This window comes from Paenibacillus sp. L3-i20 (assembly GCF_022180385.2).
Taxonomy (GTDB): domain Bacteria; phylum Bacillota; class Bacilli; order Paenibacillales; family Paenibacillaceae; genus Pristimantibacillus.
Genome location: NZ_BQME02000002.1, coordinates 230,687 through 461,372, shown reverse-complemented (window position 1 = coordinate 461,372; position 230,686 = coordinate 230,687). Strand labels below are relative to the sequence as shown.

At 42.4% G+C, this 230,686-nt stretch carries 233 protein-coding genes and 1 pseudogene (2 of these 234 cut by a window edge); 39 read left to right on the top strand and 195 right to left on the bottom strand.

Translation table 11 applies throughout. The features are described 5' to 3' along the window. From MFF31_RS15455 to sucC, 45 genes are all read right to left on the bottom strand, one after another. Positions 1-257 carry the start of a hypothetical protein gene (locus MFF31_RS15455; protein ID WP_238189005.1) on the bottom strand. It extends 283 nt beyond the left edge of the window, so the window shows 257 of its 540 coding nt (coding positions 1-257); it begins with the start codon at positions 255-257; the stop codon falls past the left edge of the window. After that, complete coding sequence (locus MFF31_RS15450) at positions 250-813, bottom strand: DUF6115 domain-containing protein (RefSeq protein ID WP_238189004.1); 564 nt, start codon at positions 811-813, stop codon at positions 250-252. Before MFF31_RS15450 ends, MFF31_RS15455 begins: the two co-directional genes overlap by 8 nt. Before the next feature lie 35 nt (positions 814-848). Beyond that, entirely contained in the window at positions 849-1,175 is a 327-nt protein-coding gene (locus tag MFF31_RS15445) for a hypothetical protein (protein ID WP_238189003.1), read from the bottom strand. Positions 1,176-1,210: 35 nt separating this feature from the next. Then, positions 1,211-2,617 carry a flagellar assembly protein A gene (locus tag MFF31_RS15440; RefSeq protein ID WP_238189002.1) on the bottom strand — a complete coding sequence of 469 codons (1,407 nt, stop codon included), beginning with the start codon at positions 2,615-2,617 and terminating at the stop codon, positions 1,211-1,213. Positions 2,618-2,633: 16 nt separating this feature from the next. Beyond that, the gene (locus tag MFF31_RS15435) at positions 2,634-3,419 is read right to left on the bottom strand and encodes a FliA/WhiG family RNA polymerase sigma factor (RefSeq protein ID WP_238189001.1); all 786 of its coding nucleotides are present in this window, start codon (positions 3,417-3,419) and stop codon (positions 2,634-2,636) included. A 4-nt stretch (positions 3,420-3,423) separates the two neighbouring features. After that, complete coding sequence (locus MFF31_RS15430) at positions 3,424-3,870, bottom strand: hypothetical protein (protein ID WP_238189000.1); 447 nt, start codon at positions 3,868-3,870, stop codon at positions 3,424-3,426. Between the two features lies 1 nt (position 3,871). Next, the gene (locus tag MFF31_RS15425) at positions 3,872-4,366 is read right to left on the bottom strand and encodes a chemotaxis protein CheD (RefSeq protein ID WP_238188999.1); all 495 of its coding nucleotides are present in this window, start codon (positions 4,364-4,366) and stop codon (positions 3,872-3,874) included. Beyond that, complete coding sequence (locus MFF31_RS15420; RefSeq protein ID WP_238188998.1) at positions 4,363-4,983, bottom strand: chemotaxis protein CheC; 621 nt, start codon at positions 4,981-4,983, stop codon at positions 4,363-4,365. The genes MFF31_RS15425 and MFF31_RS15420 overlap by 4 nt, the downstream gene beginning before the upstream one ends. Before the next feature lie 3 nt (positions 4,984-4,986). Further along, entirely contained in the window at positions 4,987-5,448 is a 462-nt protein-coding gene (locus MFF31_RS15415) for a chemotaxis protein CheW (RefSeq protein ID WP_238188997.1), read from the bottom strand. A gap of 13 nt (positions 5,449-5,461) precedes the next feature. Next, on the bottom strand, positions 5,462-7,540 hold the full coding sequence (locus MFF31_RS15410; RefSeq protein WP_238188996.1) for a chemotaxis protein CheA: 2,079 nt from the start codon (positions 7,538-7,540) through the stop codon (positions 5,462-5,464). Between the two features lie 42 nt (positions 7,541-7,582). Continuing rightward, the gene (locus MFF31_RS15405) at positions 7,583-8,893 is read right to left on the bottom strand and encodes a protein-glutamate methylesterase/protein-glutamine glutaminase (protein ID WP_238188995.1); all 1,311 of its coding nucleotides are present in this window, start codon (positions 8,891-8,893) and stop codon (positions 7,583-7,585) included. A 28-nt stretch (positions 8,894-8,921) separates the two neighbouring features. Beyond that, positions 8,922-9,791: a MinD/ParA family protein gene (locus tag MFF31_RS15400; protein WP_238188994.1), complete on the bottom strand. Its 870-nt coding sequence runs from the start codon at positions 9,789-9,791 to the stop codon at positions 8,922-8,924. Further along, positions 9,784-11,004: a flagellar biosynthesis GTPase FlhF gene (gene flhF, locus MFF31_RS15395; protein ID WP_238188993.1), complete on the bottom strand. Its 1,221-nt coding sequence runs from the start codon at positions 11,002-11,004 to the stop codon at positions 9,784-9,786. Before flhF ends, MFF31_RS15400 begins: the two co-directional genes overlap by 8 nt. Continuing rightward, positions 11,001-13,031, bottom strand: a complete 2,031-nt coding sequence (gene flhA, locus MFF31_RS15390) for a flagellar biosynthesis protein FlhA (protein WP_238188992.1) — start codon at positions 13,029-13,031, stop codon at positions 11,001-11,003. The genes flhF and flhA overlap by 4 nt, the downstream gene beginning before the upstream one ends. Positions 13,032-13,054: 23 nt before the next feature. Beyond that, positions 13,055-14,152: a flagellar biosynthesis protein FlhB gene (gene flhB / locus MFF31_RS15385; RefSeq protein ID WP_238188991.1), complete on the bottom strand. Its 1,098-nt coding sequence runs from the start codon at positions 14,150-14,152 to the stop codon at positions 13,055-13,057. 12 nt (positions 14,153-14,164) lie between these two features. Then, positions 14,165-14,959: a flagellar biosynthetic protein FliR gene (gene fliR / locus MFF31_RS15380; RefSeq protein ID WP_238188990.1), complete on the bottom strand. Its 795-nt coding sequence runs from the start codon at positions 14,957-14,959 to the stop codon at positions 14,165-14,167. A gap of 11 nt (positions 14,960-14,970) precedes the next feature. Then, positions 14,971-15,240 carry a flagellar biosynthesis protein FliQ gene (gene fliQ, locus MFF31_RS15375; RefSeq protein WP_238188989.1) on the bottom strand — a complete coding sequence of 90 codons (270 nt, stop codon included), beginning with the start codon at positions 15,238-15,240 and terminating at the stop codon, positions 14,971-14,973. Positions 15,241-15,261: 21 nt separating this feature from the next. Beyond that, complete coding sequence (fliP, locus tag MFF31_RS15370) at positions 15,262-16,023, bottom strand: flagellar type III secretion system pore protein FliP (RefSeq protein WP_238192054.1); 762 nt, start codon at positions 16,021-16,023, stop codon at positions 15,262-15,264. After that, positions 16,013-16,660, bottom strand: coding sequence for a flagellar biosynthetic protein FliO (locus MFF31_RS15365; RefSeq protein ID WP_238188988.1), 648 nt, complete (start codon positions 16,658-16,660; stop codon positions 16,013-16,015). Before MFF31_RS15365 ends, fliP begins: the two co-directional genes overlap by 11 nt. Positions 16,661-16,672: 12 nt before the next feature. Further along, on the bottom strand, positions 16,673-17,035 hold the full coding sequence (locus MFF31_RS15360) for a response regulator (RefSeq protein ID WP_238188987.1): 363 nt from the start codon (positions 17,033-17,035) through the stop codon (positions 16,673-16,675). Positions 17,036-17,055: 20 nt separating this feature from the next. Then, complete coding sequence (gene fliY, locus MFF31_RS15355; RefSeq protein ID WP_238188986.1) at positions 17,056-18,288, bottom strand: flagellar motor switch phosphatase FliY; 1,233 nt, start codon at positions 18,286-18,288, stop codon at positions 17,056-17,058. Further along, complete coding sequence (fliM, locus tag MFF31_RS15350; RefSeq protein WP_238188985.1) at positions 18,278-19,279, bottom strand: flagellar motor switch protein FliM; 1,002 nt, start codon at positions 19,277-19,279, stop codon at positions 18,278-18,280. Before fliM ends, fliY begins: the two co-directional genes overlap by 11 nt. Before the next feature lie 37 nt (positions 19,280-19,316). After that, complete coding sequence (locus tag MFF31_RS15345; RefSeq protein WP_238188984.1) at positions 19,317-19,781, bottom strand: flagellar basal body-associated FliL family protein; 465 nt, start codon at positions 19,779-19,781, stop codon at positions 19,317-19,319. Then, on the bottom strand, positions 19,778-20,005 hold the full coding sequence (locus MFF31_RS15340) for a flagellar FlbD family protein (protein WP_238188983.1): 228 nt from the start codon (positions 20,003-20,005) through the stop codon (positions 19,778-19,780). The genes MFF31_RS15345 and MFF31_RS15340 overlap by 4 nt, the downstream gene beginning before the upstream one ends. Positions 20,006-20,171: 166 nt before the next feature. Continuing rightward, the gene (gene flgG / locus MFF31_RS15335; protein WP_238188982.1) at positions 20,172-20,984 is read right to left on the bottom strand and encodes a flagellar basal body rod protein FlgG; all 813 of its coding nucleotides are present in this window, start codon (positions 20,982-20,984) and stop codon (positions 20,172-20,174) included. An 86-nt stretch (positions 20,985-21,070) separates the two neighbouring features. Beyond that, a complete protein-coding gene (locus tag MFF31_RS15330) occupies positions 21,071-21,457 on the bottom strand; it encodes a TIGR02530 family flagellar biosynthesis protein (protein WP_238188981.1) in 387 nt (128 codons plus the stop codon). After that, positions 21,454-22,002: a flagellar hook capping FlgD N-terminal domain-containing protein gene (locus MFF31_RS15325; RefSeq protein WP_238188980.1), complete on the bottom strand. Its 549-nt coding sequence runs from the start codon at positions 22,000-22,002 to the stop codon at positions 21,454-21,456. Before MFF31_RS15325 ends, MFF31_RS15330 begins: the two co-directional genes overlap by 4 nt. A gap of 42 nt (positions 22,003-22,044) precedes the next feature. Next, positions 22,045-23,409 carry a flagellar hook-length control protein FliK gene (locus tag MFF31_RS15320; protein ID WP_238188979.1) on the bottom strand — a complete coding sequence of 455 codons (1,365 nt, stop codon included), beginning with the start codon at positions 23,407-23,409 and terminating at the stop codon, positions 22,045-22,047. A 47-nt stretch (positions 23,410-23,456) separates the two neighbouring features. Next, on the bottom strand, positions 23,457-24,368 hold the full coding sequence (locus tag MFF31_RS15315) for a MotE family protein (RefSeq protein ID WP_238188978.1): 912 nt from the start codon (positions 24,366-24,368) through the stop codon (positions 23,457-23,459). A gap of 28 nt (positions 24,369-24,396) precedes the next feature. Next, positions 24,397-24,843, bottom strand: a complete 447-nt coding sequence (fliJ, locus tag MFF31_RS15310) for a flagellar export protein FliJ (protein WP_238188977.1) — start codon at positions 24,841-24,843, stop codon at positions 24,397-24,399. Between the two features lie 8 nt (positions 24,844-24,851). After that, positions 24,852-26,177: a flagellar protein export ATPase FliI gene (fliI, locus tag MFF31_RS15305; protein ID WP_238188976.1), complete on the bottom strand. Its 1,326-nt coding sequence runs from the start codon at positions 26,175-26,177 to the stop codon at positions 24,852-24,854. Next, on the bottom strand, positions 26,164-27,006 hold the full coding sequence (locus tag MFF31_RS15300; protein WP_238188975.1) for a FliH/SctL family protein: 843 nt from the start codon (positions 27,004-27,006) through the stop codon (positions 26,164-26,166). Before MFF31_RS15300 ends, fliI begins: the two co-directional genes overlap by 14 nt. Continuing rightward, a complete protein-coding gene (gene fliG, locus MFF31_RS15295; protein WP_375541359.1) occupies positions 26,999-28,000 on the bottom strand; it encodes a flagellar motor switch protein FliG in 1,002 nt (333 codons plus the stop codon). Before fliG ends, MFF31_RS15300 begins: the two co-directional genes overlap by 8 nt. 23 nt (positions 28,001-28,023) lie before the next feature. Then, a complete protein-coding gene (gene fliF, locus MFF31_RS15290) occupies positions 28,024-29,598 on the bottom strand; it encodes a flagellar basal-body MS-ring/collar protein FliF (RefSeq protein WP_238188973.1) in 1,575 nt (524 codons plus the stop codon). Positions 29,599-29,640: 42 nt separating this feature from the next. Next, the gene (gene fliE / locus MFF31_RS15285) at positions 29,641-29,946 is read right to left on the bottom strand and encodes a flagellar hook-basal body complex protein FliE (protein ID WP_238188972.1); all 306 of its coding nucleotides are present in this window, start codon (positions 29,944-29,946) and stop codon (positions 29,641-29,643) included. A gap of 26 nt (positions 29,947-29,972) precedes the next feature. After that, the gene (flgC, locus tag MFF31_RS15280) at positions 29,973-30,425 is read right to left on the bottom strand and encodes a flagellar basal body rod protein FlgC (RefSeq protein WP_238188971.1); all 453 of its coding nucleotides are present in this window, start codon (positions 30,423-30,425) and stop codon (positions 29,973-29,975) included. 3 nt (positions 30,426-30,428) lie between these two features. After that, on the bottom strand, positions 30,429-30,845 hold the full coding sequence (gene flgB / locus MFF31_RS15275) for a flagellar basal body rod protein FlgB (RefSeq protein WP_238188970.1): 417 nt from the start codon (positions 30,843-30,845) through the stop codon (positions 30,429-30,431). A gap of 218 nt (positions 30,846-31,063) precedes the next feature. Then, on the bottom strand, positions 31,064-31,834 hold the full coding sequence (gene codY / locus MFF31_RS15270) for a GTP-sensing pleiotropic transcriptional regulator CodY (RefSeq protein ID WP_238188969.1): 771 nt from the start codon (positions 31,832-31,834) through the stop codon (positions 31,064-31,066). 28 nt (positions 31,835-31,862) lie between these two features. Next, complete coding sequence (gene hslU, locus MFF31_RS15265) at positions 31,863-33,263, bottom strand: ATP-dependent protease ATPase subunit HslU (protein WP_238188968.1); 1,401 nt, start codon at positions 33,261-33,263, stop codon at positions 31,863-31,865. Positions 33,264-33,286: 23 nt separating this feature from the next. Further along, positions 33,287-33,832 (bottom strand): ATP-dependent protease subunit HslV, encoded by a 546-nt coding sequence (gene hslV / locus MFF31_RS15260; RefSeq protein WP_238188967.1) that lies wholly within the window; start codon positions 33,830-33,832, stop codon positions 33,287-33,289. A gap of 186 nt (positions 33,833-34,018) precedes the next feature. Further along, positions 34,019-35,353 (bottom strand): FADH(2)-oxidizing methylenetetrahydrofolate--tRNA-(uracil(54)-C(5))-methyltransferase TrmFO, encoded by a 1,335-nt coding sequence (gene trmFO, locus MFF31_RS15255; protein WP_238192052.1) that lies wholly within the window; start codon positions 35,351-35,353, stop codon positions 34,019-34,021. Positions 35,354-36,539: 1,186 nt separating this feature from the next. Continuing rightward, positions 36,540-38,639 carry a type I DNA topoisomerase gene (gene topA / locus MFF31_RS15250; protein WP_238188966.1) on the bottom strand — a complete coding sequence of 700 codons (2,100 nt, stop codon included), beginning with the start codon at positions 38,637-38,639 and terminating at the stop codon, positions 36,540-36,542. A 28-nt stretch (positions 38,640-38,667) separates the two neighbouring features. Next, positions 38,668-39,801: a DNA-processing protein DprA gene (gene dprA / locus MFF31_RS15245; RefSeq protein WP_238188965.1), complete on the bottom strand. Its 1,134-nt coding sequence runs from the start codon at positions 39,799-39,801 to the stop codon at positions 38,668-38,670. A 173-nt stretch (positions 39,802-39,974) separates the two neighbouring features. Continuing rightward, entirely contained in the window at positions 39,975-40,907 is a 933-nt protein-coding gene (gene sucD, locus MFF31_RS15240) for a succinate--CoA ligase subunit alpha (RefSeq protein WP_238188964.1), read from the bottom strand. A 57-nt stretch (positions 40,908-40,964) separates the two neighbouring features. Then, on the bottom strand, positions 40,965-42,125 hold the full coding sequence (gene sucC, locus MFF31_RS15235; protein WP_238188963.1) for an ADP-forming succinate--CoA ligase subunit beta: 1,161 nt from the start codon (positions 42,123-42,125) through the stop codon (positions 40,965-40,967). Between the two features lie 358 nt (positions 42,126-42,483). Between sucC and MFF31_RS15230 the strand changes: the two genes are divergently transcribed. Further along, positions 42,484-44,049, top strand: a complete 1,566-nt coding sequence (locus MFF31_RS15230) for a YifB family Mg chelatase-like AAA ATPase (protein ID WP_238188962.1) — start codon at positions 42,484-42,486, stop codon at positions 44,047-44,049. Between the two features lie 84 nt (positions 44,050-44,133). On the opposite strand, the gene MFF31_RS15225 is transcribed toward MFF31_RS15230, so the two are convergent. The 7 genes from MFF31_RS15225 to rplS form a co-directional block, all read right to left on the bottom strand. Continuing rightward, complete coding sequence (locus tag MFF31_RS15225) at positions 44,134-44,505, bottom strand: YraN family protein (protein ID WP_238188961.1); 372 nt, start codon at positions 44,503-44,505, stop codon at positions 44,134-44,136. Then, complete coding sequence (locus MFF31_RS15220; protein WP_238188960.1) at positions 44,492-44,806, bottom strand: EscU/YscU/HrcU family type III secretion system export apparatus switch protein; 315 nt, start codon at positions 44,804-44,806, stop codon at positions 44,492-44,494. Before MFF31_RS15220 ends, MFF31_RS15225 begins: the two co-directional genes overlap by 14 nt. Then, the gene (locus MFF31_RS15215; protein WP_238188959.1) at positions 44,803-46,734 is read right to left on the bottom strand and encodes a hypothetical protein; all 1,932 of its coding nucleotides are present in this window, start codon (positions 46,732-46,734) and stop codon (positions 44,803-44,805) included. The genes MFF31_RS15220 and MFF31_RS15215 overlap by 4 nt, the downstream gene beginning before the upstream one ends. Before the next feature lie 244 nt (positions 46,735-46,978). After that, entirely contained in the window at positions 46,979-47,587 is a 609-nt protein-coding gene (locus MFF31_RS15210; protein ID WP_238188958.1) for a ribonuclease HII, read from the bottom strand. 28 nt (positions 47,588-47,615) lie between these two features. Continuing rightward, complete coding sequence (ylqF, locus tag MFF31_RS15205) at positions 47,616-48,503, bottom strand: ribosome biogenesis GTPase YlqF (protein ID WP_238188957.1); 888 nt, start codon at positions 48,501-48,503, stop codon at positions 47,616-47,618. Between the two features lie 13 nt (positions 48,504-48,516). Next, positions 48,517-49,221, bottom strand: coding sequence for a signal peptidase I (gene lepB, locus MFF31_RS15200; RefSeq protein WP_238188956.1), 705 nt, complete (start codon positions 49,219-49,221; stop codon positions 48,517-48,519). Between the two features lie 98 nt (positions 49,222-49,319). Next, entirely contained in the window at positions 49,320-49,661 is a 342-nt protein-coding gene (gene rplS / locus MFF31_RS15195) for a 50S ribosomal protein L19 (RefSeq protein ID WP_238188955.1), read from the bottom strand. Positions 49,662-49,864: 203 nt separating this feature from the next. Between rplS and MFF31_RS15190 the strand changes: the two genes are divergently transcribed. Beyond that, positions 49,865-51,319: an S-layer homology domain-containing protein gene (locus MFF31_RS15190; RefSeq protein WP_238188954.1), complete on the top strand. Its 1,455-nt coding sequence runs from the start codon at positions 49,865-49,867 to the stop codon at positions 51,317-51,319. A gap of 56 nt (positions 51,320-51,375) precedes the next feature. On the opposite strand, the gene trmD is transcribed toward MFF31_RS15190, so the two are convergent. From trmD to MFF31_RS15095, 19 genes are all read right to left on the bottom strand, one after another. After that, a complete protein-coding gene (gene trmD / locus MFF31_RS15185; RefSeq protein ID WP_238188953.1) occupies positions 51,376-52,125 on the bottom strand; it encodes a tRNA (guanosine(37)-N1)-methyltransferase TrmD in 750 nt (249 codons plus the stop codon). A 3-nt stretch (positions 52,126-52,128) separates the two neighbouring features. Continuing rightward, positions 52,129-52,653, bottom strand: a complete 525-nt coding sequence (gene rimM, locus MFF31_RS15180; protein ID WP_238188952.1) for a ribosome maturation factor RimM — start codon at positions 52,651-52,653, stop codon at positions 52,129-52,131. Positions 52,654-52,743: 90 nt separating this feature from the next. Continuing rightward, positions 52,744-52,974, bottom strand: coding sequence for a KH domain-containing protein (locus tag MFF31_RS15175; protein WP_197933918.1), 231 nt, complete (start codon positions 52,972-52,974; stop codon positions 52,744-52,746). 25 nt (positions 52,975-52,999) lie between these two features. Beyond that, positions 53,000-53,272 (bottom strand): 30S ribosomal protein S16, encoded by a 273-nt coding sequence (rpsP, locus tag MFF31_RS15170; RefSeq protein WP_238188951.1) that lies wholly within the window; start codon positions 53,270-53,272, stop codon positions 53,000-53,002. A gap of 57 nt (positions 53,273-53,329) precedes the next feature. Next, positions 53,330-54,718 carry a signal recognition particle protein gene (gene ffh, locus MFF31_RS15165; RefSeq protein WP_238188950.1) on the bottom strand — a complete coding sequence of 463 codons (1,389 nt, stop codon included), beginning with the start codon at positions 54,716-54,718 and terminating at the stop codon, positions 53,330-53,332. After that, a complete protein-coding gene (locus MFF31_RS15160) occupies positions 54,697-55,101 on the bottom strand; it encodes a putative DNA-binding protein (protein WP_238188949.1) in 405 nt (134 codons plus the stop codon). The genes ffh and MFF31_RS15160 overlap by 22 nt, the downstream gene beginning before the upstream one ends. 133 nt (positions 55,102-55,234) lie before the next feature. Continuing rightward, on the bottom strand, positions 55,235-56,233 hold the full coding sequence (gene ftsY, locus MFF31_RS15155; protein WP_238188948.1) for a signal recognition particle-docking protein FtsY: 999 nt from the start codon (positions 56,231-56,233) through the stop codon (positions 55,235-55,237). A 61-nt stretch (positions 56,234-56,294) separates the two neighbouring features. Beyond that, entirely contained in the window at positions 56,295-59,870 is a 3,576-nt protein-coding gene (gene smc, locus MFF31_RS15150) for a chromosome segregation protein SMC (protein ID WP_238188947.1), read from the bottom strand. 202 nt (positions 59,871-60,072) lie between these two features. Continuing rightward, positions 60,073-60,999, bottom strand: coding sequence for a metallophosphoesterase family protein (locus MFF31_RS15145; protein ID WP_238188946.1), 927 nt, complete (start codon positions 60,997-60,999; stop codon positions 60,073-60,075). 248 nt (positions 61,000-61,247) lie between these two features. Next, a complete protein-coding gene (gene rnc / locus MFF31_RS15140; RefSeq protein WP_238188945.1) occupies positions 61,248-61,949 on the bottom strand; it encodes a ribonuclease III in 702 nt (233 codons plus the stop codon). Beyond that, complete coding sequence (fabF, locus tag MFF31_RS15135; protein WP_238188944.1) at positions 61,939-63,180, bottom strand: beta-ketoacyl-ACP synthase II; 1,242 nt, start codon at positions 63,178-63,180, stop codon at positions 61,939-61,941. The genes rnc and fabF overlap by 11 nt, the downstream gene beginning before the upstream one ends. A gap of 151 nt (positions 63,181-63,331) precedes the next feature. Then, the gene (acpP, locus tag MFF31_RS15130; RefSeq protein WP_087572610.1) at positions 63,332-63,565 is read right to left on the bottom strand and encodes an acyl carrier protein; all 234 of its coding nucleotides are present in this window, start codon (positions 63,563-63,565) and stop codon (positions 63,332-63,334) included. Positions 63,566-63,658: 93 nt separating this feature from the next. Beyond that, on the bottom strand, positions 63,659-64,408 hold the full coding sequence (fabG, locus tag MFF31_RS15125) for a 3-oxoacyl-[acyl-carrier-protein] reductase (protein WP_238188943.1): 750 nt from the start codon (positions 64,406-64,408) through the stop codon (positions 63,659-63,661). A gap of 21 nt (positions 64,409-64,429) precedes the next feature. Next, positions 64,430-65,362: an ACP S-malonyltransferase gene (gene fabD / locus MFF31_RS15120; RefSeq protein WP_238188942.1), complete on the bottom strand. Its 933-nt coding sequence runs from the start codon at positions 65,360-65,362 to the stop codon at positions 64,430-64,432. 49 nt (positions 65,363-65,411) lie between these two features. Continuing rightward, complete coding sequence (locus MFF31_RS15115) at positions 65,412-66,398, bottom strand: beta-ketoacyl-ACP synthase III (RefSeq protein ID WP_238188941.1); 987 nt, start codon at positions 66,396-66,398, stop codon at positions 65,412-65,414. A gap of 9 nt (positions 66,399-66,407) precedes the next feature. Then, positions 66,408-67,397 (bottom strand): phosphate acyltransferase PlsX, encoded by a 990-nt coding sequence (gene plsX / locus MFF31_RS15110; protein ID WP_238192049.1) that lies wholly within the window; start codon positions 67,395-67,397, stop codon positions 66,408-66,410. Further along, positions 67,381-67,974, bottom strand: coding sequence for a transcription factor FapR (fapR, locus tag MFF31_RS15105; protein WP_238192047.1), 594 nt, complete (start codon positions 67,972-67,974; stop codon positions 67,381-67,383). The genes plsX and fapR overlap by 17 nt, the downstream gene beginning before the upstream one ends. A 349-nt stretch (positions 67,975-68,323) precedes the next feature. Beyond that, complete coding sequence (gene rpmF / locus MFF31_RS15100; protein WP_116043433.1) at positions 68,324-68,497, bottom strand: 50S ribosomal protein L32; 174 nt, start codon at positions 68,495-68,497, stop codon at positions 68,324-68,326. A 33-nt stretch (positions 68,498-68,530) separates the two neighbouring features. Next, complete coding sequence (locus MFF31_RS15095) at positions 68,531-69,055, bottom strand: YceD family protein (RefSeq protein WP_238188940.1); 525 nt, start codon at positions 69,053-69,055, stop codon at positions 68,531-68,533. Positions 69,056-69,215: 160 nt separating this feature from the next. Between MFF31_RS15095 and MFF31_RS15090 the strand changes: the two genes are divergently transcribed. Continuing rightward, positions 69,216-70,460, top strand: a complete 1,245-nt coding sequence (locus MFF31_RS15090; RefSeq protein WP_238188939.1) for a nucleotidyltransferase — start codon at positions 69,216-69,218, stop codon at positions 70,458-70,460. Here the strand turns inward: MFF31_RS15090 and MFF31_RS15085 are convergent. Next, a complete protein-coding gene (locus MFF31_RS15085; RefSeq protein WP_238188938.1) occupies positions 70,457-71,524 on the bottom strand; it encodes a S16 family serine protease in 1,068 nt (355 codons plus the stop codon). The two genes, MFF31_RS15090 and MFF31_RS15085, sit on opposite strands and share 4 nt — an antisense overlap. 113 nt (positions 71,525-71,637) lie before the next feature. Here MFF31_RS15085 and MFF31_RS15080 point away from each other — a divergent pair, with 113 nt between their 5' ends. After that, positions 71,638-72,867 carry a nucleoside recognition protein gene (locus tag MFF31_RS15080; RefSeq protein ID WP_238188937.1) on the top strand — a complete coding sequence of 410 codons (1,230 nt, stop codon included), beginning with the start codon at positions 71,638-71,640 and terminating at the stop codon, positions 72,865-72,867. Positions 72,868-72,870: 3 nt separating this feature from the next. On the opposite strand, the gene coaD is transcribed toward MFF31_RS15080, so the two are convergent. Together coaD and rsmD are read right to left on the bottom strand one after the other, a co-directional pair. Next, positions 72,871-73,413, bottom strand: coding sequence for a pantetheine-phosphate adenylyltransferase (gene coaD, locus MFF31_RS15075; protein ID WP_238188936.1), 543 nt, complete (start codon positions 73,411-73,413; stop codon positions 72,871-72,873). Then, positions 73,400-74,014 (bottom strand): 16S rRNA (guanine(966)-N(2))-methyltransferase RsmD, encoded by a 615-nt coding sequence (rsmD, locus tag MFF31_RS15070; RefSeq protein ID WP_238188935.1) that lies wholly within the window; start codon positions 74,012-74,014, stop codon positions 73,400-73,402. Before rsmD ends, coaD begins: the two co-directional genes overlap by 14 nt. Positions 74,015-74,264: 250 nt before the next feature. Here rsmD and MFF31_RS15065 point away from each other — a divergent pair, with 250 nt between their 5' ends. Next, positions 74,265-74,714, top strand: coding sequence for a hypothetical protein (locus MFF31_RS15065; protein WP_238188934.1), 450 nt, complete (start codon positions 74,265-74,267; stop codon positions 74,712-74,714). A gap of 99 nt (positions 74,715-74,813) precedes the next feature. Here MFF31_RS15065 and MFF31_RS15060 read toward each other — a convergent pair whose 3' ends face one another. The 22 genes from MFF31_RS15060 to MFF31_RS14955 form a co-directional block, all read right to left on the bottom strand. Beyond that, a complete protein-coding gene (locus MFF31_RS15060) occupies positions 74,814-75,491 on the bottom strand; it encodes an N-acetylmuramoyl-L-alanine amidase (protein ID WP_238188933.1) in 678 nt (225 codons plus the stop codon). A 187-nt stretch (positions 75,492-75,678) separates the two neighbouring features. Further along, positions 75,679-76,155 (bottom strand): phage holin family protein, encoded by a 477-nt coding sequence (locus MFF31_RS15055; RefSeq protein ID WP_238188932.1) that lies wholly within the window; start codon positions 76,153-76,155, stop codon positions 75,679-75,681. Between the two features lie 184 nt (positions 76,156-76,339). Next, positions 76,340-79,255 carry a pyocin knob domain-containing protein gene (locus MFF31_RS15050; RefSeq protein ID WP_238188931.1) on the bottom strand — a complete coding sequence of 972 codons (2,916 nt, stop codon included), beginning with the start codon at positions 79,253-79,255 and terminating at the stop codon, positions 76,340-76,342. A gap of 4 nt (positions 79,256-79,259) precedes the next feature. Beyond that, positions 79,260-79,871 (bottom strand): putative phage tail protein, encoded by a 612-nt coding sequence (locus MFF31_RS15045; RefSeq protein ID WP_238188930.1) that lies wholly within the window; start codon positions 79,869-79,871, stop codon positions 79,260-79,262. 1 nt (position 79,872) lies between these two features. After that, a complete protein-coding gene (locus MFF31_RS15040) occupies positions 79,873-80,952 on the bottom strand; it encodes a baseplate J/gp47 family protein (protein WP_238188929.1) in 1,080 nt (359 codons plus the stop codon). Beyond that, on the bottom strand, positions 80,945-81,301 hold the full coding sequence (locus MFF31_RS15035; RefSeq protein ID WP_238188928.1) for a DUF2634 domain-containing protein: 357 nt from the start codon (positions 81,299-81,301) through the stop codon (positions 80,945-80,947). The genes MFF31_RS15040 and MFF31_RS15035 overlap by 8 nt, the downstream gene beginning before the upstream one ends. Beyond that, positions 81,289-81,678 (bottom strand): Gp138 family membrane-puncturing spike protein, encoded by a 390-nt coding sequence (locus MFF31_RS15030; protein WP_238188927.1) that lies wholly within the window; start codon positions 81,676-81,678, stop codon positions 81,289-81,291. Before MFF31_RS15030 ends, MFF31_RS15035 begins: the two co-directional genes overlap by 13 nt. Continuing rightward, positions 81,675-82,463, bottom strand: coding sequence for a phage protein (locus MFF31_RS15025; protein WP_238188926.1), 789 nt, complete (start codon positions 82,461-82,463; stop codon positions 81,675-81,677). The genes MFF31_RS15030 and MFF31_RS15025 overlap by 4 nt, the downstream gene beginning before the upstream one ends. Continuing rightward, a complete protein-coding gene (locus tag MFF31_RS15020) occupies positions 82,456-82,776 on the bottom strand; it encodes a phage baseplate plug family protein (RefSeq protein ID WP_238188925.1) in 321 nt (106 codons plus the stop codon). The genes MFF31_RS15025 and MFF31_RS15020 overlap by 8 nt, the downstream gene beginning before the upstream one ends. A gap of 5 nt (positions 82,777-82,781) precedes the next feature. After that, entirely contained in the window at positions 82,782-83,300 is a 519-nt protein-coding gene (locus MFF31_RS15015) for a phage baseplate protein (RefSeq protein ID WP_238188924.1), read from the bottom strand. Continuing rightward, positions 83,300-86,038 carry a phage tail tape measure protein gene (locus tag MFF31_RS15010; protein ID WP_238188923.1) on the bottom strand — a complete coding sequence of 913 codons (2,739 nt, stop codon included), beginning with the start codon at positions 86,036-86,038 and terminating at the stop codon, positions 83,300-83,302. The genes MFF31_RS15015 and MFF31_RS15010 overlap by 1 nt, the downstream gene beginning before the upstream one ends. 46 nt (positions 86,039-86,084) lie before the next feature. Continuing rightward, on the bottom strand, positions 86,085-86,282 hold the full coding sequence (locus MFF31_RS15005; RefSeq protein WP_238188922.1) for a hypothetical protein: 198 nt from the start codon (positions 86,280-86,282) through the stop codon (positions 86,085-86,087). Continuing rightward, positions 86,242-86,547, bottom strand: a complete 306-nt coding sequence (locus MFF31_RS15000; RefSeq protein WP_238188921.1) for a hypothetical protein — start codon at positions 86,545-86,547, stop codon at positions 86,242-86,244. The genes MFF31_RS15005 and MFF31_RS15000 overlap by 41 nt, the downstream gene beginning before the upstream one ends. 32 nt (positions 86,548-86,579) lie before the next feature. Next, positions 86,580-86,972, bottom strand: coding sequence for a phage structural protein (locus MFF31_RS14995; RefSeq protein WP_238188920.1), 393 nt, complete (start codon positions 86,970-86,972; stop codon positions 86,580-86,582). A 14-nt stretch (positions 86,973-86,986) separates the two neighbouring features. Further along, complete coding sequence (locus MFF31_RS14990; protein ID WP_238188919.1) at positions 86,987-87,988, bottom strand: DUF3383 family protein; 1,002 nt, start codon at positions 87,986-87,988, stop codon at positions 86,987-86,989. Then, the gene (locus MFF31_RS14985; protein ID WP_238188918.1) at positions 87,975-88,472 is read right to left on the bottom strand and encodes a phage neck terminator protein; all 498 of its coding nucleotides are present in this window, start codon (positions 88,470-88,472) and stop codon (positions 87,975-87,977) included. The genes MFF31_RS14990 and MFF31_RS14985 overlap by 14 nt, the downstream gene beginning before the upstream one ends. Before the next feature lie 73 nt (positions 88,473-88,545). After that, positions 88,546-88,695: a hypothetical protein gene (locus MFF31_RS14980; protein WP_238188917.1), complete on the bottom strand. Its 150-nt coding sequence runs from the start codon at positions 88,693-88,695 to the stop codon at positions 88,546-88,548. Between the two features lie 342 nt (positions 88,696-89,037). Then, positions 89,038-89,484 (bottom strand): ArpU family phage packaging/lysis transcriptional regulator, encoded by a 447-nt coding sequence (locus tag MFF31_RS14975; RefSeq protein ID WP_238188916.1) that lies wholly within the window; start codon positions 89,482-89,484, stop codon positions 89,038-89,040. 540 nt (positions 89,485-90,024) lie between these two features. Further along, entirely contained in the window at positions 90,025-90,216 is a 192-nt protein-coding gene (locus MFF31_RS14970) for a hypothetical protein (RefSeq protein ID WP_238188915.1), read from the bottom strand. A 19-nt stretch (positions 90,217-90,235) separates the two neighbouring features. Further along, a complete protein-coding gene (locus MFF31_RS14965; protein WP_248565499.1) occupies positions 90,236-91,087 on the bottom strand; it encodes an ATP-binding protein in 852 nt (283 codons plus the stop codon). After that, positions 91,014-91,823 carry a hypothetical protein gene (locus MFF31_RS14960; RefSeq protein WP_248565498.1) on the bottom strand — a complete coding sequence of 270 codons (810 nt, stop codon included), beginning with the start codon at positions 91,821-91,823 and terminating at the stop codon, positions 91,014-91,016. The genes MFF31_RS14965 and MFF31_RS14960 overlap by 74 nt, the downstream gene beginning before the upstream one ends. 117 nt (positions 91,824-91,940) lie before the next feature. Continuing rightward, positions 91,941-92,168, bottom strand: a complete 228-nt coding sequence (locus tag MFF31_RS14955; protein WP_238188912.1) for a hypothetical protein — start codon at positions 92,166-92,168, stop codon at positions 91,941-91,943. A 216-nt stretch (positions 92,169-92,384) separates the two neighbouring features. On the opposite strand from MFF31_RS14955, the gene MFF31_RS14950 reads away from it, so the two are divergent. From MFF31_RS14950 to MFF31_RS14940, 3 genes are all read left to right on the top strand, one after another. Then, complete coding sequence (locus MFF31_RS14950) at positions 92,385-92,810, top strand: helix-turn-helix transcriptional regulator (protein ID WP_238188911.1); 426 nt, start codon at positions 92,385-92,387, stop codon at positions 92,808-92,810. Between the two features lie 74 nt (positions 92,811-92,884). Further along, positions 92,885-93,508, top strand: a complete 624-nt coding sequence (locus MFF31_RS14945) for an ImmA/IrrE family metallo-endopeptidase (RefSeq protein ID WP_238188910.1) — start codon at positions 92,885-92,887, stop codon at positions 93,506-93,508. Further along, positions 93,495-93,875, top strand: coding sequence for a hypothetical protein (locus MFF31_RS14940; protein WP_238188909.1), 381 nt, complete (start codon positions 93,495-93,497; stop codon positions 93,873-93,875). The genes MFF31_RS14945 and MFF31_RS14940 overlap by 14 nt, the downstream gene beginning before the upstream one ends. 305 nt (positions 93,876-94,180) lie before the next feature. On the opposite strand, the gene MFF31_RS14935 is transcribed toward MFF31_RS14940, so the two are convergent. Then, positions 94,181-94,924, bottom strand: a complete 744-nt coding sequence (locus MFF31_RS14935; RefSeq protein ID WP_248565497.1) for a suppressor of fused domain protein — start codon at positions 94,922-94,924, stop codon at positions 94,181-94,183. Positions 94,925-95,124: 200 nt separating this feature from the next. Between MFF31_RS14935 and MFF31_RS14930 the strand changes: the two genes are divergently transcribed. After that, positions 95,125-95,301 (top strand): YjfB family protein, encoded by a 177-nt coding sequence (locus MFF31_RS14930; protein ID WP_238188907.1) that lies wholly within the window; start codon positions 95,125-95,127, stop codon positions 95,299-95,301. Between the two features lie 363 nt (positions 95,302-95,664). Here MFF31_RS14930 and MFF31_RS14925 read toward each other — a convergent pair whose 3' ends face one another. The 3 genes from MFF31_RS14925 to MFF31_RS14915 all read right to left on the bottom strand — a co-directional run bounded on the left by MFF31_RS14925 (position 95,665) and on the right by MFF31_RS14915 (position 98,031). Next, positions 95,665-96,612, bottom strand: coding sequence for a DUF4179 domain-containing protein (locus MFF31_RS14925; RefSeq protein WP_238188906.1), 948 nt, complete (start codon positions 96,610-96,612; stop codon positions 95,665-95,667). Further along, positions 96,605-97,123, bottom strand: coding sequence for a sigma-70 family RNA polymerase sigma factor (locus tag MFF31_RS14920; protein ID WP_238188905.1), 519 nt, complete (start codon positions 97,121-97,123; stop codon positions 96,605-96,607). The genes MFF31_RS14925 and MFF31_RS14920 overlap by 8 nt, the downstream gene beginning before the upstream one ends. A gap of 143 nt (positions 97,124-97,266) precedes the next feature. Continuing rightward, positions 97,267-98,031 (bottom strand): Gmad2 immunoglobulin-like domain-containing protein, encoded by a 765-nt coding sequence (locus MFF31_RS14915; protein ID WP_238188904.1) that lies wholly within the window; start codon positions 98,029-98,031, stop codon positions 97,267-97,269. A 426-nt stretch (positions 98,032-98,457) separates the two neighbouring features. On the opposite strand from MFF31_RS14915, the gene MFF31_RS14910 reads away from it, so the two are divergent. The 7 genes from MFF31_RS14910 (at position 98,458) to MFF31_RS14880 (ending at position 105,741) form a co-directional block, all read left to right on the top strand. Then, positions 98,458-99,639, top strand: coding sequence for a NupC/NupG family nucleoside CNT transporter (locus tag MFF31_RS14910; RefSeq protein ID WP_238188903.1), 1,182 nt, complete (start codon positions 98,458-98,460; stop codon positions 99,637-99,639). 90 nt (positions 99,640-99,729) lie between these two features. Next, the gene (gene deoD / locus MFF31_RS14905; RefSeq protein ID WP_238188902.1) at positions 99,730-100,437 is read left to right on the top strand and encodes a purine-nucleoside phosphorylase; all 708 of its coding nucleotides are present in this window, start codon (positions 99,730-99,732) and stop codon (positions 100,435-100,437) included. 144 nt (positions 100,438-100,581) lie between these two features. Then, positions 100,582-102,141: an IS1182 family transposase gene (locus MFF31_RS14900; RefSeq protein ID WP_238187063.1), complete on the top strand. Its 1,560-nt coding sequence runs from the start codon at positions 100,582-100,584 to the stop codon at positions 102,139-102,141. 386 nt (positions 102,142-102,527) lie between these two features. Continuing rightward, positions 102,528-103,682 carry a LytTR family transcriptional regulator DNA-binding domain-containing protein gene (locus MFF31_RS14895; protein ID WP_238188901.1) on the top strand — a complete coding sequence of 385 codons (1,155 nt, stop codon included), beginning with the start codon at positions 102,528-102,530 and terminating at the stop codon, positions 103,680-103,682. A gap of 177 nt (positions 103,683-103,859) precedes the next feature. After that, entirely contained in the window at positions 103,860-104,708 is an 849-nt protein-coding gene (locus MFF31_RS14890) for an ABC transporter ATP-binding protein (RefSeq protein ID WP_238188900.1), read from the top strand. Then, positions 104,705-105,415 carry an ABC transporter permease gene (locus MFF31_RS14885; protein WP_238188899.1) on the top strand — a complete coding sequence of 237 codons (711 nt, stop codon included), beginning with the start codon at positions 104,705-104,707 and terminating at the stop codon, positions 105,413-105,415. Before MFF31_RS14890 ends, MFF31_RS14885 begins: the two co-directional genes overlap by 4 nt. Before the next feature lie 164 nt (positions 105,416-105,579). Next, positions 105,580-105,741 carry an asparagine synthase gene (locus MFF31_RS14880; protein WP_238188898.1) on the top strand — a complete coding sequence of 54 codons (162 nt, stop codon included), beginning with the start codon at positions 105,580-105,582 and terminating at the stop codon, positions 105,739-105,741. A gap of 45 nt (positions 105,742-105,786) precedes the next feature. On the opposite strand, the gene MFF31_RS14875 is transcribed toward MFF31_RS14880, so the two are convergent. The 11 genes from MFF31_RS14875 to MFF31_RS14825 form a co-directional block, all read right to left on the bottom strand. After that, complete coding sequence (locus MFF31_RS14875; protein ID WP_248565496.1) at positions 105,787-106,194, bottom strand: zinc ribbon domain-containing protein; 408 nt, start codon at positions 106,192-106,194, stop codon at positions 105,787-105,789. 164 nt (positions 106,195-106,358) lie between these two features. Beyond that, positions 106,359-107,012, bottom strand: a complete 654-nt coding sequence (locus MFF31_RS14870; protein WP_238192046.1) for a peptidoglycan recognition protein family protein — start codon at positions 107,010-107,012, stop codon at positions 106,359-106,361. Positions 107,013-107,041: 29 nt separating this feature from the next. Then, a complete protein-coding gene (locus MFF31_RS14865; RefSeq protein ID WP_238188896.1) occupies positions 107,042-107,812 on the bottom strand; it encodes a glucosaminidase domain-containing protein in 771 nt (256 codons plus the stop codon). A gap of 126 nt (positions 107,813-107,938) precedes the next feature. Further along, positions 107,939-108,772, bottom strand: a complete 834-nt coding sequence (locus MFF31_RS14860) for a TatD family hydrolase (protein WP_309296682.1) — start codon at positions 108,770-108,772, stop codon at positions 107,939-107,941. After that, positions 108,765-109,541 carry an ABC transporter ATP-binding protein gene (locus MFF31_RS14855; RefSeq protein WP_238188895.1) on the bottom strand — a complete coding sequence of 259 codons (777 nt, stop codon included), beginning with the start codon at positions 109,539-109,541 and terminating at the stop codon, positions 108,765-108,767. Before MFF31_RS14855 ends, MFF31_RS14860 begins: the two co-directional genes overlap by 8 nt. A gap of 1 nt (position 109,542) precedes the next feature. Further along, positions 109,543-110,316 carry an ABC transporter permease gene (locus MFF31_RS14850; protein ID WP_238188894.1) on the bottom strand — a complete coding sequence of 258 codons (774 nt, stop codon included), beginning with the start codon at positions 110,314-110,316 and terminating at the stop codon, positions 109,543-109,545. After that, positions 110,306-110,608, bottom strand: coding sequence for a thiamine-binding protein (locus tag MFF31_RS14845; protein ID WP_238188893.1), 303 nt, complete (start codon positions 110,606-110,608; stop codon positions 110,306-110,308). Before MFF31_RS14845 ends, MFF31_RS14850 begins: the two co-directional genes overlap by 11 nt. A gap of 44 nt (positions 110,609-110,652) precedes the next feature. Next, positions 110,653-111,702, bottom strand: coding sequence for an ABC transporter substrate-binding protein (locus tag MFF31_RS14840; protein WP_375541358.1), 1,050 nt, complete (start codon positions 111,700-111,702; stop codon positions 110,653-110,655). A 541-nt stretch (positions 111,703-112,243) separates the two neighbouring features. Next, positions 112,244-113,347 carry a GerAB/ArcD/ProY family transporter gene (locus tag MFF31_RS14835; protein ID WP_238188891.1) on the bottom strand — a complete coding sequence of 368 codons (1,104 nt, stop codon included), beginning with the start codon at positions 113,345-113,347 and terminating at the stop codon, positions 112,244-112,246. A 28-nt stretch (positions 113,348-113,375) separates the two neighbouring features. Next, on the bottom strand, positions 113,376-114,581 hold the full coding sequence (locus MFF31_RS14830) for a Ger(x)C family spore germination protein (RefSeq protein ID WP_238188890.1): 1,206 nt from the start codon (positions 114,579-114,581) through the stop codon (positions 113,376-113,378). A gap of 12 nt (positions 114,582-114,593) precedes the next feature. Continuing rightward, entirely contained in the window at positions 114,594-116,144 is a 1,551-nt protein-coding gene (locus MFF31_RS14825) for a spore germination protein (RefSeq protein WP_238188889.1), read from the bottom strand. A 126-nt stretch (positions 116,145-116,270) separates the two neighbouring features. Between MFF31_RS14825 and MFF31_RS14820 the strand changes: the two genes are divergently transcribed. From MFF31_RS14820 to MFF31_RS14810, 3 genes are all read left to right on the top strand, one after another. Continuing rightward, positions 116,271-117,344, top strand: coding sequence for a glycosyltransferase family 2 protein (locus tag MFF31_RS14820; RefSeq protein WP_238188888.1), 1,074 nt, complete (start codon positions 116,271-116,273; stop codon positions 117,342-117,344). Positions 117,345-117,521: 177 nt separating this feature from the next. Next, positions 117,522-118,787, top strand: coding sequence for a DNA polymerase IV (locus tag MFF31_RS14815; RefSeq protein ID WP_238188887.1), 1,266 nt, complete (start codon positions 117,522-117,524; stop codon positions 118,785-118,787). Then, positions 118,784-119,113 (top strand): YolD-like family protein, encoded by a 330-nt coding sequence (locus MFF31_RS14810; protein ID WP_238188886.1) that lies wholly within the window; start codon positions 118,784-118,786, stop codon positions 119,111-119,113. Before MFF31_RS14815 ends, MFF31_RS14810 begins: the two co-directional genes overlap by 4 nt. 4 nt (positions 119,114-119,117) lie before the next feature. Here the strand turns inward: MFF31_RS14810 and MFF31_RS14805 are convergent, their stop codons facing one another. The 4 genes from MFF31_RS14805 to MFF31_RS14790 all read right to left on the bottom strand — a co-directional run bounded on the left by MFF31_RS14805 (position 119,118) and on the right by MFF31_RS14790 (position 124,344). Then, positions 119,118-119,627, bottom strand: coding sequence for a PadR family transcriptional regulator (locus tag MFF31_RS14805; RefSeq protein WP_238188885.1), 510 nt, complete (start codon positions 119,625-119,627; stop codon positions 119,118-119,120). Positions 119,628-119,672: 45 nt separating this feature from the next. Beyond that, positions 119,673-122,186, bottom strand: a complete 2,514-nt coding sequence (locus tag MFF31_RS14800) for an FtsX-like permease family protein (RefSeq protein WP_238188884.1) — start codon at positions 122,184-122,186, stop codon at positions 119,673-119,675. Next, positions 122,143-122,874: an ABC transporter ATP-binding protein gene (locus MFF31_RS14795; RefSeq protein ID WP_238188883.1), complete on the bottom strand. Its 732-nt coding sequence runs from the start codon at positions 122,872-122,874 to the stop codon at positions 122,143-122,145. Before MFF31_RS14795 ends, MFF31_RS14800 begins: the two co-directional genes overlap by 44 nt. A gap of 147 nt (positions 122,875-123,021) precedes the next feature. After that, the gene (locus tag MFF31_RS14790; RefSeq protein WP_238188882.1) at positions 123,022-124,344 is read right to left on the bottom strand and encodes a DUF2515 domain-containing protein; all 1,323 of its coding nucleotides are present in this window, start codon (positions 124,342-124,344) and stop codon (positions 123,022-123,024) included. Positions 124,345-124,519: 175 nt separating this feature from the next. On the opposite strand from MFF31_RS14790, the gene MFF31_RS14785 reads away from it, so the two are divergent. Then, entirely contained in the window at positions 124,520-125,215 is a 696-nt protein-coding gene (locus MFF31_RS14785; protein ID WP_238188881.1) for an SOS response-associated peptidase, read from the top strand. Positions 125,216-125,481: 266 nt separating this feature from the next. Here the strand turns inward: MFF31_RS14785 and MFF31_RS14780 are convergent, their stop codons facing one another. The 6 genes from MFF31_RS14780 to MFF31_RS14755 all read right to left on the bottom strand — a co-directional run bounded on the left by MFF31_RS14780 (position 125,482) and on the right by MFF31_RS14755 (position 131,989). Next, on the bottom strand, positions 125,482-126,294 hold the full coding sequence (locus MFF31_RS14780) for a carbonic anhydrase (RefSeq protein WP_238188880.1): 813 nt from the start codon (positions 126,292-126,294) through the stop codon (positions 125,482-125,484). Positions 126,295-126,530: 236 nt separating this feature from the next. After that, entirely contained in the window at positions 126,531-126,818 is a 288-nt protein-coding gene (locus tag MFF31_RS14775; RefSeq protein ID WP_238188879.1) for a stage VI sporulation protein F, read from the bottom strand. A gap of 70 nt (positions 126,819-126,888) precedes the next feature. Then, positions 126,889-128,943 (bottom strand): ATP-dependent DNA helicase RecG, encoded by a 2,055-nt coding sequence (gene recG, locus MFF31_RS14770; protein WP_238188878.1) that lies wholly within the window; start codon positions 128,941-128,943, stop codon positions 126,889-126,891. Positions 128,944-128,951: 8 nt separating this feature from the next. After that, complete coding sequence (locus MFF31_RS14765) at positions 128,952-129,806, bottom strand: DegV family protein (protein WP_238188877.1); 855 nt, start codon at positions 129,804-129,806, stop codon at positions 128,952-128,954. 32 nt (positions 129,807-129,838) lie between these two features. After that, positions 129,839-131,611, bottom strand: a complete 1,773-nt coding sequence (locus MFF31_RS14760; RefSeq protein WP_238188876.1) for a DAK2 domain-containing protein — start codon at positions 131,609-131,611, stop codon at positions 129,839-129,841. Between the two features lie 18 nt (positions 131,612-131,629). Continuing rightward, positions 131,630-131,989 carry an Asp23/Gls24 family envelope stress response protein gene (locus tag MFF31_RS14755; RefSeq protein ID WP_238188875.1) on the bottom strand — a complete coding sequence of 120 codons (360 nt, stop codon included), beginning with the start codon at positions 131,987-131,989 and terminating at the stop codon, positions 131,630-131,632. 313 nt (positions 131,990-132,302) lie between these two features. Between MFF31_RS14755 and rpmB the strand changes: the two genes are divergently transcribed. Further along, complete coding sequence (gene rpmB, locus MFF31_RS14750) at positions 132,303-132,491, top strand: 50S ribosomal protein L28 (RefSeq protein ID WP_197933984.1); 189 nt, start codon at positions 132,303-132,305, stop codon at positions 132,489-132,491. A 100-nt stretch (positions 132,492-132,591) separates the two neighbouring features. Here rpmB and spoVM read toward each other — a convergent pair whose 3' ends face one another. From spoVM to MFF31_RS14650, 20 genes are all read right to left on the bottom strand, one after another. Beyond that, positions 132,592-132,672 carry a stage V sporulation protein SpoVM gene (spoVM, locus tag MFF31_RS14745; RefSeq protein ID WP_010345573.1) on the bottom strand — a complete coding sequence of 27 codons (81 nt, stop codon included), beginning with the start codon at positions 132,670-132,672 and terminating at the stop codon, positions 132,592-132,594. Positions 132,673-132,792: 120 nt separating this feature from the next. After that, positions 132,793-133,071 (bottom strand): hypothetical protein, encoded by a 279-nt coding sequence (locus MFF31_RS14740; protein WP_238188874.1) that lies wholly within the window; start codon positions 133,069-133,071, stop codon positions 132,793-132,795. Continuing rightward, positions 133,068-133,727: a ribulose-phosphate 3-epimerase gene (rpe, locus tag MFF31_RS14735; RefSeq protein WP_238188873.1), complete on the bottom strand. Its 660-nt coding sequence runs from the start codon at positions 133,725-133,727 to the stop codon at positions 133,068-133,070. Before rpe ends, MFF31_RS14740 begins: the two co-directional genes overlap by 4 nt. Before the next feature lie 5 nt (positions 133,728-133,732). After that, complete coding sequence (gene rsgA, locus MFF31_RS14730; RefSeq protein WP_238188872.1) at positions 133,733-134,698, bottom strand: ribosome small subunit-dependent GTPase A; 966 nt, start codon at positions 134,696-134,698, stop codon at positions 133,733-133,735. Continuing rightward, positions 134,646-136,775 carry a Stk1 family PASTA domain-containing Ser/Thr kinase gene (pknB, locus tag MFF31_RS14725; RefSeq protein WP_238188871.1) on the bottom strand — a complete coding sequence of 710 codons (2,130 nt, stop codon included), beginning with the start codon at positions 136,773-136,775 and terminating at the stop codon, positions 134,646-134,648. Before pknB ends, rsgA begins: the two co-directional genes overlap by 53 nt. Beyond that, on the bottom strand, positions 136,772-137,542 hold the full coding sequence (locus tag MFF31_RS14720) for a Stp1/IreP family PP2C-type Ser/Thr phosphatase (RefSeq protein ID WP_238188870.1): 771 nt from the start codon (positions 137,540-137,542) through the stop codon (positions 136,772-136,774). Before MFF31_RS14720 ends, pknB begins: the two co-directional genes overlap by 4 nt. 6 nt (positions 137,543-137,548) lie before the next feature. Beyond that, the gene (gene rlmN / locus MFF31_RS14715; protein WP_238188869.1) at positions 137,549-138,595 is read right to left on the bottom strand and encodes a dual-specificity RNA methyltransferase RlmN; all 1,047 of its coding nucleotides are present in this window, start codon (positions 138,593-138,595) and stop codon (positions 137,549-137,551) included. Between the two features lie 108 nt (positions 138,596-138,703). After that, the gene (rsmB, locus tag MFF31_RS14710) at positions 138,704-140,167 is read right to left on the bottom strand and encodes a 16S rRNA (cytosine(967)-C(5))-methyltransferase RsmB (RefSeq protein WP_238188868.1); all 1,464 of its coding nucleotides are present in this window, start codon (positions 140,165-140,167) and stop codon (positions 138,704-138,706) included. Further along, positions 140,164-141,120, bottom strand: coding sequence for a methionyl-tRNA formyltransferase (fmt, locus tag MFF31_RS14705; protein WP_238188867.1), 957 nt, complete (start codon positions 141,118-141,120; stop codon positions 140,164-140,166). Before fmt ends, rsmB begins: the two co-directional genes overlap by 4 nt. Positions 141,121-141,124: 4 nt before the next feature. Next, a complete protein-coding gene (gene def / locus MFF31_RS14700) occupies positions 141,125-141,610 on the bottom strand; it encodes a peptide deformylase (RefSeq protein WP_238188866.1) in 486 nt (161 codons plus the stop codon). A gap of 37 nt (positions 141,611-141,647) precedes the next feature. Continuing rightward, a complete protein-coding gene (gene priA / locus MFF31_RS14695) occupies positions 141,648-144,134 on the bottom strand; it encodes a primosomal protein N' (RefSeq protein WP_238188865.1) in 2,487 nt (828 codons plus the stop codon). Further along, complete coding sequence (coaBC, locus tag MFF31_RS14690) at positions 144,131-145,345, bottom strand: bifunctional phosphopantothenoylcysteine decarboxylase/phosphopantothenate--cysteine ligase CoaBC (RefSeq protein WP_238188864.1); 1,215 nt, start codon at positions 145,343-145,345, stop codon at positions 144,131-144,133. Before coaBC ends, priA begins: the two co-directional genes overlap by 4 nt. 52 nt (positions 145,346-145,397) lie before the next feature. Then, entirely contained in the window at positions 145,398-145,922 is a 525-nt protein-coding gene (locus MFF31_RS14685; RefSeq protein ID WP_238188863.1) for a YfiT family bacillithiol transferase, read from the bottom strand. A gap of 163 nt (positions 145,923-146,085) precedes the next feature. Then, positions 146,086-146,271 carry a hypothetical protein gene (locus MFF31_RS14680; protein ID WP_238188862.1) on the bottom strand — a complete coding sequence of 62 codons (186 nt, stop codon included), beginning with the start codon at positions 146,269-146,271 and terminating at the stop codon, positions 146,086-146,088. A gap of 136 nt (positions 146,272-146,407) precedes the next feature. After that, on the bottom strand, positions 146,408-146,617 hold the full coding sequence (gene rpoZ / locus MFF31_RS14675) for a DNA-directed RNA polymerase subunit omega (RefSeq protein WP_238188861.1): 210 nt from the start codon (positions 146,615-146,617) through the stop codon (positions 146,408-146,410). Between the two features lie 16 nt (positions 146,618-146,633). Further along, positions 146,634-147,245 (bottom strand): guanylate kinase, encoded by a 612-nt coding sequence (gene gmk, locus MFF31_RS14670; RefSeq protein ID WP_238188860.1) that lies wholly within the window; start codon positions 147,243-147,245, stop codon positions 146,634-146,636. 19 nt (positions 147,246-147,264) lie between these two features. Continuing rightward, complete coding sequence (remA, locus tag MFF31_RS14665; RefSeq protein WP_005548256.1) at positions 147,265-147,525, bottom strand: extracellular matrix/biofilm regulator RemA; 261 nt, start codon at positions 147,523-147,525, stop codon at positions 147,265-147,267. A gap of 227 nt (positions 147,526-147,752) precedes the next feature. Next, positions 147,753-149,636: a bifunctional homocysteine S-methyltransferase/methylenetetrahydrofolate reductase gene (locus MFF31_RS14660; protein WP_375541317.1), complete on the bottom strand. Its 1,884-nt coding sequence runs from the start codon at positions 149,634-149,636 to the stop codon at positions 147,753-147,755. Between the two features lie 10 nt (positions 149,637-149,646). Further along, positions 149,647-150,477 carry a diaminopimelate epimerase gene (gene dapF / locus MFF31_RS14655; RefSeq protein ID WP_238188859.1) on the bottom strand — a complete coding sequence of 277 codons (831 nt, stop codon included), beginning with the start codon at positions 150,475-150,477 and terminating at the stop codon, positions 149,647-149,649. 121 nt (positions 150,478-150,598) lie between these two features. After that, positions 150,599-153,382, bottom strand: coding sequence for a calcium-translocating P-type ATPase, SERCA-type (locus MFF31_RS14650; protein WP_238188858.1), 2,784 nt, complete (start codon positions 153,380-153,382; stop codon positions 150,599-150,601). A 154-nt stretch (positions 153,383-153,536) separates the two neighbouring features. Here MFF31_RS14650 and MFF31_RS14645 point away from each other — a divergent pair, with 154 nt between their 5' ends. Next, positions 153,537-155,303 carry an Rqc2 family fibronectin-binding protein gene (locus tag MFF31_RS14645; protein ID WP_238188857.1) on the top strand — a complete coding sequence of 589 codons (1,767 nt, stop codon included), beginning with the start codon at positions 153,537-153,539 and terminating at the stop codon, positions 155,301-155,303. Positions 155,304-155,528: 225 nt separating this feature from the next. Continuing rightward, complete coding sequence (locus MFF31_RS14640) at positions 155,529-156,140, top strand: hypothetical protein (protein ID WP_238188856.1); 612 nt, start codon at positions 155,529-155,531, stop codon at positions 156,138-156,140. A gap of 152 nt (positions 156,141-156,292) precedes the next feature. Here the strand turns inward: MFF31_RS14640 and MFF31_RS14635 are convergent, their stop codons facing one another. From MFF31_RS14635 to MFF31_RS14605, 7 genes are all read right to left on the bottom strand, one after another. Further along, entirely contained in the window at positions 156,293-157,159 is an 867-nt protein-coding gene (locus MFF31_RS14635; protein ID WP_238188855.1) for a PHP domain-containing protein, read from the bottom strand. Then, a complete protein-coding gene (locus MFF31_RS14630; RefSeq protein WP_238188854.1) occupies positions 157,150-158,061 on the bottom strand; it encodes a selenium metabolism-associated LysR family transcriptional regulator in 912 nt (303 codons plus the stop codon). The genes MFF31_RS14635 and MFF31_RS14630 overlap by 10 nt, the downstream gene beginning before the upstream one ends. A 199-nt stretch (positions 158,062-158,260) precedes the next feature. Next, positions 158,261-158,698, bottom strand: coding sequence for a hypothetical protein (locus MFF31_RS14625; protein WP_238188853.1), 438 nt, complete (start codon positions 158,696-158,698; stop codon positions 158,261-158,263). A 194-nt stretch (positions 158,699-158,892) separates the two neighbouring features. Next, positions 158,893-159,156 (bottom strand): YlbG family protein, encoded by a 264-nt coding sequence (locus MFF31_RS14620; protein WP_238188852.1) that lies wholly within the window; start codon positions 159,154-159,156, stop codon positions 158,893-158,895. A gap of 47 nt (positions 159,157-159,203) precedes the next feature. Next, positions 159,204-159,695 carry a YlbF/YmcA family competence regulator gene (locus tag MFF31_RS14615; RefSeq protein WP_238188851.1) on the bottom strand — a complete coding sequence of 164 codons (492 nt, stop codon included), beginning with the start codon at positions 159,693-159,695 and terminating at the stop codon, positions 159,204-159,206. 72 nt (positions 159,696-159,767) lie between these two features. Continuing rightward, positions 159,768-161,780, bottom strand: a complete 2,013-nt coding sequence (locus MFF31_RS14610; RefSeq protein ID WP_238188850.1) for a helicase-associated domain-containing protein — start codon at positions 161,778-161,780, stop codon at positions 159,768-159,770. Then, positions 161,777-163,492, bottom strand: a complete 1,716-nt coding sequence (locus MFF31_RS14605) for a DNA repair helicase XPB (RefSeq protein WP_238188849.1) — start codon at positions 163,490-163,492, stop codon at positions 161,777-161,779. Before MFF31_RS14605 ends, MFF31_RS14610 begins: the two co-directional genes overlap by 4 nt. A gap of 164 nt (positions 163,493-163,656) precedes the next feature. Between MFF31_RS14605 and MFF31_RS14600 the strand changes: the two genes are divergently transcribed. Then, entirely contained in the window at positions 163,657-164,508 is an 852-nt protein-coding gene (locus MFF31_RS14600; RefSeq protein WP_238188848.1) for a thermonuclease family protein, read from the top strand. A gap of 32 nt (positions 164,509-164,540) precedes the next feature. Here the strand turns inward: MFF31_RS14600 and MFF31_RS14595 are convergent, their stop codons facing one another. Then, on the bottom strand, positions 164,541-165,719 hold the full coding sequence (locus MFF31_RS14595) for a M20 metallopeptidase family protein (RefSeq protein WP_238188847.1): 1,179 nt from the start codon (positions 165,717-165,719) through the stop codon (positions 164,541-164,543). Positions 165,720-165,956: 237 nt separating this feature from the next. Between MFF31_RS14595 and MFF31_RS14590 the strand changes: the two genes are divergently transcribed. Together MFF31_RS14590 and ftsW are read left to right on the top strand one after the other, a co-directional pair. Beyond that, complete coding sequence (locus tag MFF31_RS14590) at positions 165,957-166,301, top strand: YugN family protein (protein WP_238188846.1); 345 nt, start codon at positions 165,957-165,959, stop codon at positions 166,299-166,301. A 10-nt stretch (positions 166,302-166,311) separates the two neighbouring features. Continuing rightward, positions 166,312-167,478 carry a putative lipid II flippase FtsW gene (gene ftsW / locus MFF31_RS14585; protein WP_238188845.1) on the top strand — a complete coding sequence of 389 codons (1,167 nt, stop codon included), beginning with the start codon at positions 166,312-166,314 and terminating at the stop codon, positions 167,476-167,478. 65 nt (positions 167,479-167,543) lie between these two features. On the opposite strand, the gene MFF31_RS14580 is transcribed toward ftsW, so the two are convergent. From MFF31_RS14580 to MFF31_RS14555, 6 genes are all read right to left on the bottom strand, one after another. After that, positions 167,544-167,924: an Asp23/Gls24 family envelope stress response protein gene (locus MFF31_RS14580; RefSeq protein ID WP_238188844.1), complete on the bottom strand. Its 381-nt coding sequence runs from the start codon at positions 167,922-167,924 to the stop codon at positions 167,544-167,546. Positions 167,925-168,064: 140 nt separating this feature from the next. Then, positions 168,065-168,352 carry an Fpa/YlaN family protein gene (locus tag MFF31_RS14575; RefSeq protein WP_238188843.1) on the bottom strand — a complete coding sequence of 96 codons (288 nt, stop codon included), beginning with the start codon at positions 168,350-168,352 and terminating at the stop codon, positions 168,065-168,067. A gap of 136 nt (positions 168,353-168,488) precedes the next feature. Continuing rightward, positions 168,489-168,731: an HPr family phosphocarrier protein gene (locus MFF31_RS14570; protein WP_238188842.1), complete on the bottom strand. Its 243-nt coding sequence runs from the start codon at positions 168,729-168,731 to the stop codon at positions 168,489-168,491. A 103-nt stretch (positions 168,732-168,834) separates the two neighbouring features. Next, on the bottom strand, positions 168,835-169,950 hold the full coding sequence (locus MFF31_RS14565; protein WP_238188841.1) for an aminopeptidase: 1,116 nt from the start codon (positions 169,948-169,950) through the stop codon (positions 168,835-168,837). Between the two features lie 63 nt (positions 169,951-170,013). Next, on the bottom strand, positions 170,014-170,739 hold the full coding sequence (locus tag MFF31_RS14560) for a hypothetical protein (RefSeq protein WP_238188840.1): 726 nt from the start codon (positions 170,737-170,739) through the stop codon (positions 170,014-170,016). Positions 170,740-170,942: 203 nt separating this feature from the next. Beyond that, the gene (locus tag MFF31_RS14555) at positions 170,943-172,838 is read right to left on the bottom strand and encodes a sensor domain-containing diguanylate cyclase (protein WP_238188839.1); all 1,896 of its coding nucleotides are present in this window, start codon (positions 172,836-172,838) and stop codon (positions 170,943-170,945) included. Between the two features lie 363 nt (positions 172,839-173,201). On the opposite strand from MFF31_RS14555, the gene rpsD reads away from it, so the two are divergent. After that, positions 173,202-173,801, top strand: coding sequence for a 30S ribosomal protein S4 (gene rpsD / locus MFF31_RS14550; protein ID WP_238188838.1), 600 nt, complete (start codon positions 173,202-173,204; stop codon positions 173,799-173,801). Between the two features lie 66 nt (positions 173,802-173,867). Here rpsD and MFF31_RS14545 read toward each other — a convergent pair whose 3' ends face one another. Then, positions 173,868-175,421, bottom strand: a complete 1,554-nt coding sequence (locus MFF31_RS14545) for a flotillin lipid rafts scaffold protein FloT (RefSeq protein ID WP_282570483.1) — start codon at positions 175,419-175,421, stop codon at positions 173,868-173,870. Positions 175,422-175,449: 28 nt separating this feature from the next. Further along, entirely contained in the window at positions 175,450-175,977 is a 528-nt protein-coding gene (locus MFF31_RS14540) for an NfeD family membrane protein (protein WP_238188837.1), read from the bottom strand. 386 nt (positions 175,978-176,363) lie between these two features. On the opposite strand from MFF31_RS14540, the gene MFF31_RS14535 reads away from it, so the two are divergent. Next, entirely contained in the window at positions 176,364-179,489 is a 3,126-nt protein-coding gene (locus MFF31_RS14535) for a transglycosylase domain-containing protein (protein WP_238188836.1), read from the top strand. Positions 179,490-179,625: 136 nt separating this feature from the next. Here MFF31_RS14535 and acsA read toward each other — a convergent pair whose 3' ends face one another. Beyond that, complete coding sequence (gene acsA / locus MFF31_RS14530) at positions 179,626-181,350, bottom strand: acetate--CoA ligase (RefSeq protein WP_238188835.1); 1,725 nt, start codon at positions 181,348-181,350, stop codon at positions 179,626-179,628. A 205-nt stretch (positions 181,351-181,555) separates the two neighbouring features. Between acsA and MFF31_RS14525 the strand changes: the two genes are divergently transcribed. Together MFF31_RS14525 and MFF31_RS14520 are read left to right on the top strand one after the other, a co-directional pair. Continuing rightward, positions 181,556-182,191, top strand: coding sequence for a GNAT family N-acetyltransferase (locus MFF31_RS14525; RefSeq protein WP_238188834.1), 636 nt, complete (start codon positions 181,556-181,558; stop codon positions 182,189-182,191). Positions 182,192-182,206: 15 nt separating this feature from the next. Beyond that, positions 182,207-183,406 (top strand): acetoin utilization protein AcuC, encoded by a 1,200-nt coding sequence (locus tag MFF31_RS14520; protein ID WP_248565495.1) that lies wholly within the window; start codon positions 182,207-182,209, stop codon positions 183,404-183,406. 77 nt (positions 183,407-183,483) lie between these two features. Here MFF31_RS14520 and MFF31_RS14515 read toward each other — a convergent pair whose 3' ends face one another. The 4 genes from MFF31_RS14515 to MFF31_RS14500 form a co-directional block, all read right to left on the bottom strand. Beyond that, a complete protein-coding gene (locus tag MFF31_RS14515; protein WP_238188832.1) occupies positions 183,484-184,182 on the bottom strand; it encodes a 5'-methylthioadenosine/adenosylhomocysteine nucleosidase in 699 nt (232 codons plus the stop codon). A 4-nt stretch (positions 184,183-184,186) separates the two neighbouring features. After that, positions 184,187-185,191 carry a catabolite control protein A gene (ccpA, locus tag MFF31_RS14510; protein WP_238188831.1) on the bottom strand — a complete coding sequence of 335 codons (1,005 nt, stop codon included), beginning with the start codon at positions 185,189-185,191 and terminating at the stop codon, positions 184,187-184,189. A gap of 210 nt (positions 185,192-185,401) precedes the next feature. Beyond that, positions 185,402-185,815: a hypothetical protein gene (locus MFF31_RS14505; protein WP_238188830.1), complete on the bottom strand. Its 414-nt coding sequence runs from the start codon at positions 185,813-185,815 to the stop codon at positions 185,402-185,404. Positions 185,816-185,962: 147 nt separating this feature from the next. Beyond that, complete coding sequence (locus tag MFF31_RS14500) at positions 185,963-186,400, bottom strand: VanZ family protein (RefSeq protein ID WP_238188829.1); 438 nt, start codon at positions 186,398-186,400, stop codon at positions 185,963-185,965. A 59-nt stretch (positions 186,401-186,459) separates the two neighbouring features. Between MFF31_RS14500 and MFF31_RS14495 the strand changes: the two genes are divergently transcribed. Then, a complete protein-coding gene (locus tag MFF31_RS14495) occupies positions 186,460-186,990 on the top strand; it encodes a type 1 glutamine amidotransferase domain-containing protein (protein WP_238188828.1) in 531 nt (176 codons plus the stop codon). Here MFF31_RS14495 and ptsP read toward each other — a convergent pair. From ptsP to MFF31_RS14465, 6 genes are all read right to left on the bottom strand, one after another. Beyond that, positions 186,987-188,729: a phosphoenolpyruvate--protein phosphotransferase gene (gene ptsP, locus MFF31_RS14490; protein ID WP_238188827.1), complete on the bottom strand. Its 1,743-nt coding sequence runs from the start codon at positions 188,727-188,729 to the stop codon at positions 186,987-186,989. The genes MFF31_RS14495 and ptsP overlap by 4 nt on opposite strands. Next, the gene (locus MFF31_RS14485) at positions 188,726-190,612 is read right to left on the bottom strand and encodes a glucose PTS transporter subunit IIA (protein ID WP_238188826.1); all 1,887 of its coding nucleotides are present in this window, start codon (positions 190,610-190,612) and stop codon (positions 188,726-188,728) included. The genes ptsP and MFF31_RS14485 overlap by 4 nt, the downstream gene beginning before the upstream one ends. 253 nt (positions 190,613-190,865) lie before the next feature. Beyond that, on the bottom strand, positions 190,866-191,600 hold the full coding sequence (locus MFF31_RS14480) for a hypothetical protein (RefSeq protein WP_238188825.1): 735 nt from the start codon (positions 191,598-191,600) through the stop codon (positions 190,866-190,868). Between the two features lie 126 nt (positions 191,601-191,726). Continuing rightward, the gene (locus MFF31_RS14475; RefSeq protein ID WP_238188824.1) at positions 191,727-192,161 is read right to left on the bottom strand and encodes a CoA-binding protein; all 435 of its coding nucleotides are present in this window, start codon (positions 192,159-192,161) and stop codon (positions 191,727-191,729) included. 48 nt (positions 192,162-192,209) lie between these two features. Beyond that, the gene (gene aroA / locus MFF31_RS14470) at positions 192,210-193,514 is read right to left on the bottom strand and encodes a 3-phosphoshikimate 1-carboxyvinyltransferase (RefSeq protein WP_238188823.1); all 1,305 of its coding nucleotides are present in this window, start codon (positions 193,512-193,514) and stop codon (positions 192,210-192,212) included. A gap of 17 nt (positions 193,515-193,531) precedes the next feature. Then, complete coding sequence (locus tag MFF31_RS14465; RefSeq protein ID WP_238188822.1) at positions 193,532-194,074, bottom strand: shikimate kinase; 543 nt, start codon at positions 194,072-194,074, stop codon at positions 193,532-193,534. A 152-nt stretch (positions 194,075-194,226) separates the two neighbouring features. Here MFF31_RS14465 and MFF31_RS14460 point away from each other — a divergent pair, with 152 nt between their 5' ends. Next, entirely contained in the window at positions 194,227-194,532 is a 306-nt protein-coding gene (locus MFF31_RS14460; RefSeq protein ID WP_238188821.1) for a hypothetical protein, read from the top strand. Position 194,533: 1 nt separating this feature from the next. On the opposite strand, the gene gndA is transcribed toward MFF31_RS14460, so the two are convergent. Both gndA and MFF31_RS14450 read right to left on the bottom strand, forming a co-directional pair. Further along, positions 194,534-195,946, bottom strand: coding sequence for an NADP-dependent phosphogluconate dehydrogenase (gndA, locus tag MFF31_RS14455; RefSeq protein WP_238188820.1), 1,413 nt, complete (start codon positions 195,944-195,946; stop codon positions 194,534-194,536). 260 nt (positions 195,947-196,206) lie between these two features. Further along, positions 196,207-196,803: a hypothetical protein gene (locus MFF31_RS14450; protein ID WP_238188819.1), complete on the bottom strand. Its 597-nt coding sequence runs from the start codon at positions 196,801-196,803 to the stop codon at positions 196,207-196,209. 299 nt (positions 196,804-197,102) lie between these two features. On the opposite strand from MFF31_RS14450, the gene MFF31_RS14445 reads away from it, so the two are divergent. Together MFF31_RS14445 and MFF31_RS14440 are read left to right on the top strand one after the other, a co-directional pair. Beyond that, the gene (locus tag MFF31_RS14445; RefSeq protein WP_238188818.1) at positions 197,103-197,300 is read left to right on the top strand and encodes a DUF6199 family natural product biosynthesis protein; all 198 of its coding nucleotides are present in this window, start codon (positions 197,103-197,105) and stop codon (positions 197,298-197,300) included. 139 nt (positions 197,301-197,439) lie between these two features. After that, the gene (locus tag MFF31_RS14440) at positions 197,440-198,096 is read left to right on the top strand and encodes a DUF1054 domain-containing protein (RefSeq protein WP_238188817.1); all 657 of its coding nucleotides are present in this window, start codon (positions 197,440-197,442) and stop codon (positions 198,094-198,096) included. Positions 198,097-198,158: 62 nt separating this feature from the next. Here the strand turns inward: MFF31_RS14440 and MFF31_RS14435 are convergent. The 4 genes and pseudogenes from MFF31_RS14435 to MFF31_RS14420 all read right to left on the bottom strand — a co-directional run bounded on the left by MFF31_RS14435 (position 198,159) and on the right by MFF31_RS14420 (position 206,826). Continuing rightward, positions 198,159-198,755 (bottom strand): annotated as a pseudogene (locus MFF31_RS14435) (efflux RND transporter permease subunit). A gap of 1,046 nt (positions 198,756-199,801) precedes the next feature. After that, positions 199,802-202,831 carry an efflux RND transporter permease subunit gene (locus MFF31_RS14430; RefSeq protein WP_238188816.1) on the bottom strand — a complete coding sequence of 1,010 codons (3,030 nt, stop codon included), beginning with the start codon at positions 202,829-202,831 and terminating at the stop codon, positions 199,802-199,804. A 229-nt stretch (positions 202,832-203,060) separates the two neighbouring features. Beyond that, positions 203,061-205,283 carry an MFS transporter gene (locus tag MFF31_RS14425; protein ID WP_238188815.1) on the bottom strand — a complete coding sequence of 741 codons (2,223 nt, stop codon included), beginning with the start codon at positions 205,281-205,283 and terminating at the stop codon, positions 203,061-203,063. A gap of 361 nt (positions 205,284-205,644) precedes the next feature. Then, positions 205,645-206,826: an MFS transporter gene (locus MFF31_RS14420; RefSeq protein ID WP_238188814.1), complete on the bottom strand. Its 1,182-nt coding sequence runs from the start codon at positions 206,824-206,826 to the stop codon at positions 205,645-205,647. Positions 206,827-207,010: 184 nt separating this feature from the next. On the opposite strand from MFF31_RS14420, the gene MFF31_RS14415 reads away from it, so the two are divergent. Together MFF31_RS14415 and MFF31_RS14410 are read left to right on the top strand one after the other, a co-directional pair. Continuing rightward, the gene (locus MFF31_RS14415; protein ID WP_238188813.1) at positions 207,011-208,480 is read left to right on the top strand and encodes an aminotransferase class I/II-fold pyridoxal phosphate-dependent enzyme; all 1,470 of its coding nucleotides are present in this window, start codon (positions 207,011-207,013) and stop codon (positions 208,478-208,480) included. Positions 208,481-208,543: 63 nt separating this feature from the next. After that, positions 208,544-208,960, top strand: a complete 417-nt coding sequence (locus MFF31_RS14410; protein ID WP_238188812.1) for a DUF1885 family protein — start codon at positions 208,544-208,546, stop codon at positions 208,958-208,960. 181 nt (positions 208,961-209,141) lie between these two features. Here the strand turns inward: MFF31_RS14410 and MFF31_RS14405 are convergent, their stop codons facing one another. The 3 genes from MFF31_RS14405 to MFF31_RS14395 all read right to left on the bottom strand — a co-directional run bounded on the left by MFF31_RS14405 (position 209,142) and on the right by MFF31_RS14395 (position 210,488). Continuing rightward, positions 209,142-209,456, bottom strand: a complete 315-nt coding sequence (locus MFF31_RS14405; RefSeq protein ID WP_238188811.1) for a DUF1292 domain-containing protein — start codon at positions 209,454-209,456, stop codon at positions 209,142-209,144. A 102-nt stretch (positions 209,457-209,558) separates the two neighbouring features. Beyond that, positions 209,559-210,137, bottom strand: coding sequence for a stalk domain-containing protein (locus MFF31_RS14400; protein WP_248565494.1), 579 nt, complete (start codon positions 210,135-210,137; stop codon positions 209,559-209,561). Positions 210,138-210,290: 153 nt separating this feature from the next. Beyond that, positions 210,291-210,488, bottom strand: a complete 198-nt coding sequence (locus tag MFF31_RS14395) for a hypothetical protein (RefSeq protein ID WP_238188809.1) — start codon at positions 210,486-210,488, stop codon at positions 210,291-210,293. A 148-nt stretch (positions 210,489-210,636) separates the two neighbouring features. On the opposite strand from MFF31_RS14395, the gene MFF31_RS14390 reads away from it, so the two are divergent. Beyond that, positions 210,637-211,362, top strand: a complete 726-nt coding sequence (locus MFF31_RS14390; RefSeq protein ID WP_238188808.1) for an MBL fold metallo-hydrolase — start codon at positions 210,637-210,639, stop codon at positions 211,360-211,362. A gap of 100 nt (positions 211,363-211,462) precedes the next feature. Here MFF31_RS14390 and MFF31_RS14385 read toward each other — a convergent pair whose 3' ends face one another. From MFF31_RS14385 to MFF31_RS14320, 14 genes are all read right to left on the bottom strand, one after another. Beyond that, positions 211,463-211,720 (bottom strand): DUF3892 domain-containing protein, encoded by a 258-nt coding sequence (locus MFF31_RS14385; protein ID WP_238188807.1) that lies wholly within the window; start codon positions 211,718-211,720, stop codon positions 211,463-211,465. Positions 211,721-211,785: 65 nt separating this feature from the next. Then, positions 211,786-211,935 (bottom strand): hypothetical protein, encoded by a 150-nt coding sequence (locus MFF31_RS14380; RefSeq protein WP_238188806.1) that lies wholly within the window; start codon positions 211,933-211,935, stop codon positions 211,786-211,788. Between the two features lie 213 nt (positions 211,936-212,148). Further along, positions 212,149-212,331, bottom strand: a complete 183-nt coding sequence (locus tag MFF31_RS14375; RefSeq protein ID WP_238188805.1) for a hypothetical protein — start codon at positions 212,329-212,331, stop codon at positions 212,149-212,151. Between the two features lie 101 nt (positions 212,332-212,432). Then, entirely contained in the window at positions 212,433-213,878 is a 1,446-nt protein-coding gene (locus tag MFF31_RS14370; protein WP_238188804.1) for a nicotinate phosphoribosyltransferase, read from the bottom strand. Positions 213,879-213,921: 43 nt separating this feature from the next. After that, the gene (locus MFF31_RS14365) at positions 213,922-214,467 is read right to left on the bottom strand and encodes a cysteine hydrolase family protein (RefSeq protein ID WP_238188803.1); all 546 of its coding nucleotides are present in this window, start codon (positions 214,465-214,467) and stop codon (positions 213,922-213,924) included. 78 nt (positions 214,468-214,545) lie between these two features. Next, the gene (locus MFF31_RS14360; protein WP_238188802.1) at positions 214,546-215,316 is read right to left on the bottom strand and encodes an NUDIX domain-containing protein; all 771 of its coding nucleotides are present in this window, start codon (positions 215,314-215,316) and stop codon (positions 214,546-214,548) included. A 143-nt stretch (positions 215,317-215,459) separates the two neighbouring features. After that, a complete protein-coding gene (locus MFF31_RS14355; RefSeq protein WP_238188801.1) occupies positions 215,460-217,424 on the bottom strand; it encodes an AraC family transcriptional regulator in 1,965 nt (654 codons plus the stop codon). Between the two features lie 291 nt (positions 217,425-217,715). Beyond that, positions 217,716-218,759 carry an NAD(P)/FAD-dependent oxidoreductase gene (locus tag MFF31_RS14350; protein WP_238188800.1) on the bottom strand — a complete coding sequence of 348 codons (1,044 nt, stop codon included), beginning with the start codon at positions 218,757-218,759 and terminating at the stop codon, positions 217,716-217,718. A gap of 48 nt (positions 218,760-218,807) precedes the next feature. Further along, complete coding sequence (locus MFF31_RS14345; protein WP_238188799.1) at positions 218,808-220,523, bottom strand: ABC transporter ATP-binding protein; 1,716 nt, start codon at positions 220,521-220,523, stop codon at positions 218,808-218,810. A 256-nt stretch (positions 220,524-220,779) separates the two neighbouring features. Beyond that, the gene (locus tag MFF31_RS14340; protein WP_238188798.1) at positions 220,780-221,778 is read right to left on the bottom strand and encodes a FecCD family ABC transporter permease; all 999 of its coding nucleotides are present in this window, start codon (positions 221,776-221,778) and stop codon (positions 220,780-220,782) included. After that, positions 221,771-222,769 carry a FecCD family ABC transporter permease gene (locus MFF31_RS14335; RefSeq protein ID WP_238192040.1) on the bottom strand — a complete coding sequence of 333 codons (999 nt, stop codon included), beginning with the start codon at positions 222,767-222,769 and terminating at the stop codon, positions 221,771-221,773. The genes MFF31_RS14340 and MFF31_RS14335 overlap by 8 nt, the downstream gene beginning before the upstream one ends. Before the next feature lie 119 nt (positions 222,770-222,888). Beyond that, positions 222,889-224,859, bottom strand: coding sequence for an AraC family transcriptional regulator (locus tag MFF31_RS14330; RefSeq protein WP_375541316.1), 1,971 nt, complete (start codon positions 224,857-224,859; stop codon positions 222,889-222,891). Between the two features lie 336 nt (positions 224,860-225,195). Beyond that, positions 225,196-225,654, bottom strand: coding sequence for a GNAT family N-acetyltransferase (locus MFF31_RS14325; RefSeq protein WP_238188797.1), 459 nt, complete (start codon positions 225,652-225,654; stop codon positions 225,196-225,198). Between the two features lie 31 nt (positions 225,655-225,685). Beyond that, complete coding sequence (locus tag MFF31_RS14320) at positions 225,686-225,976, bottom strand: antibiotic biosynthesis monooxygenase family protein (RefSeq protein WP_238188796.1); 291 nt, start codon at positions 225,974-225,976, stop codon at positions 225,686-225,688. Between the two features lie 215 nt (positions 225,977-226,191). Between MFF31_RS14320 and MFF31_RS14315 the strand changes: the two genes are divergently transcribed. Then, complete coding sequence (locus tag MFF31_RS14315; RefSeq protein WP_238188795.1) at positions 226,192-227,274, top strand: hypothetical protein; 1,083 nt, start codon at positions 226,192-226,194, stop codon at positions 227,272-227,274. Positions 227,275-227,278: 4 nt separating this feature from the next. On the opposite strand, the gene MFF31_RS14310 is transcribed toward MFF31_RS14315, so the two are convergent. The 4 genes from MFF31_RS14310 to MFF31_RS14295 form a co-directional block, all read right to left on the bottom strand. Next, positions 227,279-227,824: a GNAT family N-acetyltransferase gene (locus MFF31_RS14310; protein ID WP_238188794.1), complete on the bottom strand. Its 546-nt coding sequence runs from the start codon at positions 227,822-227,824 to the stop codon at positions 227,279-227,281. A gap of 106 nt (positions 227,825-227,930) precedes the next feature. Continuing rightward, positions 227,931-229,073: a phosphotransferase gene (locus MFF31_RS14305; RefSeq protein ID WP_238188793.1), complete on the bottom strand. Its 1,143-nt coding sequence runs from the start codon at positions 229,071-229,073 to the stop codon at positions 227,931-227,933. Positions 229,074-229,093: 20 nt separating this feature from the next. Then, entirely contained in the window at positions 229,094-229,816 is a 723-nt protein-coding gene (locus MFF31_RS14300; RefSeq protein ID WP_238188792.1) for a class I SAM-dependent DNA methyltransferase, read from the bottom strand. 21 nt (positions 229,817-229,837) lie between these two features. Continuing rightward, positions 229,838-230,455 carry a TetR/AcrR family transcriptional regulator gene (locus MFF31_RS14295; protein WP_238188791.1) on the bottom strand — a complete coding sequence of 206 codons (618 nt, stop codon included), beginning with the start codon at positions 230,453-230,455 and terminating at the stop codon, positions 229,838-229,840. Positions 230,456-230,633: 178 nt separating this feature from the next. Between MFF31_RS14295 and MFF31_RS14290 the strand changes: the two genes are divergently transcribed. Continuing rightward, positions 230,634-230,686, top strand: the start of a protein-coding gene (locus tag MFF31_RS14290) for an alpha/beta hydrolase (RefSeq protein ID WP_238188790.1). It continues 886 nt past the right edge of the window; 53 of the gene's 939 nt are visible here — the first part of the coding sequence; it begins with the start codon at positions 230,634-230,636; its stop codon lies beyond the right edge, outside the window.

Genomic DNA, 230,686 nt, shown 5'->3' with positions numbered 1-230,686 from the left:
GCTTCCTTCTCTAATATAGTAGGTGAAATTGTTGAAGTCGCTACTGTCTCCTGCTCCTTCTTAACAGGCAGAATAGTAGGAGTTGGGGGGATCTCTGCACCCTCAGTCGAAATACTCTCGGTTGGTTCTTCTATCTTATGACTAAGGTCGTTCAGCTTAGATTGGCTGTCTTTCCCAAGATTAAACAATTCAAGCAGCAAAGCACCTATAATAATACCCACACCAAGACCGAGCAGAAAGGAACGTTTATTAAACATGGAGCGTTCCCTCCTGTTTGGCAAGACCTATGATGAGTGATACCTCTCCTTTGTTCATCCCAAGCTTCTTCGCAATTACTTCGATAGATTTACCTGCTCCATACAGCTGAAACAGCTCTGGATAACGGGCATTTATCGATTCACTATCAATCTGTGCAATTGTAGAGTCTTGTGTGAGCTTTGTTTCTGAAAGCGATAAAGCAGTCATTTTCTCTAGAGGCAAGGATGTTTGGCTCCTAGCACTAGCCACTGAAGATAAATGTGAGACTGTCGTTCTAAGCTGTTCTTCAAGATGCTCACAACGTTTCTCTAGAGCGGCAATGCGTTCATCCTTTTTGGTAGCTTCTTGATTACTAGCTTGCTGGGCCGATGCTACCAACTTAACAAGCTCCTCATTGTCCTTCTCCATGTTTTCCATAAACTGCTCCAGCGCTGTTTCCATATTTTGAACAGATTGAGGTGCTGACAGTGCTGATTCTTGCTTTCTCTTAGGCATGACGAAGGCGCCTACAATAACAACCGCTCCTACGAGTAAAATATATTGTAATGGCTGCATTGTTTATCTCCCGCCTTTCGATTTATCCATTTTTATTACAGTTTAATATCCAAGCGCTTTCCTTTATAAGGATGCGGCGGTGACTCGCTTGAATCATCGCTTTCCATCCCGTCAGCATTACTACTCCGAGCGCTCTTTCCATGTTTATTGCCCTGACTGCTCTCCTGATCCGCACGAACTTGCGGCTTAGAAGACTGCTCCACTGCTGTATTTTGCCTGCGCAGCTCCTCTGTATCCTTCGAAGCTTGATTGGCTAATATGTTTTGCTCAGACAGAGGTCTTTGTATAGCTTGCTGATGTTTGCCGCCAAATTCTTGTGTCCGAGGAACCGACATTTGCAAATCTAATGGTTTAAACGTCATATGACCTCTCCCCTTTTCGATTAACGAACGGTTCTTTAATTATGATAAGGAACTAACGCAATATCGCCGTCCATCAAACGAAATGTAATTCGCTGTGCGCTGTCTTTTACAAACTTTGTATATCGGCCGATCACGATTTTTGTACCGCTATATACTGTACCGCTTATATCAATTCTTGAACGTTCGGTATCCTCTAGCATCTTCTCAATTTCCAGCATACGTGTTTTAGATTCATCAATCATCGTGACCGACTGTCGTTTTGTCGCATTTAGTTTAGTACGAAGTGCTAAACGATCTGGCGTCAACTGTCCTGCTGAAGCCAATTGATCCAATATGGCTAATGCTTTCTCAGACTTTTCGTTACTTTCTATTGACTGCTTAATCGTTGAACGAAGCTCTAGCAATTCTTCGCGAAGCTGCGGATTTACACCAACTTCAATCGTTGTCGCTGTTGACATAGCATTTCCCATCGTTCTTGCAAGAACGACTTCTCCCGCTTGTACCATACCGCCAACAATAAGCCCCTTTGCTCCAGAACAAATGACATTTCTACCTGCCTTCACAGCAGAATGCATGATACTCTGCGATACAAGCACATCTTCTCCAGCATACACATTTCCGTCTTGAATAAATGAGCTTTTAACATTAACGGCTGCTTTAACATAACCCTTATTACCCGCCATAATGCCACTAGTAATTTCGATCGAACCATCAGACTCAAGCTCAGCACCTTCAACTCCGCCAATTACCCGGATATCTCCAGATGCTCTTACGCGAAAACCATTTAGAACATTGCCTCGAATGACAACTGTACCTACGAAATCGATGTTGCCAACGCTATAGTTCACATCCCCATTGACTTCATAAACAGGGAAAACGTTTACTTTACCTTTATCCGTCATCGTAATCAGCCCATCAATTGCAGCATACAGTGAAGTTTGTTCGCCATTCATAACAACGTTTTTGCCAATTTTAAACCGCACACGCTTACCATGTTTAGGTTCAATTACTTCGCCTGTAACGGTCATTCCTGCGGGTCCTGGCTGTGGCTCTACTAATTCCGCAATTAGCTGCCCACGTTTTACATTTTTTAACTGAGTTACTTCCTTCAGATCAATCTTGCCGTCTAGATCCTCCGCTGGTTTACGCTGACCATTATCCACTTCGAACACATAGCGGATTAACCCATCGCTACCCGGAGCAGAACTTTTTCCTTGGGCGATTAAGGTTTGCTCTCGACAATAAGCTAATGGATTTATGCATATTTGTTCTAATACATCCAGCTTAATTCCATGGACTATACCTTTACTACGAACAAATACTTCCAATTCAGTTAAAACAGTAGAAAATTCATCTGTTATTCGATTAAATGTAATGAAGGCAGACAGCTTATCAGCTGATGTCTGGATACGCAGGTATGAGTCTAGTTGTTGATGATCCACCTTACTCCCCCCCCTTCTAGTGCTGCATTAGTTGATCTTTATGTTTAGCCAAAGCTCCCCGTAGCCTTAAAATAGCTTTGGAGTGGAGCTGGGATATTCTCGATGGTGAAAGTGACATCACTTCCGCAATTTCGCTGAGCGAAAGTTCTTCATAATAAAATAGAGAAACTACTGTTCTTTCTTTTTCTGTTAAACGTTCAATGCCGCTAATTAAAGATTCCTTCAAGTAAAACTCATGGACCTTATGATCCGGGTTTTTTGCCTTGTCATCTACGAGCAAAGACATTCTGGTCTCAGACTCTTCTTCACGAATTGGATCATCTAATGAACAAATCGTTGCAACTGAGATGTCCTGTAGCATAGTAGTAAATTCTTTTTCCGTTAATTGCAAATATGAGCTGACTTCGGCATCCGTAACGGAGCGCATGTACTGCTGCTCCAGATGCTGATAAGCATCCTCTACCCGTTTCGCTTTTTCACGTACAGAACGAGGAACCCAATCCCCTTGCCGAAGTCCATCGATAATCGATCCGCGAATCCGCCATGAAGCGTAAGTTTCAAATTGTAGTCCGCGCAAGTAATCAAACTTCTCAATGGCATCGATAAGTCCCATTACACCATTACTTGCGAGGTCATCCTTTATAACGTTTTTTGGCAGACCGATTGCCATTCGGTTGGTGACATAATCTACAAGTGGCAAATAGTTCTCAATTAGGCCCTTTTTGGCCTCAAGATCACCATGTTCTTTCCATGCTTGCCACATCTGGATGTTAGTCAAATGAGGCGTCTTTAGCTCTGTCATTGACTCACTCTCCTGTCAGGTGACGGATTGCTTTCGCTAAATCCTCTGGTTGCTTATTGTTCGTTGAAACAAATTGAGGGGGAGCAAGTGGACGAAACCCCTGTTCCAACTCATTTGGTTTGTCAGCTTGTCCGCTTTGAGCCTCACCTACCCCGCCTTGCAGCTGTGTCTTCAGCAAGTCGTTTAAATCATCTCTTTCATCGGGTGTCGTTAGATCCAGTTGTCCGCCCTTTTCCTCATGCTGTACGAATGGGTCCCCTACTATAGCAGGAGGACGCAAAATGATAGCTAGAATTGCGCGTACAGCGTAAGCTAAAACGAAAAAGACTATACATGCATACAGACTTCTAAGTAATATGACTGACAACGGATTGTTGCCGATCGAGAAAAGGACAGTTAGCCCCATACCCAATATTCCAAATGCTACATTCCATCGCCATGTTCCTAGCATATTAAATCTCCTTTATTCCAAACTGCACGCTTCTTATTAGAAGAACACCATTATTGCTGTCAAACTCAACAGTTCTGCCATAGTTACCGCCAGTTTCCTGAGACAATATCGGTATGTTGTACTGATTCATCATTGCAATGCATGATTCTACGTTACGAGGACCAATCCGAAGTGAATCAGATTGCCCCGAAAACGCGAACATTTGAGCTCCTCCAGCCATTTTTGCTTCAAGCCGCTCAAGTTTTGCCCCTGCTGCTTTCATTCGTTCAAGAAGTTCAGGAATAGCTGTATCCGCATACTTTGCAACGTTAAATTGTGATTCTCTCGTAATGCTGGAAGTTGGCAACATAACATGTGCCATTCCCGCAACTTTACTTTTAGGATCATACAAAGTAAGCCCCACACACGAGCCTAAACCCGTCGTTTTCAACACTGCTCCGTCTAACGCAATATTGAGATCAGCCATGCCAACCTTCACTAACGTTTGCCCAATCATCCCTTACCGACTCCTAGTGACTTGAAAATTTTGTTAAAAGATTCAGGATCAGGTATAAGGAAGAAATGTCCGTCCAGAGATTGGCGATCTTCTAGAAACGTCGTCTCAATGAGTAAGGCAGAATCGCCCATTTCCCCATACTGCATAAGGCCGTAGCTCAATATCGCTCCAGCCATGTCATGTGCAATGGCCGGAACTGAAGGTACCATTGACAATTGAGTAAAGTCAGCGAGAGAAGAAAGATATGAGCCTGCAAGAATGTTACCTATCTCACATAAAGCAGACAGTTCCATCTCGGAATATGCTACTTCATCCTGATGATTCATTGACAGCAGTTGTTTAAGCATACGTTTGGCAGATGCTTCTTCAATGATAAAAAACATATTGCCTGGCGCTTCTCCTTCTACTCTCAAAAAGACAGCTAATACGATTTGTTCAGAACCGCCTACTCGTTCAGCCACTTCCTCGAATGGCACAAGGCTTACCCTCGGTACTGCCATATCGACTGGCTTGTCCAAGAGCTTAGATAACGCAGTTGCTGCATTACCAGCACCAATATTGCCAACTTCCTTGAGCACATCGAGCTCAAAGGCCTCGAAAGATTCAAATAATGTCACTGACTATACCTCTAGTTGCTCAACTTGGGTAATTTCACTTTTATTTAAAACTTCAGAAAGATTAAGCATAATGAGCAGACGTCCTTCCCCTAGTTTGGCGATGCCACGCAAATACTTTGCTTTAATACCACCTACTATTTCTGGAGGAGAATCAATCGAATCTGTGTCAATATCAATGACATCATTCGCCGAATCAACGATAAAACCTACTTCAACATCACCTACAGCTACAACGATAATACGTGTATTTTCTGTCGAGGCTGTTTCAGTCAAATTGAAGCGTCCTCTCAGATCTATTACAGGGACAACAATTCCACGCAGGTTAATAACTCCCTTTATGAATGATGCCGTTTTGGGAACACGTGTAATTGGTGATAGTCTCTCAATTGTACGAACTTTATCAACCTCTATGCCGTATTCCTCACTACCTAGTGCGAACACGATAACTTTAACTTCTTCTCCCATCGAAAAAACCTCCTTATTTAATAAGTGCGTTCGGATCAATGATAAGTGCAACATATCCATCGCCAAGTATGGTCGCTCCGGAAATCGCATGAATATTAGTCAAATATTTGCCCAGTGATTTAAGAACAATCTCGCTTTGGCCAATGAACTCGTCTACCATTATTGCTGCCCATTTTTCTCCTTTGCGGATAACAATAATTTCGGTCTCTTGCTCCTTCGTTTCATCAAAGCTAGGCGATTCTAGAACTTGACTTAGTGACAACAACGGAATGATAGTATTCCGGAACTCAATCATTTGATTGCCGTGTACATTCAAAATACTAGATCTTTGAATAATTCCCGTCTCTACTATGGAAGATAGCGGAATCGCATACTTTTCATCTCCCAATTTAATTAACATTGCAGAAATGATCGAAAGTGTTAGCGGTAGCTGTACCGAAAACTTAGTTCCTTTTCCTAATGCGGAATTAATTGTGACATTACCGCCAAGGGAAGTAATTTTTGTTTTTACTACGTCTAATCCAACACCTCGGCCAGAAATATCGGAAATTTTGTCCGCTGTACTGAATCCTGGAGCGAAAATAAGCATGTTAATTTCATCAGCAGTAAGCTTTTTGCTTTGCTCTTCCGTAATTACGCCATTTTTGATTGCAGTCTGGAGTACACGCTCATGATTAATGCCTCGACCATCTTCTTCTACTTCTATAAATACATGATTACCGCTATGATAAGCGCGTAAATAAATGGTTCCTGTTTCTGACTTCCCTGCAGCTATTCGTTCCTGTACAGACTCAATACCATGATCGACCGAGTTGCGAAGCAAATGTACAAGTGGATCTCCAATTTCGTCAATAACGGTACGATCGAGCTCCGTATCTGCACCAATAATATCGAGATCTATCTTTTTGTCTAATGACTTTGCTAAATCTCGTATCATTCGTGGGAATCGATTGAACACTGAATCAACAGGTACCATACGTAATTTTAGAACAATGTTTTGCAGATCTGTGCTTACTCTTGACATGTGCTCAACTGTTTCTGTTAGATCAACTCTCTTAATCTCACTCGCCAGTTGTTCCAAACGTACACGATCGATTAATAGCTCGCTAAATAAATTCATAAGCGTGTCCAATCGATCAATGTCAACACGAATCGTTTTGGCAACTCCAGCACCCTGAGTAGGTGCTCCAGAGGGCTTCTTAACAACTTCACTAGGTTCTTTAATTGATGGCGTTACTGCTGCCCTAGTTTCCGCAATCTTTTCTGGTGCTTCAATGGCAGCCGCCGCTGGGGCGATCGTTAACGACTCCAATGATTCTGCATCAAGCAGAGTAACTTGAACAGATTGGATTTCTGAAATGTTTAATATTTGCTCATTTAATTGCTGCTCACTTAGAGTAGAGATAGTAAACACTGAGAACGTACGATCAAACTTCTCTTGTTCTAGATCTTGAACGGTCGGTTCTGCTTTGACAACCTCACCATTACGCTCAAGCAAATCGAATACCATATACGCACGAACCGCTTTCAGAACACAATGTTCTTCTACCGTTACTTGTACAAAAAAGGGCTGGTGACCACTTTCCATTGATTGCAGCATGATGGAAGATTGGAATTGATCAAGCAATACTGCATTTGATGTATCCGTCTGTCCACTTGATACAGCTGCTGTTGGTTCTGATGTAGTTGGAGCAGAAGCATCGCTCGTGTAATCATTCCGCAATATTTTTTGAAGAGAAGAAACAATTACGGTTACATCCGCTTTACCAGTCCCTCCGTTTACTATATCTTGTACCATTGCTTCAAGTGCATCTAAACCTTTAAACAACGTATCAAATATAAAACTATCCATTTTTAGCTTGCTGTTGCGGACCAAATCGAGTACATTTTCCATCTCATGTGTAAGTGAAGCCAAATCTTCGTAGCCCATTGTTGCTGACATTCCTTTTAGCGTATGAGCAGAACGGAAGATTGATTGCACGATACTTAGATCCTCAGGTTCGCTTTCCAATCGAAGCAGGTTTTCGTTCAATGATTGTAGATGATCATTTGATTCGTCAATAAACATGGACAAATACGCATTCATATCCATTTTCTAGCACCTCCTGTTAGTATGATCGAGCACAATCTATACCTAATTCAATACTACTTTCATTAGCTTTGTTGCAATTTGCTGAAGCGGTATAACCGTTTGTACGGCCATCATTTCAACAGCAGCCCGAGGCATTCCGTATACAATACAAGTTTCCTCAGACTCGGCTATCGTCGATACAGCACCACTCTCGGCAAGTAATTTCATACCTTTAGCACCATCACTACCCATTCCTGTCATAATGACAGCATGTCTTGCCAACTCTTTAAACGGAACTAATGATTCAAATAAAACATCTACCGATGGGCGATGACCATTCCTCTGCGGCTGATCAGTTAATCGAATGGCATATCCGGAGCCATCCTTTACAAGTTCCATATGAAACCCGCCGGGAGCGATATATGCCACACCCGCATTAACTTTCATCCCTTGTTCAGCCTCAACAACGTGTAAGCCACTAAAGCTGTCTAATCGTTGTGCCAATGATTTAGTAAACCTTGGCGGCATATGCTGTACGATTAAGACAGGCGCATGAAACGATTCTGGAAGCGAGGAAATAACTTCATGTAAAGCTCTTGGTCCACCTGTTGAAGTTCCAATGGCGACTATGTGCCGGAATGAAGTTGATTTCTCCTTACGCTGTCCTGTGGATTCGTTACCAATAGAATTAGATTTTTTATCTGATAACTTTGGAAGAAGCGGAGCAGGCTTCTTTTCTACTTCTTTTACTTTCTTTGGTGATGCAACAAAAACAACATCAGTCTTTGGTTTCAATGGAGCTTTTATTTCTGTCTTTGTTTCTTTAATAGAATTATGTAGCGGTACTGCTGCTTTTGGTGCTGGAGTTTGCTTTGGCGTGTGTAACTTTTTCTCGTTATTCAGCGCTTGCAACTCCACTTTAGGAACAATCTCTTGTATTGGCCTGTCAATGACTTGAGCGGATCTACTTCGTTTTGTATATACAGCTACACGAAGCTTCTCTAACAATTGCTCACCCACTTGATGAATATCAGTAGATAAAGCACTAGTCGGCTTGTGAATAAAGTCGAATGCTCCGAACTGCAGAGCTTTAATCGTATCCCGTGTGTTATCCTCACTAATACCTGATAACATGATGATTGGTGTTGGCGTAGACTTCATAATATGCTCAAGTGCCTCTATCCCGTTCATCACGGGCATTTCTAAATCCATCGTAATGACATCCGGTTTATGCTCTGCGACAGCAGTTACAGCTTCCATACCATTAACAGCTGTAGCTGCTATTACGAAACGATCGTCTTGCAAAATGAGGTCACTTATTATCTTCCTCATAAATGCCGAATCATCTACGACTAATACTCGATAAGGAGCCAACCGAATCCCCCCTCTCATTTTCAAAGGATTACCTTGTAAGTCTGAACAATTTTGTCAAAAATCCTTTGACGCCCCCATTATCCGAATAAGGTTGTTGAATGTCCAAATATTGCTTGGCAATTCGACTTACAGCTGTTGCCGCTTCTGTATCCGGAAAGGCGATCATGAAAGGCACTTGTCGCTTCACAGCTTTAGAAACGTTAGAATCATCAGGCACAATCCCTAAGGTTGGAAGTTCTGATTGGAGAAACCGACGCGCTACAAGACTAATCTTATCTGCTGTTTCTTTCCCTTCGCGCTGATCAGTTGCGCGATTAACAATCAATTTGAAAACGACATTCATATCCATACTTTTCACCATCTTGATGAGTGCGTACGCATCTGTTATTGACGTAGGTTCAGGTGTAGTTACAACAATTGTTTCTTGTGCTGCTGTGATGAACTTTACCGTTTCTTTGGACAACCCAGCTCCTGTGTCAAATAAAATAACATCATATTCACCATGAAGCTTCTCAATTTCAGCAGCAAATCGGTTAAGTTGTTCCTCCGAAAGCTCAAGCAAATCTCTAAAACCAGATCCTCCAGCGATGTAGTGAAGGCCTTCCGGCCCATTTTGCACAATATCCCAAATTGTCTTTTCTTGCTTGAGAAGATGATAGAGACTGTATGTTGACGTCCTTCCCATCAAAACATCAATATTCGCCATACCTATATCGGCATCAAATACGAGCACTTTTTTACCTAGTCGTTGTAATGATAAAGCGAAGTTCAGACTAAAATTAGACTTTCCAACGCCACCTTTACCGCTCGTTACCGTAATAACTCTCGTTTCTTTTCGTTCAAGGCGAAGCTCCTGCTGCTTAACTAAATTACGTAATGCTTCCGCCTGATCATTCATGTTCACTTGCTCCTAATAACATTTCCACATATTTTTTTGCATGGAATCGTTCAATATCATCAGGTACGTTTTGCCCGCTTGCCATATGCGTTGGGTATAACTCATATTTCAAAATCAGGTTTAGGATGGCGCCATATACTGTTGTTTCGTCTAGCTTTGTAAATAACACTTTGTTTATACCAAATTTACTGAACCTCTCCGCAACAATACTCATATCTGTTGTTTTGCCTGTGAGACTGAGTACAAGAATCGTTTCGCTAGGTTCATTCGTTTGCAAAAGACTATTCACTTCGGAAACATGGAGTTCACTTCTGAAGTTACGTCCAGCTGTGTCCATTAAAATGAGATCTCGTCCCTCAAGTTGCTTATGTGCTTTAGGCAGATCCATCGGAGAGAAAACAACTTCAAGCGGTACGTTCAAAATATTAGCGTATGTTCTAAGTTGATCTACTGCTGCGATCCGATACGTATCTGATGTAATAAAACCTACTTTTTTACCTAACTTAATCGTCTGCTCAGCAGCAAGTTTGGCAATGGTTGTTGTTTTCCCGACTCCTGTAGGTCCTACAAAATGAAGTACACGTGCCTCCGAGCTCAATTGTGCTCTGCTGTATGGTTCCAGCCAGCTTTCGATTATTTGAGATGCATTCAGCCAAACTTCATTTTGCTCAAATATTCGCTCGGTTTGCCGCTGATCTTCCAAGAGCGTATCAATTAACTTCTCTACCAAGTCTTGTTCCATCTCTTGTCCGAGCAACCGCTCTTTCAATGCTTGCAGAGAATCAGACAATAAGCTAGCATCCTTCTGCTGCCTTGTAAGCTTAACCATGTATTCCCTTAAATCACGAATTTCATCAATAATAAACTGTTCCCGTTCTACTCGCTTGTCTGAACTACTCGCTGTTGTAATAACCGGTAATACTTGCTGCGGTTCCATAACGGCAGTGTTAGAAGAACGTTGTGCAGTTTGTAAAATTTGTTCAACAACAGCATTTACTTCTGCGCTAGGTTTGCGCTGCGATGTTTCTGTATTCCTCTGGGCACCGGTTTCGACAGCTGCGATAACCTCCATCTTCTTCTTACCGAACATGCCCATAAAGCCCCCGACCCGAATTTCTTTCGACTCCAAGATGACGGCGTCTTTACCTAACTCTGTCCTAATCATGGTAACGGCCTCTGGCAGTGCATTTACAACGTAACGTTTTACTCTCATAAATTCACCACCCCGACACTTTGGACTTCAATATTCGGTTCAAGCTCGCTATAGGATAATACAGGCACATCTTGCATCGTTCGCTCAATGATTTGTCTCAAATACATCCGAATAGTAGGAGACGTTAACACGATTGGCTGCTGTCCAGATTGTATTTGTCTACTCACTTGCTCGTTCAACTTCTGATAAATCTGCTGTGTTGACACTGGGTCAAGAGCAATATAACTTCCTTGATCAGTCTGTTGAACAGATTCTGCAATTCTCTTTTCCAATTGTGGACCAACTGTAATAACGCGAAGTGTATCTCCACTAGGAGTAAATTGCTGTGTAATTTGTCTTGATAGCGATTGTCTTACATACTCGGTCAATATGTCTGCATCTTTTGTATAATGACCTTGATCCGCAAGAGATTCGAATATCGTAACTAAATCTCGAATGGACACTTTTTCCTTCAATAGTTTGGCAAGTACTTTTTGTACGTCACCTATTGTCAATATCGAAGGTATTAGCTCGTCCACTAATGCAGGGAATGACTCTTTCACATTTTCAACCAGCATCTTCGTTTCTTGACGTCCAATCAGTTCATGCGCGTGACGTTTAATAATCTCAGTTAAATGTGTAGCAACTACAGAAGGCGGATCTACTACTGTGTAACCGGATAACTCAGCTCTTTCCTTCATCGCTTCGTCAACCCAAATTGCAGGTAATCCAAATGCTGGTTCAGTCGTTTCAATACCGATTACGGTGTCATCCTCGAATCCTGGGCTCATTGCCAAATAGTGATTAAGCAGCAAATCTCCACGAGCAACCGTATTCCCTTTAATTTTAATGACATATTCATTAGGTTTAAGCTGGATATTATCTCTAATTCGAATAACCGGAACAACTAATCCAAGCTCAAGTGCACATTGCCGCCTAATCATTATGATTCGATCTAGTAAGTCACCGCCTTGCTGCGTATCTGCAAGTGGAATTAATCCGTAACCAAACTCGAACTCTATCGGATCTACTTGCAGTAGACTAATAACACTCTCAGGACTGCGAACTTCTTCAATCTGTTGTTCCTCAACAAGCAGTTCATCTTGTTCTTGTTTTTTATCAATCTGCTTCTGCATACTCCATGCTCCAACTGCCATAATAATGGCAAATGGCCAAGTACTAAGTATCCCAATAGGTGTTAGTCCAAGAACACCTATCGTACCTGCTGCAACATAAAGCATCTTCGGATATCTGAATAGCTGCGACGTTATATCCTCTGATAGATTGCCTTTTGATGCTGCTCTAGTAACAATTAAACCTGCAGCAGTAGAGATGAGCAATGCTGGAATTTGTGCAACCAAACCGTCACCGATCGTCAAAATTGAGAACGTCTCTAGCGATTCTCCAAATCCCATACCATGCATAGCCATACCAACAATAAATCCACCGATCAAGTTAATGATCAAAATGATAATTGTTGCAATCGCATCACCTTTAACAAATTTGCTCGCACCGTCCATCGAACCGTAGAAATCTGCTTCTCGTTCTATTTTGGAACGGCGTTCTCTCGCTTGGGACTCATTAATAAGACCGGAATTGAGGTCTGCGTCAATGCTCATTTGTTTACCAGGCATCGCATCGAGTGTAAATCTTGCTGCAACTTCCGCAACCCTCTCCGAACCTTTCGTAATTACGATAAACTGTACAACAACGAGGATTAGGAAAACGATAAATCCAATCGCTACGTTGCCTCCGCCTACCCAACTTCCGAAGGTAGCAATAACTTCTCCTGCTTCAGCATGCTGCAAAATACTTCTAGTCGTCGATACGCTTAGTGCTAGTCGGAATAAGGTTGTAATGAGCAATAAAGTAGGAAAGATAGAAAAGTCGAGCGCTTCCCTCGTATTCATCGAAACGAGCAATATCATTAAAGCGATAGAGATATTAAGTATGAGAAGAATGTCTATTAGTAAGATTGGGATCGGGATAATCATCATGAGTACGATTCCGATGACACCCAATATGATGAATAAATCCTTAGCTTTCATGATGCTACCTCCTCCCGTACAATTTAGGACCTTTTAGTGCGTCCTTTCATCTTATATACATATGCCAACACTTCCGCCACAGCTTGGAACAAGTCCCCCGGTATTACATCTCCGATCTCGGCTCGCTCATAAAGCGCTCTGGCAAGCGGCTTGTTTTCCATCGTTAAGACGCCGTTTTCCTTTGCAACTTCCCTAATTCGCAAAGCTACATGATCCATTCCTTTTGCCAAAATGGTTGGTGCCTCCATCTTCGAAGCGTCATATTTAAGCGCTATGGCAAAGTGTGTTGGGTTCGTAATGACGACATCGGCCTTCGGGACATCCTGCATCATCCGTTGCAGAGCCATTTTCCGTTGACGCTCACGGATACGTCCCTTGATGATGGGATCACCATCTGATTTTTTATATTCATCCTTTATATCTTGCTTGGACATCCTTATACTTTTTTCATGTTCATACTTCTGATAAAGAAAGTCTAGAAAAGCAAGGACGGTCAGTACTGCCCCAATCTCTATTCCTAAACTTACTGTTAAGTCAGCTGTAAAGGCAAAGATTGCTTCAATCGGCTGACTAGAAAGAACAAGTATGTTCTTCCATTCACGAATGAGTGCAATATAAACTAAAATGGCGATAATGGTAACTTTCAAAATACTTTTAAAAAACTCTGCTAAACTTCTCATTGAAAATATTCGTTTGAACCCCTCGATTGGGTTCAACTTATTCAATTGCATCTTAAGCGGCTCGCCTGTTAATAAAAAGCCGAATTGAATGACATTTCCTATGACACCAACAATCATAATAATTGCGAAAATAGGTGTCAGCATGATCAGCATTTCTATTGTAATGTTAACGAACAATTCCATTACATTCCCTGCTGTAAGCTCCATTGTAAGCCAATCATGAAACAAACCGCCGAACATACCATTTATTCGTTTTTTATAAAAATCTCCTAACATGCTAAAAGAGGCAAAAACAAATAACAATATTACTGAGCCAGCCAAATCTTGCGATTTGGCGACTTGCCCCTTTTTTCTTGAATCTTCACGTTTTTTAGGAGTCGCTTTTTCTGTCTTCTCCTGATTGAACAGCTGCAAATCTAGCTCAAAGCGATACGTACGCACGAAAACAGCCTCCTATTGCCCTTCAGGCGGTCCCTGTACGACTCCAAACAACTGCTCCAAGGACTCAAACATAATGGAAAACAGTTTATCAAACAACATTGCCATACCTGGCAAAAGTAGAATGAGTAAAAACAGACCGATTAATATTTTTAGCGGTATACCAATTACAAAAACGTTAAACTGAGGAGCCGTCTTCGTCAGGAAACCAAGTCCTAAATCAGTCAGAAACATCGCTACAACTAAAGGAGCAGCAACCTGTAGAGCTAGAAGAAACGTATTGCTTACCGTCCTAGTTAGGAAATCAGTTACTCCCCCGCTCATTATTCGACTGAAGAAATCGTTTGACAAAGGTATCCATTGGTAGCTGTCCATCAAAGCGGTCAACATATAATGATGTCCATTCATGCTCAGAAACACGACAAGCATTAACATGTATTTGAAATTTCCTATTAGTGCCGCGGAGGCTCCAGTATGAGGATCAACTACATTCGCCATCGCAAATCCGATCTGAAGATCCATAAGTGAACCTGCTGTCTGTACAACTGCAAAAAACAAGTAAACTACAAATCCTATTGTGAGTCCTATCATTACTTCTCTCAGAACGACTATCAAATACGTCACATCTGTTACCATTGTCTGGCCTATTCCATAGGTGAGAAATACAATAAATGAAATAAAGAAGCCGAGACCAATTTTGAACGTACCCGGCACGCCTTGTGACGAAAAAACAGGTGCTACGACGAAAAACGCAGTTATTCGACAAAAGATAAGCAAAAAAATAGGAAAACCTTGTACGATTGCATCCATCTGCTCACAACCTAACCGATATAATTATGAAGATTGTTCAGCAGATTGTAGGTGAAGTCGACAACCGTATTTAGAATCCATGGTCCAAAAACAATAATTGATAAAAAAACTGCTACAATCTTCGGCACAAAAGCTAGCGTCTGCTCCTGAATCTGAGTTGTCGCTTGAAATACACTTATTATTAAACCAACTACCAGAGCAAGAACGAGCATCGGGGCACTAGCTTTTAATACTACATAGATAGCTTCGCCGGCTATTCCGATGACAAAATCAGCACTCATCCTCGTTACCTCCTGCTATCATCATGTGCTGAAACTTAGCAGCAATGACTTTACTATTAAATACCATCCATCCACTAAAACGAATAGGAGTAACTTAAATGGCAACGAAATCATGATCGGCGGTAGCATCATCATCCCCATCGCCATCAACGTACTCGATACAATCATGTCAATGACCAAGAAAGGAATGAAGATCATAAAGCCCATCTGAAATGCCGTCTTAAGCTCACTAATCGCATAGGCGGGAATGAGCACGGTTAGCGGGATATCTTCATATGAAGAAGGTTTTTCCGTTTTCGTGTAATTCATAAACAATAATAGATCTTTTTCCCTCGTATGAGAAAACATAAACTTTTTCATTGGAACTGCTGCCTTCTCAAAAGCCTCTGTTTGCGATAATTCACCCTTTATATAGGGCTGCAAAGCAACTTCGTTCACTTGACTAAAGGTTGGTGCCATAATAAACAATGTAAGAAATAGTGCAAGACCTATTAGCACCTGGTTAGGCGGCATCATCTGTGTTCCTAGTGATGTTCTTACAAACCCAAGCACGATAACGATTCGGGTAAAACTTGTCATTAACACCAATATCGCCGGTGCTATACTTAAAACTGTTATTAACAGCAATAGAGACAAGGCGCTTGTTCCAGGCTTTTCTCCCTCTCCCCCACTATCACCTATATTAATTGAAATATCGGGTAAGGGTTCGGCAAATGCTTGCGTATGAAGCAGTATGGATAGCAGCAATACAGCGAAAAAGGAAAGCCACTTCTTATTTCTCATCATCCATCAACCGTTCATTCTTAGTATGATCTTGGAGTAAAGATTCAAGCTGCTTCTTACGGTCTGCCCCTTTGCTCAGCTTGCTATCAAGCATTTGCTGAAAGGATGAGGGGCTATTCCACTGTTCGCTGCTTGTCTCCGTTTGTGTATTGGTTCGATTGCGCCACTTCTTAATCAAACCAGTTAAATCCTTGGCATTCCATACGTTTTCTGGTTGACGATCGAGCGAAGCTAATACCGCTTCAACATCGTCAGGGTTATCGAGCTTATCGAGTAATGTGATCGTTTGACCGACACCTACGATATAAATGCGATCAGCTATTTCTACAACCTGTAAGGAACTATTCTGACCTAAAGAAATACCTCCAAGCGAACGCATCGAGCGATTAACACCCCAAAGTTGATTACGTTTGGAGAGCCATTTGATTACATACAGTATAAGTACGATGACGATTGCGAGCGCCACCATAACCCATACCATATTTCCTAATAATTCACCCGGATTTGTGTTCGAGATTGGAATGGGCTTCTCATCGTTGATAATAGCGCTGCCGCTGGGATCAGCAGCAGCAACAATCGGCATAACTCCAAACCCAGTAGCAGTTAATAACATCATTCGTACGCTTGATCTACTCATAGCAGATATCGACTATCCAAGAGTCTTCTTGATCGCTTCAATAACACGATCTGCTTGGAATGGCTTTACGATAAAGTCTTTTGCACCCGCTTGAATAGCGTCAATTACCATCGCTTGTTGACCCATAGCAGAGCACATAATAACTTTAGCATTTGCATCAATTTTTTTAATTTCTTTCAGTGCCGAAATGCCATCCATCTCAGGCATTGTAATGTCCATCGTAATAAGGTCAGGCTTAAGCTCTTTAAATCTCTCTATTGCTTGAGCACCATCTTGTGCTTCACCTACTACTTCATATCCGTTCTTTGATAAAATATCGCGTATCATCATACGCATAAAAGCTGCGTCATCTACAATCAGAATGCGGTTTGCCATCATCATTTCCTCCTAGGATGTTATTGTAATTTTTGAATGCGGTCCCATTGACTTACGATATCTGTGACGCGTACACCGAAGTTCTCATCTATAACAACAACCTCGCCTTTGGCAATAAGTTTATTGTTGACCAGAATGTCTACCGGTTCGCCTGCGAGCTTGTCCAGCTCAATGATCGAACCTTGCGAAAGCTCAAGAATATCTTTGATTTGCTTCTGGGTCCTCCCTAATTCTACAGTGACCTTAAGCGGTATGTCGAGTAATAAATTGAGATTAGTACCTTCTGTAACCACTTCTGGAGCATTGTTGAAATTAGCAAATTGGACCGGTTGAACATTTACGTTTCGATTGACATTTTGTGAGAATCCTCCTTGTGCTGGATGCCCCATATGTTGGTCAAACGATGCCGCTGGAGATCCATGTCCCATTGGCGGTTGTGAATACATTTGCGTCGGCATTTGTGGAGGAGGAGCTATTGTTGCAGCTGATTGTTGCACAGCCGCTTGCTGCTCTGCTACTGCATGTGTTTGCTGTACAGGAGCAGACACATCATCCATTCCACTTTCGCCCATTAGAGTCGATACCATTTGTTTCGCAAAGGAGACAGGCAACAACTGCATGATGGTTGAGTCTATTAGATCACCAATCGTTAAATGGAAAGATATTTTAATAAATACGTCAACCGGTGGTAAATGCCCCATACCGTCGCCATTATTCACATCCAAAATATCAATTCCTGGTGGTGAAATGTTTACGAATCTATTAAAAATAGTAGACATAGACGTTGCTGATGAGCCCATCATCTGATTCATCGCTTCTTGTACAGCACTGATATGTATCTCATTCAGTTCTTCCAGAGTGACATCACCTTCGCCGCCAAGCATCAAATCTGCAATAATTTGCGCATCTTTTGTTCGGATGACGAGGGAATTGATTCCTTCGAAACCATCTACATATTGAACGCTAACTGCTACATGCGGCTTAGGGAAAATATCAGCAAGTTCATCACGTCGTACAAGCGTTACTTGCGGCGTTGTAATATCTACCTTTTTGCCCAGCAATGTCGATAATGCAGTTGCCGCGCTTCCGAATGTAATGTTTCCAATCTCACCAAGAGCATCTTGTTCTATGGAAGATAAAAAATCAGACAGTTGAACCTCATTTGCTGGTTGTTGGACCTCATCTATCTCATTGGAGGACTGACGAAGCAACGCATCAATTTCCTCCTGTGACAAATAGTCTTTACTCATCATAATCTTCTTCCGCTCCTTCGGTTACAATCTCGTCCACCTGTATAGCAAGCTTGTCTCTAACAGAGCCCGGGCTACCAATGAACTTAAGCTTTTCTCCAACTTTTATTTTCAGTCCTTCATCTACTGGCTTATTCAGTGTAAGAACATCGCCTGCGCTCAAGGATAGAAACTCACTGATCGTAATGGAAGTTTCACCTAGCTCGGCAACGATAGGCAGCCTTGCTTTATTGACGCGCTGTTCCAGAATTTCAACCTCTTCGGGAATACGTTCCTTCTTCTGTGAAACAAACCAGTGATGGACGGACAATCTTGGCATAATCGGTTCCAGCACGACATGCGGGATACATAAGTTGATCATACCTGTTGTATCTCCAATTTTTGTGCTGAAGGATATTAGCGCTATCGTTTCATTCGGTGATACGATCTGCATAAACTGCGGATTCGTCTCAAGCGCTTCTAGTCTAGGCGAAATATCAATGATCGTCTTCCACGCTTCTTGCAAGCTATCAAAAGTTCTAGCAAATATACGTTCCATAACGGTCGTTTCGATTTCTGTCAGGTTATTAATTTTCGAAGGAGCAACACCTTGTCCGCCCAACATGCGATCTAACATGGCATAAGCAACGTTAGGATGTACTTCAAGCACCATCCGGCCTTCTAACGGTTCTGCCTCAAAAATGTTTAATATCGTCATTTTGGGAATTGAACGTATGAACTCGTCATACGGCAGTTGTTCTACATCGACGACATTGATTTGAACAAAAGTACGAAGTTGCGCTGAGAAATAGGTTGTTAAATATCGCGCGAAGTTTTCGTGAATGCGAGTTAAACTTCGAATATGATCCTTCGAGAAACGAACTGCACGCTTGAAGTCATACACACTTACCTTACGCGATATCTCTTCCTTTTTTAAATCTTCTGCATCCATCTCACCAGAGTCTAATGCTGCGAGCAGGGCGTCAATTTCGTTCTGCGATAATACATCAACCAATTTTCTCACCTCCTTCGAGGAATATCGCTCGTATTAGTTATAGTTCAGAAATGATAAAATCCGTAATTTCTACTTTGACTAATTTCCCTTTTGGTATAGCAGGATTAATTAGATTAAGCAACTTGGACTCAAGTGCGTCTTCACCTTTAGAACCGTTAAGCTCCTCAGCTGTCATATCAGCAATTGTGCGACTAATGATTGGTTTTATTTCAATCTCTAGCAATTGGTCGAAATCCGCTTTCGTTTTCTTGTTATCCAATTGGAAAGCAAAGTTCATAATAACAACATACTCAGGATCCTTAAGGTTACGACGGAATTCTTTCAGCTCAGAAGTAACTTCCACACGTTCTTTTGCTGAAAGCACTTCAATTTTTACTGGTTCTTTTGCTTCTTTTTCACCAGCGTTATCATTAAACAGCGATCTAAACAAAATAATAGCTACAATGGCTATGAGCGTAATCGATAGTAATATAGTTATTAACCACGGCAACATCTTCTTCATGTTGAAGGCCCCCCCGTTTGTTCACTCATCTGGGCCGCTGCAACGAGGCCAATTGCTTGAAGATACTTCTGATTCAGTAAGACTAGCTCAGGGGTTTTTTCTTTAACCACCAGCTTCTTACCTGTAGTTAGCGTTACAACCGTATCAGCAGATTCTTCAATCATTTCAATAAGAAGAGCATTAATTGTTACTTTAGATCCATTTAAACGCGTTACGGTAATCATCAGCTACCCCCCTTTGCTTGTAGGGGAGGCAGAACGCCTCCCGTTTATTAAAATATAAGAATTTATAAGTTTATTTATCTTATAAATGGCATATATTTCTCTGCGAAACGATAGCTAACCTCCAAAGGACGAGTTAGTCGTTTGCCCTTAATTTACTTTGAAACTATTAACGTTTCAGATTCACAACCTCTTGCAATATTTCATCCGAAGTTGTAATAATTCTGGAGTTCGCTTGGAAGCCACGCTGTGCTACGATCATCTCTGTAAACTCGGCTGTCAAATCCACATTTGACATCTCAAGTTGCCCAGCAATGATTGCGCCTGTGCCGGATTCTGGATCATTTGCAGTCAATAGCTCAAATTCTCCTTCTGGATTCGCATTCACTGTCATACGATACAAGTTGCCACCAAGCTTTTCCAATCCGCTTGGGTTAACAACTTTAGCGATGCCAAGCTGTGCAACTTCGACTTGACCATCAGCTGTAACACCAATAATTGTACCGTTTTGGCTTATACTAAACGAAGTAACTGCTTCATCAAGCACAATTGGTTCTCCACCTTGTGCAAGAACAAACAGTCCATCACCGTTTACAAGTTGTCTGGAAGCATCCAGTGTAAAATTACCTGCACGTGTTAACATTTGTTCAGTACCGTCGCCAGCTGAAACTACAAAAAATCCGTCACCATCGATACGTAAATCGGTTGATTGGTTTGTAGTCATCGCACTGCCTGGTGTATGTATCGTATCAATTGAACCAATGGATACACCAAGACCAACCTGCTTCGCATTTACTCCTCCACGTACTCCTTCTTCAGGAGCTGTAACACCTGAAACCGTTTGACTCAAAATATCTTGGAACATAACACGACCCGCTTTAAAGCCGACTGTATTAACGTTAGCAATGTTGTTACCGATTACGTCAAGCTTAGTTTGAAACCCTCTCATGCCGGACACGCCGGAATACATCGATCTTAACATGGTTTCAATTCCTCCAATTAGTTAGGTTCACAATTATTAGTTGCTTCAGTCGGTCCACAACTTAAGGCTCCCAAGTAGGTCCAGCCTTAGGATAATATAATCGCACTGTCAATCTTCGTAAACACATTGCTTTGCATTTGTTTGCCGTCCATTGCTGTTACTACTGTACGACTTGGAACATTTACAATCATCGCAATATCCTTAAACACGATAAGAGAATCTTTTGCACCTTTGGAAGCAGCATCATCTACAGCTTTCATAATTTGTGATAACGATTCCGGTTGAAGCGTTATTCCTCTTTGCTCCATACGAACTTCTGCATGATGACTGAACTTCAACACTTTGGAATCCAGCAAATCTCTGAATTCTGTTGACTGTGGTGCACGTCCGAGAGATCCTTTTACATTCTTATCAAGCTGTAATGGCGTGGTTTTGATAGGAAACAAATGACCGATTTTCATACTGTCGCTCATGGTGTCTCCACCTCTTCCGGCGTTCCAGCTCCTTCACCAGTATTATCTTCTGGTTTAACTGGTTCTGTTGGTTTTGGTTCTGTTGGTTTTGGTTCTGTTGGTTTTGGTTCTGTTTCTGATATCGAAACGACATAATCAAGTGCGATTTCTTTAGCACCCACTTTTGCAAACAATAGACCATCCTTCGAAATGATGGAGTCTGCTACGCCAGTATGAGAAGTTACTGCACCTTTGTCATCGTATTCATTCCATTGAACCCACTTGCCAATTAGACTGGATGCAGATCCAATACTCTGACGCATTCGTGATAGCTCCGCTGACATATTCACCAACTGCTCTACAGAAGTAAATTGAGCCATCTGTGCAATAAAATCTTTATCCTGCATTGGCTGCATCGGATCTTGATTTCGCAATTGAGTAACTAATATCGATAGAAACTGATCTTTGCCGAGAGTGTCTGATGGTTGCCTTTTGGCAGCTGCTTGTACATTATTTTTATCATAGCTCGGCCAAACGACTTTTTTATTGGATACACTTTCTGCCATTTCTATTCACCTCCGATCAACGATGTTAAAGGAAAATGTTGATTAAGCTGTTTCATTAATTGTTCGACCGTAGCCAAGACCATGGATTACAGCTTGTTCTACCATTTCGCTCTCAAAAGCAGAATCCCTCACTGTTTGATCATCTTTAAAACCTTGGCGATTTCCAGATGATTGCTGTCCTTGATTCCCTTGTCCGGGATGCTGATGTGTCAATTCTGACGCTGAGTGGCTTTGAGTAACCTCCAGTTTATCGACAGTTAATCCTTGTGCTTGCAATGAAGCTCTTAGTTGAGCCATTTGATTGTCTAACAAATCTTTAGCCATTGCTGTGTCGGCTTGGAACACAGCTGTAAGCAACCCGTTTTGCATCGAAATTTTCACATCCACTTGTCCTAATTGTTCAGGGAACAATATTAACTTCGCTTCTGAGAAACCATTCAATGTACGAATATCGAATTTCTGAACGATTAGACCATTCATCGTTTCTGCAAAATTATCTGCCAGAACAAATTCAGTTGTTGCTGTCGTCTTCGCTAGAATCGGTGTGAATTCACGTGCATTGTCAGGTATGACGAACGAAACGGGAGGTGCTGTAGTCAAATCCGCACTTCCTCCTGTTGCCCCTTGCTCTGCAATAGGTTGATTCGTTGCTGCAGTAGAAGCAACATTAAATAATGAAGGATGCACCGCCTGCTGTGACAATCGCTGGAGGTGAGCTCCGATATCTTTTGTCGTTGTCGACTGAACATTAAGCCAAGTTGGAGCGGTTTCTGTTGATTTAGAAGATCTACTCTCTTGAACATCTCCATCTTCAGCTAATGCGGATGCTAACACTTGAAGTTGCCCCGCAATCAACGATAACGGTTCTTGACCTTGCACTTGTTTGAGCGGACCTTGTTGCATTACTGCCTGAAGCTGTAGCAAACCATTTTGAAGAGCTGACCTAACTGCCGTCGCTGTTATCTCTAATTGATCTGGGTCAGTGCTTCCCTCCGTTAACGGTGTTGAAGTCAGTTCCTGTTTTGGCAAAGGTATACCTAACAGAGCAAGTAATGCGTTTAACTGCTCCAAATTCGCTAGAAGATCCTCTACCTTTAGTTCATTTGCTAAAGATCCATCACCCTCGGTTGCTACTAAGCTATCCACAAGACCGTCAATCATCGTTAGGACATCTTCAGCAACTAATTCTGAATTGTCTTCATTAAGTGTGATTAGCGCTCCTAATTGAGTAATGACTGCAACTGGAGTAGCGGATTCACTTAATTGTTGATCAGCACCTGTACCACCGACGATTTGTTGCACTAATGTTTGCTGGAAATCACCCGCAGCTCCTGCTCCTTGTTTTGAACCAGCAACCGAACTACTTGTCGTTGTCTGTCCAGAAGCTGCCGTTGTTGGAATAACCATGTCTATTTTCACCTCCTCTCCTAAACGATTAAAACGAATAGATTCGTTTATGTCCCTGACATTAGCTTAGTCATTATGTTCGCTGTTGCAGCTTCATCAATATTTGACATTTCCGTCAAAATGGAAGAACGAGTCGCGTCATTTACCGAATTTAGAATGCGCAGTACTTTGCTTGGGCTAATATCCATCATCTTGATTAACATTTCCCCAGCACTTTTTGCATCCATTGCAGAGAATGTGGCACTTAACTGATCGGGATCCAGTGTAGAAGAAACAGGTTTGTTATTATTGACCTCTTCCTTGTCCAAACGAGCCTGAAGTGCAGCAATTTGCATATCCTTCACGCTTTCACTATCTTTCATCTTCATAGTTGCGTCAGCAGCAATTTTGGGGTCCATTTTTTCCATAATACGGACACGGTCATCTGGACGCATCGATGAGAATAGTAGCACAACTTCATCCATTTCCATGTTCTGCACGATTGGTGCAGCTTTACCTGGTGTCATTTTTGAAAACATACTTGCGAGTTCGGTAATTTTCGCACTATATTGCTCACTATCAAGTTGCTTATCCTCATTTAGCTTTTTGAGGGTTGCATTCTCATCTTGTAGTCCCTTTACAGCCTGCGATTGAGAATCTGTTGTTGAATTAGCTGCTGCAAGCTCTGACTTCACTGCTGCCAGTTCAGTTTCAAGCTCTTTAATCTTCTCCGTCATTTTGATCGATCTAATTCCATTATCATCCATGGAGTTACCTGCAACCTTTGGCTCAGGCAATACGTTCTTTAATACAGGTACGGATTGGCCTAATTGCAGAGCTTGATTACGGAAATCAACATCAAATAGTGATAGCAGAACGAGAAGCAACACAATGACGAATATGATTGGCACCATCATGAACATAAATCGTTCAAAACCGCTATAACCTTGTTTTTCATAACCTGTATCTGCCAATTCCATTCACTCCTCTAGCGGGCAATACATTTCATTAAGATGTTGGCATCATAAAGCGGACAGTTGCCATTTCATCAAGATCGTTCTGCTCCTTTAATTGGAGCGCTTGTTTAAAACGATCTAACGCATTGTCTTTCGATTTGAGCCAAACTTTTTCGTCCATTACCTTATCTGCAAGCTTTGAGCGATTACTATCTACTACTCTTTTAGCCTGTATAACATCTTTCATTTTGTTTTCAATACAGGTTTGAAGATGATCGATATAATGCCCAATAACTTGCAGCTCTGATAACGAAATTGCTTCCTTAGAGGCATCTTGAAGCTTTTGCTCCCAAGTTTGCTTCGTTTCCTGTAGCTGTTGAAGTGATTGCTCTTCTGTTGACAATAAGCTTAATGCCGTTGATAACAGCCACTCTGCTTGTGTCTTTTGACTTGTCTTCAGATCAACAACTTTTTGGAATGAATAATGAAAGGACGCCACTTATAAACTCAACTCCTATAAAATTCATTTATTAATCGTTCCTGAGTTTCGGCTAATCCTACTTTTTCTGTTGTCTTCTGCTTAGCAAATGAAAGGATGCTATCAATATATTGGATAGCAAGATCAATTTCTTTGTTTGAACCTTGCTGATACGCCCCAATATTGATAAGATCTTCCGAATCTTTATATATAGCAAGAAGTCGCTTTAATTCATTCGCTGCATCTTGCTGCTCGTCCGTTACGATTTCTTTCATTACTCGACTTACAGAAGCCAACACATCAATGGCTGGGAAATGTCCTTTATGTGCCAAATGTCTGCTAAGTACGATATGACCGTCCAATATACCGCGAACAGCGTCAGCAATTGGTTCATTCATATCATCACCATCAACAAGCACTGTATAAAAGGCAGTGATCGAACCTGCTGTTCCTGTTCCCGCTCTCTCAAGTAATTTAGGCAGTGCAGCGAACACGGATGGCGTATAGCCCCTAGTAGCTGGCGGTTCTCCGATCGCAAGTCCTACTTCGCGAAGCGCCATTGCATATCGTGTGACGGAATCCATCATAAGCATGACGTTTAAGCCGCGATCACGGAAATATTCAGCAATTGTTGTGGCAATTAAAGCGCCCTTCATACGAATTAGTGCAGGCTGATCAGATGTAGCAACAATAACTACAGATCGGGCAAGTCCTTCTGGGCCTAAGTCCTTTTCGATAAACTCTAGCACCTCTCTGCCACGCTCACCGATTAGAGCGATAACATTTACATCAGCAGAAGTGTTTCTAGCAATCATGCCTAGCAGCGTACTTTTACCAACACCAGAACCTGCAAAAATACCTACCCGCTGACCTTGGCCTACTGTCAACAGTCCATCGATTGCTCGAACTCCAATGCTGAGTGGATCTGTTACTCTAGGACGATTTAACGGATTACTAGGTTCATTATGAGTTGAATAATGTTGCATCCGGCTAGGCAGGTATGATCCATCGAGCGGATTTCCGAGGCCATCAAGCACTTTACCTAGCAACTCAGAACCAACCTGTATTGTTAACGGTTTCCCTGTACCTACGACGTCACAACCGGGACTGATAGCATGCAGATCACCAAGCGGCATTAGTATAACTTTATTATTGCGGAAGCCGACTACTTCTGCTTTAAGGGGTTTAGCTCCCTTTGAAGGATAGATGTAACAAAGATCACCAATGCTTGCATCCGGTCCTTCGGATTCAACCGTCAAACCAATGACCTGTGTTACTTTACCATTCACGCGAATTGGATCAAGTGGTCTCAGCTGCTCCAAATACTTGTTTACATCCAGCTTATTCGAACTCATTCGTGTTCCCTCTTTCCTCGCTGCTTTGGTGAGCGAGTTGAATAAGTTCACGTTTAATTTCCGAAAGCTGAGTGTCAATTCGAGCATCTATGCTGCCAAATACTGATCGTATAACACATCCGCTGTCCTTGACTGTAGAATCGGGCAATATTTGCAATTCGGCTTGCGAATCTATCGTTGTTTGAAGCTCTTCTCTTGCAGCTTGCACGAAAGCTAGCTGTGAAGGTGCTACACATAACGTTATAACGCCTTGTTCTCTTCTTCTGGAAAGCGATTTTTTGATCAACTCAATTGCCATTTCTGGTGCTGATGCCAATTGTTGACCGATTATTTTTTCAGTTATTGCGCAACTGAGATCAACTAAAAACGGTTCTGCTTCATGGATGATTTGTTCACGCATTGCATAGGCTTGTTTGAGCACATCCGAAGCTTCTGCCAGCTTCGATTGCCATGCTTCTTGTAGTTCTGCTATTGACTGAGCCGAACCTTCAGCATACCCAAGCTCATAGCCAGCTTGTTTCGCTTCTGCGGCAGCCATTTCATCTTCGGCACGTTTCTCGAGCCACCAAACATCAATTTGCTGCCCTGCTTCGGATATCATCCGCTCACATTCTTGAGTGGATTCGAGCAATTGATTTGCAGCAAAAGCTTGAGCATCTTCCAATATTTGATCCCTGAGCGAAATGGTTTCTTCATCCGGACCGAGTATTTCAGCTTCGACATGATAATTTGCTTCTTCACTCGTTTGGATCACATAAGGATTGGACCATTGTAGTCGTTTAAATTGATCAATCGGCACAACGCTGGATGATTTTATCAAATTAGACAATGATATCATCTCCTCCGCCGCGTGCGATTATAATTTCACCCGACTCTTCTAACCTACGGATAGTAGCAACGATTCTCGTCTGAGCTTCTTCCACATCACGCAACCTGACTGGTCCCATAAATTCCATTTCTTCTTTGAACGTTTCTGCCATTCTCTTCGACATGTTGCGGAAAATAGCTTCACGAACTTCTTCGCTTGCCACTTTGAGTGCAAGTTGTAGATCTGCATTTTCGATATCGCGAATAATGCGTTGAATGGAACGATTGTCGATATTGACAATATCCTCGAATACGAACATCCGTTTTTTAATTTCTTCAGCCAACTCAGGATCTTGAATCTCAAGCGCATCCAAAATAGTACGTTCCGTACCGCGATCGACGCCATTTAGGATCTGTACAATGGAATCTATACCGCCTGCATTTGTGTAATCCTGTGTAACCGTCGCTGACAGTTTTTGTTCCAGTACTCGCTCAACCTGTGAAATAACTTCAGGAGATGTACTATCCATCAAAGCAATTCTTCTAGCTACATCAGCTTGTTTATCCTGAGGCAGTGAAGACAATATTTGCGATGATTGCTCGGATTGAAGATAAGATAATACAAGTGCAATTGTTTGAGAATTTTCATTCTGAATAAAGTTTAAAATCTGAGTTGGTTCCGCTTTTCTAGCGAAATCAAACGGTCTAACTTGTAGGGTAGCAGTCAAGCGATTTATTACATCGAGAGCTTTCGTTTCACCAAGCGCCTTTTCAAGAATTTCTTTCGCATAAGAGATACCACCCTGCGAAATATATTCCTGTGCAATACAGATTTGATGAAACTCACTTAATATTACTTCTCTATCTTGGCTATCCACTTTTCGAACATTTGCAATTTCGAGTGTAAGCTGTTCAATTTCTTCGTCGCGCAAATGCTTGAAGATTTGAGCAGACACTTCAGGACCTAACGTAATTAACAAAATTGCTGCCTTTTGGCGTCCCGATAATCCTTGCATCGCTTTTGACAATTAGAACACCTCTATTCGTCCACAAGCCAGGTGCGAAGAAGATTGACGAATTCGTCAGGTTTCCGTTTGGCAAGTGTTTCAAGATTTTTACGGGCTTGACTATCGTTGTTGACACTTTCCAAATCAAGCGTTGGATATTCAACTTTTGAAGGACTAACAAGTTCAATACTTTCGATCTCTTGTTGCTTCCGTTTACGAACTAACATGAAGATTAGTCCGCCGATCAAAGCTAGTACTGCGATACCAATACCAATTACCCATGGTAGAGAAATTCCATTTGCGGATGCCGCTGAAGGGTTCTCTGCGAATGTACGAGCGATCAACGATACTTTTTTATTAATAACTGCATCGTCGCTTACATCTTGACCCGAATCAGCCAGTTGAGATCGTACCAATGTTGTTAAATAATTCATAACAGCGGTACGGCTCGCTTCATCATTCAATTCTGCAGCCTCTATGCCGATACTAATAGAGAGATCTTTTAGGACAAAAGGCCCGGATTCGATACTGTTGTTAATTCTGTTTACTTCATAGTTTTTAATTTGAGAACTTGTTTCGGAAGTACTATTCTCTTGACCAGAAGCATCATAACCAGGAATATCCGTTTCACCAGTTCCCGCGACGCCACCAGCTTGTCCGGAAGATCCAGTTGACGAACTATTGTTTGATTCTTCGCTGAGCAAAATTCCGTTGTTGTTATTATTTTCAAGAGGCAATACCAGATTTTCTTGACTAAGCTTTTTATCAAAGTTCATGCTGCTTGATACGCTTACTACAAGATTGTCCGATCCAACGATTGGTCCGAGAAATCCTTGAATGTTTTTCTCAAGTTCAGACTCATACTTCTTCTGAATTTGAAACTGCATATCAACAACGTCTGCATTACCTGATGCTATCCCGCCTCTTTCTGATGAAACTAGTTCACCATGTTGAGTGCTTGAAATCGTAATGTCTTTAATCGCAAGATCAGCGACGGTGGCTTGTACCAAGTTGTAGTAACCGTCGATATCCTTTTGTGTAGGACGGAAGCCAGGTTCAAACTTCATTACGATTGCTGCAGAAGCTTGTGGAGCATCTTCGGTTGTTAAGAAAACACTTTCCTCAGGAGAATTAATAAGCACTTTAGAACCTTCTACACCTTTAAGTCCATTTAATAGCTTTTGAACTTCTCCATTTAAAGCATTTTGATAGATGACATTAAATTCATTTTCGGTTGTACCTAACTGGGAAGAATTAGAGCTGAATACTTCAAAACCGATAGAACCATTTTGAACAAGTCCTTGAGATCCTACATCTACTTTCACTCGCGATGCTTCTGTGCTAGGAACCATAATGCTAGTCCCACCTGCACTTAGTTCATATGGAATGCTGTTGCCGTCCAAATATGTCATTACAGCAGCAGCGTCAGTTGCGTCTAGATTTTGAAAAGCCAGTTCATATTCCGTTCTGGTGAACACGATTGTCAACAATATAATTGTCAACAATATTCCACTAATAGATGCCCCCAACCATATTTTTTGTTTTCTGCCCATCTGGCCCCAAAAATTTTTGAGCCGATCGCTATACTGGGCGAATCTCTCGTTCACATTGTCACCTCACCCAAATTCTATGCTAAGAAAAAAGTACGTTTAAATTTGCATCCGCATTATTTCCTGGTACGCCTCTACGACCTTATTGCGGACTTGTGAGGTAAGCTGCAAACTAAGATGGGCTTGTTCTGAAGCTAAAAGAACTTGCGTAACATCTACCTTGCCAACCAAATATTGATCGTTCATCTTATGTACATTTTTTTCTTGCGCACTGACATTATCAATCGCTGTTTGCAGGAATTGACTGAAATTTTGTGTCAACTCTGCCGGAGTTGATTGCTCAATCGGCTTAGTCTCGATCAGTTTAGTAGGGGCTACTGGGCCCAATGATATCGATTGAATCATCAGCTTTCCTCCGCTTTCAATTTTAATTATGCTCTTCCGATTTCAAGCGCTTTTAAAAACAAGGCCTTAGTTGCATTAATAGCAGTTACATTCGCTTCATACGAACGAGAAGCAGCTATCATGTCTACCATTTCCTTAGCTACATCTACGTTAGGCATATGTACATAACCACTCGCATCAGCATCGGGATGCGTTGGATTATAAACGAGTTTACTTGGCGTATGATCCTCTTTAATTTTTGATACTCGTACACCTTGAGAGGATTGATTGCCGTTCAGCTGATTAGCTAGAACGTTAGAGAAAGACTGGTTCATCGGCTCAAGCACAACAAGCTTTCGCTTATAAGGCTCAAATTTTCCGTTAACGAAACTGCCGCGAGTAGTTTCTGCATTAGCGATATTCGAAGATATAACATCCATTCGCATTCGCTGTGCAGTCAAAGCAGAAGCACTAATATCAAATCCGTTTGACAACTTCACTTACTAACCTCTCCCTTCAATCCCTGTACGCAGCATCTTTAAATCATGATTGATTTGCTTGATATAGAAGTTGTAACTCAACTGATTTTTTGCCAAAAGTGACATTTCTCTTTCTACATCGACGTTATTTTGATTGTTATTCATTGAGGTCGAATCATCGGTTACAACCTCTGCAAAAGGAACCTTAGATGCATTAGCTCCTATTTCGATATGTCTGCTATCAGTTCTTCGTCCGGCAAGTTTGTTTAGCCCTTCACTTCCCATCGATTGCTCAAGCAATTGTTCGAAAAGAACTTCTGAACGTTTGAAATGCGGCGTTTCAGCGTTAGCAACATTGTTCGAAATGACGCGTTGCCTCATTTCGGCTGCATACACCGCAGATTCCATACGTTTAAATGCTGCGCCATTCAACAAATTCATGTAGTTTCACCACTTTCGCTTAGGTCTCTTAAGTTAACGTATTCAACAGAATGTTCCCCATTCCTTCTTTGTTCGACATAAAATTATTAAAAAAATGAGATGAATATGTCGATTTATGCTGTCTCGATAATCTTCATCAATAACCTAAAATATTACAATGAGAAAATAGCCCTATCTTTGTTCAAAGATAGGGCTACCGTAGTCTTTAAGGCCTAGGTCTATGATTTTATTTTTTCTAACTCCTGCAAAAGCTGATGATTCAATATTCGGATATAAGTACCCTTCATTCCAAGGGATCTTGTCTCAATTACACCAGCACTTTCCAGTTTCCGGAGTGCATTGACGATAACAGAACGGGTAATACCTACACGGTCGGCAATTTTAGAAGCAACTAGCAATCCTTCCTTACCGTCCAGTTCTTCGAATATGTGTTCAACCGCTTCAAGCTCACTGAAAGACAACGAACCAACTGCTACAGAAACGACTGCTCGACTTCGTACCTCTTGCTCAATTTCTTCTGTACGTTCTCTTAAAATCTCCATCCCAACAATGGTGGAGCCATATTCAGCTAATATTAAATCATCGTCATTGAACTCGCCCGAAAGCCTTGTAAGGACTAAAGTACCTAATCGGTCTCCGCCACCAATAATCGGAACAACTGTCATAATTTCTTGATTTCCTAGTCTGGAAAACGATTCGAACACCCCTTTATCAGGAGATACATTCGTTATCGATTCTTGTGCTTCAAGGAAACCTGCATTCGTTTCCTGAGAAAATCGAAGCTCGTCCACAGATAGTGTCCGAATATAATCATGATCGTACACATCAACTGCTGCACAACCCAAAATTTTACCTCTTCTGCTTACGACAAATACATTGCTTTGCATCGTAGTACAGAGCACCTCAGCCATTTCTCTGAAGCTTAGCGCTTTCCCGGCTGCTCGTTGAAGCAACCGGTTTAGCGTTCTTGTTTTATTTAATAAACTCATTTCTTATTGCCTCCCAAAACTATAACCACTACAAGATATATTGACTTAAATCACGGTCTTGCGCAATACTACCTAACTTCTCCCTAACATACTCTGGAGTAATCGTTAGCTTCTCCAAGGACAACTCAGGAGCTTCAAACGATAAGTCCTCAAGTAGTTTCTCAAGTATCGTATGCAATCTTCTCGCACCGATATTTTCCATATTGCGATTTACATCAGCAGCGATAGATGCTAACTCACGAATAGCTTCTGGAGAAAACTCAACTTCAATACCTTCCGTTTGGAGCAGTGCCGTGTATTGCTTTGTTAGAGCATTTTTTGGCTCTGTTAATATACTAATAAAATCATCCAAGCTAAGACTCGTTAGCTCGACACGGATGGGGAAACGCCCCTGTAGTTCCGGAATAAGATCCGAAGGTTTTGCAATATGAAAAGCGCCAGCAGCAATAAACAGTACATAATCTGTTTTGACAGGTCCATACTTCGTCATAACAGTTGACCCTTCAACGATCGGAAGTATGTCGCGCTGAACGCCTTCTCTCGATACGTCAGGTCCAGAACCACGTGATGGGCTGGCAATTTTATCAATCTCATCAATAAAAATAATGCCGCTTTGCTCTGCTCGTCTAATGGACTCTGTTGTAACGTCATCCATATCGATCAGTTTATTAGCTTCTTCTTGAATCAGCGCTTTACGTGCTTCTTTCACTGGCAACTTACGCTTTTTGGCCTTCTTCGGCATTAATTGCCCGAATAACTCCTGCATATTCATTCCCATGCCCTCAGGACCCTGCCCAGAGAGCATATCAAGCATATTTGGTGATGAATCTTCCACTTCGATCTCGATTATTTCATTTTCCAGCTTACCTGCTGCTAGCTGCTCGCGAATTTGCGAACGCTTTTGCTGCAATGTATTGTCTTGCTCATGGTCTTTCTCTTCCTCTTTTTCCTCTTGGGAGCCTCCAAAGAGCATCTCAAACGGATTTTTGGAAGGTTTAGCTTTTACCGGTGACGGGGCTAATAGAGTGACGATGTGCTCATTTGCAAGCGCCTCAGCTCGATCTTTAACCTGCTCAGTCTTTTCGGATTTTACCATCCGAATAGCTGTCTCTACCAAATCTCTAACCATCGACTCCACATCACGGCCAACATAGCCAACTTCTGTGAATTTGGTTGCTTCAAGCTTAACAAATGGTGCTTTTACTAGCTTAGCCAGTCTTCGTGCAATTTCCGTCTTACCTACACCAGTAGGTCCGATCATCAAAATATTTTTTGGTACGATTTCATCTCGTATAGTTTCATCGAGCTTGCTTCTGCGATAACGATTGCGAAGAGCGACCGCAACAGATCGTTTCGCATCCTTCTGACCAACAATATACTTATCCAGCTCCGCAACGATCTGGCGCGGTGTCAGTGCATCATGTCCCATTATTTAATCGCCTCCGCTTTCATCTAAACGATTTCTTCAACAATAATATTATGATTCGTAAATACACATATTTCTGCTGCAATCTCAAGTGCTGACCGTGCCATATCTTTTGCTTCCATAGCAGGAGCATGTCGCTTGAGTGCTCTAGCTGCCGAAAGCGCAAAGCTGCCACCAGAGCCGATTGCCAAAATTCCATCATCTGGTTCAATAATTTCACCATTACCTGAAATAAGCAGCAACCCTGACTTATCCATAACTAGCATCATCGCTTCAAGCTTACGCAAAATACGATCTGAACGCCAGTCTTTCGCGAGTTCTACAGCAGCACGTTGTAAATTACCATGATGCTCTTCAAGCTTAGCTTCAAATTTCTCAAAAAGAGTAATCGCGTCAGCGACAGAACCTGCGAATCCCGCAACAACTTGACCACGATAGAGTCTTCTAACCTTCTTCGCTTGATGCTTCATGACCATACTATTACCGAACGTTACCTGACCATCACCTGCAATAGCACCCTTACCCTCATGTCTTACCGCACATATCGTCGTAGCATGAAACTGCATTTCCATTACGATGCCTCCCCCAAAGTTTTTGTGAAACAAAAACTTATCCAAGTAAACATAAATTTTGCAAAGCTAAAACTTACTTACGTAAGCATAAAAAACACTTTTTAGTCCTGCTACATAATTCTATGCCAAATTAGCTTTAAGCAATGTCTAGTTCTATAAAATATGCTTAAACATAAATTCTCTAGTTTACTTTACGGCTGAATGCTGCAAATGTTCCTTTTTAAATTGCTCGATTTGCTCAAGAGCCCGATTTGCAATTGCTTCGTTCTTATCCTTTTTGCTGCGCATTCGAGTTTCAAGAGGCGGGAACAATCCAAAATTAGCATTCATTGGTTGAAAATGTTTGAAGTCAGCAGTCGTAATATAATGCGCCATACTGCCAAGAGCTGTTTGCTCTGGAAGCACAAGTGGCTCTAGACCTTTTGCTAATCGAGCAGCGTTCAGACCAGCAATTAGACCAGAAGCAGCAGATTCTACATAACCCTCTACACCCGTCATTTGACCAGCAAAAAACAATGTTTCTTTTGCTTGCGTCTGATAAGTAGGTTTTAGCAGTCGCGGTGAGTTAATGAATGTGTTGCGATGCATTACACCGAATCGAACAAATTCTGCGTTCTCAAGACCAGGAATTAGTGAAAACACTCGCTTCTGCTCGCCCCACTTCAAATGAGTCTGGAAGCCAACCATATTATACAGTGTTCCTGCTGCGTTGTCTTGGCGCAATTGAATGACTGCATGCGGTAACTTCCCAGTATGAGGGTTAACAAGACCAACCGGTTTCATTGGGCCAAAAAGAGCAGTTTGCTTACCGCGACTCATCATCACTTCAATCGGCATGCAACCTTCGAAATAAATTTCTTTTTCGAATTCCTTAAGCTCTGCTTTTTCTGCTGTAATAATGGCTTCATAGAAAACATCGAATTCCTCTTCCGTCATCGGGCAATTCAAATAAGCCGCCTCGCCCTTATCATACCTTGATGCAAGATATACTTTGCTCATATCAATGGAATCTTTATCGATAATTGGCGCTGCAGCATCATAGAAGTAGAAATATTCTTCGCCTAATAAAGCTTGAATTTGCTTTGAAAGATCCGGAGCTGTAAGTGGACCTGTAGCAATAACTACAATACCATCTGTCGGAATTTCAGTAACTTCTTCATTTCTAACCTCAATTAACGGATGGTTATGAAGTCTGCTTGTAACTTCCCCTGAGAAGCCATCGCGATCTACCGCTAACGCTCCTCCCGCAGGGACAGCATGTTGATCCGCACTGCTCAGTATGATGGAGTCTAGCCTTCTCATCTCTTCCTTTAAAACACCAACTGCGTTTGCTAAGCCATTTGCCCGAAGGCTATTGCTGCATACAAGTTCAGCAAAATTATTAGTGTGATGTGCTGGTGTTTGTCTAACTGGACGCATTTCATATAATACAACGGGCACGCCCTGAGATGCGATCTGCCAAGCAGCCTCGCTCCCAGCAAGTCCTGCTCCGATTACTGTTACTTTTTGTTGTGACATGATGGTTCATTCCTTTCGAATATACTAACGTTACCTTGATAAGGAAATACTACCCAATCCTTCAAAGGTGCTACTACCAAACCTTCAAAGGCTTTTAAATCTTTTCGAACCCACCCAAACACTCAAGAGTTTCGAACCCACCCAAACCCTCCCTTCCAAGGGAGGGCCCCAAGGCGCTGCGCCCTCTGGACACCCGCCTTTTGACACACGATGGATCTACTACTCACCAACTGAAGTCAATTTCTGCTAATAACGCTCTCGTCCCCTAGGACACGCTTGAATGCGATTAGACATAGTTAGTTGATGGAATGCGATTAAGCATAGTTAGTTTAATAATTTATGTGCGAAGTTAATAGTTAAGTGCTCTCCCGTTTACTTTCGAGCTATTCAATGAATGTAACGAATATCAAATACTTCGTCCATGCTGGACCTAAGTAACACTCTATGCTAACGGACGTCAGATACCTTATTTGACCTAAAACCAACTATTTTTTATTCTAACGGACATACGATCCGTTATTTCACTATATTCCGTACTTTTAGATACTTTTTAATGTAAATAAGGGCTTCTATGTCCGTTAAAACTATCCTATAGCCCATATGATTCAAATAACGTATGCTATGTCCTTTAAACTGAAACCACGATGAGTCAGACACTTTTTATTGTGCCAGTCTATGATTACTACTACTTCTATTGCTGAGTTTATAATTACTTTGACGCTACTCTTTGAGCCACTTTAGTTACTACTCTTAGTTACTACTTTTGTTACTGCTCTTAGTTACTACTTTTGTTACTTCTCTTGATGCAACTTGCAGAGCTACTTTTAAACCACTTTAACCACTGCTCTTGATGTTCCTTAAGATTATGCTGCTGATGTTTTTTGCAATTATTTCAACATTCAATTTTCTTTTGAGAAGTACATTATACCCTATTTAGTCGCATAGAGGCTTGTTGTTCACAATGTTATTGTTGGTCTTAGAACAACATCATCCTCCCTTGTTCAGGGAGGACGTGTTGTTCGATATGAAAGAACCTACAGCTCATTATATGAGTAATGACGTTCGATTGTAGAGGAATGTGGCAGTGGTTAGCATATTTCCAGTTCAAATCTATTCATTGAAAACCTTTAGTCAAACTTCGACCACAACGGTATGCAACGATTGTCTAGTGAACCAGTTGTTATACTAATTATGCTTGTTCTTCTTGATCATCGTCTACTACCTCTTCCGAATAATCGCACGTTACACATTGCAACTTCGCACCACTGCGATTGCGTTTCTCAACTAACATGGACTCGCAGCTTGGGCATTTTTTTTCTGTTGGCTTATCCCATGATACATAGTCACATCCAGGATATTGATCACAGCCGTAGAAGAAACGTCCTTTTTTACTGCGTCTCTCAATGATTTTGCCCTCCGCACATTTCGGACAAGCTACGCCGATATCCTTAACGATCGGTTTCGTATTACGGCATTCAGGAAAACCGGAGCATGCGAGGAACTTTCCGAAACGTCCCATTTTATAAACGAGATGCTTGCCGCATTTCTCGCAAATTTCATCCGACACTTCATCTTGAATCTCGATTTCCTTCATTTCGTCCTCAGCAACTTCAAGACGCTTCTCAAACGTTTCATAGAACTTGGCAAGTACTTTTACCCAATCCTCTGTACCTTCTTCGACTTGGTCAAGGTTACCTTCCATGTTCGCTGTAAATTCGGCGTTCAAAATTTCCGGGAAAAACTCTTCCATGAGCTGAATAACCAAATCGCCAAGCTCAGTAGGCATGAATTTTTTCTCTTCCATCGCAACATACCCACGCTTTTGTATCGTTTCTAGCGTAGGTGCATACGTACTTGGTCGACCTATACCTAGCTCCTCAAGCGTACGAACAAGCCGTGCTTCTGAATAACGAGGCGGCGGCTGTGTGAAATGTTGTTTCGGTTCAACGGACTCCGATGTAATGACATCTCCAACAGCTAGAGGTGGCAAAAACTTATGCTCCTCTACAGTGCCGTCATCATTACCCTCTACGTATACTTTCATGAAACCCGCAAACTTAACCTTAGATCCATTAGCTCTAAAGATCGTATCTCCACTTTCCATATCTACAGTCATCGTATCAAGAACCGCAGATGACATTTGACTGGATGTGTAACGCTCCCAAATAAGCTTGTAAAGGCGATGTTGATCACGTGATAGGAATGGCTTCATTGTTTCAGGATCACGAAGTATGGAAGTAGGACGAATAGCTTCATGCGCATCTTGGGCATTACTGTTTTTCTTCGTATATACTCGTGGCTGCTCCGGTACGAAATCCGGTCCATATTTTTCTGAAATATACTCTTTTGTTTCTTCCTGTGCTACCGGAGAAATTCGTGTAGAATCCGTTCTCATATACGTAATTAACCCGACAGTTCCTTCTTTGCCAAGCTCCACACCTTCATAAAGCTGCTGTGCCACTGACATCGTCTTAGATGCACGGAACCCAATCTTACGAGCAGCCTCTTGTTGAAGCGAACTCGTAATAAATGGCGGTGCAGGATTACGGAGACGCTCTTTCTCCTTCACTTCAACTACAGTAAAAGGATTGCCACCCATCGCTTGGAGTACTTCTTGAACGTCAGCTTCTTTGCCTAATTCACGTTTCACTCCGTTGATAGAAAAATATTTACCATCAAAATTGATTCCGTTTTGACTAAGCTTTGCTGTAATCGACCAGTACTCTTCCGGAATGAAAGCATCAATTTCATTATCCCGATCAATAATTAGTTTCACTGCAACGGATTGAACACGACCTGCAGATAGACCTTTTTTCACTTTTTTCCATAACAATGGACTAATTTTGTAGCCGACTAGTCGATCTAGAATACGTCTAGCTTGCTGTGCATTAACTAAATCCATATTAATTTTTCTTGGTGTTTTAAATGCATCCTTGACCGCTTGTTTCGTTATTTCATTAAATACAACCCGACATGTGTCACCTTCGTTAAGCTCCAAATAATGAGCCAAATGCCAGGCAATTGCTTCTCCTTCGCGATCCGGATCGGCCGCTAGAAAAACATGTTTAACTTTTTTGCTGGCGTCCTTTAATTCTTTTAGAACGCTGCCTTTACCGCGGATCGTAATGTATTTGGGATTAAAATCATTTTCGACCTCAACGCCAATTTGACTTTTAGGCAAATCTCGAATGTGACCCATTGATGCCTTTACGATATATTTGCTGCCTAAATATTTTCCTATCGTCTTGGCTTTGGCCGGTGATTCTACAATAACTAATGAATCTGCCATGCGAGGTGCCTCCTCTCTCTACGACAAGTTACAATGCAATATATATGGAACCGGGCTGAAGCTCGATTTTCCGTTTTATACATAAATTTAGCAGAAGTGCGTTCAAATGTCCAAACGGAATAGATGACAGCTCGTGTAGTTCATTAATTGACAAAGGTTGATCATGCAAAAGAGCAATTAAATGACGCTCCTCAGGCTCCAAATCTTCCTTTTGTTTATCTGTTTTCATTTCATCATGCTTTTGCTCGGCTGAGTTCGTCTTAATTGTGTCACAAAGCCATGGAAGTTCGGCGAATATTTGCTGGATATCACTTAGTAATAGTGCTTTCCCTTCACGGATCAATTCATTAGGTCCTTCACTCTTTGGTGAAGAGATTGGCCCTGGAAGTGCAAATAATTCACGATTCATCTCCATCGCATGTTTTGCAGTAATTAACGATCCGCTTTTCCGTTCACCTTCTATTACAATAGTCGCTCTAGACAATGCCGCAATAATGCGATTTCGTTGATGAAACTGACCTCGATGAAGTGGCGTTCCTATCGGTGTCTCCGACAGAAGCAGCCCCTTTTCTGCAATTTTCCGAAATAAATAATCATTCTCTGGTGGGTAACAGGTATCGATTGGTGTAGGAATAACCGCAATCGTCCCCCCAGCGCCCTCTAGCGCCGCTTCATGCGCACGACTGTCAATACCTCTAGCAAGACCACTAATGACCGTTAGACTCTCAGCAGAGAGTTGCTGAGCCATTAACGAAGCTGTATGTCTGCCATAAGCAGTAGGTACACGAGTTCCCACAATAGCAACTGCTGGATTATTTAACAGTTCCAGTCGTCCACGAGCATACAGAACCCATGGTGGCTGAGCAATTTCACGTAATATTTCTGGATATCGCAAATCGAAAGGTGTCAACACTTCAGCATCATAATTTTTCAAAACAGATGGAGTGTCAGTTGTAAGCTTCCACGGTTGTTCTTGGTATAACGCAACTGCTTTTGCAGCTTGATCTCGCCGTAATCCGATAGCGGTTAAATCTTCTACCGTCCACTCTTCTTTTTTCCATAGTTGATGACGAACCGCTTTGTCAATTGCATGCCAACCAATACCTGGAAGCTCGTAAAATGCGATGATCATTCGCCTGCAAACGTGTTCGTTATTATCCATATTAACCAACCCTCTCGTTAATTGGGCCGGCTTGCATTCTTATCTATTGTGCGTTACAGAGCTACAGAATGCAAGTCAACCGCTAAAATTATGGAGCTAAACAAAAAAAGGCAACCTCCGAGCACCCATTAAAGGTGTCGAAAGGTTGCCTACCTTATCGTTTTACGAAATGGCTATTTGCGAGTAATACATTTCTCTAGCAAGCCTTGCTCTTCAAGCACGCTTACAAGAGTGGAGCCCATCTCAGAAGGAGTTGGAGCTACTTTGATGCCGCAAGCTTCAAGTGTTTTGATCTTCTCAGCAGCTGTACCTTTGCCGCCAGAGATGATTGCACCAGCATGTCCCATCCGTTTGCCCGGAGGCGCTGTTGCGCCGCCGATGAAGCCTACAACCGGCTTAGTCATGTTAGCTTTAACCCACTCTGCTGCTTCTTCTTCAGCTGTTCCACCAATTTCACCGATCATAATAACTGCATAAGTATCAGGATCATCGTTGAAGCGGCTAAGAATATCGATAAACTCGGAACCTTTAACTGGATCTCCGCCGATACCTACTGCAGAAGATTGTCCAATTCCGCGAGTCGTAAGTTGATGAACAGCCTCGTACGTAAGCGTCCCAGAACGGGATACAACGCCTACATGACCAACTGTATGAATGTAGCCCGGCATAATACCGATTTTGCATTCGCCTGGTGTAATAACACCCGGGCAGTTAGGTCCGATAAGTACTGTTTTGCTTCCATCCATATAACGTTTCACATTAACCATATCCAAAACCGGAATGCCTTCTGTGATACAGATTACAAGATCAAGCTCAGCATCTACTGCTTCCATAATCGCGTCAGCTGCGAATGCAGGAGGAACATAGATAACAGAAGCTGTTGCACCTGTTGCCGCTACTGCTTCTGCAACCGTATTAAATACAGGAAGGGAAACAACGGAACCGCTTTCAAGCGTAATATCAACATTAGTTCCACCTTTACCAGGTGTAACGCCGCCTACCATTTGCGTACCGTAATCTAGTGCGCCTTTAGCATGGAACAAGCCAGTTGCACCTGTAATGCCTTGAGTGATGACCTTAGTATCTTTATTGACCAAAATACTCAACTTAACTCACATCCCCTGATTGAATTCGTATGCGTGTAAGCCGCACAGTAAGCTATCTTATTTCACGAGAGCGACAATCTTCTGTGCGCCGTCCGCCATGGAATCAGCAGCTACAATGTTCAATCCCGATTCGTTCAATATTTTCTTACCAAGTTCCACGTTTGTACCTTCAAGACGTACAACAAGCGGACGGCTAAGACCCAATTCCTTCGCTGCAGCAACTACACCCTCAGCGATGATGTCGCATTTCATGATGCCACCGAAGATGTTAACGAAAATACCTTTAACCTTCTCATCGGACAAAATGATTTTGAAAGCTTCAGTAACTTTCTCTTTTGTAGCACCGCCCCCAACGTCAAGGAAGTTAGCAGGGTCGCCGCCATAATATTTAATAATATCCATTGTCGCCATTGCAAGTCCCGCGCCGTTAACCATACAGCCGATGTTGCCGTCAAGCGCAATGTAACTAAGATCATATTTGGATGCTTCAATTTCTTTAGCATCTTCTTCTTCAAGGTCACGAAGCTCAAGGATATCCTTACGGCGATAAAGCGCGTTGGAATCAAAGTTAAGCTTAGCATCAAGCGCCATTACATTACCGTCACCAGTAATAACAAGCGGATTGATCTCAGCAATTGAGCAATCTTTTTCAACGAAAGCTGTGTACAATGCAAGCATAAATTTCACTGTTTTGTTAACCAGCTCATTTGGGATATTGATCGCATATGCTAGTTTGCGAGCTTGGAAAGCTTGCATGCCTACGGCAGGATCAATTACTTCTTTGAAGATCTTCTCAGGGGAATGCTCAGCAACTTCTTCAATTTCAGTGCCGCCCTCTTCTGAAGCCATCATCGTTACACGACCAGTACCACGATCAAGTACTACACCAATGTAGTATTCTTTCTTAATGTCACAGCCTTGCTCGATCAGAAGACGTTTAACTTCTTTACCTTCTGGACCAGTTTGGTGAGTGACTAGTACCTTACCAAGAATTTCGCTTGCAAATGTACGTACTTCTTCTAAACTTTTAGCAACTTTTACGCCGCCCGCTTTACCGCGTCCACCTGCGTGAATTTGTGCTTTCACGACGACAACGGGTGTTCCGAGCGCCTCAGCTGCCGCAACAGCTTCATCAACGGAGAATGCAACTTTGCCCTCCGGTACGATTACACCATACTGTTTTAGCACCGCTTTGCCTTGATACTCATGGATATTCATTGTTGAAATCCTCCATTTCACAGACTCAAATCAGTCATATGTACACAAACCTTTATCATTGTAGCATCTTTCCTTGTCCGATACCTTATATTTCTCTTAGAAAGCGCAGTCTTTTTTGATATGGATATCATCTCAAAATGAGATTAAACCAACTTCTCCAACTAGTATGACCCAATACTGGTAAATTAATAAAACGATAAAATACGCATTACTACGCTGTTTTTACACTTATTTTTTACGATAATTGACAACTTATTAGTTTGAGGCTATTATCTTAATCAACTTCATATTGGAAAATGATAGTGGTAGGGAAGCACCTTCAATGATAGCTAATAAATAGCTAATGGAGGTGCTTTTTTTGTTTAGTTTAATGCATAGTGCAAGTGTATTTGGCGTGGAAGGAAGGAGCATTTCTGTAGAAGTCGATATAAGCAATGGATTGCCTCAAATTGCAATTGTCGGGTTACCTGATCCTGCAGTTAGGGAATCGGTAGAGCGAGTTAGAGCCGCACTTAAAAATAGCGGATTTTCTTTCCCAATGGAACGAATAACGGTAAACCTTGCTCCTGCTGATCTAAGAAAAGAAGGCACTGCATTTGACTTGGCTATTGCAGCAGGCATATTGGCATCCAGTGGACAGCTAGAAGCAAATCTGCTCGATGAGACACTTCTCATCGGTGAGCTGTCTCTAAACGGCAATATCCGTCCTGTTTCTGGCGTTCTTGCCATGTTGGAAGAAGCTCAACGTGTCGGTATTAAGCGTGTACTGCTTCCTCTTGCTAATAGAGAAGAAGCAGAATGGATTTCTGGTATTGAGATTTACACTGTATCTCATCTTAAACAGTTAAAACCACGGTTAGACGGAACTTCTTATTGGGAGCAACGAAGAAGTGATTCACAAGCTGATTTACAAGAAGTAACAGCCGGAAAGAATCTGCAAATAAAGACAGATAATAAGGAAGATTTTTTCGATATTATTGGACAACATCAAGCGAAACGCGCAATGCTGATCGCGGCAGCAGGGAAACATAATATTTTGTTAAGCGGACCACCGGGAACTGGTAAAACCATGATGATTAGGCGGTTACCAAGCATACTGCCACCATTAACTGAGCGTGAGGCATTGGAGGTAACGAAAATATATAGTGTTGCAGGCAAGTTGCAGGAAGGATTAGGCGGACTAATGGTAAATCCTCCATTTCGCTCGCCTCATCACAGCATATCAGTTGGAGGACTCATTGGCGGGGGAGGCATTCCAAAACCTGGCGAAGTAACCCTTGCACATCGAGGCATTTTGTTTCTCGATGAGCTCCCGGAGTTTCCTAGATCAGTTCTAGAATTGCTTAGACAACCACTTGAGGATCGAATTGTCTCAATTGCTAGAGCAAGAGCAACGGTTAAATTTCCAGCTAAGATTATGCTTGCTGCTTCTTTCAATCCTTGCCCGTGCGGCTATTATGGCCATGAATATGGAGAAAAGCGCTGCACGTGCAGCGCTTCATCTATTGCACGTTATCGCTCAAAGCTCTCTGGGCCACTGTTAGATCGAATTGACTTGCAACTCGAAGTTCCAAGACCAATCTCTTTTGAGAGACTGAAAGAAGAAGAAATAGTTACCTCTGACATGCTTCGTACTAAAGTTCAATTCGCCAGAAATATACAAGAAGAACGCAACAAGGAATATGGCGCACTTTGTAATAGCGAGCTAGCTGGCGAAGCTCTTAGGCTCGTTGTCAAACTTAAGCCAGAAGCTTCTCGATTGCTGGAAAGTGCATTTCAAGTGTTGGGTATTAGTATGCGCGCCTATGATCGGTTATTGAAATTAGCTAGAACTATAGCAGATGTAGAACAAAGTGAATTGGTTGAAACCGAACATGTGGCCGAAGCTATTCAATACCGCCGACTTGATATGCAAGTCCAATAATCAATACTTAATCGTAATCACAATATATAATTTTTATATTCTACATTGGACTTTAGATACAACAAGTCGCTTTAAGTTTCAATATCAAAACGCAGCTTCATAATGTCTATATTCTTGAATGACATCGTCCTCCCCTACCAGAATGGCTATTACGTCAAACTGGATAGGGGTATCAAATCTTTTAATGTATTGTAAATACGATTGAGCTATCACTCTAACCTGTTGCTGCTTCCGATAATCTACAGATTCTGCGGCTGAGCCGAATCGACCAGCGCTTGTAGCTCCACGTGTTCTTACTTCTATGAAAATCAACTTTTCTCCCCTAGCAGCGACAATATCCAACTCTCCACGCCGTGAACGCCAGTTCATTTCTCTTATGGTATAACCAGCTTCCATCAATCTTCGACAAGCTTCCTCTTCGCCTAACTTTCCAATACGCTGTTTATTCGTTGACATGGCTCCAATCCCTCGCTTTACGATCAGATTGGTAAACGAAACTCAAAATTTCAGCTACTAGAGCATACAGCTCAGCCGGAATTTCCTGATCAACATCAAGTTTGGATAACACTTCTACTAATGACGCATCCTCTTGTACTGGAATCCCATTTTCTTTTGCCTTTTCCAAAATACGATCTGCAATTTGACCATTCCCTTTCGCAATTAGAACAGGAGCACTCCGTTCCCCGGGTTCGTACTTAAGTGCTACCGCTTTGCGAAGTGACATCTTGCGATCCCTACCTTCTTGCTCCTTGCTCATGCTTTAAAATCCACTCCTTTGTAGCGAGTAGAAGAAAATTGCGACAGATCAGGCGGCACCTGACGTTTCACCTTCTGCTCTGTTGTAGTTGTATCATCGCTATTGGTTGGAAGCGGCGTAGATCGAAGAGATAATAGCTGGTAGCCCGTTTCCTTTAATCGATCAGTAATATCAGCCCTCGAGCCTTCAATGAGCTCAGTTATTGCAGGATGATCATTCCACACATTAAGACTAACAATCTTATCCGTCACATTTACATCAACTAGAGTATCTCCCAATGATTTCATTGATAAGTTAAAGAGCAATCGGCAATTGTCCGCATCTAGCTCACCTCTGCGTCCCCTTCTCGTCTGGATATGAACGGATGCGGTGCTACTGCCATGTTGATCTTGCAGCGGAATAAACATCGTCACATGAGTAAACACCGAACTATTTCGTTCAGGAGCCAAAAGAAGCTGCTGACCTGTAATCTGATGAATAAGCTGCTGGGCAGTTTCCTTAATCGCTGCTGGAGTATCATTAGAGGCCATTAACGTTAATAAAGCACTTTTCATTGAGTCCTGCCCAGTCGCCTGTTGCTGCACCCCTTGAGGGTTTTGACTAGCTCCAGAAATATCTAAGCCAGAAGCATCCTGATTCAAGATAGGATACAGCGATCCACTAAGCAAATTTGTTTGTAACGCAGCTCGTGGACTTCCTCCTTGTAGTTGACTAGTATCCTGCTTGATTGCAGTTCCGTTATCGGTATCCACATTTTTATAAGTTTCTGCATCTACAAGATTCGAACCATTCCCAGCATTCACCAAATTCGGAGCACCCGTTGTATTCGCCAGATTCGATGATATTGTTACATTCACAGCTCCAATATCAGTGCCTCTTAATAATGGAGCTTGTCCGGCTCTCTCGGAAGACACTACTTGAGAACGCATCGTTTCCCTGTTATCCGACGCAGGTGTACTTTTCCGTGAATTAGAACCTGCTTGTAATTGATCTTCAGCAGTAGCTGCTTTTGCCAATTGCAGTTCGTGGTCGACACCAAGCCACTTCATCATCCCACTGAGCCAATTCGCTGACGTGGCAACTGCTCGTTCCGATCCACTGCGTATCGTATTAATATCATCACTGCTATTGGCAGCTATTTGCGTAACCAAGGAACTCCCTTGTATCTTTTCAGTTTCAGTTTGTACAGCAGTTGTATTAGTTCCTATATTGTGAGCATTTACTCTTTCACTTGAACTTGGAGCTCCTCGCAGCAATGCTGCACCTTGCTCTAATAACGCGAGAACTCGTGCCGCTGCTTGTGTTACTTTCCCTTCCTTTTGAGCCATTTCTACTTCCGAAGCAATAAAACTTCCTAGTTGTCCCTTGAGCGTGTCCAAAAGTTCATGCGTTCCTTTTCCGAACATCGCTTGCTCCATGGAACCAATAGTAGCTGCTGTCATTGGCAAGCCTCTTTTGAAAGTTGCTGCTGTTGCTTGCATCCATTGCTCCTGATCGGCTCCTTGCGGCATTGAAGCCGCTGCTTCCTGAAAGGCCCTCGACGTCATCCGATTAAACGGGAATCCTTCTCTCCTTAAATCCTTTATAATATCCAAAGCCCAGCGTTGATCAGGTAAACCGAGCAACTTGGCATAATCTCTAAAAGTATCGTCCAGCAAGCCAGAAGCGCTTAGATCTACTGGTTTAAGCGTAATCACTGATCCATTTGATTCAGGCTGTACTTGCAGCATTGCTGATTGACCGGGTTGAAGCGGAACTTCCAGCTTTGCTCGTACCTGTACACCATTAATTTGTACGACAGCTTCATTATTTTCAAGCATTTGTAGAACAACGCCTCTAACTACTTGGCCTGCTTTCAGTTCCATAGCCCTCGAGTCGCCGGCAATAGTATCACCCAGTAGACCCCTCATCATTTGACTGATATTCACGATCATTTCTCCTCCAGCAGCAAGTTACGCTACCACGATATATGTTTTATATCGGCCCTTCTACTCTATCCATGAAGGGTAAGCTTCAAAGGATTGTTTCCAACGTCGTAAAATCCACTTCAGCATACCGCCTCATTTTCCAAATACGAGCAACATCAGTAACAAAAAAAAAATACGCCCATCTATCAGCATAACCCCAAATTGGGCGTTATTCGCCAATAAACAAACGTATTATTCTTTACATTTATTTGGTCGACTCTTCTCCAAGTAGCTTGCGAAGAAATGTTCTCCTATGCTCGCTACTTGGTCCATACTGGAGTAGCCGCTCGCGATGTAATTTTGTTGCATATCCCTTATGAATCGCAATGCCGTATTCAGGAAATTGTTCTTCCCATTCACCTACACAAAGCCTATCTCTAGTCACCTTCGCCATGATGGAAGCCGCAGCGATAGACTGACTTGTAGCATCGCCTTTAATTATGGACTGCTGTGGCAATGCAAGATCAACTTTCTCTGCATCTACAAGCAAATAATCAGCAGCTACTTGCAACGATTCCACTGCTATCTTCATAGCAAGCCTGGCAGCTTGTTTAATATTAATATCATCGACGACCGAAGCATCCACTCTCGCTACCGACCAAGCAATAGCGGAACTTGCAATAACTTCGTAAAGCTGCTCACGCTTCTTTTCCGATAGCTTTTTAGAATCGTTAACACCTTCGATAACGAGCCCAGGCGGTAAAATAACCGCTCCAGCAACAACATCTCCAAATAAGCAGCCACGTCCGACCTCGTCAACACCTGCAATCGAGGTAAAACCTTCGCCCCATAGAGACTGTTCATATTGCAGCACGTCATTTGTCCCCCGTTCTCACTTTAAGCTACTTCTTTCTAACGGGCATATTGTCATAGGGTGCTTCAAGCGTTATTCGCCCTAACTTACCTGCTCTCAGGTCTCGCAAAATAATGCCAGAAGCCTTCTCCAAATCAACACGCCCTCCACCAATCAAACAACCTCGACGACGACCAATGTCTTCCATTATTCGAACGATCTCTTGATTATCCTCAATGTCACTTGGCGGAGTTTCCAAATCATATCTTTCCTGTAGCGCAGGCCAATAACGGTCTGCTAGCTCTTTAATCGCGAAATAGGCAATTTCATCTATATTAAGAATCTGCTCACGAATCGCTCCAGTCATCGCTAGACGAAAACCAACCAATTGATCCTCAAACTTCGGCCATAAAATACCGGGTGTATCTAGAAGCTCCATTTGAGTACCGACCTTGATCCATTGTTGTCCTTTAGTGACACCTGGTCTATCGCCAGTAATTGCAATACTGCGTCCAGCAAGCTTATTAATCAATGTAGATTTACCAACGTTCGGAATTCCTACGATCAACCCTCTGACCGCACGAGGATTAATACCTTTTGAAATCTGTCTGTTAATTTTATCTTGCAAAATTTCTCTTGCCTTAATTGGAATTTCGCCTACTTTTGTCCCTGTGGAGGAGTCCACTGAAACACACTCATGACCTTCATGAGCAAAGTAAGTCATCCATTTCTCAGTTGTCTTCGGATCTGCCAGATCCGATTTATTAAGGACGATAAGCCTTGGCTTACCATGCAAAATTTCATCCACCATTGGGTTACGACTCGATAACGGAACTCTCGCATCTAATAGCTCTATGGCAATATCGATTAGTTTCAACTTGTCCTGTATTTGCCTCTTTGCACGGGTCATATGACCCGGAAACCATTGAATGCTCATTCTTTCACCTCATTTAATACCGATGCTTAATAAACTCTAGTTTGTTAAGTGGCCAAAAAATAACATCAGCACGCCCAACAATTTCATCATCTTTGACGAAACCGATACTACGACTGTCAGTACTATTGCTACGATTATCTCCAAGAGCGAAAATCATACCTTCTGGAACTACCGTTTCAGAAATCATTTCGTTAGGGAAATTGTCACGTTTGTTGTATAGTTCACCTTTTGCGTGCGCTTGTTCAATTGCTTCCTTAATATACGGTTCTTCTACCTTTACATCATTTAAATAGAGATCGTCACCTTCTAGGCGAATCTTATCGCCTGGTACTCCGACTACCCTTTTAATAAACTTGCGATTTTGCTCAGGGACATCAAATACGACGACTTCACCAAACTTCGGTTCTGTGAAGGTATACAATATTTTATTAACAATCAACCGTTCGCCAGTCTCGAAATTCGGCTCCATGGAAGGGCCGTCTACTATATAAGGTGAGAATAGAAACATACGAATCAAAAACACGAGTACTACTGCAATTACAATCGCTTTAGTCCACTCTACAATTTCTGTGTAAGCTTTGCTTTTCTTTTCTGGTTTCCGACTATGTGTCTCAGAACGGTCAGGTGTTTGACCTGATTGATTACGCGAGTCATCCGTCTGCTTATTATCATCCGTTGTGAATGTATTTTCTTCATCATTACGATGCTGCGAATCCATATTTTCCGCCTTCTTTCTTTCAGCATTCATTATGTAGATGTCACAATTGAAATAACGAAAAGGAGCTTGATTTCGCAAGCCCCTCTTGACGTTCCATCTTAACGGATTTCTTTAATTCTAGCAGCTTTACCGCGTAGTTCACGCAAGTAGTACAACTTAGCGCGACGTACTTTACCACGGCGAGCAACGTCGATTTTGTCAATCTTAGGCGAATGAAGCGGGAAAGTTCTTTCCACACCTACACCGTACGAGATTTTACGCACCGTAAAAGTTTCGCTAATTCCGCCGCCGCGACGTTTAATAACAACGCCTTCGAACAACTGGATACGCTCGCGCGTGCCCTCGATTACTTTAACGTGTACCTTCAAAGTGTCGCCTGGGCGAAAGTTTGGAAGATCACTGCGCATTTGCTCTTGTGTAATTGCTTGTACAATATTCATTGAGTTCACTCCTTCCACCATAGACGTTCATGTAAGCTCCCGAACTCCCTTGAGTCGATCATTGCTTATAGCGGACCGCCCGACTTTATGAACAACAATAGAAATTTTAACATAGATATATATATAAATCAACACGTTTATTCTTATTGCCTTCTTCATGTATACTTAGGATGAAGTAATAAGTAGGCTGGAGGTGTAGTTTTTTGTCAGAAGTCATTAGACGTTGCCATGGAGCAATGTCGGTCCGGTTTAAACTATGGATTGCTCTTATCACATTATTATTGATCCTTTCCTTTTTCTTTATTCCAATTTTAGCGAAAGCCTCCTCCCACCAAGATATAGAAAATCACTGGGCCAAATCATACATTGAATGGGCATTAAATGAAAATCTAGTAAGAGGATACGAGGATGGTACTTTTCAACCGGACAAATCCGTGAGTGAAGCGGAATTTCTTGCTTTGTTCATGAGAGCCTATAATGTTGCTAACCTAAGTCAAGAAGGGTTCGGTAACGAGTGGCACAAACCATATTATACATACGCACAAACGATGGGCTGGCCTATTATATTTAACAATGAACGCGGCAGCTTTAGCAGAGGACAAGTTGCCTTATTAATAGCATCCTCTGTTAATGGCAAACATTTTGTGCAGAACACAGCTATCCAATGGCTTCTCGACCAAGGCATCTCCAAAGGCCGTTCATCAGCAACGGTTAAAGGATTCGCTGCAAACGACAAAGTAACACGTGCTGAGGCTTTAACCTTTATTTACATGCTTAAGAGACATACTGCTTCTCTTTCTACGACAAAAATTATGGAGGAGAAAACTTCCCTTCATTCTATCGCGATTAACGATCACGTGAATAAACTGCTTTTTATACTGGGCAAACCACTACGAATCGATCCAAGTGAATACGATTTTAAGTGGTATGTGTACAATTTAGGCAAGGAAGACTACAAGAAATACGCCTTATTCGGAGTACTTGATAACAAAATCGTTGCCTTATATGCCAATACTCCGAGCAATTGGTTCAGTTCAGACGGGATCAAACTTAATCAATCGCTTGCTGATACAAAGAAAAAATTAATCGGTGAAATACTTACAAAAACTGATCATACCTACTATGCTTTTTCGAAAAGTGGAATCCGATACACATTGTTTATTGATGCCCATGCTAACGATCTAGTAATTGGTATGCTGCAGCAAGTTGATGGATTGAAGAGGCATGAATTTTCCACCATGCAAGATGAACATCGGGTTGCTTTGGAAAAACAATTGTTTGAACTGGTCAATTCGGAGCGAGCAATACGTGGCATTAATTTATTGCAGTGGGATACGACAGCTAACATAGCAGCCAAAGCCCATAGTGCAGATATGATGAAAAATAACTTTTTCAATCATAAAAACCTTAAAAAACAAACTCCGTTCGATCGCTTTAGAGCAGGTGGCATCACATTCCGGATCGCATCAGAAAATATTGCGGCTGGCTTTGAAAATAGCATATTTACTCACTATAATTTACTTAATTCGACTACGGGACATCGTGCAACGATTTTAAATGATGAGCTCCAGCGGTTAGGAACCGGCGTAGCATTCGGTGGACGCTATAAAGTTTATTACACCCAAGACTTTTACACTCCTCTAGACGATACAAATTAAAAACTAACATTCACAACAAATAAGGGAATGCAGCCTCCTGTGGAGACCGCATTCCCTTATTGTTGACTTTCCTTCATGCTTGCTTCCATACCTTTAAGCCATTGACGTTCTTTATTCGTAAGCTCTACTCCTTCAAGCAGATCTGGTCGGCGTTGTAACGTCCGCAGAAGCGATTGCTCCCTGCGCCAAGTCTCGATCTTAGCATGATGACCCGATACAAGAATATCCGGTACACGCAAGCCTCGAAACTCTGGCGGTCTTGTATAGTGAGGATGCTCAAGCAGTCCAGTACTATAGGAATCTGTTACTGCAGACGTTTCATTTCCTAATACACCTGGCAGCAAACGAACGACACTATCAATAACCGTCATCGCTGGAATCTCTCCACCAGTTAATACATAATCCCCTACAGATATCTCATCCGTTACCAAATGCTTGCGAATACGCTCATCATAACCTTCATAATGGCCACAAATGAGCACTAGATGCTCTTCACCAGCCAGCTCTTCTGCTTTACGCTGTGTGAATGGCGCGCCTTGGGGACACATGAGTATAACGCGAGGTTTCTTGCCAGGCTCCGTCTGAAGATCCTCAACAGCAGCGAATACTGGTTCAGGCTTCAGCACCATTCCTCCACCACCGCCATAGGGATAATCATCGACTGTATTATGTTTGTTATTCGAATAATTACGGAAGTTGATTGCTTCGAGCGATACGATTCCTTTATCCTTTGCTTTACCTAATATGCTAGCGTTGAACACACCATCGAACATTTCAGGAAACAACGTAAGTACATCAATTCTCATTTGCTAAATCAATCCTTCCATCAAATGAACCGTTACCTTCTTGTCTGCAACATTCACTTGGAGAACCACTTCATCGATAACTGGGATGAGTATGGAACTTCCTTTCCCTTTTGGACGATCGACTACCCAAACGTCATTGGCACCAGGGCTCAATATTTCAGAAATAACGCCCAAGCTTTCACCTTCGTCCGTCATAACTTCGCAGCCGATAATTTCATGATAATAGTATTGTCCTTCTTCAAGCGCGCCTTGCTCAGCTTCAGATATTTTTAAAGCCCAGCCTTTATATTTTTCTACTTCATTAATATTCGTAAAACCATCAAGTCTTAAAATATATATTTTCTTCTGCTCTCGAGACGCTACAATTTTCACTTCACGTGACTCACCAGTCGCTTCATTAACCATTTTCAACTTTTTGCCGACTGCGAATCGTTCCTCAGCAAAGTCTGATTGCGATAACACCTTCACTTCACCACGGATGCCGTGCGTATTAACAATATTGCCGACTGTAAACCACTTCTCGCTCATCAAATCAGTCCTTCTTCAGTTAGTTACCGCTATTATAACATGCAAAAGAGGGCCAGGACATTCATCCCAACCCTCTACTCTGCTTGTTGCTTATGAAATTATATCAACAATGACACGCTTGTTCGACTTTACAGAAGCAGAAGTCACAACTGTACGCATCGCTTTAGCAATACGTCCTTGTTTTCCGATTACTTTTCCTACGTCCTCGGGGTGAACTGAAAGCTCGTAAATCGTGCTGCGGTCATCATCCTTCACGCCAACTCGCACGTCATCTGGATGATCCACCAAAGCCTTCGCTATGACAAGAATTAATTCTTTCATCTCAAAGCCTCCTGCTCTTCAACAGTTATTTCTGTTGCTTTAGCTCGTGGAACTTCTTCATAACGCCTGCTTTGGAAAGCAAGTTGCGAACAGTGTCAGATGCTTGCGCACCAGTTTGTAGCCATTTCAAAGCTTTCTCTTCGTCAATGTTGACTTGAGCTGGCTGTGTAACTGGATTGTAAGTACCGATTTCTTCAATAAAACGTCCATCACGTGGGGAACGGGAATCCGATACAACTACGCGGTAGAAAGGTGCTTTGTGAGCGCCCATACGTTTCAAACGAATACGTACTGCCATGATAATTCACCTCCTTCTAAAATGTAATAAGTTCTATATGATCCGTTAATCATTCGATCAAAACGGGAACTTCATTTTATTGCCCAGCATGCCCTTAAGTCCTTTTTTGCCGGCCTTCAAACCTTTCGGTCCTTTTGGCCCCATCATGGACGAGAACTGCTTCATCATTTTGCGCATATCGTCAAATTGTTTAATTAGACGATTAACTTCAACGATAGTTGTACCACTACCAGCTGCTACACGTCTGCGTCTGCTATTATTAAGCAACTCAGGTTTTTCCTTCTCTTCCTTCGTCATAGAGCGAACGATTGCCTCAATACGACCAATCTGCTTCTCATCTACTTTCAGGTCCTTCATGCCGCCCTTCATCTTGTTCATCCCAGGTAGCATATCCATAATTTGATCGAGCGGGCCAAGCTTACGAACCTGCTCCATCTGATCAAGGAAGTCATCGAAAGTAAATTCAGCATTACGCATCTTACGTTCCATCTCCGCTGCTTTTTCAGCATCGATTCCGGATTGTGCTTTCTCGATAAGAGACAACATGTCCCCCATACCTAGAATACGAGAAGCCATACGTTCTGGATGGAAAGGTTCAAGGGAGTCGATCTTTTCACCCATTGCGGCGAATTTGATCGGACGTCCTGTTACAGCTTTAACAGATAGTGCTGCACCGCCTCGAGTGTCGCCATCTAGCTTCGTCAACACTACACCAGTTAATTCAAGCTGCTCATGAAAGCTTTGCGCCACGTTCACTGCATCTTGACCAGTCATCGCATCAACAACAAGTAGAACTTCATCAGGTGTTACTTGCTCATGGATCTGCTTCAACTCTTCCATTAATGCTTCATCAATATGAAGACGTCCCGCAGTATCGAAAATAACATAATCATTTCCGTGTTCCTTCGCATGCTGTAACCCTGCTCTTGCAATCTCAACTGGCGATGTCTTATCACCAAGTGAGAAGACCGGAGCTTTAATTTGTTCTCCTAACACTTGTAGCTGCTTAATTGCTGCTGGACGATAAATATCGCAGGCGACAAGAAGTGGTCTGTGATTACCCTTTTGTAGCAATTTAGCTAGTTTGCCTGACGTCGTTGTTTTACCAGCACCTTGCAAACCTACCATCATAATGACGGTTGGTGGCTTATTCGCTCTAGCAAGCTTCGACTGCGTCCCGCCCATAAGTTCGGTAAGCTCTTTGTTTACGATGTCGATAATGACCATGCCAGGCGTAAAGCTCTTGGTCACTTCCAAACCGATGGCCTGTTCCTTCACCTTAGCGATGAAGTCTTTAACGACCTTAAAGTTAACATCGGCTTCCAGAAGCGCTAGGCGTACCTCACGCATTGCATCATTGACATCAGCTTCAGAAACTTTGCCTTTGCCCTTCAGCTTACTGAATACATTTTGTAGCCTATTGCTTAAGCTTTCAAATGCTGCCATGAACTATCGCCTCCTTCTCTTGCCGCTACTTCTGACGCTTTGAAATGCACTATAGCATCAATAAGTGATCGTTTATCTGATTCGTTTGTTATTAAGGCGTTAACGTCTCTCATGAGCCGATCCGTTAAATCCATTAACCGTTCATGCTTGGCGAGCAAGGCTAGTTTACCTTCATAACCCTCCAAAGCTTGTTCGGTCCGCTTTATATTATCGTAGACAGCTTGCCTACTAATTCCGAATTCCGAAGCGATTTCCCCTAGTGAGAAATCATCGTGATAATAATAAGTAAGTATTGTACGCTGCTTCTCAGTCAACAGGCTATCGTAGAAGTCGAACAGCAAATTAATTCTTGTTGTTCTTGCTAAGGCATCTGGTTCATTCACCTTTAACGCCTCCTTCACTCTGTCCCTGATTGCACTGTCAAGTAAAATTACTTTACAGCACTTCAACGACTCTTATCATACACGATGACAAATGCCACTGTCAAGTAAATTACCTTGTCAGATAAAAATGATTTTAAGACTCGGATTGCTCATCCTCTTGTTTAATAAGTCCAGCAAACAAAGCATGTACAAATTGCTCAGAATCAAATTGTTGCAAATCACCCATTTTCTCACCTAAACCGACCAACTTAACGGGTAGATTCAACTCATTGCGAATAGCAATTACGATTCCGCCTTTAGCCGTTCCATCTAGCTTAGTAAGGACGAGACCCGTCACGCCACTCTTTTCTCCGAATAACTTGGCTTGGCTTAGTGCATTTTGACCTGTAGTCGCATCAAGAACTAGCAGTACTTCATGTGGAGCTTCCGGAAGTTCCCGCTGAATAACGCGGAATATTTTGTTAAGCTCCTCCATCAAATTCGACTTATTCTGAAGACGTCCTGCCGTGTCGCAAAGAAGAACATCAACACCACGCTGCTTTGCAGCTTGTACAGCGTCGAACATTACAGCTGCTGGATCGGAGCCTGATGATTGTTTAATAACATCAACACCAACACGCTCTCCCCATACTTCCAACTGCTCGATTGCACCTGCGCGGAACGTATCACCTGCTGCCATCAATACTTTTTTGCCTTCATTTTTGAATTTATGCGCAAGCTTGCCAATCGTTGTTGTTTTGCCGACGCCGTTAACGCCCACGAACAAAATAACAGTAATTTGCCCGTTTGGTGCCATACGAAGTTCTGAGCGATCATCACCTTTAAGCAAACCAATCAACTTCTCTGACAATACAGGTTGCAGCTCAGCAGCATCTTCTATTTTGCGCTTTTTCACTTCTACACGAAGCTCATCGATAAGTGTCATAACAGTATTGACACCTACGTCGGCACCGATCAAAATTTCTTCAAGTTCCTCGTAAAACTCTTCGTCGATTTTTTTGCGGCGAGTAATGAGCTCCTCAACTTTCTCAACGAAGGCAGTGCGAGTTTTCGCAAGACCTTCCTTAAATACGTTTGTGACTGCCTCCGTTTTGGATGCGATGCTTTCTTTCAGCTTTTTAAAAAAACTCATACTAGCCGTTCCTCCATCCTTGCTTGACGCGCTCTATCGCGATTGTCATGCTATTAAGTTGTTATGCCGATACAGAATCTTCTTCCTCCAAGCGAACCGAAACGAGCTTCGATACGCCGCCTTCCTCCATTGTAACACCGTAGAGTACATCTGCTTCTTCCATCGTGCCTTTACGATGAGTTACAACAATAAACTGAGTAAGCTCCGAAAACTCGCGTAAATATTGAGCAAAGCGAGAAACGTTCGCTTCATCAAGTGCAGCTTCAACCTCATCAAGAACACAGAAAGGAACAGGCTTTACTTGTAAAATGGCGAAAAGCAATGCAATTGCGGTGAGCGCTCTTTCTCCTCCAGAAAGCAACTGCAAATTTTGCAGTTTCTTACCAGGAGGCTGTGCGACGATATCGATACCGGTATCAAGTACACGGTCTGGCTCAACTAATATGAGATCAGCACGACCGCCGCCGAACAACTTACTGAATACGACGACAAAATGGCTTCTAATCGCTTCAAAAGTAGTTCGGAATCGTTTCGACATCTCGTCGTCCATTTCTTTAATAACTTGATAAAGCGCTGTTTTCGCTTCGACGAGGTCATTTTTCTGATCAAACAGGAATTGATATCTTTCCTTCACACGTTCGTATTCATCAATCGCACCTAAATTAACATCGCCTAATGCACTGATTTGACGTTTTAATTCACGCACCTCATTCCCAGTACCTAAAATATCTTCAGGAAGAGGGTATTGTTCCTTAGCAAGCTCATAGCTCAATTCATATTCTTCACTTAACTTGCGAAGTAAATTGTCCAGCTCTACATCTTGGCGGTTAACGGCGATTTCCGTGCTCCGCATTTGCTCCTCGACCGAACGGAGCCTAATCCGTTGATCCTTTGTTTCACTTTCGCCTTGTTCAAGCTCAGCGATGCGTTTCGCTCTCGCGGATCTTTTCAAATCGGTTTGCTCTGCGCAGTTCGCTTTTTTGATTCGCAGGTCGTTGAGCTGCGTAATCTGGGTAATACTTTCTTCGCTATGCCTGCCAAGCTCTATTTCCTGTTGAGCAGACAATGATCGTAAATTCGCCAAGTCTTGCTTCGCACTTTGAATATCTGCTCTCACGCGGTCAGCTTGATCTTGGAAGCTAAGCTTCTCTTGATCCGTCTTAGCTACTGCAATTTTAATGTCTGTTAGTTGACCCTGCAGCTCTTCTTTAGCCGATTCACTTTCTTTGCGCCGCTCTTCTGCCATCCGAATCGCTTCTTGCAATCTTGCTTCATCTGACGTTAGTTGCTGCAGTTTAATTTCAGCTGCAGCCGTTGTTTCTTGTATCTTCTGGTCCTCTTCGATATGTGTGCTTTTATCTGAAAATGAGAGCTGACTTTGCTCCGTCAGAAGCTTTTCTTCTGATTTAAGTTGTTGCAGCTCTGCTCGAATTCCCTGCTCTTCAAAACGACTTTGTTCCGATTGCGTCCTGAGATCCTCCACATTTTGTGTTCGGATAGAACTTTCTTTGCGCAAATCACTAAGCTTTTTCCTAAGCTCTTCTACTGTTTTCTTCGCATCACTTATTTCTTGATCGAGTGCTTCGATTTGACGTCCTCTGCCAAGCAAGCTTGCGCCTTTTTTCTGGAGACTACCACCTGTCATCGAACCGCCCGCATTTACTACATCGCCTTCAAGCGTTACGATTCTGTATCGGTATTGGCACTTGGACGCAATCCGGTTTGCTTGTTCCAGTGTCTCTGCTAACATTACATTCCCTAGCAAGCTGTTAATAATAGCTTGATAACGTTCGTCACATTGCACAAGATCAGCTGCGACACCGATAAAGCCCTCAACTGCTGCCGCCATCCGCTTGTCACTATCAGGAACCATCCGTCCGCGAATGACATCAAGCGGCAAGAATGTTGCTCTCCCTAGTTGTCTTTGCTTCAGAAAAGCAATAGCAGCACGAGCTGTTCGTTCATCTTCCATTACGATGTGCTGAAGCGCTCCGCCAAGTGCAGTTTCTACTGCTACCTCAATGCGTTGCGGTACTCGCATAAGCTCGGCCACTGCACCATGAACGCCCTCGATGCCTCCAACACCTTTACGTGCTGACTTAAGCACTTCCTTAACACCTTGCATAAATCCGTCAAGTGCGTCTTGCATCTCTTTCATCGTATCTCGTCTAGAAATATGACTATCGAGCTTTTGTTCCCACTTGCGGATAGCTGACATAATTTCGTCCAAATGCCCCGTAAGCGTCTTTATTTGTCCTGACTCCTCAAACATCCGGTTTCTCGTCTGCTCAATTCTTTCGAGCGTCTGAAGTAGAGTTTGTTCAAGCGCAGTCCGACGTTCTGACAGTTTAGCTTGCTGTTCTGCCCATTTAGATTCATCTTCACTAATTCTCTCCATACGACGCTGCAATGTTTCTTGTTGCTGAGTGGCATAACGAATCTCATTACGAGCTTGAGCCATTCCACTAAGAACATCAAGAAGCTCGCCCTTCAGCTTTTCCTCAGCGTCTACAACTGCTCCACCTGCAACGCCTATCAGATTAGCTTCCTCATAAGCAAGTTTAGTGCGTAAATCGGCAAGTTCTAGCTCTAACAAAGCTGCGCGACTTCTAAACTCCGCTTCATTTTTTGTAAGTGCCGCAATCCGTGCATCTTGTACCGCTATCGACTCTTCAAGCTGACGTTTATTTTGCTCCAAATTGCGCTTACGCTCTTTTAGAACTTCGCCGTAACCTTCACACTTCTCAGCGTCTTCACTAATTTGAAGCATTGATTCATGCAAACTGTCCAGTTCAATCTCAAGTCCCCGAAGTTGTTGCCGATCCTGTTCCAAATGCGCATCATGTTTGCTGACAACAGTCGAAAGCTGAAGCTGCTCCTCCTGTAACTTTCCGAGCTTGTCAGTCGCCTCAGACCATGCTTGATGTACCGTCTCTATATTATGTACGTACATGGAAATTTCTTTTGATTTGAGCTGCTCCTTCAATGCTTTGAAGTGTATCGCCTTCTCCGATTGCTTCCGCAGAGGCTCGACCTGATCTTCAAGCTCTGTTACAAGGTCATGAATCCTCAGCAAATTTTGCTCAGTTTCATCCAGCTTTTTGTTTGCTTCACGTTTGCGCGACTTATATTTGACAATACCAGCAGCTTCCTCAAAAATGCCTCTTCGGTCTTCTGAACGAGTACTCAATATTTCCTCTATTCGACCTTGTCCAATAATGGAGTAAGCTTCCTTGCCGATACCAGTGTCCATAAACAATTCCGTAATGTCCTTGAGACGGCACGGTTGTTTATTGATCAAATATTCACTATCACCGCTGCGGTGAACCCTTCTTGTTACCGTTACTTCGTTATACTCTAATGGCAGTGCCCCGTCCGAATTGTCGAGGGTCAATGACACTTCGCCATAGTTGACTGCTTTACGTGCGTCACTTCCGGCAAATATAATATCCTCCATCTTGCCACCACGAAGACTCTTGGCACTTTGCTCCCCTAGAACCCAGCGGATACCGTCGGATATGTTACTTTTTCCTGATCCATTCGGCCCAACCACCGCCGTTATTCCGGTTACAAATTCCAGTTCCGTCTTATCGGCGAAGGATTTAAAACCTGCTAATTCAATCCGTTTCAAAAACATGGTTTGGCTTTCACCTCACCCACCATTGTAACACATAATCGTTATTTGCGTTAATCATTTCAGCCTCCAATTACCGCCAGTATCACATTCTTAAGCCTTCATCGTCAATCTATCTCCTATAATATTTGCATTAAAAAAAGAGGTGTCGCCATATCGTAATATGCTGCAGCGACATCCTCATTTGCAATTAGTTCGACTTTAGTTATATAGAAGATTCATTTTTTAGCTTTTGTTGAAAATCGACACTTCCATCTTCTAGTCTTAGCCACGATTCAAAGGTACGCTCCCCTTCTTTCAGCCGTATTACTCTGGCACCGTGTGGAAAACCTTCTTTTCCATATGTATTGTATCCTGTTGCTCTTCCATAACAGAGCTTTATATCGTGCAGCACACCACAATAATCATTAATATGGTCATGACCTACAAAGGTGCCCAATACATCACGACGCTCTGCCATTGCAGCAAAAAAACCTGAATTGATTTCGCTGCAGCATACCCTTTCATGCTTATTGCCCATCACATCGCCTTGTTCCCAAGCGTCAACGTATTCTGGTAGTGGAATATGGAAAAAAGCGAGTGATGGTAGCGGAGTTCCGCCATTTCGATCTTGAAACGCCTTTGACTTTTGCGAATACCAGTCAATTTGATCTCTCGAAATCCAATCATATCCTTTAATATGCGTATGTTTGGAATAACATCCGCTGTCCAAAAAGTACAGTGCAGCTGCCAATCCTTTGTGCCCATGCACTTCAATAGTGTAATTGCCCCAGCCATGTAATCCCGGTGTATGACCCGTTTCACTAGACTCGAATGATTGCAGAACCGTTAACATTTCTTCACGAGTTATTTGGACTTCAGCATCATGGTTGCCAAGTACTGCTGCCCAAGGAATTCTGCTCCTCTCAGCGACTGCTACAGCATCCTTCAACGATCGGATGGGATCATCACATTTTGTGCTGTATATGATATCGCCTGTAAATACAATGAGATCCGGAGCTTCTTCTCGCACAACTCGTTCCATGAGATCATGTGTACGAATATCAAGTTCATCTCCATTTTGCCAATGCAAATCTGTAAACTGTACAATAGTGAAGCTGCCATCATCTCTAAAACGCAATGGTTTGTCCATGTCTGTATCCACCCTACTAAAGTTAGTAAAAGAAATGTATGAATGTATGAAATACTCTTATTGAACACAGCTTCATTATAACTCGAAATGATCGACATAAGTAGATTACAAGCTAAAACCCGGTTTCCTCAAGTTACTCTCTAAATAAAAAAGCGCCGTCACACAGGTAGATTACTCTACTTATGTGACGGCGCCTTCAAAAGAGTTGCTTCACTTAGCTACTCCTTTGCCTACTCCAGAAGGAACGTTTACGGCTCCTGAGCCAGCTTGTTCCAAGCTTCCGCAGCAGCACGTTGTTCAGCTTCCTTCTTCGTACGTCCAGCACCTACACCATAACGTTCTTCGCCAAGGTTAACCTCAACAACGAATTCTCTATCGTGAGCCGGTCCTCTTTCTTCCAAAATACGGTATTCTACAGGGCCTAGACCATAATGCTGTGAACGCTCTTGAAGTTTCGACTTTGCATCCTTCATCAACAATCCAAAATCGTTAGACTCAATATAAGGGAACATATGCGCTTCCAAAAAGGTTCGCGTCCGTTCTATACCAGCATCCAAGAAGATTGCTCCAATAAAGGATTCAAATAAATCAGCAAGCAGCGCCTGCCTATGTCTTCCGCCTAACTGCTCTTCGCCACGACCAAGCAAAACATGTTTGCCGAGATCAAGTCTTTCTGCGAAGTAGGCGAGTGACGGCTCACACACGACTGAAGCCCGCATTCTTGTAAGTTCGCCTTCAGGACGTTTCGGATACGTAGCGAACAAATATTCCGAAACGAGCAACTGCAATACTGCATCTCCAAGAAATTCAAGGCGTTCATTATCTTGTACGAAGCCCCGTTTATGCTCATTCACATAGGATGTATGCGTAAACGCTTGTCTTAATAACTTCGTTCGCTTGAAAGTGAGCTGCAGCGTCTGCTGCAGCTCATCAAAATTGTCATTCTTCATATGCTTTCATCACGATCGTCGCGTTATGTCCCCCGAATCCAAATGAGTTGGAAAGGGCAACCTGTACATTCGCTTCGCGTGGTTTGTTAGGTACATAATCCAAGTCAAACTCAGGATCCTGATTGTCCAGATTTATCGTTGGAGCGATAATGCCGTTTTTCAACGTGAGTCCAAGAATAACTGCTTCTACACCGCCCGCAGCTCCAAGCAAATGACCAGTCATCGATTTCGTCGAGCTGATAGCTACTTTATAAGCGTGCTCTCCGAATGTCTTTTTAATAGCAATTGTCTCAGAACGATCTCCAACTGGTGTCGAAGTACCATGAGCATTAATGTAATCGATGTCCGATGGCTCTAGCCCAGCATCCTTAATCGCCTTTGTCATACAGCGTGCTGCTCCATCAGGATCTGGCTCTGTCATATGATAAGCGTCTCCGCTCATTCCATAGCCAACTACTTCCGCATAAATTTTAGCACCGCGCGCCTGAGCATGTTCCAGTGATTCAAGAATCATTATCCCTGCTCCCTCTCCCATAACGAAGCCGTCACGGTCAGCGTCAAAAGGACGGCTCGCCTTATGAGGCTCATCATTGCGAACAGACATTGCTCTCATGGAGCAGAATCCAGCCATACCCGTTGGACGGATCGTCGCTTCTGCACCGCCAGCGATCATAACATCAGCGTCGCCGCGTTGAATCATTTTGAAAGAATCCCCGATGGAATGAGTTCCTGTCGCACATGCGGTAACCGCTGTACTGTTAGGTCCTTTTGCGCCAGTTAGCATAGACACTTGGCCGGAAGCCATATTGGCAATCATCATTGGAATAAAAAATGGACTAACCCGCTTTGGACCTTTCTCAAGAAGAAGATTGTGCTGGTCCTCCCAAGTTCCAAGTCCACCAATGCCGGAGCCGACCATAACGCCTACACGTTCTGGATCAGCATTTTCGCCGATTTGCAGCCCAGAGTCCTGAACAGCAAGTTTACTCGCAACAGCAGCGAATTGTACAAAACGATCCATTCTACGAGCTTCTTTTCTATCCAAACCGTAATCTTCGGGATTAAAGTTTTTAATTTCAGCAGCAATGCGTGTTGGGTATCCAGAAAAATCAAATGCCTCAACGACGGACACGCCAGATTTTCCTTCAAGCAAGTTATTCCAAAATTGCTCCAAATCAGAACCGAGTGAGGTCATAACCCCCATGCCTGTAACGACAACTCTTTGTTTCATAGCATTCACCTCTGCAGATAGCGTATAAGAACCGCTAGTGTAATCTTCATTTATATAAATAGCTTAAAAGCTCAATTATTTAATTAAAATGTGAAAATAAAACGTTTAACATGGAGAGAAGTCCCGTCTTTTACAACGGGACTTGTCCATCTTAGGTATGAGATTGTATGTAAGTCACAACTTCTCCCACCGTAGTGATTTTCTCTGCATCTTCATCAGAGATTTCCATATCAAACTCGTCTTCTAGCTCCATGACCAATTCTACTACGTCAAGAGAGTCAGCTCCGAGGTCATCTTTGAAAGAAGCTTCTAGTGTTACTTCTGCTTCATCTACACCTAGTCGGTCGATGACAATACGTTTTACGCGATCTACTACTTCGGACATCCGGTTCACCTCCTCCACCGTATTATACGAGAATTACTGATAAAATGCCATCTTTACCTTTTATGTGCGGCAGCCATAACACTTAGTGGCTTTCTACATATGCATGCCGCCATCCACGTGTACCGTTTGACCAGTCATATACGCAGCAGCATCTGAAGCTAGGAAGCGGACAGCATTCGCAATGTCAGCAGCTTCGCCAAGACGAGCCAGCGGTATTTGTGTAGACAACGTTTGCTTCATCTCTTCGGACAATTTGTCTGTCATATCTGTCTGAATAAATCCTGGAGCAACGCAGTTTACTGTAATGCCACGTGAAGACAACTCACGAGCACTTGCCTTAGTCAAGCCGATTACACCAGCTTTGGCAGCCACATAGTTGGCTTGACCGGGATTACCCATAACACCAACGACAGAGGAGATATTAATGATACGGCCGTAACGTTGCTTCATCATCGAACGAGATACTGCTTTAATGCCGTTAAAGACACCTTTAAGATTCGTTTCGATTACTTGATCGAACTCCTCTTCCTTCATTCGCATAATTAAATTATCTCTTGTAATGCCAGCGTTATTCACTAGGATATCGAGCGCCCCGAATTGCTCAAGCACGCTTTTCACCATAGCATCAAACTCATCGACCTTGCCAACATTCGCTTTTACGACAAATGCACGACGCCCAAGCGCTTCAACTGCTGCAGCCGTTTCAACTGCCGCAGCTTCGCTACCTGAATAATTAATAGCAACATCTGCGCCAGCTTCTGCAAGAGCGATAGCAATCGCTCTTCCGATGCCTCTCGATGCACCCGTTACGAGTGCTTTCTTACCTTCTAAGCTAGCAAACATAGCATTTTACCCCCGATATCGTTAATTAACCTGCAACGCTTCCAGCGCCGAAATGTTATTAATCGAAATAATGCGAACACTTTTATCCATTTTTTTGATAAGACCAGCAAGTACTGTGCCGGAACCAATTTCAACGAACGTATCTACTCCTTGTTCGATCAAATAACAGATGGTATCCTCCCATAACACTGGAGAATAAACCTGCTCAACAAGCAGCTTGCGAAGCTCACTTCCCGCTACTTCTTCCCGAGCTGTTACATTGGCAACAACAGGGATAGATGCATTTTTCATTTCGACTTCAGCAAGTATGCTGGCTAGTTGTTCAGCAGCAGGCTTCATTAAGGAAGAATGGAACGGTCCGCTAACTTCTAACGGAATAACCCGCTTTGCTCCTGCTTCATCCTTGCCTCTTTCAACTACTGCTTGAACCCCAGCTGCCGTTCCGGACACAACGATCTGACCCGGGCAATTCACATTGGCCAGCTCAACTGCTGAGCCTTCTGCCGAAATGGCTTCGCAAAGACTAGCCAATGCTTCTCGTTCTGCCCCAAGCACAGCTGCCATTGCACCTTGTCCGCTCGGCACTGCCTGCTCCATGTACAAACCACGTGCACGGACCGTACGAACCGCATCCTCGAATGACAGCACATTAGCAGCAACGAGTGCGCTATACTCACCCAAGCTATGGCCTGCTACATAATCTGCTCTTAATCCACTGCCTTCAAGCAGCTTTAGAAATGCGACACTAACCGTAAGCAGCGCCGGTTGAGTGTTAGCAGTTTGCTTCAACTGCTCATCTGGTCCATCGAAAATTAATGTTTTCAAATCGAAACCTAATGCTTCGTTTGCTTTATCGAAAATAGAACGAGCGCCCTCGAATGTATCGTAAGCGTCCTTCCCCATTCCGACAACTTGAGCACCTTGCCCTGGAAAAACAAATGCTGTTTTTGTCAACGATTTCTCCTCCTACACCATAGACAACTTCATTATCCGTTATACAAAATTACCAAATTAGTACAGATGCGCCCCACGTTAACCCGCCACCAAAACCAACGAATACTAAGCGATCGCCTTCCTTAATTCGGTTTTGCTCAACAGCCTCTGCAAGCGCCACAGGGATCGAAGCCGCTGACATATTGCCGTACTTGTCCAAATTAATCATTGCCTTCTCCTCAGGGAGGTTTAGACGATTCATTGCTGATTGAATAATACGGATATTTGCTTGGTGTGGAATAAGAAGATCAATATCCTCTTTAGTCATGCCCGCTTTTGCAAGTGCATCTTCCGCAGCGCTCCCCATAATACGTACAGCAAATTTGAAAACGTCATTGCCGGCCATATGAATATAATGTTGCTTGGACGAGATGCTTTCCTCTGAGGCAGGCATGCGTGAGCCGCCACCGCTTACTTTCAGAAGTTCACCGCCGCTGCCATCAGCTCCAAGCTCAAAGGATTGGAAACCGCGACCTTCTGCAACCTTCCCAAGAACAACAGCCCCTGCACCATCTCCGAACAGGATGCATGTGTTGCGATCTGTATAGTCCGTAATGCGGGATAGCGTTTCTGCTCCTACAACGAGTATATGATTGTACATGCCAGATGAAATCATGCTTGACGCTGTTGCTAAACCGTAAATGAAACCTGAGCAGGCAGCTGATAAGTCAAATGCTGCTGCTTTGGTTGCACCTAACTTACTTTGCAGCAGACAGGCCGTTGAAGGAAAAAACATATCCGGTGTAATAGTCGCAACTATGATTAAATCGATGTCCTCAGCAGTCAAACCCGATGCTTCCAATGCTCGTTTGGATGCTTCCAGCGCCAGATCCGAAGTGGCCTCCGTAGCCGCCGCCATTCTACGCTCCTTTATTCCAGTACGCGTTACGATCCATTCATCATTTGTTTCTACCATCTGTTCCAGCTCTTGATTCGTTATAATACGCTCAGGCACATATTTGCCTGTTCCAATAATGCCGACAGGATGCAAACTCATGTCACACACTCACTTCCCGTTAATTTCTGCGGAGATCGAGTCGATCAAATTCCCCTGTAGTGCGATTCGCGCTTGACGAACTGCATTTTTTACCGCTATAACATCTGAAGATCCGTGGCATTTCACCACAAGACCATTCAATCCAAGGAGTGGTGCACCGCCATGCTCCTTATAATCCATCTTTTTCTTCAATTGCTTAAGCTTAGGAAGCATAATTGCTGCAGCTATTTTGGTAAGTACAGAACTACCGAAAGCTTCCTTCAACATGGAGAAAATCGTACCTGCTGTTCCTTCCATTGCCTTAAGCATGATATTCCCTGCAAATCCATCACAGATGAGCACATCACAATTCCGATTCAATACATCTCTTGCTTCCACATTTCCGATGAAGTTAATCGGTGCTTGTTCTAGAAGATCGAATGCAGCTTTAGCAGTTTCGGTGCCCTTTTTAGCCTCAGTGCCGACATTAAGCAAACCAACTCGCGGTTCTTTAATGCCGTGAACCTTGGATCGATAAATGCTGCCCATTATTGCATACTGAAGCAAATGTTCAGGCTTAGCATCCATATTCGCGCCCAGATCAAGCGCAAGCACACCAATATCATCCATTGTAGGCATCATTGGAGCAAGCGCTGGACGTTCTATTCCATCCATTCGTCCAACGATAAGTAAGCCAGTAGCCATAAGAGCACCCGTATTGCCTGCTGATAACATAGCATCTGCTTGCTTGTCCTTGACCAACTGTCCTGCTACAACCATTGATGCGCCTTTTTTCCTTCTTACAGCTCTAACTGGCTCATCGTCGGGACCGATAACCTCTTCCGCATGAATGATCTTAACATTCGTTGGAAGGCTACCCTTCAGCAGCGGTTCAATCGCTACTTTGTCTCCTACTAGCAAAAGTTCTGTATCGGGCCATTCAGCAGCAGCTTCTAGTGCTCCTTGAACAATTAACCCTGGGGCATGATCCCCACCCATTGCATCAATGGCGATCCGCACTTTCATCTCCCCCTCCGTCAGCTTCACCTTCAGATCTATAGATAACGAAATTGCCCTGAAACACCATTTCGTCACCCACATATGTGAATAGCTCGACCTTAGATTTGCCTCGTTCTCCCGAGATAGACCTTACGTATGCTTTAGCTATACACTTCTCCCCAAGCTTAACGGGACGTATGAAGCGAATATCTGCTGTAACCGTAAGTGCAATCGCATCGTTAATTACTGCTACAGCAAGCGAGTTCGCTTGTGCGAACACATGATGTCCTCTTGCAATACCTGTCCGAGAAAAAACATGTTCTTCTCGAATTTCGAAGATCGATATGCCGCTTTTGTCGAGCTCCAGATCGACAATCTCCCCGATCACCTCATGAAGCGGCAATGAGCGCACTGAATCATAAGAGCGTTCAGCCATTAGCTTCATGCGCTCCCTAAGCTCAGGGATACCAAGCTCCATCCGATCAAGCCGAATGGTCTGGATGCTTACCTTCAGCAGGCGCGTTAGCTCACGATCCGTTATAAAAGGATTTTCTTCTATATGCTGGGCAAGCTGCTGATGCCGCTGCCGTTTGGGCATTCGTTCCATGCTCAGCACCACCTTTAATCTTAGTCTACTTTGATCACTGGAATAATTGAGTGCACTCACATGTTATCGATAACAGCGGAATCGCTTATTCCTTATTAGATATATGTAAAGTGTCTAGTTTTATCACCTGGTACTAATTAAGTATATGAGAAAACCTCTATCGAGGTCAACTCAGGATGAGCAACCGCGTCTAGAGGTAAGTTTTATCGCCAATAAGAATTTGTTTTCCGATTAAACTCGGAAACTAATAAATTCTTATGTGGAAAATTTCATTCTTTGCAATGAAACCAAAAAAATAGCACTTCACCGCAAGATGAAGTGCTATCATTGAAATCATTAATTATTGGGAAATGATCTCTTTTGTTTTGTAATATCCACAAACTTTACATACGTGGTGAGCCAACTTAAGCTCTCCGCATTGTTCGCACTTCACCATACCCGGTATTGCAAGCTTGAAATGCGTGCGACGTTTGTCGCGGCGAGTTTTGGATGTTCTACGTTGAGGTACTGCCATATTTCCCACCTCCTTCACAAAATTCACTAACACTTAATCCTTAAATAGATCCTTCAGCGAATCAAATCGAGGGTCAATCCGCTCGTTATTGCATCCGCATGTACGCTCATTTAAGTTCTGTCCACAAGTCTGACAGAGTCCCTTACATTTGTCATCACAAAGCGGGGCAAAGGGCATGAACAATTGAAGTGCTTCTTCCACAAAAGGCTTCAAGTCCAGTTTGTCCCCTTCAATTTCAACAAAATCACTATCTTCGTCTTCACCTGTGCCGTCCTCGGCATCGCCTTTGGAAGCAGGTTTAAACTGCTCAAAGAATGGGATAACCGTATTATGTCCCTTGGTCGGCTCCAAACAACGCGAGCACGCCAGCTCCAGATCAGCAGATAATTCGCCGTCAGCCGTAATGAATCCATCATGGCCGACAACCTCAAGCGATACATGCAGCGGACTTGTACGAATGACGTCAATCCGCCCCTTGAAGAGGCCGCTAACATCCAGGTCTTCTTGAATAGTTGACTTCAGGCCTTTGGCCATCATCTCTTGCATACGAAACTGCATAGTATCACCCCAAACAAACAAAGATTATTATAGCTATTTTTCTACCCTTTTGTCAACAATTTCGCGTTGCCAATTCGCAATCCACCTATAATATCGTGATTGACTGCCCTCTCTATGCTATAGTGAAACCACTAGTAATTACAAGAGAGGTTGAAGCTTCATGCGCGCCGTTGGAGTCATAGTAGAATACAATCCATTTCATAATGGACATCATTATCATTTGCAGCAATCACGTAAATTAACGGGCTCAAACGCCGTCGTCGCTGTCATGAGCGGTCATTTTCTCCAACGAGGCGAACCTGCTATGTGGGACAAATGGACACGAACACGCATGGCGCTTGCAGGCGGCTGCGACCTCGTAATTGAGCTTCCTGTCGCTTATGCAACCCAAGCTGCCGAATGGTTCGCATATGGCTCCGTTTCATTGCTCGAAGCAACGGGCATCGTAGACGCTTTCTGCTTCGGAACAGAAAGCGGTCAGCTGGCCCCCTTACAAATGGCTGCGAAGTTAATGGCTGATGAACCACCCGCATTCAAGACATTATTAAAAGAGCAGCTCGCAACGGGTACTAGTTACCCTAGCGCATTTAGCGCCTCTGTAACCGCATATTTGGGAGAACAAGGATATAATGAGTTTGCAAAGTTTCCATTCGCAATGCCCAATCATACACTAGCTCTGCACTATTTGCTAGCGCTAAATCGAATTAAAGGTAAAATGGAGCCATTTACCATTGCAAGAGAAGGATCACAATACAACCAAAATACAATTACTGATAGAGAAATCGCAAGTGCGACCGCATTAAGAAAGCTGTTGATCGATAGTCAGTCCATCGAGAAAATTCGCAGCTACATACCGTCAACTATCTTTAGTATTGCTGAGCAAAGTTGGAATGACGGCTTACCACCTATAAGCTGGGACAATTACATACGTCCTCTTATACACGCTATACTAACAAAATCTCCAGCGCAACTTGCGGAGCTTCATGAGCTATCTGAAGGACTTGAGTATCGAATTGTGAACAGCATGCCAAATCTTACATCTGCCGACTTTGAGCAATTAATTGCGTTATTAAAAACGAAACGTTACACAAGAACTAAGCTGCAACGGTCATTGCTGTCCATCTTTTTAGAACATAGGAAATCAGATTTCTCCCCGGACAAGCTTGCGAGTGGCGTACAATATATTCGTGTACTAGGCTTCTCTGAAAAGGGAAGGCAACTTCTTAAACGAATGCGTACGACTGCAACGCTTCCCATTCTAATGAGTGCTGCTAGACCACCGGAACGATATCGCTACTTGGAAATGGACATACAAGCAAGCAACGCCTATATGCTCGGCGTTCCAGGTTCAGACCTCTCAACTTCCATGTATCGGGATTACCGTGACAAGCCTATCTTCGGCTAGCCATTCGAATGGTGCGCAGAGATTGCATTAATCGCATCTTGGAGTGTCTCTACAGCCACAATATCCATTTTAGTTCCCATCGCCTTTGCCTTGGCGCGGGCCGCTTTTTCATTTTGCTTCGGTACTAGGAAAAGCTCCGCGCCTTGCTGGCTAGTAATGACGACCTTTTGCTTAATTCCACCAATCGCACCGATTTTACCTTCTACATCAATCGTTCCAGTTGCTGCGATCTGTGCTCCGCCAGTCAAATCACCCTCCGACAATAGATCTATTGCTTGCAGAGTAAATACTAGGCCTGCGGAAGGACCGCCAATCTCCCCAGCAGCAATCGTTAATTGTTGATTCTTGTCGTTCGACTTAATCGCACGAAGTTCGGTGAATCCTGTTACTCCGAGCAACTGAGCAAAATACTTTGTTGTCCATTCCCCTTGAGCAGCATCTGTCATCAAAATTTTTAACGACAACTTCTTATCTTGCCGCTCAACATCAAATGAAAGACTGCTCCCATCTTTGCCGTCCCAAGCCGATTTTAACTTCACAATAGCATCATCTACACTATGGAATCGTTCACCTCCACTAAGACCGAGCAAACGATCTCCACTATGAAAAGGACTGACTCGTTGACCATCAATTTTATTAACATCGGAGATTAAGATAGCATCCGTCTCAACTTTATATGGAATTTGTAAATATCGGTAAGCTGCTTCAACTGCATCATTTTGCGAGCCTTCCATAATGACTGTAAGTCGTTCTGCATACTGCTTCTGGGACTCCCCTCTGAACACATCCCTCTTCAGAAATACATCCCGATCAGAATCAAAGCCTGCTCGTACAACTCTCCACATGTTAGGAGCAGTCAATTTAACTGCTGTTAGCATAAATTGCCCCTTGTCGCCGCCACTATCTCCATCGCCTTGTACGGTGATCATAGGCTCAACTGGAACAGCAATGCCAGGTTCATACACGAGGTATGGGGTAGGTGCATATAACAATACCCACATCGCAATCGCAGTAACGGTTGCCGACAACACAACTCTCCGTAATATGGGTAGCCCTCTTCGCATAGACTGTTCCCCCATTCTATACTTGCACTATTCGACTATGGTCTATCTCCTTCATTAGTTGCGTACTAATATACGAAAAGGTTTGTCCAAGAAAGCTGAGGAGTTGAAAGGAATTGTACAAAACTATCCTTCTCGCCATTATCTCTATTCTACTAGTAAGCACAATCATATTGCAGCCCGACGAATCGTTTCGTGCATCGCTGCAAGGGCTGACCGTTTGGTGGAATATCGTCTTCCCGGGATTGCTTCCCTTTCTTGTACTATATGAAATTATGCTCGCCTTTGGACTAGCTCACGCATTAGGTGCATTGCTTGAGCCAACCACTGAGCGATTGTTCAAAATGCCTGGTGAGGCTGCTCTTGCCATCGTATTCGGTTGGATGGGCGGTTACCCTGCTGGCTCCGATGCTGTTGCATCGTTGCGGAAGAGAGAACTCGTCAATCGAGCACAGGGGCAGCGCTTGTTGGCTTTTGCACATATGCCAAATCCATTATTTATGCTTGTTGTCATCGGTGCAGGCTTCCTGCACAAACCGTTTGCCGGCATTATGATAGCCGCTGCTGTCTGGGCTTCTGCCGTATGGTTAATACTACTTACTTCTCTCTTCCACAAGAGATCAGAAACCACACCTAATGTCACTCCAGTCAATACAAATAAACGGCGACTGAATCCCGTTCGTTCAGCTACGCTCGCCCTGCAAAAAGGTAGGGAACAAGACGGACGAAGCTTCGGAAAAGTGCTTGGGGATGCCGTTTCAAATAGTGTACAGAAGCTTATGATGATTGGCGGCTTTATGATCTTTGCAGCCGTAATAGCCAAGTTGACTGAACCGCTCCTTGCGCCTTTTCTAAAGCTCGGCTTATCTTTTGTCGGGCCAGCCTTATTTGAGAGCCATCTGGGAGCTTATGCAGCAGCCATTTGGAACTCAGATAACATAGATGCTGCCTTTGGCTGCGCCGTCATCGCTGCGATTCTTGCTTGGAGCGGTCTTAGCGGCATTTTGCAAACCGGCTACTCCGTTTCTGGAACTGACCTTAAGCTTATGCCGTTTGTTCTACATCGTTTAAGTCACGCCCTGCATGCGTTTCTATTAACATTACTTCTTTGGCATCCAATCAGCTGGCTCTACCATAAACTTACTCCCAATGGAGGCTTTCCAGTGATCACCTTCGGTCAATACAATGCCACATCAATCGACGTCAGCATGCCACTTTCTGCAATTAAAATGGATGGATTACCCGTCCTTTGGCCTTATTCAATAGCTATATTCGGCGTCTTGCTCATCGCACTAATAATCCTATATTTGATCACAGGTCGAAATCGTCCCAGCGTACATCACTGAGATTTATTCGTTCTCGGCTTGATATTTAGCGATTAATCTCACTTCAACTTCTGGCGGTACAAGCTCACGCACTTCGCCCTGAAATTTTGCAATTTCTTTAACGATGCTGGAGCTTAAATAAGAATATTTAGGGTTCGTCATCATAAACATTGTGTCAATTTCTTCATCAAGAAGATGATTCGTCGATGCAAGCGTAAGTTCATATTCAAAGTCAGTAACGGAGCGTATGCCACGAATGATGACATCAGCTTGTTTTGTCTTCATGAATCGGACGAGCAAATCCCGAAAACTATCTACTTCTACATTAGGAATATCCTTCGTTACCTCAATAAGCAGCTCTTTGCGCTCCTCAACTGAAAACAATGGATTTTTGCTCGAGTTATTCAACACAGCAACAATTAAGCGATCAAATTGCTTCGCTGATCTGCGAATAATATCCAAATGACCAAAAGTTACCGGATCAAAGCTCCCAGGGTACACAGCAATTCTTTCTTTTTTCACGAATGGACTAGTTTCCTTGTTAAGTTCATTATTAGATGTTGTCATCAACTTTGCTCCCATCCGTGTTATGTTCCATGCCTTCACTGTCTTTTTCATTTTCGTATTGATATATAGTGACGGCAATATCGCCGTATTTGGCATATTTGATTTGCTCAAAATTTGTCATCTCTTCTGGATATTTAAATGAAGCATCATGCTCGACAACTATGAGTGCATCAGGTGCTAACATGTCCTTCTCCGTAAGCTCGACCATTAGCTTGTCCATTTCAGTCATTCGATACGGCGGATCTAAAAATACAAGCGTAAACTTCAAATCACGTTTGGCCAATGCTTTAAGCGCACGTTCCGCATCGTTGCGATAAATTTCTGCGGCGCTGTCCGCACCAGCTGTCTTAACATTTAAACGAATAATATCAATACTAATCTTCTCTTTATCGACCAAAATAATTTTGTCCGCGCCTCTACTCCAAGCCTCAATACCAAGGCCACCTGTACCCGCAAACAAATCCAGTGCCGTTCCTCCGTCGAAATAAGGACCGATCATGCTAAATATGGCTTCTTTCACTTTATCCGTCGTCGGTCTTGTATTCGTTCCCGGCACGGCTTTAAGCGCGCGCCCTCTAGCCACGCCCGCAATGACTCTCACTGCAACTACCCCTCTCGCTTACAATTCTGTTTATCGTACCATACATTGTATTTAAGAATAAAGAAAAAGCAGCACTTAAAGAGAGATTCATCGAAACACAAATCAGTCTCTATATCGAAGACATCCTCTCCGTTGGCGTGAACAATATTCATTCACATAGGATTAGATGTATTTCATTGTTCAATAAAAAACTTGCAGAAATGAAATCTTATAGTAGACTAATAGGAAAATAAAGGGGGACAATTGAACTATGAAAAAATTACTATTTTTTACTACAACCCTACTATTTCTCTCTATCTTAGTTGGATGTAGCAATAATTCTGCTGGTGGTGGAAAAATGACCGCTGGAGAAAAGATGGCGCTTAATTACGTTACTATCTATTTGAATGGCAATGATGAGGAAGCTAAGAGAAAGTATGTAGAGGAGAGTATACACCCTGACGTCGCAATGCTTTTTCAATTAGGTGCCGCTTCTATTGCACCTGAAGATCAGCATTACAAAAATCCGAGTGTCTTAGATACTGTGAAGCATAAAGCCGAGGACGGAACTGACGGTAACCTGACGCTTATTAAGGCAGAGGACGGCAGGGAAATTATCGTTCTGCTTATAGATCAAAAGGTTACGTTCGCTTTCGTAAGTGATAACGAAGCGGAAGATATGAAAGCTTCCTTTGACTCCTTAAGAGCAAAATTTAAATAACTAACCAGAGACTCTTAAAAAAGAAAAACCTCTCATTTAGCGCATAGGACAATATTCTCCCTTCATACCTATGCAAAGGGAGATGTTGCCATTGTCTGATCAGTTTGTAGCTCTTTTAATTGTCACAGCCCGAGTCTTTCCGTTCCACGTTACTTGGGCACCAAAAGCTTCTGCTACAGCACGAACTGATACTGATGTTACCCCCTTTTTCAAGGTTCCCTTATGCTCCAATATCTTTCCGTTCACAATGATATTCACCTGATCACTTACAGGATCGACAACAGGTAGCAACCTAGCAGCAACACTCGCTTTAAATTCCAACCACCCTCCCCACTTACCATCCATGTTCATGAGGCGTGGGCAGTTTTTGCCCGACCAATCGTAATGTCGGCGAAGTTTTTCTACACCCCAACCTCGCTCTTTTAGCAAATTCGCTACTAGTTCGACAGCTCGCTCGAGCGTTTTGGCGTAGTTGCCACTTTCGCAAATCTCAATTCCGATAGATGCTCGATTCCCAGGGCCGTTGCCATCACCCGCATGCCAAGCTACCTCATTAAGCGGTAAACACTCAAGCGCTCCATGCTCATCAATGACGATATGATAGGATGCTTGGCGTTTATTAGATGGATTTGCAAGCCAATTGCGCTCGTTCTGTGCTGTACTAATTGGATTTCCTGTGTTATGAATAGTCATTGTAGTAGGAGACATAGTGATGGCAGGACGACGATTATAAGGAGTAGATTTAGGAATGTGAAACTGCTTATATTGATCTATCATTTAAGTGATATCTCCTTCCCAAATTGTTAAGCGTATTGTTAAAAATGCACTTGAAAATAGCCACCTACTAGAGTGTCACGAAGCATATATTCCCCATGATTATGTCTTATTAAAAACGACTATAAGAGCGCTTTTACTAGGAAGATCTTCAAATGCTCAAGCAGGGCTTATATAAATTGATCTACTTTTATTTTTGTTCAGTTTTAGTTGGTAGAGTATCAGGCTTTATCGCCGTTTTCTCTCTATTTTTCTCCTGAAGAATAGTTAAAATGTCCTTAAACACAGTAGGGGTTTTAAGTCCACAACGAGTATAATTTTCTAGGATGGATACCACTTCATTAGCAAGCCAAAAGTAGATAACTCCATTCATTACAATGCTTGTACCTAAAGCTACGTCGAGCTTGTGTCCTAAAAATACCATTAATAACATCATGCCTTTTTTACATAAACCAAAAAATCCAACTGTACTTCTCAATCCTCTACCTTCTTTAATGCTAGCAGCGATCCCTGAGACATAATCGATTCCAAAAACAATTATTAGTAGTTCTAATACTCCAGTCCACCCACCATACATATAAGATATTAATGATCCAAAAATCCCTGATGTTGTATAAAGCAGCGTCCAATCTCTATTCGCTAGAAATTTAAATGTGAAGTGTTCCAAATTGTGTCACGCACCCTTAATCTTTTTTTATTAATAAGAAAGAGAGCATCCATGAACAGAATACTCTCTTGATTTGAATACAATGTGTAGTTAATTTGAATGGTAATCATCTATAGTTGAGTTTTTGATAGAAAAGGGTAATAAAATTGATATTTTATGCCTCCAAAATAAAGTTTGACTACTATTAATCTCCGACAAGCAATATTTGGTAAGATCCGTTACTCATCGAGCTTGGGTTGTTGGAATCGTGGTTAGCCAAAACCGAAACCGTGCAACTACTACTAGAAACACTAGATAATGACACACGAACTGAAAAATCTATTGATCCATAGACTGATATGTTTGTATGCCCCGTCATATACCCAGGGTTGGCACCAGCACTACACACAACAAAATACCTGTGAAAGCCTGCCCAGTAAGCCCCGCCTTGTACGACAACAAATTTCGGGGTAAAGCTTAGACCAGTAATAACTTTAGACGCAACTGTTGTGCTCCCCCCATTTGGTATACTGACACTTTCAGGGTTAGACATATCTGTTACGAATAGCCCTTTACCTTCCCGCAAGGTTCCCATCACATTAAAAATTTTAGTTCCTTCTCTGATATTTTTAGCTAGTAAAGATGGTTCTGATAATTCTAATGCCCAGTCTCCTGCTTTATAATATCCATTGGCTGGCATAACTGCATGAACTAAAGTATCACCCTCAGCATTATTCCAGTTTGCACGAGTTGTAGTACTTGTCATATTTGCCATAGTGCCATTCGTTTTTACTCCCCCAATATACGCAGAAGTACCCGATAGTAAATTAGCGGCAGTGGCTGTTGCATCTTTGGAGATATTTGAAATCTTTGTAGCTAGTTGTGCAAATGTTTCTGCCCCACCTGCTGCTTGATTCATGCCAGTAATGGCATTGGCAATAGCCGATTTACCGTTACTGGCAGATGTAAAAACCTCATTTATAGCTGCAACTAAATTGGTCTTATCCCCAGTTTTCAAATTCGGTAAAAACCCAGTTGCAGCATATGTTGCAAACTCAGCCCATGGTGTCCATGCAGACGAATTTGTTTTGTTTCTTAAATACATAGTGCTTGAACTTGTCTCATATATTGTTTGCCAAATCCAATTTGATGAATTATTGTGGGTTCCACCATCACTGACAAAAACATCAACGACCCCAAACCCATTGAATGGGCCATTTATGGCATCATTAGCGAAATTATATTTGCCATGAGTGAGAAGAGTATTGAAATCCCGAACTACTCCACTATTTTTTATCTCGTAATCGCTACCCAATCTTCCATGTAACATATCAGCATCTAATTTGCTACCGACACCATCATTTCCTTCGTTCCATATTTTTAACCAAGGACTCCAAGTTCCACCACCACCAGCTTGAGGCGGTGCACCGTAACGATACATGATATTTCCATTATCATAAGGAAAAGACACTTGAGTGATTGTATCAAGAGTTCTCAAAACAAGTAAATTACCATAGGTGTTATGTGGCGGTGCATTTGTATGTGATGCTTCTCCTAATAATCTATATGTTCCAGACACTATAGCATTATTAATATCAGATGGTGCAATACCGACTTGCATAAGGTCAGTAGCATGTAAATTATCTACCATATCCGCATTAAGATCAGGAATTTTTGTGGTATTCCCATGTAAATTCATAAATTGTCCAGTTCCGAAAAAGTCTACGCCATCTGTTTCAATCCAGTTTCCCGAATTACGAACAACCACTGTATTTCCTTCGGGAGCAATTGACGTTTGATAGCTACGTATTGTATCCGCATCTAATCCGCTACCTGCACCATCATTCCCTGAATCCCATATTGTTTTCCATGGTTGCCATGTGCCATTGACTTTATTTCTATACCTTGTTGCAATGTTTGAATTTATTGGTGTGTGCCTTTGTAAACAATAGACTGAATTATCTCCCCAGTTCATGTGTTCGAGATACCCTTGATTAGAACCATTTTGTCCTGTGAATGGACTACCTGTAAATGTGTCAGTAACTCTATGAATTCCGTTAGTTGTAATAGTGTCAGCATTTGTAATCTGACCAAGAGTTCCAAATTTATAGAAATCACTACTACGTAAGCCGTTTAACATTTCTACATTCATACCAGTGACTACCGTACTACTATTTACTGTAAATGGAGCTTTGCCTGTAGGTACTAGAAAATTTGCTTGTCCACCTATAGATACATCTCCTGTAAAACCTACTTTTGCTCTTGGGAGTATAGCAGTATCTGTAGTGTAAATACCAGATAAAACCATATTATTCATTACACCTGATATAGAAGCTGGATCAGCAGATAAACCTTCCACATGAACAGTAAGCGCTTCAGTATAAGCACTATTATATTGATATGCTATTTTGATTTGAAATTTATTTTTTGTTGTATCCCAAACAATATCAGAAATAGATACAAATTTCCCTATATTTCCTATTTCTTCTTCGTATCTTGTTTCTTGTGAATGAACAAATCCTTCATTCGTAAAAATTGCAAATCTTTTACGAACTAATCCTGAATTATCTTGACCCACCCACGTACCAGTTACACTAACATCAAAATAGCCTCTAAAAGGTGCAGAGAAATTAATATCAAATTTTTGATTAGGAGTGTTCGCTAAAGTAGAAATATTTCCAAGAGATTTACTAAATTTATTACCATTTTGTATTTCAGGAGATATAACCATTGAAAATGTTGGTTTAGCAGTTGTTCTAACATCTTGGTCTAACTTCTGATTAATAGGATCAATCATTCCATTTACTTCAGCCTTGGTATACTTAGCATTCCAAACAGCTTTCTCCGCATCTGTCACGAAGCGGTTATTGACATCTTGCGTAATGATGGTAGGCGAGTGATTAACTGGATGCACATAGTTATTCGCTCCTGTAGCAACGCCTGCAAGCTTCGTTTTTTCCGCAGTTGAATAATCTTCCGTGGACAATTGCTTCCCTGCTACTTTGTCCACCTTTCCACCGACAGCTGTATCAATAATATCCGAGTTATCATTTAAATCTTTGATATCAGTAACATCTGAATATTCTGGTTTTTTCAATCCTAAATTGCTAGTAGTTAACATCGTATCACTCCTCGTAAACTCGTAATTCGCCCCACGTTTTCGTCTTTGCTTCGCCCCATTTTAAAGAGATTACGTCATCCCAAACGGTATAAGTATAGCGAAAACTACATGCTAAATGAGCAGGTTTTATATCATCAAGCATTTGGATAAAAGCACCCATATTAGGCGGTATACCCTTTACCCCAATAAATACGACCTCAAATCTACTTTCTGCTGGATACTCCACAACATTAACCTCGCCACCACTAAACGCTGCTGCTGTAAGTACAATCATTTCTTTAGTTGTTGTGCCCGCACCTAACAACTTAGCCTTAATGATCTCTCTTCGGCGAGCTGGCGAAAGAGTGATCTCTGCTGCTAAACCAAAATCCTTCTCCCAGTCAAGGAGTCCCCATGTAGCAATATCAATTGATCTTTGCTTTCGAGTTTCGACAATATACGATCCAATGCTGCCTAGTTGCTCTCCCATCAAATCGTGCAGCTTACGGACATTTGTACCTAGCCGCATCCAATCAGGAAGATACTTACTAAGATCGGGCTTCTCGCTCTCTGAACCATTATCTTCGGTAGAATCTTCACTATTACAATATGAGCCGTATGGCTTATGCTCGTACATGCTACACCCCCACCGTTAAGAGACCCATTACAGCAATCTCATCGGACTGTAATAAAACGTTGGATGCAGTGCTATTAAGAAGAAGAGTCTTGTAATCAAGCACACCAGGGACTCCGAGTAAAATCGTTCCGATCTTTGCAATGCTTATATATGAAGTAGTTAGTGCGTTTTCTTCAAGATATACATCCAAATCTACCTTGAAAGCTTCTATAACAGTCTGTAAATGCGTGCCTGGAGCTAAAGTGACTTGAACGCTTATGTTTAAAGTCTTTGATCTAGCAGCATTAACACTCACTTCTGCACCGATTGGTCGCATTTTTTCAATGTATGTTGTCACTTCTGTAACGAGCTCAAGACTGGCCGGAAGCTTCTCCGTATCCACCAAAACAACTTTTACCGTCCCAGGTCCATTCCAAAGTGGAAAAACTTTCGCTTTGCCAATTCCCATGACATTAAGAGCCCAGTTCATGTAATCGGCCGCATTCCCGCTTGTACCAGGATTTTGGGTTTTAGTTAAGATACGACTGCGAAATACCGGATCGTTTTCCGTATCTAATCCGCCATATGTTTCCGCTGTATTCAAGCTACTTACTATATTCGCATCAGGGTTAACAATTGTAACAATTGTTCCTGCTCCAACGTTTCCGTTACTTCCTGCTTCCACTGCCTGTACAAGTACGGTCGCAGAACCATTGCTGTCTAGCGTATGTGCCTCTAAAGTTTCAAAGATCATATTCGTTGCAGTCTTTAGACGAAATCCTACCGGAACAGTAAATAAAGGAGTACCCATTATTGTAACTTGCCCCTTTGCTGGCTGAGCAAGTGTGCGAGAGAGATTGAAGTTTGCTCCTAATCTATCCAAACTGCGGCCCGTTGCACTATGAACGTGACTGCTGTAATAAACATCCTCCAAGCTCTGCCACAAACGTCCAAGAAACCAAGCAACAAGACGGAGTAAAATACCAAGCGCTGAGCGTTCACTTGTATTAATTTGCTGCCCATATACTTCTTTTGCCTTAACTTCCATTTCAGAAAATATATCTGCAAATCGTTTTCGTTTAAATCCATTTGGATTAAGCAATATTCTCGACCTCCCCCTTATAGCTCTCACCGTTCTTGCCCATAACCATAAATGTTATGAGCAGCGATCTTCCTTTCTGATCAGTTTCAAAATTTATCGTATCCACCGATTCAATACGTTCTTCGCGGAGCAATGCTTGCTGCAGTTCACTACGCATTAATTCCTCATTCGTCTGCTTGCCTAGAAAAAGGTCGTGGTTCATACCCATATTCGGATTAAGAAACCATTCTCCCACATTCGTTGCAATTTCGTGGCGGCAACACTGAACGACTTCCTCGTGCCCTTTAATGAACTGGAAGTCGCCCTGCTGAATGACGAGATCGCCGCCCTCCATTTTTAAAGACTCCATGGAAACACCCCCACTATTACAGCGTCATTCACATCATGCATGCGTGAACTGTCTGGTTTTGCTACTTTGCCCGTCTGTGCGTTCTTCAGTTCACGGTCCGCACAAACAACGAGCACGATATCTCCCGCTTTTACAAATGGTACGCATGTCGTTTCAATGCCATCTATTAAATAACGTTGACCTAGAACAGGAACATGTTCAATAATTGCTGGCTCTGATGTCGTTGTCCGGATAAGTGGTTGCAGACACGCTCTATTAATGGTCGCTTGATAGGAAAGTACTTTGCATGGAAAAGCGACATGCATACCGCCCGACTTTTTGTTCCACCAACGAGTGAGCATCATAGAGAGCGCGGCTGATGGATCAGCTTGCTTCACTGTATCGCCTCCACTTCTGTTTTGAAATCACCCGAATTGCTAAAGCGGTGAGAACCTTTTCGAACAAATAGTTTTCCCTTAAAAGCTTCACATGTCAGATCGATAACTGAAGCTGTCGTTATGCGATACTGTAATTGCGATGTAGCTTGATAGCCCTGTGCTTCACTTTCGTTAAAATATGAAGGAGACCCTAGAAGACCCGTCTCTGCGGACAATTTGAAAACATCATCTTTACCTTTTTTCAGATTACGAATATAGAGTTGACCTTTATTAATAAATGCCGATGTTTTGCATTGGGCAGCAACCTCAGATAATATTTTCGTTACCTCACCTTTTGCCGTAAATCCCTCTACATATTGGTAATCATCCACGAGCTCAAATTGAGCAACAGGCAACTTTATCGATTTTGCCATATCCTTTAAGATGTAGCTTGCTGAGGTACCAGCCACATATGTTTTTTCAATTTCTTTACGTTTGCTAAAATCCTCAGAATCAAGAACATGAATAGTCGTGATACGATTAACGCCTTCCGTTACTGTTGCCGCCTTGCTAATATAGCCGTGAAGAATTACACCGACATCACCGGTATAACCTGCATTCACCGTTAGTTTTTTACCAGGCTTTATCGTTTGAATAGAACGATTTGCTAAGTTCCACAACTTAATCTCACTTTCGTTAGGCAACGGATCATCATCAAAGGGAACCGTTCCCTCCATCGTAAGATCGGCGTTAGAAAAGCGTATATTATTAGTTATGATTTCAATGACACGCCCAAAATTACGCATCGCCTTTCACCTCATACAAAAACAAAAACACGCTATCGGATAGCGTGTTCCAGTTTACGTCTTGTGATTTCTTAGATTCATCGTATGGAATGATCGGAGTTTTAGGAAATCGATTATCGAGTACATCGCCAAATAACTGAACACCGTAGACCATTTTTTCACCGACGACTAATACTTCACCGTCAAGTTCAAGATCTACAGTAAAAAAATCATACTCACTATTATAGTGAATTTCGAACGTAAACAACTCGTTATCTATCCCCATATCAAATCGATAGGGTACGAGGTTTTTCTCAATCTCAATATACCTCATATCCATCATCCTTCCGCCCAAGGGCTCTCTATCTTGATGTTGGTCTTTTGGTTCCTTTCCTTTTTCTTAGATGATTCTGTATTATTTTTCGCTGACGAACTATTTTCGTTAGCTTGCTTCCTTCCTGAGTTTTCAACACCTTTTACTTGTGTACCGATCTGGGTAGATAGAGAGCCTTCATACGAATTAGTCGCGATTCTAACGGATTTAATCGTCATCGTAAACGAAAAACCATTCGCTGCACGATGATCATGTTTCGATGAAAAACTCGTGATGAGTCCTGTAAATGCATTTCTACCTACATACTTAGCAATGTTCCCTCTGTCCATGTTAGAAATGATAATCGCTCGAACTTGAGCAGCATCATCCCCTACGATAAACCCACTTAATGAAAGTGTGCGTGGTTTGCGTTGTACATGGTCACTAAGATTGATACCTTTTTCAACGGGTTGATCTGTAATATCTACTTCGTAAGAGGGATCTTCATTAATGACATGGATGTACTGACCGTTTAAAATAGCCATTAAACCTCTACCTCCATTAACCCCATGCGGCGAATAGCTGAATCAACAGCTTCTTGAATGACACGTTTCATTTGCTCCGCCATATCACTATTCACAGATGCTCCTGAAGTATTTCCTTTCATGTCAATGTTCAGATCAATCTCAAGTCGCTGAGGCGCGTTCGTACGTGCTGGAGCAGTCTCTGGTGTATAAGCGGTTGCAGAAGCCAATTGTGTCGGCGCCATGTAAGGTGCAGTCACTTCTCCTGCAAGAGCTGTTGAGGCAACAGATACCATCGCTTGTGTGCCTGTTATGCCATCGGCTAAGCCTTCACCCGTATAATAACCTACTTCCATCATCACTCGTGATGGGGATTTTATACGTAAGAAATTTTTGATCCCAGTTGTAATATCACTAGCTACATTTGTAATTGCCGTAACTACAGCACCTGCCGTATTCACAATACCGTTAATCAAGCCTTGAATAATATCCCTACCGATTTGTTGTAAATCGATACCTTGAAAGAATCCTGTAATCGAATTCCATATATCTGTAAAAAAGGTACTAACACTCGTAAATACGCTGGTGGTAGTTGTTTTGATTTGGGTCCAATAACCAGTAACGGTTGTAACAATCCATGATATAGCACCAACGATAGCTGTTTTAATAAGTAAAACCCATCCACTAAAAAAAGTAATAATGCCGTTAAATACATTTGTGGTTATTGTCGTGATTTGGGTCCAATAACCAGTAACGGTTGTAACAATCCATGATATAGCACCAACGATAGCTGTTTTAATAAGTAAAACCCATCCGCTAAAGAAAGTAACAATGCTATTAAAGACAGTAATAATGCCATTTTTGAATAGCGTCCACATTCCCAATAGCCATGGACCAATTGTTCCCCAATTTTTAAAAATAAGAATGGCTGCTGCGATAACCGCAATAATGGCCACCACAATCCACGTTATTGGATTTGCCAAAAAAGCAGAATTTAGCGCCCATTGCGCTGCTGTCATTGCCCATGTTCCTGCAGAAGTTAACCACGTCCCTATTGTCATTGCCCTCATGGCCGCTGTGGCTGACGTAGTCGTAAATGTCATAATCCTTAAAGCTGCTGTTTTTGCTCTAGCTGCTATCGTAGAAAGAACTAACTTTGCTTTAAGTGCAATCAACTCCACATTAATAGCAAATAACAACGCTTTATGTGTAACTAACGGCACCTTACTAGCAACCCATGCTGCGGTCATTCTTATGATCGATCCTACTGCAGCCCATCCGGATATTGCATACTTATAAGCTGTTTTAATGGCCTCAACACCAGTCATAATTATTCCTTTTAGGAAAGAACCCAGCATCTGTGCACCACTAATTGTTGCTTGAATACCTGTACGAATTAATGCTGGCAAAAAGAATGTTGTTATGGCTGCTGCTGCTGCAAGAATAGCTTCTTTGTTTTCAACAACGCTTCCTGTAAAAGCATTAAAACTAGCTACAGCTTCATCTTTGAACGATATTAATACAGGTATTGCCTCAACTGCTTTGTCGTATAGAATACGGATTGCCTCCGCTGCAAGGTCAAAACCTTTCCCAAGAAAGTCACCAACAGCTGTACCAACAGCTTCAATTTGAGGCTTATGATCCGTCAACCATTGTCCTAGCTTCGTCAAATGAGGGAGCATTTTCTGACCAATCGGTATAAGAAAACCTGTCTCAATCTGTCGCCCGAACATCGCAAATGCTTCTCCGGGCTTATCAAACTTGATTTGATTTAGCCCATCCATGCTAGCTGCAGTCATGTCAAATTTGTCTGTTGCATTTCCCATTGCTGTAATAACATCAACTTCAAGTTCCTTGAATTGGTTACCCATTAGAGCCACGCCAAGTCTATTTTTTTCAAGAGGGTCTTCTATCGCAGCAATCTTCTGCAATACTTCACTGAAAGCTTGACTAGCCTTCGGGCCACCTGCAGCAAATGTCTTCATCATAGCGTCAGCATTAAATCCTAAATCCGTAAAAGCACCTTTTGTGGATTCAGAATTATCCTGAGACTTGCTATTAAATTCTTTAACAGCAAGGCCTACTTTGTCCAACTGGTACGCACCTTCAATAGAGCCTGCCGACAAGACGTTAAACATTCCTTCAGCAGTAAAGCCTAGCGACTTAAACTGATTGGAGTATTTGTTCGCACTTTCAAGTAAATCCCCCGATTTGTTGAGCCCCTTTTGGGTACCTTGAGCGAGAAGATTCATAGACTGCTCTGAAGTAATGCCGAATTGCCTCATCATCGTGTCCACTGTTTTAACGCTATCGGGTAATTTAAATCCAAATACATCTTTTAGTAAAATAGCATTACGCGTCGTATTTTCCAGTTGATCCCCGGTCTGTCCGGTAACTGTTTTTACTGCTGTGATCGCATTACCGAGATCTGCCCAATCTTTTCCGAAATTTTGAGTATAGAGATTTTCTGCAATCTCTCGTGTCTCTTCCATCTGGGCCTTAGTTGCACCGGTTGCTCCTTGCACGTCTGACATTGCTTTTTCAAAATTGGATGATGCGGTAAGGGCCGCTGTACCGAGTCCAATTATAGCTCCTGGTAAAGACTTCCCTAATTCTATTGCTGCTTGAGCAGCATTAGTTTTTATTTTTTTAATCGTATCAGCAAACTTCGAAGCTTTGACCTCTGCCTCAACAACTGGAGCCATATTCACATTTATTGCTACGTTGTACATTAATATACCGATTGTTTGGTTCGCCATCGCTTCCATTCACCCCCCATGCAACAAAAAAGCGCCCCGAAGGACGCTATTTTTTTTTGCTTCTAGAAGCCTGTTTTTGCTGCTGAACATATATGTCTAACGCCGCATTTGCTTCTATCAAGTCATTTTGATCCATCATTTGAAGATCGGAATACGTAATATTCATGTCCGATAGAAGCAAGCGCCATTGAGACCAGTTTGCTCTAGCCCTCTTCTCCGCTTCCAGCTTGCTGATCGTCATCACTGCCACCATCCTGCCCGGAAATAAAAGAATAGGCAGCATTAATAACTTCACTATATTCGGTATAATCTTTAAAATCGTCAATACGCTTCTTCGGCTCGACGATGACATGCTTCAACATTTCTTCTGACAGGCGCTCCTCTAGCACAACGCCATGTTTGTTCTTTGAAGCGTCATTGATTTTCGAAACCATACGTACACCTGGGTGTTGGAAAATATATTTGTTCCCTTGTTGCGAAGTGAAATCCTTTTGGTTGAAATTTGTCATGATTCATCTTCTCCTTCAAATAAAGTTTAGTATTATAGCATATGGAGATCTAGACATTTAATCTCATATTCCCTATCTTCAATCGAATTCGCGTACTTGCGAGCCCCAGGCTTTGAGACATAGCATTGAGTTGCTGCTGTAATCTCTTTTGGTTGCCCCGCATAAATAACCGTTACCGGAACCAAATCTCCAGTATTAGCTAAGTTGTCCATAAAAGACACCTGCGGGCTTGTTGGCTGCAAGGTGAGAGTAATCGTTCCGAGCTTATTGTTAATTTTGGTTCGAACAACATCTCCCTGCGCACCTACGGATGTCTCGTAATTATCTTCGTCCTTCTCGATTTCCACCATAGACTCACCAAATCCAGTTAAATGCACATTTTGGATAATGACGCTAACACTTTTTGGATCATACGTATAACTCATTCTTTTTCATCTCCCTATATTTTAATGTAGCCCTTAATTGCAGTTTTATGGATCGCTCCAGCCAATTCAAAAGAGAATTCGCCGCCGTCATATAGTCGATTAGCTCGATCTGCTGCGTCCACTTCATTTCTTGATTTGAAAGTAGTCGAGAAGATACCCATACCCTTCTCATCCCGAGCAACCATGCCGCTATTGAAGGCTCTTTGCAGGACAGTGCGCACGCTGCTCTCGATAAGCGCTATGCCGGTGTCATCATAGCTTAATTTGCGCGTTTGGTTTAATAAATCCTGAACTGCAAATTCAATAGATTGGATAAGATAATCCTTACTGTGAACGATATCGATATATTCACCGCTAGCCACTTTACCTTCACTCGTTACTGCTTTTCCAGCTTTCATGACATACGTATTTGCACCCAGTTCATGAATCTCATTCAGTTCTGTAGCTGTCAGATCAAGAGGAACGATACCTCTTAATGTTTTAAACTTCCAGGTAGCACTGCCAACTTCGTCAGAACCCGTCTCACCAATCCATGCAGCTTCTGGATAATTCGATGTATCTGTATGATAAAGGATACTTGTTCGGCTATAGCCTTTTGCTTTAATCGCTGCCAACTCTGTCTTATTACTTGAACTAGCTACAAACTGTCTTGATCCTTCAAGCTCTACTGCATCAGCAATCGTCGTAATACTGCCGACAGTACCGCTTGTCGAAACAAGAAAATACCAGTCTTTCGAAAAAATCGACGGCAGAAACGCTTCTAGCGTCTCACCGGCAGTTTTGTGCAGCATAACCGCAATTTCAGTAGGAGCATTATCCCCCTGGTTAAATAAAGCGAAGGCCGCCTTGTATATTTCGCTAGTGCTCGCGAAATCCAATTTGACCGCCTCTAAGTTTGCATACGATTTGTAATCCTGCCCTGTTTCGCTTGAACCGATGATTAGCGTTTTACCAAAACTCAATTTTGGTGTCGGTTTTTGAATATCAATAGTGACGATTACATCATGAATGGACAATTTGATTTCCTCCTTGAATATTAATTTTCTCAATAAATTCATTTACAGTTTCTACTACATTCGTCGTTCGAAACTCCACCTCAAACCCTTGGCGAAGCTCCAAGACGTTATTAATAGTTACATCCCGATTTTCGAGATCTCCTACATTAACAACAACCACATCGACCATTTCTTTCAACAAAACGTATCCTGCTAACTTGAACCAATCCCTAGCAGTCAAACCGTTAACAATGCTGGTTGTCCGATCGACTGCATAAGATAAGAAAGAGACGGTAAATGTGACCGTCTCCTTCTCGATTCTTTTGTTCGATTCAAAATATACAGACGGCAACCCTTTCTCCGCTCTAAACCCACCGATAAAATCATAAGTGAAGAACGAACCGACAGGTTTATCACCCCCGCCATGCATCTCAGTGACAGGAAACTTCAAATGCTGGGCTAGGTTACTAACAATTGCAGAGTGAATTGCCTGAAATGGAAGCAAATGCAATCACCCTTTTCATTACGTATTGCTGTGAACAATACTCGTTTCTCATCGGCATAACGACCTCCTTCACCTACAGTAGTCTGGCGTTAACTGAATGGTTGATGCCAGGTAGCATAATACTTTCGGGAGATGCGCGCTCCCGTCCCCCGTCAGAATCATGTTTGCCTCCGCCATTTCTTACATGAACATAAGGAGCGATTACCAGTTGAACTGTTTTCATACAATCACCCCCCTTTAAAATTACTTTTCTCCAGAACACACTTCGGCAAATGACAAAGCTGCTTTGTCTCTCGCCATTCCCCCCAAAAGCATCCCTTACATTTCAATGGCTGCTTTGGAAGCTCAAGTTCACTATTCAACTTTTTCTTTTGTTCCTTCATATCCCCGGTCCCTCCCTACCTATATCGGGATATTAACCCATGCAAAAGGGGCCGCCCATTGGACGACCCCTCACGCACACTTGCCATATGTTTATATTTCCATATTCCAATAATACCATGTTCTTTTGCAACTTGTCGGACATGAAGCGGACTTAGAGCGGACATAAAGCGGACATCATCGTTCAGCACTCCTGAAGTACTACCAAACCAAGAGTATTAGCTATTCGAAACATTGTTTCTGATTTAATTCGACGGTAATGGCGATCACTATAACCCATATCCGCTGCGACATCAAGATCAAGTACATTGTCCTCGTCCAAGTATCTAGCACGGATTAACTTCTGTTGTTTTGCTCCCAGTCTACTTATTGCACTCTCGGCTCGTTCGATATGCCGACGACGGCGCTCCGGTTCGTCTACATTCCTAGCAGCTAATTTTCCAGTATGATCGCTTGTCATTCCGGTATAACTTCGAGGCATGTCGCTGTACGAGGCGGTAATAGATTGTTGCTCCGGTATATACGCAGTAACCAGGTACTCCCTCGCCTGTAGTAAATATTTCTCTACTGCATCCTTAGTTGCACTGTCATTCACCTTGTAATTGCCAAAATCCGTTTGCCTTGCTCCCATTACTCCCATCTCCTTTTCTATTATATGTAAAATTTCTCACCTTATATTTGTTTGAGCCTTTCCTATGAATTAATCATAGAATATATCATCCCATATGAAAGGGTGATAGAATTGGCAAACGTAGATGTAAGTCTCCAACTTTTCTCTGGCAATAATTTCAGAAATCGGCGGATTGTTTTTAGACGTGGTGGCGTAGCAGTTCAAGATTTGGGAGCATTTCGTTTTGATAACGTTCTTTCCAGTTTCCGTCTAAGAAATGCCTCAACCAGAGATTCTGTTACACTCGTTTATTTTCGCAAATTAACTTTCAAGGATCCACTCGCATTTTTCGTGGACGCCAAAGCATGTCGAACTTAGGTAACTTCAATAATCTAACTTCTTCACTAGTTTTAGTAGGGCGCAACCTTACTAATGCCGAGATTCAACAGATCCAACGTACTGGCACCCCGCCACGTGATGTTTTAATTATCAGACAATAACTAATAGGAGAAGAAGGCACAGACATGTGTTTTTTTAATACTCCCAAGTACCGTGAATCTTTCAATCTAAGCAAAAGACTCCTCTCCCAATTCGTTCTATATCATCATCAGTTGCACGGGTAATAATAAATGGCTCACATCCATTCCACCAAACCATTTCCTCACCAATCTCAATTTCCTTAAGAGCTTCACATAACTCTTTTGTTGGTCTTACATCCTTTATCCATTTCTTTTTGAATTGCGAATTACTCATGTCCTAACCCCTTCCATACTTAATCGTGCATTCTTTTGAGAGCATCCTCATGTCGTTTAGATGTAGCCAAATTTTCAAATACTCTACAGGAACCAATAATACGATCGATCAGGCGACCGTCCGTATCCAATGCCCCCCCATTTCTTCCTTTCTCAAACCACTTGCTCAGCCTATTTAGATCGAGATTGCTGGAATAATTCGTTTTTTTGCCCATCCTGCCGTTTATGATCGGAAATAAGATGTCGTTAAACTCAGTCTCGGATAATACACCAGAGCCGATTTCATCCAGTGTGAGCAAATCACAATCAACAGCCGCCGTAATAATATCTGTTAATGAAACTTTGCTGCTAAACTTGAATGTATCCTTTGCAGTATTGAAAAGTTGTGACACATCAAGAAAGAGGCAAACATAACCATGTTTAACTAACTCATGATGAATGGATGCCATAAGATGACTTTTTCCGTTTCCTGGCTTCCCATATAGCATTAACCCAAACTCTTGTATTCTGAAAGTATCTGCAAATCTTTTTGCCTCGTTGAACACATTTTCTGTGCCTCTACGAATAATGAAATTTTCGAAGGATGCACGTTTAAGACTTTCACTTATAATGCTTCGCTTATAATGTCTCTCAAGCCGATCGCGACGCACACTACGTTCGAGGTCAAGCTGATCCTTTTCCATCCTACTCGCAACACACTTACAAGCAGATGGCATGACGTACTTTTGAAATAGCGGAAAAAATACTCTTCTCATCTCAACCCGGCATATCAAGCAACAATATGTACCTTCATTTGGGTCAACGGCGTACAAAGAGGTCATAGTTCTGTTCGGAACCGACAATATCACTTCCGTTATCGCTTCTGCGTTCATTCATTTCACCTCCGCAACTCTGTGTTTTCTTCAACTTTCCAGCTTTGCTTTCCATTTCGATGACTAACCGATCAAATTGTTTTCTTAGCTTGCTGGGACATAAAATATTTTTTCGCCAAAAAGTGTCTTCCGTTACCCATTCAATCACAATCTTTACTAGCTCCGTTTCCCTTTTATCTATTTCAACTATTTTCCGGAAATCATCTGCCCAGAGCTGAAAGTCTGGTTGTTTCACACTACTCGTCCATTCTTTTATTTTCGAAAAAAGGAACGCTGCCATCCTGTAAGATGTAGAATCCTCGGCATACCTTTTCCGCTCGCTTAATCTCTTTTTTTCCTCATTGTTGTCATTGTTGTCATTGTTATAATGGTTAACATTTTTGTTTATGGTCACTTGCTGGTCATTTGATGGTCGTTTATTGGTTATTTGCTGGTCGTTATCACTCTTATGCTCTTGGTATAAGTCCCAATTACATATCGTTACAACTGAAAATTTCGTAGTAGATTGGATGGTCAAAAAATCACCCCTTTGCAACGTCTCGAGCCATCTCCAAATTGTTTTTGCACTTTTTTTCTGATCACATTTTAACCCAGCATTATACATGTCATGGAGGTCAAATCGTCCAGTTACGAATTGACCAGGCTGCAACTGAACAATCTGCTTACCGATCATCTGATTACGCTCAGTATGGCTTGCTTCTGTCAAACAAATAAGCCACAAACGTAGTAATTCCATGTCATTAAAAATAGAGTTTTTACGAATTTTGCGATGTATACATATCCAGCCGTCCATACTCCATCTTCACTTCCTTAAGCTAGTTTCTATAACTGTCGAATAAATTTGCTACTGGACTTATAGGTTCGGTTTCATGCTATAAGCTTCACAAACTGCAATTTCCAGCAGGAGATTATCGCCAATCGGTAGCTTGTCCAGACGTGCTGTTGCACGTATTTTCCCTTTTGGCGTCAAATGAGCATAACCATTTTCGTCAAATGTGATGAATCCTCCTGACCTAAGCTCACTAGTCATGTATTCGCGTAGATCAAGAGTCCAACTATCTGCTTCAACTGTTTTATCCATTGTTCAAACCCTTCCCATCTCAATCTTTTAATTTGTAAGTCAGTCATTTACATTTCGCAACTATTTCACATTAAGCAACGTTTCGTTGCCTATATCACGATATTAGTGCAATGAAACGTTGCTGTCAATGTATTTATGCAACGTTTCATTGCCTAGGTTGGCAGGCAACGAATAATTGCCTATAATAGAGTTAATCTATTAATGGGGGCTATTGTTATGCTGTCTGACCGCCTTCGAAATCTAAGATTAGATATGAAGAAGACACAAAAGGACATGGCTGATTTCCTAGGTATTACTAGGCAAGGATATGGAAATTACGAAAATGGGAAAACGGAGCCTGACCAAAAAACAATAAATGCACTTGCTGACTACTTCAATACTACTATTGATTACTTGTACGGCAGATCCGATAACTTTCAACCTGATGTCACCGATCAGCTTAACCATACTTCTAGCAATACAAAACAAGGTGAGGGGAATTCGGAACAACGTGCAGATAGCGAAGCAAATATTGGACGAGCGTTCTTAGGTGGATCTGATAAGTACTCTGAAGAGGAACTAGATCTGGCGAGGGCAGCTGCCAAGGCTGCTGTAGATGCGTACCGTAAAGCTCAGCGAAAAAGAGACGAACAATCATTTTAGTATAGCCTTCATTAGGCTATATTTTTTGCCTACTAATACGAACATACGTTTCTTTTTTTGGGGGATGATAACAAATGTTGGATTTCAATTTATACAAACCATCCGATTTGGAAATTTGGATTAGTGCAAGATACAAAGAACATGGTATCTTAATACCCTCCGATTTGACTATTAAAGCCGTTTCACAGGCATTTGGTGTAGAAGTGAAATATTATAGCGGTCCATGTTTCGCTCAGTGGGAAGAAAATAGTTATTCTTTTATTTTTCTTAAAGAAGATTTATGTTACGAAGAGCTTCGGAAAGAGTTTTTTCATGAGCTATGTCATCCTCTGAGACATGTTGGCATACAAGATTCAATGCCATCAACTTTTCAAGATCTTCAAGAAGCACAAGCTGCGCAGTTTCAAATGGTCGCTGCAATGCCATATTTCATGCTAGAGAAATTCGAACCTACTAAGTATTTACATCATTACTTAACCATTATTTCCGAAGCGTTCCAGCTTCCGTATAGTTTTGTAAAACAACGTATAGAATATATATTACGAAAAATAAGCAATGAACGCGAAGAGCGTAACCTTCGTTCAAGATCGACTTTTAAACCCATCATCTATACGTACTCTGACGCAACAAACAATATATTAAACCAATTAAACCGCCAAATTGCCGAAAGCAGGGGTCGATATCGTGTTGAAGATTAGTGGCATTTATGAAGAATCTGGTGAAAGTAAGCTACTAACTCCTGTTTGGATGATTGTGGAATGCCATTCACTTAATTGGGATAAAACGTTAACCATCGACATTAAAGCGCCATTTCATCGTATCACTTATGATGAATTAGAAGGAGTGTTCCCCTCAATTACAGTGCCGGATTTTGCATACACGCGCCATGAGTCAAATGATTTCCAATTTGGTATCATATTGCCGCTTGTTAAGAAAGCAGCTCTTAGCGCTGAGAATATATGCCAAGCAGAGATAGATCTATCTTCTGTCTATCGACTTGTATTACGTATCGGCGATATCGAGGATATATTGCAATATAATGTAAGGCCTCATATGAAAAGATAATTGGGAAAGGAGAAAATCTAGGCAGAATTAGATATAGCACAAGTAGGTTATGACTGAGATTGGTCAACAACGATTAAATTAATTTCTCTAACGATTCTAAAAAACCCTTATAAATCAAGGGTTTTAAACAAAATAATCGAGGCCCTCTTTCGAGAGCCTCTATCATGGGAGAGGAGAAACCGGACGAAGAACTTATGGGGAAACGTAAGCCTTCTCCGCGGTTGTCTACGACATCTTCCGACGCCGATGTTTTTAGCTTCTCCCGATTCGGTGTGATTATACATAAATCCCAACTTTTTTGTGTTTTACTTTTTGAAGAAACCAAATATTGATTTTTTACAAACATTTTTACGACCGATATCAAGCAATACTGTTATTCCTTCTTCATCATGTTTCTCTAACAATGCTTCTGCACCCTTCTTCAACTTAAACTCCATCTCTTCTGAATAAAGAGGCACTACGCAGAAGAAATGTACTTCTTTTTCATCCGATGCCCGCAAATTAAAGAAAGCGCTTGCATCTTCTGCAAGTGACGGAAGTGTCAGCATAACACCCGATAGTAGCGTGTTGCCAGCAAAAGGTTTTTCTGGATCGCCATTAGGAATTGTATGTCCTGCATACAGCCACGAATTATATTCATGAGGCAATCTCGCAAGCGTTTTCAACCATTCAATCGGCCAATAGTTCTCTGGCAGTGAATACGTTTCCTCCGTCATCGGCCAATCGGCTGGCAAACAAATTAACAACTCTGCAAATCGGAATTTTTCAGCCCCTGGTGGAACAGTCATTGGGAGCGTACTCATTCCACAAGTGACAAGCGTGTAGTAATTTCTTTCTTTGGTCGGCGGTACTCTAAGCACATCGATATGAACAGTATCAGAAATAATTTCATGAAATATAAAGTCAACTACCCCGATATGCTTTTCAATATGAGCCGTAATTAAATCGATCGTCGCTTCATCGCCTGTTGCTAATTGGAACGGAGTTGTTCTTTCCTCATGGCGATAAATTTCTTGGCCCGATTCGGAATACTTCGATTTGCTCATCATAATTCCCTCTTCTCATTTATTCTCTTCTATTCGCATTTAAATCTGTTAACACAAATTTCTACATCATTCCTCATTTTTCCTTTGTTATATTTTAAGTTTCAGCAAAAAAATTAATCTTCGATCTTTCGTAATAAATAACATCTCACTCATTAACCATTTATCATTAAAAAACCGATACAACTACCAAGGGGGTGTCTCATTTGGATATTGCAGCGCTATCAATGTTAAAGAGTCAGTCAGCCTTATCACAAGCAGTAGGGCTTAAAGTGCTCAGCATGGCAAAAGGACAAGCTGAACAGCAAGGTCAACAGTTAGTACAAATGATCAATGAAAATCTTGATCCTAACCGTGGACAAAGTATTGATCTACGCGTGTAATGATGGGACCCGCATATTGCGGGTTTTCTTTTTTGTATATGTTCCTCACTATATACTCATTCTCATCATGGACATTGGACACTGATGCTATTAATCTACTTTATCCCTCTAAGACGTTTGGAAATCCCTTTATATTTTCGGATCAAGATTTCAAGGAGCTCGAGCTAACATCTATCATCCACGCACTTGATGCTGATCGTAAACACGCTAACCAAATTACTACTATTTCATGATGGAAGCATAAAAAAGAAATAGAAGATGATCAAGGTAATGATAAAGATAAAAATGTACAACTTAAATAAAGCAATGGATTGTGTGTTCCTGCGTACAATCCATTGCTTTTTATAACGAACTTTTGTAAAACTACTTTGTATTGTGCTCCGCAGTCGTTGCAGGAATTTGCAGCGGCTCTCTTCGTTCAATAAATAAAATATTATCCTTAAAGCTATACGCTTCTTTTATTTGTGTCAGCTTGGTCAATGCTTCAGCTTCTGTTTTAAAATATGCTGCCTCCACAAAGTAATTACCTTTATCGTCCTTCAACGTACGAACACTTTCCAGCCCAAACAACAACTCTTCATAATTACCTTGAATATCCCCGTAAGGAGAAGAAATGGTGCGAACAGAGTAGACTGGAATTTCACTCGTCTCCGAAGGTCCAGCTGTAAGTGTAACGATAACTTGCGCCGGCTCCTTATATTCTTTTACCTCAAAGCGTACATTTTGATTGAAGGTTATATTAAACCGAATAAGTGAATCATCAAGCGACATTACTTGATAGGCATCCATAATTAATCCACTTTTCTTAAGTAGCGCTAGATCCTTCTCCGCAGAAAATTTTCTTGCGCCGCCAATCGTAAAGGACATCGTATTCGGATATTCACTATACTTTACACCAAACGAGTTGACGATTTGCTGAGCTTCATTACTTTTCTGGAAATTGATCACAATTTCCTCAGATTCCCCCTTCTTCTGCAGTGAAATCAGATTGATATCAGTGCTGTCCGTATCTACTCCACCCCCTGCGCTCCCATTGTTAAATTGCAAAGTCCGAACTAATGCACCTAGTCCCGGTATTTGTTCCAGACTACTTGCGAAAGCTGGCATTGTATTAATGCTCACTGTAAATAAGATGAATAAACTTGCGACGCTAGCACCAACATACTTTATCCAGCGGCTTTTTCCTGCTTTTTTTCTACGCTTTTGCTCCAACTTACCACGTTTTATTGCCGCATCCGTAACAGCAGCCAGCTCGGTTGGTATTTCTATTTCTGCATACGATTTTTTTAACCGCTCCATATCATTACTCATCGTCATCACCATCCTTTAATTCAATATTTAATTTTGCTAGTGATCTGTAAATAATCGATTTCACTGTACTGAGCGGCGAGCCAACAATGTCTGAAATATCATTTAAAGACAAATCTTCGAAATAACGAAGAACGATAATTGTTTTTGCCTTTTCGTCGAGAGTATCCAATGCTTTATGTAAATCGATATGTTCTTCGGTCCGCTCCGGGACGTAACCTGCTTCATAATCATTGTCTATATAAACCGTTTTTTTGGCTTTACGGATATAATCAAGTGCGTTGTTGACTGCAATTTTCGTCAGCCATGTGTTAAAGTACTTTGGCTCGCGAACAGTTTGGACGGAAATCATAGCTCGATAAACGGTCTCTTGTACTATTTCTAGTGCATCCTCCTTGTTTCGTACATAGGTGTATGCAATTCGATAAAGCCGTTCCCTGCGACTTACGATAAGCTCTGAGAAACTTTCTACATCTCCAGCTATCGCTTTTTTCACCAACTCGGTCTCATTCACAATTTTGAAAAACCCCCTATCAATTAGAAATATATCCCTTTAACATCACCTTTATAGCTCTAAACTATCCACTAACTTATTAAAAGCAGTAATCTTACAACGTAATAAAAGCGGCGTTTTGCAACGCCGCTAAGCTAAGCCCATTACTTTAACATGATTACTTTTGTATCAACTGCTTTGCCGCTTTCTTGATCAATTGAATATAGTTCTAGTGTGATCGGTTGATCTCCAGAAAAACTTTCCAAAGGAATCGTTATTTTTTGTTCCAATTGCCCCCAATCCGGTGCACCAATCGAAGACGTTCCAAAACCGCTAGCTATTTTTTTTACGCCTTGTTTTACGTCATAATTGAATGTTCCTTCGTGCAATCTCGCTTCTCCCTTTATTGAGTATTCAAACGATACAGGAGCTACTGTTATGTTGCGGAATGATTCATTTTTGTAACTATTACTATCCGAGCCAATTGTTAACGGAATTTGCATGACTCTTACTTTTTGTCCGCTCTCTTGATCTATTTCGTATAGTTCAATCGTAAGCGGGGAATGACCGGACATCTTGTTCCATGGAATATTAATTTGTTGCTCTACTTTACCCCACTCAGGTCCACCTATAGATGCAGTTCCGAAGTTTTCTACAATAACTTTTTCGCCTTGCTTGACTGTATAGTGGAATGTTCCTTCAAATACACTCGCCTCACCTTTAATAACAAATGCAACACTTTGACTTGTTACCTTGATGTTGCGGAATGAGTTAGATTCATTTGCAATTGGTTGTTTTACTTGCTGATGTGTGTCAATTTGTTTAATCCGATCAACATTACGATCTATAGTTACATTTGTAAAATATCCAAAACATGACGTCCCTGCGATGACACTTGCAACGATTGTAGCGATAGCTGTTTTATTCATTTAAATATTCTCCTCTTTGGCTTAATGCCTTGTTTTATTGTTGACCACCATTGTTTTGTGCGCTTCATGAAGTTTACATAGGTTAGATGGACAAGTAGGGCAAAAAGACGCAAGGAAATATGCACCATATTTTAAAACGTTTTAAATAGCTACACATATCCGGAACAAACTAAACAGTTTCTCCAAATAATATAACTGGCTGTTTGAACATGAGTATATATTGGGTACATTAAGAGGGATACTTCTAAAAGGTGCAAAATGTTCTGTATATTCGACGAATTCGGACTATGACATTGTAAAAATATACAAGTATGCTACTCCGTGCCGAGGTGGTATAGTAACATAGTCATGAATGAACGCCGACGTGTTGTAAGCGCTTTACAGGAATGCATCATGAACTACTATAATCAGCTAGGAGAATGCACCATGAAATTTTTAATCGCTTTACTCGGCCTACTTGTTGTTCTAGGGCTATCTTACGTTGCCAGCAATAAGAAAAAAGACATTCGCTATAAACCAATAGCGATTATGATTATCTTGCAGGTAATTCTAGCGTTTGTTTTATTAAACACTGTTGCAGGTACTGTTTTAATTAAAGGTTTCTCTGGTTTGTTTGAAAAATTGCTTGAATACGCTAATACGGGAATCGTGTTTGTATTTGGCGGTCTTCTTAATGAAGGACAATTCTCATTCTTCTTATCTGTCCTACTCCCGATTGTGTTCATTTCAGCGCTTATCGGTATATTGCAATATATCAAAGTGTTGCCGTTCATCGTTAAATATATCGGTCTTCTCTTGAGTAAAATAAACGGTATGGGAAAGTTAGAATCCTATAATGCGGTAGCTTCAGCTATTTTGGGGCAATCCGAAGTGTTTATTTCAGTCAAAAAACAGATGGGGATGTTGCCTAAGCACCGACTGTATACATTATGTGCTTCAGCAATGTCCACTGTATCGATGTCGATAGTTGGCGCATACATGCAAATACTTGATCCTAAATATGTTGTTACCGCGCTTGTGCTTAATTTGTTTGGTGGTTTCATCATCGCTTCCATTCTGAATCCTTATAAAGTCGAGGAATCGGAAGATATTTTGGAAGTGCAAGATGAAGAGAAACAATCGTTTTTCGAAGTATTGGGTGAATATATATTGGACGGTTTCAAAGTTGCAATCATCGTTGCAGCGATGTTGGTTGGTTTTATTGCAATGATCGCACTGATTAATGGGCTTTTCGACGGAATTTTCGGTATTTCGTTCCAAGAATTACTCGGTTATCTGTTTGCACCATTCGCTTTTATTATGGGTGTTCCATGGAAAGATGCAGTCGATGCGGGAAGTATTATGGCTACGAAAATGGTTGCCAATGAGTTCGTTGCTATGACTGAAATAGCGAAATACCCTGATCTGTCTGCGCGCGCTGTCGGAATCGTATCCGTGTTTCTCGTTTCATTTGCTAACTTCTCATCGATCGGTATTATCGCCGGTGCTGTAAAAGGATTGCATGAGAAACAAGGTAACGTTGTTGCTCGTTTCGGATTGAAGCTATTGTATGGAGCAACTTTGGTTAGCGTTTTGTCTGCTATCATTGCAGGATTATTTATTAAATAACAACACGAAGTTAAAATCATTTGCACTGATGCGATGAATGAATTAAAATATACAGGCTTCTAAACTATCTATTTTTGAAGGAGAATGTTCATGAGTGTTCATATCGGAGCAGAGCAAGGCCAAATTGCAGAAACAATTTTATTGCCGGGAGATCCACTAAGAGCTAAATATATTGCTGATACGTATTTGGAAGATGTCATCTGTTATAACGAAGTCAGAGGCATGTTAGGCTTTACTGGTACGTATAAAGGAAAGCGCATCTCCGTACAGGGGACAGGCATGGGCGTCCCTTCTATCAGTATTTATGTGAATGAATTGATTCGTGATTACGGCGTAAAAAACTTGGTGCGCGTAGGAACTTGTGGCGCTATGCAGGAAAGCGTACATGTTCGTGAAGTAATCTTGGCACAAGCAGTTTGTACCGATTCTAGCGTTAATCGTCATGTATTTGGCGGCTATGACTTCTCACCGATCGGCAGCTTCTCCTTGCTCAAAGAGGCGTATGAGCGCGGTATTGCTAAAGGTTTGAAATTGCATGTGGGTAACGTCTTCTGTTCCGATTCTTTCTACCGCGACGACAAGTCAGTTGTTCAGAAACTGATGGATTACGGCGTTTTGGGTGTAGAAATGGAAACAACAGCACTTTACACATTGGCAGCTAAATACGGCGTAAACGCATTGACAATTTTGACAGTGAGCGATCACTTGCTTACTGGCGAAGAAACAACTTCGGCGGAACGTCAAAGTACATTCAATGATATGATGGAAGTTGCTCTCGATACAGTTATTTCAATCTAATAAGTTTTTGATGTATAAAGGGGCTGTCCCAAAAGGTCATAAAGTGACCTGAGGGACAGCTTTTTTTGTTCTGAATAAACAAAAAGAAATCGCTTTTTGGTAAAATGGAGGTACCACCCAACCATTCCAAAAGGAGCGATTTCTTTGTACATTCAATATACCATGGACCAACTTACCCTGCCAATGGATTTGGAGGATGACATTCCTCAAAATCACCTCGTGCGTATTGTAAATGCCGCTGTGAACCGACTTAGCGACAGGATCTTTGCCTCCGCATACCCTGGTGGCGGCCGAGATAGCTACCACCCCAAAATGCTCACCAAAGTTATTGTTTATGCCTACACCCAGCGGATCTACTCGTCTCGACAAATCGCTAAAGCGGTCCGTGAAAACGTCATGTTTATGTGGATTGCAGGCAGACAACAGCCGGACTTTCGCACCATCAACCGTTTCCGTTCTGAACGTATGAAGACGGTGCTCGAGACCGTCTTCACCGCCGTTCTACAATTTCTGGCTGAGGAGAAATACGTGCGGCTTGAACATTACTTTGTCGACGGAACCAAGATTGAAGCTAACGCCAATCGCTATACGTTTGTCTGGGGCAAAGCGGTGGTGAAACAGAAGGCGAGGCTGCAGGAGAAAGTCCAGACTTTGTTCGCTACCATTGAAGAATCTGAGCGTCAGGAAGAGCAAGAACATCACGGATGGGATCTTCCTGAACTCGGCGAGTCCACACAGATCACCAGCGAAAAGCTGGAAGAGGCTGTAAAGCAGCTAGAGGAGCAACTACAAGAGAAACCTAAGGACAAGCCATTGAAAAAAACAGTTCGGGCAATCCGCAAAGACCTCCTCCCCCGCTTGCAAAAATACGAAGTACAGCAGGAGATTCTCGGAGATCGTAATAGCTTCAGCAAGACCGATACCGACGCTACTTTCATGCGAATGAAAGAAGATCACATGCGTAATGGCCAGCTCAAACCTGGCTACAATGTACAGATCGGAACGGAAAACCAGTTCATTATCGGCTACAGTTTGCACCAGCGCCCGACAGACACACGTTGCCTCAAGCCCCACTTAGAGAAGGTAAAAGCAACTCTGGGAAATATACCGAAAACAGTTATCGCGGACGCAGGATACGGCGGGGAAGAAAATTACGCTTACTTGGAAAACGAACAACTAGAAACAGTGGTGAAGTACAGCACATACCACAAGGAAAAATCGAAGAAGTGGAAGCAAGATATCAGTAAGTTGGATAACTGGCAGTATGACGAAGCCGAAGACATATGGACGTGCGCTGCTGGGCGTAACCTACTATTTCGCTATGAAAGTAAGGAAACGACAGAAAGCGGATATGAGTTACGGAAGCGCCACTACCGAAGCGAAAACTGCGAAGGCTGTCCGCTCAAAGAGGCTTGTACAAAAGCCAAAGGAAACCGAGAAATCAGCGTGAGCCTGAAGTATCTGCGTTACAAGAAACAAATACGCGAGAAACTCAAGAGCGAGGAAGGGTATGCGCTGTCGGTTCGAAGAATGATCGAACCGGAAAGCGTATTTGGACAACTGAAAAACAACCGGGGATTCCGGCGTTTTCTGCTTCGAGGCCTGCCGAAAGTAAGCCTTGAGGTCGGGTGGCTTTCGCTCGCCCACAATCTGCTCAAGAAGGCGGCAATAGACCAAAAGCCAGAAATGGCGGTGCAGGGATAACCTCCCTAGCACCGCCATTTCCTTATTTTCTCCCATTTTTCATCATGCGAGCTGTTTCATGAAGTAAGTATTTATACTTTTGAGACAGCTCCTTTATCACTTTCTGTTTCGGTAAATGAAAGGTAATAGCCTCATTAAATCGTTGTTATGACCAGTTATCTTGATAATGACAGCGGGTTCCCCACCCGTTCATGTTTGTTTCTTAGAAACATTCAATTCAATTACAGCTCCCTCTTATCTCCTCCTCACATGCATTAGATTGCATCAAAAACCAAAAAATCTATGAACGAATCTACATACTCATCTTTTGAACTCCATAAGTCCTGTTCACCAAAAAAAGAGTAAATTTTTTTCCCTTATTTTGTATTTAGCCTAGAGATCGTGTCATGTATAATAAACTAGGACAAATGAATAGAAAAACACAAACTATAAATAGAACAGGTGATCATATGGCTATTTTGCAAATTAAAGAGCTAGAAAGATACATGGAAAATATGTTGGTTTTCCCAGCCTTTCATATTGAAGTGGCACAGCATGAAGTTGTTGCCCTGTATTCGAGTATGAACGTGCGTAATACGCTAATCGCTATGCTCACGGGCAAATTGCCGATTTCGACCGGAGATATTTATGTAAATAAAGAAACATTTTCAAGCAATAGAAGTTTGTACTTATTACACATGGGACTGTTACTTCTTAATGATGGCCACTATGAGCGGCTTACGGTCAAAGAGAATTTTACTTTTTTCAAAAAACTGCATGGATCAGAACTAATTATTGATGAAGTCATTCGGAAAGTTAAGCTTGAAACAAAAACCAATACACGACTAGTAAAACTAAGTCCTTCCGAAAAAAGAAGAGTTCAATATGCTCGCTTATTGTTTCAGGACCCTATGTTGTTTGTTTATGAAGAGCCCGATCAAAACGTAGATAATGAAACGAAGCTAGTTTTTCAGCGCATGATTCGTGACTTGAGTGCAAGCGGTAAAGCGGTTTTGGTGCTGACAGGAAACATGGAAACAGCTCTCAGTATAACGTCTAGTGTATATCGCTTGGATGAAAAGGGGCTAAAGGCATTCGAAGTACATGATCCTGAAGATGTTCAACCTTCTTTGCCGAACGAACAAACGGAGATCGCAGCGGATTTACCGAGCGAAGCGAGTGAGGAAGAAATAGATGAAGAAGAGTCTTTCGTTACGCACGTCAACTTCGAGAAAATTCCGACCCGAATGAATGACAAAATTATTTTATTTAATCCGCCTGAAATTGATTATATTGAAAGTAGCGAAGGACAAACGAATCTTTACATTAAGGGTGAAATGTATCCGACATCATTCAAAATTAATGAGCTGGAAGAAAGATTGCAGAAGTATGGTTTCTTCCGCTGTCATCGTTCTTACATAGTGAACTTGCAAAAGGTAAAAGAAGTAGTCACTTTTACTCGCAATAGTTATAGCTTGGTACTTGAAGATCATTTAAAAACAAACGTTCCACTGTCGAAAACCAAAATGGCAGAGCTCAAGGAAATGATGGGACTCAAATAAATAGCTCCACTAACTTACTTTGATACTCCAAACGTGGGATTATATGCGCCATTCGGCTCCAAATACGCAGCATTCACCCCTCTCCATGCTCCTTTCGTTGCGATTATGATGCGCCACTGCTGGATTTGTCCTAAGATGAAGGCATAACAGAAAACGAAAGCGGAGGTTAACTAAGCAATGGAAAATATCATTGAAGTCGCATCGCTAGAGAAATCATTTGCAAATTCTAAAGCACTAAAAGACGTATCCTTTAACGTAAAAAAAGGTGAAATTTTCGGGTTCCTTGGTCCAAGCGGATCCGGCAAAACGACTACAATTAAAATCTTAACTGCTCAATTAAAACAGACCTCAGGTAGCGCCTACGTATTCGGAGTACCTGCCAGCAAGTTAAGTGAACCAAACTATCGTCAGAAGATGGCGGTCGTTACAGACAATACTTCCTTATATAGCCGTTTGTCCGTTTATGATAATTTGAAGCTCTATTGCGACTTATACGATATTCCTTTGACACGCATTAATGAAGTGCTGCAAATGGTCAATTTGGAACAAGAGAGTAAAAAGGTCGTATCGAAGTTATCAAAAGGCATGACCCAGCGGGTCGTGTTGGCCCGAGCTTTCCTTCATGAGCCGGAGCTGCTGTTTCTCGATGAGCCAACCTCAGCTTTAGACCCTGTAAATACGAAACATATATATGAAGGATTATTGAAACTGAAAGCAAAGGGCTCGACGATTTTCTTAACGACGCATGATATGAGTGAGGCTGACACCTTATGTGACCGCGTTGCATTCCTGAATGGCGGTACGATTCAATTGCTTGATTCACCGAAGAAGCTTCGCGAAATGCATAGCAATGATACGATTACGTTAGAATTGAATGACGGCTCTACTGTTGTAGTACCTAATGGTGCTAAAGGCGCTCAGCAAGTGTATGAATACATGAATGCAAACCGCGTGAAGACGATTCAATCTAATTATCCGACGCTTGGCGATATCTTCGTAGACGTAACTGGGAGGAAACTAGCATGAGTATTTCAATGAAACGTGTAATGGCAATTTTGCAAAAAGATTATAAAGATGTATCCCGAAACTTATACGTCTCTACGACGATTCTGCTTCCATTAATTTTTGCTTTGTTGTACGGAAAGTCAGATGACATTACGATTCATGCGCAATTTATGATCATTAATTTGACATTTATTATGGTAGGAGCCTACATTCAGTCGGCGCTAGTGGCTGAAGAAAAAGAAAAAAATACGCTAAGAGGACTTACGCTTTCACCTGCCAGCATCTATGAAATCTTTTTAGGAAAAAGCTTGTTAAGCATGATCGCGACTGCGATTATATTATACGCTTCAATCAGATTGCTTGGTTATAATCCCGCTAATATGGCCGTAGTACTCGTTGGATTACTATTATCTTTAGTTTTCTATGTTGGCATTGGCACATTTATCGGGTTGCTTACGAAGTCAGTGATGGAGGCTTCCGTCGCTATTATGCCGTTCCTTTTATTGTTTACTTGGGGTTCTTCACTCATATTGTTTGCTGATACAAATCCAATATTAAATGCTGTTACCTATTTGCCGAATGTGCAGCTTCTACAACTAGCGGAAGAAGTGCAAAAAGGCGCAGGTTTTGCAAGTGTATGGTCTAACTTAGTGGTAATTGCAATTTGGATTGTTGTTATCTATTCGTTGTGCGTCTATTTGTATAAAAAACGTATGGTGGATGCTTAGAAACTTAAACTGTATTGATCCATTGTCTTGATTCATATTGCAGAACGAGTCAGACAAATAGACGAAATAGAGTATGTTCCATATTGTACGCCACTATGAATAGGTAATCGATTTGGAAGCAAACTAAACAGTCTTGCCAAACAAAACCAAAAGGAGTGCTTATCATGCGCGAAGGTTTGATTCCTACCGTTCTTGGAACTGTAGTTACTGCTTCTGGTGCTGCTACACTACTGAAAAGCAAATATAAACTTGTTGGTGTTGGTGTGCTCGGCTTTGGACTTGCTCATGTCATACTTGGTGCAATTGATTTAGCTCAGCATCGCTAAATTTGGCAAGATAAAGGGGAGGCAATCCTTTGCCTCCCCTTTCAACTACAAAAATAGATCTAAAGCCGTCCCGAACATTCCACGTTTATTTGCCTGCAGTACGCTTGGATCATAAATGTCTACGGAACCACAATTTAGACATGACACGAAGAGATAATGACGGTGTTGGATGTCTAACAACTTGCTTAGTCCCGTTCCAGTCATCGCCACTTCATTGACCTTACACCTCTCATGCCTACACTTCGCACAGCTATATTCATTTTCAACCGCAAATATAGGGTCGTATTCTTCCTCCTCTTGAGTAAAAGAATGATATTGTTCATTTCCTTCCTCTTGCCCAATATGGTCTCTCGTTTCTTCCAAATGCTGAGGCAACACCTCGTGTTTGCATTGTGGACAAATATTATGATGGAGATAGACGTCTTTACTACACCATGGGCAAATAATGTTCACTTGCTACCGCTCCCTTCTATGGTTTTTCATTGTTTTACTAACTTCTATGTAATCCTTGCAATACCTCCCGTTATTTACTGATCCCGCAAAAAAGGCTCACTCCTGGGACATCATATCCTTGGTGCAAGCCTCATATTTTCTAAATTACCTCTCCCATAATTCATTCAATTAGGCTCAGGTGGCTGACCACTCGCTTTGCGCAGTTCATTAGCTAGTCGATTGAATTCTTTGCGCGCTTCTGGAACGTTCGTAGACATATATGCAGCACTTAGAAAAAGGATGATCGTATTGGCGTCCTCTGGTTTCAGCACCTCTATTACCTCCCCTTCATCCATCTTCGCAGCTACACTTGCGACAAATGCTGTCCACCCGCTCCAATCCCCCTTATCATTCATTAGTCGCGGACAATTTTTCCCTGACCAGTCGTAATGCCTTCGTAACTGAGCAACGCTCCAAGATCTTTCCACCAGCATAGAAGCTACGAGATGTGCTGCGTTATCAAGCGTTACATCATAGTTGCCACTTTCACAAATTTCAATGCCAATCGATGTTCTATTACCACTATCTTTACCGCTGCCATCACCCGCATGCCATGCCACCTCATTAAGCGGTATACATTCAATAGCCTCCTTATCGTCAATAACGATGTGGAAGGACGCCGTAACATCATTACGTTCGCTGGTCAACCAATGACGCTCATTCCTCGCTGTGCTGGAGGGATTCGCCGTATTATGAACGGTGATCCATTGATCTTCGATTAGCAATCCCGGACGACGATTATGAGGTGTAGACTTTGGTATATGGTCTACTAGATACATATACAACGTGTTACACTCCTTTCATCCGGCTATTCGAGCACAACAACATTGGCACGATCGTCCCAACTGACCGCTATGTTCTTTATAGTGACCAGATCTCTAACCTTCACATAGCCGGTCGATTCCGAAAGGATAGATTCAAGCGCCTCGCCATTAACAGTTACTTGATTCCCTGTCCAACCAATCGTCAATCCAAGCGACTCCCCAATCTTCCTGGCTGGCACCCACGTCGATCCATTTAACAAATATCCCGTTCCAAGTACTTGTCCTTGATACACGACGGGTACAATCGAAGCAGCCTCGAATCCTTTTGATTTCGTTTGCGGAGTTACCATCTCATCATATTTCTTTAGCCCATATTGCCGGATCAGCGCTGTTAACTTCGTCGGGTAAGCGGGATCTGTTGCATAGCCGCATACATAGAGCATTTGCGCCTGCTGCTCTGGTGAATCTGCTTGGCGTACCCGTTCATACCTCGCTGTATTCATAAGCAAATCCAAGTCCTTATAGAAATGATAGATGCTCTTATAAGCACGGAAAGCCGCTTTGACCGTCACACTCCTACCATCTATATATTCCCATGTACCTTTAACAACAGCTGCTCCTTGCCAATAAGCGTTCGTCCGTCCACTCCCTACCTTAATTCCACCCAAGTTGTTCCAAGCATGAATAACTCCGCCAGATTCCAGCAAGCTCTGCGCAAGTCTTACAGAGGGAAATAATGAAGATCCCTCCTGACTAACTAAAATGGCTGCTGGTGCAATTGTCGCAAAAAACTGCTCCCTCGTTAGCTTCGCCATATTCTCACTCCCCTAGCGCCCCTCATCGAAACTTGAGATGCTCTTACTCTGTTGTATGCGGCAGCTTGGCATAAGGAAACGGTCCTTCGTCCATATCGGACAAAGAACCGTTTCTAGTGTGGGCCTTTATATACCGTAAAAACGTTTCGTATTATGTAAAAGTATCGTTGCCGCATCAGAAATCTCTATCCCTTTAATAAAAGCGATGTCCGCGATGACTTGTTTAACCATGCACGGAACAGTTTGTTGTCCGCTGTAGCGACCTTCAAACAGCCATGGCCCATCTGTCTCAACCATAAGGAGCTGAATCGGATAATATTTGACCAGCTCTATAATTTCTTTTTCATAGGCGACATCCGGTGTAATGGATACGTAGTAGCCCGCTTCAATCATTCTTTCTAGAGTAGCTTCGCTTCCTTTAAACCAATGAAAATGTGCTCTCCGAATATTATACGTCTGGAGTAAGTCACAAACCTTATCCGCATCCTCATATACGGCATGCAATACGATAGGACGATCTAGTTCCGCTGCCAGTTGAACGAAAGTTTCCAATAAGGACAGATAAGGTTTTTCGTTGAAGAGAAAACCTTCGGCTTCAAGCTCGGTCCTCTTATAATAAGGAAGACCAACTTCACCTATAGCAAAAGCTTGTCCTTCCGCATATCTTTCCCTTATCCAGCTGAGCAGCTGCCCCAGTTCAACATCTAAGGGCAGCTCTTGCTCAGGGTGGAAGCCATACGCCGGATGAAGCCTACCCTCATACTTTCTCGCTAATGCATCGTTTGTTTTTGAGGAGGTCAGATGCATGGACACAGCTACAACAGCTTCTACACCGTTTCTGAAAGCTTCTTCCAAAAGGACATCGCGTTCCTCTTCCGCATACATATCCACATGAAGATGAGCATCGATGCAAGCCATCTTAAGCGCTCCTGAGCTATAATTTACGTTCGAATTAGGCACGATACACCGCCTCCTTGCCGCTCTCCTGAAGCTGACCATAAATACGTTGTTTCAGCTCATTGAAGCGTACATCCATCCATAACTCTTCTCTGCGAGGCCGCTCGAACGGGACTTTGATTTCATCTATTACAATCGCAGGAGATGATGACAACACGATAATGCGATCTGACAAATAAATCGCTTCTTCAATGCTATGAGTAACTAATAGAACCGACCTGCGGTTTTTTTCCCAAAGCGATAACAGCCACTTCTGCATTTGCTGCCTTGTCAAAGCATCCAACGAGCCAAACGGCTCATCCAGCAGCATCAGCTTTTGTGGCGATAATAGTGCACGAAGGAAAGAAACGCGTTGTTGCATGCCGCCTGATAGAACATGTGGATACGAGTCCGCATATTCACCTAGTCCAATTTCGTTCAGCCATGTCAGAGCATCATCCTTCGCCTTCTTTTTTTCTACACCTGCAATGATCAGAGCGAGCTCAATATTACGGGCTACTGTCCGCCAAGGAAGCAACGAAGCCTGCTGAGGCATATATGCAACATGACCACTTTTATTCGTTGTCTCACGTCCATCAATCCATATCTCACCTGCGGTCGGAAGCTCTAATCCTCCAATTAATCCAAACAGTGTCGTTTTTCCGCTGCCTGACGGTCCGACAATAGAGACGAACTCCCCGTCTTCTACTTGGAGGGAAAGATGATGAAGTACATCCTTTCTGCCCTTCTTATCGCTGAAACTTTTGCTTACGTCCTTTACTTCCAGCATCATTTCACCCTCCCTCCTTCTTTGGTTGCCAGCGAACAAATAGACGTTCTGCTAATGTAACCATTCCAAACAGCATCAAGCTGATTGCAATGACTAGAACAACTGCGGCAAAAGCTCGCTCCGGCATATAGTTTCTAGATGACATCACCATAAAGCCGCCGAGTCCAAGCTTAGGGGCTAGCATTTCTGCGAAAATAGCACTCATCACACTGTAGGATGCCGCGATTTTCAAACCCGAGAATAGATGAATAATAGAATGAGGCAACTCCAGTCGCCAAAATAACTGCCATTTGTTGCTTCCGATCATCCGAAGATAATTACGCAAGCCATTATCCGTGCTCGATAATCCGCTCATCATTGCAATCGCTACAGGGAAGAAACATACCAGTATGACCAAGAGCACTTTCGGTAATAATCCGTAGCCAAAAAGCATCGTCATTATAGGTGCCAAAACGACGATAGGCACATTTTGGGTCAGAATAAGCAGTGGATAAATGCCTCTCCGTACACCCGGCAACAGATGCAGCAAAGCGGCGAGCACGAAGCCCGCCGCCGATCCACCTGCAAAACCAATCGCTGTCAATTGCAACGTTGCACCCGTATGCTCCATAAGCCGCGGCCATATTTCAATCGCTTCTTTCACTACCGCAAGCGGCGAAGGTACTGTCCAGCTATCTACTTTGCCCATTGATACAATCGCTTGCCAGCAAACAATAAGTACAACAAGAACAACAACTGGGGGCCAAAGTTTCGGCCAAAGACCTTTACTATTGCCCATCTGGATATTTCTCAAGCAATCTTCCCATCGAGGCACCATTCTCTGGGTTATAATAAATTTTTATTTGTGAAATAACAGAAGCACAGCCCATTTCCGTCATCGCTTCATTCATTTGCTGTACAACGCCAAGCAAAGCGCCAAGTTCACCTTCCATTGTCGTCTCAAGCGGAGCTACACGATACGGAACTCCCGATTCTTTAATAATTTCGATAGCGCGATCTACATAGGGCAGAACACTTGCTCCGCCTGGCGTCGTTGGTAATATTTGAATACTGACAAGTGCGTTAGCCATATCTATTCTCCTTTTTCTTCTCATGTTGTTTGTAGCTTACGGCATTATTCTGGCAAAAATTCGTTCGTAAACGCCTTCTCTGCCTCTAGTTCTGATTCCAAAAGCCCTCGCTCGAACATCCAGCTAGCGTAATTTTTCCATACGCTTAACTTCTGTTCACCCCAACGCGGAGCATCATCCTGATAACGTGTGCTGAGCCACTTTTGGCTAGCTTTCACTAGATCAGCGTTCAAGTCTGGCTCAGCCTTAATCAAAATATTAGCCGCATCCTCTGGATTTGTAATCGCATGTTGATATCCCTTCGCTGACGCAACTGTAAAAGCTTTCACTAGCTCTGGTGAGTTCTGAATCAACTCCTCATTTGTAACGAGAACCGGTGTATAATAGTCTAGCTTATCGCTGTAATCAGTCAAATAAACCATATTGATTTCCTCACCGCGAAGCTCCGCTTCAACACCAGTCCAAGCATAGTAGATCCATGCAAAATCGATATCGCGCTTCACCGCTGTGAAAAAGTCGCTATCGCCTATGCTCATAATATCTACTTTACCCACATCCGCGCCTTCCTCACGCATAATGGAATCAATGACAGCCTCTTCTACAGGAGCACCCCAGCCGCCGTAACGTTTTCCTTCAAACTTTTTGGGGGAGTCTATTCCTTTCTCCTTCGGTGAGGCGAAACCGGATGTATTGTGCTGAATGACAGCGGCGATAGAAACAAGCGGCGCATCAGCGATACGAGCGAGCGTCACTGATTCCTGATAACTGACGCCAAATTGCACATCTCCAGAAGCAACCATCTTGTCCGCACCGTCTTGACCTGGCTGGATAATTTCGACATCAAGACCTTGTTCCTTGAAGAAACCTTTATCCCGTGCAACATACAAGCCTGTATGGTTCGTATTCGGTGACCAATCCAGTACGACCTTCACCTTCTGCAGCTCGACTTTTTCCGTCGATTTCTCTTCTTCGACCTTACTCTCGGACTTGCCATTGCCGCCACTGTTTCCCCCGCAGCCAGCCAAAACTAGCATAATTGCTAGTATAGTGAATGTAAGTGCTTTAATGCTCTTGTTCGATTTGTTACGTAACATCATGTTCGTTCCTCTCCCAGCATTCTGTGTATGTATTGACGATCTTAACTCCCCTGACTTCCTCTAGAAAGCAAAAAAGATGTCCTCCGAATTGGGAGGACATCGTGTAATCGGCTATTTTAATGCTTTCTTCGGGCTCGAAACGATTAAAAAACGATCATTCATTTCGTTTGCTCAAAGAGAAGCTTAGCTCCTCTTCCTACGCCGATATTACTTTATTCGCCTATGCATGATGATCATTACATAGAAATAAAATAAACGGTCGCAGAAAGCGGCCGTTTTCACATGCGCTTCCTCCGCTGGAATTATCCAGATCAGGTACGGTCGAGAACGGTTTAGTTCTCCTCTCAGCCAAGTCCCCTTAGCTCCCGGGTGCATCTATTAAGTTTCGTCCTTGTTAATATATAGTTTAAAGGGCCGTTAGTCAAACAAATTATTTTCTGGCATTCATTACGTCCTTGACCATCTTGAAGAGCCATACCGTGCTTCTCTCCTCAAATTCTCTAAAGTCATAGCTCTGGAGAGTAATCATATTATCGTATTATGCCCCTTGTCCCTTCGCTGTACCTGCTGCCCGGTATCGCTTCCTTACTCCAATCATGAGCATCAGCAACGGCAGCACGATTTGAAAGAACGGCACGATCTTTAATGTAATATCCAGTCCGATCCATATATGATACGTATTGTTCGGCTCAAGAAAAGAAGCTGCATAGATGATGATTCCGATCGGAAGCACACAATATCGGTAAGGAACCCCTGTCACAGCGTTTACAGTGAAAACTGATGCCATGTACAATGCTGCAATTTTAACATACAGCCCAATAAATAGAAGAAGCGTTACGATAATATCAAGCCGCTCCAGAAAATTCGCAAGTCGAATCAATTGAACAACATGAAGGAGCGGGAGAGCTGTCAAGCCAGCGAGTTCTGGTCCTAATACACATAAAATAATGGCATTCATAAATACTAGAAAAATCGATACGACTATTTGTGAAATATAGGTTACTTTTCCAATCATCTCTTTCTCTTTCACATGGCTCCAGAACACAAGTAGCACAACCATTTGACCAAATGGGAATGACAGCAAATCGGGGAAAGCCGCTTTTAGTATGGGCACTGGACCATTTTCCATGATAGGCAGCAGTTCTTCTACTCTTATAAGATTTCCGAAAAAAAGCAATAGGATGATTGAAATATAGCTGATTAACACAAGCGGAAACAGCAGTTGTACAACTCGTACAAATACTTCTATTCCTCTGCTCACCGTATACGCTGCTACGAATAGAATAAGCAACATAATAATCCACTTTGGTGTATAGTTCAACAGTGCCATTGTAGTAAGCTCTCCCACATCCCGCACATTTCGCATACATTCGTATGAGAACCATCCTGCATGAATAAAGGCGATAGCTCCGCCTACATAACGACCGAAGTGAATCTTGTACAAATCAGCGATGCCGGAGTTTGGCGAGCGCCTCTGAAGAACAACATAAACAATAGTCAGCAGCAGTCCGACCATAGCTGCAAGCGCCATCGCGATCCATGCGTCCTGCTTAGCCTCAATGCCAAGCTCAAAAAGCGGCGTACTCCCAATTAAAAATACGATAATTAAAATAGCTAGCTGATTTTTGCCAAACTGCTGCATGTTCCCCCTCCTTTCCTAGCCCAAGACGCTATGAATCTGATTTTTTCTGTGCATCACTAAAATTCCTTCCACTCATCCCCGTTGATTCGACCTTCACTTTGACAGTTACGTCAATCTCCGTCAGTGGGAATAACTCATCCCAACTTCCGCTTACTTCCTTCCAGAGTTTTGGATGCTGCTTATGTATCGTTTGTCCAAAATGTACGATATCTGTTTTATATTTTTGAACAGACTTCCAGCCGCCTAATAAAATTGCTTTGATCTCTTCCTCTATTTTTCTCTCTACCCGCTCCACCTCGCTTGGTTTCGTCAAGTCGCCGCTGCAACTGTAAACCATTAATACACCTTTCGCCGCTACCTTAATGTTCATCTTCCATTTACCGTTCATCGGCACGGACTGTATCTTTGTCGTTGTTTGCAAAATTCGAACAGCTGATCCGTCTGGTCCTTGTACATTTTCAGCACACGAAAAAGATACTGTCGTCTTATCGACGTTATTAGTTAGCCACATCACCCCTCTGCTCTGATCATCGTTCAACCAGCCCACCAATTTATCGCCATGAATGAGACCCAGTTCTTTCAATCGCACCTTAGACGGCGTTGACGTATGTCCCATCTTATCTATACTATCCGTGCTTCTCTCAGAACCCGCTAAAACGAGTCCAGGTATACCAGTTGCTTCTGTACTGCTAAGTAATTCCTTAAGGACACTATGAATGGTCATTTGTCGGAATGCTGAGCTTCCGGCCTCCTCATTCGCAATCATTCGCTGTATAGCTGCTCCTGGAATTTGTTCCAGTGGGATGAGCTGCTCAAGCATACGTCTAGCATTTCCTTTGGATAAAAAGACACTGACTGTTTCTCTAGAATCATGATTGCGCAAATAAGATTCAAGTAGTGGTGCTATTCCCTTTCGTGCAGCCTCCTGACTAATAATGACGATCTGATTATGCGAGAAATATAAACGACGTGAGCTTTCTTCACTTGCCTTACTGATAGCAATACGAAAGTTTTCACCCTCTGTCGAAAAGACGTTAACCGCAGCAGTCGCATTTCCCCCTGTTGTGCTTGATATCGCCTTTGGGATAACGACCTGATAGGACAGTACCCACTTGCCATCCTTCCAATCAACACCCGTTGCTGAAATAATGGCGATATCATTTAACTCCACTTTATTCCAACAACCAGTCAGCAGCAGGAACATCGTGAACAACAGCACACCTCTTATCCTCATTATTCCCGCCTCCTATTTTGGTTTACCGGAATGCCTTTGTGCTGGCGGCTTCTTTGCATTTCGCTTTCGCCTTGGGTTGCGGAGATTCAAGTCGAACGATCTAAAGACGATTGCCCACCAAGGAATACGAACGAATATGTCGCGCCATAACCCTTTGCCAGTCGAACCAGGAGCCATAGGCGACATGTAAGGAACTCCGAAGGAGCGAAGTGACGCTAGATGAACAAGCGTGAACATCACCGAAATAAAAATACCAAAAAAACCGAGCATGCCTGCCATAATCATAAATCCGAATCGAATAATTCGGGATGTCGCCGCCATATTAAACTCTGGCATAACGAAGTTCGATATCGCTGTGAATGAAACGACGATAACCATACCTGCTGAGACAATCCCTGCTTGTACCGCAGATTGCCCTAAGACGAGTGCCCCAACTATCGATATTGCGGGTCCGATCGCACGCGGCATTCGCAGCCCCGCTTCACGCAGTACCTCGAAGGTCATCTCCATAAGAAGCGCCTCCACAAGACCTGGGAATGGAACCCCTTCGCGCTGCGCGGCTAAACTAATGAGGAGTGTTGTAGGCAACATTTCCTGATGATAAGTAGTAACGGCGATATATAGTGCTGGAAAAAGCACGGAAACGACATATGCCACATAACGGATCATGCGGACGAAAGAGGCAATATCGTAGCGTTGATAATAATCTTCGGCCGATTGGAAGAAGCTGAAAAACGTCGTAGGAGCGATCAACGCCATCGGCGTTCCATCGATCAAAACAGCTACTTTCCCCTCTAACAACGATGCGGAAATCGTATCCGGGCGTTCCGTATTCAAAAGCGTAGGAAACATCGTAAATGTTTCGTCTTGAATAAATTCCTCGATGTAGCCACTTTCCAAAATAGCGTCAATATCGATAGCCGCTAGCCTTCGATACACCTCTTTTACTATCCCTTCATCAGCAATGCCATGCAAGTACATAACCGCTACATTGGAATGTGATTGTTTACCAATTTTATGCATCTGAACATGCAACTCTGGTGAACGAATGATGCGTCTTACGAGACTAATATTAGTATGGATATCCTCTACTAGACCATGCTGCGGACCACGAATGACCGTCTGTGTCTGCGGGATACTGACCGCTCTTTGGTTGCCTCCATTGACATCGGCCATCAAACCAACCGTGCTTCCTTCCGCCAAAATGAGGCATAACCCATCTGTCATACACTGCATAGCCTCTTCTAGTGAAACAACATCCCTTACTGCACCCACTGCAACGACACATGAACGAAGCGATTCCATCAGCAGATCGCCTTTCCCCTCCATATACGATGGCAGCTGAAGTGACATTAGAGGAGCAAGCACGCTGTTGTTAATGAGATCCGCGTTGACGAGACCATCGATGTATAATAATGCCAGTTTACGCTTTGGAGCAGCGTCGCTGCGGAATGAACGAATTACAAGATCACAGCTCCCCCCAAATTTAGTATGTATGGCATGCGTATTTGCCTGAAGCGACGGGCTGAGCGATGTTAATTTCTGTTTCTTCGGTTGACTCATAGCACACCTTCTATTTCCATGTTGCCTCTATTTTGGCGCATTATGGTTGGAAATATGTATGGCACCATCTTGTATACACGTTAATAGAATGGATACTGACGAACAGAAATGAAGGGATGAGGCCGATTGGTTACTATCAGTTTATGTATGATTGTTCGCGATGAAGAGGAAAGCCTGGGGCGCTGCCTAGCTTCCGTGAAGGAAGCAGTCGATGAAATTATTATTGTCGATACGGGTTCAACAGATCGTACTAAAGAGATTGCATCGTCATTCGATGCCGTTATTTATGATTTTAAATGGATCGACGATTTTGGCGCTGCCCGCAACTATGCCTTCGAACAGGCCACACAATCTTATATTTTGTGGCTTGATGCAGATGATGTTATCGAAGAAGCAGATCTCCTCCGATTGAAGGAACTTAAGAAACAGGAGGATTTCCCTTACGACAGTGTTTCAATGAATTATGTTCTGAGTGTCGATCAAGATGGAAATCCGCTCTACAGCCTGCGTAGAAACCGTCTTGTCCGCCGTGCTTGCAACTTTCGCTGGGTAGGCCCCGTCCACGAATATTTGGCCGTATATGGTAACATCCATCATAGCGACATTGCTGTTACCCACAAAAAGGAGCGCCTCTACACTGATCGTAATCTGCAAATTTATTTAAAGCGGCATGAAGCGGGTGAAGTGTTCTCACCTCGCGATCAATATTATTTTGCTAATGAGCTGCGGGATCACGCTAGGTTGCAAGAGGCTATCGACTGGTATGAGAAGTTTCTACAGTCTGGGCTTGGCTGGGTCGAGGATGATATTGCAGCATGTATGAAGCAGGCTGATTGTTACGGTCGTTTGGATCAGAAGAGCAGCCAGATCGCCTCTCTACTCCGTACGCTAAGTTATGATACGCCGCGCGCCGAATTTTGCTGCGAACTGGGAAGCGCATTTATCGAACAAAAGCGATTTTCTCAAGCGATCTATTGGTTTACCATTGCGACACTTCTAGAGAAACCAAAAGATCTGATGAGTGCAACTAACAGTGCATGCTGGACCTGGCTTCCCCATCTACAGCTAACCGTCTGCTACGATCGTATTGGGAATAAAGACAAAGCCATTGAGCATCACCACATTGCGAAGCACTATAACCCGAGCCATCCAAGCATTCTTTATAACGAGAAGTTTTTTAAAGGTCTTGGTCTCATTTAGCATGTTGAGTGACGAAGAGTACAATATGTTCACCCAAGGGGCGGAATTGACGCCTCTTTTTTGTTGTAAATAATACCCACTCAAAAAAGGTGGAACACGATCGTATGTTCTGTATATAATAAAGCATACAATAAAGAGAACGTATATTCGTATTTAAAAGAAAGGGGATACGTTGCCATGGGAGATGACAAAGTGATCATGTTAGCCGACTGTCGATCATTCTATGCCTCCGTAGAAAAAGCGGAGCGACCGGAACTTCAGGACCGCCCGCTTGTCGTCGCAGGCGATCCGAAACGCAGGTCGGGCATCATATTGGCGGCTTGTCCCATCGCAAAGTCGTTCGGTGTAACGACAGCAGAGCGACTCGGCGACTCGCTCTCGAAGTGTCCTGATTTAGTTATTATGCAACCTCGTATGCAGCTGTACATCGATATTTCTCTTATGATTACCAAGATTTATAAATCCTTTACTGATTTAGTTGAACCTTATTCCATCGATGAGCAGTTTCTTGACGTAACCGGCTCGCTTCATTTGTACGGAACTGCGGAAGAACTTGCAGCTCTAATTCAGCGACGAGTATTAGCGGAGACAGGCATCCATACGAGATTTGGTATCGGTCCGAGTAAAGTACTCGCCAAAACAGCATGTGACAACTATGCAAAAAAAAATGACTCTGGCGTTTATGTATTATCTCAACACAATATTAGCGAAACCTTATGGACCCTTCCCATCGCAAAAATGTTTATGGTAGGCAGCCGTATGACAAGACACTTTAATGCTATGGGATTCGAAACGATTGGCCAGCTTGCTACTACTCCACTGGAGAAACTCAAAACAATGATGCGTCGCAAGCTCGGACGCAACTCTGATATTAATGCGGAGCTATACTGGCGTATCGCCAATGGTGTTGACGATAGTCCCGTCACACCCGGTACCCATGGAACCGCTCCGCAAACGATAGGTCATATGATGACCCTTCCGCGAGACTACGGCAAACTTGAAGAAATCAAGATTGTGCTATTGGAGCTGACAGAGCTTGTCTGCCAGCGCTGTCGAAGCAAAGGATACATGGGGCATGTCGTGTCGGTCGCTTGTATGGGTGCCGACTATGATCGTCCCAGTGGCTTCAGTCGCCAGATGAAGATGGACGATTCTACCAACGTAACAAATCAAGTATACAAATTTACCCTGCAACTGCTGCAACAGCATTGGGACGGACTACCTGTCCGCAAGGTAGGCGTAAGCCTCTCTCAATTCAACCCCGATGACGAATATCAGCTATCGCTGTTCAACCCTGATCAGGAGAAATGGATGGCACTAGAGCGTGCAACGGATGCCATCAAACAGAAATATGGCGACTCAAGTATATTACGTGCGGTCTCAAAAACTGCTGTAGGTCAGGCTATGGATCGCGCGAATAAAATTGGAGGACATTACAAATGAGAAAAAAACTTGAAGGAAACGGACTCTGGGAGTCAAGCCGCATGATGCTTCCCGAGCACAAAGCAGCGATTAATGAATACGAGAAAGCTACTAGGCAGCGAGAGCGTGTAGAGCTTGACGAGCAGGAATGGGACAATGTCGCTCGTTCCATGACAGACTCGCTCCAGCAGCGGCAATTTATCACACTTCGTCTATTCCATCCGCAAGAAGAGCTGATCGTCAGCGGAGTCGTAGACCGCGTCGATCAGCTCAAAGGCCGCTTTATGGTTGATGGAGAGTGGTTTTCCATTCATGATATTGAAGGGGCTGCTGTAGAGGAATATTAAAAGCTCAGCTTGAACTAGGCATAGATTCGGCCAGCTCAAGCCATTTAATATCCGCTTCCAGATGCAATAGGCTGCCCTCGAGCAATAATATCATTGCAGCATCCCGCTCCATATCCAGCTCATTTTTCAAGGCAGTCATTTCTAATACGGACATGAGCAGCAGCCGTTTTTGGCCATCAATCATCGCTTGCCATTGCTCGAAATCTATTTGCTTTGCACACAGCAACTTGAAATAAAATTCATCTTTGAATAAGGAACGCTCGACAGGCTGGAGCAGCCAATCGAGCAGTTCCTTTTTCCCTTTGACCGTAATTTTGTACGGCTTCCGATCTTGATCCTCACCTTCTAGCGGCTCTGCCAACAAGTCGCGAACAAGCCTGTCCATCGTTGTATAGATTTGCCCCGTGTTAAGGGGCCATTGCTTATGCACCATTTGTTCAAATTCGGTTTTTATTTCATAGCCATGTCGAGGTTTCTGATATAAAAATCCAAGTATCGCATGTTTGATTGACATTAGCCCCTCCGGTTTTCAAAATATAGTAATGTATACATTTGTTTATTATTCATAACGCAGCGCCTCATTGAGTGGGATGCGAGAGGCGAGTACGGCAGGTAACCAAGAAGAAAGGAGCGATATAAACAATCCAAATCCAGCTGAAAGCGCCATCCACTTCCACGGAATAAAAAAAGGCAAGGAAAATCCAGCAACTATTTGATGGACTGACATCGCATAAGAGAGCGCAAGTCCCAACACAACAGCTGTTACAATCGAGCAGACACCTATAATAACGCCTTCGCAAACAACCATTTTACGTACTTGCCAAGGGGTACTCGCTACTGCTCGCATCGTGCCAAACTCCCTCGTCCGCTCAAATACATTCATTAACAGCGTATTCAAAATACCTACTCCTGAGACGAGTACAATTAAAGCAATCAAAATATTCATCATCGTAAATGGAACAATCATATCTGTTTTGCGATTATCTAAATATTCATCTACGAACCGCATGCCGGAAAGCCTCTCGCCAAACTGCCCCACCAGCTGCCTCTTCATCGTTTCCTGTGACACGCCAGGCGCAAGCAGTATGGACATACTCACACGATCTGTAATAGCAAATTGTTTTTCCATTTGTTCATCCGATACAAAAGCAATATTGCCACTTTCTCGTATTGAATTTACGATTGCAACTACCCGAAGCGTTTGTCTCCCCGTGGAGGTGTCCAGCACTATATGCTCGCCAACCTGACCGCCCCATGCTAAATATATAGCATGCCCGAGCGCTATCGTACTAGGTTCCTGCAAAAGCGCAATAATGTCCTTTAACGGTTGTTCCTTCGAAGTAAACATCGGTATAGACTCATTCGACTGCTCCTTAACACCGATTAAGCTCATTTTCCTCACAGCGAGCTCACCTCTCCACATTGCACTGGTCTCTCTTATTGCAGAAACACCATTAATGCCATCCGTTTCCCGCACTTTCTGAAGGTCCCTTTCTGTAAGCGGAATCGTCGTGTTTAGGACAATATCTCCACCAACCATAAATCGAGCCGACTGCTCGATACTCCTCTCCAACGAGTCGCGCAGGAAACCCATCACGAATAAAAATGAAAGACCGATACATAAAATTGCAGAGGCTATAGACATTCGGCGCAATTGCCTCGTAACACCAGTAGATGCAATCATTCCTTCAAATCCGAACAGCTTCCTTATCATTGGAAAAACAATAAATTGAATCGAACGCATCATCATCGGGAATACGAGAAGCAAGCCAGCAAAAAGAGGGAACACTCGCCATGAATATGTTAGCCACAACCCCACTCCAATAAGTGCCGTTCCAATCGCAGCGACTACATACTGGCGTCTCCCACGTGTATGAACGACCGAGTGGCTAAGCCCAGAAGATACTCGTACCTTTGAAGCTTGATAAAGTGGGATTGCTGCTGCCAGCAGTGACCCAATCAATCCAGCAGCCGTCGCCAAAGCTACAGCCCTCCACGATATGGATACAACTTGTTGCTCGGCATCATCAAGCATCTTCATAAACAAATCCGTCAGTCCGTAAGCGAGACCTACCCCAACTGCAATACCAGCAGCCGTTCCCAGCACTGCGAGCAACAATACCTCGCGCAGTACGATAGCAGCAACTTGCTCTGATGTGCAGCCTATCGTCTTCATGATAGCAAATTCACGACGTCGTTCCACTACACTCACATATAGCGTACTAAACAAAATCATTGCGCTCATCAACATTCCCAAAGCACCAAGCATATACAAGCCGGTGAAAATATCATCTAAACCGTACAACAATTCATTGTCATTTAACATGATTGGATCTAAATAAACATCATCATAAGGCTTCAGCAGCTGTTCCAGCTTAGCGGCAACAATTGTACCTTGGCCGTCTTCAACGCGAAGCTGAACGTCACGCACATCGTTAGACATAACCGCCCAGCTCTGAAGCAAGGTCAGAGGAACCGCCACATGCCACCTGCTTACACGCGTCGAATCCCAATTGGATGGAGAAGGCAACTCATCATTTTTATGTACTATGGCGGTAATGGCTATTTCTTGTCGTTTATCGCCTACTTGAAAAGCGATCGTTTGCCCTATGGATACATTCCATTTTTCAGCGATATTAGTCGTAATAATTAATCCTTGGTTTTGAAGGTTTCCCTCCTCTACTTGCCAATCCAAGATGCCGCTATCAAACCGATCGTATCCATGCAGCACTACTTTTGTATTTGGCTTAGCAGTATCCGGCTGGGCAGACAAGGAATCTAAATGAAGCCTTGCGGGCTGAGACAAATGTGCTACTGTATGGAGTACTCCCTCGGTTTCCTCTATCTGTTTCGCAAATGGATACGAAAATGTCGTATCTACACTTTTAATTTGCATATGTGCTTTGGCATTAAAGGAATTTATAAAAGTAGCGACCGTTTTTTCCGTTGTCTCCACAGTGCTCATCACTGACAAAATAGCGGCTACGCCGAAAGTAATTGCAAGAAAGGTAAACAGTGTGCGCAGCTTCTTACGTGTTAAACTTCGCCACGAAATTTTCCAAGCGTTGATCATTGCTCTTTGCCACCTTTCCTACCTCTTGAGTAATACGGCCATCCTGCATCGTAATGATGCGATCTGCGAAGCCCGCTGCATAAATATCATGCGTGACCATCACAACCGTGAGCCCCTCCTCTCGATGAAGTCTAGCTAGCAGCTGCAAAATTTCTTGCCCGCGTTTTCGATCTAGATTTCCTGTAGGCTCATCGGCCAAAATTAGCCCCGGCTTCAGTGATAGCGCTCGTGCAATTGCCACCCTCTGCTGCTGTCCTCCGCTTAGCTTTGATGGAAAAGACCTCATCTGCTCCTTCAGACCAACTTGTTCAAGCAGTTCATGAACACGACTTATCGTCTCCGTCCTAGACCTTCCGTCAGAATATAACGGGAAAGCTACGTTTTCTTCTACAGTAAGTGTAGGCAGAAGCTGATAATTTTGAAATACGAACCCCATCTTCCGTCTACGGATCAAAGTACGCTCCCGCTCGCTCATGCTTCCCAAATTTACAGCTTCCAAAAAAACGTCTCCATGAGTTGGCTTATCAAGCCCCCCAAGCAGCTGCAACAACGTGCTCTTGCCTGATCCGCTGGCGCCCATGATGGCTACAAACTCCCCTTGTTTGATATGTAAGTCTAACCCATGAAGCACCGTTTGGATTGCTCCATCCGATTCATATCGTTTGATTAGTTGATTAGCCTGAAGCAAGTTAATTCCTCCTCATAATCGAATAATAGATACTGAGTATATATACTCAGTATCTATTATCATCCAATCATTGTCAACTTATGAATTTCGAACTAAAATATCCACAACGTGAAAGAAAACAAGGAAGGAGGCTTTCTCCCTTCCTTGTTAAACACCGTTTTCCTTCCCACGCTGCGCAGTTAATACTGCAAGCTCAAGTTTGCTTAACATTAAGCCGTATTCATTCGACATCTCGAAGTTATTCGGAAGCGGAAGCACACGGAAATAACCGCTTACTGCCTCGGTGCTAAGAAACCAATCCTCCGTCTCATGAGGTTCAATCGGATGATCCTTCCATGCCGATTGCAGAGCTGGGCTATAGATTGGAGTAGCACCCGGTTTAAGCCGCCCCCCAAGCAACTTCTCCTCATAGATACGCCGAGGTGGTGCTTGACGAACCTGCTGAAACAAAAACGGCGAATAATCACTTCGCGAACCAGTATGCTTAATTGCAGCAGCAAAACATTTGGCCCCTGCGAAGACGCTTGGAACGCCGAACAACATGGCATACAGCCGTTTGCCAAATTCGATTCGCTCGTGTACATTTTGGAAGTTTTCTAAAATTAGACCTGCTAGCTGCAACTCACCGCCGCAGTTCTCTTTTCCGTTGCCGTAAGGGAAAAATACTCCGTTAAGCTGTAGCAACGATTGCAAGCCGAAGAACAGTGTTTGCAGCACACGCTTTTCAAAGTATTCGTTACGAACAACACGCCCCTCGATATAATGTTGTTCATTCACAATTAATGCCGTTGTGAGAATAGCGGAATCCTTCTCCCGCCAAAACTGACGCCAAACTGGCATCATAAAAGATGACACGCCAAACGCAGGCAGTAGATGGAATAAGCAGCGGTTTTGGCTGCGACTCCACTGATATAGCAGTAATTGGGGGTATGCATCTTGAAATATAAGCGAATTGGCCCGCTCAAGAAAGAGAAACACATCTCGGCGCTGCTTTTCTGTCAGCAGTCTTGGAATCCATTCGCCTTGCAAATCCGTCATATTCCAACCCCCATTACGGGATACCAAATGCGCAAGAAGCGCCCAGTGCAGCTCTGGAGTTCGGAAATACACATTGCGGTACGCTTCTGTACGAGTCACATTGTTGCGATTTGCTTCCGCTGTTTCTACCAGTATACGTTCAATTAACATCGATTCATCCGGAGACCATTCCTGCAAAGGAGTATCACCTTCTAACGTTGCCTTTTCTGCTTTTCCTTCAGCTTCTATCTTCAGCCAGCTCCCGGTGAGCTTTGCTACTGTAGGGGCGGCAAGCTGCAACGGCTCCGCAGACTGGAGCATTTCATGTGAAATTTGAATTGCATTCCATTTCCCAATTGCGTAAGAAAGAGCCTCGCCTGGAAGTGCAAGTATATGCTCCATCCACCCTGCTATCCCTCCTCGATCGTCAGGCCGTATGTCTTTGTCACCCATTGCGAACTCCCTCCTCATAGTACTTGTTATTACCATTATCCACGTTTCCAAGGAACCGCATACCGAAGGGAGCAACATACCGTACCCTATGCAAAAGGACGTACCTTTGCTTATCGCATACCCTTATTTCCAAATGTATAATGGAGGGACTACGATTAATGGAGGAGAGACTGCCATGTGTGGGCGCTATACAATAACGATCACGCTAGATGAACTGATGGTTAGATACATGATAGACGAAACAATGGTTCCATTTCACCGACCTAAATATAATGTCGCACCGAGTCAGCAAGTGCTAGCTATCATTAGTGACGGAACCCGCAACCGAATGGGCGAACTGAAGTGGGGACTAGTTCCAGCGTGGGCAGATGATCCAAAAGTAGGGTTTAGTATGATTAATGCACGTGCAGAAACAGCCGCTACAAAACCCGCATTTAAAGAACCATTTCTTCGTAAACGGTGTCTACTGCCGGCAGACAGTTTTTATGAATGGAAAGTAACTTCACAAGGTAAGCAGCCTATGCGCATTGTGAAGAAGGATCGTTCCGTGTTCAGCATGGCAGGTTTATATGAAATATGGATTTCACCAAGCGGAGAAAAGTTGAGCAGCTGTACGATTCTAACTACTAGACCAAATGAGGTCGTCGCACCGATCCATGATCGTATGCCAGTTATTTTGCAACCAGAGCAAGAATCATTATGGCTGGATCGCCAGCTTCAAAACGTAGCTATTCTATCATCGATGCTGCAGCCATACCCTTCAGAGCTGCTAGAGGCTTATCCTGTCGGTAATGCAGTAGGAAACGTTCGCAATGATGATCCGTCACTTGTCATTCGCCAGCAGGTGGACGAGCAGCTAGGATTATGGTGAAGAATAACTAGTAATATGCTCTGATCTTAAGCAGCAAGCTCCCTACCAAACGGTGCTTAACCCGGTACACATCCAGCTAAATAGTAAGTATCTGCTGGGAAATATCAAATAAAAGCTACGTTTTAAAGCACTGCAAGTCTAAATCGATTAACGGACTAAAACGAAACAAGCTGGCTCCGTCAACCTAACGGAACCAGCTCATTTGGGCTGCTATTTTAACATTAACTTCTACGATATTAAGGGCTTGTCCCCCGATTTAGCGGCTGTTAATGTTTTATTTCTGTTTCGTTCACGCCACGATTAAATTGAGGCTGTGCAGGACGGTGATTATCTGGGAATATGGCTTGGAACGCTTGAATCTGTGCTTTTGACATTTCAATTGGCTTCACCAACACTGTCCACTTTACTCCTTCAGAGCAAGGCGGCGTCGTTAACGAACCTTGGTAGCGGTATGCGTCTAGATCTTTAGGCAGAAGCTTCTTAAGATCGATTGCTGTTTTCAGCGTAATGTCCGCATCCGTTTTTATCTTTGGAAGCTTGCACCACATTTCAGTTACAGCTGTATTTGCTTTGCCCTCTTTAATAAGTACACCTAACACAGCAAGACTGCCAGTCTTGCTCTTATGTACCAAATGAAGCTCAAGCGGCGACGCTTTGCCATCGATCTCATGTTCACTAGGGGTATGGAAATGGAACTGTGCAAGCGTATAAGCAGTACCGGAAATAGTTAGCTCATTAGCAGTGGCTGTAGCATTAGCTTGAATCGTATGACCATTATTGCCGAAAGTGAACGCCGTCGATTTATAATTGACCGCTACTTTTTCTTTGGAATCGCTTTCATTTTTTTCATCAGTATCGATATTGATTGGGGATTGCTCCTTACCTACGTTGCAAGCAGCATAGTCTGGGCCCAAGTGACCCCAATGCTCAGTTCCAGAATCACCCATATAGGACCAATGTGGCGAGGTACCTTCAGCAGCTTTCTCGGTATGGGCGGATGGTTCCGCATAGACAATTGCTGAGGCAGACATAACAAGGATAATAGCGCCTAATAGTGTTTTAGTCAATCGTGATGGCATTCGTCATTTCATCTCCTTAAATAGGCTTTGAATTCATTAAAATGATGCCGATACTACGATTGAACACCTCCTTTGCAGCTACTGCGAACAAATTACCACGGCGAAGAATAAAAAGAAATATTCAACACATATTGATCATTTTGTTCATATGTTTCAAAGTTTATGACTTTTACTGTGCATTTGATTAAATAGTTATAACCCCTGATTGGAATAAAAAAAAGCTGACCGAATATCGGTCAGCGGAACATTCCCCAAAGCTTAAGCAGATGGAATGTGTTGTTGGGATCAATCTTCTGCTCTATTATAAAAGCAACTATCCCGTCTTCTTGCGTTTCTGTCAACTTCTCCTGCAATATAACTGACGCTGACTTCACCAGCTTGCGCACTTTTGCACGATCCTGCAAATCGTATTTGGTCACATGACCGAGCAGCACTCTGATTCGGTCCTTCACTGCAGGATTTTTTAACTTGATCTTTACGCGCTCGACCAATTGCGGCTTTATGCCGTAATTCTGGTAGCTCACCGTTCCAGCACCTCCATTCGGCAATCCAGTCTAATGAATTAACTATATGCCGATGGGTGGAAATAATTGCCTAGTCCAGCTGCTCCCCTTGAAAAAATTGATCCTGACGCAAAATATGCCACAGCCTGGCAAACGATTCATTCGACCAAAAGTCTTCCCGCTCCGTGAGCCGTGCTGCATCTTCTCGCGCCAATTCCAGCACTTCAAAATCGCTTACCATATCTGCAATTTTGAACTCAGGCAACCCGCTTTGTTTTGTCCCAAAGAAGTCTCCTGGGCCGCGCAGCTCAAGGTCTCTGCGTGCAACCTCAAAGCCGTCATTCGTTTCAGTCATAACTTTCATTCGTTCCCTGCCGGTTTCCGACTTAGGATCGGCTATAAGAATACAATGCGACTGGTGCTCTCCTCGGCCAACTCGTCCCCGAAGCTGATGAAGCTGAGAGAGGCCAAATCGTTCTGCATCCATAATGATTATTAAAGTAGCGTTCGGCACATCTACGCCTACCTCTACAACCGTTGTTGCGACGAGAACTTGGGTCCCATTCGCACCGAAATCAGACATAACAGCATCCTTTTCGGCAGCAGTAAGTCTACCGTGCAACAGCCCAACCTTCAAATCTGGGAAAGCTTGCTGCAACTGAACGTATTGATCGATCGCATTTTGTACATCAAGCTTTTCTGACTCCTCAATAAGTGGACAGATCACATACGCTTGTCGTCCATTTGCAACTTCCTTACGAATGAAGCCAAGGACACGATCCATTGCGTCATGTTTCACCCAATAGGTTTTTATCGGCTTGCGCCCTCGCGGCATTTCTCTTAGTGTGGAGACGTCCATATCTCCAAACGCGGTAATTGCAAGTGTGCGTGGAATAGGTGTAGCTGTCATCGTAAGCACATCAGGATTCATCCCTTTGCGCCTCAGTATGCTTCGTTGATTCACACCGAAACGGTGCTGCTCATCGGTAACAACTAATCCTAAGCTTCTAAAGAACACACCTTCTTGAATAAGAGCATGCGTTCCTACAACAATGTCGATAAGACCCATTTGAAGACCAGCAACAACATCTCTTTTCTTCCGCTCTGTAAGACTGCCCGTCAGCACGCCTACTTGAAGTCCTAACTCTGAAAAAAGCTTTTGCAACGATCTCGAATGCTGCTCCGCAAGAATTTCGGTTGGCACCATCAAAGCGCCTTGATGTCCTGCCTTTACAGCTCCGTATAATGCAATCGCTGCAACAATCGTTTTGCCAGATCCTACATCACCTTGTAACAGACGATTCATACTATAGCCACGCCGCATATCAGTCAATATTTCGTTAACAACCTTCTTCTGAGCATCTGTCAGCTCAAAGGGAAGCGTAGCAGCAAAGGAACGAATCGTCTCGCTGTCAATTCGGAATGCGATGCCATCGTTCCTACTTCGGTTCAGAGAACGATACGCTTGCAGCTTTAATTGAAACAGAAATAGCTCCTCGTAAACCATACGTCTACGCGCCTCTTGCCCTTGTTTAATATCACTTGGCACATGGATAAGTTTAATCGCCTCAATCCTAGGCATTAAACGATGCTGCTCAACAAGTTCATACGGCAGCACTTCTTCCAGCATCGCACCATATTGCGTCAATGCAGCCTCTATCATCTTCCTAATCCATGATTGCGTTATATTGCCGCCGATGGAATAGACAGGCTGCAAAGAACCTGATTTCGAAGATTTAGCACTGTCCGGAAACTCCGATCCAGAGACCGTAATCTGCAAGCGATGCTGTTCCCACTTACCCGTGAGCAATATTTCACGTGAAGGAAGCAATTGCTCCTGCAAATAATGACGATTGAACCAAACAGCCGATATAAGCAAACCGCCTACCTCAACTTTACAGGTGAGACGAGACTTCCCCTTCCCATATCGTTGAAGTACAGGAGTTCCCCGCACAATACCTAGTACAGTTCCTTTCTCCCCATTCTTCACATCAGCAAGCTCACGTACACGGTAATCTTCATACCGATAAGGAAAATAGGTAAGCAAATCTACAATTGTTTTCACGCCAAAGGCGTGAAGCTCTCCTTCTTTCAGAGCGCTCACGCCTTTGAGTTGCCTAACAGAAATTTGATCCAGCTTGATCATACCTGCATTCACACCCTGTACATAAATACAGCTGCTGTTCCAGGACCCGTATGTACCCCGATAACCGCTCCAACTGTCGTATATCCAACCTCTTTTACATTCAGCGCACTCTTTAACCGTTCACCCAATTCATCAGCTGGTTCTTTGTTGTCTGTATAAGCAAGAATCATCCCCACAGGATCATCCCCATATACATCCTTCAAAAGTTCAGCAATCCGCGACATCGCTTTTTTGCTTCCCCGAACTTTATCAACAGAATAAACGCCGCCATCTTTATCGAGAGAAAGTATAGGTTTAATATTAAGAATGGAACCAATTAGAGCGGAAGCTCGGCCAATCCGGCCGCCCTTTTGCAAATATTCAAGTGTATCTACTAAAAAATATAATTGCACATCATTTTGAAGGCGTTCAATCTCTTCCAAAATACGTTCCTTAGACTCGCCAGCTTGCGCCATCTTTGCGGCTTTGACAACTTGTAGTCCAATACCGTAAGAAGCTGATTTGGAATTTACAACAGTAATATCCGCTTCCTGTTCAATCATCGATTTCGCAATTAATGCTGACTGATGTGTTCCACTCAAAGTAGCTGAGAGATGGATTGAAAGTATCGGTGCATCTCCATCTTCAGCAAGCAGCCTCTCATACAAATCAGAAAATTCTAAAGGCGAAGGCTGTGAAGTAGTCGGCAGCGCCTGGGAAGCTTGCAGCTTCTCATAAAATAGATCTGAATGAATTGTTACAGCATCTTGAAAGGTTTCTTCACCGAAAAGCACCTTTAGCGGTACCATGGAAATACCTAGTTGTTCCCGAACCTCAGCCGGTATGTCGGATGTACTGTCCGTTACAATGCGTACCTTTCCCATTCGATCCCCTCCATTATTACGATTAAAAACTTTTATTCTACTGCAAACAAATATGGATACAGCGGCTGTCCGCCATGCTGAATTTCAAGCTCAAGATCCGGGTACTTACCTTCCGCCCATTCGCATAGTTCAGTTGTAAGTCCCGCTTCCGCATCCTCACCTGTAAAGACGGTTAACAAATCTCCGCCCTCTTCTAACATACTTGTAAGTAAAGACTGACAAGTCGCCAACAGTTCCGCATGGGAGACTATGATTGCTTTCTCTTTAATACCGATATAATCGCCTTCTTGAATAATAACTCCATCAATAGAAGTATCACGTACAGCACTCGTCACTTGCCCCGAGATTACGCCCTCTGCGGCATTTCGCATCCAATCGCCATTTCGCTGGGGAGATTCATCCTCTTTAAAGGCAAGAACAGCTGCCAATCCTTGTGGAATAGTTCGTGTTGGAATGACCGTTACAGAACGCTCGCTAAGCTCTGCCGCTTGCTCTGCCGCCAAAATAATGTTGCCGTTATTCGGAAGCAAGAAAATATGATCCGCAGAAAGAGCTTCGATCGCCTTAAGGAAGTCCTCTGTGCTCGGATTCATCGTCTGCCCGCCCGATAATACCGTATCGACATCACTTGCTAGAAACATTTCCGAAAGACCTTCACCAAGCGCAACAGCGATGATGCCAAATGGCGCACGTTCGAATACTTGTCCAGGTGATATTCCGCTCAGCGCCTGTCCAGCAAGTAATTCCGCGGATGATAAATCAGCTTCGCTTACTGATTCAGCATCATGCTCAAGCAGATCACGATGCTGTTCACGCATGTTCAAGATGTGTATATCCGTTAATTCTCCATAAGGAAGAGACAAGTTAAATACGTCCCCAGGTTTGCGGGAATGAACATGTACTTTAATAATGTCGTCATCCGTTATGACTAGAATAGAATCTCCGTCCTTTTCAAGAGCCCGTTTGTAAGCGGATTCATCAAAAAACACTGGTGACTGTGCTGATCGTTTACGATTTATAAAAAATTCCATATCATAGAGGAATTCAATGTCTTCCGTCGATATTCTCGATTGTGCTGAGCTAGGGCCACTTCTACGGTTGTCTTTCGCTGCAGTTGGTATAGCTACTTCCTCTGGCCTAGCTGCTTCGGAGGGCATGAACAATAGATCTTGATAACCACCGGATTCACTCTCAGTTAAGTAGCGTACGAAACCTTCATAAATATAGACAAGTCCTTGCCCTCCAGAGTCAACTACCCCTACCTGCTTCAGTATAGGAAGTAAATCTGGTGTGCGTTGCAGCGATTCATTAGCTTTGCGATGCACTTCCTGCATCAGATCAGCTACGTCGGTCGTACGGCGCGCATATTGCACAGCATGTTTAGCCGCTTCCCTCGCTACAGTAAGTATCGTTCCTTCAACTGGCTTAACGACAGCTTTGTAAGCCATATCAACACCTTGCTGGAACGCTGCTGCAACATCCATAGCTGTTGCCTCCTGCAAGCCAGCAATGGCTCTTGAAAAGCCACGGAATAGCTGCGACAATATAACGCCGGAGTTTCCTCGCGCGCCCATTAGTAGACCCTTAGACAACGCTTCCGCTGATTTCCCAATATGCTCGGAGGGCTTGCTGCGCAGCTCTCTAACTCCAGAGCTCATCGTTAAATTCATATTAGTGCCTGTATCGCCGTCCGGGACTGGAAACACGTTTAATTCATTTACGCGTTCCGCGTTATGCTGTAATAACTCTGCACCCAGCAAAGCCATTCCGGCAAAATCCGATCCGTTAATTGAGCGCTTACTCAATGAAAATTCCCCTTCCTGCTACCTAGATACCCTTACGTCTTGTACAAATATATGGACTTCATCCACTTGTAAACCAATAACATTATTCAGCACATAGGATACCTTAGATTGAATGTTATGCGCTACTTCAGAAATTTTGGTACCGTAGCTTACAATGATGTAGAGGTCAATATGCAGTTTTTCATGTTCCCTTCTTACTTCAACACCACGGGACATGTTTTCTCTGCCAAGCAGTTCCGCGATTCCATCCTTAAGTCCTTTACGCGAAGCCATTCCGACAAGTCCATAACAGTCCATAGCTGCGGAGCCCGCTAGAACGGAGATGCAATGGTCGGTAACATGGATAGAGCCAAGTTCGGTATTAAGCTGCAATGACATGGAAATACACTCCCCTACTGTATATATTATGGACTAAGTACCATTGTACTATAAAAGACGGCGATATTGAAGTCCGTTCATAAAAGTCGCCCAAAAACGCATAGATTTGGGTTGAACAGGCAGGGAGTTTGTGATACGATATTCAAGTGTGTTTAATTATGCTCTACTAACCGCTAATGTAAGGAACGAACTCGCACACGCAACAGAATTACATTGTGCGTGAGCTGTCGAAGTTGGTTTTATGCTTGCAAATCAAAAGCATCAGCTTTTGAAGTGAAGGTTACCTTCACAAAACTTTTTAGGAGGTGTAGTCATGTCCCGCAAATGTTACCTAACTGGCAAATCGCCACGTCAAGGCAATAACGTTTCCCACGCTAACAACAAAACTCGTCGTTCATGGGGCGTTAACGTGCAAAAGGTTCGCATTCTTGTAGACGGCAAACCGAAGCGTGTTTATGTCAGCGCACGCGCGCTTAAGTCCGGTCAAGTTACTCGCGTATAGTGATGGCGAATGCCATAGACAAAAGCACCTGAAACTCAGGTGCTTTTATTTTTTGTTCCCTCACGATCGTCGACGCCGCTTAGCGATGGGAGCACTGACATTAATTTTTTTGGAAGGTGTTCAAAATCGCCTTAACAAACCCGCCTAGAAACTTAGGCAGTTTTATTGTATAAAATTTCATGCCTCATCCCTCCTCAGACCCACTCATGAAATAGTTCCGTGACAAATCCCTCGCTCATGTAATCATCCTATGCGAAAAATCAGTGTCCTATTCCATTGTATGTCTTGTAGAGGGCAAGGATTATGTCAAGCTTGTCACTAGCTCTGGATTGGCTTTAGCAAAATGAAACACCGCAAACAATATCGCTGTCAAAAAATAAACGATCAATGTTAGTACAATAAACGTCGCACGTAAGCTGATCGTGTCAAAACGCCGAAAAAAACGAATCCCAATATAAATAGCAAGCAATGAAAACAAGTATTTATAAATTGCTGTAATCTCCGCAAACACAGCTATCGAAGTGCCAGCAAGCATTGCATAGAGTATTATCCACAGGGACGTCTTTACGGATTCGTTCATTGCTGTCCTCCGAGACGCAGTCCAGCTACAGCAGCCGCCCGATCGTTCTGTCCGTATATTGCATTGCCAGCAACTAACACGTCTGCACCAGCTTGAATAACAGCAGGGGCTGTTTCTTGGTTAATACCCCCATCCACTTGTACATGAACATGATTTAAACCACGCTCATCAAGCATCGCACGAACTTGACGAAGTTTAACGAGAGAATAAGGAATAAAGGATTGTCCACCGAAACCAGGATTAACAGTCATCACTAAAACCAAGTCAAGATCATGTATGATTGGCTCTAGAACGGCAACTGGTGTCCCAGGGTTAATAGCAACGCCAGCCGGAAGTCCCTTCTCCTTAATCGCATGTATAGTACGATGCAGATGCAAACATGCTTCTGCATGTACGGTAATGCGGTCTGCGCCTGCAGCTATATAATCACCAAGTGATAGCTCAGGTCGTTCAATCATCAGATGCACATCAAATGGCAACTTCGTAGCTGAGCGAACCGCCGCAATAACTGGTGGGCCAAACGTTAAATTAGGTACAAAACGTCCATCCATCACATCAATGTGAATCCAGTCTGCTCCAGCTTTTTCTACAACTTTGATATCTTCTCCAAGAGAAGCAAAGTTAGCCGACAATATTGAAGGCGCAATTATAGTCATTGTAGTTAGTACCTCCGTTTTATGTCTTTCATTTCAGTTAGGAATAACAAATAATGGTCGTATCGACTTTGATCAATATCTCCACTCTCAACTGCTGCTCGAACAGCGCAGCCGGGTTCATGCACATGTGTACATCCTCGAAACTTGCAGTCGGGGGACAATTGACGCATCTCTACGAAACAATAGCCCAAATCTTCAATCCCAAGCTCGCCGAAATCCAACTGGCTGAAACCAGGCGTATCCGCAACGTAAGCTCCATCGATATCAATAAGTTCTACATGCCTCGTCGTATGTTTACCTCTACCTAATCGATTGCTAATTTCATTCGTCTCAAGCGTCAAACCAGGGACTATTGCATTGAGCAAAGAAGACTTCCCAACACCAGATTGACCAGCAAATACAGCCAAATGTCCGTTTAGCCTTTCTTTCAGCTCCTGAATGCCTGAGCTCTTGCGTGAGCTTGTCCCGTATACTTCATAACCAAGACGACGATAAATGCGGTTAACAGAGGAAACAGCAATAGCAGCTTCTTCTGTATCTCCGCCGTCATTTTCAAGATCCTGCTTGCTAAGACACAATATCGCTGGAATACCCGCATGCTCGATATGAACGAGAAACTTATCCAATAGCTGTAAGTTAAGTACAGGCTCTGTTACTGAGAAAACTAGAATCGCCAAATCTACATTTACAACAGCAGGACGGATAAGCTCGGAAGATCGAGGAAGCAGTTCCTCGACCGTCCCTTCACCATTCTCTGTTAGGCTAAACTTGACACGATCACCAACTAAAGGGGTAAGACCGCGCTTTTTGAACACGCCTCTTGCACGGCATTGCACAGTAATTGAATTTCGCGCTTCCCCTTCAGCTCTTACATAATAGTAACCGCTTAGCGCTTTGACGATTAATCCATTGGCATAGTTATTGTCCTTGCCCGCTTCCTTCACTTTCGCCTTCGCTTGTGCTTTCGCCATTGTTTCCGTTAATCTCTCCTTGTACCTGTTCATCTGGGGTGCTCTGGGTTGGCGGCAATAACTCTTCTCCAGGTATAGTGAGACCAGGAGTTCCAGTTCCCGCTTCCAGTTCATCATAAGAAATTTCTTTTGTATCCATAAATTGTTTATCTCTGCTTACTGTAATGGTAGCCACCGTATCAGGAGCTAGCATTACTGTTACAGGAATATCAACTGTATCTGTTATCGTTCGCGTAATACCTTCCATATTCTCGCCTCTTGCGTCCGAATAAACAATTTTCACTTCACTTGCTACACCTGCGACCGCTGGCGAAATACGAACATTTAGAACATACGTTTTCGCATCTGCTGGCGGGCCTGAGCTTACAGTAATTGTAACTTTTGAACCCTTTGGAACTTGATCGAGCGGCATTAATTTCTCGTCTTGACTTATAATGTGATCTTTTTCATGCAAGTAGCTTGGCGCATAAAAAATATCTTCTTCATTTAAGACCAAACCAAGCGACTTGAGCAATTTACGAGCAGTTGAAAGCTTCTCCCCGGTCAAATCAGGCATCTCGACAGTCTCTGGGCCGATGCTGACCACAAAAGTAAGCTCTGCTGTCACAGGGTCAAATAGCTCGCCGGATTTTGGCGTTTGCTCCAAAATGGAATCCACCGCTTCCTCACTGTTCTGCTCAACAACTTTGATTCGAGTATCTGTTACACCAAGAGAATTCAGCTCTTCTTTCACAGCTTTGAAGGATTGTCCGACATAGTTCTTTAAGCTAGCCATCTCAGGTCCGTTGCTGACAGTTAGTTGAATAAGGGCTCCTGCTTTCACTCGCATGGCCTTCTTGCTTTGACTGATAACTTGATCTTTCGGAATATCTCGATGGAACTCTAAAGTAACTGGGTCGTCCACGCGCAGTCCTTTTGCATCAAATGCGGCTCGCGCTTCCGTCAAGGTCATCCCAACGACATACGGGACCTCAACTTCTTCTGTATCAAGCTTATCAAGCAACCACATGAAGCCAAAAATAATTAAAGCAAGCAGCAGTAAAGTTACCCCTACTACCGTTAGCGGTTTTTTCCATTTTTTTTGTTTCTTTGCGTTTCCTTCATCCGCCCACTTCGTACTTGTGTCGGAGACAATCGCCTTTTGTTCATTCCGCTCCAAAGGCTGACTAGTTACAAACTCACCACGAATAGCAGGCATAACTCTCGTCTCCTCCATATCGTTAAAGGTTGGAAAGATCATTTTGGGCTCATCAAGTCGATCTGTACGAAGGCAACTTTCCAAATCCAATAGCATTTCTTGTGCGGAACTATATCGCTCACTTTGATTTTTGCGCGTTGCCTTCAAAATAATGTTTTCAACACTTTGAGGAATATGCGGATTAATCGATCGCGGAGCCTCAATAGTTTCTTGCAAATGCTTAAGTGCTACGCTGATCGGACTTTCGCCTAAAAACGGCAGCTTCCCCGTTAGCATCTGATAAAGCACAATTCCTAGTGAATATAGATCAGACTTTTCACCAGCATTAATGCCTTTAGCATGCTCCGGTGAGAAATAATGCACTGACCCTAGAACAGAACCCGTATGTGTAATTGTCGATGAAGTTACAGCCCGGGCAATCCCGAAATCTGTTACCTTTACGCGACCGTTATTTCCGATAAGTATGTTATGTGGCTTAATATCGCGATGAATAATATGATTCTGGTGGGCGTGACCGAGCGCATCACAAATTTGCATGGCAAACCGCACAGCTTCTTCAGCCTGCAACGGAGCCCGCTCTTGAATGAGTTCATTCAAATTATTGCCTTCAACGTACTCCATAACGATATAATGTGTTTCGTCCTCTTGACCAACATCATAAATACTAACGACATTCGGATGAGATAATGCAGCTGCCGATTGAGCTTCTCTGCGAAAACGCCGAATAAACTCATCATCATTCACAAATTGTTGACGTAATACCTTAACTGCCACTTTTCGATTCAGCAGAACATCATGTGCTTTATAAACAAGCGCCATTCCGCCACCACCGATGCGTGACACTATTTCATAACGTCCACCTAAATCATGTCCAATCATAGTGATCGCTCCTCTCGCTTCACTTTGGCAGCCTCTTGTAGAAGAACAACAGTTATATTGTCGTCTCCCCCTGCATCAAGCGCCAATTGAATGAGATGATCCGCTTTAGCTTCCAGCTCTAGCTCATCATTTGATACTGTTTCAAGCAATTGCTGATCATTTACCATATTAGTAAGACCATCACTGCAAAGTACTAATACATCCTCAGGCGACCAAGAGAGTGATTGCACGTCGATATCAACATGAGCATCAGTACCAATAGCTCTCGTTAACACGTTACGCCGCGGATGGTTAAGTGCTTCCTCTTCAGTAAGCTGTCCGGATTTCAATAGCTCATTTACTAATGAATGATCCATAGTGAGCTGATGAATACCATCGCTCGTCACCTTATAGGCACGGCTATCTCCGACATGTCCAATAATGGCATTACCCTTACTAACAAGCACGGCAACAATGGTCGTTCCCATATTATGATAACGCTCATTATGGGAAGCCATTGCATAGATTGCCTCATTCGCCTCGCTTATCGCTTGACGAATGAGCATCTTGCCCTCTTGTTCTGATAATTCTACTCTTGCAGTATGATGCTCAAACGCGGTACGGAATGCATTTACTGCCATCTGACTGGCAACATCGCCAGCCTGATGACCACCCATTCCGTCAGCTACGATAGCAAGCGTCACACCGTTATTCAACTTACCCACCCATGACTGGTCCTCATTCACTTGCCGGACTCGTCCAATGTTACTGCGGTTTGCAGTTAACAAACGTCATCACCTCGTCGTGGACTCCATATGTTTTGCCCTTAATTGACCGCAAGCGGCAGCAATATCATGTCCTTGTTCTCTCCGAATCGTTACGTTGATCTTGTTGCGCTCAAGAATACGTTGGAATTCAAAAATATCCTCACGTGGTGTGCGTACATAGTTGCGCTCAGGGACATGGTTAACCGGGATTAGGTTAACATGACATAACATACCTTGTAGAACATCAGCCAACTCCTGTGCGTGCTCAGCCTGGTCATTCACTCCACCAATAAGAGCATATTCAAACGAAATTCTTCGTCCTGTTTTGGCGATGTAGTAACGGCAAGCCTCCATTACATCCTCAAACGGGAAACGTCTATTAACTGGCATCAACTTGGAACGAAGCTTATCATTTGGAGCATGAATGGAAAGCGCCAAATTGATTTGCGTGTTCTCATCTGCAAATTTGTACATGCTCGGAACAATACCGCTCGTAGAAACTGTAATGTGGCGTTGACCAATATTAAGTCCCTTTTCATGAATCATGTTGCGAAGGAATACCATTGTCGCATCATAATTTTCAAACGGCTCGCCTGAACCCATAATAACGATGCTCGACACACGTTCACCAGTAGCATCCAGCGTCTGTTGAGCTGTCACGACTTGCGCAACGATTTCACCTGCTGTTAAATTCCGTTTCAAACCACCAAGAGTCGAAGCGCAGAAAGTACAACCAATACGGCAGCCTACCTGTGTCGTTACACAGACACTATTCCCATAGTTATGACGCATAACAACCGTCTCAATGCCATGGGCATCATGCAAACCGAACAAGAACTTTACTGTTCCGTCTTTGGATTCGAACTTAGTGATCTCTTGCAGTGTTACGAATGCGAACTGATCATTCAATTTTTCACGGAGACTCTTGGACAGATTAGTCATGTCCTCAAAGCTTTTTACTCTCTTAACATAAAGCCAATCGAACAATTGCTCCGCACGAAAGACCGGCTCGCCGTTTTCTTTCATCCAATCTTGAAGATGTTCTAACGTATAGTCATAAATAAATGGTTTCATCTCATCACACCTGTATTTTATTGTTGGTCGGCTCAATCTATGAATAAGATTTTGTAGCCGTTACTGATTTATATTACCACAAACGCCTATGTTCAGCCATAAGACGCCTTAAGGGCGTCTAATCATACGAGCAATATAGAAGCCATCACTACCGAAATGTTGCGGCAGCAGCTGAATCTGCCCATCAAAATTGTCATTAATAAGGTTCGCTTCACGCAATTTGTTCATTACTGCCTCAGGCCAATTGGTATCCAATTGAAACTCCGGATGCTGAAGTAGAAACGCCGCTACCTGATCTTCGTTTTCTTCCTTTTCCATTGTGCATGTGCTATACACCAGCGTTCCGCCTGGACGTACCAGCTCGCTAACATCGTTCAGCAAGCTTTGCTGCAGGGCGGCAATTTCTGTAATATCGCCTCTTGTTTTCGTCCATTTAATTTCTGGCTTCCTGCGAATAACACCGAATCCAGAGCAAGGAGCATCAAGCAATACAGCATCCATAGAACCTGCTGCGAAGCGATCCTTTAACGTTGCAGCATCTCCAACGATGGCTTCAACGTTACGAAGTTTAAGTCTTTCTGTCTGCGTCACAATAAGCTCTCTTTTATGCGCATGCAAATCATTCGCCCATACTTTGCCTTTGCCGCCCATAAGTTCTGCAAGATGTGAACTCTTGCCACCTGGCGCTGCACAGCAATCTAATACTTTCATCCCAGCTTCAGGAGCAACAACTTCGGCCACAAGCATGGAACTTTCATCTTGGAGCGACCAGCGACCTTGACGGAATCCGTCCGTATCAGCCAGATTACCGCCGCTATGAACGATTAGTCCCGCAGGAGCCAGTGCCGATTTTTCCACTTTTAGACCACTTTCTTGAAGCTCAGCAATTAGTTCATCAATTCCGCCCATCAGCGTATTAACACGGATACTTGCATGCGGCTGTTCATTTCCTGATGCACAGATTGACTCCGCTACTTCAATTCCATATGAATCTACCCAACGCTTCACAAGCCAATCTGGATATGAATGTCTAAGAGCTATCGTTGAAACTGGATCCTTTGTTTGAATGTTAGAAATAACAAGCTCACTCCGATTGCGATCAATGCTTCGCAATACCCCGTTCACCATACCCGAAATGCCGGTATGTCCTCTGCGTTTTGCAATTAATACCGCTTCGTTCACAGCTGCATGTGCCGGAATCCGATCAAGAAAAAGGAGTTGATATGCACTCAATCTAAGCAATTGGTGAACCCAAGTATCCAGCTTTCCGAGTCCTTTCGCGACGAACTTCGATAACCAATGATCAAGTGTTAATTGACGTCCGATCGTTCCGTACACAAGCTCAGTAGCAAGCGCTGCATCAGCACGACTCAAATTGGAATCCTGCAGGGCACGATTCAGTTGAATATTGCTGTAAGCGCCTGTGCCTTCAACCTTTACGAGAATGTTTAGCGCAAGCTCTCTCGGAGACATTGGCTTTTTTTGATTCACTGTTGGCTGTGATTGATTGAGTGGCCCTGCACCTTTTCTAGCAGCAGCATGTCTTCTCGCGCCATTTTTTCCGCCGCTCATTGTAAACCCCCTGCTCTAAATCTGGTTCCCGCTTCAATGCGAGCACCTTTAATCCATTCAGCAGCATCCATCACACGTTTTCCAGCTGGCTGGATATTCGTTAAGACCAATGCTCCTTTACCTGTTTGTACGACAATTCCATTGTTACTAGCTTCGATAATTGTACCAGGCTCTGCCTCATTACTGCGCCCAGATACTTCACCTGAAACCTGACATGCCCATACTTTAAACACTTCATCTCCTAGCTGCGTGAAGGCCCCTGCCATTGGAGACAACCCTCTAACTTGATTAAAAAGCTCACGAGCAGATTTGTTCCAATCCAATCGCTCATCTTCACGGGATAAATTCGGTGCATACGTTGCTTCATCGTTATTTTGCGGAGTAGCTATTGCTCTTCCTTCAATAATTTGGGGCAAAGTTTCGCCTAATAGTGTAGCACCAGCAAGACTAAGCTTCTCAAACATCGTTCCCGAAGTATCTTCGTCGAGAATTGGAAGTTCTACCGAACTTATCATATCCCCAGTATCCAGGCCTTCAGCCATATACATAATAGTGACGCCAGTTGATGACTCACCATTCATAATAGAACGTTGAATAGGTGCTCCTCCGCGATATTTTGGCAATAACGATCCATGAACATTAATACATCCAAGACGCGGTATATCAAGCAAAGCCTTTGGCAAAATCTGACCATATGCAGCAGTCACAATTAGATCTGGCGCAAGCTCTGCTATTGCTGCGACTGACTCTGCATTACGCATTTTCTCAGGCTGCAGCACATTCAGTCCCAACGACAACGCCGCTTCCTTCACAGGCGGCGGCGTCAGCGTTTTTTTGCGGCCTTTCGGACGATCCGGCTGTGTTACAACCGAAACGATCTCATAACCGGTTTCGATAAGCAGTTTAAGGGAAGGGACGGCGAATTCCGGCGTCCCCATAAATACGATACGCATAAATCTATTCGCCGCCTTTTTTCGGTCTGTCAGAAATGTCATATACACTTTCAGCCAAATCCGTAAACAGGATACCATTTAAGTGGTCAATTTCATGCTGGAATGCACGTGCGAAATAACCGCTTGCTTCAACTTTAAACGGTTGTCCGCTGCTGTCTTTCCCTTCAACGACGACCCGCTCCGCGCGGCGAACTTCGCCGTTCAGGTTAGGAATACTTAGACAACCTTCAGGTCCCAATTGCTCCCCATCCTGCTCAACGATAACAGGGTTTACCATCTCTACTAATCCATTTTCATCTCCTACATCAACAACGATGACACGTTTAGAAATGCCGATCTGTGGAGCAGCAAGTCCAACTCCCTCAGCATCATACATCGTTTCTGCCATATCTTTAAGCAGCTTTTGCAAATTAGAATTAAATTTAGTTACTTCTACAGCAACCTCACGCAATACTGGGTCTGGCTCTTTTACGATCAATCGAATACTCATTTTATTCCCTTCCTTTACCTATGATTTATTGCTTATATTATAAAATAACTTGCGGATCTACATCGACGCTAAACTGAATCCCTTTGCCTGGAGGTCCGCTCGTAAATGGTTCAAGCGCTCGACGTACTAGAGCAGATGCATCAATGCTCCCACGATATTTTATCACACATTGAAAGCGGTAGCGATCTTTGATTCTCGCAATAGGAGAAGCGACAGGTCCCAGCACCTCCAATGCTCTTGGCATTCCGCTGCTAAGAGGTATTAAAATACCTTCATGTTCGGCAAGTTCACGAAGCTCAACAGCAAATTGCTCGCTCACTGAAGACAGCAGTGCAAGTTGCTCATGAGACATCGTAACAAGCACTAGCCTGCAATATGGCGGATAGCCCATCACGGCTCGATGCTTAAGCTCTTCTTGAATAAAAGCGGCATAGTCATGATGTTGTGCCGTCGATATCGCATAGTGCTCCGGTGTGTAGGTCTGTATTACAACCTCACCCTCAAGCTGGTGTCTGCCAGCTCTGCCTGCTACCTGTGTCAGTAGTTGAAACGTGCGCTCCGCAGCTCTGAAGTCAGGTAAATGCAGCGACGTGTCTGCGGCGATGACGCCCACTAATGTAACATAAGGAAAATCTAGCCCTTTGGCCACCATTTGTGTACCAAGCAATACATCGGCATTTCGATCACCGAATTGTTTAAGCAGCTTTTCATGCGCATGCTTCTCTGTCGTCGTATCCACATCCATTCGAATAACCCGAATGCCGGGAAATAACTTGGCAAGTTCCTCTTCAACACGCTGCGTTCCAGTACCAAAGTATCTAATGTGCTCGCTCTCGCAGACGGGACACTTCGTAGGGGCTTGCTCGGCGTGCCCACAATAGTGACAGCGCAGTACACGCGTCTTCTGATGATAAGTGAGCGAAATGTCACAATGCGGACACGATGCAGTATGTCCGCAGGAACGACACATAACGAAAGTAGAGTAACCTCTACGGTTTAGAAGAAGAACCGATTGTTCGCCTCGCTCCAACCGCTCCTGCAACGCAGTATGCAAACTGCGGCTAAACATAGAGCGGTTGCCTTCCTTCAATTCCTCTCGCATATCTACAACTTGTACAACAGGCATTGGCCTACCTCCGACACGTGTCGGCATAGGCAACAAGGCTGGCGTTAGATGTGACTGCGTTGAGGAAAGAGGACGACTCGCAGCGGCGAATGATTCCAATGATGGCGTTGCCGATCCCAAAATAACGACAGCCCCATGCTGCTTCGCCCGTCTAACTGCAACCTCTCTAGCATGATACTTCGGACTTTCCTCTTGCTTATAAGATGATTCATGTTCTTCGTCTATAATAATAAGCCCAATTCGTTCAAAGGGCGCAAATATCGCTGATCGAGCTCCAATAGCCACTTGTGCTCGATTACTGCGAATTTTACGCCATTCGTCAAATCGTTCTCCATTTGATAATCGACTATGCAACACAGCGACCGCATCACCGAAACGCCCCTTAAACCGCTCTACCATCTGGGGGGTGAGCGAAATTTCTGGCACAAGTACAATCGCTTGTCTATCTTGCTCCAAACACATTTGGATGGACTGCAAATAAACTTCCGTCTTTCCGCTTCCAGTTACACCATGCAGAAGCATCGTCTTCGATAGATGTTCCTCAAGCGAGGCAGCGATACGTTCAAATACAGCTTGCTGTCCATCAGTCAGCGGCAGCGGCAGTGTCTGCTCATACGATCGATGAGCATAGGGGTCACGCGCACTCTCCACTTCACGAAGCTCGACCAACCCCTTTTCAGCTAAAGCGCGTATACTAGCAGGTGAAACTCCCGAGTCCATCGCCAGCTTCTGAAGCGGTATTGGACCATTATGCTGGAGCAAATAAGAGAGCGCTTCACGTTGTTTAGCTGCGCGGGCCGGAATTTCCAACAATGCTTTCTCTAGAACATCTCGCTCACCAAGCAGAAATACAGTTAACGTTTTGCGAACAGACAACCTATCTTTAATCGAGGTTTGTTGTACGAGCGCCCCCGTTTTTAAAGCCAATTTGACTGATCGCAATTGATCTGGAAAACGCAGCAGCAGCTTATCAAGCTTAACTAGACCTCCACTACTCTCAATCCAATCTGTTAGTTCAGAAGAAAGGTCCTCGTCACTTTCTTCTCCTAAAGCGATTTGTCGCTCCTCTTTACCCTTTAGAGCTGCAGGAATCATAACTTGCAGCGCTTGGGTCCATGAGCAGCAATACTTGTCGCTCATCCATTTGGAAAGCTCAATCATATCTGGTAACAACGGCGGGACAGGATCAAGAAGCTCAGAGATAGGTTTCAGTCGAGCAAGATCAACAGAGGCATTATCCGAAAATGCGATTACGAACCCCTGTAATACGCGCCCACCGAATGGCACCCCCACTCTGCTTCCAACCTCAATCCATTCCTCCAATTCAGATGGCACCTCATAGTCAAAAGGCCGATCCGTCTGGCGGCTCGGCACATCGACAATCACCTTAGCAATCATTCCATATTCCCTCCGCGCTTCACAAGTCGCTCAGCGATCAAGTCCATCAAACGATTCGCTGTTTCGCGCTTTGACATAAGCGGTAGTGCTTTTACAAGTCCCTCTTGTCCGTACACTTCCACCGCATTCGTATCTCCATTAAAGCCGACACCCTCAGCGCTGACATCATTGGCAACAATTAAATCGCAGTTTTTCCGTCTTAGTTTATCAAGGGCATAACGTTCAATATGCTCAGTTTCAGCGGCAAAGCCTACTAGCAACTGATGTGTTTTCTGTTCACCAATCGTCTGTAAAATATCCGTTGTCCGCTCCATCTCCAGCACTAGACTATTACCCGTTTTCTTAATTTTCTGCTCATGGATTTTTGCTGGACGATAGTCAGCAACAGCAGCAGCTTTAACAACAATATCAACTTGTGGGAATAGACTCGTCACCGCTTCAAGCATATCAGCCGCGGACTGTACTCTCACTAACGTGACTCCTGATGGAGGCTTTTCAGTTGTCCTGCCAGCTATAAGAGTAACACTAGCACCCATTAACTTTGCAGCTTCGGCAATAGCAAATCCCATTTTGCCTGAGGAGTCATTCGTTAAGTAACGTACAGGGTCCAATCGCTCCATCGTTCCTCCAGCAGTAACAAGTACATGTTTCCCTTTGAGCTTGTTTGTTTTTGCAAACCAAGCTTCAATAGCTGCAACAATGTCTTCTGGCTCCGCAAGTCTACCCTTAGCTACATAACCGCAAGCAAGCTGACCGGTTCCCGGTTCAACAAACATTGCTCCACGTTCAGCAAGCAGCTCCATATTGCGAATTACAGCAGGATGTTCATACATATGAACGTTCATTGCAGGTGCAATAATTAGCGGGCATGTCGCCGCTAACAATGTCGTGCTGAGCATATCGTCACCATGTCCATTCGCTAGCTTAGCCATAACGTTAGCCGTTGCCGGTGCCACGACGATAAGATCCGCATGATCCGCCAAATTAATATGAGACACAACTGAAGGATCACGCTCATCGAACGTATCTATAAATACTTCATTGCGAGACAACGTTTGCAGCGTGAGCGGGGTAATAAACTTCGTAGCAGATTCCGTCATAATAACATGAACAATTGCCCCTGCCTGAACAAGCCTGCTGCACAAAGTTGCTCCCTTATAAGCTGCAATCCCACCTGTAATGCCTAAAACAATTCTTTTCCCCTGAATCATGGTGTACACTCCTATTCCCTAAAGCTCCCGCTTCGCCATTCATGCACAGCGATTACCAATCCATTTTTTCCCTTAAGCTCGTAATATGAGCAACATGATGTTTTCCGTGCCATGCGACAAAACCTAAAAAGTATGATAGCTTAAGCTGGCTTCCTCTTTCTGGGTGGTAAAATTGTTTCTCAAAATGAGCACGATCCATAGAACGCAATAGGAGCGCCCAACGTGCATATATACCATCTATTATTAACAGACTAATTTCCGGAGAAGCATCCAAACTATCTGCGGTAATGGCCCAGCCCTCTTCATTAAACGGTTTAATTGTCGGATTCTCTTCTGTTAGCGCAAGTTTAAAGCGAGAGAAACAATTAATGGAAGCATCCGCAATATGATGAACCACTTGTCTGACGGTCCATCCCTCTAATCGATAAGCGGTATCCAGCTGCTCTTCCGTTAATCCATCAATCGCAAGCTTCAACTGAGCAGGCAACTTCTCAACTTCTGTAATCCATTTATCCTTTTGTACCTCGTTCATGCCCTCAAACGTATACCTTCCAATAGGATAACGCAACTTCTCCATACATTCTCCTCCTCAAAGTTTTGTGGGACAAAACTGACTACGGGAAGCGTAGAAACTAAGGTTTGGTGACAGACGAACAGTAAAAACGATCCATCAATATCATAACACAACGCTATGTAAAAACTAGACTATCCTTGCTGCATGAGGTTCATTTGCTCTACTTCTATTTAAGAAATTGAATGACCCCATTCACAATAAGAACTACGCCAAAACCAATGATGAAGGTTAGGAAGGCGGTTAGAACTAATGATCTTTTTGCAAGTTTAGTTTCTTTCAAATCATGAATTTGAGATTCTAAACGCTTCAGTTGTTGTTTCATTTCCGCAAGCTCTTTCTCCTGCACTCCCAATAATATACCCCCATTTCATTGTCTACAAAATATAAATACCCACTAAAACTCCCCTGTAACAATTGTTCAATTGAAACAAAAAAGGAGTGCAACTCTGTCTCCAGGTCACACCCCTCATGTTAAAGTGAATATAAGTTTAGTCTTCTTTAGTCGTAAGATTCTCTACTTGAAGAATATCACCATAGATTTCTTCAAGCGCTACGCCTACAAATTTGAATGAGCGTGGGTTTACTAGCTCTGACTTGTCGCCGTTGCGAAGCATACGAGCTCTGCGTGAAGCAGCTACTACTAGTGTGTACTTGCTGTCTACCTTTTTTACCATTTCGTCAATAGATGGATATAACATTGGACATTCTCCTCACTTATGCTTGCTCGATTGCAGTCTGCAACCCTGAAACATAGGGTTCGACACGTTCTCTGCGACAATGCTCGGCGATAACAATGCTTCTAATCCGATCGCATGCCGCATCAATTTCATCATTCATAACAGCATAATCATAATGCGCAAGCAAGCTCATTTCTTCTACAGCAACATTCATTCGAGTATTAATCGTATCCTGAGATTCAGTACCTCTACCCGTGATACGCTGTTTCAATTCGTCTAGTGATGGAGGCAATAGGAAAATAAAGATCGCTTCCGGGAACTTTTCCTTCACCTTCAGAGCGCCTTGAACTTCAATTTCAAGAATGACATCTTTACCGCCGGCAAGTGTCCGATCAACAAAATCGCGCGGCGTACCGTAATAATTGCCAACGTATTCCGCATGCTCAAGCATAGCGTCACGCGCAATCATATCTTGAAATTGCTCTCTTGTTTTAAAAAAATAATTGACCCCTTCAACCTCGCCCTGTCTCGGTTGCCTGGTTGTTGCTGACACAGAATAGACGATCTCAGGCATCCGTCCGCGAAGAGCAGAGCATACCGTACCTTTACCTACTCCGGCAGGACCGGACAAAACTATTAACAATCCCATTTGTTCCAAACTCCCTGTACTATTCGTCGTTATCGTCATCCTTAGTGGATAAACGATGGGCAACCGTCTCCGGTTGAACCGCTGATAAAATAACATGATCGCTGTCAGTAATAATAACCGCGCGAGTTCTACGTCCGTAAGTAGCATCAATCAACATGTGACGGTCACGAGCTTCCTGGATAATCCTTTTGATCGGAGCTGATTCCGGACTTACAATAGAAATGATGCGATTCGCTGAAACAATGTTCCCGAATCCGATATTAATAAGCTTAATAGCCAAGCCAGGTCCCCCTCCACTTACGGTCCTTCACCATGCAAAAGTAAATAAACAATTCCAAAAAACGACAGACCATTGCTCTATTGTTGACGAAAGTATGAATGAGCATACGTTAATTAGACAGCTTTAACTTACGCCTTATTCTAATTGATTTTCACTCTGCGAACAAGCAAAAGTTAGATTCCATCGTTTTTGGTGTTGTTTTTCGTGCATATTCAGTTGTTTTCGGGCTATTTCTTCGTTTTTTGCCAAACGTATTCTGTCAGCTGTACTGCCATATCATAGAACATAAAAGGAGTGATTAAGTAGATGCCATTGAAATGCCGGATTGCACAATCGATAAGCTCCTTCGCAATTTGTACACCTTCTGCACGCCCAGCTTCTCCCTCTAAACCGGCCATTCGGCTGCGAACCTCATCTGATAGCTGTATACCTGGCACTTCGTTATGCAAATACTCAGCATTTCGACCGTTAGCAAGCGGCATAATACCAATAAATACGGGAACACTCAAATGTTTGGTTGACTCTGCAATTCGTTCAATTAGCAATGGATCATACACAGGCTGCGTCATTATATAATCTGCACCGGAAGAAATTTTCCGCTCTAGTCGTTGAACGGCTTTGTCCAGATGTTTGACGTTAGGATTAAAAGCAGCGCCAACAACAAACTTCGCCTTTTGTTTTAGCGGTTTACCTGAGAAAGCAATACCTTCATTCAGTTGTTTAATCATCCGTATCATATCAAATGAAGTTAAATCATAAACCGAGCTAGAGTCTGGCAAGTCGCCGAATCTTGCAGGATCTCCCGTTACTGCTAGCACGTGGTCTATGCCGAGCGCATCTAGTCCCATCATATGAGATTGTGTACCAATTAAGTTCCGATCACGACAAGCGATATGAACGAGCGGTCGAATATCTACACGCTCCTGTAGAAGCGCAGCTAATGCAATGTTGCTCATTCTAGTGACAGCGAGCGAGTTATCTGCCATCGTGATGGCATCTGCCTTAATCTTTTTCAGTGCGGCTGCACCTTCCATGAACTTGCGTATATCTAGATCTCGCGGCGGGTCTAACTCTACGATAACGGTATGACGCTCTTTAACGATATCAACAATATTTGGTTCAAGTTCTTCAGAAAGCAGCTTCGCTTCTGTTACTTTCGCTACAGTCTCAGAGGTCGTTGCCGCTGGAGCTTTCGCAGACACAGCCGTTGTAGGCTGTACTTGAGGTACATAATTATTTAAAGCAGCCGACATCGCCGCAACATGTTCCGGAGTTGTTCCACAGCAGCCGCCTACAATTCGTGCGCCTTGATCTGCGAACTTACGTGCACATTCTGCAAAATATTGTGGTCCTGCAGAATAAGAATATTTACCATCCACATAATCTGGAATTCCTGCATTCGGGTAAACGGAGAAAGGAAGCTCCACAGGTCCAGTAATAGAATCGATTGCGCGCATAATACCATTAGGACCGCTGCGACAGTTAAAGCCAACTACGTCGGCTCCAAGCATCTTAAGCTGATCGAAAGCATCAACGAGTGCAACACCATCTTGTGTACGGCCTACATCTTCAACTCCGAACTGACATATAACAGGAAGATCAGTAAGTTCACGAGCAATTCTCAAAGCTAGCTTCATCTCTTCCAAATCATAAAAGGTTTCAAGTAGCAGCCCATCCACACCTTCGTCAATTAAAGCTTTCATCTGACCCTTATAAGCTTCAATAACTTTAGCTGTACGAACGTTTTTTAGCTTACCATCGCGGATTGAGCCCACAGCCCCCACAACATAAGCATCCACGCCAATAGCAGCGCGGGCGATACGAACTCCAGCGCGATTAATCGCTTCCATTTCGTTCTCAAGCCCATATTTTAATAGTTTTTCATAATTTGCTGAGAACGTATTCGTCTCAATTATACGTGCGCCTGCTTCATAATATTGACGATGCACGTTTTCAATAACTTCCGGTCGCAAAATATTAAATTCCTCGTAAGAAACGCCGACAGGGAACCCCATCGCGTATAGATAGGTTCCCATGGCTCCATCACCAGTCAAGATACGTTCTTCTAACGCCTCACGAAGGTTCGGTCTTTTCAATTGATTATCCCCCATAAGTGTCACCTTACAAGTTGCCGCGGAATACTTCCGCAGCTGGCCCAGTCATATAGATATGATTATCACTTTCGTTCCATTCAATAAATAGATCTCCGCCCTTAAGCGAGATTGTCGCTTCCCGATCAGTCGCTCCAGTTAGAACGGATGCAACTAGAGTTGCACATGCGCCAGTTCCGCAGGCCAACGTTGGTCCCGCTCCACGTTCCCATACTCGCATATCAGCTTGTGTACGTGAATTGACCGTTACGAACTCAACGTTGATTTTGCGAGGGAACATTGGATGCGTTTCTAATTTTGGACCCCATTCCTCGAGCTCAAAGTTTGTAGCATCGTCTACATAGATGACGCAATGCGGATTGCCCATTGATACAGCAGTAAATTTAAATTCCCTGCCATTCACCTCGATTGGGTGTTCGATCACACGCTCAGCATCTATTGTAGTCGGCACTTGAAGGCCATGAAGAATAGGCGCTCCCATGTCAACCCGAACTGTCTGTACAATACCATCGTTAACTATTAATTGTACTTTCTGCACACCTGCTCCAAGAGTCTCAATTGTAATTTCTTCTTTACTCGTTAAACGGTTATCATACACATACTTCGCCACGCAGCGAATCGCGTTACCACATTGTTCTGCCTCTGATCCGTCAGAATTTATGATGCGCATACGGAAATCAGCATTATCAGAAGGCAAAATATATACAAGCCCGTCAGCTCCGATTCCAAAAAAACGATTACACAGTTGAACTGCTAGCTCTGCTGCATTGTCTGGCAACGCGGATTCGCCTGCAATTACGATAAAGTCATTGCCTAAACCATTCATCTTCGTAAAGTTCATTTATCGCTCTCTCCTTATAAGGCCAAAAGTATGCTATTTATCGAATTAATTTCTATTAGCATACCGCAAAGCCAGGAGAAACGCTATTGATAATTTGTATCTTCATTTGTACTTTTTTCTGTTATCTAGCGGCTGTTTGCGGACCTAAAGGCCACTTTGAATTCGTTTTTGTTTTGCCAGGTTTTCCTAATACGCTGCCAATACCTAGGACAAACGTCGGAATTCCCGCAGCAACAAGCACTAAACACCAGTCACGGAAGCCAATCGGCACCGTTTTGAAGATTGGTTGCAGTGCTTCGATATAGAGTACGCCAATCATTAGAATTAGCGAAGATAAAACAGCAAGCACTAAATATTTATTTTGAAACGGATTGCGGTGGAAAATGGATCTTGAACTGCGGCAGTCGAATACATGAATGAGCTGCGCCATAACGAGTGTTGCAAATGCTACTGTCTGAGCATGTACGAGGCCTTGCGCATCGCCTGCGCCTGCTCTAAGCGTAATCCAGAACGCGCCTAACGTACATATTCCGATCAGTATGCCTCTGCTTATAATCTTCCAGCCAAGCCGCCTTGAGAAGATGTTCTCTTTCGCCGATCGTGGCATCTGCTGCATTAAATCCTTCTCCGCTTGATCCACACCAAGCGCCATAGCTGGCAATCCGTCGGTAACCAAATTGACCCACAAAATTTGGATCGGAATAAGCGGCAACGGCAATCCCGCCATCATCGCAAGGAACATAACCAATATTTCGCCAACGTTGGATGCTAGCAAATATCGAATAAACTTGCGAATATTTTCATAGATACCTCGACCTTCTTCTATCGCCGCTACAATTGTAGAGAAATTATCGTCACTGAGAACAAGTGCTGAAGCTTCCTTCGATACATCGGTACCTGTAATACCCATTGCAATACCAATATCAGCAGCTTTAATAGCTGGAGCGTCATTCACGCCATCGCCAGTCATTGCAACTACATGCCCTTTGCGCTGAAGCGACTTAACAATTCGTAGCTTATGCTCTGGTGAGACTCTTGCGTAAACATATGTTTGATCGACTAATCGATCAAGCTGTTCATCATCCATGCCTTCGATCTGCTTACCGCTCATCGCTATGCCTCCCCGAGGCATAATGCCGAGCTGCCCTGCGATCGCTTCAGCAGTCAACTGGTGATCACCAGTAATCATAACTGTTTTTATTCCAGCTCTTCGGCAAGTCGCAATTGCTTCTTTAACTTCACGACGAGGAGGATCGATCATGCCCGCTAACCCTACAAAAACAAGATTCCTTTCTACATCGCCTTCGTTTTCATAATTTTCATTTGCTCTCAGATCACGATATGCGAATCCTAATACTCGAAGGGCAGATTGAGCCATAAGTTCTCCTGCCTCTGCACACTTGCGTTTCAGTGTACCGGTGAAAGGAACTACTTTTCCTTCCCAAAGTACATAAGCGCAATGCTCCATTAACAAGTCCGGCGCACCCTTCGTACATATTAATTTACCGCCTTGGTGAGCGACGAGTACCGACATTCTCTTCCTTTCAGAGTCGAACGGATACTCTCTTACTCGTTTATATAGTACCTCTAGTGACTTGGCTGACGAGCCGAGCTTAGCTGCCAGAACCGCTAACGCACCTTCTGTCGGATCACCCTTCATTACCCACTCAGACTGTCCTTCCTTACTTTTACGGCGCTTTGAGTCTTCTACTTCCACCTGTATTAATTGAGCATTATTACAAAGCGCACTCACTTGAAGGAGACGTTTAATAGGCAGATCGTGCTTTAAATCTAACGATTTTCCATTCTCAAATATGGCACCGTTAGGATCATAGCCTTCTCCACTAACCTCTAGTTGTCTTCCGCTAATCCAAACATGAGTAACAGTCATCTTATTTTGGGTCAACGTACCCGTTTTGTCAGAGCAAATGACAGAGGCGCAGCCTAATGTCTCTACTGAGGGCAGTTTCCTGACGATTGCTTTCCTTTTAATCATCCGCTGAACGCCTAATGCAAGTGCAATCGTCACGATTGCTGGAAGCCCTTCTGGTATTGCAGCAACTGCAAGACTTACACCTGCAAGAAACATGCCGTACGCTGGTTGACCATGCAAAATACCAGCAACAACAACCATAACAGTTAGTGCAATCGCTACGATGATTAGAAGTTTGCCGAGCTGCTCCAAACGATGTTGCAGCGGTGTCTCCATCGTCTCCGTCTCTTGGATAAGACCTGCAATTTTACCCATTTCAGTAGACATGCCTGTTCTCACGACGATTCCCTTAGCTGTACCTCGTGTCAGCATCGTACCCATAAACCCTATGTTTCGCTGATCACCCAGCGGGAGCTCGTCATCGTCTAAGACGGCAGCAATTTTGCCAACTGGGACTGACTCGCCCGTCAGTGCCGATTCCTCTACGTAGCAGCTGTTAGCTTCAATGAACCTAACGTCCGCAGGGATACGGTCACCGCTCTCCAAATAAACAACATCCCCCGACACTAACTCCTTAGCAATAATAGTCGTTAACTGACCATCGCGAAACACCTTTGCTGAGGGGGCCGAAAGTTCCTTAAGCGCTCTGAGCGACCTCTCAGCACGAAACTCTTGCAAGAAACCGAGTATTGCATTCAGCCCGATAATTGCAATAATCGTTATAGCATCCAAATATTCTCCCAGCAGCCCCGAGATGAGTGTTGCTCCCATAAGAATAAGCACCATAAAGTCTTTGAACTGATTTAAGAAAAGCACGATCGGTGAAATACGTGCCCCTTCTGTCAGCTCGTTGTGTCCATGCTTCTCCAATCGCTCAGCAACTGCAGAAGGCTTTAACCCATTTTCTAACGAGCAATCAAGCGCTTCTACTAGCTCATTTAATTCTAATTGATGCCATTTCTTTTGTTCCATTGTATGACTCCCTCCCGTATGTTGCCGTTCCAGCGGACAGCCCTTCTAACGTAAATGTATTCGGACAGCCTATAAAATATCCCACGAGCACTTAAGTTTTTGTCCCAAGTATGGCATGATAGTGACATACTGCTGGAAGAGAGGTACGAACATAATGGCATTAGACGGTATTGTTGTTCGCGCGATCACCGCTGACTTGCAGCGAAGCATCGGCGCACGTATTCATAAAATCCATCAACCAAACGAGCGTGAACTGGTGCTCAGCATACGGGGATCTGGAGTATCCAGCAAGCTGCTCCTATCCGCAAACCCTACATATCCACGAGCACATTGGACGACAGGAACGTATGTAAACCCGCTGGAAGCACCAATGTTCTGTATGCTGCTTCGGAAACATTGTGAAGGCGGCGTCATTGAATCTGTTCGTCAGATAGGGCGCGAGCGAGTCATTCACATCGATATTAGACACAGAGATGAGCTTGGCGATTCCTCTAACAAACGAATCATTATTGAAATTATGGGCAGGCATAGCAATATCATTCTCGTCGATCCAACTACAGGAATGATCTATGACGGTATTCACCATGTCACCCCCGCTATTAGCAGCTACCGGATTATTTTGCCAGGCAGCACTTACATGGATCCACCTGATCAACAAAAAGTAGATCCGTTGGAAATTCAAAGCGAAGATCAATTCAAGTCGTATATGACGAAGACTGATGAAGAAGAACCACTTCCAATCTACAAAGGACTTGTTGATGCATTCAGCGGAATAAGCCCACTTGTTGCGAAGGAGCTTGTACATCGCTCACAAAATAGTTCTTCATCCAACCACAACAATGGTGCGAGCGAGTTAGCGTCTTTGTGGAATAGCTTTCATTCATTAATGAATGAAGCCCAAGAAAATAAGTTCCAACCTGTCATCGTAACGGACACTGTAACTGGCAAGGCAAGTTTTTCGATCACACCGCTTACTCACTTGGCAGGGGACACTAGCGAGTTCGCAACGATCAGTGATTGTCTGGAAGCTTACTTCGGAGATAAGGCAGAGCGTGACACGGTCAAACAACGCGCAGCAGATCTTATCCGCTTTGTCCAAAATGAAAAAGCTAAAAATTTGTTGAAAAATAAAAAGCTAGAAGAAACACTAATTGAAGCAAGAGATGCAGAAAAGTACAGAATACTCGGAGAGTTACTAACAGCATACATGCATCAAATTAATCGCGGTGACACTTCTATTGAATTGATCAACTTTTATGACGAAGAGCAAGCTGCTATTACCATTCAATTGGATCCGCAGCTAAATCCATCAGACAATGCTCAACGCTATTTCCGCAAATATACGAAGCAAAGAAATAGTCTATCGATCGTTGCAGAACAAATGGAGCTTGCAGAAGGAGAAATCCTATATTTCGAATCTCTTATACAGCAGCTCGATAAAGCAGCTTTAACCGATATCGAAGAAATTCGTGATGAGCTTGTTCAGCAAGGATATATGAAGGAGAAAAGCAAGAGAGGACCAAAAAGAAAGAAATTACAGCGTCCAGCGTTACTCTGCTATACCTCGTCAGAGAATATTCAAATTTACGTAGGGAAAAACAATACTCAAAATGAATATTTAACGAATCGCCTTGCTGCACCTAATGATACGTGGCTTCATACAAAAGACATTCCGGGCTCCCATGTTGTCATCCGCGGCGTTGACTTCGGCAATGCTACTTTGGAGGAGGCATCTATGCTGGCAGCTCATTACAGTCAAGCAAAAGCTTCAAGTATGGTGCCTGTCGATTACACCTACATTAGACATGTACGCAAACCGAGCGGCGCTAAACCTGGTTATGTTATTTACGATAATCAGAAAACATTATTTATTACACCTGACGAGCAACGTTTAAAAGCATTGCCTTCGGAAATCAAATAGTGTTTGTCAAAAAAAGCACGTAGAGCTTTAGACTCTCCGTGCTTTTTTCGGCTAGCAAAGAAGAACTATCACAATTTCAATTTCATTTAAAGCCCCTTCATATTGGTAAGTCCAGTATGAGCAAGGAAAAAAATATACAACAGAAGATTACTTTAACTAAAACTACAAATTTAAAGTCTGCAAGTACATTTTCTTGCTGACTTTAGTTAACTAATGAGGTGAACTGTGAAAAAAACATTTGTTATATCTATCATTCTTTTAATGCTAGCAAGTCAATCGGGATGTAGTAACTCGAAAAATACGGATACGATAGATAATATATCTGGGAACACTGAAGAGAATAAAATTACGTTTGAGTCCGAGCAAAATGATATGATAAATGCGATGGAATCCAACAATTTCAGTGCACAATTACCATCGGATTATGGGTTTATATCAACAATAGATCTAACTAAAGATTCAGACGCAGATAGGATTATGTACGAGATATATATTGAAAAAGCTACTCATACTATGAATGACATATTAATGACATTTCATCTGGATCCGAAAATGCTTCACAAGCTAGATACAAGTAACGTTTTTCAAACAAATATTCATACTGAAGAGAAAATAAACTTAGGACCAGGTAGTAAAATGAATGGAGTAAAGCTATCAAGAGAACTTATTTTAGATACAAAAAAAATCGATAGAGAAATGCTAAAGATCTATAAAGCCATGTATGTAAAAATATCCTATAGTAACGGCGAGACAAGAGTTTCAGATTACTTTAAAGTTGAGGCAGTTTCATCAACTAAGATTGAGGAGTATCTTGATAAACTTGTAATTGATAAATGATAATTATTTTATACATCAAAACATCCTGTGTATCAATGAACACCATTGTAATACTCAGGAGTCATAGTTCCTTGGCATTCCTCACAATAAAAAGTCACGACTTCTTAGTAACTAAGAGATCGTGACTTTTATATGTGGTACTAGAATTACATTTACCGGCATGACCTCAGTTGTTCCACGACTTTAATAGAAACACTTTTACTGCCAATCGCTCCATGATAGTTTTTACCAAGCCTCGCACCATGGAAATCTGATCCACCAGTTTCAATAAGGTTGTATTTATTTGCAAGCAAGCTATACCGTTTTTCGTCTTCTAAGTTGTGGTCAGAATGGAACACCTCAATACCGCGAGCCCCGCCTCTTATAATATCCTCTACCAGAGAGTCATTATCGTACAGACCAGGATGCGCAATAACGCATACCCCACCAGCTTCATTAATCCACTCTACAGCCTCTAGCGGATGGACTCTTGGAACTTCCACATATGCTGCTGAACCAGACGCAAGAAAGCGATCGAAAGCTTCATTCATACTTTGAACGATACCTTTCCTTATTAGCAACTCCGCAATATGTGGACGGCCAACACTGAAATTCGCTTCGCTTGCCTCATTAGTTTGACGGCGTTCAGCCCCAATTGCTATTATTTCATCCAACGAAATAGCTATGCCGAACGATTGAAGCTTTTCAACAATTAGACTATTACGTCGTTCTCGTGCGTTGCCCTGCCGTGCCAATCTTTCTTGCCATAACGGATCATCATTATTGGTGAAATAGGCAAGCAAATGAATTTCCTTACGCTCCGATACAGTACTGAGTTCAACTCCTGGAATGACCGTTATGCCGATTCGCTCTCCTTCTATTACCGCTTCAGCTACACCTGCTACCGTATCATGGTCAGTAATCGCCACGGCGTGAAGTCCAGCTGTCTTTGCCATCCCTACAACCTCAGCTGGACTATGAAGACCATCCGATGCAGTCGTATGCGTATGCAGATCAGCTCTTCCCTCTACTATAGCCATTGTTTTAGGTCTCTCTCTCGTAGGAAGCTCAAAAACGTGACCGCCGAAATCGGCAGAAGAGCCGACTTCAAATAGATGGAATAAAATTGACGTTGGAATTTTACGTCAGATACTTTCACTATTTTGATAAGCCCTAGCGCTACTTCATGTTTAACCGATGATGTTGAAAGAAATGAAATACCAAGTCCTGCCTCAACTGCAGACTTGACTGCTCCCGTACTTCCAAGCTCCATAACAATTTTTATATTGGCCGGGTCTATCTTCTTCTTAATGAGCTGCTCCTCCATGACAAGTCTTGTTCCTGAACCTTGTTCACGCAACACGAAAGCATGCTCCATCACTTCATGAATGGAAACGGACGAGCGTTCAGCTAATGGATGGTTACTAGGAACGACTAACTTAAGCTCATCACTCATAACAGCTTCCATATGCATATCAGGATGGTTGACCGGTGCTTCTATCAAACCAAAGTTCAATTGATGGTTTAAAATTTCTTCCATAATCTGCGCCGTATTCATTACCTTCATACTTATGGAAATATGAGGGTACTCTCTTCCGAAAGGTCCAAGCAAGCGAGGCAATATATATTCTCCGATTGTAAGGCTAGACCCAAGCTGGAGCCGTCCCTTTAATTGTTCAGTGAAAGCAGACATCGCTTGATCAGTGTCTCGTATTAAGTCAATGCTGCTTTTCGCAAACGGCATCAATGCTCGTCCAGCTTCTGTGAGGTCGATTCGTTTCGTAGAGCGTTGTAACAGCTTTGTGCCAAAATAGTCTTCTAAAGACTGCACCTGCATCGTTACTGCAGGTTGCGTCATATGAAGGGATAGTGCTGCTGCCGAGAAGCTGCCTCGCTCTGCAACTGTATGAAAAATATGTAATTGATGAAAGTTAAGTGCCATAGTCGATCCGTCCTTTCCTTGTTACCATTATACTACAAACAAAGTTCATAGCATTATAAATCCACCAAAAGGTATTTAACATTATATAGAATCTATTATTATTTACATGACGACAAATAAAAAACGTATGATCATCACTCGATCGTACGTTTTCTCTAATATTTGTATTATATTATTTCTCTTCTAAAAATTTTTTTAATTATTTACGTTTTCGGCTATTTTTTACTAATGTCATTCTTCTAGAATGTCTTAACCACGAATAATAGGACTTAAGGTCCCTAAGCTCAATAGTCTCTGACATTCGACCTAGAAATGTGACTACAATCATCTTATGTAATGGATTACCTAGCAAATCCATTTCAGTTAAAGATTCGGTGAACTCAGCTACGAATACGAGATCCTCATCAATTAGATAAACATCCTGTTCATTACGGTAGTACGGTTCGATACGGCCTTTTTTTAAACATTCCCATATATATTCAGCAATATCGTCAAATCCGGTTTTTTCACTTTCCACCCGGTCTAACCAGCGACTTTTGGCATGGTTCGTAATAATAACATCTACCACTCTTTTATCGCCTAGATCAACATAAAACGACTCATATGTACTCCATCTTCTTGTCATTTTATCCTTCATTTCGCAACCTACTCCTCCCAAGGAACCAGGGCTTTTTTCCTATTGATTAATATCATTCTACCATGAATATCCGATATTTCAACATTAAATTAAAGACAGGCCATTAATGTATAAATATGTTAATAGACACAAAAAAATAACGCTTCTCGGCACATTTCATGTACCAAGAAGCGTTATTTACATTTCAATATCGTTTAAACGTTATAGAATCTAGTTTTATCTTCGCTATCTTTACTATACTCTGTCTTGATCTCTGTACGATATGAACGTTCTACTTTACGTACATACGATTGCCGGTTCATCTGCTTCAAAGAATCTTCTACACGTTCAGCATTCATATATAATACAACATAATGCAGCTTTCTTGACATGTAATGGACGGTTCCAAACCTTTCCAATGCCCTCGCTGCCTTCAAATCGCTTACCCATACAATAAAACCCGTTCGATCCGGCAACATATGCTCGCCCCTCCTCCAACAATTCCGATGAACAAAGTTCTAAATTATTATCCGCAACCACCGCTGCTGCAGCCACAAGAACCGCCACTGCTGCAACCGCCTCCAGCACCTTTTTCGTTACTAGGCACTTTAATGTTCTCGGACACAGATTCTGCTATAATACGTGAAACTTCATAAAGCATTTCATCTACAACTTGCTCTGAAGCTTTGAACCGACTGATGCACTCCACACTGGCCATCTGTCTTTCAATTAATTTCACCTTATCTTTAGCTTCATTGTAGCTCGGATGAAAACGTCCGAAACGTTGGCATTCCTCAAATAATTCCTTTGCTTTAGCAAACTGCTTCTGTAAAATCTTCACTTCTTCATTCTGAGAAACTTCAGACTTCCAATATAAATAGTCAGCCACTTCGGCTGAATCATTAATCCAATCACCTATTTCATATGCAGACAAAAGCAGCGATGCCATGTCGATCGAAGATCCATCGCCATCCGCTTGCGGGGTTGAAGCCGCCGTCCATTGTTCGGCAACAGCCATTGACCCACCTCTTTTCTATTCGCTTGTCACTACATTATCATATCATAGACGGATAGCCAATAGATAGAGGTTCTACATAGAATAGCCATCCGGAATGAGTAATTTCATCTCCTCCCACATGTCAGGAGTTAGCCTACTTTTCTCCTCAATATTGTCAGAAAAGAATCTACCCAGCACCGCCCATTCCTCCCCTCTTTTCTCCAATTGATGTGGAACAAACGTGCGAAGATTGCCCATTACATTTAATTGAACAGCTGCTTGGAGGTTAACGGCCTGCTGAATTAATTCTTTGCGTGTGGAGGCATGATAATTGCGCAGTTGCTGCCACCATACGGTTGGAAGCTGTTCTGCTCCCGGGAACAAAACCCATTCTTGCTTCATCGTGTCTTGATCCAGCTCAAAGTGGCTAAGTGATAATGATTCATACAGAAACAATCCTGCATCGTTTCTGCATGACATTAAAGCTTCATCAGACCGTCCCATTCCACTTCTATTTGCCACTATAGGATACTGGACAACTGTCCTCTCTGATCCCCTTTGAACTCCCTTTAGAGGGGGATAACCCGCCTTTTGCAGCAAATGACGAATATCTTCCTTCTTGCTGCTATCAATAATGAAATCCACCTCCCCGACTCGCTCGATGAGATGTGGTGCCAGTTCCTTAAGTTGCAGGGCTGATTCTACCATTTCAACCGAATCACAACGGAGTAACATTACTTCTGCAAAGCAAAAACGACCAGCCCGCTTCGTCCATTCCTCTAACATAGACAATACAGAATCTGGTATTCCCCCTTCGCAATTAGCCGCTAATAAGAAGCCGATAATCATTTCCTTCGATCGGCCATGTTCAATCGCTGTTGCTATACTTTTCCTTGTCAAATTGTAAAGCACGACTGAGTCAATGTTCATTCGTTCACTTATAAGTTCAAGTTCAAACCTCACATCAAAACTACAGCCTGGCATAACAATTAATTCTCCATTAGGTTGAATGATTAATTTCTCTTGAGATGGGGCCTCGAATGTATTCCAGCAAAATACACGACTTTCTTCTCCATTCTCATGCATTTCCGCTAGCTCCATCCATCCCATTTCGTGAAACAACAAGAGGAAACGCTCTGTCCATATTTTTGAAAACTGCTCCTCACGGTCGTTTGCTTCTGTAGCAGATTCCAGCCCGTTACACCAACATTCAATATCTAACGCCTTAAACCACTGGCCCTTCTCCATCCCCAACATTGCAGCCGCCGCCTTTGCATGCTCACCAGCAAAGTTAAACAATTGTCTGCACGTCCATTCCATCAATTGCTGCTCTCTATGCTCGTCTTTCATACCAAGCCAACGAACCAAGTTGTCCTCTTCAATTATGAGCATATTTTCCTTAAGCTTCAAAATACCTATCGCTCCTGCTGCTTCCAGTACAAATGCTGCTAACAAGGAATACACGTCACTGTGTGCCCATTTCAAGCCAAACGAACAGAATGGTTCCTCGTTCATATCCATTTGCTCAACCATTTTGGCAACTGTTTTTTTCGGAAGAGTTCCTTTTGATGTAAGCGTCATGTCCGATTTTGACAGAGCAGCTAGCGCATATAACATCTTTCTCCCAAAAGCTTCTTTCCTCCGGGCGAACTGCCCGTTATTATCCGTAATTGGCATCATGTTAGAAGAAGTGAAGTTCGGTATTTTGCAGGGAAACAACAGCTGCATCCAGATGGCGTAGCTTTCTTGAACAATAAAAATAATTCTTTCTCCCCATACTTTTCTAACAGCTAGAAGTAAGCCCGCTTCCTCCAATTGCCGCAAACCTAAACGGATTTCTGCACCAGCGAGTAAAGATCCCTCCCTTACCATTGCCACAAACCGTTCTTCATCAACAGGTGAGGAACCAAATGAAAGTAAATATCGCTTAAACACTTCTAAGGCGTATGATGTCATTAGATGGGCGGCTTCTTCTATTGCCTTGCGATCCACCACTGCCTCTTGCCATGACAATCCTCTAGAAGTAGCCTCACGCCATATTATAGCCTTTTCGTAAAGAGCAATTTGCTCCACCTTCAACCGTTGCATCACATCACTTATTTTCATCGAAGTGTAGCCTCCTCACACACCCAGCTTCCGTCCTTCTTATCCATAGTAGCGACCAAATGTTCATACGTATAACCTTGCTCCAGCATAAATAGCTGCCGTTTGAGCGCGAACTCCGTTTCTTTTGTCCCTTCAGTAACAAGTGTATAAAACCAAGCCTCATTGTTCCCTGATTTCGGTCTAAGAAGCCGCCCAATACGTTGAGCCTCCTCTTGCCTTGAGCCAAAGCTGCCGGATAATTGAATAGCAACAGCTGCATCAGGTAAATCAACGGCCAAATTAGCTACTTTAGATACGACTAAAACAGCAGATTCTCCCGATTTAAATTGCTCATATAAACGTACACGTTCCTCCTGTGGTACTTCCCCAGTAAGTAAAGGAACATTTAAATAACTGGCGACCTCATGTAGTTGCTGCAAATATTGCCCTATAATAAGTGTAGGTTTTCCACTATGTTTTTTCAGAAGTTCCCGAACCACTTCTAATTTATTTTTATTTTCAGATGCTATTCTAAGTTTTGACCTTGAGCTAGCCTCCATGTAGTTTTGTTCTTGTGAAGTAGACAAAGCAACTCTTATTTCCGTACAACTCACGGACGAGATATACCTATCTTCTTCAGCACATTTCCATTCCATGTCATACTGTTTCGGACCAATTAAAGAATACACATCTTCGGCACAGCCATCCTCTCTGATGAGTGTTGCTGTTAATCCAAGTCGCCGAGTTGCTTGAATAGAAGCCGTCATACGGAACACTGGAGCAGGCAGTAGGTGCACTTCATCATAAATAATAAGGCCCCAGTCTCTTTCAGAGAAAAGTCCCATATGTTTAAATCCCATTTCCTTCGACTTACGATGGGTCAGTAATTGATAAGTAGCTATTGTTACAGGACGGACCTCACTAGACTTTCCCTTATGCAACCCTACTTCTGCTTCAGTCAAGGTCGTTTTGTCCAGCAACTCATCCCTCCACTGCTGGGCGGAAGTTATACTGGACGTTAAGATCAATGTCGCCCTTCCTAATTTAACTAATGCAGCAATTCCTACAATCGTCTTACCTGTACCACATGGAAGAACAATGACACCACTTCCACCGCTCACGCTGCCTTCTTGGACGAATTGATCAACAGCTTCTTTCTGATATTTCCTAAGTGAAAAAGAGCGGCCTTTCGTTGTCTCGCTTCTAAAATGAACGGTGAGCGTTTCACCTTCATGGTAACCAGCCCAATCAATAACCGGATATCCAAGCTTCCCAAGCTCTTGTTTGAACAACCCTCTGCATTCTGGTTTCAGCTCCCATTGATTAGAGCTTGTTCGCTCACGAATCCACTCATTAAGTGAAGGGTATCGACCTAGTTGAAGAAGGACATCTTGATCACCATTTAAAATTAAGTTATCACCTTCCGCTACTAACTTTAGTTTCCCATATCTATTTGACCACGCATGTAACTTTGCTATCGCTTGCAATGGAACTCCATACCGCGCATGTTTCGTTAATTGCTCTACAATTTGACGACAGGTTTGTCCCATACTTAATGCATTCCAAAACGTTAATGAAGTAACACGATAAGTGTGTAAAGTTCCCACTCGTTTGTATGATTCAGCGAATGTATTTATTATCCTGTGAACAATATGTGAAGATTCCACTGCTTCATCAAGCAAAATGGTTAGATCAGACTGTACAATTAATGCTTTATTGTGTTGCATCATCATGCACACCCCCATAAATAACAATCTTTATACCTCAGTATGAAAGGTTTTATATCATTTTATCCCTCTAAACCTACATACTGTTTCGATTATAGGGTGTAACATGTGTTATAGTAGTGGAGATGTAATTATAAAAACACTTTTTTATGAGCGGAGGCCAACCTTCCATGAAGTATTTATTCACGATATTCACCCTTTTACTCGTCATTATATTGGCAGGTTGTAATGCCATTTCTATAGCTCCATCCAATAAAATTAAATCGGATACTTGGTATGATGTTTCCAATTATGTTGATGGTGATACTTTTAAAATTAATGTCGGGAAAGATGAACATACAATTAGACTCCTTTATATCGATACACCAGAAACAGTCAAGCCTAATTCTAAGGTTGAAGCGTACGGACCTGAAGCTTCTGCTCTTACAAAACAATTACTCGAGGAATCAGGAGAAGTTAAACTTAGCTTCGACAAAGAAGTTAAGGACAGATTCGAACGAACTTTAGCCATTGTTGAGTTAAAAGACGGACGAATATTAAATGAAGTTTTGCTTCAAGAAGGATTAGCAAAGGTTATGATCGTTGAGCCTAATGTGAAAATGGAAAATGTATATAAGCAGTTGGAGCAACAAGCTAAGGAGGGCAAGATGGCTCTCTGGAACTCTGGCAAAGAAACGAGCCAAACAGATGTTATTGTGCACAAAGCAAAGGAAATGGGCATACTAATCGAAGTTGATAAAGAGGAAGAATTAGTTACTTTAACGAATACAACATCATCGCCTATTGATTTAGAAGGTTGGAAACTCGTCAGCGTACGTGGCAACCAAACCTATAAATTTGAGCCATTTGAGCTGCCCGCGTTAGAGAAGGCTTACGTCTTTTCAGGTGAAGATATTTCTTCAGAAGGTAAGACTTCAATGCTCATTTGGGAAGTAGATAATGTTTGGAACAATCAAGAACCAGATCCCGCGGAATTATATAATGAAAATAATGAGCTTGTTGCCTTGTGGGAGGACAAATAAATGTCCTCCCGCTTGTACAACAAGCTCTATTTTTATTCAAACGTATAATGTTCTGCCATTCCGATGAGCAGCCTTGCCGAATGAATCATTGCCCGCTCGTCAAAATTAAATTTTGGATGATGATGTGGATAACTTGCTCCGACATCTGAATTACCTGCTCCTACGAACATAAAGCACCCAGGTACCTTTTGTAAATAATAAGAGAAATCCTCTGCGACCGTAATCGCTTCTGCTTGGATAACTCCAACCATCCCTTGCATATTTTCTGCAACAGTAAAAAAGCGTGATGCTTCCCGATCATCGTTAACTACAGGAGGATAACCTATTCTCATATGGTAGTTATATGTCGCACCATGCATTTCACATGTATGTCTAATAAGCTGTTCTAATCGCTCATGAATCAACATTCGCGTCTGCTCATCAAAAGAACGTACCGTCCCTTTCAATTGGCATTTCTCTGCAATGACGTTAAAAGTCGTGCCACTTTGGAAGGAGCCGATTGTAACTACCGCCGGCTGAAGCGGGTCAACGCTCCTGCTTACAATCGACTGAATAGCCTGTACTAGCGCTGAGCCAACGATAATGGCGTCTATTGCCTCATGGGGCAAACCTCCATGACCACCGCGCCCCTCAATATCTATAACAAATTCATCTGCTGAACTCATAAACGGTCCTGGTCTAGAAGCTACTTTACCATACGGGAGTGGTGTCCAAAGATGAATTCCATAAATAGCATCGACTCCTTCAAGTACACCGTCACTTATCATCTCAATTGCTCCGCCTGGCGTTGTTTCCTCAGCAGGTTGAAAGATTAGTCTCCTTTCTCCCGCCAATTCCTCTTTGTGTCTACAATAGTAGCTAGCAACAGCAAGTAATACAGCAGTATGACCATCATGACCGCAAGCATGCATTACACCTGCAATCTTGGACGCATACTCGCACTCTTTCTCATCTTGAATAGGTAAAGCATCAATATCAGCCCGTAATGCAATAGTAGGGCCCGGCTTACTGCCAATGATTTTCGCAACAAGTCCGTATCCGCCTACATTACGCTCAAAACTACATCCCATCTCTTCCAAACGATCGGCTATCCAACTTGAAGTCTTTTCCTCTTTAAACGACAACTCCGGGAATTGATGAAGATGTCTACGCCAGCGGACCATATCCGGATAAATCTCTTGCAGCTTCAAAACTACATTAGAATCAAGCATAACTTCAGACCCCCTTGTCCTACTTGCAGCAACAATCAGTATGTTTTTAATAGTTTAGCAGACTAATGTAACTTTTAGGAAGCTTCTGGAGAATATAAAGGGAGATATGTACATTTCTCACAAATGTCACGAACATCATAGAATTGACTTGGAGTAAGGCTTGCACAGACTGGGGAAACATACTATCATGAGTAAAGAATGTACAACTATGTCTTGTGAATTTAGGAGGAACCAGGAATGATTATTGAAAACTCCGGTTTAATCGGTGTTCAAAGCGAATTGAGCCATCTAGACGACTCAGCTGAAAAAGTCGGGTTCGTTCGTTGGCAGTGGGAATATTATCGCGCTACATATGATTTGAAGCTTGTTGACCGCGCTAGCGGCTCAGAATATTTTCTTCGCATTAATACACGTGCAATTGAAGGCAAGCTAGAATCACCTTATGCGGTTCTTAATATTGAAGCAGTATATATCGGCCGTGCTACTTTCCCGCATGGTTTAGATTATGAATCTCCTGTTCCACAACATATTATGGACACGGCTACACAAAGGCTTCAGCAATTAAAGCAGCAGCTCGTTTAACGAGGACAGCATGAAAGCTGCGCAGAAAGCTAGTCGGGGAAGACCGGACTTTTTGCTTCTCATCATGACCCTCCTTCTCGTAGGATTTGGGATTGTGATGGTATTCAGCGCCAGCTCCGGTGTCGCAGCTGTTTCCAAAGATTTTGGAAACGACGCATTATATTTCACTAAACGCCAGCTCGCATGGGCTGGTTTGGGAATTTTCGCCATGTTTTTTCTTATGAACTTCCGTTACCATGTGTTTAAGAAAGCATTTCCTATCTTATTTGTACCTGTCATTATTATGTTAATGATTGTACCTTTCAGTGAGGAAGTTAACGGAGCTCGAAGCTGGTTTAATATAGGGTCATTGGGTGTGCAGCCTACTGAGCCTGCCAAGCTTGCTATTATATTGTACCTAGGTGCACTCATAGCTAAGAAAGGTGAAAAATTCCGCGATTTCAAAAAAGGGCTTCTGCCCGTCATTATTATTATTAGTTTTGTATGTGGCTTAATTATGTTGCAGCCTGACCTAGGTTCAAGTATGGTACTTGCTTCTTGTGCTACGATTATGATTATTGCTGGTGGTGCTAATTTAAAGCAAGTTTTCATCACTGGCTCGGTAGGCCTAGTCATTCTGACATTAATGACCAGTATCTCTATGGCCATTAATTATGATCCATGGAAATATAGAGTGGATAGATTCACTTCGTTTATGGATCCGCTCGGTAATGCCCAAGAAGGTGCTTGGCAACTCGTATCTTCCCTTCAAGCATTAGGTCATGGCGGATTAACTGGAGCCGGCTTCGGCGAAGGCGTACAGAAGCTGCACTATTTACAATATGCTTATAATGACTTTATTTTCGCTATTATAGGCGAAGAGTTCGGATTTATAGGTAGTACAATCTTTTTGTTGTTTTATCTCACTTTTTTATGGCGTGGTTTAATTGTTGCATTACGATGTCCTGATCTTTATGGCACAGTCGTTGGGGTAGGTATTGTTGGTCTGTTCGCCATCCAGGCCTTTGTTAACATAGGCGGTGTAACAGCTACAATTCCAATTACAGGCGTAACTCTACCATTCATAAGTTATGGGGGGTCTTCCCTTCTCGTCTGTTTAATGAGCGTAGGTGTGCTTTTGAGCATATCAAGAGAAGCAGGACGAGCAGAAAAAGAAAAAACAAAATCTTCTCGATAAATATTTCGACAAAAAACGGCACCTCTCAACTTACGAGAAGTGCCGTTTTTATATCGGGGATATCATTACTTCAAACGATGTTGTAGCTCTTCAGTCTCTTCCTCTTTGAAGGCAACGCCTTCAACCTTAACATTTACTTCTACTACTTGAAGCCCCGTCATATTTTCGACAGATTCGCGTACATTCAATTGCAATTGGCGACAAACTTCTTGAATTGGAATACCATAGTGCACGATGATACGCAGATCAATAGCAGCTTCTAATTGTCCAACTTCAACAGAGACACCTTTTTGAACGTTTTTACCACTCAGACGTTTCGCAAGTCCTTCAGAAATTCCACCGGACATAGCAGCTATTCCAGGCGTTTCGAGTGCCGCAAGTCCCGCAATAGTAGCCACAACATCATCAGAAATACGGATAATACCAGTTTGAAGGTCTTCGGTCATTTCATCCACTCCTTAATATGCCATATATATTCATTGTAATAGAACATGCGTCCTGAATCAAGGCGACCTAATATTTTTGATCATCGTAATTTGTCGATATTTAATAATGCGCATAAAAAAAGGCAGACTCTCGGAAGAGACTACCCTTTGCGATCCAAAGCTTCGTATAATACTGCTAGATTGCGTTCAAGCTTGTTAATGATTTCTTTGCCCGCTAGCTCAGCAATTAATCCAGCCCGTACTGCAAAATCTACTTCTCTTGAGAAGCCATACATTTGAGTATCTAATACTTCTTCATATAATGGGCATTGACGAGTTGTCAAGTTTTCCATCTGAACTTCAATTAGCTTCTCTATTTTACTCGCGTCTTCCTGAAGAAGTCGAAGCGCTCTCTCATGCAAAATATCCGTAACCTCTGGTGCAGACATTCTTCTCCCCCCACTCACGCGTATCCGCCATCTTCTATCTCTTTATATTAGACGAAAAGAAGCGATTACACAAGGACAAAACTGAAAAGCGCTCCTTCATTTTAGAAGAAGCGCCCCTCTAGTAGCAATATTATGATTATTCCGAGATTACGTTAATGGCAAGATTATGCTTTGCGAATACATCAGCCATTGCTTTTTTCGCTGCTTCAGCATCTTGTCCATGTACGTGAAGATCATAGGAATGACCACCAACTAATGTAGTGAAAAGCCCTAAAATACTTTTTACGTCGATGTATTTGCTTTCTGCTTGCAATACGATAGATGAAGTGAATTGGCTAGCTGTTTGTGAAATTTCAACAATTGCTGCGTTATTAGACATGGGAGATCCCTCCAATAAAATAGTAAGACTTTCCTAGTCACAATGATAACCTGAAATTCTCTATCCTACAATAGCTACAGCGAAAAAAACGCTTCATCTGCTATTATTTCAAATTATCGGGATTTAACATTTCTAGTTCAGGGATAACAAATATACCATCTTTTCTGATCAAAACATCATCGAAATAAATTTCCCCGCCACCGTATTCTGGACGTTGAATAAGTACCAAGTCCCAGTGAACAGAAGAACGGTTGCCGTTATCTGTTTCTTCATAAGCTTGTCCAGGTGTAAAATGAAGACTACCCGCGATTTTCTCATCAAACAATATGTCGTTCATTGGATGCAAAATATGTGGATTAAAACCAATTGCAAATTCGCCAATATAACGTGAGCCTTCGTCCATATCCAAAATTTCATTTAAACGCTCATTATTGTTGCTCTCAGCTTTAACGATTTTTCCATTTTCAAAAGTGAATGAAATGTTTTGGAAAGAAGTGCCTGCATATACGCTTGGTGCATTGTATGTAATAGTCCCTTGAACGGAATCACGTACTGGAGCAGAGAATACTTCACCATCAGGAATATTGCGATGACCAGAGCATTTTTTGGAGCCAATTTCTTTAATCGAAAATGTGAGGTCTGTTCCCGGGGAAACGATACGCACACGGTCAGTACGGTTCATCAGTTGCTGTAATGGGTCCATTGCTTTGTCCATCTTGTTGTAATCGAGATTACACACATCAAAGTAAAAATCTTCAAATGTTTCTGTACTCATTTTTGCAAGTTGCGCCATTGACGGGCTTGGGTATCTGAGAACGACCCATTTCGTTTTTTTGACACGTTGCTCCGAATGTACAGGATTACGATAAAGTTGCTCATAGAGGCGCATATTAGCATCAGGGACATCGGAAAGCGCATTAACGTTATCTCCAGAACGAACACCAATATAAGCATGCATTTTTTTCATTTGTTCCAAATCAAGCTCGGCCCACAGCTCAATCTGTTCTTTTGTTGCATGAGTTAGAAGCGTTCTAAGAACGGAATTGTCTCTCAGTTCAACAAATGGACGTCCGCCGCGCTTGGCTACTTCCTCTATCAAACATTTTGCAAGCTCCTTCTCTGAACCGATCATATCAATGAGAACGTTTTCTCCTGGCTGAACATCAATAGAATATTGCACCAAGTTTTGTGCTAACTTTTTTAGTCTAGGATCACGCATACAAAAATCTACTCCTTTTGTTAAATTTATCTAAGATGCTTACCTTTTTTCTATAACATCCTATCACGATTTTGGACTTATTGCATCCTCAGTAGCCGATCCGTCAAAGGATTGGAAACGTATCATCGTATGCCTTGATTCATTAGCTTGTTGGCCATTCTTGAAATAGGAGAAAGCCGTTCTTTCATCCATTTTGAGTGGTATAAGCTTCTTCTTATCGATTATAAGATCGTACTGTGAATCGACCATTAACGAATTTAACATATTGTTCAGCTCATTCCTCGATTGCTCAATAACTGTCTTGTAGCTGTTCGACGTAGCACTTCCAGCTATTATATTGTTACCCGTCAGTTGATCCAATTGCTCAGTTAGCGTTTTTTTCCATCTCAATTTAGCAGTTTCGGCATCTTCCCATACATGCAATACGATTATATCCGCACCCAGAGATTTCTCAGTACCTTCTTTAATAATTTCAACCTTCTCATTTGATTCCTTCAGTGACTTAAGTATGTTTACCGGATTCCATTTCATATGATCTTGCCCTTCGCTTTGCAGCGTTAACTGATGGTGATTGACAATCTTACCTTCAAACGTTTGCGGCTTTAACATCGCCCCTTCTCCAATCCCTATACTTAAAGAACCCGTAAATGCATACTGATCCATTGCTGCTAAGCCCGAATATGATAACGACAACCATTCCTCTGGCGAACGTTGCTTAGACGATCCCGTACATCCAAATAGTAATTGTAATACAGCGCAGACTACAATAAAGCCAAAGATTTTACGCAATCGATTTACCGCCCTTCGTCTCAATAATAAGAAATACACATATTAAAAACTAACCATATTTCATTCATTAACTTTAGCGTACCAAATCTCCAACTGCATTATTCTTATCAGATAAAGAGTCCTTTGCAGACAACGAAAAAAGACGCCCATAAAGGCGTCTCTTCAATCTAAAGTATATTTAATTACTATGATCAAGAGAACTATCAGTTTTCACCAACAATGACGCAGTTTCTTCCATTATTTTTGGCTTCATATAGCGCCATATCTGCTCGATAAAACAGAGATTCAACACTAATCTTTTCATTATCGAAGGTCCATTCCGAAACACCGCATGATACGGTTACAGTAGGATCTGTTTCCTCGGCAACTTGCTTTCGAATCCGTTCTGCGATGCGTAACGCCTTTTCCGTCCGGACACCCGGCAAATATACTGCCAGCTCTTCTCCACCCCAACGTGCTGCTATGTCATCTTCTCTAATAGAGGATGTAATAATATTGCTCACTTGTACCAATATTCGATCTCCTACCTGATGTCCGAATGTATCATTCACTCGTTTAAAGTAGTCAATATCAACCAAGATAAGTGAACCGAAGGCATCTTTCCGCTGGCGATTCTGAATTTGTTCGTTTAAATAGTGACGTGCATGAAGTCCAGTTAAATTGTCAGTAATAACCATTCTGCGCACTTCAGCATGCAGTGAAGCATTTGTAACAGCAAGCCCGATATGTGTGCTCATTACTTGAAGAAGTTTATAATTGTCATAAGAGAAAAAGCTAGCTTTTTTGTGAGTAATCAAAATCGCACCGACTACTTCACCATCCACAAATATTGGCGCAGCAATAAGTGATCTAGATCCCGTATTATCCATGAGCTTTGATGTCACAACTCTTGTATTCCAATAATCAGAAATGATGAGTGGCTCTTTCGTTCTATAAATAATTCCACAAAACCCGTATTCAGATGAATAGGTTTCAGTTGCAAGCGCCGGAATGTTACCCGATTTAACAACGAATTGATTTGTTTCCTTATTCAGTTGTAGAACACAGCAATGATCCGCCCCAAATATAGTCAGAAGCTCACTTGTTGCAAACTGGAATATTTCTTTCACCCGCAGCGATTGATTCAACCGCTTTGTCATATCATTAATTAATTTGAGTTCATTAATAAGAAGATTGGACTGTTCGTATAACTTTGCATTTTCGAAGGCAGATCCAGCAGTATCTGCGAGCAATAAAAAGGCTGGTAGATCAGAATCATCCCACTTACCTCGACCGATTGTGATGCAAAGTACACCATATGCTGCTTGTTTACCCGACATGGGAACAGCAAGACGCATCCCGCCATCGCGATCATGTTCTTTTGCCGGCTTTCCATCTAAAAACGCTTGTGCAACAATGTCATGGGCTGTATTCTTAAATACAAGCGGCTTCACCCGAGGGTCACCGTCCACATAGTCTTGCGAGAGATGCATATTTACCTCAGAATCTGGATAAAGCGTTTCTAAGCTGTGCAACATTTCCGATAGTACGGACGTAACATCAATTTGGTCATACAGCCTTTTCGCTACGAGAAACAATGCATCTCTTCTGCTAGCTTCTTTGTCGGTGCGCTCCTGATATTGGAGCATATCCTTCACATATAGCTGCTCGAAGCTACGATAGAAACAGCTCTTGTAATGGAGAGCAGTTGCTTCTAATTCGAATAAATTCGGTGTCACATCTATAGAAGAAATAAATAGCAAAGCAGCAAATATTTTCTCATCGTTGCGACGAGTAATCGGTATTGCAACTACTTGAATGTCAGACGCTACAGTGTGACTAGTTCCCTTATTATCAAATGCGGCTTGCAGTGCTGAACGCACAACATCCTCATCACTTATGTTCATTTCTTCTATACGGTGACCTTCAGTTGCATGACAACGTCCGTCCCTGCTATAGATCCCAAATTGCCCCACACGGAAAGAAGCTAGTGCGGAAGCTTCATTCCCCCATTGAAGAAAGCTATCTTCAAATAAAGACGGCAGATAAGGCTCGTCCGCATCATGAATATCTTCGTTGGCAAACCATATAGGATGTTTGACGTTCCATTCATTAAACATGCAGCACCTAACCCTTTCTATGTACAACAGGGAGACGAGCACTCGCCTTAACCATCATACTTTATTTTTAAGAATATTGCACTAGCATTTCCATAATTTATAGGACTTTAGACGCTTTTTTTGCCATCTCTTTTAACCCTTATTAGATTAGACTCAGCCTTGACATTTCATATAGATTTCGTATAATATTAGTTGTTGAAAACATGGGCGTACGGTTTTGTGTCACCCTCAGGAATTACGATCACTAATAAGCCTGCGGCTGAGGTGCTTATTAGGGACGAGCTTACTCGTTCCACGAACGTTTTTCCGCGCAACACAACCCCATTCTCAAAATTCACTTTGATGAAGGAGTTAAAAAGACACATGTCACGTTATACAGGACCTAAATTTAAATTAAGCCGCCGCCTTGGAATTTCCCTAAGCGGAACTGGCAAAGACTTGAAACGCCCTTTCCCTCCAGGCCAACACGGACCTAACCAACGCAGAAAAATGAGCGGTTACGGTATCCAATTGCAAGAGAAACAAAAACTTCGCCACATGTACGGAATGAACGAAAAACAATTCCGTAACTTGTACGACAGAGCTACAAAAATCAAAGGTAAAGCCGGCGAAAACTTCATGGCTCTACTTGAAAGCCGTCTAGACAACCTTGTTTACCGTCTTGCATTCTCCAACTCCCGTGCTGGTGCACGTCAATTGGTTGCTCATGGTCACGTTACTGTGAACGGCAAAAAAGTTGACATCGCATCCTACACAGTTTCTGTTGGCGATGTAATCGGATTGCGCGAGCGCAGCCGTGGCCTAAAAACAATTAAAGAAGCTATGGAAGGTCGTCATCACCTTCCGAACTACCTAGAATTCAACGAGCAAGCAATGGAAGGTAAGTACGTTCGTCTTCCTGACCGTGCTGAGCTTAGCCAAGAAATTGACGAGAAACAAATCGTCGAGTTCTACAGCCGTTAATTTTAGGAAAAAAACCTTGAACCATCTGGTTCAAGGTTTTTTTTGTACCAGAATGAAATCTCGCTCCTAAATGGGATCCGTAATATTAGGTAGCTTGATCTCTTTTGGCGGCACCACAGCCTTGACTACTGGTGATGCTGATGATGGAGTTGAAGCAGCTAATTGGGGTGCAATTGCTTTTGATGTCAGCCCTTTAATCAAACCATTAACATCTATACCAGAAACACTCTTAAGCATTTCTGGTGCTGTCGCCATTAGTGACGTTACATAATTACTCAGCCGTGCTGCACCTTCTCCGTTACCCGTATCAACTACTGTCAACTTATCGATAGACGCGATTGGCGACGCAATTTGGCCAGCAAGCTCAGGCAGCATTTTCACTATAATATCTAATACTGCCGCTTCGCCGAACTTTGCAAATGCTTCGGCTAGCTTCTCCTTCGCTTCCGCTTCCGCTAGACCGCGCAATCGGATAACCTCTGCCTCAGCAGTACCTTTAGCTCTCTCCGCTTCTGCAACAGCAAGACCATCGAGCCTCTTCTGAGCAGCTTGTGCTTTCGCTTCGGCTTCGATCCGATATTGTACTGCATCAGCTTCACGAAGCTGCTTCGCTTTGTTCGCTTCAGCAGCCTGCTCAACAGCATATCGGTCTGCATCCGCTTTTTTCTTAACTTCAGCATCATACTGCTTCTCCCGACGAAGGATCTCCTTCGCTTCCAGATCGATTTCCCGCTCCTTACGGACGAGTTCAACTTTCATCTGCTCTTCTACAACACTTTGCTTCGCGCGAGCTTCCTGGATCGCATAGGCTTGATCTGCTTCAGCTTTTGCAGTATCTTGATCACGTTTGAAAGATGCTACTTTCATTTCCTTATCCTTCTCAGCTTCTGCAATGTTCGTATCACGGAGTAGCTCAGCTTTCTGGCCTGCTTCAGAAGCGAGCGCCTTCTGAATTCTAGCGTCACGCACTGCCTCCGCCTCAGCAATCTCTGCATCACGCTTAACAGCTGCTATACGCGGTTTACCTAATGCATCCAAATAACCATGCTTATCACGTAAATCTTTTATCGTAAAAGAGACAATCTGCAATCCCATCTTCTTCAAATCCTTTGCCGCTACCCCTTGTACTTCTTGTGCGAATTTATCACGGTTACGGTATACTTCTTCCACTGTCATAGAACCTAAAATTGCTCTAAGATGACCTTCCAGTACTTCTTGTGCTTCACCCTTAAGCGCCTCAGTCGGCTTACCGAGAAACTGCTCGGCAGCAGTCGCTACATCCTCAATTGCCCCGCCGATTTTAATAATGGCTACCCCATCTGCCATAACAGGTACACCTTGCTCTGTATAGACCTCTGGAGTTGAGACATCCAACTTATGGGAAAGTAAGGATAAGTATTCGGCCTTTTGGAATATAGGAAGTATAAATGCGCCTCCACCTCGAATGATTTTAACTTTGCGGCCAGATTCGTCTACTAGAGCATTTTTGCTTCCCAGAAACGACCCCGTCACCAACATCGCTTCATCAGGGCTAACCGTTTTGTAACGCGCCCAGAACGCAAGTCCAAGGACAACCAATACACCAACAACAATAACCGGAACAACCAAGTACTCTTCCATGTACAATAATCCCCTCTCGTAGTTAGTCTTACAGGTTTACTTCAGAAACGTAGAGCACGCTATCCCGTACCTCGACCACAACAATTTTCGCCCCCGAAGGAATGGACTCATTATCGAAACCGGCAGCAATCTGATTTGTAAATCCGGCCCCTACCTTCACTAGCACTTCACCATATCCATCAATTGGAATTGGAGTAAGTACTTCACCAAGTGATCCTCCTAGCGATTGCAGAGTAAAGGCTATGGAGTTCTCGCTGTTCTCCATCGGTTTCACATAAAGAAAGAAGACGGCAATTGCGGCGACGACGGCGATAAGTAATGCGATTAAAATGATAAGAGGATTATTTATTTCGCTGTATTTTGCAAGCAACAATCCCGCCCCGCCGAATACAGTAATTCCTCCTACAATTGTCATCGGTTGCAGAAAAGAGGATCCTTCGATCGAAAGAAAATCAAGTGCTCCTTCAAACGCCTGACCCAACCAATCTCCAAAAATAACGCTTATAATGGCATACAATACTCCGCCGATCAAACACGCCATAAATAATGTTTCCATCTTCCTTCACCTCTCTCTTCACCCAAAACCTGTGAACATTTCCGTTATTTATTACGTCATTTCTTTACAATAGTTTCTATAAAAGATGCAACCTTCCTAATTAGGATCAAAAAAATACTGTATGAGTAGTAAATTCAGTGTTTAAACTAGTGGGCTTTAATTGTTTAACAGCTCACTTAACCTTAAAACATTTCCTCTATAATGTACGTCTATAAATAAACGCTAAAAGCACTTCCAGTTCGAACAAGCAAATTAAGCTCGTAACACAATATCAGTTAGAAAAAGCTTATAAGTTAAGGGAAAATAAGAATAAAATTGGATACATATGTACCAATTAATGATTTGTGATATAATAGTTATGCTATTTTGGAGGAGGAATTACTTAGATGCAAGAAGATCATCAAAAATCGCCCGCACCGTACAGCAAATGGCGATTGTTCGGTATGGTATCTTTTATAACTGTAAAATGGATTGTTTATTTCGGCATATTTTTTGGTCTCTTAGGTGCCGGAGCTGTGACGGGTTATGTCGCAGCGCTGGTGAAAGATGAGGAGATTAGACCGCAGTCAGTAATCCAAAGCAAGGTCGGAGAATACTCGATGACAGGCTACGTATACTTCAATGATGAGACGCTGGTTGGACAACTTAGAACTGATGAAGATCGAATCGTAGTTACATACGAAGAAATTCCTGAATCGGTTATTAACGCTCTCTTGGCGACAGAAGACAATAACTTCTTTGATCATAATGGTGTCGACATATATGGACTTGGTCGAGCGGTAAAGCAAAAGCTTTTCAACGAAGATACCCAAACTGGCGGGAGTACGCTGACACAACAGCTTGCACGCCGTGTGTTCCTAAGCTTAGACAAGACAGACAGCCGTAAAATCAAAGAAATTTTCTTGTCATTACGTATGGAACGTTATTTGATCAAAGAAGAAATATTAGCAGCCTATTTAAACAAAATGCCTTTCGGCAATGGTTCTAACGGATATCAAGTGTTCGGTATCAAAGCAGCAGCTAAGGGCATATTCGGTATAAACGATTTGCAGAAGCTAAACATCGCGCAATCAGCATACTTAGCCGGTTTACCCCAATTACCATCCTTATACACAGCTTTTACGGGATCAGGTAAGTTCAATGAACCAGGCTTTGAGCGAGCAGTTAAACGTCAACAACTCGTACTCTCTCGAATGTTGGAAACAAAAAGAATTTCTCAACAAGAATACGATGAAGCACTGAAATTTGATATTCGTTCTACAATTGCACCGTCAAGCAAAAAAGCATATACAACTTTTCCTTATTTAATGTTGGAAGCAGAGCGGCAAGCCGCCGAAGTACTTCTTATTCAGGAAGACCCTACTTTAACGAAGGAAGAACTTCGTAAAAAGGAAAATGCAGGGTTAATTGAAGAAGCACGTGAACAACTTCAGCGCGGAGGTTATCATGTCTACACGACGATAGATAAAGATGTATACTCCATCATGCGTGAGATCGGAAGCAACGAAAAAAACTTTGCTCCTTATAGCGAGGTTAAAGGTCTTGAGCAAATTGCGGGGATCATATTAGATCACAAGACCGGAGCTATTATCGGCATGTTAGAAGGCCGTGATTTCTATGAAGAGCAAATGAACTTTGCTACACAAATGATCCGTCAGCCAGGTTCTACGATGAAGACGCTCGCTGCATACTTACCAGCAATTGATAAAGGGATTATTGGCCCAGCGAGCATTATTGATGACGCACCTCTTATTTTGAAAGACGGACAAAAGGGTTATCATATTCCGATGAACGTAAATCGTAAGTTCACTGGACTCGTAACAGCACGTGAGGCACTTAACCGTTCCCTTAACTTGCCGGCCTTGAAAATTTTCAACGAAGAAGTGAAAATCGAAGCTGCTTGGGATTTCGTTAAGGAGCTTGGCATTACGACACTCCAACCTGAAGATGCCTATTCCAAAACTGGTGTAATTGGCGGTTTGCGACTTGGTGTATCCGTTGAAGAGATGACAAACGCTTATGGAGCAATTCCGAACGAAGGCGTTTTCCAAGATGCATATATGATTGAGAAAATTACGGATGCTGATGGCAAAGTTATTTTCGAGCATAAACAGCAGCCTAAACGTGTGTTTTCTGAACAAACTGCTTTTCTTATGACAGATATGTTGAAGACGGTCATTTCGAGCCCTAGAGGTTCTGGTAATGCTGTTTCCAAACAATTTAACCAATATGGAAAAATTCCTGTAGCAGGTAAAACAGGCTCTACACAAAGTTATGGAGATGTCTGGTTTATGGGTTACACACCTGACGTTACACTCGGTGTTTGGGCAGGTTACGAAGAGCAAGTCAACGCCCTGTCCAACAATGGTCGAACAAGAGCACGTGTGATCTGGACGCAAATTATGAACAAGCTAACGGAAACGAAACCGGAGTTGTTCCCTACGAAAGACTTTGCGAAGCCAGATGGAATAGTAAAAGCATCTGTTTCCAGTGCAAGCGGCCTCTTGCCTAGCAGCTTATCAAGAGAAGCAGGCATGGTCGTAACGGATTGGTTTAACAAAAAACATTTGCCTAAGAAACAAGATGATGCTTTAGTAAACATGAAGCTCATTACATTTGAAGGTATTAATTATGTTCCAAACGAATTAACACCGACAGATATGTTGAAAGAAAAAATAGTCGTTAAACGCAAGAAGCCGCTTGATGAGCTGATGGATGAGATCAAAGCAGCTCAGTCGCGGTTACCTGCAAGTAGCAGGAAGCCATTGAGCGTTTATGTTCCAGCAGATGCAGAAAAAGCTGCACCATCCAAAAAGGATCCGAGAGTTGACGATGGTGCTTTGCCAGCACCACCTAATGATGTGAAGCTTCAATCATCGGGAAGCGGCAAAATTACCATTACGTTCACCGACAGTAAATCAGCTGATGTTGTAGGGTATCGACTCTATCGCGCGTCCAATCAAGCTGCATATACCAAAGTAGGTGAATCCTTATTACTTGGTGATGAGTACAAAATAAACTTTAATTCGTCCAAGAACGAATATGCTACCTATTATGTAGTTGCTGTTGATGTGGTTGGCAAAGAATCAACGCCAAGCGCTATCGTTTCTTACGGCACAAGCCCTACCGTTCCTGAAACGCCTGATATCCCCGAAATTCCTGGATTACCTGGTAATACTGGTAGCGAAACAGGAACCGAAAACGGATCAGAAACTGGATCAGAAGGCAGCGTAACAGGAAGTGTACCAAGTGCACCAACAGGACTTCAAATTGAAGACTCAGAATTGAGTGTAATCGTCAGTTGGTCAGCCAATTCTGTATCAGATCAAGTTTTTCAATACCATATTTATTATAGTGCAGCAGGTGAAAATGCCTTTACTAAAATAGGTACGACAACACAGACTAGTTTCGAGCATCCTACGCAATTTGCATCAGGCACATATTACGTAATCGCCGAAAATAGTACAGGGTTATCTACGTCCTCACCGAAAATAACAATCGGCGGTGAATAATCGCTAGCAAACATAGAGCCTACATGCGCCTCAAATGCGCCTGTAGGCTCTTTGCATCTTATGTAACCCCGAAGTTCGTAGTTAAAAGAAAAATCCATCAGAAGCCGTCTCACGACTCCTGATGGATTTTCAATCATTAATCTTCGATTGTAGATAAATCACCTGTCGGCAGGTTAAGTTCCCATGCTTTTAGAACACGTCTCATAATTTTACCACTACGCGTCTTAGGCAGCTTATCCTTAAACTCAATTTCTCTTGGCGCCGCATGTGCGGATAAGCCAATCTTCACGAATTGAGCAATGTCCTTCTTCAGTTCTTCCGAAGGCTCATATCCTTCACGAAGTGCGATAAACGCTTTAATAATTTCACCGCGCAACGGATCTGGTTTCCCAATAACGCCAGCTTCCGCAACTGCTGGATGTTCTACTAGCTTGCTCTCAACCTCAAATGGGCCAACACGTTCGCCTGCTGTATTGATTACATCGTCAATTCGGCCCTGGAACCAGAAATATCCATCTTCGTCCATATAAGCTGAATCTCCTGATACGTACCAACCTTCTAAACGGAAGTACTCCTCGTATTTTGCAGGGTTATTATAAATTTTGCGCATCATCGATGGCCATGGTGTACGAATAGCCAAATTACCCATTCGGTAAGGAGGCACTTCTACTCCGTTATCATCGATAATTGCAGCTTGAACACCTGGTATCGGCTTGCCCATTGAACCTGGTTTAATATCCATACTTGGATAATTACAGATCAATTGACCGCCAGTTTCCGTCATCCACCATGTATCATGAATACGTTGATTATACACTTTCATTCCCCAACGAACGACTTCTGGATTAAGCGGTTCGCCAACGCTCAGAACATGACGCAGAGTAGATAGATCAAATTGCTTCGACAAATCATCCCCTGCTCCCATCAGCATACGAAATGCTGTAGGTGCACTATACCAAACAGTTACTTTAAACTTCTGTATAACAGAATACCAATCACTAGGACTAAAGCGGCCTCCACGAACAACATTGGTAGCACCATTCAGCCAAGGAGCAAATATACCATATGACGTTCCTGTCACCCAACCTGGGTCAGCCGTACACCAATAAATATCATCTTCTTTCAGATCAAGTACAGCTTGACCTGTGAAAAGGTGCTGAACCATCGCATTCTGAACATGGAATACGCCCTTCGGCTTGCCTGTTGAACCAGATGTATAATGTAAAATAAGACCGTCTTCACGACCAAGCCATTCAATCTCTGCTTCTTCAGAAGCTTTGCTCATCTCTTCTTTATAGTTAATGATGCCATCGCTGCTTTCAACATCTTCGCCAAAAACAATGATATGCTTAAGCAGTGGAAGTTCATCGCGTTTGATGCGATGTAACAATGCAGGCGTAGTAACGATTGCTGTTGCCGCACTGTCTTGCAGTCTATCTTTAACCGCTGTCTCCATAAAAGCTTCAAAAAGTGGACCTATAACTGCACCGATCTTCAAAGCGCCTAAAACGCTAAAATAAAGTTCCGGCGTACGTGGCATAAATATAAATACGCGTTCGCCCTTACCAACGCCTAATTGGCGAAGAACATTAGCGAATCGATTGGATTGCTTGCTTAGTTGTTCGAAAGTGTACGATTCATCTCGTTCGCTATCACTATAATAAAGTGCAGTTTTGTTGCCCTTTCCTAGCTCGACATGGCGATCAATCGCTTCATACGCCATATTCACCTTTCCTGTTTCATACCAGCTGAACTGCTGCTCAACTTGTTCCCATTGGAATGATGCTGATGATTCTTCGTAGTTTTTTAAGTTTGGATTTGTCGCTGAAGTTGGAATACGCTCTTGATGCAAGTTGATCATTCTATCACTCTCCCATCAAATCTCTCGTTATATAATTACGGAATGCGCTTTCAAAAATCAATTATTATTATACCACAATATGTTTCCTTTCGACTACGCTTTTCATTTTCTTGATTGTTTGTTATAAAGAATAGTAGGAAATACTCATTTTGACGGAAGAAACAATCAGTTTTCTCGACAGTTGAGACGAAAGGGGACCCTAGAAATGGAGCACCGCAAACTGCTGCAGAGAGAAATGATCACTATAAACGATCATCGAGAACTCATAATAGAAGGACCCGTCCCGCCAAGCAGACTTACCGACTATCACATGCATCCGTCACTAGATGCTTTTCGCAGGCCAAAAGAGCAACATGAAGCTCTTGTAGAGATTGCAGCTTTAGAAGAAGGGCGAATAATACTTGTACGTGAAGAAAACCTCATTGTAGGATATGTAACTTTTCATTATCCGGATGAGCTGGAGCGCTGGTCAGAAGGCGGCATGATCGATTTGGTAGAGCTAGGAGCAATCGAGGTCGCAAATGAATTCCGAGCTCATGGACTTGGCAAGCGGATGATTCAAATGGCTTTTGCAGAAGAGCAGCTTGAGAACGTCATTGTATATACAACGGAGTATTATTGGCATTGGGATTTAGAAGGCACTGGACTTAATGTTTGGGATTATCGAAAAATGATGGAAAATGTAATGAAATCGGTGGATATGATCTGGTATGCCACTGACGATCCCGAAATATGTTCCCATCCCGCTAATTGCTTGATGGTTCGTATTGGCAAGGAAGTACCTCTCCAGTCTATCGAGAAATTCGATCAGGTTCGATTCCGAGGACGATTCATGTACTAAGCCAACTATTTATCCATGAAAGGATATGAGCTCAGAATGGTATCAAATGCTGTTTTCATACATCATTGCGATTCATCAGGCTATAAATTTCATGACGATCATCCCTTCGATCCTATCCGTCAACTGCTAACGATCGATTTGTTAAAAGAATCGAATGCGCTAACGGATGATGATATTGTCTCCCCAGATTATATCATCGATGAAGAGATGTTGTCTCTCGTTCATCGGGACGATTACATCCAGGCAGTCAAACAATTAAATAACGAAGATGATCCTCGGCGGAAATCTGTGCTTGCAGAGCAATATGGTATTCAGACTGAAGACACACCATTTTTCGAAGGACTGCACCAAGCTGCTTCTGCTATCGTAACAGGCTCAGTCGCTGCTGCTGAATCCGTCATGTCCGGTCAATCGCTTCATGCCTTCCACCTCGCAGGTGGTCTACATCACGCCTTTCCGGACAAAGCTTCAGGCTTCTGCGTCTATAATGACGCAGCTATTGCGATTAAACATATTCGCAAGCAGTATAACGCTCGTGTGCTCTATGTAGATACCGATGTTCATCATGGCGATGGTGTGCAATGGGTATTTTATGACGATCCTGATGTTTGTACATACTCTATACACGAAACTGGTAAATATCTATTTCCGGGAACAGGTTATGCGTATGAAAAGGGTTTGGACAAAGGCTTTGGAGCAACATTTAACGTCCCTTTAGAGCCATTTACTGAAGATGAATCTTGGCTGGAAAGCTTTGATGTTACTATTCGAAAAGTTATTGCTTCATTTAAGCCGGATGTAATTATTAGTCAACATGGCTGCGACGCTCATGCCTACGATCCACTATCTCATATCCATTGCAGCATGCGCATCTACAAGCAAATTCCCGCTATTCTCCATGAACTTGCACATACGTATACAGGCGGTAAGTGGATTGCATTAGGTGGCGGTGGCTACGACATCTGGCGCGTTGTGCCACGTGCTTGGTCGTTAGTATGGCTTGAGATGTCAGATCATCCGCTAGCCGCCTTAATTGGGGAAGATAAGCCTGTCACGTTGCCTTCTAATTGGCTCCAGCAATGGCAGAGCAAAAGTCCTGTCGATCTTCCGCCAAATTGGCTAGATTGTGATGGCGATATATCCTCTATTCCAAGGCGAGACATTATTACGGAACAAAATCGCAATACCCAAGCTATTGTCATTCAGGACTTATAACTCAAATAATATTTTTGCACATAAAAAGAGCAATCGATTCGGCGTCAAAGCCACAATCGATTGCTCTTTTTTATATATTAAAAGTGCTTAACCATCTCATCAATCATTTGGAATGAATTGTTTGACGCTTGAATCGTAAATTCAGTAAAGTTAACGTGAGCAGAACCATCCGCTTTATCAGACATGGAACGAATGATGACAAAAGGAACACCATTCATTTCGCATACTTGAGCAACAGCTGCCCCTTCCATCTCCGCACATGCGCCTTGCAGCGTATTGTGCAATTGCTCCACAGTCTCACGGCTTGCTATAAACTGATCCCCAGACAACACTTTACCCCTCAAGCTGCGACCTGGGAAAAGTCGTTCACTAGCTTCTGAAGCAAGTGCGACTAAACGCGCATCAGCAACAAACTCCGAGTTAGAATGGAACGGTATTTCGCCTTTGGCGAAACCAAGCGGCGTACAGTCCATATCATGCTGAATACAGCTCGTAGAAATTACAATATCACCAATATTTAATGTTGGATCAAGTGCACCTGCAACTCCAGTAAATAATACTTCATCTGCACCGGCATCAAGCAGTAATTGTGTACACACAGCAGCATTTACTTTACCAACACCTGATTTGCAATAGATGATTGGCTTACCATGAAATGTACCTTCATAATACGTGATTCCAGCTTTTTTATATTCCGACGTTACGTTAACATGCTCATGAAGCAATTTAATTTCTTCAGCCATAGCGCCGATTATTCCAATTTTCGTAATTGACATGCTCTTAGATTCCTCCAACCGATTGCCGAACAATAACCTCATGAGGCAATACAACTCTAGATTGTTCGACATTTTCCTTCTTCATTAACTTAGTCAATAGTCGCATCGATACAGCACCAATATCATACATTGGCTGTGCTACAGCAGTAAGCTGCGGTCTAACCATGGACGCCATGCGGCTATTGTCGACGCTAATTACTGATATATCGGATGGTACTTGCAGCCCAGAATCCTGAATGCAATGAATCGCGCCAATTGCCATTTCATCCGTTGCTGAGAATACAGCTGTAGGACGTTCCGCTTGATCTATAAAATATTTCATAGCTTCAGCACCCGACTCATATCGGTAGTTACCGATACGAACTAACGAATCATCGTAAGCAATTCCAGCAACCTCTAGAGCACGCTTGTATCCTTGGAATCTGGCAAAGCCGTTCGATGGATCTTGTAAGGTTCCGCTAATCATAGCAATTCTCTTATGACCTTGTCCGACCAGTTGCATTACTGCATCATGCGCTGCAGCTTCATGATCGATATCAACCGATGGAATTTGGTTATTGTCATCGCTTGTCGCACATAGCACTATCGGAACATTTGCAGTTCTGAAAGCTTGCAAATGCTCTTCAGTTACTGCACCACCCATAAAGAGTAGGCCGTCTACTTGTTTTTCAAGCAATGTATTGATAACTCTAATTTCTTTATCTTTTTTCTTATCTGCGTTACATAAAATAATATTATAATGATACATATTCGCAATATCTTCGATTCCACGTGCTACTTCAGCGAAAATAGCATTCGAAATGTCAGGGATAACAACTCCTACGGTTGTTGTTTTTTTACTTGCAAGACCTCGCGCAACAGCATTAGGACGATAGCCCAGACGCTCAATCGCTTCGAATACCTTCTTTCGTGTTGCTGGCTTCACGTTAGGATTATTGTTCACAACCCTGGAAACCGTAGCCATGGATACTCCTGCTTCTCTTGCTACATCATAAATAGTTACCGTCACGGATTCCCTCTCCATTTGCTCCAAATTTTATTTCTTTCGTACGCCTCAGATAAACGTAATGATACGACAAAATATTACTTTTCGCAATGTTCATGCCGACTGAGCCGCATGACGACAGGGTTTGGAATCCATTTTTCGACATATAGCAAGGACTAAGACCACTTCATACCTATAGATGATTTGACAGGATAGTTACACCTTCATCGAACATTATGTATACAGTGATTTTCCGCTAAGTTGTTGAAGTCTTTTGTTTATCTCCGCAATCCACACTTCGTCATTAAGCCCTTGAGCCAGTATATATATATCCAAAAGCATATTAATCCGTTGCTCAATCAGCACCTGTACTTCTTGGCTGTTAGGCAGATTTTTGTTTAGTTTTGCTTCTACTAACAAATCTGCCCATTCATTGCACTCATTAAACAATAATGTCCCTTTGCTCGGTTCTGCACCAAGCTGAGCGATAAGTCCAGTCAAATCGGGCTTCACTTCAGGAATAACTTCGCTTCTGCTACAGGCTATACAGGAAAAGATTGGAACATTATCAATTTCCACCTTCCCAGAATAGATGACAGTACGCAGCTTAATTGTCATCATCACGCCACAGGAACATTTCTTTTGCAAGTTGGTCAGCTCCTTCTCATAGCGGCTGAAGCCACTATCTTCCCTACCCAAATTTCGATGAGAATGAGAGAACTATTCGACCTTTTTTGTCAAAACTCCTGCTTTTTTCTACTATGTAATTTTTACTACTGTGCTCAGCCTTTTTCTCTACAAGAAGTATTTTCTCCAGACACGTCGAATAAACGGAATAGATCCAGCAATAACCCAAATCGTTGCACCAATTAAATCATTACGAACATCCGTCATATCCATCATACGACCACCAACAAACGATTGGTGAATTTCATCAGTTACTCCATACAACCCGCATAACACAATAATAACTATTTTCATAAATAAGCGTTCTGAACGTGCTCCAAAACCAAAATCGAGTGTTGCAGCTAATATGAAATATGAGACAAAATGACCCCAGTTAAAATCAGTCATCCAAGGAAACCATTTTTGGAATAGAGGCAATACGGAACCGAGCTCATCTCCAGTACGAGACGATAAAATAAATATGACAGCCATCCACAGTATGGCAGGTAGGAAGCGAAGCAATTGACGCGATATAATGCTCTTCTTTTGGGTGCTTATTTGATTCATGGTTACTCCTTCGTTACAATAGAGATGGTATAGCACTTATGAATAGGGAGGGAATTAGAATGTCCTTGCAAAATAAAACCGTCATCTGCTTGCTAGACGATGAGTTTGAGGATTTAGAGTTATGGTATCCTGTCTACCGCGTTCGTGAAGCTGGAGCAACTGTTCTCTATGCAGGTCCTGAGAAAGGCAAGACGCATATTGGCAAATATGGCGTTCCTGCTGTCGCTGACTTGTCCTTCGATGAAGTAAACAGCGAAGATATTATCGGAATTCTTGTACCAGGAGGCTGGGCTCCTGACAAATTAAGACGTTATCCAAAAGTACTTGAGCTCGTAAAAGAACTGGATGCTGCCAATAAACCAATTGGACAAATATGTCATGCAGGTTGGGTTCTCATTTCTGCCAAAATATTAGAAGGTCGCAAAGTGACTTCTACACCTGGTATTCGAGACGATATGGAAAATGCAGGTGCTACTTGGTTTGACGAAGCTGTCGTTGTAGATGGTAACCTTATCTCTGCAAGAAGGCCACCAGATCTTCCGCCATATGCAAAAGCATTTGTTGATGCACTGGAACAGCGAATGGTCTAACCATTCGCTGTTTGTGCGTCTACGCTCTGACTAAACAATTCAAGCTTCTTAATAATTTCGGAGCTAGTACGACAGTGACGCAATTCCTCAAAAACAACTTTGCTCTCACCTTGGTATGTGCTTAGTAGTCGTTCCTTAACTGGAAGTATCGAATGCGCAGACATACTAAGTTCATCTACATCTAGACTGAGCCAGATTGGTAATGCACGAAGGTCTCCGGCTAATTCACCGCAAACACTTATCGTAATTCCATTGTTTTTGGCTGCCTCCGCCGTTTGAGTAAACATTCGAAGCAACGCAGGGTGAAACGGTTCATACAAATGTGATATTTCTTCGTTCATTCGATCAACAGCCAATGTATACTGAATTAAATCGTTTGTGCCAATACTGAAAAAGTCAACTTCCTGAGCCAACAAATCAGCTATCATAACAGCTGCAGGAACCTCTATCATAATGCCAACTTTCATACCCTTATCATACGGAATACCTTCTTGCTCCAGCTCATCCTTCGCTTCTCTTAAAAGTTCATTAGCGGCACGAACTTCATCCACAGAAGATATTAATGGGTACATTAGTTTAACTTGTCCATAATAGCTGGCCCTCAATATCGCTCGTAATTGTGTTTTAAAAAGATCTTTACGGACGAGTGAAATCCGAATGGCTCGATACCCCATAAATGGGTTGTCTTCTTCCGGCAATTCGAAGTAGTCAAGCTGTTTGTCTCCGCCAATGTCAAGCGTACGTATGACAAGTGGTTCGCCTCGCAGCTTCTCAGCTACACTCCGGTATACCTCATACTGCTCCTCTTCCTTTGGGAATCGGTTACGGTCCATATATAGAAACTCCGTGCGGAATAAACCTACACCGCTCGCTCCACTCGACAACGCAATCTCAAGTTCCTTAAAGGAACTTATATTTGCACCAAGTCGCAACCATTTACCATCCGGCGTTTCAGAGCGATGATTAGCAAAATGCATCAACTTCTTCTTCGCTTCTGCCTGACGACTATGTAACTCGTTATAATGATCAATAATGGATTGCACAGGCTCAATATAAACGGTGCCGTCTCCTCCATCAATGACGATGGTTTGACCCGTTATAATCGAATCATCTAGACTCGGCTCAATACCAACGACTAACGGTATACCTAGTGCCCGAGCCATAATTGATGAATGGGAAGTAGTGCTTCCAGTGAGCGTTACAATCCCCAGCACATGGTCTGGATTGATATGAGCCAATTGGGAAGGAGATAATTCTTTTGCAATGAGAATAAAGGGCTGTGTATCTGCAGGCAACGTAATTTCCGGAACACCAAGCAAGTGTTTAAGCAGTCTATTGCCGACATCTTTAATGTCGAGCGCACGTTCCTTCATGTAATCATCATCTAACAAATCGAACATCGTTACAAAATGATCAATTGCTTCCTTCACAGCAACTTCGGCTGCTTTATATTGCCGCTGAATGATACCCTGAATCTCATTCATAAAGACAGGATCATCTAATATAGCGATATGAGCATCAAAAATATTCGTTTCTTCTGAGCCTACTACTTCCCTGAGCTCATCTTTTATTTGCTCAATCTCATGCTTGGAGGAGCGAATACCTTCATATACTCTCTCAAACTCGCGAGCAAAATCAGAAACGTCAATTTTGTGCTCGGGAACTTCCCATTCCCAATTCGGCAGTACAAATGCTCTCCCGATCGCGATACCTGACGAAGCGCCAATACCCTGAATCATTGTGTTTCCCCTCCACCATTGCTCTCTTTAAGTACGACTGACATAACCGAAGACTGACCTTTTTTTACCGCTTTAAATGGTGCATAGCGCCATGAAAGAACCTTATCGGAGTTAGTAATGACCATCGGTGTAGCTAATGACTTGCTTTCTTTTCGCACTTTCTGCAAATTAAAGCGGATCAGAAGCATGCCTGGTGTAACTTCATCGCCCTCTTTGACGACTGCCTGGAAAAAGGACTTTCCAGCCAAGTGCGACGTATCAATTCCTATATGTAGCAGCACATCCAGCCCTTCGGGCGTCTTAATGCCTATCGCATGCATCGTTGGATAGATATGAATAACTTTACCCATAACAGGTGACACCAATTCACCTTTATCAGGCAAAAATGCAACCCCTTGTCCTACTAGCTTCCCAGCAAAGATAGGATCTGGAACTTCATCTAATGGAATCATTCGACCTTGCATCGGAGAGTGAAACAACACCTGTGCTTGATCACGATGTATAGCTTTAATCATTGCTTCGCGAATAAGTTCGGAGTATGTACCGAATACCACCTGCACATGACCACCACCAAGTCTAATTACGCCTGCAGCACCTAAGTTGCGAAGGGAATTGACATCAATAATCTTCTCATTTGTTACCTTCAAACGAAGACGAGTAATACACGATTCCATCTGCACAATATTATGTTTACCGCCAATAGCTTGAAGGATAAGGGGAGCACGGTATGGAATATCACCAGCCCATTCATCAAGCTGAGAACCTTCCTCACGTCCTGGCGTTGGAATACGGAATCTGCGTATCGCCCAGCGGAATAAGAAATAATAAAACAATCCGACGACGATGCCTATTGGAATAATAAGCCAACCACGAGTGGCCAGATGCTGGTTGATTGTAAAATCGATCGCACCCGCAGAAAACGAAAAGCCATGCCTGATACCAAGTTCAAATGTTACCCACATAATGAGTCCTGACAATAAGGAGTGAACAACATACAAATAAGGTGCTACAAACAAAAAAGCAAATTCGACTGGTTCAGTTACACCTGTAAGAAATGACGCAAGAGCAGCATACAGAAACGTTTTACGAATTTTCGGCTTCAAATCTTCGCGCGCTTCATGAATAATCGCAAATGCAATAGCCGGAAGTGCAAACATCATTGTAGGGTAAAGCCCTGCCATGAATGCACCCGCCGATGGGTCTCCGGCAAAAAAGCGCGGCAAATCTCCATATACGATATTGCCCGCTTCCGTCTCGTATCCGCCAATCTGGAACCAGAATACGTGATTAACGAGATGATGCAGACCAAACACCACTAATATACGATGAACAAATCCATACAGGAACACTCCAAAACCGCCGCCAGATGCTACAACTTCGCCCAGCTCAATCATCAGCCCTTGTAAATATGGAGCTATATTGACCATTCCTATGGCAAATAGAAAAGAAATTAAGCTTACAAATAGAGGTACAAATCGTGGCCCGCCAAAAAACTGTATGTACTCAGGCAACTTTAAGTCCTTAAATCGTTCGTGACTATATCCAGCTGCAATACCTATAATAGCTCCAATCATTATCGTTGGCTGGATTTCGGTACTGGATGTACCAATTACCCCTGTATAAATGATCATTCCTACTAGCGACGCCATTCCTGCTGCTAAAGCATTACCACTTAATCCAAGTGCGATGCCAACCGAGAATATATATGGCAAATACAAAAAAATTACTTCGCTTGCTGCACGCAAGTGTTCCGACATACCCGGCAATCCTATGTAATCCCAAGGCAACTGACTTAGGCTTAAAAATACGGCTGCTCCTGGAAGCACTATCATCGGCAGCATGAAAGCTCTTCCCAACTGCTGCAGGCTCCCTATGAAAGTCATTTTTAACCTCCTAAAACGTTTTACATAGTAAAACGTGACTTCGTAAGCATCATCTTAGTTTTACATAGTAAAACGTGACTTCGTAAGCATCATCTTAGAATATACAAAATGCAACTTTCCATGGCAATTCTGAATGTAACAAGCATTAGGTCTATTTCGATGTTAAGCCCTTGTTCCACATTTGTCAAAGTAAAAAGACGAGCCGAATAGGCCCGCCCTGTCGATGATTCTGTTCCCTGATTTATAATAATGACTATCTTGTACCGCCAAAATTATTCGAATTATTACTGCTTGTTGATTGCCAGCCATAACGCGAAATAACAGGACCTGCTTGCTCATAAGCATTTGTCGCTTGATAAACTGGGTTAAGCGGCGTGTTCGAGTGTGCTTGTCCCGTACCATAGCTATGAGAAGCACTATTCGACTGATACCCTCTCGGCTCCGCTGCTTGATATGACTGATGCTGGGAGCTATTGTTACCTGTTGAAGGCTGATAAAGTGAATGCTGAACATAGTTGTTTTGGTTTTGACTTTGACTATAGCCATGTTGCTGTCCTTGGTAATGATCCTGGCTATGACTATTCCCTTGACCTTGGCTCTGATTATGACTGTAGTTCTGTCCCGCTTGATAGCCCACATGCGAGATGGCAGGAGCAGTATTCGTATAGCTTGCGGAACCTTGCTGGGAATAACTTGGAGCCGGATGATGTGTAGTGAACGAATGGTTCGAAACTGCCGGTTGCGAAATGGAATGATAGGATGGCGAATGCTGTGTAATACCGCCATACTGCCCTGCATTCGAATGTTGGTAACCACTGGATGAGTTGTTCACAATTGATTGTGATTGCCCTCCATTAAAGGTAGGCGCAGACAATTGACCTTGATAGTGGGATTGTACATAACCGGATGAATCATGCTGATCCCTATTTCCATTCAAGATGCTCTGCTGACCTTGGAAGTTAACCGGCTGTTGCGAAAATTGATTCACGTTGTGTCCTCCTTGGAATAAGAGCTAGAGTCTTTAGAGTCATGAAACCGCAAATTTATCTCAGTCTTGCGGTTAGTCATCTGAAGCCTTTCTTATTGTGGAGAAATCGGATCGAAATTATTACCGTCAGCTTTTGGCTTTTCCACCAGGAAGAAGAATGGAATCCTCTACCTTAATGCAACGATCCATAATGACCGTTAAACCGCCATCATGTGCAATTTTTGCGGCATCATCATTGGATACGCCAAGTTGAAGCCAAAGTGTCTTTGCACCAATGGAAACAGCTTCCTCTGCAATGGGTGGTGTATGCTCGCTGCGCCGGAACACATTGACAATATCAACGGGAACTGGAATTTCTGCGAGAGTAGCATAACTCTTTTGCCCCAATATCGATTCTGCATTAGGATTAACAGGAATAATCGTATACCCTTTTGCTTGCATCGCCTCTGAAACCATGTAGGATACTCGCTCCGGATTATCAGAAAGTCCTACAACTGCAACGACGTCACTACCGCTCAATATTTCCTTAATTTGTTCCCGTGCCGGATTTTCGAAAGTCATACATGCACCTCGTTTCCATTGATTGAGCTTGATCTAGTCAAGCAAATATTAATGCGAATCCCCATCTATCCACTCAACATTTGCACCCAACGCCTTCAAGTGGTCAAAATAGATTGGGTACGATTTAGCTACATGATGTGCATCATGGATACGGATTGGATTTTTGGAACGTAACCCAACAATCGTAAGTGCCATAATGACACGGTGGTCATAATGAGCATTAATATCTACGCCGCCTTCAACTCCCTCAGGACGTCCATGAACAATAATTTCACTCTGAAGCTCCTCAACGTTTGCCCCTGCCTTGCGAAGCTCGTTCAAATAATCGGTAATGCGGTCGCATTCCTTATAACGTAGATTCTCAACGTTATAAAAGCGTGAAGTCCCTTCTGCAAATACAGCTGCAGCAACCATCGCCAAAACAGCATCCGTTGCATGATCACCATCAAATTCGACTGCTTTGAGCTTTCCATTACCTTTTACATGAACGATATCGTTCTCGTGAGTCAGCGGAACCTCCATCATACGAAGTACATCAACTACAGCACGCTCACCTTGTTTACTATTCTCAACTAAACGATGTACGATTACATCGGATTCCGTAACAGCTGCTGCAGCAAGAATAGCAGCAGACCCAGGATAATCCCCTTGAACAGAATACGTCTTAGCTTCGTAGTTTTGACGTCCTGGTACACGGAAGCTCATGTAATCCTCATCAGCGTGAATGACAATACCTGCTTGCTCCAACACTTCTAACGTCTGACCAACGACAACTTTCGATTTCAGATCGTGAAGCACCTCAATTACACTGTCTTCTTCCAAAAGTGGTGTCAAAAACAACAATGCACTCAAAAACTGTGAACTGATGTTTCCTGATACTTTAATATGTCCGCCTTTTGGTTTGCCGCCTTTAATGGTAATAGGAAGCTTGCCTTCATTATGCTCAATAGTTACGCCCATGTTGCTTAGAGACTCAATTAAATCATGATGCGGACGTTTACCAAGAGAATCCGGGTAGCGATTGACGAAAGTGAGATCTGGACATAATGACGCTATCGCCATCAGAAAACGTAATACTGCACCCGCGTTACCGACATCCAGTTGCTCAACTGGCTTAGGATTGCGACCAAAACCAGTTATAACGATTTTTTCATCATCTTCTTCTACAATTGCTCCAAGATCTCGAATACAACGGCGCATCGCATCGCTGTCTTCGCTATGAGCTGGGTAATAAATAGTACTAGTTCCCTCTGCCAAAGCGGCTACAAGTAAATATCTAGTCGTATAGTTTTTGGAGGAAAGAGCCCCAATTTCACCCTTAAGCCGGGGAGTCGGCGTTACGATAACGTCCATCTTTAATTAATCTCCTTCTACTTCGATTTATTGGATGAGGAATAATGATGCCATTCTCTCACAATATTAGCTACAACATCTTCTACAGAAAGCTCTGTTGTATCAATTGCCATATGCGCAAAGTCGTATGCTGTTTTTCTTTGCTCAAGCAAGCTATATACTCGATTTTTAACATCACCATTTAGTAATGGTCGAGATTCATCGTTAATTACTCTGGAAATAATTTGATCAGGACTTGCTTTAAGTGCTACAACATAACCTTTTTCCAGCATCACTTTACGATTAATTTCTCGCAGCACCGCACCACCGCCTGTGGCTATGACTGAAGAACCGGGATTCGTCAAAAGCCCGTGGAGCACTTGACTTTCAATTTCTCGAAAGTTCTCTTCACCCTTGTTCTCAAAAATAGTCGCGACCGTTTTATTTTCTACTCGCTCTATCTCTTCATCAACATCAACACGAATACAACCTAGTTGCTCTGCAAGCAATCGGCTAACACTTGATTTACCCGTACCCATGAAGCCAATTAATATCAACTTGTCGCAAAATTTGGATTCCATTGCGTTTTTCCACCTTTTAATGCGTTTTACTCTACTTTTCTCCCACATCATATCATTTTTTTTCATATGGAGGGTATAAAAAAGTGAGTTAAGCCGTATGGATGATAAAGATGCACATGTCATGCATATTCCAAGATAGGAGTGACACTACAATGACCAGCGAATCCAATGCCCGTACCACTGATCCTACTGAGCTTAGAATACGACGAATATTAGATTCTGAATATCCACTTTGTCGAGACGATGTCGTATGGATGCTCGGGTTTATCAAAAAAAAGGTGGCTGACGAAGATCCATCCTTAATGGATCTGTCGCAGCCACGATTGATGCAAAATTTCCTATCCTTTGCCGAAGCAGCGATGGCCCTTATTCAACGCAGGCATGCCTGCGACCAAGAGGCCGAGCGTCTGCGCGAATGGTTGAAACAAGCAGCGTACGGCATTATTCCAAAACGTTGACTTAAGATTGCAGCCAATTGAAGTGGAATGAACCTTCTTTATCCACACGTTTGAACGTGTGTGCGCCAAAGTAATCACGTTGCGCTTGCAACAGGTTAGCAGGCAAACGTTCTGTACGGTAGCTGTCGAAGTACGCAATTGCACTAGAGAATGCTGGTACAGGTACGCCGTTCGTAACTGCTGTTCCAATAACTTCACGCCATGCGCCTTGGTAAGCTTCTACAACGTCTTTGAAGTAAGGATCAAGCAATAGGTTACGAAGTTCTGGATCGCGATCGTACGCATCCTTTATGTTTTGCAGGAAACGGGCACGAATGATGCAACCACCGCGGAAGATCATTGCGATGTCGCCGTAGCGTAGATCCCATCCATACTCTTCAGATGCTGCACGCATTTGTGCGAAGCCTTGAGCGTACGAACAAATTTTGCTTGCGAACAAGGCTTTGCGAACTGATTCAATAAACGCCGCTCTGTCACCTTGGAATGGCACTTTAACTGGACCACTCAGTACTTTGCTTGCTGCAACACGCTCTTCCTTCATTGCTGACAAGAAACGTGTAAATACGGATTCTGTAATGATGGAAAGAGGTACACCTAGATCAAGCGAACTTTGGCTCGTCCATTTTCCAGTACCCTTTTGACCTGCTGAGTCCAAAATAACGTCAACCATCGGTTTGCCTGTCTCAGGATCATATTTCGAGAAAATATCACGAGTAATTTCGATCAGGTAGCTGTCAAGCTCACCTTTATTCCATTCTGTGAAAATGTTATGAAGCTCTTCTGTGCTAACATCCAACACGTTCTTTAGAAGGTCATAAGCTTCACATATTAATTGCATATCTCCGTACTCGATGCCATTGTGAACCATCTTCACATAGTGACCAGCACCATCAGGTCCAATGTATGTACAGCAAGCGTCTTCGCCAACTTTAGCAGAGATTGCTGTCAAGATTGGTTCAACAAGCTCATATGCGGACTTCTGACCACCAGGCATAATGGATGGTCCCTTTAGTGCGCCTTCTTCTCCGCCGGATACACCAGTACCGATAAAGCGGAAGCCTTTTGCTTCCAAATCTTTGCTTCGACGTTGTGTGTCAGGGAAATATGCGTTGCCGCCATCAATAATAATATCCCCTTGATCAAGGTGTGGTAAAAGGGAGTCGATTGTAGCATCTGTTCCCGCACCAGCTTGAACCATGATCAAAATTTTGCGAGGTACTTCAAGCGATTGTACGAATTCCTCGATCGTGTATGCAGCTACTAGATTTTTCCCTACGGATTCCTTAATCAAATCATCCGTTTTCTCACGGGAACGGTTAAACACAGATACCGTAAATCCTCTGCTTTCAATATTAAGGGCTAGATTTTTGCCCATGACAGCTAGTCCAATAACGCCGATTTGTTGTTTTGACATCTGGTTTTTTCCATCCTTCGTCATTTATTTAATCACAATAGCTATATTCTACTCTTTTTGAAGCCAGAAGAAAACCATTTGCAAGGGAAAAGTAGCCTAAGATACATCAGGAATTTTGAGTAATCTCAAAAGAATAACTTATACAAAGGAATGGTAACGTTTCCATTAAATTAGACAGACAAAAAAACGACCCTATACTCCGAAATAATGAACGGGTATACGATCGTTTAAAAAGCGTTGCCGACATTATTACTCATCCATTACAGCTCCAATTGAAGCATTTCTGATCGCAGAGCTACTAAGCGCTCCTTTGATAAAGTAACCGCTTCCTCATTTTTGTCCTCTAAAGCTTCGAATAAAACAGACAATTCATAATCGAGTTCGTATCTTAGAACTAGAGCCCTTTCTTCGGCCCTCTTCGATTGAAATGCCTTAATCATTTCCTCAATTGTGACGAATGGCTTCTTCTGATAAATAATACGATGTTCCATGCCCGACACCTCCACAAGTCGTATAATCTCACCGAACATAATACTCTCAATGACGATTTGACGATCTTTAATCCGCTTCACGACCGCATGTCCACGTGTGTCATTAATCAGTTTTTCCAGCAGCACAGATAACTTTTCATCTTTGATCACATAATCGCCTACAATTTTGTATCTGTTTTTCATGCGCTGGAAATGCAGCTTTACAAGCTTGCGCCCCGTCCGGATAGATACCAGAAACTGCCCCTCGGTCTCGCTCCAATATAAGGAGTATCCTTCCTGAATAAGATCACGGATGAGATTTTGGATTTGCCGACGTTCGAAACGCAGCTCCAAATTGCAATATTCAACTTCATAGCTTTTGTTCACGGCAATCCCTCCTCTTTTCCTTTGCATAACAATCCAAGTTGCAATTTAACTAAATCTTCTGAAAATTTGTTCTTATCAATATCTTATACTCCATCTTATGTAATGGCAACTTGGATTATTGACTAATTTTACAAGATGGCTAGATAAAATATAGAAAAAGGATAAGTTTCCTTATAAAACGAGCATGAAGACTGCTGGAAATGAGATTCGTTTTCACATTAAAACAAAAATAGAAAATTTGGTAATGATTATGATAAAATTATTTGGACATTACAGTAGCTAAGGAGGTAAGTTGAACGATGATATTTTTAAGTATTTTATTAGTCGTTGTTGGTCTAATCATGATATTTAAAACGTCTCTATTTTGGAAAATATCTGAGAAATGGACATCCGCAGATGGAACTGAACCCTCCGATCTCTATATCTTCAACACTCGATTTGGCGGAATAATGGTTTCTATTGCAGGTTCTCTCGGAATAGTTGCAACCTACATCTAGTAATTGCTACCTCCTCATAAACAATTACGATTATTCTCATGACATTCCATATTGTAAACATCGGTTTTCTCTACTGAATTATGCTATAATTATTATTAATAAATAGTAATTATACGTTCTATTAAAAGGAGCAACGACGATGACTACAATGACCACTTCTGCAGCCTCAGTGTTGCCGGGCTTCCATACAACTGATTTCGATGTGTTCCAGCTTCAAGGCTTAGAAGAACGAATGGCTGGAATCCAAACTCATATTCGTCCCAAATTTCAAGCAATTGGCGAGCGGCTTGCACTTGAGCTATCCCTCTTATCTGGAAATGAGATGTTCCTTCATATTGCAAAACACGCAAGACGTAAAGTTAATCCTCCTAAAGATACATGGCTTGCCCTCTGTAACAATAAACGCGGCTATAAAGCTCATCCTCATTTCCAACTTGGTCTATTCGACGATCATCTGTTTATATGGCTTGCACTTATTTATGAATTACCCAATAAAAAAGGGATCGCATCAACATTTTTGAACAATATCGACCAAGTGATGTCCACGGTTCCTGCTGATTATGTAATATCATATGATCATATGAAAAAGGATTGTGCCACTGTAGGTGAAATGACTCCTCAAGATTGGGAAACGTCACTTGGTCGCTTTCGTGATGTACAAAAAGTAGAGCTTTTAATTGGTCGTCATATCGCAATGGATGACGAGCTGCTGCAAGACGGTGATGCATTGCTCGATTTTACTGTATCAACGTATAAGCAGCTTATCCCTTTATATCATATGGCTTACACACGTTAATTAGAAAAGCTGCCCTCCCGTTCAAACGGTTGGACAGCTTATTTATATGATTTGAATTTAGTTTAATGAGAAGATGTCGCCGCTGCTTCAGCAGCGCCATCACGCTCTATTATTTTTCTTTGCTTTGCCGACTTGCGGAAAAATAGTAGCTCATACACACAAGGTACAATGATGAGTGTGAGCACAGTAGCAGCGGCAAGTCCACCAATAACGACTATCGCCAAACTTTGAGATACAATGCTTCCCGATTAGTGACTTCCAAATACGAGTGGCAGCATCGCACAAATTGTCGCTAGTGCCGTCATAATAATCGGTCTCATTCTAGTTGTAGCCGCTTCAATGAGCGCTTCACGTATCGGCATTGATTGTTCATTATGCTTCACTCTATCTATAAGTACGATAGCGTTAGTAACGACAATGCCTATGAGCATTAGTACGCCAAACATTGCAGTGAAGTCTGGAATAATACCCGAAATAAGAAGTGCTGTCACGGCCCCTATTGCTGCTAATGGCAATGAAATCATATATGAGTATCCTGTATTATATAACGTGCTTTTTAAGTGGCCTCCCAATACCATGAAGGACTTTTGGCTCGCTATAAAAGAATCTGTTTGTGCAGTAATAAGTTCAATTATATTTTGATTGAAGATAAGAAACAAGATTACTAGTGAGAAAACCAATTATGAAAGTAACCGTCACTACTGCGGTAATATAAATACGATTTTGAGGTTTTAAGCCAAGCTCAACAAAAAGATTAGAAAGCCAGAAAAGACTAATGTAAACTACAATTGCGAATATCCAAGAAGGACTTCCAAGTATCAAACGTGTCTTCATTGACTTCTTTTCGGAGTTCATTTTACCTCCTCCATTATTAATAGTCTCTCGGCAGTTATCGAGGCAGGTGGGAAAAGGCTTCTACATTTCCTTTAAAAAATTTAATTAATTGAATCAATTTCACACTCACATTATTCACGCTATAAATGGTGAGAAATCAAAAAAATCCTTGATCACTTAATGTAATGTATGTTCATTTAGCCGTTAGAATCTATCGTATCCGCATTTCTGAAGAGATGCTTCTAATATATGGTTACTACTTAGGTACAGCATCTTGATTATTTTGTCGTAGATCCACAATATGTTGTGATTTAAGTTAGTGTATTAGTAGAACTATATGACTACTATCGATTGTTCACAATCTATCAAATCTATATCTAGTACCCCAAATACCTATTTTTAATTCATACCCACAATATACCAACCTAATGGTACCTAAGTAGTAACAATATATGACTGATTTCTAGAACCAATTATTTTTTTATTCCGCTGTTAATTAATTTATGAACGTTCACTAAAAGTACTCTTACAGTTATATAACACTTAAAATACCTTACTGGTTGCACTTTTTCATTATGTAACTATTTGATTCTGAGCTGTGAAAATTTCCATAATAATTACTGAGCTCCAAACTATTTTATTATTCGCAAGTCACAAGATGTACTATTAATCTACAGCTATAAACCGAATAGACCTTGAAAAAGCACTCGTACTTTTTTGGAGAAGAACTTCGTTGTTCTGATATAAATAATGTTAGCCAAAAAGTTCTGCACCTTTTTCTGAGTGTCAAAAATGAAAAGGCACTTCCACAAAATTAGATTACTCTAACCATGAAGAAGTGCCCAAATTTCGCCGTTAATCATTCTAATTGTTACTTCGACGATGCAGCGGCTGCTTCCGCAGCGCCATCACGCTCTATTATTTTTCTTTGCTTTGCCGACTTGCGGAAAAATAGTAGCTCATACACGCATGGTACGATGATGAGCGTAAGCACAGTAGCCGCAGCAAGTCCACCAATAACGACTATCGCCAAACTTTGAGATACAATGCTTCCCGATTCGTGACTTCCAAATACGAGTGGTAGCATCGCACAAATTGTCGCTAGTGCCGTCATAATAATTGGCCTCATTCTAGTCGTAGCTGCTTCAATTAGTGCCTCACGTATCGGCATCGATTGTTCATTATGCTTCACTCGATCTATAAGTACGATAGCGTTAGTTACAACAATTCCAATGAGCATCAGTGCGCCAAACATCGCAGTAAAGTCTGGAGTAATGCCCGAAATTAAAAGTGCTGTCACGGCCCCTATTGCTGCTAATGGCAATGAAATCATAATAGCTAGCGGAGCTCGAAGCGTCTTAAAGGTCAAAACCATGATGAGATAAACAATTCCAATAGAGATTAGTGCCGTTGCACCAATATCAGCAAAATCGCTCATTTGATCCGCTGAAGCACCACCTACGGATATTTCTACACCTGCTGGTAGCTCAAGCTCCTTCGTAACTTTAGTGATATCTTCACCAACGATAGAAAGCTGCTTCGGATCGGCGCTCGCTGTTACACGAACGTAAGGCTTACCATCCAAATGATAGAACACACTTGGTTGTTCTGTACGAACTAGTTCAGCAACTTCTGATATCGGTACTGCCCCTGTAGCAGTCATAATAACAAGTTTATCCAAATCTGCTGCAGATTGTGGATTGGTAATAGGTTGTAGAATAACCGGTGTTTCACCTTCTTTTAATGACAAGGTACCGATTGGCATAGGATGAAGTACGCTTTGCAATTGCATCGCTACCTCTTCGCCTTTTGCAACCTCTGGGTTAATCTCGTATGTATAAACCGGCTTAACCGCTTCTTGATTGCTCTCTACCTTAAGAACCCCTTTAACAGGTACAATAGCTTCTGTTAATTTCTTTGCTGTCTCAGCAAGTAAATTGGGGTCATCACCCGTTACGTCTATGAAAACGGATGGAGGCCCACTACCCATAATCAAATCCGTTGTATTTGCTTGAAGTTCTGCTTCAGGGAAATCAGCCTGTTTAGCCGTTAGACGTTCTAAAAACAGCTCTGCATCTACATCAGCTTTAAGTTCGACAAGATAGCTAACTAATGTTGGAGACGTAACGTTGCCAAATTGCTCACCATCCGAGCTATTGCCAGAATCCATCGTAATCCACTCAACCGACTCATCTTTCATAATTAAACCCTCTAGTTTCATTCCACCTACTAAAACTTGATCAGTTGGTGTGTCGCTCGGATATTGCAATGTCACATTTAAATATTCAGCGCTAGAGGAATCAATAGCTCCCTTCGGCATAGTAACATATGCGCCAACCGATCCAACTAATAAAACGATCGCGATAAAAATAGGCAACCATTTGCGGCTTAAGTTCCATCTGAGGAATGCAGCAAACTTCGGCGAGCCGCTGTTCTCCTTCTCTTTTGTCCCCCGCAGTAATAATGCACTTAGAAGTGGTACTACTGTTAACGCAACAAGCAATGATGCTAGCAAAGAATATGTTACTGTAAGTGCGAATGGCAGCAGGAATGCTTGCAATGAACCTTTTAGCAATCCCATCGGCAAAAAGACGGCAACCGTTACAATTGTTGAAGATGTTATTGCGGATGCAACTTCTTTAGTTGCACTAATAATAAGGCTAACTGAGAAGGGCTCATTCTGCAGCCTTCTATAAATATTTTCGATAACTACGATACTGTCATCTACTAATCGACCTACTGCAACCGCCACACCGCCAAGTGTGATAATGTTAAGAGAAACACCAGAAAGTTGCAGCAAATATAATGTTATTGCAAGTGATAAAGGAATCGACACGATTGTGACAATAGTTGCCTTAACATTGCGCATGAACAATAAAATGATGATAGTAGCAAATAATGCTCCAAGAAGAACTTCTCTCAGCATACTATCTACCGCATGCACGACAGTGTCTGAGCTGCTAAGCATTACACTAGCCTCAATGCCAGCCATATCTTTATCCAATCTAGTTACTGTTTCTTCAATACCTTCACTTACCGAAACTGAGTTAGCATTAGCTGCTTTTGAAACGATAAACACAACAACTTCTTTACCGTTTTTGCGGCTCACATTTTCACTTTCGTTACTAAGCTCTACACTAGCAACGTCGCTAAGAACTTTACCGGGTGCGATAGGAAGTGACTTCAGCGTGTCTATATCCGTAATTTCATCCGTAATTGTTAGATTGGCGGATTGGCCATCTACAATTCGTTCACCAAGCGATGTGGAAACCCCTCTGCCCTGTAGAACAGTCATTAATGATTGAATCGGTATTCCAGTCTGAGATAACTTTTCACTATCTGGCGTAATCTTTACAACCGCATGTGATTGTCCGGAAACCGATATTCCTCCCGAACCTTCTACCTTCTGCAGCTCATTTTTTACCTCTACTAATTTTTTCTCTCGTTCTTGATCACTTATACTTTCATCGAACGAAATTGTCACCCAACTAATCGGGATCATCGACGTATTTAGCTGCAACACAAATGGTTTTATAACATTAGGCGGTAATTGAACAGCCGTAACAGCGCGCTCTACTTCGGCTTTTGCTTCCTTCATATTTGCTTTGGAATCGAAGTTAAGGAAAATTTGTGTATATCCATCGCCCGAAGTTGAAGACATCGACGTTTTACCTTTTACAAACATAACTGATTGCTCTAACGGATTTGTAACTTTCTCCTCCATTGAACTGGCGTTGCTGCCTTGTCCAATAGCTGTAATTACAACTTGCGGATTATCTGCCTCAGGCAGAAACTCCATTGGTAACCTGAAGTAACTCATTAACCCCATTACTAATGCCATGACTACTAACAGCCAAATTGCTGCTTTGTTCCTGAACGACCATTCCGTTAATTTACTCATACTAAAAGTACCTACTCCTTCTCCCAAATAGGAAATCTGTTTTTGACTTCCTAATCATAATGTCTGGAAAAGTATTGAAAAAACGTCCACAGACGGTGTTTCAGCTACTAAATTAGTCGGATTAATAACTACGACTAAGGTCTAGTTAACATATTCCTTAAACGATAAAAAAGCTGGTACCGAATAAATACCGGTGCCAGCTTGCTTCGCTCTTTTTGCCAACATTAACTTAATTACTAATGCCAATATCGTTGATCAAAATAACTCCTTCTTTAGTTTGATCCATGACAAAACTAAATTTCACAATTTGCAGTGGGTCCAATTGCTTATTCACCTTTTGAAAGTCACTTAGTTTAAATCCGTAGTTTTGAAAAACAGGTTCACTTATGTTCCCCAAATTACCTAATGGCCATTTGAGCAACCTTCCTTCGATCATTGGAACTAGCTTTGAAAAGTAGCTTAACGGCAATTTTGCTGCATTCCCATTACGATCTTCTACTTTTATAGACAAATCGATCAAACGATCGTTATACGTACCACTTCTCTGTTTATTTATATCTGCCATCGAAAATACGAATGAACTAGTCGATTTAAGTATTATTCCATCATTAGGAAGGACAATAGAATAGGAAGCTATGTTGGCATTTTTACTGCGATCCCATCCAAGACGAACAGCGCCATATAAGTCCTCGCCCCCCTTCTTTTTGATCCTTTCTTCCCTCCATTCCAATAAATTTTCCCCCTCTGCTTTTCCTCCAACAATCGTAGTACTATGCAAATCAATATCCTCATTGAAAGAGGCAAGAAGCATCGTTTTCGAATCAGCATAGTTACTGATATACATCGTATCTGGCAACCATTGCTGAGCATAACCAATGTCTTTAAACAATTCCCGATACTCTATTTTCTGTTTTAAAGTTGCATCAAGAAACGATGAGATGAACACTTTAGCAATCATTTCTTGTTCCTCTGGTGTCATCAATTGCTTCAAGTTAAACAATCTATTTCCTAAGCCAATCGTATCTCCTCTACCCCAACTTGTATTGAATTGACCATGATTTGCCCCATAAATATATACAGAGGACTTCATGACTTCTTCCTGCCCAGTGAAATGTAATCGATTATATTGTTTTGAACCTTGGAACGTAGTCACGTCCATATCATGCGCACCATGTAGCACTAAGTAATTGACGTCATTTAATGGTAACTCTTTCCCCATTGGTTTATATTGTGCATCAGTGCCTGCGATAGATATTAAAGATCGAATATTAAAGTTATAATCAAATTTGATATTCCCATTATCGGGATGTGCATTTAGTTTATTAAAAGCTGCTGCAATAGAAATTGCTTCTCCACCCCTGGAATGACCAATTAACGCAATTTGATCCATATCCACTTTACGATAAAAAGGGTTATCTGCAGTATTGTTCCACTCGCTCCACGTTTTTAGATGCTCAAGTATTAATAAACCTCTCGCTGGATTTTCCTCTTCCAATGCATTAAAGATGAACAGATCGTCGTATGGAGATCCGTTCAAAAAGTTCTCGTCAATGGATACGAAAATATAACCTCGACTAGCTAATAACTCGCCCAAATAATCGTAACCGGTATCGGAGTAATTATCCATCATATGATTCCCATGCGCCATAACAACAAGAGGAAAGGGTCCTTTTCCCTCAGGATAGAATACAAAACCGTTTAAGGGCATTTCATCTGGACCGAAATGAACACGTTTTGTTCGAAGGGAAGACCACTTTTTCACAAAATGCGATCCATCCACACTTTTAGTCGAAAGTGAATCACTTTGATTAAACTCCTTACGGTAGCTTTCTTTATTACCATAAGTAATTTTTTTGACAGATAATCCCCCCTCTTCCGTCGGATTATCCATACTATTATTTGCATAACGTTCTGATGTTCTAAGTTCTTTTAGATTTGCTCCAGGAATGATTTCATTTCCCTCCGACACAAGCCAATATCCTCCAAAAGCTATAATTACGGTAGTTACAACAGATAGGCCGATCACTATTAGCCTTTTCATGCTCTTATAATGTCTGATGCTGCCTGTTAATAGCCTATAAACTAGAGCGCCCCATAGAGAGCAAATAAAAATCATTAAAATGACAATTATTGGTGTGCCAAACAACGAAGACAGAAAACTAATAAACAACAAAATAAAAGAGCTGAAAAATAACCAAATGTATCGAGTTGGCATTTTTTTGAGTATATGTACAAACCCAGCAATAACCGCTCCAATGAGTGCGACAGCCACTAACGCTACAATAGCCCCAATAGCAGTATCTAATAACCCACGGTCTGCAAACATGTAGTAGGATTGTACAATAACAACAACGAATACCATCGAAGCAACAGCGATAACTGCTCCCTTCCATCCCACAGATAATGGTTTGATGCACAGCCATTTTCTAATATGCTTTCCGAGTTCTCTCATGACACTTATCCCCCCATTTGAACCACAAAAGTATACTTAATCGAATATGTTTTTACATGGGAAAGATTACTTATCAGCAACATTCACCATTACTACTAAAAGCCGCCCTGCTCCTTCTCCCGAGTAGAGATACTTTGTCATACTAATCATACTTTATGGAAAATTATTGAAAAAACGTCTACAGACCGAGTTTCAGCTACTGATTTAGTCGGGGTTATAACTATGACTAAGGTCTAGTTTTGATAATGACTCAACATGACAGTTGTCGAGCGTTCGTATTAATCAAAAAAAAAATGGTGGTGCAGGGAGTTATCCCGCACCACCATTTTCATATTAATATCACTGCACGATTTTATACTTATTACTCAGTTGACAACAATTGTTCTTTTCGATCCAACTGTTTGAATCGAACAACGAATACTAACGTCGCGATACAAAGAATACCCCCAATTAAATAAGGCAGTCCCATATTCACGGTGAATAGTAGCGAACCGAGCAATGGACCTGCAATACGCCCTAAACTATCCATTGATGAACTTAATCCCGAAGCAACACCATGTCCTACTTTAGTCTTCTGAGTAATTAATGATGTGACACATGGACGAATTAGCGCATTACCGATTCCGAATACTGCTAGTGAAACGGTTGCCCACAGCAACGAATGTGCAAACAACAGAAGGAAGAAACCAAGCGCTGAAATGATCAATCCAATCGCTATATATTTCGGCTCCTCACCCTTCTTAATTTTGCGACGTACAAATCCACCCTGTACAAGTGCGCCTACAAAGCCGCAAACAAAAAATAATAGACCGACCTGCTGCGGAGTAACATTAAATCGACTCATCCCGAAAAACTGAAGTGTTGCCTCCATGCCCGCTAAAGTAAACGTTACAAAAAAGGCAAGCACGTACAGCGGCTTCAAAGGTCCGCTAAATGCAGCCCATCTGGATACTTTCTTTTCCGTCTTAAGCTTGCGCTTCTCCTCGGGAAGTGACTCCTTCAGCTTCCACACTGCAAGAATAAACGTAATAAAACCGAGCAACGCTGCCGCATAAAATGGCGTTTCCAGCGAAATTACACTTAGAAAACCGCCAAATCCTGGACCGATCGTAAATCCAAGACCAATTGACATACCAACAAGTCCCATACCTCTTGTCCGCTTCTCTGGTGGGGTAATGTCTGCCACATAAGCAACAATGACTGAGGCTACTGCACCTGAGAATAAACCGCCCATCGCTCGCGAGATGTACATAAGAGTCAAATTACCCGAAGATAGCCCAAACAATAAGAAGCTTGCAGCAAAACCAATCAAACCAATAATTATAATGGGTCTGCGTCCAATTCTATCGGACCAAGTACCCCAAATTGGTGAAAGTACAAAAGAAACAGCTGAATAAAGTGCCAACATCATTCCCGTATGTATTTCTGCTCCATTAGGGTCTACATCCTGAATAATTTCCGGCATAACCGGGATGATAATGCCGAACCCTATAAACGTAATAATGAGGATGGCCATTACGATGATTAAACGATTATCTTTCATGCTGAAATCCCTCCAAAGACTATCGTACCATATCTAGAAAGTTGCTATGTATGAACAATTAGAGAACAAATGAACGGTATAGCCAATACCCTCCTGTTGAATAGCTATTTATGCTTGCAATCCCTCTTGATTTTGCTATACTCAACTTTGTTTATACATCAGATGAAAGGCAGGGATGATAGCGATGGACCATACGAAAACCCCGCTCTTCACTGCGCTTCGCAAACATGCGGAGCAAGATCCCGTTCAGTTTCATATCCCGGGACACAAAAAAGGGGTAGGCAGTGATTCAGAGTTTCGCGAATTTATCGGTGACAACGCGTTGTCAATCGATCTAATCAATATAGCCCCACTCGATGATCTGCACCAGCCTACAGGCGTGATTGAAGAGTCTCAAAAGCTTGCTGCAGATGCTTTCGGATCGGACTATACTTATTTTTCTGTGCAAGGTACAAGCAGTGCGATCATTACGATGATCCTTTCCGTATGCTCACCAGGGGAAAAAATAATTGTTCCACGTAATGTTCATAAGTCCATTATGGCAGCCATTATTTTTGCTGGAGCTAGACCTGTGTTTATTTCTCCTGCACGAGATAGCAACCTTGGTATCGATCATGGTATTACAACTCGTTCAGTTCGTCGAGCGCTTGAGAAACATCCTGATGCAAAAGCAGTGCTTGTTATTAATCCTACTTACTTCGGCATCTGTGCAAACCTTAAGGAAATCGTTGATCTTGTCCATAGCTACGACATTCCGGTTCTTGTTGATGAAGCGCATGGCGTATTAATTCACTTCCATGACAAGCTACCAATGTCCGCAATGGAAGCCGGTGCTGATATGGCTGCTACCAGCGTACATAAGCTGGGCGGTTCTATGACACAGAGCTCGGTACTTAATGTTCGCAAAGGCCGTGTAAATCCACATCGTGTGCAAACGGTTATAAGCATGCTGACAACTACGTCAACATCTTATATTTTGCTTGCATCACTAGATACCTCTAGACGTAATCTAGCTCTTAACGGTTATAACATCGCTGAACGTGCTATTACGTTGGCACAGGATGCGCGTGCCCAAATTAATGAAATACCAGGACTATACTGTTTTGGTGAAGAAATTCTTGGCGACGAGGCTACTTATGACTATGATCCTACGAAAATAACGGTTCACGTTCGCCACCTTGGCTTGTCTGGCTACGATACAGAAAACTGGCTGCGCGATAATCATAATCTAGAAATCGAGCTAAGTGATATGTATAACATTCTTTGCCTAGTTACTCCAGGAGATACCTCTGAATCGGTATCAAAATTAATCGATGCATTAAAAGGGTTGTCCGAAGCATTCCATGAAGGTGCCAAATCTAGAGAGGTTGTTGTGAAAATTCCGGATATTCCGCAGCTTTCATTGACTCCTCGTGATGCGTTCTACGGACAAACAGAAGTTATTCCATTCAAAGAATCAGCTGGAAGAATAATTGCAGAGTTCATCTACGTCTATCCGCCTGGTATTCCAATTTTGCTGCCTGGCGAAGTGATTTCACAAAAGAATATCGATTACATCGTAGATCATGTTGAGGTAGGTCTTCCTGTCAAAGGACCTGAAGATCGCAGCATTAATTTTGTTAAAGTAATCGTGGAAGAAACGGCTATTTCTTAGACTTACTTCCGCTTATTGTAAACTTTTTTGCCCCGTGCTATGATGGGCTTGAGGTGATTGGCGATGAGTCAGAGTGCTTATATTAAGCTAGTGCAAGGCTCGACAAACCAAGAAATAACGCTTCAAGACGTCCGGAATCGTCTACTCCATTATCGTGAGCAGACTGCTTTGACAGGCGCACAACTAGACTGGGATTACGCAGGAGCTGCATTTCCCTACACGATCGAATCAAGAGGGGACGAGCGGTGGTTTTATTTGCAAGGAGTTAATCCCAACTACAAACATATCATCCTTGGAACAGGTGAAACAACTTCCAATAGTGGTCAAGAAGTTCCGTGTATCCAAGTTGTTTTGCCAGATGAAGCAACACATGGTGATAAAGCCAAAGCAAATGAGCTATGTAAATATATAGCTAAGACGCTGCAAGCTGAGCTTACGATGTTTAATGGCCGTACGGTCTACTACAATCCTCGGAAATAATCGATATACAAGCGTAAATAGCTAAGCCGCCACCTGGAGGCTTAGCTATTTTTTCGTAGAGGAATATGTGTCCTTTATAAAATAACATACGTATACATTCTTAAATTTTTTAAAAAAGGGGCTCGGGAGATGGTCAATAACCACTTCCCGAGCCCCTTTATAATGCCATTACCGAAACCAATTAGTTCTCTTCAGTTTCAGTACGAGCGATTTCTTCATAGATTGCTGTTACGCGTTCCCATTCAGCATCGTCTTCAATGCCAACTAGGAAAGATTCATCGTTTTCTTCTTCAATACGGAAAATAACGCCATCTTGTTCTGGATCTTGACGATCCAATAGTACAGCATATACGTTCTCTTCTGATTCGAAGGTGTAGACCATGACCATTTCGCGTTCTTCGCCTTCATCGTTTGCTACCATAAAGACATGCTCTTCATGCTCGTGATCATGTCCGCAGCCGCAATCTTCGCCGTGCTCATGCTTGTGCTCGCTCATGATTGTTACCCCATTTCACTAAAATAATCATACCACCTCATCCTACCATGCAAGCCTATGACTGGTCAAACAAAATACCCCTCAGTTACGAGGGGTATTCGTTTACGGATTTTTTGATGTGACTAATTTTTCTGAAACGACGAACCATTCTTCTACACCTGCAGGCTTTACACTAAAACGAACGATGTATTCGCCAGCTACGTCAAACTTATACTCAAACTCACCGGTCCTAAACCAAAAGTTATCATTTTTCGGGTTTACTTCTTCCGTTTGGATCAATTTTTCTTTGCCGGAGGGATCTGTAATTGTGACTTTTACAGAGGATACACCCTTCTTCAAATTATCTATCTGCGAGAAAACACTGATTTTACCCTGAAACCCTTTATCTACAGCACCGAATGGACTATTCCCTTTATATAGAAACATATGAACATTTGGCTTATACACAGTAGCACGTTTGTTCGCATTATCCCATTCAATAATAGCTTGTAGACTGTTCGCTAACTGCTTAAGCGGTAAAAACGTCTTACCGTCTACAGTAACGCCGCCTTCTTCCGATTCAATTCCGTTAATAATTAAACGCACTTTCTGCACTGTACCGTTTGCAAAGACCACTGTGCCACCTAAGAGGGACAATAGCAGCAGCCCAATCGCTACCTTCCTGAATTTCATTGTTGCCATAACCTCCATCCGCCTATTCTGGATGTAAAGTTATACTCTGCTCTAGCATAAAAGTTGCGATGCTAACCAAAAAAAAATGATAGCTACCAGAAAATTAATCGCTTGTCAAATGTTGTTGAATTATGCGCTTGCCTGGGAAATGTTAATGATTTATTACCCGAATGTTTTTGTAAGAATACATGGTACTCCATTGCCTACCGATCCCTTTTCCTGCATATGAGCCAAATAACGTAATCCTCTCGCGCAGGGCGTTTTGCAAACCGCACAAGTATCGGAAAGTACTAGCTTGTATAATACCTGCCTCCGATCACTTACAGGCTGCTTCTTCTTTGTAACTTTACCTTTGCTCATCACAACCATCCCCTCGCTTATCCTCTAACAATGTCATTGTATGAAACAGCAAGTGAAGGTGCTTATGAAAGTAGCAATCTGTGATGAATTTTGTTAAAGTGAAGCCAATATCATATCTTTGATCTAGATTACATAGGAGGATAAGAGAATGAAAATTACGATGGTCGGTACTGGCAGCGCTTTCGCCAAGCGTTTTGACAATAATAATGCGTTAATCGAGGTTGATGAATTTCGGCTCTTAGTGGATTGCGGCATTACTTTGCCACGAGCACTTCACGAAATGGACATCCAATTCGTAGATTTAGATGCAGTCCTCATCAGTCATATTCATGGTGATCATGTAGGAGGTTTAGAAGAACTTGCTTTTCAAATGATGTTTAAATTCAAACGAAAACCTGTTCTTTATTTAGCTCAGCAATTAATCAAACCTTTATGGGAAAATACACTTCGTGGAGGGCTTACACAAGAGAGTTTAAGCCGTCTGGAGCACTTTTTTATCGTAAAACCTTTGGAAACTGGTAAACAATATGAGCTTGCTCCTGGCTTAATCGTTGAATTGATTCAAACTAAACATATAATAGATAAGGATAGTTTCTCCTTCCTATTTAACAGTCGTTTCTTCTACTCAGCAGATATGAGATTTGACGGACAATTACTCCAGAAGCTAGTGGACGGCGGTGTAGAAACCATCTATCACGACTGTCAGATTGAGACACCAGCAGTCGTGCATGCTGGATTGGACGAGCTCCTTACATTACCAGAGTCTATTCAAAAAAAACTTTGGCTCATGCATTATGGCGATGGAATCGATGAATATCGTGGCAAAACGGGTTCGATGCGGATCGTAGAGCAACGTAAAAGCTATAACGTTTAAGGAGAAGTTCACTTCTCAACAAAAACCGCCTTTAATGTTCCGATTAAACATTAAAGGCGGCCTCTATGCAAATGTTGGTTTAGATAATACTGCAGAACAGTTAGAACAATGGTAGTTGGTCTAAGTTATTAGTAGGATCTCCATCAGCATCGCCACGAAGATATGTTTCGCCATTCCTACCTTTAAATGCATTAACGCCAGCAATGTTGCCTGCTTGCACTTCTTGGAGAGCGGTCGCATAATCCAACTCGCGGCCAGTGGATGTTTTGAAGGCAGTCAAATCCCCATCCCCATTTTTCTGTACGGCAACGACCTGCTCTCTTTCATTACCGGTTTGTTGATTATTGGATTGGTCCAATCTTATTCCTCCTCTAGTATAACCAGATGGCAACCAGAAGTTAGTATACCAATATAAACAATTGCTTATTCTCTTACCTTTTTGAGCCATATAAATTTCTCATCATAGTCCCATGAATCCCTTTGTACGAATCGTGCTAATAAGCCAATGACTACACCAATTATGGTAAACATACCGATTGCCCAAATGAGAAACCAAGCATAATGTACAGCCACTCAAAATCGCCTCCTCCGCTCTTACCTAAACCTATGCGGTACATGAGGTTATTAGTATATGTATAGCAAATGCGACAATTTGGTGGACACTCAAGCATAAATGACTATGCCATCTTCTGGTGGCTTAGCGAACGTCTCTCGGAGAAATTTAAAACCTTTATAAGGAAATAAACTTATAGTTTTAAAAAGAAATAAGCCGTAGATAAGACCCCGTTAGGTCTTCTTCTGCGGCTTACGCTCTTTTTTTCGACTAGACACTTTAGCTTCCATTTCACTCTCATTTTTGGCAGCCAGCACAGAGAGTAATCCGATGATATCTCCAATAACTATGATAGCCGCAGCAATAATAGCCAAATCCTCCGCAGAAATTCCATCATTATCTCCTGAGCCGGACATTAGTCATCCTCCCACACATTACTTCGTTACAATAGTCTATTCAACTAGGCAAGGAAGGTATGGGCGATTGCTGACTAATGTAATCATTTTGTAGGCATGAGCTAATTGTGATGCTTCTCAATTAAACTTTTCTTAAGCTCCCACACTTTAGCACTCATATCGACTGGATATTTCTCGGGATTGAGCTTGCGCAAATATTCTGGCCAAAATTGTTGCAGTTGCTCTTCGTGAAAGGTTTGAATTTCCTTTAGAGTCGGAAGCCTATACTCTAGTTCTCCCTGATGAAAGATGGTACGCAGGAGCGGAACAGCTTCATAATTTGCAACATTTTTGAACAAATAAGGATGAAGTGGATCAAACAACTTAAGCGGTTTGCCCTCAAGCATGTCAGTCTCATCCGCAAGTGCGATGTAATCTGCCTCAGCTTTCCCTGTCTCTTTGTTCATAATACGAAACACATTTTTTACACCAGGAGTCGTTATTTTTTCTGGGTTACCCGAAATTTTTATAACAGGTCGGTATCCACCCTCATTATCCTCTTTGGCTACAAGCTTATAAACACCACCTAATGATGGATTATCAGCAGCTGTAATTAATTGAGTACCAACTCCCCAACTATCAATCCGTGCCCCTTGTGCTTTTAGGTTAAAAATAATGTTCTCGTCTAAATCATTGGAAGCAACGATCTTAACATACGGAAGATCTGCATTGTCGAGCATTTTACGTGCTTGCTTCGAAAGATACGCAAGGTCGCCGCTATCTAAACGAATCCCCTGCATTTTTTTTCCGCGGCTCTCTAATGCTTTGGCAGTTCGGATTGCATTTGGCAAGCCACTTTTGAGCGTATCATAGGTATCAACCAGAAGCGTAACGCCGTCTGGCAATGTATCTGCATAACGGTCAAAAGCTTGCTGCTCCGATTCATGAAATTGCACCCAAGCATGAGCATGAGTTCCTTTGGTAGGAATACCGAACAGCATCCCTGCTCGGAGATTCGAGGTAGCATTGAAACCAGCCACATATGCCGCTCTCGCTCCCCATATTGCCGCATCTGCTTCTTGGGCACGCCGAGTACCAAATTCAAGCAGAGTATCATCAGGTGCGACACCTTTAATTCGTGCTGCTTTAGTCGCAATTAGCGTCTGGTAATTAACGAAATTAAGAATCGCTGTCTCAATTAACTGTGCTTCAAAAATTCGAGCTTCTATTCGGAGCATAGGCTCTCCACTGAACACTATCGTTCCTTCAGGTACAGCTTGAAGTTGTCCTGTAAATCGTAATTGTCTCAGCTCCTCAAGAAACTCTGGAGCATAATTTTCCTCTTCTCCTGCAAGATAAGCGATCTCTTGCTCTCCAAAATGCAAGTTCTGAATATAGCGTACGACTCTCTCCAGTCCAGCAAATACAGCGAAGCCATTCCCGAACGGCAACTTGCGGAAATAGACATCAAACACCGCTTTTTGATTATATGTCCCTTGTTTCCAATGTGCATACATCATATTAATCTGATATTTGTCTGTATGTAGCGTTAAGTTTTCGTATGTCATTTCTTTCACTCCTATCGGTATTGAATCAACATTAATTTTCGAATCACTTACCAGCAACTAGCACGTCTGCTCCGAGTGTATGACGGAAATGAGCAAGCGCCCATTCATGTCCCGCTTCGTTAAAGCTTGCTACTGCATCGGCATGAATCGTTAAAGAAAAACCTTTATTATAAGCATCCACAGCTGTATGAAGCACACAAATATCGGTACATACACCTACAAGATGAAGCTCTGTTATTCCTCTGGCTTTAAGTCTTAACTCTAGATCGGTTCCACAAAATGCACTATAGCGCGTTTTGTCCATCCAATAAACCCGATCTTTATTTTCGAGATAGGTCTCATTAAGTTTTCCATATAAGTTTCTGCCTTCTGTCTCGCGAATATTATGAGGAGGAAATAGCTTCGTCTCAGGATGATAAACATCACCCTCATCATGAAGATCTACCGCCAATATGACGTCTTCCCCTTCATTTATAAATGTGCTAGTCAACTCAACAATTCGCTCCTCAATTTTAATTGCTGGATCACCGCATGGAAGCTTCCCCGTTACAAAGTCTACTGTATAATCAATTACAATTAATGCTCGCATTTCATTAACCCCCTTGAATTTTACTTACCATTAAGTTTGATCTCATCCTTATATTTGTCCGATTATCGTTCAACAATGTTATCCGTAAATAGACATTTGGGGCAAATAATTAGTAAACCGATATAGCTGAGCAGCCCTTTGTGAATATTGATTGGACGACATTGGGGCTCCATGCTCATCAATAGCTTCTTCAATAATTCCTTTTCTGCTTTGAGTTGAAGTGATTTTTCGAATAAAATTTTTTTCCTGAAAATGTGGAACGACTGTTTGAATAATATGATAAAGTTCACTAATTGTGAATGTTTCTGCTAGAAATTCTTTTGCAATCGTTGTCGTAAGCATTTTCTCCTGCACTTTAGTCCATGCATCCATCAATACTTCCTTATGGTCAAAGGCTAGATTCATTTGTAATGCCTCTTCAATTGGAACTAAGCGAACATCAGCTGCATCATCATTGGCAGAACGATTCTGAAGTAAGCTTTCATTTACCAAGGCAAAAAATGCGTGCGAGATCATCCATCCCCTTGGGTCTCTTCCAGGCTTGCTGTACACGTTGTAATACTCCATATGAATGTTCGTAACACTTGTTTCTTCTTCTAACTCTCTTCTAGCACAGTCATACATACTTTCAGTTTCTTCACAGAATCCACCGGGCAAAGCCCAGCAACCTTCAAACGGCCATTTTTTTCGTTGGATAAGCAAAACTTGTAATGTTCGTTCAGGTAATGCCTTCTTTGCATTGTTTTTCTCTTTTGTTGTAATTGTAAAAATGACGATATCACTTGGTGCTCCATCAGGCGTACGATAGTCCTTGGCCTTATAATTAGTTTCATTTTCTATGATGCCCATGAGGAGAGTTTTCGCCCCTTTTCATATTGTCGTTTTGATAATATCATTATGACACTATATAATCATTTGTCAATTCTTTTTTTACTGTTCTATTTAAACAAACAACCTCCCAACTATAGTTGAGAGGCTGTTTGCGTGCTTACTTATTTCTTCTGTGATACGTCTACAATCCATTGAGCTAATTCTTGAGTCTGTGCCAGCAGTGCAATCGGATCACGATACCACGAACGTTCCTCATTCCACAAAAAGATTCTACCTTCTCGCACTGCTTTCAGGGAGCCCCAAATAGGGTCCTGTTGCAATTGTTCAAGCGAAGATTCACTCGTTAATACAATATAGTCACCAGCATACTCCGTCAGTTTCTCAATTGATATTTCTGAATAAACCTTCTCCATAATTTCTTGAGGTATAGCTGCTGGAGCAGTTAAGCCGAGTACTTGATAAATATTTCTGCCCCCGCGGCCAGATTTAGGACCAAATGCGAATACTTGTCCATCGTATTCTTGAAATACTGAAAAAGTTGAGCCTTCTGGGACATGACCTTTAATTTTTTCTTTGGCAGCAGCTGTTTGAAGATCATATTGCTTCAACCATTCCGTCGCTTCTGCTTCTTGACTTAACACCTCTCCAAAGTAAGTCATTTCTTCGTGAACACTATTAAATTTATTAGAAGCTATCGAAACGGTTGGTGCGATTTTACTATACTTCTCGTAAACCTCCGGTTTGGTCGTATGTGTAATAATAATATCAGGCTTCATTTCAAGCAGCTTCTCGAATGATTCACCGATATCTTCAACACCATCCAGTTGTCCTTTTAAATATGGGCTATTGAGCAGTACATTATTTGATCCAAGTGGTTCAACACCAAGAGCGATAACTGTTCCAAGATAGTCTACAGATGCAACTCGCTTTGGATCAACCGGAATTGTTACATCACCAAATTGAGTAGACACCGTTTTTGTTTCCGATGATGGCGGAGTCTCCGAAGGATTAGTAGAAGGCGAATTACTAGAAGAAGTCTCTTTCCCTCCTGAACGATTTGAATCCGTGCCTGTTGTTGCATCATTGCCCGCTGAACATGCACTGAGCATAATAGCAAAACAAAGCCATAACGTGGAAAACACAACCGTTTTAGTACCTTTATTCATTGTAAAGTCCTCTTCTCCATTGTATTGATAATGCGTTTCATTATCATTATAAATATAGGTTTGAGAGGAATGATTTTCAATGGACTTTTTTAACGGATTTTTTGCATGATTAGAACTCTGTCCTTGTCTTGCTAAATGTTTATTTCTAAATTGGCCCGGTGCGATACCCATATGTTTTTTGAACATCCGATTAAAGTAGAACAGATCAGAATAGCCCACATTACTTGCAATCTCCTGCAATGAAGCCTCTGTTGTCATAAGTAGAAATTGTGCCTTCTCTATTCTTAGCTTAGTTACAAACTCTATCGGACTGAGACCCGTCTGCTCCTTAAACTTGCGAGACAAATGCTGCGGACTGTAATTAAGAAGAGAAGATAATGACTCTATTGATTTCGATTCTTGGTAGTTTTGGGATAAAAATCGCAATACTTGCTCGGCTAGACTATGTTGATTCATTTCCTCAGCGTTAGATTGCATCTGATACAACAGTCTATGTACAAACTGATAAAAGACCCCTCTGACCTGCAGCTTGTCCAGCTTATTCGGCTGACTCCAATCTCTATACATTTTTTGAACAAAATCGAGTAGCTCTAATCCTCCATTAGGGAGAAAACCAAAAGGTTGCTCGAATGGATTATCACTTTGCATAAGCAACTGAAAATCATAAAGACTGTTTTGTGGCAATACAGCCCTATATAAGATGAGATAATATTCTAAGGTTGACTCAGCTACTATCTCTAAGCTAGCTCCTTTTCCACCGTGCAGTACATAAAAACTGTCAGCATGATGGATACTCTCATCCAGCCATAGCTGACCTCTGCCGCGTGCAATATAGACAAAAGAGCTTGCTGGAAGTATATAGTTGCTTAATGACTCGCCCTGTTCAAGTGTTCTCTGCCTAACATCAAGAACTCTAACGATAGCTTGATCCCATAACTGGATATGATCATCGATGTTCATTTACTTCTGCTCACATCCTTTCTTTACTCACGCAATTAATGAACCGACTAACCTACACTTTATATGATGTAACTTTAGCTCATTCGTTAATTATTGAGAATAATTCTCACTTATATTGTATCTTAAACTAGAAAATCTTTCAAACTACAAAAATTATTTTATTCATATAAGACTACTAGAAACTTGAACATTAGCCCAACGCAAAGGGACCTAGCCATAGGCTAGGTTCCTTTGCTTATGAGACGAATTTAGACATTGAAAGGATATTTTTTCAATAAGGACCTTATGACTTCACTCTTCTTCATCCATCATACCAAGTGCCTTGTTTTTCTCTTTAAAGCGTTCGTTATGGGAGGAAACATATGCCATCGTATCTGCCTCAGGCTCCATATAAAGCTTAGCGCTGTTAAGAGCTAGCACAGCGTCGTTAAATGTTCCCGCAATAAGTCCAACCTTGCTTCTGTAATCTACGAAATCGCCTGCACCAAATATACCCGGGATATCGGTTGCCATCCGATCACCTACGTTCGCATTCCATTCCCCCATGTCGATGCCCCATTCACGAATTGGACCAAAGTCACTTTTCATTCCGTGGTTTACAATTACAGCGTCTACCTCTATACGTTGAATTTCCTTTGTTTCCACATGTGCTATAGTTACATGATCGATACTTGATCCGTTGCTACTATGCAATGCTTCAACAGCATGAGGTGTTAATACATTTACTGAGGACTGCTTCATCTTAGTTACATTGCGTTCATGTCCACCAAACCGGTCACGCCTATGCACAACTGTAACACTCGCTGCAATAGGCTCAAGTTCATTAGCCCAATCAACTGCCGAGTCGCCACCACCAGAAATCAACACATGTTTTCCTCTAAATCCTTCAAGCTCCTGTACCGTATAATACAGATTTGTCACCTCAAAACGATCTGCACCTTCAATTTCCAGCTTAGCCATCTTGCGAATACCATAACCGATTGCCAATATAACTGTTTTAGTATGATGTCGTTCACCGTTTAACGTAGTCAAAATAAAAGTGTTGTCTGGTTGACGCTCATAACTAGTAATCTGCTGTCCAAGTACAATTGTTGGTTCAAATGTATTAGCCTGCTCAATTAATTGAGCAATTAACTTCTCGCAACGTATTGGCGTTACGCCCCCAACATCCCAAATGATCTTCTCTGGATAAGTAAGCAGTCGTCCACCTAGCTGATCTTGTGCATCTATTAATTTCGTCTTTAACTCTCGCATCCCGCTATAAAAAGCTGTGTATAAACCAGCTGGACCTCCGCCAACAATCGTTACATCAAAAAGTTCTAATTGTTCGTTCATTATATGCCTCCACATTCATTTTTTTGAAATTGCTTCTAGTGTCATTTATTAAACGCTAAATTGAGCTCGGTGTAATCGGCTATAGATTCCCTGAGCAGCAATGAGGTCTTCATGTTTCCCTTGCTCTGCAATTCCTTGCTCAGCAACGACAATAATACGATCCGCATTTTTTATCGTCGCAAGTCTGTGTGCAATCACGAGTGTTGTGCGCCCTTGCGAAAGCTCAGATAGCGCCAATTGAATAGCAGCTTCCGTCTCTGTATCTAGTGCTGATGTCGCTTCGTCCAAAATAAGAATCGGCGGATTTTTCAAGAACATACGAGCAATGGACAACCTCTGCTTCTGTCCACCGGACAACTTAACGCCTCGTTCTCCAATGAATGTATCTAGTCCATCAGGCTGTGAAAGAATCAATTCCTCAAGCTGAGCTCTCCGTGCAGCCTGCCAAATATCAGATTCAGATGCGTCCAGCTTTCCGTAAGCAATATTTTCTCGAATAGTGCCGTCAAATAGAAACACATCCTGTTGCACGATACCGATATGTGAACGCAACGATTCTAGCGTCATCTTGCGTGTATCAATTCCATCGATGGTAATTGATCCATATTCTGCATCATAGAAACGTGGAATCAACGAGCATAACGTCGTCTTACCAGCTCCTGATGGGCCAACGAGTGCAACTGTCTCCCCTGCTTTTATCGATAGGTTTACACCTGTAAGTATTTTTTCTTTATTTTCATAGCCAAAGCTTACTTCGTTAAAGCGAATATTTCCTTCTACCTCTTTAACTGCTATCGCATCCGGCGCATCGTCAACATCAGGCTCAGTTTCAAGCAGTTCCAGATATCTTTTAAAACCAGCGATCCCCTTTGGATAAGTCTCAATAACAGAGTTGATTTGTTTAATCGGTCCCAGAAACACATTGGATAACATAACAAAAGCAATAAATTCTCCGTACGACATCTGCTTCTGAATGACAAACCACGTTCCACATATAAGTACAAATATAGAGACACATTTCATCAAAATAAAACTAAGTGACGAGTTCCACGCCATAATTCGATATGTAATCAACTTCGTCATAAGAAAACGTTTATTGTTTTCCGCAAACTTTGCGATTTCATGCTTCTCATTAGCAAATGCTTGAACAACGCGAATTCCACTAACGTTATTTTCAACACGTGCATTATAATCAGCGATATCCGCAAACATCCGATCGAAAGCAGCTGACATTTTGCGGCTGAAATAAAGAGATAAATAAATCATAATTGGCACGATAATGAAGGTTAATACAGCTAACTGCCAATTGATACTAAGCATAATACCGAAAGCTCCAGCGAGCGTCATCATAGCAATAAATAAATCTTCTGGACCATGATGAGCAATTTCTCCAATATCCATTAAATCATTCGTCATCCGGGATACGAGATGTCCCGTCTTGTTGTTATCAAAAAATCGGAATGAAAGCTTCTGCACCCGATCAAATAGCTTTTTGCGCATATCCGATTCAATACTAATGCCAAGCTTATGTCCCCAGTAAGTAACCACATAATGTAATGCAGCGCTAATGACATAAATACCGAGAAGACCTAGACATCCATATAATATCCACTCCCACTCACCACCTGTAAGCAGATCGTCCACTACCCAGTTAACAGCTAATGGAAATGCCAGCTCCAGTAAGGCGGCAAATATGGCGCAAGTAAAATCAATAATAAATAATGTCTTATATGGACGGTAATACGCAAAAAAACGACGAAGCATGTTTATCCTCCTTGTTTCATGTTCTTGATGCCGAATAAACCTTAGTTAATGTATTGATGATATTGATTATCATTCACATTAGGAAACATTATAATCTTTTTGAAAGGCAGAAACAATGGACATTCTGAACATCTTTCAGGACAAAATTCACATTTTTATATAAAGGAATTTTTCTATACATAATGAAAAGAGCCCCACCTTATCGAAACTCATTTCGAAATGTGAGACAAAGAAAAACACGTTTAACTTAAGTTAATCACACCTTCTTACGTTTAAATAATAAATACATAAAGAATGGAGCACCAATTCCCGCCGTAAACACTCCTGCAGGAATATCAAGCGGCTGGAATAACATCCGTCCTGCTAAATCCGCCAGCAATAAAATAATCGCACCTAAAAGTGCGGATACAGGAATGACCATTTGGTACAAGTTGCCAACCATTTTTCTTGCGATATGCGGAGCCATTAGTCCAATAAACGAAATCATTCCGGCTACCCCTACCGCAGCGCCAGCAAGCGCAACACTATAAAATAACAGAATCATGCGGCTAAGTTGTAATCTACTTCCAAGCCCAACTGCTGTTTCCTCCCCCAACGATTGTACGTTCAATTCCTTAGAAAACAACAGTGACATCGGAATAAAAATCGCCACCCATGGCCATAAAATCTCAACATAACTCCAATTAGTTCCGTAAATGCTGCCCGTCATCCAATTTAATACTTGCGCGGCCAGATAAGCGGGACCACTTATCAGTAAAAAAGTCGTAATCGCACCCATCGCCGTAGATATGCCAATACCAATAAGGACAAGCCTAAACGGTGACACTCCCCGCCTCCAAGCAAATACATAATTAATAATGACTGCTGCCAAAGCACCCACAATCGCTATAACCGGAACCCAGTGAATGCTATAACCAGTGAATAACGTCATAAAAGCAACTACAGCAACGGATGCTCCCCCTGTTACCCCCAATAGATCAGGTGAGGCGAGCGGGTTGCGAATGACACCTTGCAATAATGCACCGGATACTGCCAAAGCAGCGCCAATTAATACCGCAGCAATGATGCGCGGCAACCGAAACTGCATAATAATTAAATCACTGCTCCCCGTATTCCGATTCAAAAGCGAGAGCGCAACCTCTTTCAAAGGTATTTTCACTCCTCCAATCGATAAGCAAACGAGTGATAGTGCAATAACGGCGACACCTAACATCATTAAAATGACACTATTTTTTCCTAACCGACGATTAACCATGGTTCCTCCTTCTAGCCACATGAATCAAGAAAGGCACCCCTATAATCGCAGTTGCAACACCTACAGGAATTTCCTTAGACTCAAGGATGAATCGCGATGCAATATCTGCGGTCACAAGCAAAATTGCACCAGTTAATGCACAATAGAGGAGCAGCCACTTAAAATTATTCCCTACTATATACTTGCAAAGATGAGGGACAATAAGCCCTATAAAAGCGATTGGACCAGCCGCAGAAACGGAACTCCCAGCAAGTAACACGATAGCAGCGGCGGACATCACACGTACAAGCGTCATGCGCTGACCTAAACTTTTGGCGCCATCTTCTCCAAGTGCCATAATGTTTAATGATCCTGACAACAACACCGAGATTACAAATCCAGCGGCCATATAAGGAAGCACCATAAACAAATGATCAAGATTTCTGCCCGACACAGAACCAATCATCCAGAACAGAGCAGAATCTAATGACTCTTTATTAATTAAGATAATTCCTGATGTGATAGAAGAAGCAAATGCAGCAATACAAGCACCTGCTAAGGTCAACTTAATTGGCTCGAACCCTCCCCCGCCTTGCATCCCAAGCGTATACACGATTACAGAAGTAATAACTGCACCGGTAAAAGCTAGCCAAATCATGCCAGTCATTGATAAAGAAGATCCGAATACTGATAATCCAACAACAATAAATAAAACTGCTCCTGCATTTACTCCTAATATAGATGGGGAAGCTAATGGATTTCGCGTTAACACTTGCATGATAGCGCCAGCGATCGCCAAGCTTGCTCCTACTGCTGCTGCAATTAAAGCACGCGGCACACGTGTTGTCGTCAAAATCAAATGTTCATTGGAACCATCAAATTCGCTGTAAGCGAGCCACAAGTCTTTGACTCCGAATTGTTGATGCCCAAATAATATACTTGCTACCATACTAATTATTAATACAATGATGCCTACTACTAGTCCTACAATCTTGCTCCTGTTGCTTTGCATCATGAATAACCTTTTTGTACCCACGTTGAGCCTCCTGGATGAGCAGCCCTATTGAACCGCTGAAATAAACAATAAGCTGACGCTATTCCGGCGCCAGCTTGTTATTTTAATTTACAACTCTACTTAATTTCAAAGTATTTGACCAACTCGTCCAGCAATAAATTAGCTGCTTCATAGCCGCCTGCTGAATTCCAGATCCCTTCGTCCACTTTAATAACTTTATTATTTTTAGCTACACTCAAGTTTTTGAATAGAGGATCGTTTTTCCATTCTTCCACCACTTTTGCTCCGTCTGTTTTACCCGGTGCTTCCGATACGAAGTAGAACATGACATCCCCATCCATGCTAGGAATCGTTTCTTTGGACATTACTTCGATGAAGGAGTCTTTATCCTGCGCTGCAGGACGGGCAATTCCTAATTGGCTTAAGAGAACACCTGAGAATGTTTGCTTCTGATAAATACGTACTTGGTTAGCGGAGAAACGTACAACAGATACTTTCGTATCCGCTTTGCTGCCCAGCTTAGCCTTCACATCCTCCACACGTTTGTCGAAGGCGGCCATTACCTTCTCTCCTTCTTCTTTCTTATTTAATGCCTCTGAATAAAGCTTGAAATTAATTTTCCAGTCTCCTACCAAATCAGCAGAAAATACGGTTGGTGCGATTTCTTTCAATTGCTCATATATTTTCTCTTGTCTAATCTTGTTACCGATAATTAGATCCGGTTTAAGACTGGCGATTAACTCAATGTTTGGTTGAAGTTCATCCCCAACTACAGTAACCCCCTCCATATCTTCTTTGATATGGTTGTACCAAGGATCGCCAACCCATGACTGTACTGCTCCAACTGGTTTGATGCCAACTGCAAGCAATGCTTCTGTTCCTTCATTCGTTAATATAACGACACGTTGTGGGGTACCGGTAAGTGTTTCTTCCCCCATCGCATGTTTAATAACTCTTGATTCGGCAGCAGCAGTTGCAGTCGGAGTAGCTGTAGCTTCGACAACGCTGCTAGGCGTGCTGCTGCTTGAAGGTTTAGCATTATTGCCTCCTGCTCCGCAAGCGCTCAAAAATAATGCAAAACAAAATAATAACGTTGCTGCCATTGCTGTTTTCGACTTTCTATACATTGGTAAATCCCCTTTTCCGTTATATTGATAATGATTATCATGCCCGTTAACAATATAACGTTGAACCTTTCTTGGAACAATGGCATATCTAAACATGGAGGATGGATTATTTCGGCGTTTATTTTGATTTTGAGCATTTTCTTTAAAAAGAGTTGGCGATACCCCTACTTGCTTCTTAAAGAGTCGGCTGAAATAATAACTGTCCGAATAACCAACGTGTTCGGCTATATCTTTCAAAGTATAATCAGTAGATAGCAATAATGCCTTGGCTTTATTTATACGAACTTGAATTAAATAATCAATTGGGCTCGTTTTCTCTCGATTCTTAAATGATCGAAGTAATTGACTCGCGCTGCAATCCAACATTTCTACTAGAGATTCAAGAGTAAGTTGTTCACTGTAATGCTCCTCCATATATCGGATGACTTGCGCCACAAGATCAGGTTTTACTGAACTGACGTTTTGATGTTCCATTTGCTCTAACAATTCATGCAGCAATTGATAAAACAACGATTTGATATGTAACTTTTCCAATGATTCCGCCGCTTGCTGCCATTCCTTGTACATTTGTTCCAATTTAGGAAAGATAGAAATCGGATAATCAGGGGTAAATACATATTGTATTTGAAAAGGATTTTCCTTCTCCATAATCTTTTGTAGCCCTTGTCTTGAAGGAAGTGCTAATACTGCCCTGTACAAAATCATGTAATAGTCTAAAGTCTCCTCAGCAACGATGTCCAAACAAAGTCCTTTACCACCATGCAATATACTAAATTTATTTAACAAATGGACCATATTGTCCAGTTGAATGTTGGCACTACCGGATGATACGTATAGGAAGGCACTTGCAGGCAAGCGATAAGCATGCAACTTGTCTCCCTGTTCCATGCTGATATGGCGTATATCTAAAATGTTGATAAAGGCATGATTCCATAACAATGCATGATCTTTATAGTTCACTAGATTCATCTCCCTTTCTCGAGGGCTCATTTCCGACCTTCAGGACATGTATCTATTATAATTGATAATAATTATCATTTGCAACGGGAATTTATTTATGTTTACGCTCACACGTGATAACTTCTATGCTCTCTTGTCGGATTAAACAATAGTGCATACACAAAAAAAACGCCTTGTTTGGCGTTTTGTTTTTCCGTATAAAGGCAGGAGAGGCGGTAATGTTTGTGATAGCAAAAATCTTGCGAAAACGATCTTTCTGTTCTATTTCATAAAGCTCTTACAGGGTAACAAACCCTCATGGCAAAAATATGGTATCGGGAGTTCTCTTCTTTTTTTCTATTCATGAAATTGATTCAGTTTTGTATTCATTTGTATGGAATATGGCTGGAATCCAGCCCTTACCCAAAATTGATGACCCGTGGTGTTAGCAGCCAAAACATCAATACTAAGCGTATCTACAGATGCAAAACGTAAATTTTTCAGCAGTTCGATACCTTGCATACCGTAACCACGTCCCCGAAATATGCGCTCGATAAAATATTGCCTTAGATAGACATCTTGCTTCTGTGGATTTGCACTACTGACACTAAATCGATAGAGCGCGTAGCCAATTGGCTCGTTTTCTATCATGAGGATATCCGCCCGATAATCCGTAGCAAGAAAACCTCTCATTCGTTGTTCAAGTTTTATAACATTCATTGGATTAGAGCTGCCCTCATCATCAATAAGCTCTTTGTTCATTCGTCCTAATAAGCGAATATCTGCTTCAGTCGCAATATTTATAGAGAGTTTCATTACCTACTCACACCTTTTTATAGAAGGTTAGTTAAACAATTCGCTCAAAATGTTCGACGGTTGGGAATGGATCGTAAAAATGATGGAGTAACGATTTCCACTCCAAATACTCTTTCGACTCTCTAAAGCCTATTGTGTGATCCTCTAGTGTTTCCCACTTAACTAATAAAATATATTTGTTGCTATCCTCGATACACTTCTGAAGCTCATGATCAATGTAACCTTTCATCGTTGAAATAATGTTTGAAGCTTGTCTAAAGTTACCTTCAAACTCTTCTGTCATACCAAACTTCACTTGTAACATAGCAACTTCTAGTATCATCGTAGATCTCCTCCTACTTTCAACCTAATAAAATGAAGCAGTTCCTATAATACTCTTACATAACTACCCCCAAACCGGGTAAATTATGTTATTATATCATGTAACATTGCTCATGGTTAAAAAAGTTTTAATGTTTTTTAAGGACAAAACGTTGTTTGAGGAAACCTGCTCCAAAACGGACAAGTTCCTCTTAATATTAAGGGAGTGTACGTATTATGAAGGATTCATTTCGTTGGTTTGGATTAACTTTACTCTTGTTCATATTCGCTCTAATTTTACTTTCTTTCCGAATGGCTAATTCTGTGTCTGCAAATGGAGGACCATTGTCTTGGCCGCCCTCTGGGGAAGGTCCTTTACAATTCGATCCACATTCAGGGATAAATCTTGTAAAAGAAGTGATTAGTTATGACGTCCAAACAAATAGACATGATCTAGCAATCGTCACAATTGAATATGTATTAAAAAATACTAACGCTGAGGACAAAAATATCGACATGTTGTTTATTACACCAGTTAGCGAATCTGATGATTTTTTGGTTCTGAACGGGACTGTAGAAATACCAACCACTACAATTCCTGACGTCCAGATAGATGGTTGGGAACCGTCAACGTCTATGACATTTGTAGAACCTATCAGTGGTCAAAGTTTTCATTATAAAGATCAAAAAGCTGCCACAGTTTCATCTGAGCCACCCCTTACCGGAAGTTCCTTCCGTCTTGCTTTCCAAGCAGGAGAAAGCAAAAATTTAAAAATACAGTATACAAGTTACAGCGGAATTCACAAGTTAGGATTAGTCCATTCAACATTTACCCATTTATATTATTTAACTCCCGCTTCGTTCTGGAAGGATACACCCAATGTTGAATTAAACATAAGCGTCCCCAACTCTCGATTCCGATTACACTCGAATATTCCAATGATCAAAGAAACTATTACTTCCTATCAGGTCAAACTGGATCAACTGCCCGGTAAAGAATGGCAATTTTCACTTGTAGATAGTTCCGGACTTTTGTACGGAACAAACGACTCTTCTACTCATTTCACCTACAGTTTGTTAATTGTGATCATCACAACCATCGTTGTGTTTCTAATCGGATTACTCAGAAAGCAAAAAAGTATACTAGTTGGTGGTGCGGTAGTAATAGGATTGTTTATGTATCTCTTTTTTCGCACGTTATTTGATAATGTAATACTGAATATTATAGCGGTAACTATTTTTTGGTTGATCTCCGTCATAGTGCTAGGAATCGCATTTGTTATCGTTGATCGGAAAACCAAGAGCATGAATAAACCTTGAAGGATTAATCAATAAATCTTCCCATAATAATTGTGTTGTAAAACTTTCCGTCGGACAACATTTTATCGTTTTTCAACAAACCTTCAATTTCAAATCCAAGTTTCTTGTACAGCGCAATCGCACTGTCATTTGTTTCAAGTACACTCAAGGACATTTTTTTGATGCCATTAGAGTCTGCCCACGATTTCGATTGTTGAAGTAGATTTTTCCCGATACCGTATCCCCAGTATTGCTTTAACACGCATACTCCAAACACTACTTTATGAGCGAGTCTTTTCAAATGACTGCCTTCGCATCTCGAGAACCCAACGATTCGCTCATCTACTACAGCAACTAAAAATAAGTTTCTTGGGTGCTCAGCATCCGTTTTTATTATCTCATCAAAGCCTAATACATCAATGAAGCCTTCGCCTTGCCCTCTGTCCATATTCTCAGTTTCTCCATCAATCTGTCCTCTTAATGGAGACAATTGTATAGCGTCTTTCTCTGTAGCAGATCTAATCGTGTAATCTAAACCATTTATTACAAAGTGCTGATTGTTATAAATCATTGATTAAAGCCCCTTCTTCAAATAATGATGACGATGACCGCCCGCATTTTCAGTCTTTTCATACACTTCGAAACCAAATTTCTATCATCTTATTGAATGAATGAGTCTACATTATAAGTGCTCTTAATTTGTCAGCCTCAACAGACATAACTCTATGAATAGCAATAATTTGCTCAAGCTGATCAACTCTAACTTGAAGCTTTGTATTGTGCGGTTCTTTTTGTAACTGAGCAGCTAATGAAAAGTACACAGGAACCTCCCACACACTGCGCAAGGCAGTAGCTAAACAGAAGCCATATCGAGCAAGTCTTTCATCACCTTGCCATCCCATATCTCTTAGTCCTAGCATATAGGCGTCAAATAAAGATGATTGGAGTGCATCATATTGATGGGACGGAATAATACCAAGACCCATAGTCAAACCAAACATTTTCCCAAGATCTTCACCTACACCTGAAATACTCATAAATTGCCAGTCTATCAGCACTATTCCATCCTTATTATTATGATCCTGCACTAGCAGCATGTTCATTTGACTTAAATCTTGATGTGCTAATACACGTGGCAATTTTGCGAGAGAAGACACATTTGATTCAAGTTGCTGACTAAATGATTGAAACCAAGTCCAAATACTTCGCTCATTATCCTTATCTAAACGTTCTATGTATGCTTCCGATTTTGGCGCATATATTTGGCTTGCAGTTGTCCACGACTTCAGCCACTCTCTGCATATCCACTCTTGTTTAGGTAATTCTCTTCCATTGAGATATGCGCCATTAAAACGGCCTAACTGACGAGCAATAAAGTTAAATTGATGCTGTGAGCATGCATACTGACCTACGATATGTTCCATCCACAACCAAATAGTTCCATCTTGTTGTTCTTCCACAAGATAGCTTTTAGGAGCTTGAATACAATCAGGAAGCTCATCTAGTAATTTTGATTCAAAAATTAGCGCTTCACGGCGCCAATAATTATGATGCTCCAGCTGATCCTTCTCTGCACTATCAGACTTTATAACTTTCACTATAATGGACCATGGTAATCGCTCCTTCATTATGGACGCAAAACCATGTAGGTGAAAAATGCCCGATGTTGTGAAATTAAGCGTATCATAACTTAAATGATCACATGTGATCGTTAAACGTTCTATTGCTTTTTCACCAAAAACATCGGAAAGACAACCATATAGCTGTTCGATCTTATTCTCTATAGGTAATTTTGAATGGTTATAGATGATAGGCTCCACACCCATAGCACTCCTTTCATTTATTTTCTAGCTGAGAGAGATAGAAATAACGGTATTTTTAACCTGCGTTCGTAAGTAGCTTCATTTTCAAAGTGTTCCCTTCGGGGTGTTGATTCCCTCAAGTGTTCAACCGAAAACCCTGCTCTTTGCAACGCTCGGAAATAGTCTTCAATCGAACGATGATACTTATGAACAGTTCCTCCCAGCCATTGTTGCTCGCGGAAACCATCTTTAAAATAATTGTCAACGATCCAATTTGTCCGTATGCCGGAGGGTTGAAGTGTCGAAGTTATTACGGGATGTTCAATAGAGAAGATAAAGCTTCCGCTCGACGTTAACGTTTTATAGATTTTTAGAAACATACTATCTATATCCTCTATATAATGAATAGCAAGCCTGGATACTACGAGATTAAAGGTGTCTTCTGGATAGTCCCACCCTTCTATTGAGGTTTGGATTACCTTACCTTGCTGACCAACGAGAAATGTCGAAGCCCGTTCAACCATGTTTGAAGAACCTTCAATTCCGATATACTGTTCGCAGCCTAAATCAAATAATTCTTTAGCGAAACGCGCATCCCCACAACCTAAATCCAACGTTTTTTTGCAATTAACTTCTCCAAGCAGTTCACAAATCACTGGTTTTTCAAGCGTATCGTTTGCATTTTCCTTCCCTTTCCGCCGTTCCATATAGTTATCAAAATTAGCATCAACATCATAAAATTCATAACCATTGTAGCTCATAAGACCCTCCAATTTTGGTTATTACGCACTTGGACAATTCAACCCACTCGCACGATGCGGACCTAACATCATCATTTTTGATAATTGCTCCGCCATAACTGTTACCGAATCGGATAAATTGTTTTCTAGCCAGTGTAAAATAATTGCTGTATAAGCCCCAGTTACAAATGTAGTCAGCAGTTGCTTTGATACGACAAATTGTCGTTCATCTGGCTGCATGAGCGATATACTTTCCATGTATCGTTCGTAGATTAATTCGGTTAATCGTCGTCTGAATATTGGGACTTCTATCAGCATGACGCGATAGAAATTAGCATTTTGTCCAATATGCTCGAACATTCGGATATAGAAAGTAAGCGGATCATAATTATCGTACGTTTTTTTCATATTTTTTATTGCTTCTTCTTCAGTCGTCTCCCTCACTGCCTTGAGGAGCATTTCATCCATACATATTTGAAGTAAATCCTCTTTATCCAAATAGTGATAGTAAAAAGTAGATCGATTAATGTTGGCACATTCTGTAATATCTTGAATTGTAATCGCAGCGTAGCTTTTTTCGGACATGAGTCTAATTAGAGCATCTTTTATAAACTGACGTGTCCTTTTTATTCGACGATCGACTGTATGATTTTCTATCAACGGCTTCCTCCTTTTCAAAAATAGAGAGTTATCAAACAGATGAATGTGTAACTGTTGGATATCGTACAGGATGAGATTATCTGCTGGTTGTCACTATGTTATTTCCAATTATAATCAAAAGTAAGTTTTAATAACATATAAAATAATTTTCTGAAACAGGAAGAGAGGAATAATAACTATGCCGTTACATCCACAAATTCATGGCTTCCTCACAAGAATCGAAAATCTCTC

Coding starts and splice junctions, on each gene's coding strand:
- MFF31_RS15450 (WP_238189004.1), bottom strand. CDS start 813: ATGCAGCCATTACAATATATTTTACTCGTAGGAGCGGTTGTTATTGTA.
- MFF31_RS15445 (WP_238189003.1), bottom strand. CDS start 1,175: ATGACGTTTAAACCATTAGATTTGCAAATGTCGGTTCCTCGGACACAA.
- MFF31_RS15435 (WP_238189001.1), bottom strand. CDS start 3,419: ATGACAGAGCTAAAGACGCCTCATTTGACTAACATCCAGATGTGGCAA.
- MFF31_RS15430 (WP_238189000.1), bottom strand. CDS start 3,870: ATGCTAGGAACATGGCGATGGAATGTAGCATTTGGAATATTGGGTATG.
- MFF31_RS15425 (WP_238188999.1), bottom strand. CDS start 4,366: ATGATTGGGCAAACGTTAGTGAAGGTTGGCATGGCTGATCTCAATATT.
- MFF31_RS15415 (WP_238188997.1), bottom strand. CDS start 5,448: ATGGGAGAAGAAGTTAAAGTTATCGTGTTCGCACTAGGTAGTGAGGAA.
- MFF31_RS15410 (WP_238188996.1), bottom strand. CDS start 7,540: ATGGATATGAATGCGTATTTGTCCATGTTTATTGACGAATCAAATGAT.
- MFF31_RS15400 (WP_238188994.1), bottom strand. CDS start 9,791: ATGAATGATCAGGCGGAAGCATTACGTAATTTAGTTAAGCAGCAGGAG.
- flhF (WP_238188993.1), bottom strand. CDS start 11,004: ATGAGAGTAAAACGTTACGTTGTAAATGCACTGCCAGAGGCCGTTACC.
- flhA (WP_238188992.1), bottom strand. CDS start 13,031: ATGAAAGCTAAGGATTTATTCATCATATTGGGTGTCATCGGAATCGTA.
- fliR (WP_238188990.1), bottom strand. CDS start 14,959: ATGGATGCAATCGTACAAGGTTTTCCTATTTTTTTGCTTATCTTTTGT.
- fliQ (WP_238188989.1), bottom strand. CDS start 15,240: ATGAGTGCTGATTTTGTCATCGGAATAGCCGGCGAAGCTATCTATGTA.
- fliP (WP_238192054.1), bottom strand. CDS start 16,023: ATGAGAAATAAGAAGTGGCTTTCCTTTTTCGCTGTATTGCTGCTATCC.
- MFF31_RS15365 (WP_238188988.1), bottom strand. CDS start 16,660: ATGAGTAGATCAAGCGTACGAATGATGTTATTAACTGCTACTGGGTTT.
- MFF31_RS15360 (WP_238188987.1), bottom strand. CDS start 17,035: ATGGCAAACCGCATTCTGATTGTAGATGACGCAGCTTTTATGCGTATG.
- fliY (WP_238188986.1), bottom strand. CDS start 18,288: ATGATGAGTAAAGACTATTTGTCACAGGAGGAAATTGATGCGTTGCTT.
- MFF31_RS15345 (WP_238188984.1), bottom strand. CDS start 19,781: ATGAAGAAGATGTTGCCGTGGTTAATAACTATATTACTATCGATTACG.
- MFF31_RS15340 (WP_238188983.1), bottom strand. CDS start 20,005: ATGATTACCGTAACGCGTTTAAATGGATCTAAAGTAACAATTAATGCT.
- flgG (WP_238188982.1), bottom strand. CDS start 20,984: ATGTTAAGATCGATGTATTCCGGCGTGTCCGGCATGAGAGGGTTTCAA.
- MFF31_RS15330 (WP_238188981.1), bottom strand. CDS start 21,457: ATGAGCGACAGTATGAAAATCGGTCATTTGTTTCCTATCAAAACCACG.
- MFF31_RS15325 (WP_238188980.1), bottom strand. CDS start 22,002: ATGGCAGAAAGTGTATCCAATAAAAAAGTCGTTTGGCCGAGCTATGAT.
- MFF31_RS15320 (WP_238188979.1), bottom strand. CDS start 23,409: ATGGTTATTCCAACAACGGCAGCTTCTGGACAGACAACGACAAGTAGT.
- MFF31_RS15315 (WP_238188978.1), bottom strand. CDS start 24,368: ATGGAATTGGCAGATACAGGTTATGAAAAACAAGGTTATAGCGGTTTT.
- fliI (WP_238188976.1), bottom strand. CDS start 26,177: ATGAGTTCGAATAAGCTGGATGTAAACAAGTATTTGGAGCAGCTGAGA.
- fliG (WP_375541359.1), bottom strand. CDS start 28,000: ATGCAAGGATTATCGGGACGCCAAAAGGCAGCAATTTTGTTAATTACG.
- fliE (WP_238188972.1), bottom strand. CDS start 29,946: ATGATTCAATCGATATCATTGGGCCCAGTAGCCCCTACTAAACTGATC.
- flgB (WP_238188970.1), bottom strand. CDS start 30,845: ATGAATTTGTTGAATGGCGCAGCATTTAAACGTATGGAATCTGCGGTG.
- codY (WP_238188969.1), bottom strand. CDS start 31,834: ATGAGTTTATTAAATAAAACAAGAACGCTAAACCGGTTGCTTCAACGA.
- hslU (WP_238188968.1), bottom strand. CDS start 33,263: ATGGGACATGATGCACTGACACCGCGCCAGATCGTTGCGGAGCTGGAT.
- hslV (WP_238188967.1), bottom strand. CDS start 33,832: ATGGAAATGCAGTTTCATGCTACGACGATATGTGCGGTAAGACATGAG.
- topA (WP_238188966.1), bottom strand. CDS start 38,639: ATGGCAGATTCATTAGTTATTGTAGAATCACCGGCCAAAGCCAAGACG.
- dprA (WP_238188965.1), bottom strand. CDS start 39,801: ATGGATAATAACGAACACGTTTGCAGGCGAATGATCATCGCATTTTAC.
- sucC (WP_238188963.1), bottom strand. CDS start 42,125: ATGAATATCCATGAGTATCAAGGCAAAGCGGTGCTAAAACAGTATGGT.
- MFF31_RS15225 (WP_238188961.1), bottom strand. CDS start 44,505: ATGTCAACGAATAAACAGCGTATTGGAAAGTTAGGCGAAGAGGAAGCT.
- MFF31_RS15220 (WP_238188960.1), bottom strand. CDS start 44,806: ATGAGCAAGGAGCAAGAAGGTAGGGATCGCAAGATGTCACTTCGCAAA.
- ylqF (WP_238188957.1), bottom strand. CDS start 48,503: ATGAGCATTCAATGGTTTCCGGGTCATATGACCCGTGCAAAGAGGCAA.
- lepB (WP_238188956.1), bottom strand. CDS start 49,221: ATGGATTCGCAGCATCGTAATGATGAAGAAAATACATTCACAACGGAT.
- rplS (WP_238188955.1), bottom strand. CDS start 49,661: ATGAATATTGTACAAGCAATTACACAAGAGCAAATGCGCAGTGATCTT.
- trmD (WP_238188953.1), bottom strand. CDS start 52,125: ATGAGAATTGATGTACTTACGTTGTTTCCTGAAATGTTCGATGGTGTG.
- rimM (WP_238188952.1), bottom strand. CDS start 52,653: ATGAGCGAGAAGTGGTTTACAGTCGGCAATATTGTTAATACGCACGGC.
- MFF31_RS15175 (WP_197933918.1), bottom strand. CDS start 52,974: ATGAAAGAATTAATTCTTGTCATAGCGAAGGCTTTGGTGGATCATCCA.
- rpsP (WP_238188951.1), bottom strand. CDS start 53,272: ATGGCAGTACGTATTCGTTTGAAACGTATGGGCGCTCACAAAGCACCT.
- ffh (WP_238188950.1), bottom strand. CDS start 54,718: ATGGCAGCATTTGAAAGCTTAAGCAATAGGCTACAAAATGTATTCAGT.
- ftsY (WP_238188948.1), bottom strand. CDS start 56,233: ATGAGTTTTTTTAAAAAGCTGAAAGAAAGCATCGCATCCAAAACGGAG.
- smc (WP_238188947.1), bottom strand. CDS start 59,870: ATGTTTTTGAAACGGATTGAATTAGCAGGTTTTAAATCCTTCGCCGAT.
- MFF31_RS15145 (WP_238188946.1), bottom strand. CDS start 60,999: ATGGACAAACCATTGCGTTTTAGAGATGATGGCAGCTTCACTATTGTA.
- rnc (WP_238188945.1), bottom strand. CDS start 61,949: ATGAAGAATGACAATTTTGATGAGCTGCAGCAGACGCTGCAGCTCACT.
- fabF (WP_238188944.1), bottom strand. CDS start 63,180: ATGAAACAAAGAGTTGTCGTTACAGGCATGGGGGTTATGACCTCACTC.
- acpP (WP_087572610.1), bottom strand. CDS start 63,565: ATGTCCGAAGTAGTAGATCGCGTAAAACGTATTGTCATCGACCGACTA.
- fabG (WP_238188943.1), bottom strand. CDS start 64,408: ATGTTTGCTAGCTTAGAAGGTAAGAAAGCACTCGTAACGGGTGCATCG.
- MFF31_RS15115 (WP_238188941.1), bottom strand. CDS start 66,398: ATGAGTTTGCATCCTGTCGGCATTATTGGAACAGGCAAATATGTGCCT.
- fapR (WP_238192047.1), bottom strand. CDS start 67,974: ATGCCCAAACGGCAGCGGCATCAGCAGCTTGCCCAGCATATAGAAGAA.
- rpmF (WP_116043433.1), bottom strand. CDS start 68,497: ATGGCAGTACCTCAACGTAGAACATCCAAAACTCGCCGCGACAAACGT.
- MFF31_RS15095 (WP_238188940.1), bottom strand. CDS start 69,055: ATGCAGTTTCGTATGCAAGAGATGATGGCCAAAGGCCTGAAGTCAACT.
- MFF31_RS15090 (WP_238188939.1), top strand. CDS start 69,216: ATGCGCGCCGTTGGAGTCATAGTAGAATACAATCCATTTCATAATGGA.
- MFF31_RS15085 (WP_238188938.1), bottom strand. CDS start 71,524: ATGCGAAGAGGGCTACCCATATTACGGAGAGTTGTGTTGTCGGCAACC.
- coaD (WP_238188936.1), bottom strand. CDS start 73,413: ATGACAACATCTAATAATGAACTTAACAAGGAAACTAGTCCATTCGTG.
- MFF31_RS15065 (WP_238188934.1), top strand. CDS start 74,265: ATGAAAAAATTACTATTTTTTACTACAACCCTACTATTTCTCTCTATC.
- MFF31_RS15060 (WP_238188933.1), bottom strand. CDS start 75,491: ATGATAGATCAATATAAGCAGTTTCACATTCCTAAATCTACTCCTTAT.
- MFF31_RS15050 (WP_238188931.1), bottom strand. CDS start 79,255: ATGTTAACTACTAGCAATTTAGGATTGAAAAAACCAGAATATTCAGAT.
- MFF31_RS15045 (WP_238188930.1), bottom strand. CDS start 79,871: ATGTACGAGCATAAGCCATACGGCTCATATTGTAATAGTGAAGATTCT.
- MFF31_RS15035 (WP_238188928.1), bottom strand. CDS start 81,301: ATGGAGTCTTTAAAAATGGAGGGCGGCGATCTCGTCATTCAGCAGGGC.
- MFF31_RS15025 (WP_238188926.1), bottom strand. CDS start 82,463: ATGCGTAATTTTGGGCGTGTCATTGAAATCATAACTAATAATATACGC.
- MFF31_RS15020 (WP_238188925.1), bottom strand. CDS start 82,776: ATGAGGTATATTGAGATTGAGAAAAACCTCGTACCCTATCGATTTGAT.
- MFF31_RS15015 (WP_238188924.1), bottom strand. CDS start 83,300: ATGGCTATTTTAAACGGTCAGTACATCCATGTCATTAATGAAGATCCC.
- MFF31_RS15010 (WP_238188923.1), bottom strand. CDS start 86,038: ATGGCGAACCAAACAATCGGTATATTAATGTACAACGTAGCAATAAAT.
- MFF31_RS15000 (WP_238188921.1), bottom strand. CDS start 86,547: ATGACAAATTTCAACCAAAAGGATTTCACTTCGCAACAAGGGAACAAA.
- MFF31_RS14995 (WP_238188920.1), bottom strand. CDS start 86,972: ATGAGTTATACGTATGATCCAAAAAGTGTTAGCGTCATTATCCAAAAT.
- MFF31_RS14980 (WP_238188917.1), bottom strand. CDS start 88,695: ATGAAAACAGTTCAACTGGTAATCGCTCCTTATGTTCATGTAAGAAAT.
- MFF31_RS14975 (WP_238188916.1), bottom strand. CDS start 89,484: ATGGGAGCAAGGCAAACGGATTTTGGCAATTACAAGGTGAATGACAGT.
- MFF31_RS14970 (WP_238188915.1), bottom strand. CDS start 90,216: ATGAGTAATTCGCAATTCAAAAAGAAATGGATAAAGGATGTAAGACCA.
- MFF31_RS14965 (WP_248565499.1), bottom strand. CDS start 91,087: ATGAACGCAGAAGCGATAACGGAAGTGATATTGTCGGTTCCGAACAGA.
- MFF31_RS14960 (WP_248565498.1), bottom strand. CDS start 91,823: ATGGAATTACTACGTTTGTGGCTTATTTGTTTGACAGAAGCAAGCCAT.
- MFF31_RS14955 (WP_238188912.1), bottom strand. CDS start 92,168: ATGGATAAAACAGTTGAAGCAGATAGTTGGACTCTTGATCTACGCGAA.
- MFF31_RS14950 (WP_238188911.1), top strand. CDS start 92,385: ATGCTGTCTGACCGCCTTCGAAATCTAAGATTAGATATGAAGAAGACA.
- MFF31_RS14945 (WP_238188910.1), top strand. CDS start 92,885: ATGTTGGATTTCAATTTATACAAACCATCCGATTTGGAAATTTGGATT.
- MFF31_RS14935 (WP_248565497.1), bottom strand. CDS start 94,924: ATGATGAGCAAATCGAAGTATTCCGAATCGGGCCAAGAAATTTATCGC.
- MFF31_RS14925 (WP_238188906.1), bottom strand. CDS start 96,612: ATGAGTAATGATATGGAGCGGTTAAAAAAATCGTATGCAGAAATAGAA.
- MFF31_RS14915 (WP_238188904.1), bottom strand. CDS start 98,031: ATGAATAAAACAGCTATCGCTACAATCGTTGCAAGTGTCATCGCAGGG.
- MFF31_RS14910 (WP_238188903.1), top strand. CDS start 98,458: ATGAAATTTTTAATCGCTTTACTCGGCCTACTTGTTGTTCTAGGGCTA.
- deoD (WP_238188902.1), top strand. CDS start 99,730: ATGAGTGTTCATATCGGAGCAGAGCAAGGCCAAATTGCAGAAACAATT.
- MFF31_RS14895 (WP_238188901.1), top strand. CDS start 102,528: ATGTATAATAAACTAGGACAAATGAATAGAAAAACACAAACTATAAAT.
- MFF31_RS14890 (WP_238188900.1), top strand. CDS start 103,860: ATGGAAAATATCATTGAAGTCGCATCGCTAGAGAAATCATTTGCAAAT.
- MFF31_RS14885 (WP_238188899.1), top strand. CDS start 104,705: ATGAGTATTTCAATGAAACGTGTAATGGCAATTTTGCAAAAAGATTAT.
- MFF31_RS14880 (WP_238188898.1), top strand. CDS start 105,580: ATGCGCGAAGGTTTGATTCCTACCGTTCTTGGAACTGTAGTTACTGCT.
- MFF31_RS14870 (WP_238192046.1), bottom strand. CDS start 107,012: ATGTATCTAGTAGACCATATACCAAAGTCTACACCTCATAATCGTCGT.
- MFF31_RS14865 (WP_238188896.1), bottom strand. CDS start 107,812: ATGGCGAAGCTAACGAGGGAGCAGTTTTTTGCGACAATTGCACCAGCA.
- MFF31_RS14855 (WP_238188895.1), bottom strand. CDS start 109,541: ATGATGCTGGAAGTAAAGGACGTAAGCAAAAGTTTCAGCGATAAGAAG.
- MFF31_RS14850 (WP_238188894.1), bottom strand. CDS start 110,316: ATGGGCAATAGTAAAGGTCTTTGGCCGAAACTTTGGCCCCCAGTTGTT.
- MFF31_RS14845 (WP_238188893.1), bottom strand. CDS start 110,608: ATGGCTAACGCACTTGTCAGTATTCAAATATTACCAACGACGCCAGGC.
- MFF31_RS14840 (WP_375541358.1), bottom strand. CDS start 111,702: ATGTTACGTAACAAATCGAACAAGAGCATTAAAGCACTTACATTCACT.
- MFF31_RS14835 (WP_238188891.1), bottom strand. CDS start 113,347: ATGCAGCAGTTTGGCAAAAATCAGCTAGCTATTTTAATTATCGTATTT.
- MFF31_RS14830 (WP_238188890.1), bottom strand. CDS start 114,581: ATGAGGATAAGAGGTGTGCTGTTGTTCACGATGTTCCTGCTGCTGACT.
- MFF31_RS14825 (WP_238188889.1), bottom strand. CDS start 116,144: ATGAGTCAACCGAAGAAACAGAAATTAACATCGCTCAGCCCGTCGCTT.
- MFF31_RS14815 (WP_238188887.1), top strand. CDS start 117,522: ATGGGAGATGACAAAGTGATCATGTTAGCCGACTGTCGATCATTCTAT.
- MFF31_RS14810 (WP_238188886.1), top strand. CDS start 118,784: ATGAGAAAAAAACTTGAAGGAAACGGACTCTGGGAGTCAAGCCGCATG.
- MFF31_RS14805 (WP_238188885.1), bottom strand. CDS start 119,627: ATGTCAATCAAACATGCGATACTTGGATTTTTATATCAGAAACCTCGA.
- MFF31_RS14800 (WP_238188884.1), bottom strand. CDS start 122,186: ATGATCAACGCTTGGAAAATTTCGTGGCGAAGTTTAACACGTAAGAAG.
- MFF31_RS14790 (WP_238188882.1), bottom strand. CDS start 124,344: ATGGGTGACAAAGACATACGGCCTGACGATCGAGGAGGGATAGCAGGG.
- MFF31_RS14785 (WP_238188881.1), top strand. CDS start 124,520: ATGTGTGGGCGCTATACAATAACGATCACGCTAGATGAACTGATGGTT.
- MFF31_RS14780 (WP_238188880.1), bottom strand. CDS start 126,294: ATGCCATCACGATTGACTAAAACACTATTAGGCGCTATTATCCTTGTT.
- recG (WP_238188878.1), bottom strand. CDS start 128,943: ATGATCAAGCTGGATCAAATTTCTGTTAGGCAACTCAAAGGCGTGAGC.
- MFF31_RS14765 (WP_238188877.1), bottom strand. CDS start 129,806: ATGGGAAAGGTACGCATTGTAACGGACAGTACATCCGACATACCGGCT.
- MFF31_RS14755 (WP_238188875.1), bottom strand. CDS start 131,989: ATGTCATTGCAGCTTAATACCGAACTTGGCTCTATCCATGTTACCGAC.
- rpmB (WP_197933984.1), top strand. CDS start 132,303: ATGTCCCGCAAATGTTACCTAACTGGCAAATCGCCACGTCAAGGCAAT.
- spoVM (WP_010345573.1), bottom strand. CDS start 132,672: ATGAAATTTTATACAATAAAACTGCCTAAGTTTCTAGGCGGGTTTGTT.
- MFF31_RS14740 (WP_238188874.1), bottom strand. CDS start 133,071: ATGAACGAATCCGTAAAGACGTCCCTGTGGATAATACTCTATGCAATG.
- rpe (WP_238188873.1), bottom strand. CDS start 133,727: ATGACTATAATTGCGCCTTCAATATTGTCGGCTAACTTTGCTTCTCTT.
- rsgA (WP_238188872.1), bottom strand. CDS start 134,698: ATGGCGAAAGCACAAGCGAAGGCGAAAGTGAAGGAAGCGGGCAAGGAC.
- pknB (WP_238188871.1), bottom strand. CDS start 136,775: ATGATTGGACATGATTTAGGTGGACGTTATGAAATAGTGTCACGCATC.
- rlmN (WP_238188869.1), bottom strand. CDS start 138,595: ATGAAACCATTTATTTATGACTATACGTTAGAACATCTTCAAGATTGG.
- rsmB (WP_238188868.1), bottom strand. CDS start 140,167: ATGAGCGGCGGAAAAAATGGCGCGAGAAGACATGCTGCTGCTAGAAAA.
- fmt (WP_238188867.1), bottom strand. CDS start 141,120: ATGCGTATCGTATTTATGGGGACGCCGGAATTCGCCGTCCCTTCCCTT.
- def (WP_238188866.1), bottom strand. CDS start 141,610: ATGAGTATTCGATTGATCGTAAAAGAGCCAGACCCAGTATTGCGTGAG.
- priA (WP_238188865.1), bottom strand. CDS start 144,134: ATGATTGCTAAGGTGATTGTCGATGTGCCGAGCCGCCAGACGGATCGG.
- coaBC (WP_238188864.1), bottom strand. CDS start 145,345: ATGATTCAGGGGAAAAGAATTGTTTTAGGCATTACAGGTGGGATTGCA.
- MFF31_RS14685 (WP_238188863.1), bottom strand. CDS start 145,922: ATGGAGAAGTTGCGTTATCCTATTGGAAGGTATACGTTTGAGGGCATG.
- rpoZ (WP_238188861.1), bottom strand. CDS start 146,617: ATGTTATATCCATCTATTGACGAAATGGTAAAAAAGGTAGACAGCAAG.
- gmk (WP_238188860.1), bottom strand. CDS start 147,245: ATGGGATTGTTAATAGTTTTGTCCGGTCCTGCCGGAGTAGGTAAAGGT.
- MFF31_RS14660 (WP_375541317.1), bottom strand. CDS start 149,636: ATGGGGGATAATCAATTGAAAAGACCGAACCTTCGTGAGGCGTTAGAA.
- dapF (WP_238188859.1), bottom strand. CDS start 150,477: ATGAACTTTACGAAGATGAATGGTTTAGGCAATGACTTTATCGTAATT.
- MFF31_RS14650 (WP_238188858.1), bottom strand. CDS start 153,382: ATGGAACAAAAGAAATGGCATCAATTAGAATTAAATGAGCTAGTAGAA.
- MFF31_RS14645 (WP_238188857.1), top strand. CDS start 153,537: ATGGCATTAGACGGTATTGTTGTTCGCGCGATCACCGCTGACTTGCAG.
- MFF31_RS14635 (WP_238188855.1), bottom strand. CDS start 157,159: ATGGCTATAGTAGAGGGAAGAGCTGATCTGCATACGCATACGACTGCA.
- MFF31_RS14630 (WP_238188854.1), bottom strand. CDS start 158,061: ATGGCACTTAACTTTCATCAATTACATATTTTTCATACAGTTGCAGAG.
- MFF31_RS14625 (WP_238188853.1), bottom strand. CDS start 158,698: ATGAAGGATAAAATGACAAGAAGATGGAGTACATATGAGTCGTTTTAT.
- MFF31_RS14620 (WP_238188852.1), bottom strand. CDS start 159,156: ATGTTGCCGGATCGAACGGGTTTTATTGTATGGGTAAGCGATTTGAAG.
- MFF31_RS14615 (WP_238188851.1), bottom strand. CDS start 159,695: ATGGCTGTTGCCGAACAATGGACGGCGGCTTCAACCCCGCAAGCGGAT.
- MFF31_RS14610 (WP_238188850.1), bottom strand. CDS start 161,780: ATGAAAATAAGTGATGTGATGCAACGGTTGAAGGTGGAGCAAATTGCT.
- MFF31_RS14605 (WP_238188849.1), bottom strand. CDS start 163,492: ATGATGATGCAACACAATAAAGCATTAATTGTACAGTCTGATCTAACC.
- MFF31_RS14600 (WP_238188848.1), top strand. CDS start 163,657: ATGAAGTATTTATTCACGATATTCACCCTTTTACTCGTCATTATATTG.
- MFF31_RS14595 (WP_238188847.1), bottom strand. CDS start 165,719: ATGCTTGATTCTAATGTAGTTTTGAAGCTGCAAGAGATTTATCCGGAT.
- MFF31_RS14590 (WP_238188846.1), top strand. CDS start 165,957: ATGATTATTGAAAACTCCGGTTTAATCGGTGTTCAAAGCGAATTGAGC.
- ftsW (WP_238188845.1), top strand. CDS start 166,312: ATGAAAGCTGCGCAGAAAGCTAGTCGGGGAAGACCGGACTTTTTGCTT.
- MFF31_RS14580 (WP_238188844.1), bottom strand. CDS start 167,924: ATGACCGAAGACCTTCAAACTGGTATTATCCGTATTTCTGATGATGTT.
- MFF31_RS14575 (WP_238188843.1), bottom strand. CDS start 168,352: ATGTCTGCACCAGAGGTTACGGATATTTTGCATGAGAGAGCGCTTCGA.
- MFF31_RS14570 (WP_238188842.1), bottom strand. CDS start 168,731: ATGTCTAATAACGCAGCAATTGTTGAAATTTCACAAACAGCTAGCCAA.
- MFF31_RS14565 (WP_238188841.1), bottom strand. CDS start 169,950: ATGCGTGATCCTAGACTAAAAAAGTTAGCACAAAACTTGGTGCAATAT.
- MFF31_RS14555 (WP_238188839.1), bottom strand. CDS start 172,838: ATGTTTAATGAATGGAACGTCAAACATCCTATATGGTTTGCCAACGAA.
- rpsD (WP_238188838.1), top strand. CDS start 173,202: ATGTCACGTTATACAGGACCTAAATTTAAATTAAGCCGCCGCCTTGGA.
- MFF31_RS14545 (WP_282570483.1), bottom strand. CDS start 175,421: ATGGAAGAGTACTTGGTTGTTCCGGTTATTGTTGTTGGTGTATTGGTT.
- MFF31_RS14540 (WP_238188837.1), bottom strand. CDS start 175,977: ATGGAAACATTATTTATGGCGTGTTTGATCGGCGGAGTATTGTATGCC.
- MFF31_RS14535 (WP_238188836.1), top strand. CDS start 176,364: ATGCAAGAAGATCATCAAAAATCGCCCGCACCGTACAGCAAATGGCGA.
- acsA (WP_238188835.1), bottom strand. CDS start 181,350: ATGATCAACTTGCATCAAGAGCGTATTCCAACTTCAGCGACAAATCCA.
- MFF31_RS14525 (WP_238188834.1), top strand. CDS start 181,556: ATGGAGCACCGCAAACTGCTGCAGAGAGAAATGATCACTATAAACGAT.
- MFF31_RS14520 (WP_248565495.1), top strand. CDS start 182,207: ATGAAAGGATATGAGCTCAGAATGGTATCAAATGCTGTTTTCATACAT.
- MFF31_RS14515 (WP_238188832.1), bottom strand. CDS start 184,182: ATGTCAATTACGAAAATTGGAATAATCGGCGCTATGGCTGAAGAAATT.
- MFF31_RS14500 (WP_238188829.1), bottom strand. CDS start 186,400: ATGAATCAAATAAGCACCCAAAAGAAGAGCATTATATCGCGTCAATTG.
- MFF31_RS14495 (WP_238188828.1), top strand. CDS start 186,460: ATGTCCTTGCAAAATAAAACCGTCATCTGCTTGCTAGACGATGAGTTT.
- ptsP (WP_238188827.1), bottom strand. CDS start 188,729: ATGATTCAGGGTATTGGCGCTTCGTCAGGTATCGCGATCGGGAGAGCA.
- MFF31_RS14485 (WP_238188826.1), bottom strand. CDS start 190,612: ATGACTTTCATAGGGAGCCTGCAGCAGTTGGGAAGAGCTTTCATGCTG.
- MFF31_RS14475 (WP_238188824.1), bottom strand. CDS start 192,161: ATGACTTTCGAAAATCCGGCACGGGAACAAATTAAGGAAATATTGAGC.
- aroA (WP_238188823.1), bottom strand. CDS start 193,514: ATGGACGTTATCGTAACGCCGACTCCCCGGCTTAAGGGTGAAATTGGG.
- MFF31_RS14465 (WP_238188822.1), bottom strand. CDS start 194,074: ATGGAATCCAAATTTTGCGACAAGTTGATATTAATTGGCTTCATGGGT.
- MFF31_RS14460 (WP_238188821.1), top strand. CDS start 194,227: ATGACCAGCGAATCCAATGCCCGTACCACTGATCCTACTGAGCTTAGA.
- gndA (WP_238188820.1), bottom strand. CDS start 195,946: ATGTCAAAACAACAAATCGGCGTTATTGGACTAGCTGTCATGGGCAAA.
- MFF31_RS14445 (WP_238188818.1), top strand. CDS start 197,103: ATGATATTTTTAAGTATTTTATTAGTCGTTGTTGGTCTAATCATGATA.
- MFF31_RS14440 (WP_238188817.1), top strand. CDS start 197,440: ATGACTACAATGACCACTTCTGCAGCCTCAGTGTTGCCGGGCTTCCAT.
- MFF31_RS14430 (WP_238188816.1), bottom strand. CDS start 202,831: ATGAGTAAATTAACGGAATGGTCGTTCAGGAACAAAGCAGCAATTTGG.
- MFF31_RS14425 (WP_238188815.1), bottom strand. CDS start 205,283: ATGAGAGAACTCGGAAAGCATATTAGAAAATGGCTGTGCATCAAACCA.
- MFF31_RS14420 (WP_238188814.1), bottom strand. CDS start 206,826: ATGAAAGATAATCGTTTAATCATCGTAATGGCCATCCTCATTATTACG.
- MFF31_RS14415 (WP_238188813.1), top strand. CDS start 207,011: ATGGACCATACGAAAACCCCGCTCTTCACTGCGCTTCGCAAACATGCG.
- MFF31_RS14410 (WP_238188812.1), top strand. CDS start 208,544: ATGAGTCAGAGTGCTTATATTAAGCTAGTGCAAGGCTCGACAAACCAA.
- MFF31_RS14405 (WP_238188811.1), bottom strand. CDS start 209,456: ATGAGCGAGCACAAGCATGAGCACGGCGAAGATTGCGGCTGCGGACAT.
- MFF31_RS14400 (WP_248565494.1), bottom strand. CDS start 210,137: ATGGCAACAATGAAATTCAGGAAGGTAGCGATTGGGCTGCTGCTATTG.
- MFF31_RS14395 (WP_238188809.1), bottom strand. CDS start 210,488: ATGAGCAAAGGTAAAGTTACAAAGAAGAAGCAGCCTGTAAGTGATCGG.
- MFF31_RS14390 (WP_238188808.1), top strand. CDS start 210,637: ATGAAAATTACGATGGTCGGTACTGGCAGCGCTTTCGCCAAGCGTTTT.
- MFF31_RS14375 (WP_238188805.1), bottom strand. CDS start 212,331: ATGTCCGGCTCAGGAGATAATGATGGAATTTCTGCGGAGGATTTGGCT.
- MFF31_RS14370 (WP_238188804.1), bottom strand. CDS start 213,878: ATGACATACGAAAACTTAACGCTACATACAGACAAATATCAGATTAAT.
- MFF31_RS14365 (WP_238188803.1), bottom strand. CDS start 214,467: ATGCGAGCATTAATTGTAATTGATTATACAGTAGACTTTGTAACGGGG.
- MFF31_RS14360 (WP_238188802.1), bottom strand. CDS start 215,316: ATGGGCATCATAGAAAATGAAACTAATTATAAGGCCAAGGACTATCGT.
- MFF31_RS14355 (WP_238188801.1), bottom strand. CDS start 217,424: ATGAACATCGATGATCATATCCAGTTATGGGATCAAGCTATCGTTAGA.
- MFF31_RS14350 (WP_238188800.1), bottom strand. CDS start 218,759: ATGAACGAACAATTAGAACTTTTTGATGTAACGATTGTTGGCGGAGGT.
- MFF31_RS14345 (WP_238188799.1), bottom strand. CDS start 220,523: ATGCTTCGTCGTTTTTTTGCGTATTACCGTCCATATAAGACATTATTT.
- MFF31_RS14340 (WP_238188798.1), bottom strand. CDS start 221,778: ATGGTTAATCGTCGGTTAGGAAAAAATAGTGTCATTTTAATGATGTTA.
- MFF31_RS14335 (WP_238192040.1), bottom strand. CDS start 222,769: ATGCAAAGCAACAGGAGCAAGATTGTAGGACTAGTAGTAGGCATCATT.
- MFF31_RS14325 (WP_238188797.1), bottom strand. CDS start 225,654: ATGAAACTCTCTATAAATATTGCGACTGAAGCAGATATTCGCTTATTA.
- MFF31_RS14320 (WP_238188796.1), bottom strand. CDS start 225,976: ATGATACTAGAAGTTGCTATGTTACAAGTGAAGTTTGGTATGACAGAA.
- MFF31_RS14315 (WP_238188795.1), top strand. CDS start 226,192: ATGAAGGATTCATTTCGTTGGTTTGGATTAACTTTACTCTTGTTCATA.
- MFF31_RS14310 (WP_238188794.1), bottom strand. CDS start 227,824: ATGATTTATAACAATCAGCACTTTGTAATAAATGGTTTAGATTACACG.
- MFF31_RS14300 (WP_238188792.1), bottom strand. CDS start 229,816: ATGAGCTACAATGGTTATGAATTTTATGATGTTGATGCTAATTTTGAT.